Raw genomic sequence first — 228,488 nt, 5'->3', positions numbered from 1 at the left:
TGATCCCGCCGGCCGACATGCTCAGCCGTCCCGCTCGGTGCTGGCCTGCTCAACGGCTGAGCGCGGTAGGGGGCCTACGGGCCGGGTGGTGGCCACGGGGGACCCGTCACCCGGCCCGTTCGGCTCTCTCCGGGCCCTCCCGCCCGTGCGGGCCCGCCCCGGACCGGCGCGTCAGCGCCCGAAGACCGATCCGCCGTTCACCCCGAGCACCTGGCCGGTCACGTACCCGGCGGCCGGGCTGGCCAGATATCGGACCGCCGCGGCGATCTCGGCCGGCTCGCCGGCCCGCCCCACCAGGGTCGCGTCGACCCGCCGCCGGTGCCCCTCCGGCGTCATCCGGTCACCGAAGAACTCGGTGTCGACGACGTAGCCCGGGCTCACCACATTGACCGTGATCTGCTCAGGTCCGAGTTCCTGGGCGAGGTGGTACGCCCAGCCGTGCAGCGCCGCCTTCGCCGCCGAGTACGGCCCGCCGCCGCCCCGCTGCGCGGCGATCGAGCTGAGCAGCACCACCCGGCCACCGGGCCGGCGCAGTGCCGGCCGGAGCGCCTCGGTCAGCAGCACGGCGGTGAGCACGTTGCTGTCGAGGTTGGCCCGCCACTGCGCGGCCACACCGTCCAGGGTGGACGGATCACCGCCCAGGTAACCGCCCGCGTTGTTGACCACCACGTCGACGGTGCGCCCGCCGATCGCCTCGGTGACCCGACCCAGTTGCGCCGGGTCGGCCAGGTCCGCCGGCACCGCCTCGACCGAGCCCGGTCGACCGGTCCGCGCCCCGATCCGGGCGGCGGCCTGCTCCAGCAACTCGGCCCGGCGGCCGACCACGATGACGTCGTACCCGTCCTCGGCCAGGCCCTCGGCGATGGCCGCGCCGATCCCGGTCGCGCCGCCGCTGACCACCGCCAGTCGTTCCGGCATCCGCTCTCCCCGTTTCCCTCGTGCCACGGCACCGGCCGAGTCCGAGGTCCTTCACCGACCCGGCGCGGAACGCCACGGCCCGCAGCCGTCCGCCCGGGCCGGCGAGCCACGCTACCCGCCGGGCTCAGGCGCCGTACAGGTCTCGTGGATCGATCCGGCGATCTCCGCCATCCACGGGTCGGGCGGCACCGCGCCGGGCCCGACCACCTGCATCGCGGCCAGCACGGTGAGCAGCATCCCGATGCCCAGGAAGTCCCGGGTCTCCTCGGCGCTCGCTCCGGTCAGTTCCCGGATCAGCCGGTAGATCCGGCCGAAGCAGTCGCGTACGGCGCTGCCGATCACCGGGTCGGAGCTGGCCGCGAAGCCGTGCAGGAGTACGGCGAGCAGGTCCCGTTCGGCCAGCAGCTCGTCGTACGCCTCGCCGAGGCTGTCCAGGTCGGCCGAGCGCTCGGCGGCGTCCCGGAACACCTGCTCGATCCGGGCGGCGGCGTGCTCGACCGCAGCGACGAAAAGTCGTTGCTTGGAGCCGAACAGCCGGATGACGTACGGCTGGGAGACCCCGGCCAGCCGGGCCACGTCGTCGGTGGAGGTGCCGGCGTACCCGGAGACGGCGAACGCCTGCACGGCAGCGCCGGCGAGTTGCTCGCCGCGCTCCGCGGCGGTCAGTCGGGTCCTGGGCATCGTCGCCCTCCTTCCGCCCTCCGTACGTCGGACGCTCCTGGGGTGGGGCGTTGACATGTTATCAGCCGATAACTACTTTGAGGAAAGCCTAGTTATCAGTGGATAACAACTAAGGAGTGATCGTGACGAGCGCACCCGTCCTCGACGGCACCGCGCCACCCGCGCCGGGACGGCCAGCCGGACCCCCCGCCCGACCGCTGGCCGCCGTACTCGCGGCGGTCGGCGTACCGATGTTCATGGTCACCCTGGACAACCTGGTGGTGACGACGGCGCTGCCGGTGATCCGGACCGAACTCGGCGCCTCCCTGACCGACCTGCAATGGTTCGTCAACGCCTACACGCTGCCATTCGCCGCGCTGCTGCTCACCGCCGCCGCGCTCGGCGACCGGATCGGCCGGCGACGACTCTTCCTCGCCGGCATCGCGCTGTTCACCGTCGCCTCGGCGGCCTGTGCCCTCGCCACCGAACCCTGGATGCTCACCGCCGCCCGGGCGGTACAGGGCATGGCCGGCGCGGCCGTGATGCCGCTGTCGCTCACCCTGCTCGCCGCCGCCGTCCCCGACCGGCTCCGCGACGCCGCCATCGGGATCTGGGGCGGGATCAGCGGCCTCGGCGTCGCGGTCGGCCCGGTGGTCGGCGGTGCGGTGGTCGAGGGACTCGACTGGACCTGGATCTTCTGGCTGAACGTGCCGGTCGGGTTGCTCGCCCTGCTGCTGGCCGCGGTCGTGCTGCGGGAGTCGCACGGCCCGGCGTCCCGGCTGGACCCGGTCGGGCTGGTCCTCTCCACCACCGGCGTACTCGCGCTGGTCTGGGGAGTGGTGCACGGCCAGGACCACGGCTGGACCTCCGCCCGGGTACTGGCCGCCCTGATCGGCGGCGGCGTACTGGTCGGCGCGTTCCTCGGCTGGGAGACCCGGACCCCGGTGCCGATGCTCCCGCTGCGGCTCTTCCGGTCCCGCGGCTTCAGCGTGGTGAACGTGGTGGCCTTCACCTTCTCGGTCGGCGTCTTCGGCTCGGTCTTCCTGCTCGCCCAGTTCTTCCAGGTGGTGCAGGGGCACAACCCGCTCGACGCCGGGATCCGGACGATGCCGTGGACCATGGCGCCGATGGTGGTCGCCCCGCTGGCCGGGCTGCTGGTGGGCCGGCTCGGCGTGCGTACCCTGATCGTCGCCGGGCAGGCGATGCTGGCCGTCGCGCTGGGCTGGCTCGCCCTGATCAGCACCGCCGACGTCGACTACGCGGTGCTGGCCGTCCCGCTGGCGCTGGCCGGGGTCGGCATGGGGCTGACCTTCGCGCCGATGAGCACCGCCACGATGTCGAGCGTGCCCGAGGAGTCCAGGGGGGTCGCCTCCGGCACCAACAACAGCATCCGGGAACTCGGGGTGGCCGTCGGGGTGGCCGCGCTGGCCTCGGTCTTCGCCGCGAACGGCGACTACGCCAGCCGTACGTCCTTTGTGGATGGTCTCGGCCCGGCCGTACTCGTCGGCGCGGTCGTGGTCGCCGTCGGCGCCCTCCTCGCCCTCCGCCTCCCCCGCCGCTGACCTCCTGATCAGGTAGCGTCCGGCCGGTCAGGGCGAGCCGGACGCTACCTGATCACGAAACCACCTGTGGACGGACGGTGAGTTGTCCACAGGTGGGTGGGGTGGGGTGGCGGGGAGTGCGGGCCGGTCGGCACGTTGGTGGGATGTTCGAGGAGTTGGTGCGGCGGCAGCACGGGGTGGTGAGTCGGCAGCAGGCGTACGACTGCGGGCTGACGAAGGCGCAGGTCGAGCACCGGATACGCACCGGTCGCTGGCGGCCGATGGCCGGGCGGGTCTTCGCCACCTTCTCCGGCCCGCCACCCCGGCAGGCAGTGCTGTGGGCAGCGCTGCTGCGTGCCGGTCGAGGCGCCATGTTGAGCCACCACACCGCGGCCGAGTTGCAGGGCCTAACCGATCAGCGCCTCGGCACCGTGCACCTCATCGTTCCCGGTGAGCGGCGGATTCGGCGGGTCCCGGGGGTGGTCGTACACCTGCGCACCGCACCCGAGGTGGCCCGACATCCGACCCGGTCGCCGCCACAGACCCGGGTCGAGGAGACCGTGCTGGACCTGACCCAGCAGGCCACCAGCCTGGACGAGGCGCTGGGCTGGCTGGTCCGGGCCGTCGGCCGGCGCCTGAGCCCGCCGCACCGGATCGCCGGGGCGATGCGGCGGCGGGCGAAGCTGCGCTGGCGGGCCGAGTTGCGGGCGGCACTCGTCGACATCGCGGACGGCTGCCACTCACTGCTGGAGTTGCGTTATCTCCGGTACGTCGAACGGGCCCACGGGCTGCCGATCGGCATCCGTCAGGCCGTCCGGTCCCGAAGTGGCGGACGGTGGTACGACGACGTCCACTACCCCCGCTACCGGCTCCGGGTGGAGTTGGATGGCCGGGCCGCGCATCCGGCTGAGCGGCGATGGCGGGACGCGCGCCGGGACAACGCGGCGGCGGTCGCCGGTGAGACCACCCTCCGGTACGGCTGGACGGACACCACCGACAACCCATGCGCCGTAGCCCGCCAGATCGCCGACGTCCTCCACCGCAACGGCTGGCCCGCCCTCCCCCGCCCCTGCTCCCCCACCTGCCCACTCGCCGACCCGTGATCACGTAGCGCCCGGCCGGCCAGAGCGAGCCGGACGCTACGTGATCACGAAGAACGGCGGCGGGTGCGGGGGCGGAGGGTGCGGAAGGGGGCTAGCCGGGTGGAGAGGCTGGCCAGGCCGCCGGGGAAGAAGTAGACCGCCAGGATGAAGACCGTGCCGAGCACGAAGAGCGGCTGGGACAGCGGCGCGCTCAGCACGCCGGGCAGCGAGTCCACCGCCGACGAGGTGCCGAACGCGGTCAGCCGGTGGTCCAGGTACATGTAGAGCATGCCGCCGAGCACCGGACCCCAGCGGGTACCCGGCCCGCCCAGCACCACCATGACCAGCAGCGAGAGGGTCAGCTCGGAGGAGGTCACGTGCGGCGAGGCGCCGCCGACCAACAGGCAGTAGATCGCCCCACCGGCGGTGGCGAGCCCGCCGGCCAGGGTGAACGCGAGCAGCTTGAACCGGTACGGGTCGAGCCCGAGCACCCCGACCCGCCGCTCGTCGTCGCGCAGCCCGGCGAGTACCCGACCGGTGGGCGAGCCGGCCACCCGGTGCACCACGAAGACAACCAGGGCCAGGTAGGCCAGCGCCAGCCAGTACAGGTTGACGGTGTTGCCCACCCCGACCAGCATCGCCGGCAGTCCCGACACGTCCAGCGACAGTCCCTCCTCGCCGCCGGTGAGCCCGCCGAAGTCCCGGGCCACCAGGATCGCGCCGACCTGGGCGAACGCCAGCGTCACCATGGCGAACGCGATCCCGGCGGTACGCAGCGCGACCGCACCGAGCAGCCCGGCCAGGGTGGTGCCACCGACCAGGGTCAGCAGCGCCGCCTGCCAGAGCGGCAGCCCGGCCTTGGTGACCAGGATGTCGGTGCCGTAGACGCCGGCCGCGAAATACAGCGCGTGCCCGAAGGAGAGCATGCCGGTGCGGCCGAAGAGCAGGTCGTAGCCGGCGGCCAGCCCACCGAAGACCAGACAGATGGCGAGCAGTTGCAGCGTCCCCGGCCCGTTCAGCGGCCCGTCGAAGACCCCCGGTACGGAGACCGTCGAGTACGGCAGCACCGCGAGGACCAGCAGTACCAGCAGCGGCGACCAGGCTCGCAGGGCCGACCGCCAGTCCCGGCGGGGTGCCGGCGCGGGACCGGCGGTCGGCGGTGCGGCGGGCGGGTTGGCTGCCACCGCTGTCTGCACACCGGTCGTCACGCCGGCCCCCTCGCTCCGCTCGGTCACGTGGTCGCCGCCCTTCCAGCGATGCCCTGCGGGCGGAACAGCAGCACGATCGCCAGCAGCGCGACCACGCAGATGTCCCCGGCCCCGGAGACGCCGTAGTAGTTGACGAACTGCTGGAGCAGGCCCACCGCGACGGCGGCGTACGCGGACCCGACGACCGAGCCCATCCCGCCGATCACCACCACGATGAAGGCGAAGATCAGTAGTGAGCCGCCCTGGCTCGGCGAGACCGAGCCGAAGTAGACCCCGCCGAGCGCCCCGGCCAGCGCCGCGGCGGCTCCACCGATCGCGAAGACCAGGGTGAACGCCTTCCGTACGTCGATGCCGAGCGCGGTGACCATCTCCCGGTTCTCCACCCCGGCCCGGATCACCAGCCCGTACCGGGTGTAGCGGAGGAAACCGAGCAGCGCGGCCAGTACCAGCGCGGCGGCGAGGATCAGCAGGATGCCGGAGTTCGGCACCTTGGCACCGAGTACCGGGGTGACCCGCTGGGTCCAGTCCGGGCGCGGGAACGGTCGCGGGTCCGCGCCCCAGGTGGCCTGGAGCAACGCCACCCCGGCCAGCGAGAGCCCGACCGTGACCAATACCTGTTCGATGGTGCGGGAGTAGAGCGGACGGATCATCACGAGTTCGACGGCCATCCCGACCACCGCACCGGCGACGACACCGAACGCGACCGCGAGCACGAAACCGAACCCGGACGGGCCGGCACCCGGCAGGTTCCCGGCCGCCCACCAGGTGGCGTACGCCCCGACGGAGAGGAACAGCCCGTGCGCGAAGTTCAGCACGTCGGCCAGCCCGAACACCAGGGAGAGCCCGGAGGCGACCAGGAAGTAGAGCGCGGCCAGGCCCAGCCCGGTCAGCGTCAGCAACACGATCGTGCTCATCCGGCCGGCACCTCCCCGGCGACCTCGGCCTTTGCCGGCTCGCCGGCCACGCCGACGCCGAGCAGGGATCTGGTCAACTCTGCCTCCCGCAGCAGTTCGTCGGCGGCACCGGACCAGGCGACCCGGCCGGCGGCGAGCACCACCGCATCGCTGGCCAGCCGGCGTACCACCGCGAGGTTCTGTTCGACCAGCAGCACCGGCACGGCGACCGCGACCCGCTCCAGCACCTCGGCCACTTCGGTGACCACCTTCGGCGCCAGCCCCTTGGTCGGCTCGTCGACCAGCAGCAGCCGGTTGTCGTTGAGCAGCACCCGGCCGATCGCCAGCATCTGCTGCTGGCCGCCGGAGAGCGAGCCGGCCCGTTGCCGGCCACGCCGCTTCAGCTCCGGAAACAGCTCGAAGACCCGGTCGTACGCGGGAGCGCCGCCGCGCCTCTCGGCGAGCCGCAGGTTCTCGGTGACGGTGAGGCCGGCGAAGACACAGCGGTCCTCGGGTACGTAGCCGAGGCCGTCCCGGACCAGCCGGTGGGTCGGCTCACCGGCCAGCGAGCGGTCGCCCGTCCGCACGGTGGCGCGTACCTCGCCGCCGCGTGGGGTCAGCCCGAGGATCGCCCGCAGCGTGGTGGTCTTGCCGACCCCGTTGCGCCCGAGCAGCACGGTCACCCCGCTCGGGGCCACGGTGAAGGAGACGCCCTGCAGGATGTGCAGCCCGGCGATCCGTACCGACAGGTCGGAGACGTCGAGGATCGGCTTCTCACTCATGCCGGCACTCCGCTGCGCTCCGTGCCGTCACGAGGCACATCGACACCGAGCTGGCTGATTCGCTCGCTACGCTCGCTCATAGGGACTCACCTAGGTACGCCTCCTGTACCACCGGGTTGGCCATCACGGTCGCCGGGACGTCGCAGGCGAGCAGCGCGCCGTGGTGCATCACCGCGATCCGGTCGGCGAGCCCGAGGATCACGTCCATGTGGTGTTCCACCATGAGTACGGCCCGGCCGCTGTCGCCGGTCAACGACCGGATCACCCCGACCAGCTCGGGTACGTCCTCGGCGCTCACCCCGGCCATCGGCTCGTCGAGCAGCATCACCCTCGGCTCGCCGGCCAGCAGCAGCGCGATCTCCAGTTTCCGCTTCTCCCCGTGCGCGAGCGTGCCGGCCAGCGCGTCGGCCCGGTGTGCCAGGCCGACCCGGTCCAGTGCCGCGTCGGCGGCGGCGACCACCTCCCGGTCGGCCGCCGCCCGCCGCCACAGCTTCATCGAGCCACCCCGGTGCGCCTGCACGGCCAGCCGGACGTTCTCCCGCACGCTCAGCGAGCCGAAGACCGAGGACGCCTGGAACGTCCGGCCCAGCCCGAGCCGGGCCCGCCGGTGCGGCGGCAGCGCGCTGATGTCGGTACCGTCCAGCAGCACCTGGCCTGCGGTGGGCCGGCGCAGGCCGGAGACCAGGTTGAACAGCGAGGTCTTGCCGGCGCCGTTGGGGCCGATCACCCCGAGGAACTCCCCGGGCGCCAACTCCAGGTCGACGCCGTCGACGATGGCGACCTCGCCGATCCGCCAGGTCAGGTCGCGGGTGGCGAGCACACCTCAGCCCTTCATCGCCACGGCCGGCGGCGCCGTCTCGTCCGGGGTGAGCACCTTCTGCGACTCCGCCTTCATCGCGTCGCCGGTGCCGCTCAGTTTGGCCTGGAACATCGGCTGGAGCAGCGCGTGGTCCTCGGCACGGACCGTCATCTTGCCCTTGATCCCGTCGAAGCTCCAGCCCTCCAGCGCGGTGACCATCTTGTCGACGTCGTCGCCACCCTCCTGGACCGACCGCACGATCATCTGGGCCGCGGCGAACCCGTCCGGGTGGAACAGGTCCAGCACCCCGCCGGGTACGGCCGCCTTGGCCGCCTGCGCGGCGGGGTTGTCGGCGGCGCCGTCGAAGAAGTGCGACAGGAAGGAGATCTTGGTGCCGGCCGCCCCGAAGGTCGGCCAGGAGGCCCGGATGTCCAGCCCGGTGACCACCGTGGTGGAGCCGAGTACGCCCTGCTGGTCCAGGGTCTGCCACATCGCCGGGGCGGTGGTGCCGGCCCAGGCCACGAAGAGCAGGTCCGGCTTGGCTGCCGTCAACTGGCTGGCGAACGGGGTGAAGTCGGTGGCGCTGGCCGGGGCGAGCACGCTGCTCACCGTGGCACCGGCACCGCCGATGACCGCCTTGACCGCCGCCTCGTTGCTCTTGCCGAACGCGCTGTCCTGGGCGAAGACCACGACCTTCTTGCCGGCCGCGTCGCCGATGAACGACTTCGCGGTCTGCACGTCCTGGTACGACTGCCGCCCGGAGCGGAAGGTGTACTTGTTGACCCCGGTCGCGCCGTCGGTGGCGGCGGGCCCGGAGATGAAGAGTACCTTGTTCTGCGCGGCGATCGGCGCGACCTGGAGGGCGACGCCGGAGGCCGTCGAGCCGGCGAGGATCTTGTAACCCTTGCCGATCAGGTCCTTCGCCGCCGAGACCGCCTTGGCCGGGTCGCCCGCGTCGTCGACCTCGGTCACCTCGACCGTACGATCACCGATCTTGTTGGTGCCGTCGGTGGCGTACGCCAGCCCGGCCCGGAACCCTTCGATGTACTGCTTGCCGTAGCTGGCCAACGCCCCCGACTGGGAGTAGACCAGACCGACCTTGACCGGTGCGGCGTTGTCGCCGCCGCCGTTCGCGGTGTCCTGCGGGCTGCCGCAGGCGCTCGTGGCGATCGCCCCTACCAGCAGCGTGGCGGCGGTGACCAGTACCCGCCGCGTCGTCCGGACCGTCATCATCGCTCCACATGGGGGTGAAGTTGGAGAAGCATCGTCGGCCCACGGTAGGGGTGACGTCACGCACGTGCTATGTGGCTGAAACCCACAAGTAACCGCCAAGGGATGGCCGACGCAGCCAGGCGCCCGGCGATGTTCCGGAAGGTCCACCCGGCGTCGTGCGACACCCACCGACCCCCGGGATCGGCGTGCCGGTCACCGGACCGGGGCGGTCACCCGGGGCCCGAGGGGCGGTCAACCGGAACCGGGAACGGCTGGCGGTTCAGTCGTCGTCGCCGTCCGGGCCGTCGGAGTCCGAACCGTCGGAGTCGGAGTCGCGGTCCTGCTTCGGTCCCTTGCCCTTCGACGACCTGCCCGGGCCATTGCCCTTCGACCCGGTGCCTTCCCGCTCGGCGCCCGTCGACCCGGTGCCCTCCGAGTCGGCGGCGGGGCCGGGCTGGCCCGCAGTCCGGTCCGGCGGCGACGGCGGCACCGCCCCGACCGCGCCGCCGGCCGCGGCACCACCGGTCTGGCCCGGCACGCTGGAGACCCGGGCCGCACAGGCGGTCTCGCCGAGCCGGAACTCCACGGGCAGCGGATTGCTGCCGGCGTGGCTACCGGCCAGCCCGAACCGGACGGCCCCGCCGGCCGGCAGGGTCGCCTCGGGGCCGGTGGCGGGCCGGATCAGCACCTCCCGGCCGTGTTGGCGGGACTCCGGTGACGGGTTCCGGGTGAGCACCTGCTCGCCGGGAAACGCGAAGCGCAGCGTCCAGTCCCGCACCGCCGAGGCGCCGAGGTTGGTGACCGTGACCTCGGCCTGGAACGACCGGCCGGTGTCCGCGCGCAGCACGTAGTCGACCCGGCACGGAGCGGTGCCGCCCATCGCCAGGTTCGTCGCCGTGCCGGCCCCGCCGCCCGGCGCCGAACTGCCGACGCCGCCCGCCCAGACCGCGCCGCCCACCGCGAGCAGGCCGACCCCGACCGCCGCGACCCGGGCCCGGTTGCCGAGCCGCGCCGCCGACCAGCGGGGGCGGGCCGGCCGCGGCAGCGGGTCGGTCGCCGACCGGGGCAGCATCGCGGTGTCCGAGTGCGCCGACGCCGCCGGCCGGTGTTCCCGCGGCGCCGGGTCGATCGGGTCGGCCCGGCAGGACGGCGCGGCGGGCGCCGGACCGGCCGCCACCGGCAGCACCACCCCGGCAGCCCGGGCCAGGGTACGGGCCAGCTCGGCACTCTCCGGCCGCTCCCCCGGCGTCTTGGCCAGGCAGCGGGTGATGACCGCCTCCGCCTCGGCCGGCAGCCCGGGTACCGGTGGCATCGGCGCCGGCTCGGCGTACAGGTGTGCGCGCAGCGCCTGGGTACGGGTCGACGCCCGCCACGGCATCCGGCCGGTCAGCGCCCGGTAGAGCAGCAGGCCGAGAGCGTACACGTCGGTGGCCGGACAGACCTCGTTCTGGTTGAGCCGCTCCGGGGCCACGTACGCGGGCGTGCCGTACAGCCCGCCCTCGCCGTCACCGTCCCGCTCGCCGACCAGCGCCGAGATCCCGAAGTCGACGACCTTGGCACCCATCACGGTGAGCATGACGTTGCCGGGAGTTATGTCGCGGTGCACCACTCCCCGGGCGTGCGCGGCGGCCAGCGCGGCGGCGACCTGGGCGCCGAGCACCACCGCATCCCACCAGGGCAGCGGGCCCTCGCGGTCGAGCCAGCCCGCCAGCGGCTCGCCGTCGACCAGCTCCATCACCACGTACGGCACGGTCCGGCCGTACCGGACCGACTCGCCGTAGTCGTAGACGCCGGTGATGTGCGGATGGCAGAGCCGGGCGGCGGCCCGGGCCTCGGTCCGGAGCCGGTGCCGGAACGCCCGGTCGGTGGCCAGCTTCGGAGCGAGCATCTTCACCGCCACCGGCCGGCCCAGCACCTCGTCGTGGCCGCGCCAGACCACCGACATGCCGCCTTCGCCAAGTTCCTCGATCAGCCGGTATCGGTCACCGACCAGCTCCGTGCCGTACCGCTGCGCTCCACCCCACCAGCCCCACCCGGTCATGCAGATCTCTCTTGCCCGGACCGGGGCCGGCTACACCTACCCGGCGCGGATTCGGTCCAGCGGTGGTCGGCGGGCGGGGTTCCCGGCGCCCGACCGACCGGCTGAGCGGCGGCTCAGGCGGTGGCGAGGAGCTGGTCGACCGGGGCGTACTCGTCGGTCAGCACCATGGCGTCGTCGACGAACTCGTCGAGCGCGGCGCCGGAGAGCACGGTGACCGGCTGGTCCGCCGAGGTGATCAGGCGTTCCCGTACCTCCTCGACCGGCAGCGGCCGGTCGGAGGCGAGGATCACGAAGTTCGCGCCGTTCGCGCCGGCCAGCGCGGCTGGCGGCGCGACCAGGGCGATGTGGGGAAACTCGGCCGCCACGGTGGCCACCTCGGCCCGGATGAAGCGCAGCGGCGGATGGTCGATCACGTTCTGCGCGTAGATGCCGCCGGGCCGGACCACCCGGCGGACCTCGGCGGCCATCTCCCGGGTGGCCAGGTGCCAGGGCACCACCAGGTGCCCGAACGCGTCCCCGACCACCAGGTCGGCGCTGTGCGCGGCACGCTCGCCGATCAGCATCCGGGCGTCGCCGACCCGGGCGCGCAACTCCGGACCGGTCCGCACGTCCAGCTCGCGGCGGCCCAGCTCGACCAGCTCACCGTCGATCTCGTAGACCTCGTTGCGGGTGCCGGGCCGGGTCGCGGTCAGGTAGCGCGGCATGGTGAAGCCGCCACCCCCGAGGTGTACGGCCGCAAGCGGTGCCCGGGCCGGTGCCATCACGTCGGCGACCGCCCCGATCCACTTCGTGTACTCGAACTCCAGGTGCCCCGGGTCGGCTAGGTCCACATAGGAGTGCCAGGCCGAGTTGAGCACCAGCAGCCGCCCGGTGGAGTTGTCCGGGTCCGGCTCGACCGAGGCGCAGTGGTACGCCGTCTCCACGTCGCACGGGTTCGGCGCGACGGCGCTGAGCGAGGCGCCGACCAGCCCGAGTACGGCCGCGGCGGCGGTGATCCGGGACGGCTTCGGCAGCGTGCCCCCGGATTGCCGACGCAGATAGACCGCGAGCACCAGCCCGGTCACCCCGAGCAGGACCGCCAGGCTGATGATGATGGCGGTACTCGGCAGGGCGGCGACCAGCACGAATCCGGTACCCAGCGTCGCGGTGATCGCGCCGAGCGTGCCGATGCTGGAGAGCCGCCCGACCACCTGCCCGGTCTGCCGCAGGTCCCCGAGTTGCAGCTTCACCACCAGCGGGGTGATCGCGGCGAGCAGGGCCGCCGGCAGGAAGATCGCCAGCGCGGTGAGCAGCAGGATGCCGACGGCGGCACCGCCGCGCAGCACCTCGCCGGCGTACCGGACGATCGGCAGGGTCAGTGCGGTGCAGATGCCGGCGAGCACCAGCGCCGGGGCGAGCAGCCGGCGCGGGTCCCGGCGGTCGGCGAGCCACCCGCCGATCCAGGCGCCGTACGCGATCGCGGCCAGCGCCACCCCGATCACCGAGCTGGTGACCTGGAGGGTGACCCCGACGTACGGGCCGACGAGCCGCAGCGACGCCGTCTCCAGCACGAGTACGGCACCACTGGCGACGAAGACCAGGGTGGCGGCCAGGCCGGTCGGCAGGGCCCGGGCCGGTGACCCGGGGGGCTCGTCCGCGACGGTGGTCGTGCCCGCCACGTCAGGTGGTGAAGAGTCCATCGCAGCGATGGTACGCATCCCACCACCGGCTCCGGGCTACAACATCGACAGATGAACGTGGTTCGTGTGGTCGGAGGCGGGATCGCCGTTGCCGTTGTACGCCCGCCACCCGTTGCCGGGCATCCAGATCTGCCGGTACCAGATCACGTAGAGCACTCCGAGCCGGCTCGCGTTCTTGACGTAGAACGCGGCCACGTTGTTGCCGTACGTGCGGTCGCCGCCGCTCGCGTCGACGTTCTCGAACCCGCCGGCCGCAGCCGAGAAGTCGCAGGCGCGTCCCTTGGGATGCTCACCCCCGCCGCCGCTGCGGTGGCAGGAGGTGTGCCGCTTGAACCCGTTGGCCTTGGCCTGGTTGAGCGCGTGCAGGGTGCGGGGCGTGATGCACCCGCCGGTGGTCGGGTCGTCGATGGAGCAGGACTCCTTGGGCCAGGAGCCGTCGGAGTTGCGCGGAGCGGCCTTGGCCAGCGGCGAGTTGGCGCTGATCAGTCCGCCGGACGGGTTGCCGCCGACGGCGGCCAGGGCGCGTTCGGCGTCCTTCTTCTTCCGGGCGATCACCTCGACCTGCCGCTGCTGCTCGCGGACCTCGGCGTCGATCGCCTTCTTCGCCTTGGCCGCCTGGTCCAGCGACTCGGCCAGTTCGCGGAGCTTCCGGTCGTCGCGCTGGGCGATCACTTCGAGCCCGGCGGCCCGCTCCACGAACGACTGCGGCGAGGCGCTGTTCAGCAGGGCCGAGATCGGGGTGAGCCGGCCCCGGCGGTACGTCTCGGCGGCGATCACCCCCACCTCCTGGGTGAGCGCGGCGATCCGGGTCTCCACCTGCTTGAGCTGGGCGCCGAGCTGGCTCTGCCGCTTCTTGGAGTTGGTCAGCTTGGCGGTCGCCTCGATGTGCCCCTTGGAGGCGGACTCCAGGGCGTCCCGGAGCTTCTTGGTGCCGCCCTCGTCGCCGGGCGAACTGGGCGCGGCGGTCGCCGGAGCGGCGGCCGTACCGACCAGGGCCGCGGGCATCCCGGCGAGGAGCGCGGCGACGACGAGTAGCACCGTGAACCGGCGTGGGCGGTGCAGCCGGGCAATGGCCGTTGTGCGCACGAAAGCCGTTCCTTCCGTAGGCCGCCGACCCCGGAGGGTCCACACTGACCATTGAACCTCTTCCACCCCCGCACGGTCCGGCGGACCGCGAGGTCGGACGCGGTGCGTGAGCGCCGCGCGGAACAGGTGAAAAAGGTTCGTTCGGCGGCGGTCCCCACCGGCACCCTCGACGGCGCCACCTGGCGGAGACCGCCGGTCAGCCTACCGGAAGCCGGCCGCGCTGTCGGCCCACCTCCGAGCTGCCGCAATACCATAAGATAGGCTACATAGCGGGCAAACAGGGCTTTTCGGCTTGCCGTCCGGCGTCCGGCCGATCCGGTCAGGGCGTGGCCAGCAGGGTGCCGTGCACCGCGTCCCAGATCGACTCGTTGGCGGCGGCCAGCAGGCCGGCCCGCCCGTCGGCCGGGTCGTACGGGCTGCCGTCGAGCCGCCGGACCACCCCGCCGGCCGCCTCGACCAGCAGCGCTCCAGGCGCGTGGTCCCAGGGCAGCGTCCGCCAGAAGATCGCGAAGTGTTGCCGGCCGTCCACAATATCCGCATATTCCTGACCAGCGCAGTGTTGTCCGGGCAGTACCGCGCCGATCCGCCCGGCCCCGGCCAACACCCGCGCCCGGAGTTCCGCCGGCAGGAACCGGGTCGCCACCACGCCGCGCAGCGCCCCGGCCGCGAGCGGCTCGGTGGTCGTGCGCACCGCGTCCCCGTCCCGGTACGCCCCGTCCCCGGCCCGGGCCAGCAGCAGGCGGTCCGCCATCGGGTCGAGGATCCAGGCCGCCTCGGTACGCCCCGCCCGCCGCAGCGCCGCCATCACCGCGAACGGCTGCCGCCCGGCCGCGAAGTTCGCCGTACCGTCCAGCGGATCGACCAGCCACACCTCGGCCGGCCCGGCGAGCAGGTCCAGCGCCGCCGGATCGGCGGCCACCCCCTCCTCGCCGACCACCTCGGATTCCGGCCGGAGCCGGCGCAGCCCGGTGGCGATGAGCTCCTCGGCCCGGCGGTCGGCCACCGTCACCACCTCGCCCGGGGCCTTCTCCGAGACGTCGGACGCGGCCAGATGCCGGAACATCGGCAGGATTGCCTCGGCGGCGGCCCGGCGGAGCAGCGCCCCGACCTCCTCGACGAGCCGCGCCTCGGGATCAGCCACGCGGCGGAAGCTTCACGACGCTGACGAAGAACTCGTCGATCTGCCGTACCACCGAGATGAACCGGTCGAAGTCGACCGGCTTCGTCACGTACGCGTTCGCGTGCAACTGGTAGCTGCGCAGGATGTCCTCGTCGGCCTGCGAGGTGGTCAGCACCACCACCGGGATCCGGCAGAGCTCTTCGTCCCGCTTGATCTCGGCCAGCACCTCCCGGCCGTCCCGGCGGGGCAGGTTGAGGTCGAGCAGGATCAGGTCCGGAGACACGGCGTCGGCGTACTCGCCCTCCTGGCGCAGGTAGGCCAGGGCCGCCGCGCCGTCGGAGACCACGGTGAGCCGGTTGCGCAGCTTGTGCTCCTCGAACGCCTCCTGCGTCATCAGCACGTCACCCGGGTCGTCCTCGACCAGCAGCACCTCGATCGGGCTCTTGCCGTCCGCCGGTGCCGTCATCGGCCCCTCCTCGTCGATCCGGTCATCCGTCACACAGTCTGCTTCATGTCGCCGGCCGGCCGGGCCGACTCACCCGGCGGTGTGGCGTCGGCCTCGCTCGCGGTCGGCGACCCGCCGGCCGGTGCGGGCACGGTCGAGCTTTCCCCCTCTCCGTCCGCGCCGGGGGCCTCGGCCGGCTCGACCGGCTCCCGCAGCTCCGGCGGTACCGGCAGGGTGAACCGGATCATCGTGCCCTCGGCCACCGCGTCGGGGTCCACCCAGACCCGGCCACCGTGGTACTCGACGATCTTCTTCACGATGGCCAGCCCGATACCGGTACCCGGATAGGCGTCCTTGGCGTGCAGCCGCTGGAAGATCACGAAGATCTTGTCGGCGAACTCGGGTTCGATGCCGATCCCGTTGTCCTGGCAGCTGATCTCCCACTCGTCGCCCAGCCGCCGTGCCGAGACGTGCACCTTCGGCGGCACGTCCGGCCGGCGGAACTTGAGCGAGTTGCCCACCAGGTTGGCCAGCAGGTTGGTCAGCAGGGTCTCCTCGCCCCGGATGACCGGCAGATCCGACCAGGTGAGCTCGCCGCCGACGTACCGCCGGGTGGACTCGGTCTGGCCGGCGACATCGGCCATCACCGCATCCAGATCCACATCGGTGAAGCCGGTGGTGAGCCGGCCGATCCGGGAGAACGCCAGCAGGTCGTTGATCAGCCGCTGCATCCGCTGCGCCCCGTCGACCGCGAACGCGATGTACTGGTCGGCGCGCTCGTCGAGCTTGCCCGCGTACCGGCGTTGCAGGAGTTGGCAGAAGCTGGCCACCTTGCGCAGCGGCTCCTGGAGGTCGTGCGAGGCGACGTAGGCGAACTGCTCCAGGTCACGGTTGGACCGGACCAGTTCCTCGGCCTGCCTCTCCAACTGGCCGTTGACCCATTCGATCCGTTCCCGGGCCTGCCGCACCTCGTCCAGGTCGGCGGCGATCCGGCGGCGCATCCCGTCGATGTCGCTGGCCAGCGCGGCCAGCTCCGGCGGCCCGACCTGCTCGATCTCCCGCTGGTACGCCCCGCCGGCCACCTCCCGCACCTGACCGGCCAGCGTGGTGACCGGACCGATCACCAGCCGGTTCAGCGAGGTGAGCAGGGCAAGACCGGCCAGCACCACCACGATCGCGGCCAGGATCAGCAGCAGCACCAGGGTGTTGCCGGTCCCCCGGGCATTCTGCGCGACGGAGTTACGCAGATCCAGGATCGACTGCTGCAACGCCTCCACCTCGCCGCGCAGCTCGGTGAAGCGGTCGCCGGTCTGGGCGGTCAGAAACGCCTGCGCGGCCTCCGGCCCGCTCCGCACGGTCAGCTCGATCGCCGGCTCGGCCACCACCTCCCGCCACTGCTCGGCGTGGTCCCGCACCGTGTGCAGCTCGCGACGGATCTCCGGCTGGTCGTGCAGGCGCGCGTCCATCGAGGCGATCAGCGCCGTCTCCCGTTGCAGGCCCTCCCGGTACGGCGCGAGGTCGGCGTCGTTGGCGGTGACGGCGTAGCCGCGTATCCCGGTCTGCTGGTCAACCAGGGCGCTGAGCAACGCCTGACCATCGGTGCGCAGCGGACCGGTCTTGGTGAGCAGGGTGTCCAGGTGTTGCCGGTTGCTGGTGGCGACGACCGTGGCGCTGACCGCCAGCATGCCGAGCACCACGCCGACGATCACGCACAGCGCGGTGACCCGACGGCGCAGTGTCCAGCGCAGTGGTGACCTCACCGCCCCTCCCCCCGGCTGACCAGCAGCATCGCCACGTCGTCGGAGAACGGCCCGCCGTTGCGCTCCTCGGCCTGCTCGACCAGCCAGCCGGGCAGCTCCGCCAGGCCCACCCCACGGGCCCGCGGATCGGCCACCAGCCCGCTCAGCCCCGGTACGTCCAGCCGCTCGTCGCCGTCGCCGACCCGGCCCTCGATCAGCCCGTCCGTATACATCAGCAGTGACCAGTCCTCGGTCTCGAAGCGCAGCTCGTGGGCGACCGGCGGCCGTGGCCGTACCCCGAGCAAGAGCCCGTGCGGCGCCGGCACCGGCACCACCCGGCCCCCGGCGAGCAGCAGCGGCGGCGGATGCCCGGCGAGCCGGACGGTGGCCCGGTTACCGGCCAGGTCCAGCCGGACCGCGGCGACCGTGGCGAAGATCTCCCGTTTCGACCGCTCGCTCATCAGCACCTGCTCCAGCGCCGGCAGCACCTGCTCGTCGGGCACTCCGGCGAGCACCAGGGCCCGCCAGGCGACCCGGAGTTCGACGCCGAGCGCGGCCTCGTCCACCCCGTGCCCGCAGACGTCGCCGACGATCAGGTCGATCCGGTCCGGACTGGTCTGCACCACGTCGTAGAAGTCGCCGCCGATCAGCGCCTCGTGCCGGCCGGGGCGATAGAAGGGGTGCACCTGCACCAGGTCGGTGTCGATCAACGGCTGGGGCAGCAGGCCGCGCTCCAACCGGGCGGACTCGGCCTGGCGCAGCTCCACCTCGCGCAGCCGCCGGGCATTCTCGTCGGCCCGCTTCCGCTCCACCGCGTAGCGCAGGGCCCGAGCCAGCAGCACCCCGTCGACCTGGCCCTTGACCAGGTAGTCCTGGGCGCCCTCGGCGACCGCGCCGATGCCGAGGTGCTCGTCCGAGCGGCCGGTCAGCACGCAGACGGCGGCGCCGCTGGACATCGCGAGCACCTGGCGGAGCCCGTCCAGGCCCTGCGCGTCCGGCAGGCCGAGGTCGAGCAGCACGCAGTCGACACCGCGGATCTGCGCCCGGGCGGTGTTCAGGCTGTTCGCGACGAGCAGGTCGATGCCGTCGCCGGTCTCGGCGAGCAACTCGCCGACCAGGAAGGCGTCGGCGTCATCGTCCTCGATCAGCAACACCCGCAGCCGCTCCCGGGGCGGAAGCTTGGCGTGCCGCCCGAGCCCGCCGTGCGGATACGCCGGCGCGGGTACGACGGACGACCCGGTCACCGGTCCGCCCCCCTCCATCCGGTCACGACGCCTCCTCGCTCCGTCCCTCGCCGCCACGACCGTCACGACCGAGCCGTCCCGTCACCGTGCTCTCCGTGCCCGTCCGGTCGTGTCCGGCCCGCGCCCACGACGACGATCCGCGCCGATCCTGTACCACCCAACGCTGCCACACAACACAGGTCGCGCCGACACGGCGCCACGGCGTCACCGCGGAGTTTCCGCCGAGCCGGCCCCGTCCCGCAGCCGCACCTGTTCCGCCTGGCGCGCGATCACCTCACCGAGCACCCCGTGCAGCCGCCCGCAGTCGAGGCAGTGCAGGTTCTCGTCCAGCCGCCGGCCACCGCACCCCGCGCAGCGGCCCCGGTCGGCCGGGTCCCGGTAGCCGGCCAGCGCCTCGGCCAGGGCCCGGGCCAGGTGCGGGGTGAGCGGGACCGTCCCGGCCTCTCCGGCGGACCGGACATCGACGACGCCGACCGGAGCGGCATCCGGCTCGGGGTCGTACGGCGCCACCCGCGCGACGAAATCGCGCAGCACGGCGACGGGATCGGTCACTCGGTACGTGGACATGCGTATCACGCTATGCGACCGGCTGCCAGCAGGGTGACCCGGCCGGGCGGGGACCGGCGCAACCGCGATGATGGCATTCGCTGCCGACCCCTGGAGGCACCCGTGCCCGCCCCTGACCACCACTCCCCCGTCGATCCGCCGCCGCCCGACACACCCTCCGTAACCACCCTCCTGCCCGCCTCCGAGCGGGCGCTGGCCCGACCCCGACGCCGGTTGCCGGCCGCGCTGGCGGCCCTGGCCGCGCTGGCGGCGGTCGGGGTGGTCACCGTGCTCGGCGTGGGTACGCCGCGCCCGGCCGGTCTCGACTCGCCGGCCGACGAGTTCAGCGCGGAGCGGGCGTACCAGCACCTCCGGACGGTCGCGGCGGAGCCGCACGCCGCCGGCAGCCCGGCCGCGGAGCGGGTACGCAGTCACCTGGAGAGCACCCTGCGCGGTCTCGGTCTCACCCCGGAGCTGCAGGACACCGTCGCCGAGGAGGCGGGGCAGCTCAGCGGCGGCGCGGGCGGCGCGACGCTGGCCCGGGTACGCAACGTGGTCGCCCGGATCCCCGGCACCGACCCCACCGGCCGGGTCTTCCTGGTCGCCCACTACGACTCGGTGCAGGTCGGCCCGGGCGGCAACGACGACGGGGCCGGCACCTCGGCACTGCTGGAGGTGGCCCGCGCGCTGACCTCGGGGGAACGCCCGCGCAACGACATCGTGCTGGTCTTCACCGACGCCGAGGAGGCCTGCCTCTGCGGCGCCTCGGCGTTCGCCGCCGACCATCCACTGGCCGAGGGCGGCGGCGTGGTGCTCAACCTGGAGGCGCGGGGCAGCACCGGTCCAGTGATCATGTTCGAGACCTCGCTGCGCAACGCCGGCCTGGTGGAGGTCTTCGGCCGGGCCGCGCCGTACCCGGTGGGGACCTCGTTCGCGGTCGAGGTCTACCGGCTGCTGCCCAACGACACCGACTTCACCGCCTTCCTCGACCACGGCTTCACCGGTCTGAACGCCGCCTACATAGACGGCGCCGCGATCTACCACACCCCGCTGGACACCCCGGCCAGCGTCGACCGGGGCAGCCTGCAACAGCACGGGGCGAACGCGCTCGGGCTGGCCCGGGAGTTCGGCGCGGTCGACCTGACCCGGTTGGATGCCGACGGGGACGCCACGTACTTCCCGGTGCCCGGCGGGCTGGCCCGGTATCCCGGCTGGCTCACCCTGCCGCTCGCGCTGCTGGCGCTGGCCGGGGTCGTCGCACTCGGCTGGGCCGTCCGGCGGCGGGGGCGCGCGTCGTGGCCCCGGCTCGCCGCCGGGTTCGGGCTGGCGCTGCTGCCGATCGTGGTCGCCCCGGGCGGGGCGCAACTGCTCTGGGCCGCGATCACCGCGATCCGGCCGGGCTACGCGACGCTGCTCGACCCGTACCGTCCACTGTGGTATCGGCTGGCCGTGGTGGCGCTCGCCGCCGCGGTGCTGTTCGGCTGGTACGCGCTGACCCGTCGGCGTACCGGTCCGGCGGCACTCGCCGTCGGCGGGCTGGGCTGGCTGGCCGTACTCGGGGTGCTGCTCGCCGCCGTGGCCCCCGGCGGGGCGTACCTGACCACCCTGCCGGCCCTGGCCGGCGTGCTGGCCGGACTGGTGGCCCTGGCCGTACGCCGGGACGGCCCGTGGGCGGTGGTCGCGGTGACCGCCGGCGCGGCGGTCGGGGTACTCGTGCTGCTCCCCACCGTCGTACTGCTCTTTCCGGCGCTCGGCATGGCGATGGGCGGAGTCGGCGCGCTCTGCACGGTACTGCTCGGGCTGGCCGCGCTGCCCGTGGTGGACCTGCTGCACCCGGTGGCCGGCGGCCAGCGCGGGATGGCAGCGCTCCGGGCCCGGCGGCGCGGCGCGCTGCCGGCCCTGGCCGCGCTGCTCGGCGCCGTGCTGTGCGCCGGGACCGGCCTGGTGGTCGACCGGTTCGACGCCGCGCATCCGGTGCCGACCCACCTGATGTACGCGCTGGACGCCGACACCGGTACCGCCCGCTGGCTCAGCGAGGAGACGGACCCGCAGCCCTGGACCGACCAGTACGTCGACGGCCCGACCCGGATCGGCGACACCTTCCCGGTGTTCGGGGACGAGGAGTTGCGCACCGGCCCGGCCGAACCGGCCGCCCTGCCCCCGCCGCGGCTCGACCCGCTCTCCGACGTCACCGGGTCCGGCGTCCGTACGCTGCGTGTCCGGCTGGTCCCGCAGCGCCCGGTACGGTTCGCCGCGCTGCACGTCGACCCGGCGACCGCCGCCGTCGTCTCGGCCCGGGTCGCCGGCCGGGAAATCCGCATCGACGATCGGGAGGTCCGGGTCGACGGCCCGGAGCCGTTCGGTGTGGTCTTCCACGCCCCGCCGGCCGAGGGGATCGAGATCGAGTTGCGGCTCCGTCCGACCGGGAGCGGCCCGGTACGGCTGCGGGCGATGGACGCCAGCGACGGCCTCGCCGGACTGCCCGGCTTCCGCCCGCGCCCGCCCGGCGTCGGCATCGTCGGATCGCACAGCTCCGAGCTGGTCGCGGTGGCCCGGACCTACCCGCGCTGAGCTGATCTCCGGTTCGGGGGATGTGACGCCGGCGGCGGATTCGGCGCTGTAGTGCACGAGATGAGAAATCAGAATCCCCGCCGGCTCGACCCGCCCGTCGCCGAACGCCTGCCCCGCGACGGGCGGGTCCGGCCGCCATCGAACCCGGACCCGCTGGGCCGTCGGCTCCCCACGACGGCCGGTGGGAACGCCACCTGGGATCCCGGCCCGGCAATCCCCCTCCAGCCGACCGGCCCGGGTCAGTCGAACGCCCCGAGCCACTTGGCGTCCCGGGTCCGGCCGGTCTTCGTTGACCGGACCGGTCGACGGCGCCGGGTCGCCGTGCTCGCCGGTCTCGCCCTCGGCGCCGGTCTGCTGGTCAGCCTCGGGCTGCTCGCGGTCGGGCTGCTGACCGGCGGGTCGGTCGCGGTGCCGGGTTGGCCGGACGCGGGCGGCGGACACCTCCGGGACGAGGCCGGGACTGGCCGGTCCGAGACCAGCGCTCCGGCCGTCCCGACCGGCGGGCCGGCGCGGACAGCCCCGGCACCGGCCGGTACGGCCCGTCCGGCGAACCCGACCGCCCGCCCGGCCGCACCAGGCGGGGCGCCTACGGCCACCGATCGCCCCGGACAGGGTGACCTGCACCGCAACCCGTCACCGGGGAATCCGGCCGGCACCGACAAGCCGGGCAAATCCCGCCGGTCGCCGGCAGCGGAGGGCTGACCGATGGCCCTGCACGTGGCGCGACGGGACCCCCGGGCACACTGGCTCCTGCTGGTACTCGGCCTCGTGGTGCTGCTCGCCGCGCTGTCGTTCAACGGTTACGTCGCGATCGCCGGAGGCGGCTCCGGGCGGGCCACGCCGGACCCGGCGCCGGCCCCCGACGAGCTGACCCGGGCCGGCCCGGTCCTCCGGCTCGACGGTCCCACCCCGGTCAGCCGCTCGATGCCGGCCGGCACGATCGCGCTGACCTTCGACGACGGCCCGGACCCGCGGTGGACCCCCGAGATCCTGGACGTGCTGCGCCGGCATCGGGCACACGCCACGTTCTTCGTGGTGGGCGCCCGGGTCAACGAGCACCCGGAACTGGTCCGGCAGATCCTCGCCGAGGGCCACGAGTTGGGCTCGCACACCTTCACCCACCCGGACGTGGCGGCCCTGCCGGACTGGCGGCGGGAGCTGGAACTCCAGCTCACCCGCAGCGCCGTCGCCGGGGCCACCGGCCGGTCCCCGATCCTCTTCCGGCCGCCGTACTCGTCCGGTCCGGGCAGCCTGACCGCGCGCGACGCCAGGGCCCTGCGGGCGGCGGCCCGGGCCGGCCATGTCGCCGTACTCGCCGACCGGGACACCGTCGACTGGCGCCGGCCGGGTGTCGACCGCATCGTCGCCGCCGCCGAGGGCCGGCCGGCCGGCCAGACCGGTCCGCAGCGGCGGCCGGCGGACGGCCGGGGCGCGGTCGTACTGCTGCACGACGGGGGTGGGGACCGGTCCCAGACCGTCGCCGCGCTCGACCGGCTGATACCGGAGCTGACCGCCCGGGGCTACCGGTTCAGCACCGTGTCGGAAGGACTCGGCACGCCCCGCTCGGACGTCGCCGCCTCGACCGGGGACCGGCTGCGCGGCACCGCCCTGCGGTACGCCCAGACCGGCGCCGGCTGGCTGGCCACCGCGATGAGCTGGTTGCTCGCCGTGGCGCTGGTGCTCGGCCTGGCCCGGCTGGTGGTCCAGGTGGTCTGCGCCGAGGTGCACCGGCGGCGGATCCGCGCCCGGTCCCGGGCCCGACCGGCCGGCCGGTTCTACGCCCCGGTGACGGTGATCGTGCCGGCGTACAACGAGGCCGCCAACATCGGCGCGACGGTGTGGTCCCTGGTGAACAGCGACTACCCGGCGATCGAGGTGATCGTGGTGGACGACGGCTCCACCGACGACACGGCCGGGGTCGTGGAACGGATGCGGCTGCCCGGGGTACGGGTGGTCCGGCAGGCCAACGCCGGCAAGCCGGCGGCGCTGAACACCGGCATCCGGCACGCCCGGGCCGACCTGCTGGTGCTGGTGGACGGGGACACGGTGTTCCAGCCCGACACGGTGTACCGGCTCGTCCAGGGCTTCGCCGATCCCTCCGTCGGGGCGATCTCCGGCAACACCCGGGTGGCCAACCGGCGCCGGCTGCTCGGCCGCTGGCAGCACCTGGAGTACGTCATCGGGTTCAACCTCGACCGCCGGATGTACGACGTGCTGCGCTGCATGCCCACCATCCCGGGCGCGATCGGCGCCTTCCGCCGGCAGGCCCTGCTGGACGCGGGCGGCGTTCCGGCGGACACCCTGGCCGAGGACACCGACCTGACCATGGCGGTGCTGCGCGCCGGCTGGCGGGTCCCGTACGAGGGGCGGGCCATCGCCTGGACCGAGGCGCCCGGGTCGCTGCGCCAACTGTGGCGGCAGCGCTACCGCTGGTGCTACGGGACCATGCAGGCGATGTGGAAGCACCGGCACGCCCTGGTGGAGCGCGGCCCGGGTGGGCGGCTGGGTCGGCGCGCCCTGCCGTACCTCGCCGTCTTCCAGGTGCTGCTGCCGCTGGCCGGTCCGGCGGTCGACGCGTTCGCGCTCTACGGGCTCTTCTTCCTGCCGTGGAGCCATCTCGTGCTGGCCTGGCTCGGCCTGCTGCTGGTCCAGGCGGGAACGGCGGCGTACGCGCTGCGGCTGGACGGTGAGCGGCTGGGTCCGCTGTGGAGCCTGCCGTTGCAGCAGCTCCTCTACCGGCAGTTGATGTATCTGGTGGTCGTCCAGTCGGCGGTCACCGCACTGCTCGGCAGCCGGCTGCGCTGGCACCGGATGGTCCGGACCGGCGAGGCGGCGGCGCTGGTCGACCCCGGCCCCGCCGCCCGGTCACCGGGCTGGCCGGGAAACCCGAACGGCTACCGGTCGAACCGGCGGGTGCGCGCCGGCCGACCGGGTTGAGGACCCACCGACCCACAACGGGCCAGGTGCGGTGGGGCGGCCCCCGGCCGGCGGTGATCCGCCGACCGGGGGCTTCGCCCGGTCCGGAGCGGACCGGCTTACCCGGTCGGGTACGCCGGTCCTCGTCGGGTGCTCAGTGCCGGTGGTTGCGGGCGTCGCCGTTGTCCTGGTCGGCGATGAAGGCCGCGATCCAGGAGAGCGGCGCGTTCCAGTTGATGGTCAGCTCGTTCGTCGCCCAGGACTCGATGTCGTCGATGTAGCAGAACTGCGGCGCGCAGCCGCGCAGCTTCTGCTGGGCGACCGGGTCCTGGATGGCCGAGTTCGGGCCGCCGGAGAGGGTGCCCCGGGGCGGGTTGGGCAGGTCGGGGTTGAGCTGGCGGGCGTACCAGCGGCTGTGCTGGTTGCGCGAGGCCACCTCGCCGTAGCCGGTCACGTACGACTGGTTCAGGGCGTTGCGGCCGAGGATGTAGTCCATCGTCTGCAACACCCCGGCCCGGTAGCGGTCCTTGCCGGTCAGGTCGAAGGCGGTGGCCAGCACGATGGCGTTGTTGATGATCAGGTTGTTGGAGCCCCAGTCGAAGAGGTTGTCCGACGGGTTGTACGGGATGCCGTACGGGTGCGCCCGGAGCGTGGCCAGGTAGCGGTCCGCGCCCTGGGCGACCGAGGCGCGTACCCGGGCCCGGTCCGGCAGGTTGTTCGGCACCGTCGCCAGTTGCAGCCGGCCGAGCGCGGCGGTGTTGCCCCAGTCCATCCCCCGCTCCCGCCAGACGTCGCCGGTGTGGTGCGGCGAGGCGAGCACGAAGTCGCGGTACTCCTTCGCCCCGGTGCTCAGGTAGAGCTCGGCGGCGGCCCAGTAGAACTCGTCGGTGACGTCGGCGTCGTTGTACGCGCCGCCGCCGTTGGCGTCGGCCGGGTCGGCGTACCGCTCGGGGTTGGTCTTGGCGGCGGCCCAGGCCGTCTTCGCGGCGGTCAGGTTCCGCTCGGCGAACCGCCGGTCGTACGGCCGGAAGACCCGCGCCGCCTGTGCGGCGGTGGCGGCCAGGTTGAGCGTGGCGGCGGTGGACGGCGGGTGCAGTTCGCGCCGCTTGTCGTCGAGGTGCGGCAGCAGCGGCAGCCCGGTCCACGAGTCGTCGTGGATCTTGTGGTGAGCCATCCCGGCCAGCGGCTTTCCGGCCGGCACCTGCATGCTGAGCAGGAACTCCTGCTCCCAACGCGCCTCGTCCAGGATGTCCGGCACCCGGTTGCCGCTCTCCGGCAGGTTCAGCGTACGGTCGCCGAGCCGCCACGGCTGCCCGGTGCCGGCCCGCAGCGAACGCTCGTACTCGCTCATCAGCTGGTGCACCGAGATGCCACCGTTGACCACGTACTTGCCGTGGTCGCCGGCGTCGTACCAGCCGCCGGAGACGTCCAGGGTGTAGTCGCAGACGCCGGGCTGGCAGGGCACCGCCGTGTCGCCCTGGTTGGGCGCCACCCCGACGTGTCCGGCCGGGCGGCCGTAGCCGGGGCGCAGCGCGTCGGAGATCTCGATGCCGCTGCGCTGGGTGTAGTAGAACTTCAGCGCGTCGGTGCGGAGCTGCTCGTAGACGTCGGCGCCGATGTCGAACGGCCGGCTGGTCTCGCCGTCGGCGGTCAGCGTGTAGCCGGTGCCGGGGCGGGTGAAGTGCCCGAAGTCGATGGTGTGCACGTGCTGCCCGGAGGAGCGGTCCAGGCCGCGCGGCGTCGTCCGGCCCTGCTTGACGAGCCGGCCGGCACCGTCGCGGAGCTGGAACGGCAGCGGGTCGGTCGCCTCGGTGACCACGGTGGCGTTCTTCGGCCCCTTCGGCAGGTAGCCGACCTGGTTGACCCGGACCCGCGGGCCGGTGTCCGGGACGTAGACGTCCGGCTCGGCGCCGCCGGTCAGCGAGATGTCGTCCAGGCAGACCGTCCAGGGTTCGGCGCTGCCGCCGAGCTGGAAGGCGACCTGGGCGTTCGGCAGGTCGACCGGGGAGGTGAAGGTGTAGCGGTACTCGTTGCCGGAGACGCTCAGCTCGGGGCTGGCCGACAGGTACTGCGTGTACGGGTCGACCGGCAACTGCACCAGTGCCCGGCCGACCTTGTTCGGGGTGGCCCGGCCGAAGAACCGGAACTCGTACGACTCACCGGCGACCAGCGCGACGTTGTCCTGACCGATGATCACGTCCCACGGGTTGACCGTGCCGCCGGGCACCTCGGTGCAGAGCTGCCCGGTGCTGGAGTCGAGGGTGAGGTTGGCGGTGCCCCACCAGGGGGCGTGGCCGTTGTCGAAGGTGCCGTTGACGATCTGTTCCGGTGCCTCGTCGGCGGCGGACGCGGCGCCGGGTGCGGTCAGCACGGTGGCGGCCAGCGCCGCGAGGGTGGCGGCGGCGAGTGGAGCGGTATGCGGCGAGCGGGGTCTGAGCACGTCATTCCTTCCGGTGGGCGCGGTGACCGGTGGCCGGCACCGCCGGGCAGGGGTGGTACGGCGTGAACCACAATCTATGGAAGCGCTCCCAGTCCGGGAATACCGGGAGATTGACATCGAGTTTCTTGCCTGTCAACCGGCCACTTGGGAGCACGGCGACGGATGGCGACGATAAATCCCACCGAAGCGGGACAGCCCGGCTCCGTCCACCCCGGACGACGGACCGATCGGCCGACCGAGCGGCCCACCGACCGACACCCCTTCGGCCGGCACGTACCGGCGCGGCGGCACGCCGGCCCGGAACGGGCGGCTTCGACAACCGCCCGAAGCCTTGTGGTCACGGATGGTAGTCGCCGGAGATCGTGAGCGAATGAACTCCCTGGTCTTCGCCAATTCGACTGGGCAGGTGACGGGGAGTTCCACCACCGACGGTAATTCACCGCTGCAATTTCCAGCCGGCGCCGGCGTCCGCGAATCCATATTGAGGTGTCGAGGCGCCGACCCGCGCCGCCGCAACCAGGCATCCGGCAGCAGGCGAGCACTGGACGGGTAAGACCTCCGTTAATATGGCCTAATGGCGATATCCCGACGACCCGACGTTCTGGTTATCGGTGCGGGCGTCATCGGACTGTCCACCGCGGTCCGGCTCGCCGAGGCGGGACTCTCGGTCCGGATCCGGGCCGCCCGGCCGCCGCAGGAGACCACCTCCGCGTCCGCCGGGGCGAGCTGGGGGCCGTACGAGTTGACCGACGAACGCGTCCTGCACTGGAGCGAGCAGACCCGGCTGACTCTGGAGAAGATCGCCGAGGACCCGTCGTCCGGCGTCCGGCTCGTCCGTGGTCTGGAGGTGGCGCCCTTTCCACTGGAGCCGCCGGCCTGCGTCCGCGACCTGAACGACTTCGAACTCTGCCCCGCCGACCAGCTACCGCCCGGCTACGTCAGCGGCTGGCGTTACACCAGTCCACTGGTGAACATGCCGGCATATCTGGAATACCTCACCGGGCGCCTGATCGACCGGGGCGGCACTATAGAAATCGGCACCGTCGCCTCATTCAAGGAACTCGTCGGCGCCGCCGGCGTACTGGTGAATTGCACCGGACTCGGCGCCCGCTATCTGGTCCCGGACGACCAGGTCTTCCCCACCCGGGGCCAACTGGTGGTGGTCGACAATCCGGGAATAGAAACGTTCTTCCAGGACTGGGCCGAACACGAGGACATGACGTACATCCTGCCGCACGGCAGTCACGTCGTACTCGGTGGCAGTGCGACCCCCGGCTCGGAAGATCTCACGCCGGATCCCGTCCGGGCAGCGGCGATCGTCGAACGCTGTGCCGCCGTCGAGCCGCTGCTCCGCTCCGCCCAGATCCGGCGCGTCCTGGTCGGGCTGCGACCGAGCCGGCCGAGCGTACGGATCGAACGCGATCATGTCGACGGCAATCTCCTCATCCACAACTACGGTCACGGCGGCTCGGGGCTCGCCCTTTCCTGGGGATGCGCCGACGAGGTGCTGGCGCTGAGCGGGCTGGTCTGACCGGAGACGGTCAGCGGCCGCTCCGAGCCGGACAGCCCTCGGGACCACCCGAGCTATTCTGAAAGTTCGTCGCACCCGTCACCGCCGACGGCTTCGCGTTTCCCGCACCCCGGTCCCCCGCCATCTGCCGGCAGCCCGCCAGGGAGATTCGAGACCATTCGACGGGAGGTCGTGTGACCAGCAGAAGACGCTCTCTCGGCAGTACTCCACTCTGGCTCCTCACCGCGCTCGGCCTCGCCACCACCGCATTCGGGGTCTATCTCCAGACCAGCGGCAAGGAGCAGATCTTTCAGATCATCGCCGGCGCGCTCGCGGCGTTCGGTGGCGCCATCGTCGGCGCCGCGACCAGCCTCTACGTCGCCTCGGGCGACGGCCGCGACACGTTGCTCGCGGTCCGCGAGATGCTCGCCCACTCGCTCGACGTGCGACTGCGCTCGACGGAGGCGGCCCTGTCCCCGATCCGGCGGCACTGGCACTACTACCACCTGACGAAGCGGGGCGGCCGGTTCCGCTGGCGGCACACCGACTATCACTTCGAGCAGACCGGTACACCCGGCTCCATCGTGCTGAACATCGCCGACACCGACCCGAACGGCGACCAGCGGTACCGGAGCGAGGCGGCCATCCGGGGCGACCGGCTGATCCTGGTCGAGTCGCCGGAAGAGGGCAGCACCGAAGGACCGATCGTCGCGATCACCCCGTTCTTCACCGAGGTGTTCCGGCGGGTCCGGCCCGGATTCGCGCTGCTGCGCTCCTGGGACGGCGAAGACATGGTGACCCGGTGCATCTGGAGCACCAGCGCCCTGGTGCCCTCGACCGGTCAGGACGTGAGCGACGAGGACGGCCGCGTCCTGGACGATCTCTGGGAGCGGTCGTTCCTGGCCGGTCACCACATCTTCCCGTCGGTCGGCCACAACCCCCCGGAACCGGCCCGGACAGCGGGACCCGGGCTAGGCGTACCCCCGCAGCGGTCGATCGACCTGGCGGCGCCGCTCTCCCCGGCGGTACCAGCCGGAGATCCGACCGCAAAACCGCAGATGTCCGACTGACAGGTGCGGATCCGCTGTTACAGCATCTGGACAGGACAGATGGTTGTGTATTGTGTCCGGTCGATCGGTCGCGGGGAAGGCGCAGGAAGATGAACATGATCCGCAAGTACGGCAAGGCCCTCGCCGCCGTCGCCGGGGCGGCGCTCACGGTCGCGTACGGCGCGCTCTCCGGAGACCAGCGCATCGAGCCGGACGAGGCGGTGCAGATCGCGATCGCCGCCGCGACCGCGATCGGTGTCTACTTGGTGCCGCTGACTCCGCAGTACCGGTGGGGCAAGACCGCCGTCGCCGTGGTGCTGAGTGTGCTCCAGGTACTGGCCACGGTGATCCTCGGTGGACTGGACTCGAACGAGTGGATCGCGCTGCTGCTGGCCGCGCTGACCGTGCTCGGCGTCGGTGCGGCTCCGGCGGTCTCCAGCAACGGGACCAGCAACGCGACGCCCCGCCAGCCCACCCCCACCACCAGCCAGCCGGCCTGACCGACCAGGGTCGGCGCCGGGCGCGGCCCGTCCCGGACCGGACGGGCCCGCCGCCCGGCATCAGCGCCCGGGATTACGGCGCGCGTCGATGGCCGGTTACGTGACCGTGGCGGTCCGGTCACGATGATCAGTTACGTTGATCCCTCCCGTACCCCCAGAGCCTCGGGAGGCATCCGTGCCGCACATCCGACGTCGCCGTATCCGGCTGACCCTCACCGCCACCGCCGCCACCGCGGCGATCGCCGCGTCCCTGCTGGTCGCGTCCCCGGCCGGCGCCACCCCGCCCGGCATCCCGTCCAAGGCCACCGCCCAGTCGAACCTGAACGCGCTGACCGTCGCCGCCCAGGACTCGATGACCGGCTACAGCCGCGACCTGTTCCCGCACTGGATCACCATCAGCGGCGCCTGCAACACCCGGGAGACGGTGCTGCGGCGCGACGGCAGCGGAGTGGGCGTGGACAGCTCCTGCTACCCGACCTCGGGAAGCTGGTACAGCCCGTACGACGGGGCGACCTGGACCAACCCGGCCGACGTCGACATCGACCACATCGTGCCGCTCGCCGAGGCGTGGCGCTCCGGGGCCAGCTCGTGGACGACCAGCCGCCGGCAGTCGTTCGCCAATGACCTCAACGGGCCGCAGTTGATCGCGGTGACCGACAACGTGAACCAGGCCAAGGGCGACCAGGACCCGTCCACCTGGAAGCCGAGCCGCCCCGCCTACCACTGCACGTACGCCAAGATGTGGATCCGGACCAAGTACAACTGGGGTCTCCGGTTGCAGTCGGCGGAGAAGAGCGCGTTGCAGACGATGCTGAACACCTGCTCCTCCTGATCCGACGTCCCAGCCGAGCCGGCCGGTCCCGAGCACTCCGCTCGGGACCGGCCGGTTTCGGCCCCGTCAGGCTTGCCTCCGGCTGTCATCCGTAGCCTGGGTCGGTGCGATTCGGGGTGTTGGGGCCGCTGGCCGTCTGGACCGACCACGGTGAGCCGGTGACGATTCCCGGCCGGAAGGTCCGGGCCCTCCTGGCCGACCTGCTGATCTCGCCGGGTCGCCCGGTCTCGGTGGACCGGCTGGTCGAGGACCTGTGGGGGACGGCGGCGCCGGCCGACCCCACCGCCGCGCTGCACGTACGGGTCTCGCAACTGCGCCGGGCACTGGCCGGGGCCGAGCCGAACGCCCGGGACCTGGTGGTCTCGCAGGCGCCCGGGTACGAGCTGCGGGCCGACCCCGACGCGGTGGACGCGGCGACCTTCGCGGCGCTGGTCGGGCAGGCACAGGAGGCCGACGACCCGCGTACCCGGGCCGGGCTGCTCGCCGACGCGCTGGCGCTGTGGCGGGGGGACGCCCTGGCCGACTTCGCCGACGAGGAGTTCGCCCGTACTGCCGTGGCCCGCTGGGAGGAGCAGCGGCTGACCGCCGTGGAGGCGTACGCGGAGGCGCGGCTGGAGCTGGGCGAGCATGGTGAACTCGTCGGCGAGCTGGCCGAGCAGGTGGCCCGGCATCCGTACCGGGAGCGGCTGCGGGCGGCCCACCTGCGGGCCCTGCACCGGTCCGGCCGGACGGGCGAGGCGCTGGACAGCTTCCAGGAGCTGCGGCGCAGCCTCGCCGACGAACTGGGCCTCGATCCGGGGCCGGAGTTGGCATCGCTGCACCGGGCGATCCTGGCCGGTGACCCGGCCGAGGACCCGCGGGCACCGGCCCGGCGACGGCTGCCGGCCGGGGTGGCCCTGCCGGCACCGGTGACCGAGCTGATCGGCCGGGACCATGCCGTACGGCGGGTCCGGGAGCTGCTGGCCGCCGGCCGGCTGGTCACGCTGACCGGGCCGGGCGGGGTGGGCAAGACGACCGTGGCGCTCGCGGTCGCGCGGGCGGTGGTCGAGGCGTACCCGGACGGGGTCTGCCTGGTCGACCTGACCACCTGGGACGGGCTGGGCGACCCGGCCGAGCTGGTCCTCTCCGCGCTGTCCATTCCGGACGCCCCCGGTGCCGCCGAGCCGGCGGGCGAGCGGCTCGCGGCCGTGCTGCGGGAGCGGCGGACCCTGCTGGTGCTGGACAACTGCGAGCACGTCGTCGAGCCGGTCGCCGGGCTGGTCGGCGACCTGCTGCCGGCCGTACCCGGGCTGGCGGTGCTGGCCACCAGCCGGGAACCGCTGCGGCTGCGTGGCGAGGCCCGCTGGGAGCTGCCGCCGCTGGACCTCCCCGACACGGACGACCCGGACCGGCTGGCCCGGTCGTCCGCCGTACGGCTGTTCCTGGCCCGAGCCGGCTTGCCGGCGACACCGGAGACCGTCGCCGGGGTGGCGGAGGTGTGCCGGCGGTTGGACGGCATCCCGCTGGCGCTGGAGTTGGCCGCGACCCGGGTGCCGGTGCTGGGCGTGGCCGAGCTGGCGGCCCGGTTGCGGGTGCCGCAGGACCGGTTCGGGCTGCTGGCCACCGGGCCGCGTGACGCGCCGGCCCGGCAGCGCACCCTGGCCGCCGTGATCGACTGGAGCTGGCGGCTGCTGACCGAGCCGGAGCGGGCGGTACTGCGCCGGCTGGCGGTGCACTCCGGCGGCTGCACGCTGGCCGCCGCCGAGGCGGTCTGCGCCGGGGACGGGGTGGCGACCGGTGAGGTGCTGGACCTGCTGGCCGGGCTGGTCGACCGTTCCCTGGTGGTACGCGCCACCGCGTCGACCGGCGGTGCCGGGCCCCGGTTCCGGCTGCTGGAGTCGGTCTCCGCGTACTGCCTGGACCGGCTGCGGGAGGCTGGCGAGGAGGGGGCGCTGCGGCGCCGGCACGCCGACCACTACCTGGCGCTCGCCGAGCGGGCCGACCGGGAACTGCGCGGGCCCGGCCAGCGGGAGTGGCTGCGCCGGCTGGACGACGAGGGCGCGAACCTGCGGGCAGCGCTGGAGACGTACCGGCGCGAGGGCGCGGCCGAGCCGGCGTTGCGGTTGGCCACTGCCCTGGTCTGGTACCGGTTCCTGCGCGGGCGGCTCACCGAGGCCCGCCGGGCCCTGGCCGGCGCGCTGGCCGTACCCGGTGCGGCGCCGGACGTGGTCCGGGCCGCAGCCGTTGCCTGGCACGCCGGCCTGGCGATCCGGCAGGGCCAGGCCGGTCCGGAGCTGGCGGCGGAGGCGCTGCGCGGCTACGACAAGGTGGCGGACCCGCTCGGCCGGGCCCGGGCCGAGTGGTTCCTGGCCAGCTCGATGATCGACTTCGGTGACGCGGCCGCCACCGGCGAGTTGCTGGCGCGGGCGCTGGAGACGTTCCGGTCCGCCGGCGACCGGTGGGGCGAGGCGGCGGTGCTGAGCCTCCGGGCGATGCTCGCGCACATGCGGTCCGACTCGGCCGCGCTGGAAGCCGACGCCCGGCGCAGCGCCGAACTCTTCGGGGAGCTGGGCGACGACTGGGGAGCACTCCAGGCGACCGACTGGCTGATCGGCCTGGCGGACCTGACCGGCGACCGGGCCGAGGCCGCCCGGCTGAGCCAGGAGGGCCTGCGGATCGCCGAGGAGCTGGGACTCCGGTCCGAGGTGCCCGGACGGCTGGCCTGGCTGGGCTGGATCTCGGTGCAGCTCGGCGACTACCCGGGCGCGCTGGAGCACGCGGAGCAGGCGCGACGGCTCGCCGCCGAGCAGGGGCAGCGGTCCGGCGAGGTCTTCGCCACGATCACACTGGCCTTCGCCGCGCGCCGGGACGGCCGGCTCGACCGGGCCGACGAGCACCTGCGCTGGCTGCTCGCCTCGGGCCGGCAGCAGCAGACCGGGGACGCGCACCCGCCGTACCTGGCGATGGTGCTGACCGAGCTGGGCCGGCTGGCCGGGCAGCGCGGCGAGCCGGCGGCGGCGCTGGCCTGGCACCGGGAGGCGTTCGACGTGGCCCGGGACCAGGAGTCGGTGCCGGAGATGGCGTCGGCGCTGGAGGGCATGGCCGACGGGCTGCTCCGGGACGGGCGGGCCGACCTGGCCGGGCAACTGCTCGGCGCGGCCGACGCCGCCCGGCGGGAGTCCGACTACCAGATCTCCGACTTCGACCGGGCCGAGCTGGACCAGCTCACGGCGGCGGTCCGGGCCGCCGCGGGGCCGGACTTCGCCGCCCTGTTCGCCCGCGGCGGTGCCCTCGGCACGGCTCAGGCCCGGTCCCTGGCGGACGGGGACCGGGCCTGACCGGGTGATCGCGGGGCCTACTTGGGTACGTAGATGTGCACGGCGATGCCGGAGTCGAACCGGTCCACGTCGGCCAGCGACAGGTGCGTGGTGTCGAAGCCGGCGCCCTCGAAGAGGTGCTTGCCGGCACCGACGATCACCGGGAAGTACCAGAAGTGGAACTCGTCGACCAGGCCGTGCTGCACCAGCGTCCGGTCCAGCTCGCCGGTGCCCCACTTCAGGATGTTCCGGCCCGGCTGCTCCTTCAGCTTCGCGACCTCCTCGGCCACGTCACCCCTGATCAGGGAGGCGTTCCAGGTGGTCTCGGTCAGGGTGCGCGAGGCGACGTACTTCGGCATCGCGTTCATCACGTCGGCGTCCGGGTCGCCGGCCCGGGCCGACCACGCCTCGGCGAATCCCTCGTACGTCACCCGGCCCAGCAGCAGGGCGTCCGCCGAGTCCATCAGCTTCTGGGCGTAGCCGGCGTGGTCGCCGTCCCAGTACGGCTGGCCCCAGTGCTGCGGCTCCGCCCGGGATGCCGTGGACGGGCGGGTGTCGTCGATGACGCCGTCCAGCGAAACGAAGGTCGACTCGATGAGCTTGCGCATGGTCTCTGCTCCCTGTGGTCTCTGCCGGCGTTCCTCGTTGCCGCCCGCCTGATGACCACACTCTGCCGCCCACGCCTTACGATTTCCTTCCGCCGGCCCCTACGGTGGCCCGCCGGCCCGGAGACAGGGTCGGCGCCCGGCTATTTCCAGCGGAAGTGAACGAAGAGCCGGCCGAAGTTCTTGGAGTCCTTCTCGACCCGGTGGTAGAGCTGCTTGATCTCCTTCTGGTCGAGGAAGCGCAGCACCCGCTTCTTGAGCTGCCCCGACCCCTTGCCCGGGATGATCTCGACCATGGTGGCCTTCTTCGCCACCGCCTCGTCCATGATCCCGCGCAGCGCACGGTCGATGTCGTGGCCACGGTTGAAGATGTCGTGCAGGTCGAGCTTGAGCTTCATCGGCGGGTCACCGGCCGGGCAGCGTCCATGGCACCCGATCGTAGGCGGAGCGGCCGGGCGGCGGTCACCGCCGACCGCCGACCCGGGTCTCGACGCGCTCCAGGGCGATCCGGTAGTCGTCGTTCTCCGCGTACATCGCGGCGGCGATCCGGAGGTGCCGGAGGGCTTCCTCTGGGCGGCCGACCCGTTCCAGGGTGCGGCCCAGCACGTGGTGCGCGTAGTGGTCGCTCGGGTCGCGGTGCACCAGCGTGCGCAGTTGCTCCTCGGCCCGGGCGAGCTGCGCCGACTGGAAGTACGCGCGGGCGAGCAACTGCCGTACGGAGGCGTTGTCGGGCTCGGCCTCGACAATGGGCTCCAGCAACCGGGCAGCTCCGGACGGGTCCCCGGTCTCGAAGTACATGGTCGCCCGCCGGTACTCGGCCAGAAGATCCACTAGACCCACCTCCTCGTGTCGCGTCTACTTCCCCCCGACGCTGGCACAACACCGCCAGTACCGCGACTGTTCCGATCGACGGGATCGTGACGGCGACGGCCGCCGAGGAGGGCGGGCAGTTCGGCTCACCGGTGATACCACCCTGTCATCGTGATGACAGGGCGGTATCACGCTCTTCGGGCATATACCGGCCAGCGGGCCCGGTGCCGGCTCGGGGGAGGCCGCCTTCCTCCGCTGCGGTGCCGGGGTGAGCGGGGGCCGGTCAGGCCCGGTGGGAGCGCAGCTCCCAGGCGCGTACCCCGCCGATGATGCCCGCGCTGTTCGGCACCACCACCACGTCGTCGCCCATCCGGGCGAGCTGCTCCGGGCGGACCAGCCGGGAGTTGCCACCGCCCAGATAGAGCCGGTCCCAGAGGAAGACCGGGCGCAGCCCGTCCACCACGCCCCGGACCCGGCGCGACCAGAACGCGTCGCCGAGCCGGCGCCGCTCGTGCTCGCCGATGTAGGTGTCGTAGCTCATCCCCCACCGGACCGGCGCCTGCGACAGCTCCAGGTGCGGGGCGAGCAGCCCCCCGTCGAAGAGCGCGCAGCCCAGCCCGGTGCCGAGGGTCAGCACCAGCTCCAGCCCGGTCCCGGCGACCACCCCGGCGCCGTGCACCTCGGCGTCGTTGAGCACCAGCGTCGGGAGCCCGAACGCGTCGGTGAGCGCGCTGCGCACGTCGAAGCCCGACCACTCGGCGACCAGGTCCGGGTCCGGCTTGGTGCGCGGCCCGGCCCGGGTGACGTAGTGCGGGGTGGCCACCACGACGCCGTGCCGGAGCATCCCGGGCATCCCCACGGTGACCCGGTCGGCCGCGGGCAGCCGGCCGGCGAGCGCGAGCAGCGTCTTGACGAAGAGCGCGGTCGGCAACGGGTACGGGGTCGGCACCCGGAGCGGCCGGGTGCGCATCGTGCCGGCGTCGTCGAGTACGGACGCCTTGATCCCACCGCCGCCGCAGTCGATCGCCAACGTGGTCATCACAGGGATCAGTCTGCTACTCCACCGCCGGGGCGCACCCGGACGGGCGGATAGCATCTGAAGTCTCATGGGCGCCACACTGATCGCCAAGGACCTCGCCGCCGGACACGGTGACCGGGTCCTCTTCGCCGACCTCGAACTCGTCGTCGCCCCTGGTGACGTGGTCGGAGTCGTCGGGGCCAACGGCGCGGGCAAGTCGACGCTGCTGCGTACCCTGGCCGGGCTGCAACCGCTCGAACACGGCACCCTGGCCCTCAACCCGCCGTCGGCGACCATCGGCCACCTGCCGCAGGAGCCCGACCGGCGGCCCGGCGAGACGGTCCGGGCGTTCCTCGGCCGGCGCACCGGGGTGGCCGCCGCGCAGGCCGAACTCGACGCGGCGACCGAGGCGCTGACCGACGGGGTCGCCGGAGCCGACGACCGGTACGCGACCGCGCTGGAGCGCTGGCTCGCCCTCGGCGGCGCCGACCTGGCCGAACGGGCCGACCAGATCGCCGCCGAGCTGGGCCTGGCGGTCGACCTGGAACAGCCGATGACGGCGCTCTCCGGCGGCCAGGCGGCCCGGGCCGGGCTGGCGTCGCTGCTGCTCAGCCGCTATGACATCTTCCTGCTGGACGAGCCGACCAACGATCTCGACCTGGCCGGGCTGGCCCGGCTGGAGGAGTTCGTCACCGGGCTGCGCGCCGGCACGGTGCTGGTCAGCCACGACCGCGAGTTCCTGACCCGGACGGTGACCCGGGTCGTCGAACTCGACCTGCACCAGCAGCAGGTGCGGCACTACGGCGGCGGCTACGCGGCCTACCTGGAGGAGCGCGAGGTGGCCCGCCGGCACGCCCGCGCCGACTACGAGGAGTACGCCGACACCCGCGCCGCGCTGGAGGCCCGGGCCCGGTCCCAGCGGGCCTGGATGGAGAAGGGTGTCAAGAACGCCCGGCGGAAGGCGTCCGACAACGACAAGATCGGCCGGAAGTTCCGCACCGAGGCGACCGAGAAGCAGGCGGCCAAGGCCCGGCAGACCGAACGGCTGATCGAGCGGCTGGACGTGGTCGAGGAGCCGCGCAAGGAGTGGCAGCTCAAGATGGAGATCGCCGCCGCGCCCCGGGCCGGTGCGGTGGTGGCCGCGCTGCGCGGCGCGGTCGTCCGGCGTGGCGACTTCACCCTCGGCCCGGTCGACCTCCAGGTGGACTGGGCCGACCGGATGGTGATCACCGGCGCCAACGGCTCGGGGAAGTCGACTCTGCTGGCGGCCCTGCTGGGTCGGCTGCCGCTGGACACCGGGCACGCGTCGCTCGGCCCCGGCGTGGTGGTCGGCGAGGTCGACCAGGCCCGGGGACTCTTCGTCGGCGGGCAGCCCCTGCTGGACGCCTTCGGCGCCGCCGTACCGGACCTGGTGCCGGCCGACGTGCGGACCCTGCTGGCCAAGTTCGGGCTGCGCGCGGCGCACGTACTGCGGCCCGCCGACACCCTCTCGCCGGGTGAGCGGACCCGGGCGGCCCTGGCCCTGCTCCAGGCCCGGGGCGTGAACCTGCTGGTCCTGGACGAGCCCACCAACCATCTCGACCTGCCGGCGATCGAGCAGCTCGAATCGGCGCTGGAGTCGTACCCGGGAACGCTGCTGCTGGTCACCCACGACCGCCGGATGCTGGAGACGCTCCGGGCCACCCGGCACGTCCGGGTCGACGCCGGCCGGGTCACCGAGTCCTGACCGCCCCGCCGGCATCGACGGCTGTTTCTTCCGCCGCCCGGCTGGGCAAGAACTACCCCATGCTCAGATGGGAGTACGCCCTGTTGGTGCGCCGGCGCCAGCCCCGGTTGGACGACACCGGCTGGGAAGTCGCCTACACCTGGTACGGCCCGGACGGTGCCGTGCTCGACGTCTCCCCGTACGGGGACACCGCACTCGCCCACCTCAACCGGGCCGGGGCCCAGGGTTGGGAGTTGGTCTCGGTGACCGAGGACGGCAGCCAGCAGGGCAGCGCCGAACTGCACCGCTACCACCTGAAACGGGTACTCCGGCCGGTCGCGTCCCGGCCGCGGCTGCGCAACCTGGGGCGGGCCGGCCGGCGCACCGCCACCGGCTGACCCCTCGGCCCGGCCGATCACCGGAGGCGGGCCCGGGCCAGGCGTAGACCGGACGATTCCGGGTAGCCCCGGCCGGGAGGTGGTGATGGTCGCGCAACTGCAGAGGGCGCCCTCCGGCGAACGGTTGCGGGCGATCGACGAGTTCCTCGGCATGGCGTACGCCGACCTCGTCAAGCACGACGACCGGCTGGGTGGCACGGCGGTGGAGGTACGGTTCGACCGGGGCGTGGCGCACCTGACCGGCGAGGTGGCCGACCGGGACGAGTTGGCGCTGGTCCGGCGACTCGTCGGCCGGCTCGACGGCGTACTGGCGGTCTGGTCCCGGGTGCGGGTGGGTGGGCGCGACCCGGTGGTGATGGATCTCGGCTGCGGCGCCGCCAAGCAGTACCCCGGCAACCTCGGCCTCGATCTGCGGGTGGCGCCGGGGGTGGACGCCCAGGCCGACCTCTCCGGCCCGCTGCCGCTGGCCGGCGACTCGGTCGACGTGATCTTCACGGTGCACATCCTGGAGCACTTGATCGACTTCCTGAGCCTGGTCGACGAGTGCCACCGGGTACTCCGGCCCGGCGGCGTACTGCACGTGATGAGCCCCTGGTGGGGGCATGTCAACGCGGTCGCCGACCCGACCCACGTACGCCTGCTCGACGTGCAGACGATCAAGCACATCTGCCAGCGCCATCCCGGCGCGCCCCGGTGGTACCCGCTGCACGCCGGCTGCGACGGCGCGTCGATCTTCGCCGACCTCACCCCGCTGGGCCCGGACGACCCCGGCCCGGACCCCAGCCACCTGGCCCGGTTCTTCGACTGAGCCCGGCCGGACCGGACCGGAAATAGGGGTATCCGCCGAGCTGGAAGGCATGTAGCGAAGCCCGGCGGGAATGCACCGATGTCGGATCGGGCGAGCGTTCGGGGAGGCCGGTAGATGCGTGCCGTCATGTCTGAGTCGTTTGGGGCGATGCCAGAGGTCCGGGAGATGCCGGAGCCGACGCCCGGTGCCGGCGAGGTGAAGATCGAGGTACAGGCCTCCTCCCTGAACGGCTTCGACGCCAAACTGGCCGGAGGCTTTCTGGCCGGCGAGGTCGAGCACCAGTTCCCGGTGGTGCTCGGCCGGGACTTCGCCGGCATCGTGACCGAGGTCGGGCCGGGCGTCAGCGGCTTCATGCCCGGCGAGAAGGTCTTCGGCGTGGTGGCCAAGCCCGGGCTCGGCGACGGCTCGTTCGGCGAGTACGTGGTCGTGCCGGAGGAGATCGGCCTCGCACCGCTGCCGGCCGGGCTCGACTACCGGGCCGCCGGCGTACTCGGCCTGGCCGGGGTCGCCGCGCTGGCCAGCGTGGACTCGGTCGCCCCGGTGCACGGCGAGACACTGCTGATCTCCGGGGCCACCGGCGGGGTCGGCCACTACGCCGTCCAGCTCGCCGCCGCGCGGGGCGCGACGGTGATCGCCACCGCCGAGGCCGGGCCCGCCGCCGACCTGCTGCACGAACTCGGCGCCGCGCACACCGTGGACCACCGGACCGACCTGGCCGCACAGGTCCGGCAGCTCGCCCCGGACGGGGTGGACAGCGCGGTGCACCTGGCCGGCGACCCGGAGCTGATCGCCGACCTGATCACCCCCGGCGGCCGGTTCTCCTCCACTCTCGGGGTGGACTCCGAGCAGCTCGGCGACCGGGCGCTGAACGTCACGGCGGTCGACGCGATCCCGGACCGGCTCGTGCTCGACCACATCGCCACCGAGGCCGCCGCGGACCGGCTGCGCCCGTCCATCGCCCGCACCTACCTGTTGGACGAGGTCCCGCAGGCGTTCGCCGACTTCAACAACAGCGGTACCGTCGGCAAGCTCGCCGTGGCGATCGGCTCGGCCGGATAGCGGTGCCGGTCGTAGTAGGTAGGGTCTGTACATGATCGTTGTGGAACTGCGCTTCACCGGCGACCCCGCGGCCCGGCTGGCCGCCCGGCCGGCCCACCGCGAACTTCTGGCCCGACTGCACGCCGACGGCGCTCTGCTGGCGGCCGGGCCCTGGGCGGACGACTCGGGCGCGCTGCTGCTCTTCGACGCGGACGAAGCGGCGGTACGGCGGGCCCTCGACGTCGACCCCTACTACCGGACGCCCGGGGTCAGCGTGGTCGCGGTACGGCCCTGGACACCGGTGGTCGGCGGCCCGGCGACGGCTGGCGGCGCGGCCTGAACCGCGCCGTCCGGTACCGGTGCGGACGGACGGCGCGGCCGGCACAGGCCGCCGGCTAGCGGCGGGGCTGCGGCTGCCCGGGCTTCGCCGCCTGTACGGCCCAGTTGAGCGCGTAGTCCGCGACCTCCTCCCAACCGGGCTGCCCCACCGTGTAGTGCGGCCGGCCGGGAAACTCCTTGTACCCGGTGACCGCGCTCGACTTCCGGTAGCGCCCGGCGGTCGCCTTCGTCACCGACGGCGGCACCACGTGGTCGGCGCCGCCGGCGATCAGCAGCAGCGGTGCCCGGCGCTCGTTGCCGAAGTCCACCCGCAGCGCGGCCCGGGGGTTCAGGTTCGCCAGCGCCGCCTCGAACAGCACGTGCCCGGCGGCCGGTACGTGGTAGCGCCGGTAGACCCGCTCCGCCTCGGCCCGGGACATGGTGTTGGTGAAGGCGTAGTGGAACTCGTCCAGGCTCAGCGGTACGGCCCGGTGCCGGTTCGCCGGGTTGCGCAGCACCGGCAGGCTGGCCCTGAGGGTGGAGAGCGGGAGCCGGACCACTCCCTTGACCGCTGCCGGGTCGATCGCCACTCCGGCCGCGCCCAGCCCACGGTCCAGCAGCATCTGGGCGAACGCCCCGCCGATCGAGTGCCCCATGATGATCGGCGGGGTGGGCAGGTCGCGGATGATCCGCTCGTAGTGGTCGACGATCTGGCCCGAGGTCAGCTCCGCGATCGCCCCGGAGTCACGGCGCAACGCCTCGACGTCGGAGTCCATGCCGGGCCAGGCCGGCGTCAGCACCTCGAACCCGGCACTCCGGTACCGGTCGGCCCAGTGCTCCCAACTCCGGGAGGTCAGCCACAGGCCGTGGATCAGCACGATGGTGTCGGGTCGGCTCGGTTCAACGGGTAGGAGGGGCATGATGTCCTCTTCCGACGTGATGTCCTCTTCCGGCGGATGTTCGCTTCCGGCGTGATGTTCTCTTCCGGCGTGATGTTCTCTTCCGGCGCGCTGGGCAGCCACTTCCGGGCTTGCCGTCGGATACCCCTGACCGGCTGCCGCAACCCCGGCCGTACGCCCCCACCAGGCGGGGCGTACGGCCGTCGGGGCGCTGGCTACCGGTCGAGTCGCCGGTACAGGCGTACCGAGAGCGGGAGGAAGATCGCGGTCAGCAGGATCGGCCAGCCCAGCGCCAGCGGCACCGCGTAGCGGCCGAGCCAGGAGCTTTCCCCCCAGCCGGGATTCTCGAAGAGTTCCCTGGTGGCGGAGACCGTCGCGGAGAGCGGGTTCAGTTCGGCCACGACGCCCAGCCAGCCCGGCATGGTCTCGGGCGCGACGAGGGCGTTGGAGAGGAACAGCACCGGCCAGACCAGCACCTGCAACGCGACCAGCGCCTCCGGGTTACGCAGCAGCAGGGCGAGGTAGATACCGACCCAGAGCACGGCGAACCGGAGCAGCAGGAGCAGCCCGACCCCGGCCAGCGCGGCGGCGAGGCCGCCGTGCCACCGCCAGCCGACCGCCAGTCCACACCCGACCATCACCGCCAGCCCGAGCGCGGCGTGCAGCAGGTCGGCGACGCTGCGGCCGACCACCACCGCCGAGCCGGCCATCGGCAGCGCCCGGAACCGGTCGGTGATCCCCCGGGCGGCGTCGGTGGCAACCGCGGCGTAGGTGGCCTCGATGCCGAAGAGCATGGTCATCGCGTACATGCCCGGCATCAGGAACTCCCGGTAGCCGCCACCGCCGGGCACCGCCATGCCGCCGCCGAACAGGTAGCCGAACATCAGTACCACCATGATCGGAAACAGCAGGCCGAGGACGATCTGTACCGGTTGACGGGTCCAGTGGAGCAGGTCGCGGCGGGTGACCGTCCAACTGTCCGCGACCACCCAGCGCAGCCGGTGCGCGGCATTTCGCGGCGGGGACGGGATCGTCGTCGTGGTCATCGCGCCACCTCCCGGTCCTCGTCGCCGGCCCGTTCGCCGTCCCCGGGACGGGCGCGACCGGCCGGTACGGCAGTGCCGGCACCGGAGGTGCGCTCGGCCCGGGCCTCGGTGCGTGCCTCGGTCCCGGTACCGGTGAGGTGCAGGAACACCTCGTCCAGGGTCGGCCGGCGCAGCGCGATGTCCTCGGCCGCGACGCCCCGCTCGTCGAGCCCGCGCACCAGCGCGGTGAGGGTGCCGATCCGGTCCCGCACCGGCGCGCTGATCCGCCGGTCGTCGTCGTCCCGGGCGACGGGTCCGTCGGTGATCCGCCCGAGTAGCGCGGCCGCCTCCGGCAGGTCGTCGACCCGGTGCAGCACGACGTCGATCCGGTCGCCGCCGAGCCGGCTCTTCAAGGCGTCCGGCGTACCGTCGGCGACGATCCGGCCGGCGTCGACCACCGAGATCCGGTCGGCGAGTTGGTCCGCCTCGTCGAGGTACTGAGTGGTGAGCAGTACGGTCGTGCCGGCGCCGACCAGGGCGCGTACCGCCGCCCACACCTCGTTGCGACCGCGCGGGTCGAGCCCGGTCGTCGGTTCGTCGAGGAAGAGCACCGCCGGGGCCAGGATCAGCCCGGCGGCCAGGTCGAGCCGGCGCCGCATCCCGCCCGAGTACCGCCCGACCGGCTTGTCCGCGCTGTCGGTCAGCCCGAACCGGTCCAGCAGTTCGTCCGCCCGGCGGTCGGCCACCGCACCGGGCAGGTGGTAGAGCCGCCCGAACATCGCCAGGTTCTGCCGGCCGGACAGGATCTCGTCCACGGCCGCGTACTGCCCCACCAGCCCGATCCGGTAGCGGACCTGGTCGGGCTGGTGGGCCACGTCGTAGCCGGCCACCTCGGCGCGACCGGCGTCGAACCGGAGCAGGGTGGTGAGGATGCGTACCGCTGTGGTCTTGCCGGCGCCGTTCGGCCCGAGCAGGCCGTGCACGGTACCGGTCGGGACGCGCAGGTCGAGCCCGTCCAGGGCGAGCCGGTCGCCGTACCGCTTGCACAGCCCCTCGGCTCGGATCGCCAGAGCGTTGTCGTGCATGACCATTCCAATCATGTACGCCGTACAGGGTTACGGCCACAGACTATCGCGTACGCTGTAAGGAATTCAAGCCGGGGAGAATGACGAGGTGACGACGGAGTACAGCGGCAGTGGTGACCCGAAGCGGAGCATGGAGCTGCTCTGGGGCGTACCCGATCGGCCCCGGCGGGGCCCGAAACCCAAGCTCACGGTGGACCGGATAGTCCGGGCGGCGATCGAGATCGCCGACCGCGAGGGGCTGGCGGGCCTGTCCATGCGACGGGTCGCGGACGAACTCGGCGTCACCGCGATGTCCCTCTACACGTACGTGCCGGGCAAGGCCGAACTGATCGACGTGATGGTCGACACCGTGCACGCCCGGACCGTCCGACCGGACGACGACCAGGGCGACTGGCGGAGCCGGCTGGAACGGCTGGCCCGGGAGAACTGGGACCGCTACCGCCGGCACCCCTGGCTGCTCCAGGTCGCGACCAGCCTTCCGGTGCTCGGCCCCAACTCGGTGGCCAAGTACGACCGCGAACTCACCGCCGTCGCCGGGCTCGGCCTGACCGACATCGAGATGGATTTCCTGGTCGGCCTGGTCGCCGACTACGTGCACGGCGCGGTACGCGGCGCCGTGGAGGCCGCCCAGGTGCAGCAGCGCACCGGGATGACCGTCCAGGAGTGGTGGGAGCGCTTCGCACCCCTGCTGGAGCAGGTGTTCGATCCCGAGCGGTATCCCGTGGCGGCCCGGGTCGGCGCGGCGGCCGGTGCCGAGCACAACGCCCCGGCCGACCCGGCCCGCTCGTTCGAGTTCGGGCTGCAACGGGTGCTGGACGGCATCGAGGCGTTCGTGCGAGCCCGGGCCGCCCAGCAGGGGCTTGCCGAGTGACCGTGACGGGGGTCGGCTGAGATCCTTCCGCTTCCGTTGGGGGTGTCCGTGCCGCCGCCGTCCCTCGCCGACCCCGCCGCGCTGCGCCGTGGCCGGGTCGCGGTGTCGCTGCTGTTCCCGCTCTTCGGGATGGCCATCGGCACCTGGACGGCCCGGATCCCCGCGGTCAAGCGGACAGCCGGGCGAACGGCTCGACGGAGAGCCTCCGACACCCCGTTGCCCGCCCCGACGGCGCTTGGATATATTTACCTCCGTCGTCATGTGGGAGCGTTCCCATGGCGGCGCGCCAGCGAGCACGGACGGGGTGAGGTCGGCGGCATGAGCACGATCCGGCTGCTCGTGGTGAACGGCTGCAGCTTCGCCCGGGGTGCCGAACTGGCCGAACCGGAACGGGACGCCTGGCCGGCCGTACTCGGCCGGGAACTCGGCATCGGCGTGGTCAACCTGGCCTGCGACGGCGGCTCCAACCGGCGGGCCGTCCGGACCACGGTGCAGCACCTGGAGTCGATCCGGGCGGCGCACGGGATCGGGTACGACCAGCTCCTCTTCGTCAACATGTGGACCGCGCTGAGCCGCAACGAATACCACGACAGCGGGATCGAGGACGGGCCGGTCCGCCCCGACCTCGGGGTACGCCCGGCGCTCCCCGGCGAGCTGCACTGGCAGCGGGTGGCCGACTGGAAGGCCGCCGAGGGGGACAAGCCGTCGAAGGCGTACCTCCGGCACCTGTTCAGCACCACCGGCGAGACGGTCAACTTCTTCGTGGACTGGCTGCTGCTGGAGCACCACCTCACGGGTCGCGGGGTACCGAGCCGGTTCGCGTTCGCCTGGGAGATCCTGCCCGACCCGATCCCGGCCGAGGCGGTACCGGTGATGCGCGCGCTCCGCGCCGACCTGGTCTTCGGAGCGCTGCCGCCCCGACCGGAGGAGACCTTCCGGGAGATGGTCTTCGGCCGGGTGCCGTTCGGCAACTGGGACCATCCGCTCCGGGAGGGGCACCAGCACTTCGCCGCCGCGATGTTGCGCTGGCTCGACGCTGACGAGCGGCTGCGCTTTCCACTGAGCGGACGGAGCCGCCGATGACCGGACGACCGATGACCGCCGCCGCGCCCGGCGCGGCGGCGGATCCGGCCGGATGGGCCAGTCCCGGGCTGGTGTCGGTGATCATGCCGGCCCGCAACGGCGCCGCGACGATCGGCGCGCAACTGGCGGCGCTGGCCCGGCAGACCTACTCCGGGCGCTGGGAACTCGTCGTGGTCGACAACGGCTCCACCGACGGTACGCCCGAACTGGTCGCCGCCAACGCCGGCCGGCTGCCCGGGCTCCGGCTGCACCGGGCGGGCGCCCGGGCCGGCACCAGCTACGCCCGCAACGAGGGCTGCCGGGTGAGCCGGGGCGAGCTGCTGCTCTTCTGCGACCAGGACGACGTGGTCGCGCCCGGGTGGGTGGCCGAGATGGTACGCGGACTCGCCGAGTTCCCGGCCGTCGGCGGCCACGTCGAACGCCGGCTGCTCAACGACGACGTCTCGCTGGCCACCCGCCCCGAGAAACCGGCCGGCTCGCTCCAGGAAGGATTCGACTTCCTCCCGTACGCGCTCGGCGCCAACTGCGGGGTACGCCGGGCCGTCTTCGAGGAGCTGGGCGGCTTCGACCCCGCCTACCGGTACGGCTCGGACGAGGTGAGCTTCTTCTGGCGGGCCCAGCTCGCCGGGTACCCGATCGGGGCGCTGCCGGACGCCGTGGTGCACTACCGGCTGCGCCGCCGGCTCCGGGAGATGGCCCGGCAGTACTACTCGTACGGCCTCAGCCACCCCCGGCTGTACCGCGACTTCGCCGCCGCCGGGTTACCCCGCTCGATCCGGCCGGCCGCCCGGGAGTGGCGCTGGCTCCTGCGCCACCTGCCCGATCTGGTCCGGTCGCGCACGTCCCGGGCCGTCTGGGTGACCCGGTGCGCGATGCGCTGCGGCCGGATCGTCGGCAGCCTGCGCAACCGGGTCGTCTTCCCGTAACCTCGCCGGCTGGCCGGCAGCCGCCGGACGGCCGTCCGGCGGCTGCCGGTCGTCGTCGGCCGGGTAGCGCACCCCGGTCCGGGCCCGGACCTCGTCCAGGATCCGCAGCACCGCCACGGTGTCGGCCAGGGTGGCGAGCGGGCTCTCGGTCAGCCCGGCCCGCAGGCAGCGCATCACCTCGACCGCCTCGTGCACGAACCCTTCCCCCTGGTAGGGCACCTCGACGATCCGCGGCTCGCCGTCGCCGGAGTGCAGGGTCAGCCGGGCGGGCCGGAAGAACCCCCGGTCCAGCTCGATCCGGCCGGCGCTGCCGCAGACCGTGGCCGTCCACGGCGTGTCGGCGACGATCGAGCAGGAGAGGCTGGCCAGCGCCCCGTCCGGATAGCCCAGCACCAGCGCGGTGGTCTCGTCGATGCCGTAGGGGCTCAGCGTGGCGAGCCCGGTGACCGAGTCGGGCGCCCCGAGCAGCAGGTGGGCCAGGGTCACCGGATAGACCCCGAGATCCAGCAGGGCACCGCCGCCGAGCGCCGGGTCCCGCAGCCGGTGGCCGGGATCGACCGGCCCCACCAGGCCGAAGTCCGCCTGCACCAGCCGGGGCACCCCGACCGCGCCGTCCCGGACCAGGGTGACCAGCCGGCGGATCGCCGGTACGCAGCGCATCCACATCGCCTCCATCAGGAAGAGGCCGGCGGAGCGGGCCCGGGCCACCAGGTCGACGGCCTGGCCGGCGTTGAGGGTGAACGGCTTCTCGCAGAGCACCGACCGCCCGGCGTCCAGGCAGAGCGCGGTGGCGGCGTGGTGGCTGGCGTGCGGGGTGGCCACGTAGACGACGTCGACCCGGTCGTCGGCGGCGAGCCCGGCCCAACTGCCGTGGGCATGCGGGATCGCGTACCGGGTGGCGAACCGCTCGGCCGCCTCCCCGGTACGGGAACCGACCGCCACCACCTCGGCGTCCGGCAGCCGCAGCAGGTCCTCGACGAACCGGCCGGCCATCCAGCCGGTGCCGAGCACGCCCCAGCGCACCGGCCGGACGGGTGCCCCCGGCGCGCTCACCGACCGGACCCCGCCGCTGCGGCCAGCGCCGCCGGCCCGGTCGCCAGTTCCCCGGCCGCCGCCGTCTCGGCCGCCGCGTGCCGGCGCGCGAGGTCGGCGCGGAGCGCCAGGCAGTCGCGTACGTAGTCGCCGGCCCGGGCGATCGGCGGATGCGGGTCACCGTCCCCGCAGTACTCGACGCAGATCGCCGGTACGCCGAGCGAGTCCGCCTTGGTGATCCAGGCGTAGTTGTCCAGCACCCCGTCGGCGGTGTCCACGTTGAAGTCGGCCCGCCCGCCGTCCGGGCGCAGGTTCTTCAGGTGGAAGTAGCCGAGCCGGCCGGCGAGCTGGTCGAGCACGGCCGGATCCCGGTCGGCCGGGCTGACCACGTAGGCGTTGCCCGGGTCCGCCGTGGCGACCACGGCCGGATGGTCCACCATCGCCAACAGCTTCGCGGTGCCGGCCACCGTGTCGTGCACCGAGCCGGGATACACCTCCACCCCCACCCGTACGCCGTGCCGGGCCGCGTACTCGCCGAGCCGGCGGTAACCCTCGGCGGCCCGTTCGTAGTGCACCTGTTCGGCCAGGGCGCTGCCGTTGACCCGCCAGTCGTCCGGATCCCGTTCCAACGTCCCGGACCAGCCGTTGACCAGCTCGATCCCCTGCTCGGCCGCGGCGGAGATGGTCCGCTCGACCAGGGCCAGCGAGGCGGTCCGGGCCGCCGGGTCGTCGCCGACGAAGTCACCGGTGTAGCCGACGCAGTGCACACCCACCCCGTACCGCCGGCCGAGCGCCGCCGCGGCCGCGACCTCGGTCTCGACCCGGGCCGGGTCGAAGTGGAAGTGCACCAGCTCGACGCCGTCCCAGCCGTGCCGGGCGGCGACCGCGAAGACGTGCCGCAGGGGGTACCGGCGGAAGGTGTAGCTGTGCAGGACGAGCTTCATCAGTTCTGCCCTCCGGTCAACGCCAACCGCACTCCGCCGTTGGCGACGCTTCGTTCGAGTGCGTGCAGCACCCGCAGGTCCCGCAGTCCACGGGCGACACCCACCTCGGCCGGTACCGGCTGCCCCGCCGCGCTGGCGGCGAACGCCCGGTACTGGGCGAGGTACGGATCCACCGGCTCGGGGCGCAGCCAGCGCCGCCCGCCGTCGGCACAGACCAGCACCGATCCGCCGGAGTCCATCGCCCACGAGTTCCGGACCACCAGCAGGCCCCGCTCGCAGACGACGGTGTAGCGCGACACGCCGGTCTGCGGTGGTTCGGTGAAGGACGACTCGACCTGGAGCCGCCGCTCCTCGCCGAACCACACGGTCGCCTCGACGAAGATCTCGGTCTGCTCCCGGTCGCCGGCCGGATAGCCGGTGGCCCGGCAGGCGGTCGGGGCCGCGTCGAAGACGTCGACCGCGGTCAGCAACGGATAGACGGCCAGGTCGCCGAGGCAACCGAGGCCGCTCTCGGCCCGCCGGTTGCGCCAGTCCCCCTGCCGGTACCCCAGGTGGCAGGCGGAGATCGATCGGGGCGCGCCGAGCCGCCCGGAGCGGACCAGCTCGACCACCGCCCGGTTGTAGGCGTTGTACCGGGACATGTAGCCGACCATCGCCGGTGCGCCGGAGGCCGTCGCGGCGCGCAGGATCCACTGTCCACCCGCGACGGTGTCGGCGAGCGGCTTCTCCACCAGGGTCGGGATGCCCCGGGCCAGCGCCCGGCAGGCGTACTCGGCGTGCCGCCGGTTGGGCGTGGCCACGTGCACCCCGTCCAGCGGCGTACGCAGGAAGTCCCGGACGTCCGTCCCGGCCCAGATCCCCGGCGCCTCGGCGGCCACCGCCCGCAGCGCCGCCTCGTCGCAGTCCAGTACGGCGACCAGGCGCAGGTCGTCGGCGGCCGCGATCGCCGGCAGCAGCGCCCGCCGGGTCAGGAACCCGGCGCCCACGATGCCGATCCGGAACGTCATCGGACCCGCTCCGGCCTGTCGTGCCAGTGCAGCAGCAGGCTGCGCGGGGCGAGCGACCGGTGGGTGGCACCGGCGATCGCGTCCAGGGTGTGCCGTTGGGCCGCCAGGGCACCGTCCAGGGCCGGGTCACCGGTGCCGACCGGCCGGGCCGGAGCGAGCAACACCGCCACCCCGACCGAGCGGGTGTGCCAGACCAGTTGGTAGGAGTGGTGGTTCCAGCCGCTGCCCTCGTGCACCTCGACGGGGCGGCCGAGCCGCCGCGCCAGCCACTCCGCCCCGACCGCACCGGCCGGGCCGGCGCCGTAGCCGACGACGTGCACGGCGGTGAGGTCGGGCCGCTGCGCCAGCCAGCCGCCGAGTACTCCGGCCAGTTCGTCACCGCTGGCCACCGCGCCGGCCCCGGCGGGCCGGTCGGCGGCGGTCGGGTTCACCGGCAGCAGCCGCTTGTAGTGCTGCACCGCGTCGTGGGTGGCGAACCGCAGCCCGTGCCGTACCGCGACGCAGGCCACCAGGGCGGCGACCGCGTAGCAGGCGGCCATCGCGGCGGCGACCGCGCCGGCCGGTCCACCGGGCCGGGACAGCCCGGAGATGCCCGCCGCGACGTCGACCACCAGCGCACCGGAGGTCGGCTCGGCCGCCACGTCCGGCCACGGCCGGAACCGCTCGGACTTGCCGCCCCAACCCTGCCGGGCCGCCTGGAGGGTCCAGAGTCGCAGTCCCGGGCCGGCGCCGGGCGGCAGCCGGAACAGCACCCGGGGCCGGCCGGTCGCCGGCAACCGGGCGGACTCCTCGCCGGCCCACTCGCCGATCGTCCGGGCCGCACCGGCGAACGCCCGGTAGGTGTCGTCGAAGTGCGGCCAGCTCAGCATCCGGGCCGCGAGCAGCGCCGGCACCGAGAGCGGGGCGTGGTAGAGGGCCACCTGGTCGGGCCCGCCGCCCACCGAGAGGGTGCCGCCGCGCTCGCAGAGCCAGGCCGGGGCCGCCCCGCCGGTCCGGTGCCGGGCCAGCGCGAGGGTGGCGGCCAGCAGCCGGGTTTCCCGGGTACGCCCGGAGGCGCTGACCGCGAACCCGGCGACGGCTCCCCGCCCGCCCGACTCGCCGAGTGTCCGGTGCACCGTCGCCGGGTCGAGGGAGTCCAGTACCCGGATGACGGACTGCCCCGGCACCGCCTCGCAGATCGCCCGCAGCCCGAAGGCCCAGCCCCCGGTGCCGGCAAAGACCGCCCGGCGGCAGCCGCGCAGCAGCGTACCGCCGCCCCGCTCGGCGGTGAGCCGGGAGACCCGGGGCCAGGCGGGCGGGCGTACCCAGCCGAGCCGGGGCACTCCGGCGAGGCTGGCCAGCGCGGCGACCGTACCGGCCGGCCCGTGCCGGTCACCGCTGGCGGCGGCCCGCACGTACGCCCACAGCTCGGCGCCGCTCGGCTCGGCTCCCCAGTGCCGCGCGGTCACGGCGTACCCCGTCGTCGGGCCGGTACCGGGGGAGCCGGGGCCACCACCGTGCCGTCGAGCCGGAAGTCGACCACGACCCGCAGCGCCGAGCCGCCGGCGACCGTACCGTGGTCGAGCAGTTCGGTCGCCACACCCGGCAGCGCGGGCAGCGAGACGAGGTGGCTGACCAGCGGCGCCAGGTCGAGCGCGGGGGTGGCCGGAGAGGTGCCGCCGGTGAGCAGTTCGCGGGCGGCGGTGAAGTCGCCGGGCCGACCGCCCCGGGAGCCGACCACGGTGCACCGGCCACCGGCCGGATTCCGCACCACCCGGCGTCCGCCGCCGGCCCGCACCGGCCCCGGGTCCAGCATCGTGCCGCCGCCGACCTGGAGCAGCCGGCCGGGCCGGAAGCCACCGAACAGGTGCAGGCCGGCCCCGTCGGCCAGCGCCGGCCAGCTCAGTTCGGCCGCCGCCGGCCCGCCGTCACCGGCCACCGCCAGCACGGCCAGCTCGGCGCCCCGGCCGCAGGTGGCCGAGCGGACTCCGGCGGCGAGTCCGGGGGCGAGCGGCAACACCGCGTCCGGGGCCGGCAGGCCACGCTGGACGGCGGCCCGGAGCCGCCGGTCGGTCCGGGCGGCCACGGTCACCGTACGGGCGCCGCGGGCGCGGGCGACGGCGACGTGCAGCAGGCCGAGTACGCCGGCACCGACGACGAGGACGTCCCGGCCGGCCCAGTCCCCGGCGAGGGTCCGGTGCGCCCGCAGCACCGCCGCCAGCGGCTCCAGCAGCACCCACTCCGGGCCGCAGCCCGGCGGCACCCCGACGAGCTGCCCCTGGGCCAGCGCACCGAGGTCGCTGACGAGGAGGTCCCGGAACACCCCGGGCAGGTTGTGACCGAGCTTGAGGTAGTCGTCCGTCGGGTGGTTGGGGTTGAGCGTCACCAGGTCACCGGGGCGCAGGCCGGAGACGGACGCGCCCACCTCGACCACCTCGGCCACGCACTCGTGCCCGAGCACTCCCGGCTCCACGCCCCGTTCGCCGCGCAGGATCTCCAGGTCGGTGCCGCAGAGGCCGGCGTACCTGGGCTTGAGCAGCAGTTGCTCACGGCCGCAGCGCGGCCGGGTGCCGGTGGTCAGGACGAGCCGCGCCTCGCCGACCGGCTTGACCACCTCGCGGGTCTCGGCCTGTCGCGCGGCGAGGTAGCCGGCCATCCCGGCCAGGGTGGCGTGCTCGGCGTCGCCGGGTACGTGCAGCAGCCCGGCCCGCTCGGCGGCCGTCCAGCCGGAGAACCAGCCGGCGTCGACCCAGAGCCTCGCCAGCCACTCGCGCAGCGCGGCGAACCAGGGCGCGCCGACACCGTGCGCGAAGCCGCCGACCACCACCACCGAGCGGAGCCCGAGCTGCGCGCAGACCTGCAACAGCGCCACCGCGAGGTGCCGGGTCGCCGCGTGCAGCAGGTCGGTGACGAACGCGTCGCCGGCGCGGGCGGCGTCGGCGAGCGCCCGCCCGTCGATTCGGTCCGGATCGCCGCCGACCATCCGGTGCAGTACCGAACCGGCGAAGTCGGCCGGATCCCGCCGGGCCCGCCGGACCGCCGCCCGCACCACCGCCGGCCCCGAGCTGTACGCGCAGAGGTCGGCCACCGCGCCGCAGTCGCACCACGGCAGGTCCAGCCCGGCCAGTTGCTCGCGGGCGGCCCGGTCCCCGGCGGCGGCGGCCCGGCCGAGCCGGGCGGCACCGGCCGGCCCACCGGGCACCGCGTCGAGCCGGCTCGGCTCCACCGGCACGTGCCCGATCTCCCCGCCCAACCCGGCCGGGTCGGCGAGCACCTTGGCGGTGCCGGGAAGCCGGTCGTCGAAGACCTTGACCGCCACGCCGGTGCTGACGGTGAGCAGGGCGAACCGGCCGAGCCGCCGGTAGTGCCAGGCCGCCGCGGCCACGTCGTTGAGTACGGTCACCCGGGCCCACGGCAGCCGTGCCCGCAGCGCCGCCCGTACGTCGTAGCCGGCCGACTGCGCCTGCCAGAGCACGCTGGCGTCCCGGACCACCCCCTCGGCGGTGACCACTGCACCGAAGGCGACCCCGACCTCCCGCCGGCCGGCGGGTTCGGCGGTTCGGTGCAGCCGGTCGGCCTCCTCGGCGATCCGGTCCAGCAGCTCGTCGCGGACGGCGGCGAGCGGAACGCCCGGCCGGCCGCGCCGGTTCGGGGTGGCGAACCGGAGCACCTCGCCGACCAGCCGTCCCGCCTCGGCCAACGCCAACCGGGTCCAGGTGCCGCCGACGTCGACCACCACGCCCCGCTCCGCCGTCGCGGCAGCTTCCGGCCACCCGTCCTGCTCCGCCCCCGCCGTGCCACCCGGCCGCCGCTGCCGCTCCGGCCCCGCCGTCCCGCCCGGCCGCCCGTCCTGCTCCGGCACGTGCACCTGGCCGTCCTGCTCCGTGCGTCCGGTCACGAGTCGCTCCACGCCCGAGCCGCCGCCGGTTCGCCGGCTCCGGTGGTCGGGGTCGGCGTACCGGCCCGGCGGCACAACACCGACCAGGCCCGGTGCAGGTCCGCCGCGCCGATCTCGTCGATCGAGTCGACGAACCCGCCGACCCCGATCCCGACCGGTACGGCCAGGTGCAGCTCGCCGCCCTTGTGCGGCAGTACGTGGGTGCGCAGCGCCCGCCACAGCTCGGCGGCGTCGCAGCAGTCGTCGTACGTCGGCAGCCCGATCCGGCGCAGCAGCGTCTCGGCCCGGTCGGCGACGGTGTACGGCAGCCGCCCGGCGGCCACGCCAAGCCGGCAGGAGAGCGCCATTCCGACCGCCACCGCCTCGCCGTGCCGGAGCCGGTAGCCGGACCGCTCCTCCAGCACGTGCCCGAACTCGTGGCCGAAGTCGGCCAGCCGGCGCAGCCGCCGCTCCCAGGGGTTCTCCTCCAGCTCGACCAGCATCGCGGCGACCGCGCGCCGGAGCACCTCGTCGAGCACCGGGGCGGCGCCGGGGTCGCGCAGCACGGCGTGGTGCTCCTCGACCAGGGTGTAGAGGCGGGCGTCCCGGACCAGTGCGATCTTGACGATCTCGGCCAGCCCGCACCGGAACTCGGCCTCCGGCAGGGTCGCCAGGAACCCGGCGTCGCAGAGGCAGGCCAGCGGCGGGTGGTACGCCCCGAGCAGGTTCTTCCGGCCGTCCAGGTCGACGCCGACCTTCAGCCCGACCCCCGCGTCGACCAGCCCGACCAGGGTGGTCGGGACGCGCAGGTACGGCGTACCGCCGGGATGGCAGGCCGCGACGAAGCCGACCAGGTCGAGTACGGTCCCGCCGCCGACCGCCAGGATCCGGTCGGCGGGGCCCAGGCCGAGCCGGCGGACCCGCCGCAGCAGCCGGCCGGCGGCCTCGTAGGTCTTGCCCCCGGGCGAGCTGCGCACCGGCAGCACGGTGCAGCCGGCGAGCCGACCCTGCCGGTACCGCCGGGCGAGCGCGTCCCGGACAGCGGCGGTGACGGTCGGCGAGTAGTCGTCCACCACCGCCAGCACCCGGGCACCGGCCGGCAGGTAGCCGGAGAGCACCGGGTTGTCCGGGGCGAGGACCCCGGCGGTGAAGGCGACCCGGTAGCCCAGCTTCCGGATCCGGTGCGCCCGGACCGGTGCCGGCACCGGCGGCCACCACCCCGGTCCCGTTCCCGGCCCCGGTACCGCCGACGCCCGCGCCCCCGACACCGACGGCGCCACCGGCACGCCCGACACCGACGGCGCCACCGGCACGCCCGACACCGACGGCGCCACCGGCACGCCCGACACCGACGGCGCCACCGGCACGCCCGACACCGACGGCGCCACCGGCGCGCCCGACACCGACGGCGCCACCGGCACGGCGGATGCCGAGGGCACCACCCCGGCCGCGGATGCCGAGGGTGCCCGGGGTGCGCCGGGTGCCGGTGGGGGTGGTGGCCAGATCCGGCTGGCCCCGGAGCCGTGCCGGTGCAGCAGCCGGGCCACCGCGGCCAGCGCCGCCTGCCGGATCAGGGCCGGCTCCGCGGCCAAGTCGAGCCGGCCGGCGAGTACGTCGTCGTAGCCGGCGAGGTGGCGGATCCCCGACTCCTCGTCTGGGCGTACCGGGGTGGGATCGGCGAGCAGGGTGTCCACGTCGACCAGCAGTACGGGATCCCGCGTCTCGGCGGCGAGCGCCGGTTCGCCGGCCACCACCCGGGTGCTCCAGTGCAGCGAGGCCAGCAGCGACGGCAACTCGTCGTGCATCCGGACCACGTGGGCGTACCGGCGGTACATCGCGGCGGCCAGCGCGGTGGTGGCGGTTGCCGCCGGCCCGGCGAGGGAGACGAAGGCGTCCCGCCGGCCGAGCCCGGTCGCGACGGCGGCCCGCACCACCGCGCGTACCGGATCGGGGTTGCCCGGCGCGGCGAGGTCGCCGGCGTCGACCGTCCGGTGCTGGTCGAGCACACCGCGTTCCCGCCAGTAGCCGAGGTAGGCGTCGAGCCGGCGGCCCTGCTCCGGCCGGTCGCAGACGGCGAGGATCCGGCGTGCGCCGCCGAGTGCCCGCAGCAGCGTGACGTCGCCGGGGCGCCACAGGTTCCGCCGCATCCGCAGCTCGAAGGTGTCGATCAGCTCGGCCCGGAGCGTGTCCTTGCGCCCGGGCGGGGGTGCCGCCGGCCTGGGCAGGTCGCGGGGCCGGGCCAGGGCCGGAGCCCCGGTGGTCGACGACATCGCCTCACACCGGCGCCTGCCGGGCGCAGGCCCGGCGCAGCAGCTCGACCAACGGCTGGCGCGGCCGGCACCGGTCGAACCGGAACGAGGCCATCATCTCGTCGATCGCCGACTCGTCCATGCCCCGGAACAGCTCGCCGAACTCCGGCAGCAGCGCCTCGGCGAAGAGGATCTGCGGCACCAGCCGGCCGATCAGGAACTCGCTGCCGAACGGAAACGGCAGGTAGTCCGGGAACTCCCGGGCGAAGAGTTCCTTGAGCGGGCGCATCACCTGCTGGATGTGGTCGTGCCGGCCGCCCCACAGGTCGACGCCGAGCCGGGCCTTCTTCTCCAGTACCGGCCGGATCCGGCGCATCCACGGGCTGTCCGGGTCCACGGTCAGCGGCGCCGCCACCCCGATGTCCTTGTACGGCCAGAACGCCCAGTTGGCCCGGTGTCGGGTGTAGATCTCGAACTGGTCGGCGAGCAGGTCGAGCCGCATCCGGTCCCGTTCGGGCTCGCCGGTGAAGACCGCGTTGAACTCGCCGACGTAGACCGGGGTGCCGGTGCGGAGCATGTACTCGCTGCGCTTGAGGTACGTCCGCTCCAGCACGCTCGCGTCGAAGTACTGGTCGCGGGACTGGTCCGGCAGCAGGATGCCGTGCTCGTACCCGACGCCGTCCGGGGACTCCCAGACGTGGGTCAGGTACGCCACGCCGGGGTAGCGACCGTCCGGGACGTAGCCGGGCGGCGCGTAGTCGTGGTGCGAGTAGATGACGTTGGGCAGTGGTTCGCCGTACACGTCGAAGTCGTTGGAGTAGCGGTTGCCCTCCAGGATCACGATGTGCTCCGGGTCGACCTCGCGGATCGCCTCGACCAGCCGGCGGGAGTACGGCCCGATCACCTCCCCGCTCGGGTCGGCCGGCTCGTTGACCGGGTTGTACCCGGCCACCCACGGCTCGTCCCGGTAGCGGCCGGCGATCTCCCGCCAGAGGTGTACGACCCGGTCCTGGAAGTGCGGGTGCTGCCAGAACTGGGCCACGTGGGTGGGGTTGTCGCTGTGCCAGTCCTGGTTCTGCCAGCCGGGCAGCGCGTGCAGGTCGATGATGGTGCGTACGCCGCACGCGGCGAGCAGTTCTATCGCCCGGTCCAGGTGGCGGAAGCCGGACTCCACGATCTCGAACGGTCGCCGGTCGTCCTCCAGGTGCCGGTAGTTGACCGGGATCCGGACCACGTTGCAGCCGAGCTCGGCGATGAACCGGGCGTCGTCGGCGGTGAAGAAGTGCTCCAGGAAGCGGTCGAAGAAGAACGCCGCCCGCTCCGGGCCGAGCACGTCCCGCACGGCGGCCCGCATGCCCTGCTCGTACGCCGGGAAACCGGTCATCCAGTTCTCGAAGTTGAGCCAACCGGCGAGGCCAATCCCCCGCCAGATAACCGGCTGTCCGTCGCCGTCAACTATTTGATCGCCATTGGTCCGGAGAAATCCTCCGGGGCATGCCAAAGCAAACCGGGACACGGACATGCCACCCCCTGCCTTTCCCGTCGTCGGGTGCATTGCCCGTTCGGATCGATATTGACTCAATACGATGGGACGACAATCGTCAAGGGGTCGAGCATGATCAAATGGACGCGCTCCCACGGCATACCTGTCGAGCCCGGAGCGTTGCGACGTGAGCCGGAGGAGTCAGCGGGGCCAACCGCTCCAGGGTGTTGCCGGACACGATCCGGGACGATATTTTGCGCGGGGATGTTAGCGATCCCACCTACCGGTCCCCGCCGCACACCCCTCGGGGGGAAAATGGTTTGGCCACGAACGTTGAGGTCAGTCCTATCCGTCGTACGGCGCCTGATGAGGCGCCGTCGTCGCCGCAACCACCGTGACCCGTTTCTCTACAAGTGAGGTACGACGCGAATCGGGAATCAGCCGCCCCGGCGCGGGTGGAGACGGGCGGCCGGCATCGCTCGGGCCCGGGGACATAGCATCGGCCGATGGCGAGCCCTTCCGACCCGCCGGGGCGTGATCCACGGCTGCGCCGGCCCCGGATCGCCACCCTGGTCGCGCTGGTCAGCACGCTGCTGACCGCCCTGATGATGCCGGGGATCGGACTGGCCCGCGAGCCGGATCCGGTGTGGACCGTGCTCGGCTCGGTCGGCATCGTCGCCGTAGCCACCGCCCAGATCGTGGCGCTGTACGTCCTGCTCACGCCCTGGCTGACCACGTCGGCCCGGCGCCGGGCACTGGCCGGGTACGCCGGAACCGCCGTCGCCTCCGTACCGCTGGTCGGCCCGGTCGCGGGTGGGCACTGGCCGACCTGGGCCTGGCTGGGCGCCTCGATCGTCGGCACCGCGCCGCTGCTGCTCGGCCGCCGGACCGCGACCCTGGTGGTGGCGGCGACCGTCGCCGTGGCGGTCGGGGTGGCCCGGTGGACCGGGGGCGAGGTGTCGGACCACCTGCTGATCACCGGTGGCATCGGGCTCTCCGTCGCGGCGATCGGCTGGTTCCAGGTGTGGTTCTGGGACCTGCTGGTGCAGGCGCAGCAGGGCCGGAGCGCCCAGGCCCGGCTGGCCGCCACCCAGGAGCGGCTCCGGTTCGCCCGGGACGTGCACGACCTGCTCGGCCACCACCTCTCGGTGATCGCGCTGAAGGCCGAACTCGCGGCCCGGCTCGCCTCGGTCGACCCGGAACGGGCCGGGCGGGAGGCGGCCGAGGTGCAGCGGCTGGCCGTCTCGGCCCTGGCCGAGGTACGCGAGGCGGTGCACGGCTACCGCGTGGTCGACCTGCGCGAACAACTGGCGGCAACCGCCGAGGTACTCCGCTCCTCCGGCGTACGCTGCACGGTCGCACAGCCGCCCGATGAGGTACCGGCGGAGGTCGCCGCCCAACTGGCTCCGGTGTTGCGCGAGGCGAGCACCAACCTGCTGCGGCACAGCCGGGCCACCTGGTGCACGATCGAGGTCGGGCGGGACGCCGACCGGTTCCGGCTGACCGTCGCCAACGACGGGGCGGGACCGGCCGCCCCAGACCGGCACAGCTCGGGGCTGCGCGGCCTCGCCGACCGGCTGGCCGACGCCGACGGAACACTCCGGACCGAGCACCGCGACGGCGTCTTCACGGTCGAGGCCGTCGTGCCGGCCCCGGACACACTGGACGGGGCGGAGCGGGACGGGCTGGACGGGGCGGAGCCGGATGCGCTGGGCGGGACGAAGCCGGACGGGCTGGCCCCCGATGCGCTGGACGGGGCGGCCCCCGGCGGGATGGAGCCGCAGGTTCCGAGACCACGGACGGAGGGCAACGGCGGTGGACGGGGCAACGGCGATGGACGTGACAACGGCGGTGGACAGGGCAACGGCGGTGGACGGGGTAACGGCGGACACGACGGCGGCGGTGGACAGGTCGGGTGAGTGGTGCGCACCGGCACCGGTACCGGCGGGGCGGGGGCGGGCATGATCCGGGCACTGCTCGCCGATGACGAGGAGCTGATCCGGGTGGCGGTCGCCGCCCTGCTCGAGCTGGAACCCGACATCGAGGTGGTGGCACAGGCCGGCGACGGCCGGACGGCGGTGCAGGCCGCGCTGGCACACCGGCCGGACGTCGCGGTGGTCGACCTGGAGATGCCGGCACTGGACGGGCTGGGCGTCGCCGCCGAACTGGCCAGGACGCTGCCGTCCTGCGCGGTGGTCATCCTGACCGGTCGTGGCCGGCCCGCGCACCTGCGCCGGGCACTCACCACCGGCGCCCGGGGCTTCCTGGCCAAGGGCGCCCCGGGCGGCGCGCTGGCCGACGTCGTCCGGCGGGTGCACGGCGGGGCACGCTACGTCGACCCGACGCTGGCGGCCGAGGCGCTGATCGCGCCCGAGTGCCCGCTGACTCCGCGCGAGTTGGAGGTACTCCGGCTGGCCGGTACCGACGCGACCGTCTCGGCCGTCGCCCGGCGTACCTCCCTGTCGCAGGGCACGGTACGCAACCACCTGGCTGCCGCCGTCGGCAAGCTCGGAGTCGCCAGCCGGGCGGAGGCGTACCGGATCGCCACCGACAACGGCTGGCTCTGACCGGCCGCCGCCGGTGGAACCGTCGTCGGGAGGAAACCGAGACGGGCCGGGAATTGAGTCGGGTCGACTCAAGTTATCCCGGGTGCCGGTCGGGACGACCGGCCACATAGCACCCGAGGAGAGCACCCATGAGCACCTTGTCGCTGTGGACCCGGCGGGACCCGTTCGCGGAGTTCGACGCCCTGGTGCGCAACGCCTTCGGCACCACCACCGGCTGGCCGACCGCCCGGTCGACCGGCTTCACCCCGCCGGCCGAGATCGTCCGGGACGGCGCCGACGCGGTCGTCCGAGTGGAGCTGCCCGGGGTCGACGTCGAGCAGGACGTGACCGTGGAGGTCGACTCCGGCCGGCTGGTCGTCCGGGGTGAGCGGCGTGACGAGCGGGCCGAGGAGCGGGACGGACGCAGCCTGCGCGAGGTCCGGTACGGCTCGTTCCGGCGCGCGTTCCGGCTTCCCGCGCACCTGACGGCGGACGCGGTCACCGCCTCGTACGAGGCGGGCGTACTCCAGGTCCGGGTCGCCGGCGCGTACGCCGACGGCACCGGCGGGGCCCGCCGGATCGCCGTCACCTCCGGCAGCCCGGCCACCTCGGCCCTCGGTTCGGGCGAGGCGCAGCCGACCGCCTGACCCACTCCCACCGATACCGCACCCCGCGGGCCCGGCCGGATCCCGGTCGGGCCCGCGCTGTCGTCTCCGGCGAGGAAGCGACCGAACGGGCGACCATGGCGGGGCGCCGCTCCCGTACCGTGTTCGCTGTGCGTGGCGCGGGCGCGAGACTGGGCATCGACTTCGGCACCTACAACACGGTCGCGGTGCTGGCTCTGCCGGGCCGGGAACCTCGGCCGCTGCTCTTCGACGGGTCGCCGCTGCTGCGTTCGGCGGTCTGCGCCGACACCGGCGAGCGGCTGCTGGTCGGCCAGGACGCGCTGCACACCGCCCTCTCGCTGCCACAGTCCTACGAGCCCTATCCGAAGCGCTGCGTCGACGAGGGCACCGTGCTGCTCGGCGGCCGGGAGATGTCGGTCGAGGAGCTGTTCGCCGCGCCGCTGCGCCGGGTGGCCAGCGAGGTACGCCTGATCACCACCGAGCCGGTCACCGAGGCGGTGCTGACCTATCCGGCCGCCTGGGGCACGCACCGTCGCGGCACCCTACTGGCCGCGGCCAACAAGGTGTTGCCGACCGTACGCCTGGTCGCCGAGCCGGTCGCCGCCGCCAACTTCTTCGTCGAGGTGGCCGGCCGGGACCTGCCGGTCGGGCGGTGCGCGGTGGTCTACGACTTCGGCGCCGGCACCTTCGACGTGACCGTGGTACGCCGCAACCCCGACGGGTTCGAGGTGCTGGCGACCGAGGGGCTCGCCGACTGCGGCGGGCTCGACATCGACGCCGCCATCGTGGCGCGGATCGGTACCGCGATCGGCAGCCGGGACGAGCGCCTGTGGGCCCGGCTGACCAGCCCGGACACCACCTCCGACCGGCGGGCCAGCCAGCAGCTCTGGGCGAACGCGCGGTCCGGCAAGGAGATGCTGACCCGGAGCACCACGACGCTGGTCCACGTACCACTCTTCGACGTGGACCTGCCGCTCGGCCGGGAGGAGCTGGAGGAGCTGGCCGCCCCGGTCGTCGCCCGTACCGTGACGACCACCCGCACCCTGCTCGGCCGGCTGGACGACGGGGAGTCGGCGGTGGCGGCGGTCTTCCTCTCCGGCGGATCCAGCCGGATGCCGGCGGTCGCCACCGCGCTGCACCGGGCCCTGGATATCGCCCCGAGCGTGGTGGAGCAGCCGGAACTGGTGGTTGCCGAGGGGAGCCTGCGGATCCCGGTCGGCTCCGGCGGGCCCGCCACCGTCGGTGCGACGGCGGTGCCGCCGACCGCCGAGCCCGCAACCGCCGGCGCGGGCGCCGGCGCGCCGGGCGGGCGGTTCGGCCGGTGGGCAGCGCTGTCCCGGTCCCGGCGGGCGCAGGTCGCGGGTGCGGCCGTGGCGGTCGCCGCCGTGCTGGCCACGGCCACCGTCGCCGCCGCCGTCGCCGGGGGCGGCGACCCGAATCGTGGTACGGGGTCGACCGGTGCCGCCTCGGCCAGCGCCTCGGCGACACCCGGCGCCAGCGGGTCGCCGCGCCCGTCCGTCACGCCGACGGTGACCGCCGCCGGGGTGGACGCCTGCATGGTCGGCACCTGGCGCAGTCTCGGCGGCCAGTCGGACAAGAAGATCGACAATCAGAGCATCCAGTTCAGCGGCGGGGCCGGGACGGTACAGACCTACACGGCGGACGGCAAGGTGACGCTGAACTTCAACAAGACCACGGACAAGACCGCGACCTACCGTGGAGTCAAATGGCGGGAGCGGACCCGGGGCACCGCCTCGGCCAACGTCTACCACCGCAACGGCGTCGAGTACGTCAGCGGCGTACGGGCGAAGGGGACCATCGTGCTCTACCGTGGCGGCAGTCGTAACGCCAGCGTGCCGCTGTCGCTGCTGCTGGAGCCGACCGAATACATCTGCACCGGTGACACGATGCGGTTCTTCGGCAACGGCCCCAGCGAGTGGATCCGGGTCCGCTGACCGCTCCGCCTCGGCGGGCAGGCCGCGTCGCGCGGATCAGAAGAGGGTCAGCGGCTCGGCCGGGATCGGCTCCGGCAGCGCGTCGATTTCGGGTACCCGGGCCCGCACCTCGTCGTGGAAGCGGCGGGCGAGCATCGGCGCGTCGGCGTTGTCCGGGGTGTGCACGAAGACCGTCGGCGAGCGGCCCTCGCGCAGCCAGCCGACGGTGACGTCGACCCAGTGCCGCCAGCCCTCGACGGTCCGGGCGGGATCGTCGCGACCGAGGTACCGGACGATCGGCCGGTCGGTCAGCGCGACCGTCCGGAGCGGCATCCGGGGTTTCTTGGTCCAGGCGTCCCGCTCCGCGTCACTGCTCGGCGGAGCCTGGAAGAACGCGGTGGTGTCGAACGGGATCCACTCGGCGGCCGCGTCGGCGAGTACCCCTTCCAGCAGCCGCGTCGCGCGGGGGTCGGCGAAGAACGCGGGGTCGCGGACCTCGACGGCGTACCGGTGGGAGCCGGGCAGCCGGCGCAGGAAGCGGGCGAGCACGGCGACGTCGCCGGGGGCGAACGACCCCGGCAACTGGATCCAGAGGGCATGCGCCCGGGGGCCGAGTGGCTCGATCGCGTCCAGGAAGATCCGGAGCGGCTCGTCGACGTCGGTGAGCCGGTGTTCGTGCGTGATGAGCTTGGGTATCTTGATCACGAAGCGGAAGCCCGGGTCGGTCTGCTGCGCCCAGGACGCCACGGTCTCCCGGGTCGGAGTCGCGTAGAAGGTGGTGTTCCCCTCCACCGCGTCGCACCAGCTCGCATAGGAGCGCAGCCGCTCGGAGGCCGGCAGCGGATGCGCCAGGAACCGCCCCTGCCAGGACTTGTGCGTCCACATCGCGCACCCCACGGACAGCCGCATCCCGGCCCCCTCCCGCCGAACCATCCCCGGATTCTCCCGCCGAGCGGACCCCTCACCCCGGACGGACCCTTCCCGCCGAACGGACCCTTCCCGCCGGACGGACCCCTCCCGCCGGACGGAGCAGGCCCGGACCGGTCTGCCCCGAGGTCCCCGCCCCGGGCCACCCGTCAGGTCGTCCGCCGCTGCACGGCAACGGTATACGGGCGCCGTCGACCAAACGGCCCGGCGGTCCGGGCCACGGCTTGACCTCGCCCCAGGGACGCGGCACAGACTTCAGGGCGTGCAACGGAAGTACCTGCGGGCCGGCGAGTTCGGCGCGGCCGGGCGGTTGTCGCCGAAGGCCCTGCGCCTCTACGCCGAACAGGGCCTGCTCCGGCCGGCGAGCGTCGACCCGGCCACCGGCTACCGCTACTACAGCCCCGACCAGTTGCCTCGGGCCCGGCTGATCGCCCGGCTGCGCCGGCTCGGGCTGCCACTGGCCCGGATCGGCCAGCTCGCCGACCTCACCCCGGAGGCTCGGGCGGTCGAGCTGCGCGGATGGCTGCGCACCCAACGCACGCTGCTCGACGAACGGGCGGCGGCGGTGGAGGCGATGCAGTGGTACGGCGAGGACGACGCACTCGTCGACGCCGTCGCGCTGCGGGACGTACCAGCGACGAAGGTCCTCTGCCGGAGCCGCCACGTCGACACCACCGCGCTGGACGATCTGATCCGGACGGCCGAGCACGACATCCGCGCGCACCTGCGGGCATCGGGATCGGGCGACGGCGGCGCGACCCTGGTCTCCTTCCAGGACCTCGTCACCCCGGACAGCGAAGGGCTCGTCGAGGTGGCGGTCCAGTACGACGGAAGCATCGAACCGGTCGACGACCTGTACATCCGCCTGGTGCCCGCGCACACCGAGGCGTACCTGCCGGTGCCAGCGGGATTCGAGGACTTTCCACTGGTCCTGCGGGTGTACGACGCGGTGGAGGCGTACACCGATGCGCGGGCGGGCGTCACCTGTGTCGGCCACCCGTACGAGATCTATCCGGGCACGGACGCGCTCTTCGACGTCGCATACCCGGTTTCCCCCAGCTGAAAGGCTCGATCCGTGCGCCATACCCCCTATGTCGGCAGCGGCCCGTACTGCTACGCCAACTCGTTCGCGATGCTGCTCGGCGAGCGGGCCCCGTCGACCGCCGTCATCGAGGTCGCCACCGGTGGCCCGTTCGGCATGCAACTCATCGGCGGTACGACGGTGTTCTTCGACGCGTACGGCTGGAAGCCCGAACTGGGCTTCGACCAGGCGCTGGAGGCGATCGGCTGGACCTCGACGGTCAGCAGGGGCGGCGACGCGGCGTCGGCGCTCGCCCGCCTCGCCGACGCGGCCGCGAAAGGCCCGGTCTGGGTCGGCCCGCTGGAGATGGGTCACCTGCACCACCATCCCGAGATGACCGGACCGATCGGTGTCGACCACTTCGTCGTCGTCCTTGACGTGGCCGACGAGCGGGTACTCGTGCACGACCCGCACGGTTACCCCTACGCCCAGGTACCGGTCGACGACTTCCTCGCCGCCTGGCGGGCGGAGACGGTGGACTACGGCGACCCGTACACCATGCGTACCGATTTCCAGAAGGTCGCGGACGTCACCGACGCGGACGCGATCCGGTCGATCGTGCCGACCGCGGTGAAGCGGCTCGCCATGCAGACCGACGTGGAGATGCCACCCGGCAGCCTCGGCAACGGCGAGGCGGCGGAACGGGTCGCCCAGATGATCGAGGCGGGTGCCGGCGACGGGCTGCGGGAGCACCTGGTCTATTTCGCGATCCGCGTCGGCGCGCGACGGCTCAGTGACACCGCCGACTGCCTGCTGCTGGCCGGACATCCCGAGGCGGCGGAGATCGCCGCGACCCAGGCCCGGCTGGTGGGCTCGATGCAGCATCCGATGGTGATCCGCGACTTCCCGGCGGCAGCAGCCGCGCTCCGCGAGCTGGCCCCAACCTACGACCGGCTGCACGCCGCCCTCGTCCAGCGGCGCGTCGGCACCGGGTAGCAGTCGGTCTCGCCACTGAAACCGACATCAGCGCCGACCAGATCCGATCGCGGGTGATCCTCCGTGTTGCGGCTGGCCGCACCAGCCGCCGCTGGTCGGCGAATCCGGCAGGCCGGACCCGTTACGGTCAACCGCATGCGGTACCGGGAGCGCGTGACCGAAGCCATCTGTAGCGAGGTCGACGACGTCCTGACACTCTGCTTGCGCAACGGGCCGGACCAGGTGGTCGAGTTCCTGTTCTGGTACGACTTCGACGCCCACGAGGTGGTCAACCGGGACGGGATGGTCGGGTACGAGGCGGTGAATTCGTGGCGGCTCACCCGCCGCGATCTGTATCTGGAGTACGACGCACGGTCTGCGGCGAGGCTGGGTTTCCCTCGATTGCACCAGCTTCGGCTTGAGCTGCCGGATCAACAGTTCGCGGCGGTACGTGCCGGGCTGGTCGAGATCATCGGCACCGCCTGTCACGTGATCGAACGAGGAACCTGACCTGCCGCGACCCCGTGCAGGTCGACCTGCTCCGTGTGCCCGGTCGGCCGCGCGTCCCGGTAGCAGGGCTTTGACCAGCGCTTACGCGCTGTCCGGACGGCCGGAACTGACTGTGCCGGGTGCGATGTCGACCGATACTTGCTGTCGTCCCTATCGGGGGAAGATCACTTCGTCACAGCGATGGTCGGCCCGGCGGCGATGATCTGGTTGTTGACGGCTGCTCGCTCGTCGTCGGTTACCTGATAACTGGTAAGGGCCTCGTGCTGGTGCCCCCGGCAGGATTCGAACCTGCGACATACGGTTAGGAAGGGCCATAATCCGACCAACCATGGCTTCTACCAGCCTCTTTGGTTGCACTTGCCGTGTCGCCACGCTCTGCAGACTTCACCAGTTGACGGCAGTTCGCTCCACATCCGGCTCCACGGTGGAGCCAACCAGCGGGCTATGCAGCACGTAGCCCTCGGACAGCAATCCAAGGGCTACGTGCGCCGATCGCTCCGATGGGTTCCCCGGGGCCGGAGCTCGACTGTGAGCGGCTGTTGAGCGTTGGTGTTGGTCAGGGCACTAGGCTCCCCTGATGCGTCCGGAAGCCGTTCTCGAACAGATCAACTGGCGGGCACTGGCACACAGCCACGGGCCAGCCTGGCCGGAGACGCCGCGACTCCTGGCGGGGTTGTTGACCGGTGACCGTGACGACGCGCGGCGGGCTCTCTCCCACCTGTGGGAGGAGTTGTTTCACCAGGGCACCATCTACGAGGCGACACCCGCGGCGGCCCGGTTCGTCGCCGTGGCGCTGGCCGACCCGCGGGTCCGGGCCCAGCCCGGCCCCACGCGCGAATATGGTGACGGACCGCTGCGGGCCGCACTGCTGCTCTGGCTGTCCCGGCTCGGATACGCGATGGGTCTCCAGTGGCGGGAATGGTTCGGCGATGACGCCGGCGGCGAGAACATCGGCGGCCCGCTCCGCCCGATGCGGCCGCGACTCTACGCCGTGGTCACCGCCTACCTCGACGATCCCGACGAGAACGTGCGCGACGCCGCCCTCATCGCCGCCGTGAACCTGGCCTACGCACCCGAACTCACCCCGCACCGCGCCGCCCTGTCCGCCCGCGTCGGAGCCGCTATCGCCGCCGACCCGTACTGGCGTCACACCGAAACCGCGATGCTCAACCTGCGTTATTGGGGTGAGCACGACCTTCGTTCGACGGAGCCCGCGATGCCGGCCTACGAGCCGCGGCAGGGCACCTACGATGACGCCCCTTTCTAGTAGTACTTTGTCACCTTTTCGGGTGACCGGCCGTTACTGTTTGATGATTGGCTCGTCTGTGGGGTGTGGACCCCCTCGATGTGCAGCGGTTGCGTGACGACCTGGCGGACTTCGCCGAGGACGTGTTCGGGTCGTTAACCCGGGCCGGGTGGCGGGACCGGGCGGTGTCGTATCTGCAAGGGCTGATGATCGACGGACGGCGTAAGTCGATCCAGCCGATGGCCGGCCGGCTGCCGGGTGTGCACGACCAAGCGCTCAATCACTTCGTCACGAACAGTCCATGGGACGTGACGCCGGTGCGTCGGCGTCTGGCGCAGCGGATGGACACCGCGATCAGCCCGACAGCATGGGCGGTGGACGACACCGGCTGGCTCAAGTGTGGGTCGGCCTCGCCGGGAGTCGCCCGGCAGTACACCGGCACGGCGGGGAAGGTGACGAACTGCCAGACCGGAGTAAGCGTCAACCTCGTCACCGATGTTGCGTCGTGTCCGGCCGACTGGCGGTTGTTCCTGCCCGCGTGCTGGGATCCCGACACTGTCGAAGCCGGCCTGGAGGTGACAGAGCGGCGTCGGCGGGCCGGGATCCCCGACGAGGTACGGCATCGGGAGAAGTGGCGGCTGGCCCTCGACATGATTGATGAGATGACCGGCTGGGGTTTGCGGGCGCCGCTGATCGTGGCCGACGCCGGCTACGGCGACGCGGCGGAGTTTCGCCATGGCCTGGCCGCGCGTGGCCTGTCCTACGTGGTGCAGGTGTCGATGCGCGTCGGCGTGTACCCGAGCGAGACCGTGCGGACGACCCCGCCGTACCAGGGCGTCGGACTGTATCCCCGACCCCGGTACCGGGAACCCGCCAGTTCGGTGAAGGAGCTTGTGCTGGCCGCCGGACCGGGACAGGCGCGGACCGTCGCCTGGCGGACCGGCTCCCGCGTCCGGGCCGGAGCACCAGTGAAGATGCGGTCCCGCTTCGTGTTCTTCCGGGTCCGCCCAGCCGGACGGACACTCCTGGCCGCACACCGCGATCAGGACCTTCCCGAGGCGTGGCTGATCGCCGAATGGCCGCCCGAGCAGGCCGAGCCGATCAAGTACTGGCTGTCGAATCTGCCCACCACCACACCACGACGCACCCTCGTCCGATGGGCGAAACTACGCTGGCGGATCGAACACGACTACCGCGAATTGAAGACCGGCCTCGGCCTGGACCACTACGAAGGCCGCACCTGGCAAGGCTGGCACCATCACGTCACCCTCGTCTCCGCCGCCCACGCCTTCCTCACCCTGCACCGCCTCAACCCAAAAGCGACAGCGCCGGCCTGAGCCTCTACGCCGTACTCCGGCACAACAACACCTGCAACACCTACTCGTCCGCCTGGCCGGCGCCTGCCCCACCTGCAAAACACGGTTCCCCACACGGAAACCCCGCTACCCAATCAGATCATGACAAAGCACTACTAGTGCTCTAACCAGAAACGTGCACCGGCCGGCGCGGGCAAGGAAGGTCGGCGGGGTGAGCGGCTTCCGGCGTTCTACGCGTGCCTCTACTTCGCCGCGCTGCGGCCGAGTGAGGCGTGGGCCTGCGGGAGCGGGACTGTCACCTGCCCGACTCGGGTTTGGACCTGCTGACGGTGGAGAAGTCGCGGCCGGCGGCGGGCGTCTCGCTGTGGCTAAACGCCGGGCTACCTGCCCCGGAGGTCGCGGATCGGGCCGGTCATTCCGTCGACGTGCTGCTCAAGGTGTACGCGAAGTGCCTCGACGGCGACCGGAGTCGGATGAACGAACGTATCGAGGCGGCGTTGTCCGCGTGATGATCACGTGTGGGGTGCGAGGGGCCGTGGCGAGTGCTGCGGCCTCTCCGCTTTTGTGGCCTCTGACCTGCGCGAACACGCCTCGAAAGAAACTCAAGATCATTGCACGTATTTTGCACGACTGGCGACAAACGGCGGCTCGGGGTGACCTACGGCTGCCTACGAGATCACATCGACTCGGAAGTGTTTCCGCTGATCGGAGGGCGTTTTGCTGATCTTCGAGGTGCCCCCGGCAGGATTCGAACCTGCGACACACGGTTTAGGAAACCGTTGCTCTATCCCCTGAGCTACGAGGGCGTCATGATCCAGGCTAGCTGGCGGCGGCTGCCAGCGTACCGCAGGGAGCCACGGGGGTGGCCGGCGCTGGCAGCACCGCCAGCGGATCGCACGCAACAGGGTCCGTCGGCCGACCGGCATCACCAAGCATGATCGTCCCGCGCTATAAATAGACGATTATCGACGAACTGGGTTCTCGTAATGCCCCCGGAGGCCCTCAGTCATGATCCTGACCCAGTTCGATCGATCAGGGCCGAGGGCCCGGAGTTTCGGGGAAGCCCAAGGCTCGTACGCTGTCAGCGGCGTCTGCCAGCCTGGCAGCACGCCATGACTCGACCCAACCCAGCCCTGCGTGGAAATCACCCACGCGGTCTCGACGAAGGGTTCGGCAGGCATGTCGCGGACCGACGCCATCAGCAGCGAACTGCGGGCCATGCGGGCCGGTCTCGACAGGGCCCACTCGGCCGCTGCCGCAGCCGATCAGGAGGCCGGGCAGGTGGCGGCGCGGGCGGCGGCCGCAGGATTCAGCGGAGTAGCTGTCGGTGTGTCGAGGGTGCAGGAGGCGATCAGAGAACTGCGGAACGCCCTGAGCAGTGTCGATGACACAGTCAGCAAGGCTCTCGCCTTGGTGGGGGCGGTACCGAAGGAGGCGTCCCCAGCGGAGGTGATCGACGCACTGAGCCGCGTGGAGGACACGGTGGGCGCCGCAGGTGAGAGAGTCGGTTCGTCCGTCAACAAGGTGGACGAGACCAGGTCTCTGGTCGCCAGGGTCTTGCAGGGCGGCGATCCTGGCCCGCTGCTGTCCATGCTGGGCTCCATCAAGGAGATCCTCGTGATGGTGGGGCAGCGAGGCGGTGCGGCCAGGCAGGCGCTCGAACCGGCCATCAACGATGCTCGCCGGACCGGCAGCTCGGGAAGCTAGGCGGGCTGGCGGTACCTCGCCGGGCAACCCGCCTCCCGTCCCACGCGATACCCTTGGCGCCCTCCTCGTGCGGGCGGTGGTCGCTCCGATTCGGCCCGGAAAGGCGCCGACTGGCCGCGCTGGCGGGCCTACGGAGGGCCCGCGAGCAGGAGGACCGACCCTGGTTCGCGTCGATGTCCAGCAGATAGCCGCCTGATCGTCGCACCAGGCAGACCGGCTCCTGGCACGCTGGAGACCGCGACCTACCACACCGAACGCGTCCCGCCCCTCCCGTCGCGGCCCGCTGTGGTCCGGGCGGAGCGTCGATGGGGAACTTCCCGGGGCAGGACGGGAAAGCTCCCCATCGGGGTGGAGGACTACTCGGCGGTGGAAGCCGGGGACGGTTCGACGGCCGGGCAACTGGCGCCGCGGGCCGGTACGACCAACGAGGTCAGGTAGCGGTCTATGGTGTCCCGCGTACACGGGCTGGCGTTGTAGACGCCGTGTCCGGCTCCCTCGTAGCTGAGCAGCACACCGTGCCGGCCGAGCTGCCGGGCGACGTTGGTGGCCCAGTTGTAGCCCGGGCGGGATCACGCACCGAGTTGAGCAGCAGTAGCGACCGGTCGGTGCGGACCCTCAACCGGTGCTGCGGGTTGTCGACTCGGGGTGTGCCGAGGCAGGACTCCACCACCGCCGGCGTCTGCGGGTACGGCAGGTCGGTCCCGATCCGGGCCATCTCACGGAGCCGGGCGGCGTACTCCCGGTAGTCCCGGATCGGCAGGCGCCAGTCCTGACAGAGTCAGTGTCGCCGACGGGTTCTCCGGGGCGGGTACCTCCCCGCGCCCGGCCCGGTCGAGCAGATCGGCCCAGACGGCGCGGACGTCCCGCCCGTGCGGCGCACAGCTCTCGGTACGGCCACACCACGCCACGAACCCGTCGAACGAGTCCTGCGCGCCGGCGGTCTGCGTGTTCAGGAAGTCCCGGGTGTCGATGCTGTGGTCCACGACGCTCTCCAGCACCATCGCCCGGCTCCGGTGCGGGAACAGTTCGGCGTACTGCTCGCCGAGCAGGGTCCCGTACGAACTGCCGTGATACGTCAGCTTCGCCTCGCCGAGACCTGCCCGGATGGCGTCCAGGTCTCGCACCGTGCTGAGCGTGTCGGCGTGCGCGAAGACCGGCCCGGTCCGCGCCCGGCAGTCCGCCCACAGCCGCCGGTTGTACGCCACCGTGGCGTCGAAGTCGGCATGGTCGGTCAACACCGGTGCGGGCCCCGGGTCGAGCAGGTCGGTCGAACAGCGCACCGGGGGCACCCGGCCGGCGGCCGGTAGGGGTCCGGGTCAGGCGGGCTCGGCGAACGCGTCGATCCCGGTCAGCTCGGCCGACAGCGCCCACAGCCGCGCCGCCCCGTCCGGGTCCGTCCGGTGGTCGACGACGGCGCAGTCCTCGCAGTACCGGCCGCCCAGCCCGGCGAGCCGGGGCGAGGCGGCCGCCCAGACCTGGGTCGCCGCTCCCTGCTGCGGGGTCTTGAACTCGGCGTTCACCAGGTTGCCGTCCGCGTCCACCCACCCGGCGGCGACCATCTCGTCCCGGCTGAGGTGCCGCTGGAGCGGGGTGAGGATGTAACCGGGGTGCACCGAGAACGCCCGCACCCCCACCTCCCGGCCGAGTACGTCGAGCCGCTCGGCGAACAGCACGTTCGCCCGCTTCGCCTGGGCGTACGCCTGCCACTTGTCGTACCCGCGCGAGAAGTGCGGATCGGACCAGCGGATCGCCGACCCGTGCTGGGCGCGGGAGGTGAGCACCACGACCCGGGCTCCCCCGCCCCGCCTGATCGCCGGCCACAAGAGGTTGACCAGCGCGTAGTGCCCGAGGTGGTTGACGCCGAACTGCGCCTCCCAGCCCGGGCCGACCCGGGTCTGCGGGCAGGCCATGATGCCGGCGTTGTTCATCATGATGTCGATGCCCCTGCCCGAGGCCAGGAACCGGTCCGCGAAGGCCCGTACGCTGGCCAGATCGGCCAGGTCGAGCTCGTCCACCTCGACCCCGTCGATCCCGGTCAACGCCGTGCGGGCCACCGCCGGTCGCCGTGCGGGTACGACCACCCGGGCGCCGGCCCGGGCGAGCGCCGCCGTCGCCTCCCGGCCGAGTCCGGAGTATCCGCCGGTGACGATCGCGAGCCGGCCGGAGAGGTCGATCCCCCGCAACACCTCGTCGGCGGTACTCCACGCGCCGACCATGCCCGGCTCCCCGGTCTCGAAGCCGGTTGTCCCGCGCGCGTCGGACCCGGTACCCGAATTGTCTGCTGTCACTGCCATGCGGGCGAAGCTAGATGCTAGACCGCGCTCTAGGTCAACGCACGTATGCTCCGGCCATGCTCGACACCCCAGCGGAATTCAGCATCGGGCAGGTGGCTGAACGCACCGGCCTGAGCGTGCACACCCTCCGGCTGTACGAACGGGAAGGACTGCTGACCGGCCGGCTGCGCCGCAGCAGCGGGGGCCGTCGCGTCTACGGCGAGTGGGACGTGCAGTGGCTCGACAACTGCACGAAGTTCCGGGCCTCCGGAATGCCGCTGGCCACGATCCGCCGACTCGCCGAACTGGTCGGCGAGGGCCCGGGCAACGAGGCCGAACGCCTCGAACTACTCCGGGCGCACCGGCAGCGGGTGCTGGACCGGATCGCCGAACTCCACGACTGCCTCGACCTGATCAGCAGCAAGGTCACCGCCTACGAGGAAGCCGTCCGGCAGGGCACCGCGGACCGGCTCTGGAGCACCCCGTCGACCGGGCCCGACACCGACCCGGGCCCCGACGCCGACGAACGCCGGTGACCAACCACCCGGGCGGCACTCGCCCGACCCGGTGACGGGACTCAGCAGGCGGACCCGCCGGGGGTGACCAACCCCGTCTCGTACGCCAGCATCACCAGCTGGGCGCGGTCCCGGACACCCAGTTTGGTAATGATCCGGCTGACGTGGGTCTTCGCGGTCAGCGGGCTCATCCGCAGTGCCCGGCCGATCTCGGCGTTGCTCAGCCCGCCCGCCACCAGCGCCAGCACCTCGCGTTCCCGGGTGGTCAACCCGGCGAGCCGCTCCACCGAGCCCTGCGCCGGCCCGGGTCGCCGGCCGAACTCCTCGATCACCCGCCGGGTCACGCTCGGGCTGAGCAGCGCGTCGCCGGCCGCGACGACCCGGACCGCGTGACACAGCTCCTCACGGCTGACGGTCTTGGCCAGGAAGCCGCTCGCCCCGGCCAGCAACGCCGCGAAGATGTACTCGTCGATCTCGTACGTGGTGAGCACGATGATCCGTACCCCGGCGGTGACCGGATCGGTGGTGATCCGCTCGGTGGCCGTCAGACCGTCCAGCCCCGGCATGCGGATGTCCAGCAGTGCGACGTCGGGCCGGGTCTGCCGGACCAGCCGCAACGCCTCCGCGCCGTCGGCCGCCTCCGCGACCACCTCGATGTCGCCGTCCAGCCCGAGCAGGCCGCGCAGCCCGGCCCGGACGAGCGGCTGGTCGTCGGCGAGCAGCACCCGGATGGTCATCGGACTCCCCCATCCGGCTCGCCGGCCGCCCCCGCGACCCGGTCGGCGTCGACCGTCCGCCTCCGGTCGACCCCATCAGCCGGCACGGTCCCGCCGGCGACGTCGACCGAATCCGCCACATCGGCCGGCACGGTCCCGCCGGCGACGTCGACCGTCCGGGGCAGCCAGGCGCTGACGGCGTACCCGCCGCCGGGCAGCGGGCCGGCGTGCAGCGTTCCACCCAGTCCGGTCGCCCGTTCCCGCATCCCGGTCAAGCCGTGTCCGGCGGCCGCCGGCCCGGAACCGCCCCCCGTGCCGTCGTCGCGGACGTCGAGGCCGACGCCGTCCGGGGCGTACCGGAGGGTCAGCGTGATCGACCGGGCGTCCGCGTGCCGCAGCACGTTGGTGACGGACTCCTGGGCGATCCGGTACAGGGTCAGCCCGACGGTGGGCGGCAGCGGCCGGGGCTCGCCCTGGCGGTCGAACCTCGTCGTCAGGCCGCCCTCGGCCGCCCGGTCGAGCAGCGTGCCGAGCTGCGTCTCGTCCGGCGGGGAGCGCAGCTCCGGCCCGGTCGCGGCGCCGGGCTCGCGGAGCAGGCGTACCGCCCGGCGCAGCTCGTCGATCGCGTCCACGTTGACCTGCCGGGCGCCGTCCAGCAGCTCCCGTGCCGCGTCCGGGTCCCGCCCGACGAGTTCCCGGGCCAGGTTGAGCTGGATCCCGACCACCGCGACGGTGTGCGCGGTGACGTCGTGCAGTTCACGGGCGATCCGGATCCGTTCGGCGAGGACCAGCCGGGCGGACTCCCGGGCCCGCTCTGCCTGCTCGGCGGCGAGCCGGGCCTCGGCCTCCCGGGCGTACAGCTCGGCGGTGCGGAACGCGGTGCCGGCCACCAGGGCCAGGGCCAGCATCGCGGCCTCGCGGAGCGCCCCGTCGAGCATCCGGAGCGGTTCGACACCGGCGTTCAGCACCCAGCCGGTGGAGACCAGCAGGGTCGAGGCACCGACCGCCGCCCCGATCAGCGGCTGCCCCGCCCGGGCGACCGTGTAGAGCGGAACCAGTAGCGGCCAGATCGGCGAGACGCTGGGAAAGTCGGTCAGGTTGTAGCCCATGATGGCGACCAGCGACAGCACGAGTACCAGCACCGGGTGCCGGCGCCGGAACAGCAGCAGGGTGCCGGTCACGACACCGAGGGCGGCTGCGGCGAGCGTGGAGTCCCGGCTCGACGGCTCGACGGCCACCTCGGTCGCCACCGTGATGGCGACCGCGCTGACCAGTGCGAGCAGCACGTCTGACCGGCGCATCGGACCTCACTTCCCGTGCCCCGGATGCGTGCCGGCGAGGTCGGCCGGCACCCGGGGCTCGTCCCGGGCCGAGACGGCAATGAATTGTCCCATCATGCCGGCGTCCTCGTGGGCGAGCAGGTGGCAGTGGAACATGTACGGCGCCCGCACGTCCGAGTGCGCCAGGAACCGTACGGCGAGCCGGACCCGGCCGCCCGGCGGCACGTACACGGTGTCCTTCTCGCCGGCCAGGTGCGGTGCCGGCGGTCGACCGTCCACGTCGAGCAGGTGGAACGCCGCGCCGTGCAGGTGGAAGTTGTGCGGGTTTCCGCCGGTGTTGCCGATCTCCCAGGTCTCCACCGAGCCGGCCCGGACCACCCGGTCGATCCGGGTCGGGTCCATCACCCGCTCGTCGAACCGGAAGTCCCCCATCGCCATCCGGTACGGCTCGGTCCTGGTCGGCTCGGGCACCTGTGGCGCGGCGACCAGCCGGGACGGCAGCGCGGGCGACGGCCGCAGCACCGGCGCCGCGACGATCTTCACCAGGTCGAAGGTGTCGGCGCCGCCGGCCAGTCGCCGGATCAGCAGGTTGCCGCCCATCGGTGCCGGGAAGCCACGCAGCAGTACCTGCTCGCCGGGCCGGAACCGCACGACGATCTCGGCGCGTTCGCCCGGCGAGAGCATCAGCCGGCTCAGCGGCAGCGGCGCGTCCCGCAGTCCCAGGTCGGTGGCGACCAGCGAGAACTCCCGGTCGTCGGCGAACCCGATGGAGAAGATCCGGGCGTTCGCGCCGTTGAGCAGCCGGAACCGGACCAGCTCGTCGCCGACCTCCAGGTACGGGTCGTAGCCGCCGTTGACCAGGATCCGGTCGCCGAGCAGGCCGGTGACGGAGAACCCGCCGAACTCCAGGCCGGACTCGTCGAGCGCGCCGTCGTCGTGCAGCTTGCGGTCCTGGAGGATCAGCGGGATGTCGTCCACGCCGTACCGGCGGGGCAGCGGCAGCGCGTCGGCCTCGTCGTCGTCGACCAGGAACAGACCGGCGACCCCGCGATAGACGTGCGCCGCGGTGCGCCGGTGCAGGTGCGGGTGGTACCAGAGGGTCGCCGCCCGCTGCTCGACCGTCCAGTACGGCTGCCAGGTCCGGCCCGGCGCGATCGGCTGGTGCGGGCCGCCGTCCATCACCGCCGGCAGGTGCATGCCGTGCCAGTGCACCGAGGTGGTCTCGGGCAGCTTGTTGGTCACGTCGACCGCCACCCGGTCACCGCGCCGGGCCCGCAGCGTCGGCCCGAGGATCGGCCCGTTCGCACCCCAGGTGGTGGTGCTGGTCCCGGGGAGCAGTTCGGTGCGGCCCTGCGCGAGGGTGAGGCGGAACCGCTTGCGCCGGTCGGCATCGACGGTGGGCGGCAGCAGCGGCGGGATCGGCAGCCGGTTGCGGAACGACAGCGTGCCGACGTTGCTCCGCCCGGACTCCGCCCAGAGGTAGCCGGCGAATCCGGCGGCCGGGGCGACGATCAGACCGGTGCCGGCGCCGAGCCAGCCGAGCACTTTGCGCCGGGTGGTCACCGCCGGCTCCGGGGCCGCAGGCTCCAGAGCATGAGTACGACCCCGATGCCGATCACCCACCAGCCGAGCAGCGCCTCGGGCATCGGTACCAGACCGGGGTCGTCGAACCAGACGTGCGGCGGGACGAAGAACCAGCCGAGATTGAAGGTGAGCCCGACCAGCGCCACTACCAGCCCGACCCAGAGAAGACGTCGTTCAGCCATACCCCGACGCTAGGTATCCGGGGTGCCGGCGGGCGTCTGCCGATCGGAGTCGAAATCCGTACTCCACCCGGTGTACGACCCCGACCCGGTGTCGGGGGCCGCGGGTGGCGGCAGGGGCCCCGGTGCGGGGACCCCTGCCGACCCGGTCAGCCGATGGGAAGCTGGGCGACCCAGTCCTGCCAGGCCCGCTCGGCCCGGGCCTGGTCCACGTCGGCGCCGAAGAGGTGGTGGCCGAGGACCAGCACGCTGCCCCGGTCGGTGCCGGAGTGCAGGAACCGGTAGAGCGCGTCGTCGGTGCGTACCCCGAAGTAGGTGGGCAGCCCGGTGAGGTCGACGACGCCCTCGACCGGCGGCAGGCCGTCGAGGGTGAGCCGGGCCGGCGCGCCCTCGGTGATCTGGCCGGAGATGCCGAACGCCCCCGCCACGGCCGCCCAGACCTGCTCCGGCTCGCCGGCACCGGGCCGGAACGCGGCAACCGTGCTGCCGTGCCGGCCCGGGAAGTGCCGCACGTACGCGGCCAGGGTGCCCAGGTACATGTCCCAGCCGGCCTGCATCGCCTCGTACTCGCTCTCCCAGTTGTCGCCGAGCACGCCGCTCTGCACCAGGTGCAGTACGGTGCTGCCCTGGTCACGCCCCTCGATCAGGTATTCGATCGCCATGAAGGTGCCGTCCGGGCCGGGCTCGGTGCCGGACGCGAACCGCTTACCGGGCTCCCATGCGGTCACCGTCGACTCCTCGGTATGCCCGGCCATGGTGAAGGTGTTCCGCCCGCCCTCGCGGGGGTCCACCTCGGTGTGGCCCATGAACCAGGAGTCGATGCCGGGGCCGGTGGCGATCGCCGCCCAGACCTGCTCCGGTGTCGCGGCCAGTTCGATGTCCTTGCGCAGCTCGAATTCGTGTCCCACGGTAGAACGCTCCAATTCGCTGACGTGCGGAACCGGCCGGTCCTGCCGGCCGTGCGGAATGGTCGTGCGGAATGGTCGTGCGGCGTGCTGGCACGGGCCGGCCGGGCGGCCCGTGCGGAGGGCCCGTGCGGCGGCCTCGGCTAGCCGGTCGTGCCGGTGCTCTCCTGGTCCGGCGGGACGTGCGGGTGCAGCGCGACCACCACGCGGTGGTCACGGCCGCCGGGCGCGGACTCGTCGTGGTACCTGCCGACCAGCCTGCTGACCGCACCGGCCAGTTCCTCGGCGAACGCGGCCCGGTCGGCCGCCGACGCGAACCGCACCTGGGCATCGATCGCGAACGTCGCGACCCGCTTGTCGGCCCGGTCCGCGCCGGTGATCAGCGCACCCACGTCCTGAACGAGCCGGGCGGCGACCGCCAGCAGCCACCGCGCCGACAGCCGGTCCGGGGACTGGCCCGGGTTCGGCCGCACGGCGGAGAGCGCCATCGGGGAGATCACGTAAGACGCCGCGGTGGCCCGCATCACCCGCTCGGTGACGTTGCCCTTGCGGCGCTCCTCGACCAGCTCGATCAGCCCGTGCTGCTCGAGTGCCCGGAGGTGGTAGTTGACCTTCTGCCGGGCCAGGCCGACCCGGGCCGCGAGCATCGTGGCGGACGCCGGCTCGGCCAGCTCGGCCAGCAGCCGCGCCCGGATCGGGTCGAGCGACGCCTCGGCCGCCGCCGGATCCTCGATCACTGCGATGTCGAACATGAGGCAAGCCTGCCACCGACAACTCTTCTTGTCAAGAAAAGCCGAGCTGTCGGAAGAGGGCTCGCCGGGTGGCCCGGAGGTCCAGGCGAGGCGCTACTCGTCGTGGCGCCAGCCGAGCAGCCGCTCCGCCTTCGTACAGTCGAAGAACCCCTGGTTGCCCCGCAGCTCGCCGCGGACCGGCACCTCCGGGTAGTGCTCGCGGCGCAGCTCCTCGCTGGGGGTGCCGGAGGTGGTCTCCGGGGCGACCACGTAACAGACCTGGTGGCCGGCGAAGTCGGCGCTGAGCGCCAGCAGGCAGGCCCGGGCCGCCGGCCGGGCCAGGGTGTACCCCCACAGGTCCCGGACGGCGAGGGCCGAGTGCCGCCACTCGGGCCGGACGGCCGGCCGGGCCGGCTGCACCGCGTGCAGCCGCAGGCTGGCGATGCTCAACCCCTCGTACCGGCGGGCGAAGCTGTCCGCCTGGGCCTCGCCGAGCCACTTCGACAGGCTGTACGGGTCCTCGTTGTAGCTGGGGTGCCGCTCGTCCAGCGGGAAGTAGTCGAAGCGCGGCTTCCGGCTGTAACCGCCGCCGATGGCGTTGACGCTGGAGGCGAGGCAGACCCGGGCGATCCCGAGTTCGGCGGCGGCCCGCAGCGCGTTGTAGCTGGCGGTGACGTTGAGGTGGTGCACCACGTGGTCGGGCTCGTCCCACGGCTTCGGATACGCCGCCAGGTGCACCAGCGCCTCGCAGCCGTCCAGCGCCCGGAGCAGTGCCGGATAGTCGGTCACGTCTGCCGGTCGGCGTACCAGCCCGGCCGGCGCGTCGGTGCCGGCGTGCGGGGTCGACGGCCGGTCGATCTCCACCACCGTGTGCCCCTCGGCCAGCGCGTGGCCGACCACCGACCGCCCGACCGTACCGGCACCGCCGGTCACCGCAATACGCATCCCACCATTCTCCGCCCGGGTACGCCCCGAAGCAGGTCGGAGAAAAGCCGGCGCGGCTGTCGTTCCCGGCCTGGCCTGTTCGTCGTCATGCTGTGCAGCAGTGCGCTGCGCGACGATCCGGAGGAAGCCGGCGGCATTCGCAGCCGGGCGCCGGCGGAACGAAGACGGAGGAGATCGGCGTGAAGTACCTGTTCCTGATCTACGGCGACCCGACCCGGGACCCGACCGACCCGGAGGCCGTCCAGGCCGAGATCGACGCGTACTGGGCGTACGACAAGCTGCTCGCCGACGCGGGCGCCCTGCTCGACAGCCAGGCGTTGCAGGGCACCGAGACCGCCACGACGGTGCAGGTCGGCGGGGACGGCGGGCACACCGTCACGGACGGGCCGTTCGCGGAGACCCGGGAGATTCTCGGCGGCTACTACCTGGTCGACCTGCCGGACCTGGACGCCGCCATCGGCTGGGCCGCCCGCTGCCCCGGCGCGTTGCGCGGCAAGATCGAGGTCCGACCGATCATGGAGTTCGCGCAACCGTGAACGGGGGCGGCGACCGGCCGGGACCCTGGCGAGGCAGGACCGGGGGCGGGTAGCCGTGTCCGGTGGTGAGCAGCCGACCGTCGACACCGTGGAGCGGGTGTTCCGGGAGGAGCGCGGCCGGCTGCTCGCCAGCCTGGTCCGGCACTTCGGCGACCTGGACCTGGCCGAGGAGGTCGCCTCGGACGCGATCGAGGCGGCCCTGCTGCACTGGCCGGTACAGGGTGTGCCGACCCGTCCGGCGGCCTGGCTGCTCACCACCGCCCGGCGCAAGGCCGTCGACCGGCTCCGCCGGGACCGCGCCTACGCGGCCCGGCTGGCCGTACTCCAGGCCGAGGTCGTCCGGGTCGAGCCTGCCGCGCCCGCCCCGGACGGCGACGGCGACCTGCCGGACGATCGGCTGCGGCTCTTCTTCACCTGCTGCCATCCCGCGCTACCCGCCGAGGCGCAGATCGCGTTGACCCTGCGCTGCCTGGCCGGGCTCAGCACCGCCGAGGTGGCCCGGGCGTTCCTGGTGCCGGTAACGACGATGGCCCAGCGGATCGGGCGGGCGAAGAAGAAGATCCGGGGCGCCCGGATCCCGTTCCGGGTACCGGACGTCGCCGAGCTGCCGGGCCGGCTCCCCGGGGTACTCCGGGTGATCTACCTGATCTTCACCGAGGGGTACGCGGCGAGCAGCGGTCCCCAGCTCGTCCGGGCCGACCTGGCGGACGAGGCGATCCGGCTGGCCCGGATCCTGCACCGGCTGCTGCCCCGGGAGCCTGAGGTCACCGGGCTGCTCGCCCTGCTGCTCCTGGTCGACGCGCGCCGGGCCGCCCGGTGCAGCGCCGAGGGCGACCTGGTCCTCCTCGACGAGCAGGACCGCACGCTCTGGGACCACGACCGGATCGCGGAGGGCCGTCGACTCGTGCCCGGGGCGCTGACCAGCCGCCCTGGCCCGTACGCGGTGCAGGCCGCGATCGCCGCACTGCACGGCGAGGCCGCCGACGTGGCCAGTACGGACTGGCCGCAGGTGGTCGCGCTCTACGACGTACTGGCCCGGGTGGCGCCGTCACCGCTGGTGGAACTGAACCGGGCGGTGGCGGTCGCGCTGCGGGACGGTCCGGCCGCCGGGTTGCCGCTGCTCGACGCGCTCGACGCGGACGGTCGGCTGGCCGGCTACCACCTGCTGCCCGCCGCCCGGGCGGACCTGCTGCGTCGACTGGGTCGCACCGGGGAGGCCGCGACGGCGTACCGTCGGGCGCTGGAGCTGGTCGGCACCGAGCCGGAACGGGCGTTCCTGCGGCGGCGGCTCGCGGAGGTCGCCGGCGAGGGACTCGGGGACCCCGACCCGGAAAATGCCGCCGAGCCGGACGGACGGTGACGTATGGTCGGACCTCCGCCGTCGCGCCGTCCGGAGTACCCATGCCGCTCGAACCGCTGCCGCTGCGCACGGACCGCCTCGTACTGCGGTTGTTCACCCCGGACGACGTCGACGGGATGTACGCCTACCAGGGGCTGCCGGGCGTGGCGCGCTACCTCTACCGGCCGCCGCGGGACCGGAAGCAATGCGCCCGGATCATCGCCCAGGTCGCCGACGCCACCCGGTGGGAACGGAAGGGTGACCGGATCGTCCTGGCGGTGTGCCGGCGCGGGGCGCCGGGCGTCGTCGGCGAGGTGGTCCTCACCCTCGACAACCCGGGTGCGGCGCAGGCCGAGATCGGCTGGATCCTACATCCGGCACACGAGGGGCGGGGCTATGCCACCGAGGCGGCCCGGTGCCTGGCGGCGGTGGCGTTCGAGCGGCTGGGCGTACACCGGCTCTTCGCCCGGCTCGACACCGAGAACACCGGGTCGGTCCGGGTCTGCGAGCGCCTCGGGATGCGCCGCGAGGCGCACCTGGTCGAGAACGACTTCTACGCGGGACGCTGGGGCAGCGAGTACGTCTACGCGGCGCTCGCCCACGAACTCCGGCGCTGACCCGCCCCCGGCCGGCGGTGAGCCACTGTCGCCACGGCCAGCCGGTCCGCAAGAACCGCCGCACTCCACCCGGGTGAGAACAACACGATCCGGCACCATCCATCGCTATCGGCGAATACCACTCACTGCGGACGATGCCGGCGATGCACCCGTCTCGAAAAGTTTCGGTCGCCCGGTTCTCGGCCGACTCCACAAGACGTCGTTCGGCCAGATGCCATTGACCAGGTATTAGACCCGCATCGAGCGACCCCGGGGAGACGAGTAGAAGCTATCCATATCCTTACCTGCGTCAATACAATTAGAGTGGGGCCGATTGAAGTTTCGGAATCCTTCCGTTAACCTCCTAAAATCGAGTCTCGTCGATACAACGTAAGGTTGCCCCCTGAACGGAGTCCCATGCCCGTGAGACGGGCTAGTGCCCCGCTGGTGCCGAGTGCCGTGGTCATCGCTCGCCGACCACGGCACGAGTCACCACGCCGATCTCTGCGCCGGGCTCGCCGAGGTCGTCCAGGCACGGGTCGCCCGGGGTCGCTCATCCCCACGACACCGTCCACCGAGCCGGCACCGCAGCGGACGGGTGCATCGACGACGCCGCACACCATCCCTTTCCGGACCCGAGAGGCAACAAGCCATGAGCAACAAGACCGTCCCTGACCCCAGACGCCTGATGGCGAGACCCGGCCCGCGCGCCGCACTGGTCTCACTCGCCGTCGGCGTCCTCGCCGCCGGTGCGGCCCTCACCTTCGCCGGCTCCGCCAACGCCGCGACGACGCTCGGCGCGTCGGCGGCGGAGCGGGGCGGCCGCTACTTCGGCGCGGCCGTGGCAGCGAACAAACTCAGCGACAGCACCTACAGCACAGTGCTGAACCGCGAGTTCAACCAGGCCACGCCCGAGAACGAAATGAAGATCGACGCGACCGAGCCGCAGCAGAACCAGTTCACCTTCACCAACGCGGACCGGATCGTCAACCACGCGATCAGCCGGGGCTGGAAGGTCCGGGGCCACACCCTGGCCTGGCACCAGCAGCAGCCCGGCTGGATGCAGAACATGTCCGGCACCGCGCTGCGGCAGGCGATGCTCAACCACGTCACCCGGGTGGCCAGCTACTACGCCGGCAAGATCGACTCCTGGGACGTGGTGAACGAGGCGTTCGCCGACGGCAACGGCGGCGCCCGCCGCGACTCCAACCTCCAGCGCACCGGCAACGACTGGATCGAGGCCGCCTTCCGGGCCGCCGACGCGGCGGACCCGAACGCCAAGCTCTGCTACAACGACTACAACACCGACAACTGGACCTGGGACAAGACCCAGGCGGTGTACCGGATGGTGCAGGACTTCAAGCAGCGCGGCGTACCGATCGACTGTGTCGGCTTCCAGTCGCACTTCAACAGCGGCTCGCCGTACCCGAGCAACTACCGCACCACGCTCTCCAGCTTCGCGGCGCTCGGCGTCGACGTCCAGATCACCGAGCTGGACATCGAGGGCTCCGGCACCACCCAGGCGAACACCTACCGCAACGTGGTGAACGACTGCCTCGCCGTTTCCCGCTGCACCGGCATCACCGTCTGGGGCGTGCGGGACTGCGACTCGTGGCGTAGCAGTGGCACCCCGCTGCTGTTCGACTGCAACGGCAACAAGAAGCCGGCGTACGACGCGACGCTCAGCGCGCTGAACAACGGCGTCACCCCGACCAACCCGCCGACGACCCCGCCGACCGGCAACCCGACCAACCCGCCGACGACCCCGCCGACGCAGGGACCGGGCGGCTGTTCCGCGACGGTGTCGCTGAACTCCTGGACCGGTGGCTTCGTGGCAACGGTACGGGTCACCGCCGGCTCGTCCGGCACCAACGGCTGGTCGGTCGGGGTGACCCTGCCGTCCGGCGCGAGTGTCACCAACGCCTGGAACGCGAACCGCAGTGGCAGCAGCGGCGCGGTCACGTTCACCAACGTGAGCTACAACGGCCGGATAGCCGCCGGACAGTCGACCGAGTTCGGCTTCCAGGGCAGCGGCAGCGGCACAGGAATGTCACCCACCTGTAGCGCCAGCTGACCAACCCGGTACGACACACCCGGTGCGGAGGACCTCCCGGTCCTCCGCACCGTCGCATCCGGCCGTCTCTCGTTCGCTCCGCTCGCGCGAGAGTTTTCGTCGCTACCCTTCCGGAAAGGCCAACCGGAAGGGTGTCTCGGGTACTGGCGGCGGCCCGTCGGGCCAGCACACCAGGCAGGTACACGGCTTCACGGACGGCACGCCGCCGTAGGCGACGATCACAAAGCCGGGGCAGCCATGCGGGCTGACGGTCACCGGCGGCCGGGCCGCGAGCCAGCACGGCATACAGACCGCCGAGGGGTCCACCATCAGGTCGGCGGTCATCCGACGTGCTCCAGGGCCGCCCGGATGTCGTCGACGGTCGTGTCATCCGGCAGCAGACCGGAGAGCAGAATCCGGACCACTTCCTCGCGTCGCAGCACCTCAGCCGCCCAGACGTCAACTGGGCAGCAGCCCCGGGTGCAGTTCAGGCAAGGGCCACCCCGTCCGTGCACCTGACGCACGATCCGCGCGGTGGCGTACTCCAAGGCCGGGCTCCAGTCCCCAGCGATCCCGCCGCTCACCGGTCCGGCCCGTCCACCCGGCGCCAGCGGCCGTCCTCACGCCGGTAGTCGCGGACCCCGTGCAACTCCTCGACCAGCCACGCTAGGAGGTCGAGGGCGAGGTCGACAAGCCGGAAAACGACGTTCACGGCAACCGCCGGTACTGCCGCCGCTGGCCCGTCGTGATGATGGGCTGTCCGTCCCAACGGGTCTCAGTAGCCCAGGTAGCTCGGGCCCGTTCACGGACAGCCTGGCCGCGCCCGTCGTAGTAGGCACTGGCGAGCCTCAAGACCCGTTCTCGGGCCGCCCGCTGCTCGGCCGCGTCGTCAAGTCGGGCGGCGGCCAAGACCTGCGGGGCGGCGCGACGTTCCGCCCGCCGGCCACGCCACCGCCTCCACCACCTGAACAACCTGGGCCTCCCTCGCGTCTGAGGGGTGACGGCCGGGCCCTCCCCGGCACCGACCGCCACACCCGCCTGGTGGGCGCCGCCCGGGCTACTGGGGGCGGGCGGCGCCCGGCTGGCGGACGCGGCGCGCAACCGGACCGGAGAGTGCTGACGGAGATCGGTGTCCGCCGCGTCCATGACGGACCGTAGGTGGACAGAAACACGAACGGTGTGACCACACGGTCACACCGTTTCAAGATCGCCGATCTTGTCAGGCCCTACATGGGACCGGCGTCGGCATCGGGGTCCAACGGGTCAACGCCCACCCGAACCGCCAGCTCTCGCAGCTCGGCACCGCCCTGCCGGCGAGCATCCCTGACAATCTGGCCGACGATCTCCCGTACGCTCGGCCGCGACCGCAGCTCGGCCGGGGACACCTCGTCAGCCGCAAGAAACTGGGCCACTGCCTTGTCCGGGTGGCCAGCCTGATACCAGCCTCGCCCGCAGGAGATATGCAGGTGGGCGAGCCGTTGACGAGTCCGCAGCCCCGTCCGGTCGACCCGTCGGGCGTACTCCGGCGCACGACCGGGCTCGTCCTCCAGCGCCTCGGCTACGCGCCACACGCCGACGTTGGCCGGCGTCAGTTCCATTCGCCACGGGTCGGCACCGGCCCGGCCGGCAGCCTGCTCCGCCTCACCGTGATGGGCGCTGGCTGCGTCGGTTTGGCCGAGCGTGGCGGCTGAGAGCGCTGCTTGGAGGTGCAGCATCCCGTACCAGGACAGCGCCTCGTCACCGCCGATGTCACCAACCTGGTCTGCGGCTCGGGCGGCGATGGCAAGGGATCGACGTCGGCCGCCGACAGTGCCACTCGCCAACGCAGTTTGCGACGAGGCGAAGGCCGCCGCTGCGGTGAGAGCCGGTTCGTCCAACTGATCAGCGGCGGCCTGGGCGCGTTCGACGAGCCTCGCAGCGAGGTCGATGTGACCGAACGGTTTGACGGTCAGCGACGCGCAGACCGTAGCCCGCACCAGCAGGTCGAGACCGGCACGGCCGTCGTCTCCGCCGACGCTTGCCAGCCGCCGAGCGTCCATGACCAGGGGCGGCAGGAGAGCGGCGAGGGTCTGGTAGTCACATGCCATCCGGGCGGCCATGGCCCGATCGACCTCGGCGGCCAGGACCTTCGGCGTGATTGGTGAGGTGTCCTCGGGGTCGTCGTCGAGAGCACCGCGCAGCGCCGGGACGGCAGAGTAGATGACAAGATCGTCTCGGGTCTGCGGCTGGGCCGGCTGGCCGGTGAGGTCCGTGACGGAGACGCCGAGCGCGGTCGCGAAGGCGTAGAGCAGTCGCCGATCGGTGACCGGCTTGTGCCCGTTCTCCACGCGCGAAAGGTGCTCGCGGCTGATGCCCACAGTGTCGGCCAGTTCCTGCTGCGTCAGGCGTGCGATGTCGCGCCAGCGTGCGATGCGCAGGCCGATGTAGTCACGTCCCACGGTGCCCCTCCTTCAAAGGGTGCGGCGGCGTTCCCGCACTGGATCGGACCGGTGAAATCGACGGTACGCCGCGTCATCGGTCGCTGCTACCGCGAAGATTCCGCGAGGGTGTCGAGGGGGCAAGTGCCCGCACCACCCCTCGTCCGCCAACGTCAAGAACTATTGTTCGTACATTCGATTAACCGCACCAGCGGATGTTCGTTCTGTTGCTCGTAGCGTCCGGTCTGTGCTAGATCCCCACTCCGGCGTTCCGCGCCATCGCCAGCTCGCTGCCGAGCTGCGAGCACGGATCACGTCCGGCGAGTGGTTGCCCGGGACGCTGCTTCCGCCCGAGGCCAGGCTCAGCCACGAATATGGAGTCGGAAGAGGCACCGTCCGTCGCGCGGTGGCAGAACTCCGTCGGGAGGGCCTCATCGACGCCGCGCCGGGACGCGGCACGCAGGTACGCGAGCAGATCGAACGGGAGCCGGTTCGGGTGCAACGTGGATCGCAGGTCGTCGCCCGGATGCCGAGCCCGGAGGAGCGAGCCTCCCTCGACATTCCCGAGGGCGTACCCGTCCTGATCGTTACCATCGGCGGCCGGTCACGGGTCCTCAGCGCCGAACGGACTGTCTTGACCTTCGCCTAATGATGCGCGGCCTCACACCCGGTGAATCACGCCGCGCCTCATACCTGGTCCAGGCCGAGCACGTCTCCGACGGGCTACGACACGCCGCCGACAACGAACTACTACACGAGGTTGCCCGACAGGTGGTCGCCGTGGTGCCGTCGGGGACCGCTCGCTCGGATGTCGCCGAACTGGAAGCCCGCATCCCGACCATCCGGACGTAGCCTTCGACGGTGGTCACCTACCGCCGTCTCGACGGCCCGTCCGCTGTGCCGTTGTTCCCGGACCTCGTCGAGCTGTACGGCGTGGTGTACGCGGAGCCGCCGTACGAGGAGGGGGCGGACGAGGTGGCCGGATTCGCGGCGAAGCTTCCTGAGGAGTCCGTACGGCCGGGCTTCACCCTGGTTGCCGCCGAGGACGGTCCGGATCTGATCGGTGCCGCCTATGGCTGGACGATGCCGGCCGGCGTGTGGTGGTCGCGTGCCGACGCCGCCCCGGCTCCGGAGGTGCTGGCGGCGGCCAAGCTTGCGGTCATGGAATGGATCGTCCACCCCGACCGCCGTCGGCGGGGCATCGGCGCCGAGCTGATGCGTCGACTCCTCGTCGACCGCCCCGAGACATGGGCAACCCTCGCATCCGACCCACGATCCCTTGCCCGACGCCTCTACGAACGGGCCGGCTGGCGAAAGATCGACACCTCACATCTGCCCTGGGGGCCCGCCATGGATCTACTCGTGCTGCCGTTGCCGATCCACTGATTGTTGAAGGGCGGGCGGGACGCGCCCGACGCAGGGCGCTGCGGCGGTCACGTGGTCGTACTTCCTCCGGCACCAGCCCGTCGCACCGGTACCGACGCAGCTCGGGGTCCTCGGACCCGGCGAACTCCCGGCACATCCGGTGCCCGGTACTCCGCCTCCTCGATGCCGCCGATCAGTGTCGACGATCCGGGACCGGCGTGCCCACGTCCTGCCGGTGGTCGGCGACGAACTCGGCCACGATCCGCCGGGCGTAGGCCGCCCGCCCCGGGTCGGCGGCCGAGAAGTCCTCCGGTGCGGGCACCCGCGCGGCCAGTCCCCAGCCCCGGCCCCGCGCCCAGGTGGCGTCGTCGACCGAGAGGGCGGCCCGGAACACGGCGCGGCTGCGTGCCGGCAGCAGCGTCCAGGCGACCATCAGGTCACAGGCCGGATCACCCACCCCCAGGCAGCCGAAGTCGATGACGGCGCGGAGCCGGCCGTCGACGGTCAGCAGGTTCCCGGCCGAGAGGTCGCCGTGGATCCAGACGCCCCGGCCGTCCCAGGCCGGGACCGCCGCGAGGGCCGCCTCCCAGACCGCCGTCAGCGCGTCGGTGTCGACCAGGCCGGCCAGGGCCGCGATCCGCGACCGGACCGAGTCGTCGGCGGCGATCGACGGCCGGCTGTCACCCACGGGTACGCCCCGATAGGCGTTGCTGGCCTCCGGCGCCGGACCGCCGGTGGGATCGATCCGGCGCAGCGCGCGGATGAACTCCGCCACGTCCCGGGCCAACTGGTCCGGGTCGGCGCCACCCTCGCGGCCCGGGTTCTCGCCGTCCAGCCACGGATAGACCGACCACCGGAACGGATAGCCCTCGGCCGGCTGCCCGAGCGCGAGCGGAACGGGGACGGTCAACGGCAGTTGCGGGGCCAGACGGGGCAGCCAGTGCTGCTCCCGGTCGACCTGCGGCGCCCATCTGGCGAAGCGGGGCAGCCGGACCACCAAGTCGTCGCCGAGCCGGTACATCGCGTTGTCGGTGCCCCAGATCCGGGTCCGCACCACGGGCAGCTCCGCCCAGCGCGGAAACTGGGTCGCGAGCAGCCGCCGGACGAGAGCCTCGTCGACCTGCACCTGGGCGGACGACGGGTCGGCGGTGGACAAACAGATCTCCCTCGGCACCGGACACGGTTGGCGGTCGCGCGGCTGTAGCTGCTGGCAGCGTAGGCGCCACCGGACGGGCGGCCCAGCCATTTTCAGCCCGGGGAGGCAGGGTGCCGGGGTGGACCGGGTGGCGTGGCGTAGGTGGCGATAACTCGGCGACGCCGGCGCCCACGGATGACACGATCACCGGATGCCGATCGACCAACACCTGCTGCTGGCGTTCACCCTGACCACGATCGTCGCCATGGTCACGCCCGGACCGGACATGCTGTTCGTGCTCGGCTGCGGGATGCGCGGCGGCTCCCGCGCCGGGCTGCTCGCCACCGCCGGGGTGGCGACCAGCGAGGCCGTCCACGTGGCCGTGGCTGCGGCCGGACTCGCCGCCCTCTTCGCGGCGGCGCCGACCGCGTTCGCGGTGGTCCGGATCGTCGGCGCCGGCTACCTGATCTATCTCGGGGTGCAGTTGATCCGGCGCCGCCGGGACGCCCACGCCGAGCTGCCGACCGGGGGCGGGCTGTCAGGCCGGAAGGCGTACCTGAGTGGGTTGCTGACCAACCTGCTCAACCCGAAGATGGTCACCTTCACGATCGCGTTCCTCCCCCAGTTCGTCGACCCGGAGTTGGGGCGGGTATGGCTGCAGTTCGCGATCCTCGGCGCCATCCTGATCGGGCTGGAGTTCCTGGTCGACGGCGCCGTCGGGGTGTTCGCCGGGCGGATCGGCGGCTGGCTGCGCCGGCGGACCGCCGTACGCCGCCGGATCGACGCGGCGACCGGCGGCATCTTCATCGGCCTCGGGGTGCGGCTCGCCGTCGAACGGTGAGCCCGGCCGTGCCTCGGCAGGCATGGCCGGCAGGGCACGCCGGTTGCCCGCTGGCGCGCTGGGCCTGGCGGCAGGTGCGGTGCTGCCATGGCCGGCTGCTGCCGTCGGGGCGCCGCCGGTACCGGCACGCGGGCATCGTGATCTTGAATTGCCGAGTCGGGCGTAACATCCCACGAATCCCTGGTTGACCAGTGTCGGGTTGAGTGGGGCCGCGTTCCTCCGCGTTTCCGGCGGAGAGCGCGTTTTCTGTCCGTGGGAGCGCTCCCTGGATCGGGAGTACTGAAAGGAGTCTCGTGGCTGACAGCACGAGCACGAGTGGCAGCCGACGTCGAAGACTGGCGGTACCCCTGCTGGTCCTCGCTCTGGCCAGCGGCGGCACAGCCGCGCCGGGCGTCGCGTCGGCGGCCCCACCGGGCGGTACCGCCCGCAGCGGCGCCGACCTCGGGTTGGCCAAGGACCGGGACCGGCCGGAGCTGACCGGCGGTAGCGGGCGGCGCCAGTTCGACGCCGGGCGTACCCGGCCAAGGCAGCCCGATGCGGAGACGCGGTCCGCCGCGCCGACCGCGCCCGGGCGGTACGTCGTCGAACTGACCGAGGAGCCGGTGACGGCGTACTCCGGTGGGGTGTCCGGGCTGACCCGGACCCGGCCGGCACCGGGCCAGCGGCTGGCGCCGGACTCGACGGCGGCGCGGGCGTACCGGAAGCACCTCGACGCCCGACGGGACGCGGTTCTGGCGGCGACCGGTGTCACGGCCGACCGGACGTTCAGCACAGCGTTCAACGGATTCTCGGCCACGCTGACCCCGGCCCAGGTGACTGCGCTCCGGCAGGACGCCCGGGTCCACGCCGTCACCGAGTCCCGGCTGGTCCGTACCCCCCCGGAGGCACGACGACGCCCGGCGGGCCGGCCACCGACCCGACCGGAAGTCCTGCCCCGACGGCACCCGGCGGCGCGCCGACGACCGTCACCGCGACCACGGCCGCGACCGGCGCAACCGGCGCGGCCTCGGCGGGCGGCGCCAGGCCGGACCGGCCCAGACCGGGCACCGGGGCCGGGATGGTGATCGGGGTCCTCGACACCGGGATCTGGCCGGAGAGCCCGTCCTTTGCCAAGCGGATGCCGGCGCCGAGCGGCTGGCGGGGCACCTGCCAGACCGGTACGGCCTTCGTGGCTGAGCACTGCAACGGCAAGATCGTGGGGGCCCGCTACTTCGCCGACACCTACCTGGCGGCCCGGGGTGCCCTGCCGCAGGGCGAGGTGCTCTCCGCCCGGGACATGGGCGGGCACGGTACGCACACCGCCTCGACCGCCGCCGGCCTGCCGATCCGCGACGTCCGCATCGACGGCCGCAGCTTCGGGCCGGTCTCCGGGGTGGCACCCGACGCGCAGATCGCCGTCTACAAGGTGCTCTGGGGTGGCGAGGGCTACGACGCCGACATCATCGCCGGGATCGACGCGGCGGTGGCCGACGGCGTACAGGTGATCAACTATTCGATCGGTCCGATGCTGGGGGACTCGCAGCCGAACACCCCGGTCGGCAGCGCCTTCCTCAATGCCGTACTCGGCGGGGTCTTCGTCTCGGCGGCGGCCGGCAACGACGGCATGAGCGGGATGATCGGCAACGCGGCACCATGGGTGACCACCGTCGGCGCGGCGGTGACCGAGGCCAACGAGGGGACGCTCCGGCTCGGCGACGGCACCCGGCTCGTCGGCGCCTCGCTGGACGTACTGCCCGGCGGTCGGCCCCGCCCGCTGGTCTTCGGCGAGCAGGCCGGTTCGCTGGATGCCTTCGCGCAGTACTGCGAGCCCGGCAGCCTCGACCCGGCGAAAATCCGCGACAAGGTGGTGGCCTGCGCCCTGGGTAACCCGTACACGCAGGTGCAGGAGGTGAAGGCGAAGGGCGGCGCGGCGATGGTCCTCTTCGTCCCCGAGGGCAACTTCCGGGTCAACTCCGTCTACGACTTCCCGGTGCTCTACCTGCCGACCGAGGAGCAGGCCGGCACACTCTTCAGCTACCTGATGCGGCACCCGACCGACGGCAGCGCGCTGCTGACCTCCGGTGGCAACGGCTCCAGCCTGCCGGGCACGCCGAGCGTCGCCGACTTCTCCTCGAAGGGACCGAACCAGGTGGCCTACGGGGTGTTGAAGCCGGACGTCGTCGCGCCGGGCGCGGACATCGTCGCGGCGGTCTCCCCACCGGGCAACTTCGGGCGGGAGTACGACGTCTATTCCGGCACCTCGATGGCGGCACCGTACCTGGCCGGCGCGGCGGCGATCCTGCGGGCGAAGCACCCGGAGTGGTCGCCCGGGGCGGTCGCCTCGGCGCTGCGTACCACCGCCACCGGCACCGAGGGCACGACGTCGCCCCTGGAACAGGGCAGCGGGCTGGTCGACCTGGACCGGGCCGGCGACCCCGGCCTGGTGGTCGAGCCGACCCCGGCCGAACTTACCGCGTTCGCCGAGTCGGCCACCCCGGACGGCCGGGAGGTCAACCTGCCGGCGATCTCGCTGCGGGAGTACGACGCGACGAAGCCGGTGACGCTGACCCGCCGGCTGACCAACGTCGGGACCGCGCGGGAGACGTACCGGGCATCGGTGACCGGGCTGCCGGGAATGCGGGTGACCGTCTCGCCGGAGGCGGTGACGGTGGACCCGGGGCGGACCGCCACGGTGACCGTCACGCTGCGCCGGGGCAGCGCGCCGTGGGACCGCTTCACGACCGGGGCGATCACCTGGCGCAGCAAGGCCCATTCGGTACGGCTGCCGGTGGCCGCCCGGCCGTGGGGGCTGACTCCCCGGCCGTACGGAGACGACGGGCTGGAGTTCGGCCGGCTCCAGAACGGTGCCTTCGGGCTGTTGGAGGTCGGCTTCACCGGCCCGGTCGCCGGTCGCTCGACCGGCTACACCCCGATCCGGTGGACGCAGCAGCGCATGCCGGCCGGAGTGCAGGGCGGTGTCTTCGACCCGCACGCCGCCGGAGTACGCGCACACGCCTTCACGGTGCCGACCGGCACCGCCGGGCTGGTGGTGCAGACCGCCTCCGACGACCCCGGCGACGACCTCGACCTCTGGCTGTTCAAGGGCGACGAGTTGGTCTACAAGAGCGCCAACTGGCACAGCCAGGAGCAGGCGTACGTCTTCCTGCCCGAGCCCGGCCGGTACACGGCGTACGTCTTCGCGTACACCGCAGGGGACGCGACGGTCGACTACCGGCTCGGGCACGCCCTGATCGCCCGCCACGGCCGGTACGCCCCTGCGACGCTGACCCTGCCGGCGACGGTGGAGCGGGGCAGCACGCCGTCGTTCAGGCTCCGGCCGGACGGGCCGCTGCCCGAGGGCGAGCACTGGGCGTACACCGAGTTGACCACCGGCGGGGAGGTGATCCCCGGGCACCTGGTCTACACCAGCCAGTCCTCCTGGCCGCAACCGGCAGCCCGGTGAGGTAACGGTTCACCGGTCGGGGCGGAATCGTCGCCCGCCCCGACCGGTGCCGGCCGAGTCACCCCGGGGAGCTTCCGGCCATGGTTCCGGGTTTCCCGCAGCCGCGCCCGGGTAGCAGCGAGGCGAGGTACGGCCGGCCCGGCTCGGAGAGGAGCCCAGGTGACGGATCCGCACCGGTTGCGCGCGGCCTCGGCGGCGGCGATCCGGGGCGCCACCCGGGGAGCGTTCGCCGCGATGGCGATGTCCGGCTTCCGGCAGGTGACCACCGGCCTCGGACTGGTCCGGCGTACCCCACCCGAGGAGGTGCTGCGGCAGACCGCGCCCAGCCTGTTCCGGCGGATCCCGGTGGACCGCCGGCAGGCCCTGGTCGAGTTGGTCCACTGGGCCTACGGTGCCGGCGGCGGGATGCTCTTCGGACTGCTGCCCCGATCGGTACGGCGGCAGGGCTGGGCCGGCCCGGCGTACGGCTTCGCCTTCTGGGCCGTCTTCGAGGCGGGCCTCGCTCCACTGCTCGGCATCGACGAGCGCCGGCACGGCGGCCGGGAGCGGTTGGCGCTGCTCGCCGACCACCTGCTGTACGGCGTCGTGGTGGCGGCGTCACCCTGGCCGCACGCCGACTGACCCGCCCGCCCGGGTACCGGTCGGTGGAATCAATGGCCGCTAACCGGGTAGCCGACAACGGCAACCGAGGGAGGGAGACCGCAATGGGTAAGGTGCACGGTCACGCCGACAACATCGTCTACGACCTCGTGTCGATCCAGTACCACGCCCTCAAGGGCGGTCAGGTCTACGAGCAGTACAAGAGCGACGCCGAGGGACACGACGACATCCGGCAGTTTCTCGACCGCATCCAGCGGGAGGACATGGACCGGGCCCGCCGGGCCCAGGAGTTGCTGGCCAGCATCATCGACGTACCCGTGGGAGCCCGCTGACCGGCGGCGACGCCCGCCCGGTCACGGCCGGGTTCCGCGCCGCGCGCGGCGCCGTCGCCGGATCAGCCACCACGCCGCCAGGCAGAGCACCACCAGCGCGGCGAGGCCGGCACCGGCCTCGCCGAGGTGGTTCTCGATCCGCCGCCAGGAGGCGCCGGCCAGATAGCCGACCATCACCACGGCGGTCGCCCAGGCCGCGCCGCCGAGGGCGTTGAAGAGCAGGAACCGGCGGTACGGCATCCGGTTCATCCCGGCCAGCGCCGGCACCAGGGTGCGGAGCACGCCGACCCACCGTCCCAGCAGTACGGCCAGCGGTCCGTGCCGGTCCACGAACCGCTCGGCGCGGCTCCAGCGCTCCTCGCCGACCCAGCGCCCGGCACGGCTGCGCCGCAGCGGCGGGCCGGCCCAGCGACCGATCTCGTATCCGACGCTGTCTCCGGCGATGGCGGCGACGGTGGAGACCACGACCATCGCCGGCAGGCTCACCCGGCCGGTCGCGGCGAGCGCTCCACCCAGCAGCAGCGCGGTCTCGCCGGGCAGGAACAGCCCGACGAACGCGGCGGACTCGCCGAAGGCGAGCCCACCGACCACCAGCAGCGCCGCCCAGCCGGAGAGTGCGCTGAGGGTGTCGATGACGCTGTCCACCCCGGGCCGCCCGTCAGCCGGTACCGGCAGCCGACCGGCCGGCGTCACGGCTCTGGTTGCCGCCGGGCGGCTGGTGGAGTACCCCGCACCCCATCGCACCGATGGGCCGGCGGTGGGCGGGCGTTTCGGCCGGGGCGAACTCCACCCGGCCATCGTGCCCGAGGAGATGCCCCGAAACGCCGTAAATACCCCGACTAGCGCAGCCGGCTCCCCGGCTGCCGGCGGCGGGGACCCCCTCAGGCAGCCGGCATCGCCGGACAGCACTGAGCTGCAACGAAAGGGACTTTCCGGGGCTTGTCCGGCGATAGGCTCGGCGGCGTGCGCCCCACCATCCAGGAGAATCCCCGGCTGCGTCCGGTGGCCGCCAGCGACCGGGTCTGGACCGGCGTGACCACCACCGGCGACGGCCGGGTCTTCGTGAGCTTCCCGTCCGCCGACGGACCCGGGATCCAGGTCGGTGAGGTGGTCTCGGACGGCCGGGTCGTCCCCTATCCCGACCCGGCCTGGAACGAGGTACGCGACGACCTCGATCCCGAGGGCGCCTTCGTGCACGTGAACGGGCTGCGGATCGGGCCGGACGGCAACCTCTGGATCGTCGACTCGGGAAGTCCCGGCATCGGGCTGCCGGTCGTACCCGGAGGTCCACGGCTGATCGTCGTGGAGCTGGACTCCGCGACGGTGGTCCGGAGCTATGACCTCGGCCCGGCGCTGCGGCCGAACAGCTACGTCGACGACGTCCGGTTCAACGGCCGGATGGGCTACCTGACCGACGCGGGTGCCCCCGGGCTGATCGTGCTGGACCTGGCGACCGCAGCGTGCCGCCGGGTACTCGACGGGCACGCCAGCACCGTCGCCCGCCGCCCGCTGCGGGCCGACGGGGAGATGCTCCGCGACGCGCACGGCCGGGAACTGCGGATCCACGCCGACCAGTTGGAGGTGTCGCCGGACGGGCGTTACCTCTACTACCAGCCCGCCTCGGGGCCGCTGCACCGGATCGAGACGCGCTGCCTCGACGACCCGGGGATCCCACCGGAGATCGTCGCCCGGCAGGCCGAGCCGTGGGTGGACACCCCGACCACCGGCGGCACCGCGATCGACGCGGCCGGAGTGATCTATCTGAGCGACGTGGACCGGCGACGCATCCTGGCGATCGATCTCGATCGCCGGATCGAGACCCTGGTCGCCGACCCCCGGCTGGTCTGGGGCGACGCGCTCTGGCTCGACGGCACCGGTCAGCTCTGGATCCCGGCGGCCCAGCTCAACCGCACTCCGGGACTTGCCGGTGGCGTCTCCAGCGTCGACTACCCGGTGTGGATCTACCGGATGCCGGTCGACGCGGTGCCACCCGCCAACGACCACGCCTGATCCCCCGACCCGTACGGCGGGCCCGGCCCCCGGTACGGGTCGCGCTGACCCCCGTACGGCTGTCACACTGACCCCCGTCCGGCCGTCACCGTGACCCCCGTTCGGTGGTCGGGTCGGGCCGGGCGGTCCGGCGGCCCTCGGATGGAAGGCAGCCGGCAGACCAACTGCGATCTGGGACAAACCAACCGTTATACCTCTGCTATTGTTCGCCTTCGATACGTAGGGGCGCGGTCCGGTTCGGACGTGCTGCCACGGCGGCGGAGCAACGGGAGGTCGGGCACACATGTCTGTCTCCCCCGCCACCGCCGGCTCCTCCCCGGTCGGGCCCGCCGGGCCGGTCGACCCGGCGCCGGCCGGCGCCGAGATGCCCGCGGCCAGCGCGCTGGGCTGGGTCTACACGGTCTTTCCGGCCCTACTCCGGCTCACCTGCGGGATCGCCTGTGCGGTGCCGGCACTCGCGGTGCGTACCCCGCCGGTCTCCACCCCGCTGCTCGTCGTCGTGGTGAGCCTGCTGACCGTCTGGTCGGTGCTCTTCGCGGCCCTGGTGATCCGGTGGCGCCGGCCGGGGCCCGCGATGGCCGTCGACATCCTGCTCACCGTCGGCACCTGCCTGCTGATCCGGGACCTGGTCGCCGCCGAGGTACTGCCCGGCGAGGTGAGCTGGGTGGCGATCCAGGCCAGCACCTCGGTGATCGTCGCCCAGTTCATCCTGCCGGCCACCCACTCGGTCCCGGCCGGGCTGCTGGTGGCCGCCGCGTACGGGTTCGGCGCGCAACTGGCCGGCGACGACACCGAGGCGGTCGGGCACGCCATCACCCTCGCCGTGCAGACCGGCTCCGCGGCCGCCCTGGCCGGGGTGGCCCGACGCAGCAGCCGGCTCGCCGACCTCGCCTTCGCGGCCTACCAGGAGACCGCCCGGGCCGCCCTGACCGCCCGGGCCGCCCGGGCCGCGGAGCGGCAACAGAACCGCGACCTGCACGACACCGTGCTCTCCACCCTCACCGTGGTCGGCCTCGGTGCGGTCGCCGGGCGGTCGCCGCTGCTGCGCGAGCGGGCCGCCGCCGACCTGCGTACCCTGGCCGGCCTGGCCGGCGACCCTCCGGCGGCCGGGCCGGCCCCGGCCGGTGAGGTCCGGCTGATCGCCCTCGACGAGCGGCTGCGCACGCTGCTCGGCCGGCTGCCGGAGTTGCGGGCCAGCGCGGCGCTGGAGCCGTGCGCGGTGCCGGCCCCGGTCGCCGAGGCGGTCACCCACAGCACCGGCGAAGCACTGTCCAATGTGCTCCGGCACGCGCCCGGGGCCACCGCCTCGGTGCGGCTGTGCCGCAGCGGCGACACCGTCGCGGTCGAGGTGGTCGACGACGGCCCCGGCTTCGACCCGGACACGGTCCCCCGGCACCGGTACGGCCTGCGGGAGTCCGTGCACGGCCGGATGGCGACGGTCGGTGGTCGGGCCGAGGTCTCGTCCGCGCCCGGTCGGGGTACCCGGATCCGGCTGGAGTGGTCGGATGTCCACTGACCTGGCCGGCGGTGCGGCGGGCACCGTCACCGCCACCGTCGAGCGGGGTCCCCGGATCGCGGCGGTGGTGATCGCGTTCGGTTGGCACCTCGCCATCAACCTGCCGGCGGTGCTCGGCAGTTGGCAGCAGTACCGGCTGCCCTGGGTCGTCGGCGCCGGCTGGCTGGTCTTCAGCGCGGTGGGTGTGGTCGCCGCGGTCAACCTGCTGCGCGGCACGCCCTCGCCGACCTGGCCGCTGGTCGGGGTACTGCTCCTGGTCGACGTGGCGGTCTTCGCCTGCGTACCGGGGTCGCTGGTCTTCGACTCCGCCAACTTCGGCTGGGCGACGCTGGGCTGGTTCGTCGTACTCCTGCTCTGGGGTCGGCGGATCCCGGCCCTGGTCGCGGTGCTGGCGGTCGGCGCGGCGATCGCCCTGGTCGGGGTACTCGCGCGGCGCGGCGGCGGCGCGGCGGACCTGAGCCGGTACGCGATGGCCGTCTACGGCAACGCGACGCTGCCGATCGCGATGATGATCGCGGTCAACCTGCTCGGCACCCTCGCCGGCTCCACCGCCCGGACGGCCGCGGCCCGGACGGCGATCGAGACCGAGCGGGCCGCCGCCGGCCGGACGCACCAGACCCGTCGGGACCGGCTCGCCGCGCTGGACCGGACCGCCGGGGCCATCCTGACCGACCTCGCGCAGGGGCGGGCCGATCCGGCGGATCCGGCCGTGCAGCGCCGCTGCGCCCTGGAGGCGTCCCGGTTGCGCCGGCTGATCGCCGAGTCGGACGACGTGCCGGATCCGCTGCTGCACGAGCTGCGCGCCTGTGTCGACGTGGTGGAACGCAACGGCCTGCCGGTCGACTTCGTGGCCGTCGGCACGCTGCCGCCGCTGCCGGTGGAGATCCGCCGGCAGCTCGCCGAACCGCTGACCACGACCCTGACCGCCGCGACCCGGTGGGCCCGGCTGACCGTGGTCGGCCAACCCGACGAGGTCGTGGTGAGCCTGACCACACCCGGCACGTCGATGATCACATCTGAGCCAGCCGGTCCCGGTGACACCATCGGGAGGACCGGCGACGACCTCCCCGGCGGCGAGGTCGAGTACGTCTACGAGGAGACCGAGGAACTGGTATGGGTGCAGACCCGGTGGCGGGCGGCGTGACCCCGGAAGGATCGCGGATCACGGTCGCGATCGTCGACGACCACCCGGTGGTCATCGAGGGGATCCGCTCGTGGCTGGCCACCGAGCCACGGTTGGCGGTGGTGGCGACCGGTGAGGACCCGGACCGGGTACTCGCCGCCGGCCAGCCGCCGGCCGACGTGATCCTGCTCGACCTGCGGCTGCGCGGCCGGATGGCGATCGACAAGGTGGCCGAGCTGAGCGGTGCCGGCCGGCGGGTGGTGGTCTACTCCGAACACAGCGACTCCGACACCATCCTGGCCGTACTGGACGCCGGCGCGGTCGCCTTCCTGGCCAAGCAGGAGGGCCGGGAGCACTGTGTGGACACCGTGCTCGCGGCGGCGAGCGACCGGCCGTACGTGCCGCCGGCGCTGGCCGGTGCGATCGTCGGTGACCGGCGTACCGGCCGGCCCGTGCTGTCCGACAAGGAGCGCGAGGCGCTGCTGCTCTGGTTCCAGTCGATGTCGAAGGCGTCGGTGGCCCGCCGGATGAACATCAGCGAGCACACCGTCAAGCAGTACGTCGACCGGGCCCGGATCAAGTACGCCCGGGCCGGCCGGCCCGCCGCGACCAAGGCCGCACTGCTCGCCCGGGCCATCGAGGACGGCCTCGTCCGGGCCGACGAGATCGGCAACTGACCGGCCGCACCGCTCGGCGTGCCCTGGCGCCCCGGCTGCTCGCCGCGCCGGAGCGGCAGTTTCCCGCTCCCTGCCCTGACTCTCCGGCCGCCGCAGGGCCGTAGATCCAGCGTCCGCCGCCCAACGGCTGTGCACGGGTCAGCCGAGCGTCCGACCCCCCAACAACCGTCGTGACAGCGGGTCGGAAGTCCGCCAGCCTAGGAGGTACGACGTCCCGTACCCGGGAGGCCCTCCCCCATGACCGAGAACGCGTCCCCGTTCTTCATCCGGCCGCACCGCTTCGACGACCCGGACCAGGACGACACCTACTTCCCCCGGCTCGACTGGCACCGCCGGCTGGTGCTGGACACCGACGAGCGGGTGCTGTGGCGCGACCGGGTCGAGGTCGCCGGATACCTGCTCAACCCCGGCGTCGGGCCGGACGAGTTGTCCTGGTCGCTGCCCCGGCCGGCCGAGGTGACCGTCACCGACCGGCGGCTGACGTACGTCTGTGTGGACTGCCACATTGGACCGGCACCCGGGCTGCAGGCCGATCCGCGGCACCGCCGCCGGACCGGACCGGTCAGCAGTCGGGTGGTGACCGGGCAGATCCGCTGGCAGTGGCCTGCCGGGCTGCGTATCCTCTCCGCCGGCACCGACCTGGACACCGATCCGGACGCCACCGGCGAGCGCCTGCTCGTGGTCTGCGACGCGGTACGGGCCACCGGCCGGCCGGCGCTCGCCCTCTCCGGCGGCCCGCTCGACTCGCCGCAGCGCGTACGGCGGTTGGCCACCGTGATCCGGCGGGCGGTGGCCAGGTTCCGGCTCGCCAACCCGGCCATGGTGGAACTGGCTCCGCCGGAGTGGGACGCGCTGCTCACCCGCGCCGGGCTGGCGCTGCACGCCGATGCCCTCGCCGATCCCCGGCGCGGAGTCGACCTGCCCGGATCGCTGCCGGTCGAGTTCGCGCACCGGGACGACTACTACCGTCGCTCGCTGCGCCGCCGGAACGCGCCGACGCCGAGCCGGAGTTCCGCCCCGCCGACCGGCAATTCGTCGACACCGGGCGCGGGTTCGCCGGCACCCGGCCGGAACCTGCCGCCATCGGGCCGGAACTCGGCGGCACCGGGCCGGTTGCCCGGGGTCCCACCGGCCCGCTGGCCGGCACGGCAGCCGGGCTCCGCCTCCTGACCGGACCGGTCGGGCGCCCAACGCCCCCGGAACCGAACAGATCGACCCACAGCGGCAGGTGTCGCCCGGGCCTCGGGCGGGTACCCGTGACGCCGAGGTCGACAGGAGGCGGACATGGGCAACGCGGCCGACCGGTCGAACGGGTACGGTGGGCGCCCCAGCCAGCTATTGGACCGTCTCCCCTGGTTGGTGCGCTGGGCGGTGCTGGCCAGCGCCTGCCTGCTCGTCATCGCCGCCGGGGCGTACGTCCTGGCGCAGATCGCCACCCGGCTCGCACCGCTGAGCATCGCGCTAGCGGCCACCCTGTTCCTGGCCGCGCTGCTCGATCCGGTGGCCAGCCGGCTGCGGCGGCACCGCTTCCCGCCCGCGCTGGCCGCGCTGACCGCCGTACTGCTGCTGCTGGGGCTGCTCGGCGGCGCCGTACTGCTGATCTGGCGGCTGACCGCCGACCAGTTCTCCGACCTGGCCAAGCAGCTCGACCAGGGGCTGGAGCGTACCCGGGACTTCCTCATCGGTGGGTTGCCGATCAGCGAGCAGCAGCTCGACAAGTGGACCCGGCAGGCCGTGACCGGGATCCAGAAGTCGGCGCCCGACCCGGTCAGCGGCGCGGCCACCGTGGCGGAGGCGGTCGGCGGCCTGCTGCTGGTCCTGGTACTGCTGTTCTTCCTGTTGAAGGATGGCCGCCCGATGTGGCGGTGGGTGCTGGACCGGGTCGCCGAGCGGTCCCGGGCCCGGACGGCCGTGGCCGGTCGGGCCGGCTGGCACACGTTGGGCGCGTACACCCGGGGCACGATGATGATCGCCGCGATCGACGCGATCGGCATCGGGGCCGCCCTGGTGATCCTCCGCGTTCCGCTGGCGCTGCCGCTGGCGGTAATCACGTTCCTCGGCGGCTTCGTACCGATCATCGGCGCCACCGTCGCCGGGAGCGTCGCGGTACTCGTCGCGCTGGCCGCGAAGGGGCCGACCACCGCGCTACTGGTGCTGGCGGCGGTGATCGCCGTGCAGCAGACGGAGGGGAACCTGCTCGAACCGCTGATCATGAAACGGCAGGTACGGCTGCATCCGGTGGTGGTGCTGCTGGTGGTCACCGCCGGCACACTGCTCGGCGGCATCGTCGGCGCCTTCGTCGCGGTGCCGATCGCCGCGGTGCTCTACAACGTGGTCAACACGGTGGCGGCGGATCGGCGGGCCCGGACCGGCAACGACGACGATCGGGGCGAGCCGGCCGGCGAGGCGGACGAGCCGGGCCCGGCATCCGGTGACGCCGGCCGGAACCCGTCGGAGAGCTGACCCGCGGCTTACCCCGAGGGTGGCCCGGCCGCCTCGGGTGCGGCCCGGCGAGCGGGTGTGCCGCAGCTACGGCGCGCCGAGCTGGCTGTGCAGTTCGGCGCCGTCCAGGTCGGCGAGATAGACCGGGGTACCGGGCTGGTGCCGGCGCCCCTCGGCCAGCCGGCCGGCGTCCACCGGCTCGTACCCGACCTGCTCGATCAGGTCGGAGACCCGCCGTTTCGCGCCGACGTCGTCGCCGGAGACCGGAATGCCGTAACGGCGCTGCGCCGAGGACTGCCGCCCGTACTCGCGCAGGTGGTCCCAGCGCATCGTGTTGAACGCCTTCACCACGTGCGCGTCCGGCAGGTGCCGCTGGAGCAGCTCGCTGGAGGTGGTCCGGTCCTGGTCGAGCTCGGGCAGGTGGCCGTCCCGCTCCGGGTAGTAGTTTCCGGTGTCGATCACCGTCTTGCCGCTCATCGGCTCGGCGGGCAGTTCGGCGTACCGGCCGACGGGTACCGAGACCACCACCACGTCGCCGAACCGGGCCGCCTCCGCCACGGTCGCCGGATGCACCCGCCCGCCCAGCTCGCCGGCGAGCCCACGGAGCGTGTCGGGCCCCCGTGAGTTGGCCACCGCCACCTCGTGGCCCGCCTTGGTGAACAACCGGGCCAGCGTGCCACCGACGTGCCCGGTGCCGACGATGCCGATCCGCACGGTCCTCCCCCTTCCACCGCCTGGGCGGGGCTACCCGACCGGCCACCGGACAAACGCCCGTTCCCGCGCCCGGACCGGCGGACATAGGCTGGCCAGACCGCCCCAGGGAGGTGACAGGGTGACGGCCAAGCCGCTGCTCGGCGGCCGGCACACCGCTCCCGCGCTGATCGAGCACCCCGGCCGGCACTCCGGGATCCAACTGGCGCTCCACCCGCTCGGGCCACGCTGTATGCCCGGGCGGTCGCCGCCGGTGCCGAGGTTGTCCAGGAGCCACGGGACACCGACTACGGATCACGCGACTTCCTGGTCCGTGACCCGGAGGGCAACCGCTGGTCGTTCGGCACCTACCGGGGTGCGGCCGCGCCCGCCTGACCAGCACGCCAGGCGGGCCGGACCCGCACCGCGTCGACGGCGGGGCGCCGGCCCGACCGGTGGGGAGGGCCGGTGGGGGGCGGAGGGTTCATCCCCGCCCCCCACCGGGCCGTTACTACGCGGCGCTGTAGGTCAGGCAGCGGTCCAACTGGACGCTGTCGTCGTGGCTCCAGTACTCGACGATCCGGTCGCCGTCGACCCGGAGGATGTCGACACCGGAGCAGGCCACGATGATCCGGTGTGGACAGAGGCTGCCCGGGTCGTCGCCGGCCCGGGTGAGCTTCCAGCGACCGGCGATCAGGTCGGGCCCGATGATCGGGCCGACCTCGACGGTGAGCCGCGCGTCCGGGCAGCCGGCGTGCCGGCCGGAGACCCAGGTCAGCAGCGCCTGGCGGCCCCGGACCTGCTCCGGCGACCCGCCGGGCACCGGCAGGTGGGCGAGAACCGTGGGCGCGAGGATCTCCTCGACGAGCGACCGGTCGCCGTTGCGCAGCGCCATCCAGTTCTGCCAGAGCATCGGCCGGGAGTCGACGGGGACCACGGCCGAGCTGTGGTTGGTGTTGATGGTCATCGCGAGAGTCCTCCCGTGGGCGGTGATCCGGCCCGGTCCGCCGATCGCGTCGGCGGCACCACGCCGGCCTCGTCACCCACCATTCTCGGCGCTGGTCAGGACAGCATCCTGTCCGCTTTTCTCGACGAATCCGCTCGTCCGGGCAGTTGCAGCCGGGTCGCCGGCACGTCGAGCCCACCCCGCCAGGCGGGCTCGATCGACCGGGGCGGCGCGGTCTCGTTGGTCGGCGCCGCCCGGCGCATCCGGTCCAGCCGGAACCCGCGCACCTCCTGCCGCAGCCGGCACCAACCGACCAGATACCACTGCCGGCCGGCGCCGAGCAGCTCCACCGGCTCGATCAGCCGGTGCGAGGTGGCGCCGTTGCGGTCCACGTATTCGATCGCCAGCACGGTGCGGCTGAGCAGCGCGTCACCCGCGGTCCGGAGCACCTGCCGGGCGGGCGCCCCCGACGGTTCCGGCTCCAGCGCCGTGAGCCTGATCCGGCCGGCGAGCTCGGCGACGGCCTCCACACCGGACGGTGGCATCACCGCGAGGATCTTGTGCAGCACCGAACGCGCCGCGTCGAGGAACGGGGTGTCGGCCATCGTCTCCAGCGCGACGGCGGCGGCGATCGCCTCGCGCGGGGTGATGTTCACCGGCGGCAGCGTGTAGGCCCGGTCCAGCACGTAGCCGCCGCCCCGGCCCAGCTCGGGGTAGATGGGCACGCCGGACTCCTGTAGGGCGCCGATGTCCCGCCTGATCGTGCGCGCGTCGACCTCGAATCGGTCGGCGAGCCAGCGTGCGCTGCGCGGTCGGGGTGCGACCGCGCGCAACTCCTCCACCAGGGCATAAAGCCGATCGGTACGGTTCACCTGCCAAAACTACCGGTCCGGTACGACGTTTCCGGCGGCTCGCGCACCGGCCCGGCCTGGTCGGGAGCCGCTCTTCGCCGACCTGGGCGGCGGGTCAGGAGCCGCTGCTCACCAGCCCGGGCGCGTCGGCCAGCCGCAGCACGATGCCGGCCAGTGCCGGAGTGCGGGTGTCCCGGGGATCGCTGAGGATGCCGGCCCAGAACCGCGCGTCCCGGGCCGCCTGCCGGTCGCCGGTCTCGTCGTACGCCCGGGCCAGCATGTTCAGCGTGGCCGCCTGGGCCGACGGCATGCTCATCTCCTCGAACGTCCGGACGCAGCGGCGCAGTACCCCGACCGCCGCGGCGGCCCGCCCCTCGCCGATCCAGCTCACCGCCAGGTCCCGGGCCAGGCCGGTGGCCCAGGGCCGGTCACCCAACTGCACCGCCAGGTCGTGGCTCTGCTGGAGCCGGTGCACCGCCTCGTCCCGGCGGCCGAGGCAGACCGCCGCCGAGGCGAGGTGCCGCAGGGCGGCCAGCAGCACGTACCGGTCGTTGACCGTACGCAGCAGCGCCACGGCCCGCTCCGCGGCGGCGTACGCCAGCGCCGGCTCGTCGCGGAGCAACCGGGTCACCGCGAGCGCGTTCAGGCACCGGGCGGTGACGATCTCGGCGGCACCCAGCCCGTCGGCCTCGGCCACCGCCGCCTCGTCCACCGCCAGCGCCTCGTCCAGCCGCCCCAGCCCCCGGTACGCGGCGGAGAGCACCGGCGCGGCCAGCAGGGCGCCCAGCGGGTCCCCCTCGGCCCGGAACAGTGCCACCGCCCGCTCGGCGGTCGACGCGGCGTCCTCGGCGCGGTTCTGGTAGTCGTAGAGCACCGCCTCGTCGCTGAGCAGGCAGGCCAGGCCGTGCCGGTCGGCGAGCCGCTCGTACCGGTCCCGACCGTCGCGCAGCCGCTCGGCCGCGCCCGCCAGGTCACCCCGGGCCAGTTGGAGCAGGCCGATGACGAAGTCGGTCCGGGCGATCGTCCGGTCGTCGCCGATCCGCTCGGCGGCCTGCCCGGCCAGCCGCTGCACCGCCTGGAGCTCCGTCCAATGCCCGTGCACCCAGCAGAACGGGGCGAGCCGCTCGGCGAGGTCGATCGCGGCCCGTTCGGCGCCGCACTCCATGGCGAGTCCGAGCAGGCTGGTGAGGAAGTCGAGTTCGGCGGTGAACCAGCCCAGCGGGTCGGCGGCGATCCGCTCGGCGGCGCGCGGTGGGCGTACCCGATCGGCCGGTTCCGCCAGGCGGGCCCAGGTCAGAGTCCGGGGCAGCCGGCGAGCGGCGCTGCCGGCGAGCGCGGCGGCGGCCGCCACCAGCCGGCGCTGCGCCCCCGCCCGCCGCCCCGGCTGCCCGGCCGGGACGGCGGGGAGACTCGTCGGGGCGGCCACCCCCAGGGTGCTCCCCACTGTCGACAGTGGGCGGTCGTCGGCCACCGCGAGTTCCTCGGCGTAGACCCGGAGCAGGTCGTGCAGGCGGTAGCGCGGTTCGCCGCCGTCGGCCGGCCCGGTCACCTCCAGCAGGCTCGCCTCGACCAGCTCGTCGATTACCCGGTCGGCGTCGGCGCGCTCCAGCACCTCGGCCACCGCCCACGCCGCGAAGCTGACCGGGCCGAGCGAGCCGAGCAGGCCGAACGCCTCCCGGGTCGGCGGGGAGAGCGCCTGCACGCTCAGCGCCAGGCTGGCCCGGACCTGGAGGTCTCCGGCGGCCAGTTCGTCGAGGCGCTGCCGCTCGTCGTCGAGCCGGTCGGCGAGGATCGCCAGCGGCCACGAGCGGGTGGCGAGCCGGGTACCCGCGATCCTGACCGCCAGCGGCAGGTTGCCGCAGGCGGCGGCGATCCGGGCCGCCTGGCCGGGCTCCTCCGCCACCCGTTCCGGGCCCACCACGTCGGCCAGCAGCGCCCGGGCCTCGTCGTCGGTGAGCGGACCGACCGGCAGGTGCCGGGCGTCGATCAGCCCGCTGAGCCGGCGCCGGCTGGTGGTCAGCACGGCGCTGCCGGGAGTACCCGGAAGCAGCGGCCGGACCTGGGCGGCGGTGGCGGCGTCGTCGAGCACGACCAGCACCCGCCGGTCCGCGAGCCGGGCCCGGTAGGCGGCGGCCAGCGCGGAGAGGTTCTGCGGCAACGCCGAGCCGGGGACGCCCAGCACCCGGAGCAGGTCGGCCAGGACCGCGGCCGGATCCCGGGGCGCGGCCGAGGCACCGGCCAGGTGTACGAAGAGCTGCCCGTCCGGGAACCTGTCCCGGATCCGGTGTGCCACCGTCACCGCCAGCGTGCTCTTGCCCACGCCCGGCTGGCCGGAGACCGCCACCACCGGCACCCCGCCGGCCGGTTCCAGCATCCGCTCGATCCGGTCGATGCTGCCGGCCCGGCCGACGAATCCCGGCAGGCTCGGCGGTAGCTGGCAGACCGGGAACGGCGACCGGGGAGCGGCCTCCGGCCGGTTGCCGAACCGGCCCACCGACGGCTCCTCGCCGCGCAGGATCGCCTGGTGCAGCCGGCGCAGGTCGGGACCGGGCTCGACGCCCAGCTCGGTGACGAAGATCTCCCTGGCCCGCTGGTACGCGGCCAGCGCGTCGGCCCGGCGCCCGGCGCGGTAGAGCGCCACCATCAACTGGCCGTACGGCCGCTCCCGCATCGGGTGCTCGGTCACCAGTTGGTGCAGTTCGGCGAGGACGGTGGCGAGGTCGCCGTCGGCGCGCAGGTCGGCGTCGACGCAGTCCTCCTGCGCGCCGACCCGTTCGAGTTCCCACTGTGCGAGTTCGGGCTCCAGCGTCGGCACCGTCAGGTCGGCCAGCGGTCGCCCCCGCCACTGCCGCAGCCCGCGCCGGAACCGGTCGGCCGCCAGCACCGGATCGCCCGCGGCCAGTGCCGCCCGGCCGGTGGCGACCTCCCGCCGGAACACCAGTACGTCGACGTCGTCGGTCTCCACCCGCAGCAGGTAGCCGTCGCTGCGGTGCTCGATACTCAGGCCGGGCAGCCGCTCCCGCAGCCGCGAGACGTAGGTCTGCAGGTTGGAGGCGTACGAGGCCGGTGGGCGGTCACCCCAGAGCGTCTCCACCAGCCGGTCGACGGTGACGAGCTGGCCGGCGCCGACCAGCAGCGCGCCGAGCACGGTGCGCTGGTGCCGGCTGCGCAGCACCACCTCGGCGCCGGAGTCCGTGCAGACTCGCAGCGGCCCGAGCACCCCGAACTTCACTCGCCGTCTCCTGAGAACCGCCGGCAAATCACGGACATGAAACCGTACTACGGTGTCTGCCCTGGATGTGGCGGTGTACCAGGGCTGTGCCCGCGTGGCGTGTGGCAATCGTGTGGCAGTTGTGTGGCGGGCATCCCCAAGCTGCTAGAGGCCCGTGGGGGGCGGGCCGGTCACGGGGGTCGGCGTTCGGGGGGACTCGGGTGCCGGGGAAGTGTCCCTGACACCGGATCGAGCGCCGGGCACCCGACCATCCGATGTGTACCGCGGCCACCCGGCGCCGGTCCGGCCCGTGACGGTCGGGCCGTCCCCGCCGCTGGTCCTAGGGGCACCTCCGGTGCCCCGGCCAACCGGTCTCGGCCGGCCGCGACCACGCAGTCTTCTTCGAGAGGCAACCATGTCCACATATCCACCCCCGGGCTACGGCCCGGGTGAGCCGTCCCGCGACCCGCGATACTCCGGCCAGTCCGGCGGATACGGCGGTCCGGCGGGCGGCGGCTCCGGCTACCCGCAGTCCTCCTCGGGCGGCTACCCGCAGTCCTCGTCGGGCTCGTACCCGCCCTCCTCCGGCTCGTACCCGCAGTCCTCCTCGGGCTCCTACCCGCCGCCCTCGTCGTCCGGTGCGTACTCACAGTCGCCGGAGCCGTACCCGCAGGCGTCCGGTTACCCGTCGTCGGGCGCGGACCCGTCGGCACCCTCCTCGCCGGCCGGGCCGGCACCGCAGTTCGGTACGCCGGTCCCGGCGAAGAAGAGCAAGGCGCCGCTGGTCGTCGGCATCGTTCTCGGCGTCGTGCTGCTCTGCTGCGGCGGCAGCACCGCGGCGTACCTCTGGGCCGGCGACGACGGCACCGACCCGTCGAACGTCGCCGCCGGCGAGCAGACCCCGAGCCCGAAGCCGCGCACGAAGACGACGCCGCCGAGGGGCAAGGCCTCGCCGACCCCGGAGGAGGAGTCGATCGAGGGCAACCTCGACCAGTTCAAGAAGGGCGACTGCCTCACCATCGACGAGGCGACCGACGAGGTCGAGGAGGCGAGTTGCGGCAGCAAGGGCGCGCTCAAGGTGCTGCTGCGCAAGGACGGCACCACCAGCGAGTCCGCCTGTGAGTCCACCGACTACACGCAGTACCTCTACCAGGACGGCACGATCGGCACGCTCCAGGACTTCATCCTGTGCGTCGGTCCGGCCCGCTGACGGCGGCGCCGCGGGTGAGCCGCCCCCTCGCGGCCCGTGAGGGGGCGGGCCGGCAGGGGTGAGCGGGTGCGGTCGGCCACCCGGGGCGGTGGGTCGACGGAAGCCGACCAACGGGGGGTGCGGTGGTCCGGGGCGGGGAGCGTCCGGGCCACCGCACGGTCGCTTCCTTAGCCCCCAACCAAGCGATTCTTAAGACTGAACTAAGCGGGCCGTCCGGACTGGTTTCCGCCACTGCCAACCGGTACATATTCTTCGTGACTCGTCGTCGGGATGTCGAAACGGCCGAGCCGCTCACCGAATGGGTGACCGGCCTGCTGCCCCGGGTGCCGTCCGAGGACCCCTACGACCGGCCACCCCGGGGGCGGGAGCGCGAACCGTACGACGAGTTCGAGCGCTACGCCCCGGCCGAGCCGGCGCGTGCGGAGGGTGGCTGGTCGAATCCGTCACGTGGCCGCGAGCCCTGGTCGTACGCCGAGGAGGCACCCGCGCACCGGCCCAACCCGATCAGCGGGGCGGCGGAGGCGGCCCGGCACCGGGAGACCGCCGAGGTCGAGCCGTACGACCGCAGTGGCCGGCTCTTCTTCCACATCGTCTTCTGGTCGGCGCTGGCCACCAGCGTCGAGCTGTGGTGGCTGAACACTCCGGCCGGGTCGATCCGGACCACCGCCGACATCCTGATCGCGGGTGGCCGGCTCACCGGCATGGTCGGCGGTTTCCTGCTGCTCGCCCAGGTGCTGCTGATGAGCCGGGTGCGCTGGCTGGAACGCTGGATCGGCGCGCACTCGCTGCTGATCTGGCACCGGGAGCTGGGCGCCTTCCTGCTGCTCGCCATCCTGGCGCACGCCGGACTGATCGCGGTCGGCTACAGCAAGCTCACCAACACCCCGATCGTCGAGGGCACCTGGACGCTGCTGAGCACGTACGAGGACATGATCAGCGCGACGGTGGCCACCGGCATCCTGGTCGGCATCGCGCTGCTCGCCATCCGGGCGATCCGCCGGATGATGAACTACGAACTCTGGTACTACCTGCACCTGAGCACCTACCTGGTGCTGCTGTTCAGCTACGGCCACCAGTTCGCCACCGGCCAGGAGCTGTCCAAGCCCGGCTTCGGGCAGTACTTCTGGGCCGGGCTCTACGTCTTCGTCATCGCCTGTGTCCTCTGGGGACGGATCATCTCCCCGATCGCGTTCAACCTGCGGCACCGGCTGCGGGTCGAGGACGTGGTGCCGGAGGCGTTCGAGATGGTCTCGATCTACATCTCCGGCAACCGCCTCGACGAGCTGGACGCCCGAGCCGGGCAGTACTTCCGGTGGCGGTTCCTGACCAAGGGCTGCTGGTGGCAGGCGCACCCGTTCTCGCTCTCGGCCGCGCCGAACGAGCAGTGGCTGCGGCTGACCGTCAAGGTGGTCGGTGACCACACCGAGTCCCTGCAATACCTGGAGCCGGGTACCCGGATCTTCGCCGAGGGGCCGTCCGGGGTCTTCACCGCCGACCGCGCGATCCGGCCCCGGGCCCTGCTCATCGCCGGCGGCAGCGGCATCGCGCCGATCCGGGCGCTGCTGGAGGACCTGCCCGAGCAGACGGTGGTGATCTACCGCTCCCGCAGCGAGGAGGAGCTGCTCTTCCGCGACGAGCTGGACTTCCTGGCCCGGTCCCGCAACGCCCAGGTCTGGTACGTCATCGGTTCCCGCGAGGACCCGGCGCCCCGGCACCTGTTCACCGCCAAGGGCATGCGCGAGCTGGTGCCGGACGTACGCCGCCGGGACGTCTACCTCTGCGGGCCGCCCGGGCTGGTCGACGTCTCGATGCGGACGATGCGCAAGCTCCGGGTGCCGCGCCGGCAGATCCACCTCGACCCGTTCGAATTCTGATCCCCGCACACCACCCCCTACGGAGGTACATCCCGTGCGTCGCGCCGCCTTCGCCGTCCTCGGTACCGCCATCGGCGCCAGCCTGCTGATCGGTGCCAAGCTCGGCACCTCGACCGACGACCCCGGCACCCAGGTGGCGCTGGAGGAGGAGACCGGCGACGCGGCCGCGAGCCCGACGCCCTCCGGCAAGGCTCCGGCCGGGAAGAAGACCACCGCGCCGCCGGCCAAGAAGCCCCCGGCCAAGGCCCCGGCGGGCGGGCTGAAGGACGGCACCTTCGTCGGTGCGACCGCCAACTACGACTACGGCGCCATCAAGGTGACCATCACGGTCGCCGGCGGCAAGGTCACCGACGCCGACGCGACCTATCCGGACGAGGACCCGACCAGCGCCGGGATCAACGAGAACGCGATCCCGAAGCTGCGCCAGCAGGCGCTCGCCGCCACCAGCGCCAGCAAGGTGAACACGGTCTCCGGGGCGAGCCTGACCAGTGCGGCGTACAAGGCGTCGCTCCAGTCCGCGCTCGACAAGGCGAAGGCCTGAGTCCGATGGGTACCGCCGGGCTGCGCCGGGTCGAGCAGATCATGGGTACGCCGATCAGTGTGCAGCTCACCGACCCGCTGCCGGCCCGGCGTCTGGAGGCGCTGGCCGAGCAGACGTTCGACTGGTTCCGCGAGGTGGACGAGCGGTTCAGCACCTACAAGGAGCAGAGCGAGGTCAACCGGTTCGACCGGGGCGAACTGTCTATCCAGGACTGTTCCGCCGACCTGCGGCTGGTGGTCGAGGCCTGCGCCGACCTGTGGCGGGAGACCGACGGCTACTTCGACGCGTACGCGACCGGCCGGTTCGACCCGTCCGGCTACGTCAAGGGCTGGTCGGTGCAGGTGGCCTCGGACCGGCTGCTGGCGGCCGGCTGCCGCTCGCACTGGATCAACGCGGGTGGGGACATCCGGGCCCGGGGCGGGCCGCGACCCGGCGAGCCGTGGCGGATCGGCATCCGGCACCCGTGGCAGCAGGACAAGATCTGCTGGGTGCTCGGCGGCAACGACTTCGCGATCGCCACCTCCGGCACGTACGAGCGCGGTTTCCACGTGATCGACCCGTACCGGGGTGCCCCGGCCACCGAACTGACCTCGGTCACCGTGGTCGGCACCGACCTCGGCCGCACCGACGCGTACGCGACGGCCGGGGTGGCGATGGGTCAGGCCGGGCTGCGCTGGCTGGCCGACCTGCCGGACCACGAGGTCGGCATCGTCACCTCCGACGAGCTGTGCTACCGCACCGACGGCTTCCCGGTGCTGCCCACCGAGCCGGCCCAACGGCCCACCATGACCCGCTCCGACCTGCCCGGCCAGCCCGCACCCCGGCTGGGCTGACCGGCCGGGGCTCAGACGTGCCCGGTGGCCCCGCCCGCCGGCATCGAGGAGCTGTCCAGCGGGGAGTCGCCGAGGTAGCGGGACCAGGTGCCGCCGTCGAGCAGTCCGCCGTCCCGGACGAACCGGCGCACCGCCGGCAGCAGCCCTGCGGTGCCGTACAGCGCCATCGCCAGCCCCGGTTCGAGTCCGGCCGAAACGCCGTCCGGGCCGACCGGAAGGGGATGCCGGCGCCGGGCGTCGCGCAGCGTACGTCCGCCGGAGAGGGTGCGGCGGGGCAGGAACCAGCCGGCCATCCCGACGAACGCCAGCACCACCAGCAGGCCGACTCCGACGCCGAGCAGGTCGACCGCGACCAGCCGGGCGACCACCATCGGCAGCACGAGCACCAGCATGGCCGGCAACAGGAACCGGCGCCAGGCCGGGCGGAGCAGTCCCAGCCCGATCAGGCCCTCCCGCTGCTCGGCCAGGGCCTGCCGGACCCGCCGCTGGTTGGCCACCTCACGGGGTGACGTCGAGCCGTACAGCGCACCGAACAGGGCCCGTTCCAGCGGTTCCGCGTACGCCGGCATGCTGCCGGTCCGGCTGAGCCCGCCGGGTCGGGCGGCCGTCACACTTCCCCGGCCGTGCAGCATCACCAGTGCGGTCCGGACGGCACCCCAGGCGCCACCGGTGAGGTAGCCGAGGTCCGTCGTGCTCAGGTCGCGGGACAACGCCGTCATCCTTCGAGTGTGACTCCTCTGACGCCTGAGGGCGTCAGCTTCTCTGGCCGCTCACGCGGTCAGCAGGACCAGCCCGGCCCTGTGTACGTTCGTCGCGCCGACCACGTCGGCGTGGTCGGCGAAACCGCACGCTACGCAGACGAATTCGGCCTGGGTGACGCGGTTGTCCCGCGTGCGGTGCCGGCATGCGGGGCAGGTGCGGGAGGTGTCGCGAGGATCGACCCCTACGGTGACACGTCCGGCGCTTTCAGCCTTGGCGTGCAGTACGTTGAGGAACACCCCCAACCCGCGTCCAGGATCGAACGGTTCAATCCCGCCTTCTGGGCGACGTTGCGGCCCGGCTTGTCGATCGTGCCCTTCGCCGACCGAGTCATGTTCCTGATCGGCAACGCCTCGTGGGCGATCACATCGTAATGACGGACGAGCCACAACGCGATCTTGTGCGCGTGGTCGAGCCGCCGCCGACGCACCTTGCGATGCAGGGCGGCGATCCGGGCACGGGCCTTCCGGCGCCGGTGCGACCCGCGCTCGCACCGGGCCAGGGCGCGCTGGGCGTCGACGAGCCGGCCGGCGGAGGCGGCCGGCGGAGGCGGCCGAATGTCGTGGGTTGTCGATGTGAAGGCCGTCGGATGTGGTCAGGAACGAAGTCACACCCATGTCGATTCCGACCGTGCGGCCGGTCGCGGGCAACGGTCCCGAATCATCGACGTTGTTTTCGCAGCTCACAACCCACATGCACATCGATATCCTATCACTGTCCACACAGCAATTCTTGAGGGGAGGTAGCGCGGATTCCCCCGTCGCCTGAAGGCGGCGGTCCCCTCCGCGCGCGAACCTGATGGAAAACCCGCGCACGCCTGTCACGGCCGCCTGGCGCAGCCGGGTCGACGGCTGGCTGGGCGGGACGGTCAGTCGGGCAGGTGGCTGACGAACCACTCCGCCGCCTCCCGGGCCACCTGGTCCAGGGCGCCGGGCTCCTCGAACAGGTGGGTGGCGCCGGGCACCACCCGCAGCTCCGCCCCGGCGTGGAGGTCGGCGAGTGCCTGGTTGTTGAGCCGCAGCACCTCGTCGTCCAGCCCGCCGACCAGCAACAGCGTCTCGGCGCGTACCCGAGGCAGGTCGGCGCCGGCCAGGTCTGGGCGGCCGCCCCGGGAGACGACCGCGTACACCCGGTCGGGGCGCTGCGCGGCGGCCGAGAGCGCGGCGGCGGCGCCGGTGCTGGCCCCGAAGAGTCCGATCGGGAGCCGCCCGGCCGGTTCGCCGGTCGCCAGCCAGTCGACGATGCCGACGAGCCGGCCGGTGAGCAGGCCGATGTCGAAGCGCAACTCCCCGGTCCGGTCGTCGAGCGCCTCCTCGTCCCGGGTCAGCAGGTCGACCAGCACGGTGGCCAGGGCGCGGCGGTTCAGCGCCTCGGCCACCATCCGGTTGCGCGGGCTGTGCCGGGAACTGCCGCTGCCGTGTGCGAACAGGACGATCCCGCGTGCGTCGGCGGGGACGACCAGGTCGCCGGTCAGTCGTACATCTCCGGCCGGAATCGTGGTCTCGGTGCTCCGGGTGTCCATTCGACTGCCTCCCATGCCTTTTCCCGGCGGAGAGTCGCGGGTGTGGCGCTGACCGCCGTCCTGTCGGCCTTACCCGGCGGCGCCGGGCTCAACCACGCGCCGCCGGCCGCCTGGCACCCGGGTTTGCCGGTGCGCAGTCGGGGAAGGCCGGAAAGTCCGACCAGGCACCGGGACGGCAGACGCGCCGACCGGCAGACGAACGTGAGGGACGTTATGGCCCGCCAGAAACCCGGCAAGGCGAAGTCCGGCTCGGCCCGCACCGACGAGGCGGGACAGCAGAATCCCGACCGGAGCGAATGGGCGGACGAGGCGGCCAAGGCGAGGTCGCTCGACGATCCGCGCCGGACGCCGCCGCGTGACGCGGTGGGCATGCCGTCCAGCGGTGAGCGGTACTCGGAGGATCCGCGCGACCGCTAGGACCGCAACGGCCGCCCACCCGGCGACTCGACGGGCCCGCACGCCGGTCGCGCCTGGTGGTGCCTGAGCCAACTGGCTTGGTGTCAAGTAAACTCGCCCGGTGGAGGCTGCTGATGCGGTGGACCGGATGGTTGCGCAATGGGCCGAACGTGACCCGCAGCTGGATGTCAGCCCGCTCGAAGTGGTCGGTCGTTTGCTGCTCTGTGCCGACCAGGTCCATCGTGCGATCGTCGCGGCGCTTCGTCCGCTCGGCTTGACCTACGGCGACTTCGATGTGATCAACACGCTACGTCGGCTCGGCGATCCCGAGGGCACCAACCCACGGCAGCTGACCCGGGCCGCGCTCATCACGTCCGGTGCGATGACGACCCGGCTGGACCGCTTGGAACGGGGCAGGTTGATCGTGCGGACCGCTGACCCGGCCGACCGGCGCGGCGTACTCGTCCGCCTGACCCGCCGGGGCGAACGGCTGGCCGAGCAGGCGGTTCGAGCCGTACTCGACGTGGACGAGACGTTTCTGCAGCCGCTCAGCGGGCGGCAACGAGACGCCGTCGCCGCCACGCTGAAGCAGCTCCTGCTTCGGTACGAGGAGGGCTGACCGATAGCCGGTCGAGCGTTCAGCCGCGCTCGGCCATCCGCGCGTCGAACGCGGCCTTGAATGCGGCCGCCCCCTCGATGGATTCAAACGGCCAGCTGACCAGCCTCACCGGAACCCGGTCCCCCACCGCTTCCCGGACCCGGGCCGCCGTGGTCAGCGGAGTGCCGCCGCAGATCTCGACGAGTTCAGCCCCGCCGTCGACCAGTTCCGCCGCGACCTGGGGAAGGTCTGCGTCCGGTGCGCCGATCACCGCCGTCCAGCCGCCGGTGGCGTGCTCCCGCACGACACGGTCGGTGGCCGCGTTCGCCAGCGGATGTTCGTAGATGGTCACCGAGCGCTTGAGCGATCCGCGGGGCGCCGTCCCGGCACCGAAGGCACCGGCCACGCCTACCGGAGCCCGCCCGTCGACGGCTTCGATCACCTGCGCGGCCGACGCCAGGTCGAAGCCGCGGTACAGCTCGATGAGGCGGACGCCCGTCGCCGCCAACTCGGCCGCGACCCGCGCCGCCGCAGAGCCGTCCGGTGCCCAGACCAGCAGGGTGTGACTGCCCGCGTTGTCGACGACCACCCGGTCGACGGCCGGGTCCGTGCCGGGCTCCAGAAAGATGAACGTCTCGGCAAATACCAGGTCGGTGGTCATGTCGGCTCCTCCATGATCGCTTGACGTCTTATAGCTTGATATCAAGCTTTATCACTGCAAGCGTCGGGCCGACATGGACATTCCTGATTGTGCCGCGTGTGGCGGCAATCACCCCCGGTCGATGTGTCACGCGCGTGGCGCCCCCCGGACCCATACGGGTTGCGGTACCAGATGGACGGCTGCGGCGGCGCCGGCCCCCGATCGGTGGCCGGGTGAATTTTCCACGCCGGATCACCCCGGAATCCACCAAGTCGGCCCGGTTGATCCGGTAGGCTGACCCCGGTTTCGCCCGGTGGCGCACCCCTCCGCGCCGGCGTGACCGCCGCCGAATCACCAACGGGTGAGCCGGGGACCCAGGTAGGTGGGGTGAGTCCGCAACCGCGGTAGGGACTTGTTCCGTCCCGAACCCGTCAGCTAACTCGGTAGGCGGGCGACGGAGGGACATGCATGACGGGATCCACACGTCGGCGGTTACCGCTGGCCCTGGCCCTGCTCGCCACGTTCGGCGCACTCGCCGGAGCAGCACTCCGGCCCGGCGCGGCGGAGGCGAACAGCCCCGCCGTTCTCGGCGACGAAGGCGACACGCCGCTCCTGCGCGACGTGCTCGAATCGACCGGCCGAGGTTACCTACAGGCCAAGAACGCGCTGGCCAACGCCCAGGCTCGGCAGGCGAAGATCGCCGCCGAGCTACGCCGGGTGGAGGGACGGATCGCCGAGCTGCGCCCTCGGGTGGAGCAGGTGGCCCGGACGGCGTACCAGACCGGCCGGATCGGCCCGGTGCTGGTGCTGCTGCACAGCGGCTCGGCGGAGGAACTCCTGGAGCGCGCCCGCGGGCTGGAGGTGGTGGCCCTGCGGGACAACGACGCGCTGCGCGCGCTGGGTCAGGCCCGGGAGCGGGCCACCCTGGCGAAAAAGGCACTGGACGCCGAGGTGATCGAGGAGCGCCGGCAGCTCGCCATCATGCTGCGGCAGAAGCAGGCCGCCGAGCGGACGCTGGCTCAGGTCGGCGGCGCTTCCACCGGAGGCTTCGTCAACGCCCGCTCACCGGTGGCCCGGCCCGCGCCACGCGCTGCCGACGGCTCCTGGCCGCCGCAGTCGTGCAGCCGGCCCGACCCGACCACCACCGGCTGCGTCACCCCGCGCACCCTGCACGCCTTCAACGAGGCGCGCCGGGCCGGCTTCACCCGGTTCACCGGGTGCTACCGCTCCGGCGGCCCCTACGAGCACCCGAAGGGGCGGGCCTGCGACTTCTCCGCCGAGGCGGGCGGCTTCCGGGGTGCCGCGACGGGCGCCAACCGGACCTACGGCAACAACCTCGCCGCGTTCTTCGTCCGCAACGCCGACCGGATCGGTGTGCTGTACGTGATCTGGTACCGGCAGATCTGGTTGCCGACGACCGGTTGGAAGTCGTACAGCGGTGCGCACGGCGACCCGTCCAGCGACCACACCAACCACGTACACCTGTCGCTGGTCTAGGTCCCGTCGGGGTGCCGATCAGATCTTGACGACGTCTTGCGGTTGGGACCGCCGGGGCGGCGAGAAGTCGTCAAGATCTCGGGGTTTCCCGGCCGGCGGTCAGGTCGGCTCGCCTTCGGGAGCACGGCGGGCGGGCGCCCGACCGGCCGGTTGGGCGGGTTGCGGGCCCACCGGGCGGGCCGGCGGGATCGGCCGGGTCACCGACTCCAGGCAGGTGATCCGGACCTTCTCGCCGTGGTGCAGCAACTCCAGGGCGTCGTCCGGCTCGCCGTCGCGCAGCGCGTACGTCGCCTCGCGCGGCCGGACGTCGACCCGCAGGTGCACGCCCCGGTAGCGGAGCGAGAACTCCAACCGGTCGATCCGGCTCGGCAGCCGGGGTGTGAAGGAAAGCGTCGAGGTATGGTCACGCATCCCACCGAACCCGGCCACCAGGGCGATCCAGGCCCCGGCCAGCGAGGCGACGTGCACGCCGTCCCGGGTGTTCTGGTTGAGGTCGTGCAGGTCCATCAGGGCCGCCTCGCCCAGATAGTCGTGCGCGAGTTCGAGGTGCCCGGTCTCGGCGGCCAGCACCGCCTGGGTGCACGCCGACAGCGACGAGTCGCGGACCGTACGCCGCTCGTAGTAGGCGAAGTTGGCCGCCTTCTCCTCGTCGCTGAACGCGTCGCCGCGCCAGTGCATCGCCAGCACCAGGTCGGCCTGCTTGATCACCTGCTTGCGGTACAGGTCGAAGTAGGGATAGTTGAGCAGCAGCGGGTACTGCTCCGGCGGCGTGTTCGCGAAGTCCCACTCCTGATGGCGGGTGAAGCCCTCCACCTGCGGGTGCACGCCCAGCTCCGGGTCGTACGGGATGTGCATGTCGTGCGCGGCGTCCCGCCAGGCGGCCGTCTCCTCGTCGTCGACGCCCAGCTTCCAGGCCTCCTCGCCGTGCCGGGTGGCGGCGTCGGCGGCGGCCAGCAGGTTCCGCTGGGCCATCAGGTTGGTGTAGACGTTGTCGTTCTTCACCGCCGTGTACTCGTCCGGCCCGGTCACCCCGTCCAGGTGGAACCGGCCGTCTCGGTCGTGGTGCCCGAGCGAGCGCCACAGCCGGGCGGTCTCCACCAGCAGTTCCAGCCCGACCTCACGCTCGAACTGCTCGTCGTCGGTGGCCTGCACGTACCGGCGTACCGCGTCGGCGATGTCGGCCGCGATGTGGAACCCGGCGGTGCCGGCCGGCCAGTACGCCGAGGTCTCCTGGCCCCGGATGGTCCGCCACGGGAACGCGGCGCCGCGCAGTCCCAGCGTCCGGGCCCGCTCCTGGGCCAGGTGCAGGGTGGAGTGCCGCCAGCGCAGCGCGGAGGCGACCGCCGACGGCAGGGTGTAGGTCAGCACCGGCAGCACGAAGGTCTCGGTGTCCCAGAACGCGTGCCCGTCGTATCCCGGCCCGGTCAGCCCCTTGGCCGCGATCGGCCGCAGCTCGGCCCGGGCGCCGGCCTGGAGCACGTGGAAGAGTCCGAACCGGACCGCCTGCTGCACCTCCGGGTCGCCCTCGACCCGCACGTCGGAGTCGTCCCAGAAGGTGTCGAGATAGCCGCGCTGCTCGGTGCAGAGCCCGTCCCAGCCGGAGAACTTGGCGCCGGCCAGCGCCGCCGCCACCTGGTCGCGCAGTGCCGGCCGGGACCGGCGGCTCGACCAGCCGTACGCGACGAACTTGACCAGCCGGAGCTGCTCACCTGGCTTGATCCTGGAGGTGACGGTGGTCCGGGCCCAGTCCTCGTACGCCTCGGTGCCGACCAGCTTGCGCTCCGGCCCGTGCACCTCGTGGCTCATCGAGACGGCCACCCGCAGCCCGCTCGCCTTGGTGCGGTGGATCAGCAGCGCCCCGTCGCTGTGCACCAGCTGCTCCTCGGACTGCAACGGCGACTCCAGCACCGCCGCCACCCGGGGATCCCGGCTCTGCGCCGGCAACTGCTCGTTGGCGACCAGTTCGGACTGGATGATCAGCCGCATCGGGCCGTCGACCGGCTCCACCCGGTATTCGATCGCCGCCACCGAGCGCTGGGTGAACGAGACCAGCCGGGTCGAGCAGATCCGCACCGTACGCCCGGCCGGGGAGCGCCACTCGACCGACCGTTGCAGGGTGCCGCCGCGCAGGTCGAGCACCCGCTCGTGGCTGAGTAGTTCGCCGTACCGGACGTCGAAGGGTTCGTCGTCGACGAGCAGCCGGATCGGCTTGCCGTTGGTGACGTTGACGATCGTCTGGCCGGACTCGGGGAAGCCATAGCCCGCCTCGGCGTACGGCAGCGGCCGCAGCTCGTAGAAGGAGTTCAGGTACGTCCCCGGCAGGCCGTGCGGCTCACCCTCGTCCAGGTTGCCGCGCAGCCCGATGTGCCCGTTCGAGAGCGCGAACACCGACTCGGACTGGGCGAGTACGTCCAGGTCGAGCCGGGTCTCCCGGACGTGCCACGGCTCGACGGGATAGGCCCGTTCCCGGATCATCGGCGCCTCCTCGCAGTCACCGGACCACCTCCGGCCCGGCGTCGGCCGTTCCGGCATCGCCGAGGCCGGCGTCCGTCGGATCGGCACGTCCCGGCCGGGTCTGCCCGCCGGGAAGTAGTTCGGAGAGGTCGCGCACCACGATGTCGGCGCCGTGTTCGCGTAACGCGTCGGCCTGGCCAACCCGGTCGACCCCGATCACGAAGCCGAAGTTGCCGGCCCGGCCCGCCGCCACTCCGGCCAGCGCGTCCTCGAAGACCGCGGCCTGGTCGGGGCGGACCCCGAGTAGTTCGGCGCCGGCCAGGAAGGTGTCCGGATGGGGCTTGCCACGCAGCCCGCGCCGCCGGGCGACGACACCGTCCACCCGGGCCTCGACCAGCGGTTCGAGGCCAGCCGCCGCGACCACGTCCCCGGCGTTGGCGCTGGCCGAGACGACGGCCCGGCGCAGCCCGGCGGCCCGCGCGGCATGCAGGTAGTCCACCGATCCCTGGTACGGCAGCACACCGTCGTCGTGGATCCGCTGGAGCAGGACGACGTTCTTGCGGTTGCCCACCCCGTTGACGGTGTCGACGGTCGGCGGGTCGTCCGGCTCGCCCTCCGGCAGGGTGATCTGCCGGGAGGCGAGGAACGTCCGCACCCCGTCGGCCCGGGGGCGGCCGTCGACGTACCGGTTGTAGTCGTCGCCGGGGTCGTACGGCCGGAACGGCTCGCCGGTCGCCTCGGACCACCGCCGGAGGAACTCGTCGAAGGTCTCCGCCCAGGCCGCGTTGTGCACCCGGGCGGTCTGGGTCAGCACGCCGTCGAGGTCGAAGAGGCAGGCGGTCACGTGCGCGGGTAGGCCCAACACGCCTAACAACCTAACCGGGAAGGCATCGCGCGGCACGGTTTCCGGTTCGGCCACGCCGATGCGCCGACGGGCTCCGCCCGGCGAGGATGCCGGGCCGAGGGGCTCCGCCCGGCGACCCGCGCCATCCGGGGGGAGCCCGATCGCTCAGCGGTGCTGGGCGTGCCCGTGCCCACCCGGTGGTCGCCCCGGTCGCTGACCCGGCTCGACCACCACGAACTGCCCCATCATGCCCTGGTCCTCGTGCTGGAGCAGGTGGCAGTGGAACATGTACGGCATGTTCGGGTCGGCGTAGTCGGCGAACCGGGCGATGATCCGTAGCGAGTCGACGGTGCTGACCAGCACGGTGTCCTTCCAGCCGGCCAGTTCCGGCGGTGGTTCCCGACCGTCCACCGAGAGCACCTGGAACTGCACGTCGTGCACGTGGAAGCTGTGCGGCGTGGCGTCCTGCTTCTCGATGTCCCAGATCTCGGTGCTGCCCCGGGTGACCGCGAAGTCGATCCGGTCCAGGTCCATGTCCCGACCGTTGATCTCGCGTCCGTTCAGCCGGAACCGGCGGGTCTGCGCGGCCGACGCCGGGTCGAGCCGCTCGACCGGTACCAGCCGGTCCGGCACCTCCGGTGCCGCCGCGAGGCTGCCGGCGGCCCGCAGTTCGAGTACGTCGAAGGTGTCCTCACCGCCGGTGAAGCGGCCGCCGAAGAACTCGACGCCGTGGTTCGGCGGATAGCTGCGCAGCACCACCCGTTCCGCCGGCCGCATCGACACCACCACCTCGGCCCGCTCGCCGGGCGAGAGCCGGATCCGGCCGGTCCGGTGCGGGCGTTCCAGCAGGCCGCCGTCGGTGCCGACCAGGTCGAAGGCGCGGTTGTCGGCGAACCCGAAGTCGTACGTCCGGGCGTTGGAGCCGTTGAGCAGCCGCAGCCGGACCCGTTCGGTGCTGACGTCCAGGTACGGCCCGACGGTCCCGTTGACCAGCAGGGTGTCGCCGAGGATGCCGGTCCCGCCGAGGCTGGAGTTCCCCTCGTCGAGCCGACCGTCGGAAGTGAACTTGCGGTCCTGCACGATCACCGGGATGTCGTCGACGCCGTACCGGCGGGGCAGCGCCAGCCCGGCCGACGGCTCGTCGTCCAGGATGAACATCCCGGACAGTCCCCGGTAGACCTGCTCCGCGGTCTCGCCGTGCGGGTGCGGGTGGTACCAGAGCGTGGCGGCGGGCTGGTCGATCTTCCACTGCGGCGACCAGGTGGCGCCGGGCCGGACCATCTGGTGCGGGCCGCCGTCCATCACCGCCGGCAGGTGCATGCCGTGCCAGTGCACGCTGGTCGGCCGGCCGATCCCGTTGACCACGTTGACCACCACCTGCTCGCCGCGCCGGGCCCGCAGGGTCGGGCCGAGGTAGTCGCCGTTGAAGCCCCAGGTGGCGGTCGAGCCGCCCTGGCCGAAGTCGCGCTGGCCGGGCTGGGCGCGCAGGTCGAAGACCCGGCGCCCCTGGCCGTCGATCCGCGACTGCGCCAGCGGCGGTACGGCGAGCCGGTTGACGAAGTCCACCTCTCCACGGGTGTCGATGACACCCCGGGTCCAGACCCAGGTGCCGACCGCCGTGCCGATCCCACAGAGCAGCAGTACGACCGAGAAGACTCCGAGCAGCACCCGGAGCCACCGCCGCGATCCCCCGCCGGCCATTGCGACACCTCCCTATATCTCAGATGACTACATGTAGCCTTCCTTCATATCGGGGGATCGTCCATGCCAGGCGCCGGAAGTCAGGGACGGTTCAGGGAGACCCGGACGGATCCCTCGGGGGAGCCGGATCCCGGCCAGACGGAGCGACAGATCGGCTGTCGAGGCTGGTCAACCTGCCCGTGCCGGAGCCGCGCGGTCAGCGCGGCTTGAGCGTCCAGTGCACGGTCATCTCGGTGGTCGGCACGCCGTCCTCGGTGCCGACCACGACCGACACCGGAAACTCGGGCCGGTTGCCGGCCTCGAACTCGGCCACCACCTCGGCGACTGGGCGGCCCAGCCGCGCGGTCGCCCGGACCGCGCCCATCGCCAGCCGCCGGTAGCGGATCTCCGCCTGGGTGGCCAGTGGCACCGCCCGCTCGAAGAGCTGACCGAAGGCGGCGAGCACCACCGCACCGGAGGCGGTCTCGCCGAGCGTGAACAGCGCACCGGCGTGCGGGCCGCCGACGTGGTTGTGCGTCGGCGGCGAGTCGGGCAGCCGGACGACGGCGCGGATCCCGCCGGCCCCGTCCGGAGTCACCTCGACCAGTTCGAAGCCGAGAGTCCGGGCGAACGGTACGGCCTCGAGCAGGCCGGCGGCGATCTGCCGTACGTCGGGAGCCATGGCCGTACGCTACTTGCTGGTAACTTGCCCCGGCAAGGCCCCGGACGGCCTCAGAAGAGGCTGCCCAGGCTACGCAGGATCTCCGCGTAGAAGTTGCCGTCGATGCTGCGGAAGAACGCGAACGGCTGCTCCGGGTCGCCGAAGAACGGCCGCAGCGTCCACGCCAACTGGGTGCCGACGAACCCGAACAGCAGGATCCAGATGTAGAGCAGGGTCATGCTCGCCGGGCGGGGGCCGCCGGACGGGGACGGCGGCACCCCCGGCCGGCCGATCGGGTACGGCTCCGCCGCGCGGTAGCCGTACTGCCCCGGCACCGGCTGGGCCGGAGCGGGCACCACCTGCGTCGGAGCCGCCCCGGCGGGAGCCGCCGGCACGGTAGCCGGAGCCGCCGTGGCGACCGCCGGCTGGGCGGGCGTGGCCGGTGCCGGCTGGGCGGGCGTGGCCGGCCCGTCCCCGTTGGCCGTGGTCGCCGGGGCCGGCGTCTCGCCGTTCACCGCGCCGACCGCGACCGGCACCTGCTGCGGCGCCGTCACCGACTGGGGCGCCGCCCAGGGACTGCCCTGGGCGGGGGCGGCCACCGCCGGCTGGCCGGCGCTCACGGCGGCCGGCTGGCCGGTGGGGGTGGGGGCGAGCAGGCCGTGTGCGTTGAGCACCTGCATGCCACCGGTCAGGAAGCGCAGCCCGACCAGGGCCGACAGGGTCAGGATCGCCACGTTGAGCAGCTTGAAGAAGGCGTAGTCCGGTGCGGTGATCAGGAAGAAGAGGCTGATCGGCGCGAACGCCACCGCAAGCATCGAGGTGACCGCGATCGCCACCATCACCATCGAGACGGCCTGCCGCACCGACAGCCGGGCCCCGAAGACCAGGTTGAACAGGTACAGCGTCGGCAGGCAGATGGCCAGCGTGACCAGGAACAGCAGCGGCAGCTTCACCGCCGAGGTCAGGGCCATCAGCACGCTGTGGAAGGCACCGAGCACGGCGCCGTAGCAGGCCAGCGCGATCGCCGAGCTGGCCAGCATCTGGCCGGTGAGCCCGTTGAGGTCGCGCTCTTCGACGATCTGCTGCCAGACGCTGTGCCGGTCGCGGAGGATCCGCTCGATCACGAGCAGGCCGGGTCGTTCCTGTGACACGAGCGGCTCTCCTAACGGGACTACCAGGGATGGAGGAATCGACAGACGCTAAGGGACGGGAAGCGGTCAGCGCCACCCCACGTCGATCCGGTCGCCGCGCTCGTCGAAGAAGTGCACCGCGTCCATGCGTACCGAGACGGCCATCGGGTGGCCGGAGGTGACCGCCGGATACGGCGCCAGCCGCACCGCCAGCTCGGCGGGGCGGCGGTGGTGCCGACCCGGGTCCAGCACGCTGTCCCGGGCACCTCGGGCCGCCGGGGCCGGCTGAGCCGACCCGACGGCGCGCCCGGTCAGCCGCTGCATCACCTGGCCGAGCCGCCGGAGCCCCCGGCCCCCTCCGGCCGGACGCTCGTCGGTCACCGGGCCGCCCAGGTCGTCGACGACGATCGCGGTCGCCCCGATGTCGAGGAACGCCAGCGACTCGTGCCCGTGGTGCTCCAGGTATCGGATGCGTCCCTGCAACACGTCGCCGGGAGAGTCCGGAGCCACCGGGGTCAGCGCCTCGGCCCGCATCCCGACCACGATCCGCTCGCCGTGGTAGTGCGCCACCGCCCGGGCCCGGATGTCGTCCCAGGGCAGATAGAGCGCCTGCTCGCCGAGGTTGAGCGTGACGTACCGGTCGAGGTGCACGTAGACGGTCGCCTCCAGCAGGTTCATCCGGGGGCTGCCCAGGAACGCGGCGACGTAGAGGGTGGCCGGCCGGCCGTACACCTGGGTCGGGGTCCCGACGTCCTGGAGGACCCCCTTGCGCATGATCGCCACCCGGTCCGCCATGGTCAGCGCCTCGGCCTGGTCGTGGGTGACGTAGATGGTGCTCACCCCGAGCTCGCGGACCAGTCCGGAGATCTCGGCCCGCAGCTCGGCCCGCAGGCCGCTGTCCAGGTTGGAGAGCGGCTCGTCCATCAGGAACAGCCCGGGGCGCCGGACGATGGCCCGGCCCATCGCCACCCGCTGCCGCTGCCCGCCGGAGAGTTGGCTGGGCTTGCGGCCGAGTACGTCGGCGATGCCGAGCGCACTCGCCACGTCGGCCACCCGCTCACCGCGCGGCCCTTCCTCCACGCCGGAGAGCCGGAGCGGGAAGGCAATGTTCGCTCCCACCGACATATGCGGATACAGCGCAAAATCCTGGAAGACCATGGCAATTCCGCGATCCCGCGGCGGCAGGTCGTTCGCCAGTTCGCCGTCGAGCAGCACGGCGCCGGTGGTCGGGTCCTCCAGACCGGCGACCATCCTGAGCACGGTGGACTTTCCGCAGCCCGAAGGGCCGAGCAGCACCATGAACTCGCCGTCGTTGACGTCGAGACTGACGTTGTCGACCGCCACTGTCCCATCCGGGAATACCTTCGTGACGTCTTTGAGCGCGACGGTAGTCACCGTCACCTCCCCGCAGCGTTATGGCCGGCCCCGGGAATGACTGTGACGAGGATCATCACAGAAGCCCATCGGGTAAACGTGCCATGTTCACGTTGTGACATGACGGTTACCAGACTCGATTCGACCTCTGCTGATGCAACTTCCACCGGCTGCTCGGCGGCACCGGCTCGGTGCCGGAGGTGCCGAATTCACCGTGCCGGGGCAGCCCGGTCCACTGCACGCCGCTGTCCCGCAGGAAGTACTCCAATCCGGGGTCCCAGGTGTGTCCGGCCGGCCGGCGCTGATAGACGTAGCCGAGCGGATGGGTCCGGTAGACCAGCCCACCCGCCCGGCGGACCCGGTCGATCAGGCCCCGGTCGACCGCACTCGGCACCGGGCGCCAACCACCGACCTCGGCCAGGTCGCCCCGACCGATCAGGATCGTGCCGCCGGCGACGACCGGGGCGAAGCTCTCCGGCGCCCCCGCGTCCCGCCGTACGGTGGTGTCCAGCGCACCGAGATAGACGAACTCGGCCGCCTTGCCGACCATCGTCGCGCCGGAGTGGTGCCGGGCGAGGACGAGATCCCAGACGTGCTCCGGCCCGTACGTGTCGTCGTCGTCGAACTTCGTCACCAGGGTGCCCCGGGCCCGGGCGGTGGCCGCGACCAGCGCCTCGCCGAAGCTCTGCCCGGCCGGCACCTCGACGACCTCGACCGGCCGCCCGCAGTCGGCCAGCCGCTGGCGCAGCTCGACCGGCAGCCCCACGCCGTGCAGGCAGAGCACGATCTCCAGCTCCGGATAGCTCTGCGCCGCCACCGCCGCCACCGCGTCGAGGACGTGCTCCAGCCGACGGGTCACCAGCAGCACCGAGACCGGCGGCAACGCGCCGAGGCCGGCAAAGGTGGCCGCCGCCAGCCGGGGCAGCGCGAAGCCCCGGGCGTGCCGGCGCAGTACCGCCCGGCGCTGGCGTACCGCCCGGGCCTCCCACTCCAGGTCGGTCTCCGGGTCGGGCCGGCCGGTCGGGCGGTCCGGCAGCGGGGCACGGAAGAGTTCGACCACCTCGTCGGCCAACTGCGCCCGGCAGGAGACCGGCAGGCCGGGTGCCCGGACCAGTACGCCGGCCAGCGCGAGGTGCAGCAGCAGGGCGGCCTCGGCCCGGGGCCGCAGCCCGGGCACCGCGCAGTCGAGCAGCCCGATCCCGGCCAGCGCCGACCGGGTCCGCTCGGTCAGCCACGGCCGGTCGAGCCGACCCTCACAGTCCAGCCCGTCCGGTCCCCGGATCCGCCAACTCGCGCCGTCCGGCCCCGGGGAGAAGTTCAGCTCGGCCCGGGGCGCGTCCGGCCCGAACGGCCCGTACCGGCCGACCGGGACGGCGTGTTCGGCGTCGAGCAGTACCGGCCCGGTCCGGCCGCCGTCCTCGGTGTCCGGCACGCCCAACCGGTCGACGGTCAGCCGGGCCCGGTACGCCGTACCGGCCGGGTCCCCGGCCACCGACGGGCTGGCGCCGTCCGGCCGGAGCACCAGGTCGTACGGCCGGACGGCCGGGTTGCCGGGCAGTTCCCCCGCGACGACGGCGAGGGTGGGTCCGGCGCCCAGCCAGCCGGGGAAGACATCCTGGGCGGTCACCTCCGGGCTGCCCGGGGTCGGCAGTGGACGGATCGGGGTGAGCAGCGGCAGCACGGCGGCCAGCACCGAGCGGAGCGGTACGGACCAGCGCAGCTCGATCTCGGCCGCCACCCGGCCCCGGTCGTGCCGGGGCAGCGTGATCCGCTGGGCGAGCAGGTGCGGCACCGGCCCCAGCCGGCCGGACCAGCCGCGCTGCGGGATCTCCCAGTCCTGCACGACGATGCTGATCCGGCGTACCCGAGTCAGCCCGACCGGGTGGTCGAGCAGGTGCCGCAGCCAGGTCACGGACCGGGCGGCGACGGCCATCCGGCCGACGAACATCCGGTGCCAGGCCGGTCCGGCACCGGCCGCCCGGTCCGCCGCCGGGCCCTGCCGGGGCACCCGGCTCGACGCGGGCGGGCCGGGTATCTCGGTCAGCCGGGAGCCGAGCGTGACCAGCGGCCACCGTCGCCGGCCGTCGGGTTCGCCGACGGCAACCCGCCAGCGGAGGTACTTCTCCGGGTCGTCCCTGCCTGGCACGCCGATCCCTTCGTCGGCCGACCACCGACGCCAACCTACGTGGCGCTATCGCGAAGGCACTTACGGTAGTCGACCGCGCGGCTGATTTCGACCGAAACCCGCCACGCGGCGCGCAGATATCAGCTCTCGGCAACCGGATAGTTACACTGTGCCGCGTGTCCAGCCCTGCCCGGGCCACCACGGCCCATCCCCCGGTCCGGTTGTTCCGGAACGACTGGAGTCGACTCACCCCACCCGAGCTGGACGGCTGGCAGCCGACCCGGTCGGTTTCGCTGATCATCCCGGCCCACGACTGCCAGCCCTCCCTCGACCTCACCCTGGCCGCGTTGCGCGCCCAGACGTACCCGTCGGGGTTGCTGGAGGTGGTGGTGGTCGACGACGGCAGCGACCCGCCGCTGGTCCTGCCCCGGATCCGCCCCGACAACTGCCGGCTGCTCCGGGTCGCCGACCACGCGAGCGGCTGGGGCCGGTCGACCGCGCTGCACGTCGGCGCGGAGCGCAGCGAGGGCGAGATCCTGCACTGGCTCGACGCCGACATGGTGGTCTTCCCGGAGCATGTGGCGGCGCAGGCCCGCTGGCAACACGTCAGCGACGAGGTGGTCACCCTCGGCTACAAGCGCTTCGTCGACGCCGACTGGCCCACCCCGGAACAGGTCGCCGAGAGCTGCGCGGCCGGCACCGCCGACCGGCTCTTCCGGCTCGACGACTCCGAGCCGCACGAGTACGTCGAACGCCTCATCGACGACACCGACCAGCTCCGCGGCGGTGACCACCTGAACTTCCGGGCGCACGTCGGCGCCACCGCCGCACTGGCCCGCAGCCTCTATGCCGAGACCGGGGGACTCAACCCCGACCTGCGGCTCGGCGAGGACACCGAGTTCGGCTACCGGCTGGCCCAGGCGGGTGCGGTCTTCGTGCCCGAGCCGCGGGCCCGGAGCTGGCACCTCGGGCGGTCCCACATGATGGCCCGGGGCGAGGCGTTGCGCCGGTACAACCGGCCGTTCCTGGCCGACCTGATGCCGCAGCCCCGCTACCTGCGCTCCGCCGCGCACCGGAGCTGGGCCGTACCGCTGGTGGTGGCGGTGGTCCGGGCCGACGGGCCGTACGAGATGGTCCGCACCTGCGTCGACCGGCTGCTCGCCGGCGACCAGACCGACCTGCGGGTGGCGCTGGTGGCGGACTGGGCCGAACTCACCGATCACCGCCGCTCGGTACTGGCCGACCCGTTGCTGGACCTGCGACTGCTCGCCGCGACGTACCGTTCCGAGCCCCGGGTGGAGTTGGCCGGGCAGCCGCCGACGACCGCGTACCCGGCGCCGTACCTGCTGGAACTCGGGTCGCACCTGGGAGTGGACGCGGACACCGTACGCCGGCTGGTGACGGCCGCCGACCAGTGGCAGGTCGGTCTGGTCCGGCTGCTGCCGATCGGGGCGACGGCACCGGACGACGGGCTGTCGCTCTGGCGCACCTCCGCGCTCAGCCGCGCCTTCCGGGTACGCCGGCCCGACGAGTCCCTGGACGAGGTGGTCGCCGAGGTGGCCGGGCGGCGCTGGGTCAGCGGCGACGACTTCGGGGTGATCGACCTGCGGCTGCTGCCGGAGAACAAGTGGTCCTCGCCCCGGCCCCGGCTGGTGGTCCGGCCGGACAAGCGGGCCCGGCGGGCGGCACTGGCCGGGGTGGAGACGATCCCGGTCGGCGGGATCCGGTCGCTCGCCTCCGCCACCCGGTTCGTCGCCGGCCGGTACGCCGGACTCGCCGCCGACCGGGTCCGACAGCGGGTACGCCGCCCGTCCGCGGTCGACCGATGATCCGCCGTCGTACACATGTTCTATCCACAGGCTGTGGACAGAACATGTGTACGAACGACAGGTGACCGGGCTGAGCGCCTACCAGGGCACCGGGCCGCCCTCGCCGAAGAACCCGGCGGTGGGTCCGTCGGCGTCGAGCGTGGCCAGCCGCACCACGGCGGCGGCGCCCTGCGCCGTGCTGAGGTACCCGGTGTGGTTGTTGATGTCCGTGTCGACGAAGCCGGGGTCGGCGGCGTTGACCAGGATGCCATCCTTCCGCAGCTCGTTCGCGTACTGCACGGTCAGCGCGTTCAACGCCGACTTGGAGGGCGAGTACGCGGCGGACGCCAGCAGCCCGGCGAGCGGGCCGTCCGGGTCGCTGGCGAGGGTCAGCGACCCGGCGGCACTGCTGACGTTGACGATGCGCGGCGCCGGCGACCGCCGCAGCAGCGGGAGCAGGGCGTTGGTCACCGCGATGACCCCGAAGACATTCGTCCCGAAGACCGCCCGGACCATGTCCAGGTCGACGGAGCTCGGGACCTGGTCATGGGCGTCCTCGGGCGAGACCTGCCCGGAACCGGTGATGGCGGCGTTGTTGACCAGGACGTCAAGGTGGCCGAAGCGCTCCTCGACCCACCTCGCGGCCGCGCGGACGGTGGCCGGGTCGGTGACGTCCAGGATGACCGCGTGCGCGTCGCCGCCCGCCCTGCGCACCGCCGCGGCGGCCTCCTCGCCACGTCGCGGATCCCTGGCGCCGATCAGGACCGTCATGCCCAGCGCGGCGAGCTGCTCGGCGGTCGCGCGGCCGATCCCCTTGTTCGCCCCGGTGATCAGCGCGACCTTCTGGTGTGTGGTGTGCTCGTTCATGCCCAAGCTCCTGTCCGAGAGGCTGTCTCGCCCGAGACGAGACAGCCCGGCCGTTCCGTGACATGTCACAGAACCGGCGGGCTGTCTCGTCTTGAGTAGCGGATACCGGGACGGATGTCGGGAAGGTGCTGGTCATGAGGGTGTTCGTGGCGGGCGGGGCCGGGGTGTTGGGGCGGCGGCCGGTGCCGCCGCTGGACCCGACGAGTACAGGCGGGCGCGGCTTCTCCACCGCCAAGGCCACCCGGGAGCTCGGCTGGCGGCTGCGCTGCCCCTCCTGGCGGCAGGGCTTCGAGGAGGAGCTGGCGTGACCCGGGCCGAGGAGTTCGAGGAGCTGCGGCCGCTGCTGTTCTCGATCGCCTACCGGATTCTCGGCAGCGTGAGCGAGGCCGAGGACGCGGTCCAGGAGACCTGGCTGCGCTACGCGGGCTCCTCGACACAACCCAGGTCGGCCAAGGCGTTCCTGTCGGCCACGGTGTCCCGGATCGCGATCGACGTGCTGCGCTCGGCGCGGGTACGGCGGGAGGAGTACGCCGGGCAGTGGTTCCCGGAGCCACTGCTGACCGACCCGTACGAGGACCCGGAGCGGTCGGCGGAGCTGGCCGACTCGGTGTCGATGGCGGCCCTGTTGCTGCTGGAGCGGCTCAGCCCGCTCGAACGGGCGGTCTTCGTACTGCGGGAGGTCTTCGGGTTCGACTTCCGCGAGATCGCCTCGGCGGTGCGCCGTTCCGAGGCGGCGTGCCGCCAGCTCGCGGTGCGGGCGCGCCGGCACATGGACGCGGGCCGGCCCCGCTTCGAGGCCGACCGAGGGGAGCGCGAGGAGCTCGCCGGGCGATTCTTCGACGCCTTCCGGGAGGGGGACCTGGATGGGCTGCGGGAGTTGCTCGCCGCCGACGCGCAGATGACCGGCGACAGCGGGGGCAAGGCCCCGCTGTGGGGCAAGGGCGTCTTCGGCGCCGAGAACGTCGCCCGGTTGCTGGCCGCGACCATCGCGCCGTTCTTCCGGATCGGCGGGGTCATGGAATCACACGAGGTGAACGGCGAGCCAGGCGCGATCTTCCGGGACCGGGACGGCAGGGTCGTCAACACCTGCGCGCTCGACATCCTCGACGGGCGGATCCAGGCGATCCGTGTGGTGCTCAACCCCGACAAGCTCGGACACCTGGGCCCGGTGGCGGACGCTTGGGACGTGGTTCGCGAGGTGAACCAGGCCCGCCGGAAGATGGACTGACCGGCAGAGTCGCCAGCACAGCCCTCGTCGGCCCGGGCCCGCCGTGCGCGGCCACCGCGGCGGCCGCGCACGGCGACCCGGCGGCCGCGCACGGCCACTCCACAACGGCGCAGAGCGCCGGCCCGGACGGGCGGCCGCGTCGTGCGGTACCCGACCCGGACCGCGTCGCCACCGCTCAGCCCGAGGTCGGGGCGGCGTCGAAGAGCGCCGAGTACATCTCGACCAGCATGCTCCGGCCCTTGATCCCGGCGGCTGCCTCCGGGCCCTTGACGCCGTCGGGCATCTGCCCGGCGCCGCCCTCCGGGCCGAGCGGCACGACGATCACCGGCGGCATCGGCTGGTAGTCGGCGGGCTCGCCCTCCCCGGTGATCATGGCGCGGATGTTCGCCGCGATCAGCTTGCCCTGCATGCCCGCCCGACCGGCCATGTTGAGGTCGGCGTCGGCCATGTCGCCGATCGCGAAGACCCGGTCCTGGCCGGCGACCCGCAACTGGCCGTCGACCCGCAGGTAGCCCCGCTCGTCGCGGGCCTGGGCGAGCGCGCCGCGCAGGTAGCCGGTGGCCGGGCTGACCCCGAAGCAGCGGTACCAGACGTCGGCGGTCAGCTCGTCGCCGTCTCCGGTGCGGACCGAGATCGCGGCCCGGGTGGCCGGTTCGGCGGTCGGCAGGTCCAGCGGGCTGCCGAGCCGCAGCTCGACGCCGAGTTTGTCGAGCTGGCGGTGCAGCTCCTCGCGGAGTTCCGGCGCGTACGGCCCGGGGAGGATGTCGGGGGCGACGTCCGCGACGGTCACATGCTTCTCCGGGAAGTACGCCTTGATCTCGCCGGCCAGTTCCAGCCCGGATGGGCCGGCACCGACCAGCAGCACCCGCTCGGCGTCGCGCAGCACCCCGTGCGCGTTCCGGATCCGGTCCCGCGTGGTGGCCAGGTCGGGCTCGTCCACCTTCGCCGGGAACGGGTACGACGATCCGGTCGCCAGCACCAGGTAGTCCGGGGTGAGGCGCTCGCCGGAGTCGAGGATGACCTCCCGGCCGTCGGCCGCCACCACCCGGTCCCGGACGAAGCGCCCACGCTTGAGCAGGTGCTCGTAGGGGAAGAAGATCCGGTCCAGCCATTCCGGCTCGACCAGCGCCCGCCAGGCCGCCACGTTGTGCGTGAACGCCTCGGTCGGGTCGACCAGGGTCACCTCGGCGACGTCGTCCAGCGCCTTCGCCGCGTTGATCCCGGCATATCCGCCACCCACCACCAGCACGCTCGGCCGCGGGTCAGTCTGCTCGCTCATTGTGCTCCCAGGAAGAGTTAGAAGTTGCGCTGCATATGCTAGCCGCTTCTGAAATGCTAGCGCCATCGGAAGCGATAGTATTCCGGTATGCCACCAACCAGGCAGACCCCCGAGGTACCCAGCCCGGAGCGCTGTGCCCGCGCGGACGCGGCGCTGGCCCGGGCCTTCGCGGTGCTCGGCAAGCGGTGGACCGCACCGGTGCTCGGCAGCCTGCGCTCCGGCCCGGCCGGCTTCCGCGAGGTCTCCCGGGCCGTGGGCAAGGTCAGCGACTCGGTGCTCTCCGACCGGCTGGCCGAACTGACCGAACACGGCCTGATCGTCCGGACCGTCCAGGAGGGGCCGCCGATCGCGGTCTCCTACCGGTTGACCGAGCGGGGTCAGGCGCTGATGCCCGCCCTGGAGCAGATCTCCCGCTGGGCCGCCCAGCACCTGCCCGGCGACGACGACTCCGGGTCCTAGGCCGGTCCCGCGTCCCGCCTGGAGTCGGGCTCGCCGAGGAGGACCTGCCGGACCACCCGCTCGGCCGCCCGGCCGTCGTCCAGCGCGCAGAAGCGGCGCCGGAAACGTTCCCGGGCCAGGGTGGCCGGCACGCCGTCCACCGCACCGGTCCGGAACGCCGTCAGCAGCTCCGGAAACTCCGTCACCGCCACCCCCGGCGCCTCGGCGCGCACGTCCAGATAGACCCCGCGCTCGCGCCGGTACTCGGCCCAGTCCGGTGCGTAGACCACGATCGGCCGGTCCAGCGTGGCGTAGTCGAACATCGCGGACGAGTAGTCGGTGACCAGTACGTCGGCGGCGAGGTAGAGGTCCTCCACCGAGGGATGGTCCGTGACGTCCCGTACCCGGTCCGGCCCGGCCGGCGTCGTGGGCCCGCCGGTCGGGAGTGCCGCCGCACCGGTCGGGGTGCCGACGGCAGCCGGGGTTTCCGGGGCGGGGCAGGCGTCCGGGTCGAGATAGTGGCCCCGGACCAGCAGCCGGCCCGCCGGACCGAGTACCTCCAGCAGCGCACCGGGGTCGAACGGTGGTGAGTACCCGGGCCGGTGCTCCCGGTGGGTCGGCGCGTACAGCACCACCCGCTCGCCGGGGCGGATGCCGAGCCGGCGCCGGACGGCCTCGACCTCGGCGGGCCCGGCGTTCGCCAGCCGGTCGTTACGCGGATAGCCGACCTCCAAGGTCCGGTACTCCGCCGGATAGGCCCGTTCCCACATCTGGGTGGAGAAGGTGTTGGCGCTGAGGCTGTAGTCCCAGCGGTCGATCCGGCGCAGCAGTCCGGGGAAGTCCAGCCCGGCCGCGCCGCGCGGATAGCGCTGCTGGTCCAGCCCCATCACCTTCACCGGGGTGCCGTGGTGGGTCTGCAGGTGCACCGAGCCGGGCCGCTTGACCACGTAGTCCGGGAAGTTCACGTTGTTGACCAGCCACCTCGCCCGGGCCAGCGCCCGGAAGTACGGCCGGGTGCCGGCCACCACGTACGGCACCCCGGGCGGCAGGCTGGAGACCAGGTCCCGGCGTACCACCCAGACGCCCCGGATCCACGGGGCCAGCTCGCGGGCCTTCTCGTAGACCGCCGCCGGATTGCAGGCGTAGCCGCGGTACCAATAGGCGGCGTAGAGCGCCAGCGCCGGATCGAGCGGACGGCGCAACTGCGCGTGGTAGTACGCCCGGAGCAGCCCGTCCCGGATCAGCCGGGCGGCCCCGGGCAGCACGGCCGGCAGCCGGGCCGACCCGGCCGGGGACGCCGGGCGGCGCGAGCGCGACGACGGCAGCGACGGCAGCGACCGGTCGGCCAGTCGCCGGACCCCGCCCCGCCGGGAGTGGTGCAGCGCGCGCAGCACCGCGTACGTCCGCCAGTGGCCGCCGGCCACCAGCCGGTGCTTCAGCCCGTCGACCCCGCCCGGCAGCCGGTAACCGCCCGGCGGCAGCCAGCGCCGGTAGTCCGCCACCACCTGGTCGAAGAAGCTCCGGCGCAGTTCCGGGGAGAGCCGCCGCCCGTTGCCCAGCACGATCAGGTAGTGCCAGATCATCCGCTCGAAGATCAGGGGCCGGAGGTCGTCGTATTCCGGCCCCCAGCGCGCCATCAGCTCGAAGACCCGGTGCCAGTGCGGAAACACCTCGAAGTGCCGGTCGTCCCGGGTCCGGGTGATGGCCCCGGAGCGCCGCTGCCGGTAGTTGACGCAGACCGCGTCCAGCACACTGATCCGGCCGGCGGCGAGCAGCACCGGATAGCTGAACGACACGTCCTCGTACCAGCCGGGGCCGAACCGCAGGTCGGAGTCGACCAGGAAACGGCGGCGTACCACCTTGTTCCAGGCGGTGTGCAGCAGGTCGAGCACCTCCGGCCGGTCCCGGACGGCGAAGACCTCCGCGCCGGAGTCCGGCACCGTCCGGTCCAGGCCGCTGCCGAGCGTCCGGTGGTTCCAGTACGCCCGCACGTGATCGACGAGCAGCACCTCCGGCCCGACCCGGCGCAGCCGTTCCGCCACCGCAGGCAGGCAGCCGTCGACCAGCCAGTCGTCGCTGTCCAGGAACCAGACGTACTCCCCGGTGGCCAGGTCGAGGCCGATGTTGCGGGCCTCGCCCAGCCCGACGTTCCGGTCCAGGGTCACCACCCGGACCCGGTCGTCCCGGGCGGCGTACTCGGCGATGATCTCGCCGCAGCTGTCCGGCGAGCAGTCGTCGACCACCACCACCTCGACGTCGGCCACCGGCTGGTCCAGGATCGAGTCGAGGCACTCCCGCAGGTAGCCCTGCACCCGGTAGACCGGTACGACAAAACTGATCAGCGCCATCGGCGCCGTACCCCCGCTGGCAGCGTCATCCGTCCCTTTCCGCCGCGCCGGCCGGGCAGGTGCCCGGTCATCCCGCCGGCGGCGTCATCCGTCCCACTCCCGCCGCTCCGGCGTACCGGTCCGGTCCGGTCGCCCCGGGGTCGCGGCGTGGCCCTCCCCCGCACCGGCGGTCGCGAACGTGTCGGAGGCGGCGGGGTGGCCACCGGACCCGACGGCGGCGTCGGCCGGCTGTCGTGGCCCGGGAATGTCCCTGGGTACCCAGCCACGGAGCGCGTTCACTACGAAAATCGCCGATAGGTAGCCGGTGAGCACCAGCAGCGCCACCCGGCCGGCGACCGGGCCGGCGAGTACGGCGACGGCGAGCAGGATCAACCGGCCGTCCCAGCCCAGGCCGAGCGCGTGCATCAGCGGCGCGCGCTCCCGCTTCTCCAGCCGGGCGGTGAGGTCGTAGTGCCGCAGCGCCAGCACGAAGAGCAGCGCGAAGATCACCGCACCGTCCGCGTCGACCAGCAGCCCGGCCCCGATCACCAGCAGGTACTCCGCGGCCCGTAGCGCGGCCGGCACCAGCCAGTCCAGCGCACCGCCGTGCGGTGTCGCCGCCGGCAGCCCGGCGACCAGCGCGACCAGCACCGCGAGCGGCACCAGCCAGCGCGCCGGCCCGGTGCCGAGCCCGGCCAGGCCGGCGCCGAGCAGGGCCAGCCCGGCCGCCACCCCGAGCAGGGCCAGCGGCAGCGGCCCGGGTAGCCCGGCGCTGCGGCCGAGCGCGGCGAGCCAGCGCACCGCCGGCCCGTCGTCGCGGTGCAGGGTGGTGTCGACCCCGGTCAGCACCGCCACCCGCATCGACCGGGCCCGCAGGGTACGCAGCGCCAGCGTGTACAGCGCCGCCAGCCCGCCCCAGACCAGTACCGCGACCAGGCTGACCAGCGGATTGAAGATCGCCACGGTCAGCGCGATCAGGGCCCACCGCTCGCCGATCGGAAAGACCACGGTGCGCTTCGCCCAGTACGTCAGCGAGCCGGTGTCGGCCTGGACCCGGTTCGACGCCTGGCTGAGCCGGTCGCCGAGCCCGCCCGAGCCGGTCTGCTTGGGCCGCTTGGCCGCCTCGTCGTGCAGCGCGCCGTACCAGGTGTCGGTCATGTGCCGGACGGTCTGCAGGGTGATCGCGGCGATCGCGAGCGCCCAGCCAGGCCCGCCGGCCCGTTCGACCCCGATGCCGAGGCCGGCGTAGACCAGGTATTCCTTGGCCCGGTCGGCGATGGTGTCCAGCCAGCCGCCCCACGGGCTGAAGTGCCGGGTGTACCGGGCCAACTGCCCGTCCACGCAGTCGAGCACGAAGCCGAGGTAGAGCAGGATCGCCCCGCCGACCAGGGCCGGCCGGCCGCCGACGGCGAAGAGCACCGCCGCCGCCAGCGCGAAGGCGACCGAGATCGCGGTGACCCCGGTCGGGGTGAGCCGGAGCCGGGCACAGAGCTTGGTCACCTTCGGCGACCAGGTGCTGACGAAGTAGGTGGTGAAGAAGTCGTCCTTCTCCTTGACCGAGAGCCGCAGCTCGGCCCGGTCGGAGTCGACCGCCGCCACCGCCGCCTCGGCCTCGGCCAGCGCCGCCGGATCGGCGACCCGGCGGGCGACGAGCAGGCGTGCCCGGTGGGCGAAGATGGTGATGCCGGTGCCGGATACCGGTCCGGGGCGGGTCAGCGCGGCGAGCAGCCGGTCCAGCAGCGGGACCGGATCGGCGGGCGCCTCGGCGACGGCCCGGGCCGCGGCGACGTTGCCGTCGGGCAGGTCGGCGACAGCCCGGGCCGCGGCGACGTTGCCGTCGGGCAGGTCGGCGACAGCCCGGGCCGCGGCGACGTTGCCGTCGGGCAGGTCGGCGACAGCCCGGGCCGCGGCGACCAGGGCGGGCAGGTCGGACACGCCGACGCGTACCGCTCCGCCGGAGGCACCGGTCGGCGCGGCGGTCAGCGTCCCGACGGAGCCGGCCTCCCCGGCCGGGCCGGCGGCGACCACCTGGTTGCGGTCCTCGACCACGCCGACCGGGCCGGCGCCCGGCTCGGGCAGCACCAGGGCGACCGTGCCGGGCATCGGACTGCTGGCCAGGTGCCGGAGTACGGCGGTGTGCGCGACCAGGTCGCCGGAGCAGAGCAGTACCGGTTCCCGGGCGGTGCCGGCGAGCACGGCGACCTCGCCCGGATCGTCGGTACTGACCACGTCCCGGGCGCCGGCCGCGCGCAACTGCTCCCGGAGTGCGGCGGCCAGCGGCATGCCGTCGGGACGGGTCAGCGGCGTACCCGGCCGGGTGGGGGTGAGCAGGATCGCCAGCATCACGGCCTGACCACGTCGTGGTATGCGTCAAGGGCCTCGCGTATGGTGCCGTCCACCCGCAATCGTCCTCCATCGAAGTAGAGTCCCCGGCTACAGAACCGGGTGAGATCGTTTTCGTTGTGCGAGACCAGCATCACGGTACGACCCTCGGCGATCAGCCGGTCGATGGTGTCGTAGCACTTCTTCCGGAAGTCGGCGTCACCGACCGCCGTCACCTCGTCCATCAGCAGCACCGGGTGCTGGAGCTGGGCGATCACCGAGAAGCCCAGCCGCACCTTCATCCCGGACGAGTAGTGCCGGACCGGCGTGTCGATGGCCTTCGCGATCTGTTCGCCGGCGAACTCGATGATCTCGTCGAAGTGCCGACGCAGGAAGCTCGGGCTGAGCCCGTGCAGCGAGCCGACCAGGTGGACGTTCTCCCGCCCGGTCAGGTCGTTGGAGAAGCCGGCGGAGAGTTCCAGCAGCGGTGCGACCGCGCCGCCGACCCGGATCCGCCCCTCGTCAGGGATCAGCACCCCGGCGATCAGCCGGAGCAGGGTGCTCTTGCCGGTGCCGTTGCGGCCGATGATCCCGACGGTGTCGCCGGGCGCCACCGAGAACGAGACGTTGCGCAGCGGCCAGAAGACCCCGGCGGCGGGCTGCCGGCCGCCCCGGTGGATGAACATCTCCCGCAGCCGCAGGTTGCGTCGCCGGTTCCGGACGAACCGGATCCCCAGCTCCTCCGCCTGCACCATCGCCCCGGCCACTACAGCTCCTTCAGGACGGCGGGTTCGAGGCGGCGGAACACCCACCAGCCGGCGAGCAGCACGAGCAGGCTGCCGCCGACCGCCACCCCGAGCAGCCGGGCGTCGGGGAACTCGTCCGGGTACCAGACCGCGTGGTGGAGCTGGAAGATCCCGACCAGCGGGTTCAGCTCATACACGATCTTGACCCAGTCCGGCAGCGAGGAGTCCCGGACCAGGGTGAGCGGGTAGATGATCGGGGTGGCGTAGAAGAGCACCCGGGTGACCAGCCGCATCAGCCGCTCGATGTCCCGCATCAGCACGTTCAGCGAGGAGAGCAGCAGCGCGATCCCGACCAGCAGGGTCGCCTGGATCAGCACCGCCAGCGGCAGCGCCAGCAGCGACCAGCCGAACTCGATCCGGTCGAGCGAGGCGTAGACGATCGCGACGGCGACCAGGATCGGCAGCCCGGCGAGGTACTCGGCGAACCGGCCGGCGACCCGGCCGATCGGGAAGACCTCCCGGGGCAGGTTCATCGTGGTGATCAACCGGGCCTGCCCGGTGAGCGCGGCGGTCGCCTCGCCGATCGCCGAACTGGTCCACATCCAGGCGAAGATGCCGGTGATCAGGAAGAGCGGGTACGAGTCGGCGGCGTCACCGAGGTGCCGGTCGGTGGCCGACCGGTAGAGCACCCCGAAGACGAAGAAGTAGATGACGCCCATGCCGAGCGGCTCGATCAGCGACCAGAGGTAGCCCAGCACCGACTGCTGGTATTTCACCGCCAGGTCCCGCCGGACGAGCAGCCGCAGCGTGTTGCGGTGCGACCACACCGCCACCACGCCAGACGTCACAGCCGCCTCCCGCTCGTCACGGTCCGATCAGTCGAGCCCGACATAGGGTAGCAGTCGGGAAAATCGCCCCAAATAAGGATCGACCCGGCCACGGCATCTTCCCGGACAACATGCCAACGCTACCCGACGGCCGTCCGCACGCCACCTCGGAGACGCCCGCCGTACACCGGACGGCCGGCTGCTACCAACCCGGCGGCCGAGCAGCCACCTGGGAGCCGGTCAGCCGGCGACTCAGCACTCGATGACGTTGACCGCGAGCCCGCCCCGGGCGGTCTCCTTGTACTTGACCTTCATGTCCGCGCCGGTCTCCCGCATCGTCTTGATCACCTTGTCCAGCGAGACGGCGTGCTTCCCGTCGCCGCGCAGCGCCAGCCGGGCCGCCGTGATCGCCTTGATGCTGGCCACCGCGTTCCGCTCGATGCAGGGGATCTGCACCAGGCCACCGACCGGATCGCAGGTCAGCCCCAGGTTGTGCTCCATGCCGATCTCGGCGGCGTTCTCCACCTGGGCCGGCGTACCGCCCAGCGCCTCGGCCAGCCCGGCGGCCGCCATCGAGCAGGCGGAGCCGACCTCGCCCTGGCAGCCGACCTCGGCGCCGGAGATCGAGGCGTTCTCCTTGAACAGCACGCCGATCGCGGCGGCGGCGAGCAGGAAGCGCAGTACGCCCTCCTCGGACGCCCCCGGCACGAACCGGGTGTAGTAGTGCAGCACCGCCGGGATGATTCCGGCCGCACCGTTCGTCGGGGCGGTCACCACCCGGCCGCCGGCCGCGTTCTCCTCGTTGACCGCGAGCGCGAAGAGCGTCACCCAGTCCATCACCCGCAGCGGGTCGGCCGAACCGGGGTCCGCCTCCAGGCTCCGCCGCAGCTCGGCGGCGCGGCGCCGGACCCGCAACCCGCCGGGCAGCGTCCCGTCCCGCCGACTGCCCCGGTCGACGCACTCCCGCATCACCCGCCAGATCTCCAGCAGGCCGGCGCGGATCTCCGACTCGCTCCGCCACGACCGCTCGTTGGCGAGCATGATCCCGCTGATCGGCAGCCCGGTCTCGGCGGTCAGGGCCAGCAACTCGGCCCCGGTGCCGAAGGGGTGCCGGACCCGGGTGCTGTCCGGCTTGATCCGGTCCGCGCCGGTCGCGGTCTCGTCCACCACGAACCCGCCGCCCACCGAGTAGTAGGTCCGGGCCCGCAACGGTCCACCCGCCGGGTCGTACGCGGTGAAGGTCATCCCGTTCGGATGGAACGGCAACGACCGGCGGCGGTGCAGCACCAGGTCCCGGTCCGCGTCGAAGTCCACCTCGTGCGCACCGAGTACGCCCAGCCGGCCACTGGCCCGGATCCCGGCAACGGTCTCGGCGACCCGGTCCGGGTCGACCGTCTCCGGCGCCTCCCCGAGCAGCCCCAGCAGTACGGCCGGCCCACTGCCGTGCCCGTGCCCGGTGGCACCGAGCGAGCCGAAGAGTTCGGCGCGTATCCGGGCGGTCTCCGCGAGCAGCCCGTCGGCCTTGAGCCCGGCCGCGAAGGTCCGGGCAGCCCGCATCGGACCGACGGTGTGCGAACTGGACGGCCCGATCCCGACCGTGAACAGGTCGAAAGCGCTGATCATCGAAACTCCTCCCGGGCCGGCCCCGTTGCCGACCCCTGGCCCCCGGGCGGTCGCCGCTGTTCCCCAAGCATGCCCCTGAGCTGCCGGTCCGCGAGCCTACCCGGCCCCGGCCCGGGCCGCGTGGGTCACCCGGGGCCGGCGGGCGGGACAGCCTGCGGAGACCCCCGCCCCCGGTCGCCGGCACCGGGCCCGGGTGTCCGCCGGCCCCGCCCGGGTAAGTACCTACGGGTACCTGGTGTCCGGATCCGCCTGGAGACCGAGGGCGGCGCAGCCCCCCGTTCCTACCGTGGAATCAGCCGCCCGTTCCACCGTTACCAGAGGAGACGTCGATGAGCCGCAAGCTCACCCGCCCCCGGGACAACCGCATGATCGCCGGTGTCTGCGCCGGCCTGGCCCGCCGCTTCGGCATGTCCGCCGGAATGATGCGGCTGCTCTTCATCCTCTCGCTGCTGCTGCCCGGCACGCAGGTGGTGATCTACCTGGCGCTCTGGATCATCATGCCGAACGAGGACCGCCACTACGTCGCGGCGCACTGACCCGACCGCACCGGCCCGGCTCAGCCGCGCCGGTGCTGCCGGCCGGGCGGTCAGCCCCGCCGACGCTGCCGGCCGGGCAGGTCGGCCGGACCGCTGCCCAGGCCCAGCCGCTGTTCCGTGATGCGTCGCCGGATGCCACCAGCGGTCGCCTCGACCTCTTCGGCGAGTAGGGCGGACCGGTATCGGCTCCGCCGACGCAGCACGGCCAGCAGCCCGGCCTGGATGCCGAGGACCACCACCGCGAACCCGGTGACGACCGCGGCGATCCGCCCCGGCCGGTCGTACCGGGAGGCGAGGGCGACCCCGACGGCCCCGACGGTGAGCGCACTCCACGCGCCGAGTCCCACGGCGATTACCAGATGGTCGCGCAGCCACCGCCGCAGCCCGCGGTCGCGTCGGGCGTGCAGCGCCGGCACCGTCTCGTCGGAGAGTTTCGTCACCAGCGCGCCGAGCCGGTCCCGTTCCTCGGCCGGCATCCCGGCGAGCCGTTCCGCCTCGGCGCGTACCCGCCGAAGCACGTAGCGGACCTTTACCCGGTCCTCGACCGGTATCGACTCCGGCGGCCACGCCTGCGCGAAATCGGCCTGGCGTACCGCCCGGACACCGGCCCAGATGACCATGGCCAGCGGCAGCGGCAGCGCCATCAGCAGGCCCAGGTATGCCAGCGGGGAGTCACCGTCCCCGGTGACGATGTTGATGCCGTACCCGCTGGTGGCCGCGACGATCACGGCGGCGGCCGGCCCCCGGACGTGGGTGAGGTAGACGTCCTGCCGGGCCCCCTCGACCAGCCGGTCGAGGGGGCCGACCCAGTTCCGCAGCAGGTGTACGACCAGGTTGGCGACGAGGACGACCGCCATGACCAGGATGGACCAGATCGCGGCCCCGAACAGCAGTGGTGGCTCGTCGGCCGACGGTGCCGCCAGCACGCTCAGGGCCGCGCCGGTCACGGCTGGACGTAGGTGATGGTCACCTGCTCGTAGCCGAGTGACCGGAGCATCTGGTCCAGCATCTTCCGGGTGTTCTCCTGGGCACGCTCGCCGAGCCCGCTGCTCTTGGCCGCGTCGGCGATCTTCTGCTCGGCCTTGAGATAGACCTCGCGCTGCCGGTTCGGGTCGCTGCCGAAGACCTCGCCGAGCTGGCTGAGGATGCCGCGCTTCTCGGCGAAGACGTAGCTCCGCTCCAGGTCGAGGTTGACCTGACCGAGCTGCGGCGCCGGCAGCTTGATCTCCACCGACTTCCGGTCGGCGGAGACCACCACCGCGTCGTCGCGGAGCGCTCCGAAGTCGACGTACGCGTCGACGGTGCCGGCCCCGACGAAGAGGGTGCGCTCACCGAGCAGGAAGTCCGGAACGTACTTCCGGTTGCGTTCCAGGTCGACGACGACCTCGAAGTTGCCCTCGGCCGCGACGTACCGGCTGAGGTCCTGGATCGACTTCAGCAGCGGCGGTTGGCTGCGGTCGGTCTCCTCCTTGGCGAACGGGTTGCGCCAGTCCGGCAGGATCCCGCTGACCTGCACGCCGAGCACCAGCACGGCGACCACGCCGATGATGCCGACCAGGACGAACAGGCCACGGCCCCACCGGCTGCCGCCGGTCGGCTCCAGTTCGGACCGGTCCGGCCGGGCCTCGTCTGCGTCGAGCGGCCGGGTGCCGTCCGCCGTGCCGTCGGACCAGGGGTCGGCCGGGTCGGGCGGGGTGGCCTGCCCCTTCGCATAGCCGGGGAACTCACGCGTGGGCTGGTTGACATCGCCTTCTCGGGACATCCGCCCTCACCGTCCTTTTCGAGGAGCACCTGAGGAAAACGGTACGGCCCCGGTACGACAGCCGCGAGTCGAGCCGGACCGACCCGGACCGGCCTCGCGTTTGCCCAGCTCAGGACGGCAACACCGGCAGCGGCGGGACAGCCGGAGGTAGGCTCGCCGTGGCGGTCGTGACTGGCGTCGGGTGGAGCACCACCGGGAAGCGACCGCCGGGCTCGACTCCGTCGCCGTACGCCTGGGTGCCGGGGCTTTCCACGTCGAGAGGAAGCCCCGTGACCGTGTCCGAGACCCGTGCCCCCGAGGTCCACACTGCCCGGCTGCTGCCCGGTGGTCCCGTCGCCGAGGCGGTCTTCGCCGAGGTCACCGCCCGGGTCGCCGCGCTGCGCCGGGCCGGTGTCGTGCCGAGCCTGGCGACGATCCTGGTCGGCGACGACTCCGCCAGCGCCGGCTACCGGAATGCGGGCCAGTGCTCCGGCCTTCAGGCCGGGGGTGAAGGCCCGCGCTGGGAGGGCCGCCAGGCCCGAGCAGTGCCTTAACCGGGACGGTTCTGCTGCTCGATGTACTGCTTCACGACGCTGCGCGGTGCGCCGCCGACGGAGCCTGCGAAGTACGAACCGGACCAGAGTTTGTTGGCCCGGTAGTAGTGGCGTACCAGGTCAGGGAACTCCTGCCGTAGCCGCCGCGAGGACACGCCCTTGAGTGAGTTGACCAGGCGGGCCACGGCTACCTTTGGGGGGAAGTTGACCAGCAGGTGTACGTGGTTGTTATCGCCGTTGAACTCGACCAGCTCGGTCTCGAAGTCGGCGCACACGTCTCGCATGATCGCCTCCATCCGGGTCAGGTGCCGGTCGGCGAACACCTTATGCCGGAACTTCGTCACGAAAACCAAGTGGACATGCATCGCGAAAACGCAGTGCCTGCCGGTTCGGATGCCTTGAAGCTCAGCCATAAACCAACATGGTACGGTGCTTCCCGTGCAGCTCCGTTACCAGTTCCGCGTGTACCCGACTCCCGGCCAGCGGATCGACCTGGCTCGGGCTTTCGGGTGCGCGCGGGTGGTGTTCAACGACGGTCTCAAGCTGCGCCGGCAGGCCCGCGAGGCGGGCTTGCCGTACGTGTCGGACGCCGAGCTGTCCAAGCAGGTCATCACGCAAGCCAAGGCGACCCCGGAGCGGACGTGGCTGGGCGAGGTGTCGGCCGTGGTGTTGCAGCAGGCCCTGGCCGATCTGAACACCGCGTACCGGAACTTCTTCGCCTCGGTCACCGGCAAGCGCAAGGGCCGCAAGGTCGCCCCGCCCCGCTTCCGGTCCCGCAAGGACAACCGGCAGGCGATCCGCTTCACCAAGAACTCTCGGTTCAAGGTCCTCGACAACGGCCACCTACGACTGCCGAAGATCGGCGACGTGGTGGTGCGCTGGTCACGGTCGTTGCCATCGGACCCGTCGAGCGTGGCGATCATCACCGACGCCGCCGGGCGGTACTTCGCCTCGTTCGTCGTTTCGACCACCGACGAGCCGTTGCCCGAACTGGACTCGGAAGTCGGCATCGATTTGGGCTTGACGCACTTCGCGGTCCTGTCCGACGGCACGAAGGTGGCCGCGCCCAGGTTTCTGCGCCGTGCGGCCCGCAAGCTTAAGCGGTTGCAACAAGCCCTCTCCCGCAAGCGGCGCGGGAGTCAGAACCGCAAGAAGGCCGCCGTGTTGGTCGCCAGGGCGCACGCCCGCGTGGCCGACACCCGGCGGGACTGGCAGCACAAGCTGTCCACGACGATCATCCGCGAGAACCAAGCGGTGTACGTCGAGGACCTTGCCGTTGCCGGACTCGGCCGGACCCGGCTGGCGAAATCCGTGCACGATGCGGGCTGGGCCAGCTTCACCGCCATGCTGGAGTACAAGGCCGCGAAGTACGGCAGGACATTCGGCCGGGTGGACCGATTCTTCCCATCCACCCGCATGTGCTCGCAGTGTGGCCGCATCAACGACAAGATGGCCTTGAACGTCCGGTGGTGGGACTGCCCCTGCGGGACCACCCACGACCGGGACGTCAACGCCGCCATCAACGTGCTCGCCGCCGGACAGGCGGAGAGCCTAAACGACCGTGGAGCGCACGTAAGACCGGGACTCGTCCCGGCGGCGCGCAGGGAAGCGGTAACCCACCCGGACGCCGCGTGTTCCACACGCAGCGTGGAGGGAATCTCCGTCCTTTAGGGCGGAGAGGATGTCAACAGGGACGGCGGCTGCTGCCCGACCTCGACGAGTCGTGCGCGTCGGTCGCCGGGGCGATCACGCCCCGGGTCGGCGGGGTCGGCCCGACCACCGTGGCGATGCTGTTCCGCAACGCCGTCGAACTGGCCGAGCGGCAGTCCACCACTTCGACGGGTGACCCGGAACACCCCGACCGATAGGTTCGCGGTGCAGCAAATCGACGGCGGCCGGCGTTTAGGAGCCCGGAGGAGGACCCTTGGCCCACGGTGCGTTCAGCGACGCCGAGGAGTTCGCTCGGGCGCGGCTGGACGCTTTGCGGCGGTTCGCGTACCTGATCAGCGGCAGCGCGGCCGAGGCGGACGACCTGGCCCAGATCGCGGTGGTCGAGGTGTGGCAGCGGTGGCCGAAGGCCGGCCAGAACCCCGAGGCGTACGCCCGGCAGGTGATCGTGACCCGCAACGTGAGCCGGTGGCGGCGGTGGCGCCGGGAGGTACTGACCGACGACGTCGAGCACCGGCCCGACGACCCGGCCGCCACCGCGGTGGGCAACGGCGCGCTGTGGCAGGCGTTGCAGCAGCTCGACAAGGCGGAACGGACGGTCGTGGTGTTGCACGTGCTGTACCGGTACACGTTCAGCGAGATCGCCGGCATCTGCGACGAGCCTCCGGGCACGGTTTCCAGCCGGTACGCGAGAGCCAAGCGCGCGCTGCGGGCGCACCTGGCCCCCGCCCAGTCGACGATTCGGAGCGGACGTGGTTGACGAGGAAGGTCCGGTGGACGACCGGCTCGCCCAGGAGCTGGCCGCCACCCTGGCCCAGGCACAGGACGCCCTGCCGGCGGCCGCTCCCGGGGCGATCGTCGCGATCCGCCAGCGCTACCGGCGGAAACGGCGGCAGCGGACCGGGCTGGCCAGCCTGGCGGTGGCGGTCCTGGTCCTGGCGGTGACCCTGACCGGCGCCCAACTGACCCCGGGAGTGCCGTCGGTGCCACCGGCCGGCGAGGGGGCGCGGGGGACGATCCGGGTCTGGGCGATCACCCAGCCGGGCGCCGAGCCCGCGCTGCGGAAGCTGGTGAACCGGTACAACCGGAGCGCCGAGGTCGACGTGGATCTCAGTACCTTCGGCAACGAGGAGTACAAGGCGAAGCTGCGGGAGGTCGGCTCGCCGGAGGGTCCGGACGTCTTCGCCAGCTGGGGCGGCGCGAACCTGACCGGGCTGGCCCGGGACGGGCTGCTCGCCGACCTGACCCCGCTGCGGGACGAGCCCGGGGTCGCCGGCCGGTTCCTGCCCAGCGCACTGGCCGGCGGCGTGGTGGACGGCCGGCAGTACGGCATCCCGATGGGCGGTACCCACCCGGTGGTGCTCTTCTACCACCGGGGCGTCTTCGCCGACGCCGGAGTGCAACCGCCACGCAGCTACGCCCAGCTGCTCTCCCTGGTGGATACGTTCAAGGCCCGGAACATCACCCCGATCTCCCTGGGCGGCGCCCACGGGTGGACCGAGCTGATGTGGGTGATGTACCTGGCCGAGCGGATCGGTGGCCCCGGCACCACCGCCGACATCATCGCCGGCCACCCCGGCGCGTGGTCGAAGCCGGCCGTGGTGCAGGCGCTACGGGAGGCGCGGGCACTCGCCGCCAGCGGCGCCTTCGGCGCCGACTTCGACTCGACCAGCTACGACGACGGCGCCGCCTCCGGGCGGCTGGCCGGCGGCCACGCCGCGATGCAGCTGATGGGGACCTGGGAATACCCGACCCAGCTCGCCCGGAACCCGGACTTCGTGGCCGACGGCGACCTGGCCTTCGTGCCGTTTCCCACGGTCGCCGGTGGGGTCGGGGACCCGGCCGACCTGGTCGGGGTGCCCACCCACTACTTCTCGGTGCTGGCCGGCGGCCGGCATCGGGAGGCCGCCCTGGGGTTCGTCCGGGCGGTCGCGTCGGACGACTACCTGGACGACCTGGCCGCCGACGGCGAGGTGCCGCCGGTGACCGACGCGGCCGACCGGCTGCGCGGTACGGAGCACGCCGGGTTCGGTACCTCGGTGCACGAACTGGTCACCCGGGCCCCGTCGTACGGGCTGGCCTGGGACCAGGCGCTGGAGCCGGCGGCCGCCACGGCACTCCTCGACAACCTGCGCCGACTGTTCCGGGCGGAACTCACCCCGGAGCAGTTCGCGGCGGCGATGGCGGAGGCCGACTGAGCACAGCCGCCGATCCACATAGCATCTCCGATGACTCTCCGGGAATGTCGATCCGCCACCGCAAAGTGTCGGATCTCTGACAGTTGGTCCGGCAGCAAAGCCGGGTCCGGCTCGCGTTCCGGTAGGGATCGACGCGCATGCGTCCCCGCGCGCCGCCCCCGCCGGTTCCGGCCGGCGGCTGATGTCGAACCACACCCTGGAGGCCTTGTCTCGATGAGAAAACTTCGGATAGCCCTGGTCGGCGTACTCGCGGCCGGCGCGCTCTACCCGGTCGGGCCGTCGACCGCCACCGCGGCCCCGACCCACGCGCCGCTCGGCGTCGCGCAGGCCAAGGGCGGCTCCGCCGCACACGTACCCGGCGGGACGGCCACGGACCTTCCGCTGCGGGTACTGGCCAGGAAGCACGGCCTCGGCATCGGTACCGCGATCGACATGAACGCGCTGGAGACCGACGCACCGTACCGGGAGCGGGCGGCCCGGGAGTTCTCCGCGGTCACCGCCGAGAACGTGATGAAGTGGTCGGAGCTGGAGCCGACCCGGGGCCAGTACAACTGGGACCCGGCCGACAAGCTGATCGAGTTCGCCCGACGCAACGGCCAGCAGGTGCACGGCCACACGCTGCTCTGGCACAGCCAGCTCCCCGCCTGGCTGAGCGACGGGGTCGCCGACGGCTCGATCGACTCCGCCGAGCTGCGCGACATCGTGCGCAACCACATCAGCACGGTGGTGAAGCACTTCCGGGGCAAGGTCCGGGCCTGGGACGTGGTCAACGAGGCGTTCACCGACGGCGACGCCCCGGTGCTCCGGGACACCATCTTCCGCCAGCACCTCGGCCCGGACTACATCGCCGACGCGCTGCGCTGGGCGCACGCGGCCGACCCGCGGGCCAAGCTCTTCCTCAACGACTACGCGATCGACAACGTCAACCCGAAGAGCACCGCCTACTACGAGCTGGCCAAGCAGCTCCGCAAGCAGCGGGTGCCGCTGCACGGGATGGGTTTCCAGGGCCACCTGGACCTCCAGTACCCGCTGCCGATCGACGCCCCGCAGAACCTGGCGCGGTTCGACAAGCTCGGCCTGGAGACCGCGTTCACCGAGGTCGACGTGCGGTTCTTCCTGCCGGTCGACACCTACAAGGAGGCCGGGCAGGTGGGTAGCTTCAACACCCTCCTGACCGCCTGCCTGCTCACCCCGCGCTGTGTGATGTTCACCGTGTGGGGCTTCACCGACAAGTACTCCTGGGTCCCCGGCTTCTTCGACGGCCAGGGCTCGGCCACCCCGCTGGACGAGAACCTCCAGCCGAAGGCCGCCTACCGGGGCCTCCAGCAGGTACTCGCCGTCGCCTCCGACCCGAACAGCAGGCGCGGCTTCTAGGAGGTCGGTCGGGAGCGGGTCCGGCCCGTGCCCGTTCCCGGCCACCTCACCCTCGACCATCCCACCACCACCCGGTCTCCGGCCGGTCCGGCCCCACCGCCGGGCCGGCCGGAGCCGAGCAGGGCCGCCGATACGAGCTGGCGGAGCGCGACGACGATCGCGGCGCCGGCGAGATCCGTCCAGCTCTCCAGGGTGGCCAGCCGGACCAGACTGGCCGCCACCAGCAGGTCGAGCAGCACCCGCAGCGCCGTACGCCACGAGCCGGTGGTCAGCAGGGTCACCGCCGCCGCCGCCAGGGCGAGCGCGGTGAGCAGGGTGCCGAGTTCCCTCACCGCCGCCCCGTCCCCTCGCCGGCCGGTCCGGCCCGCTCCGCCGGAACACCACCGTCCGGGGTGCCGAGCTGGCGCTGCTCCTGCCGGATCTCCCGGCCGAGGAAGTAGTTCAACGCCGTCCGGATGGTGGCGATGGCGGCCAGCCGGCCGAGCTGGCCGAAGGTCGGCGAGACGGCGGTACGCAGGATGTCGGCGGCGAGCTGGAACTCCAGCCCCAGGGTGAGGAACCGGCCCAGCGACAGCCGGATCGGGGTGAACACGGCGGCCGACCGGTGCCGGATCCCGGCCACCATGAACCGGCCTGCGGTCCAGACCGCGCCGACGAAGATCACTGCCGCCCCCACCGCCTCGACGACGGTGACCAGCACCTGGACGACGCGAGCCAGCAGTTCCTCGGGCAATCCGGCGACCCCTACTCCGGCGACCAGCGGGTGTTCGGCCGGGGCACCGGCTCACCGTCGACGAACAGGTCGACCTTCTCGTTGAAGAACGCCACCATCCCGGCGATCGGCTGTATGAGGTGGGTGGGGAAGTCGTACGCCCAGGCCACGTCGGTGTGCGTGGTGTCGCCGACCCGGACCGACCAGTAGTTGCTGGTCCGGCCCTTGTACGGGCAGGCGGTCTCCGTCTCGGTGGGAATCAGCCGGCCGAGGTCCACCTCGGCCCGGTTCAGGTAGTACCGGGTGGGCACGCCGGTCTCGAAGACCAGCACCGGCGAGCCCGTCTCGGCCAGCACCTCGCCGTCGATCTCGACCCGGACCCGCCGGGTCGACCGCAGCGCGTCCACCCGGGCGTACGGGTCACGCGGGTGCACGAAGACCTCCTCGTCCTCCTCGAACCAGGTGTCCAGGGTGTCCCACTCGAAGCGCACCATGTCGGCCAGCCCCTCGACCGACTTCTCGGTGTGTACCCGGACGCAGCCCGAGTGGTAGGTGTTTCCCACCCGGATGCCGTACTGCCGGGCCGTACCGACGCTGTACTGCTCCAGGTCGTGCTCGTCGACCAGCAGGTCCTGGCGGACGTCCCGGATCGGGATGTAGTAGTGCGGGTAGTGCTGCGCCTCCCAGACGTACCGGGCGTTGGTGGTGTCGAAGACCCACTCGCCGTTGAGCACGCCGCGGATCCGCCGGGCGCAGGGTTCGACGTGGTCGATCGGTACGATCGCGCGTGGATAGTGGGACACGGCTTCTCCTCCGCGGTTCGGGGTCTGGTCAGGCCCCCTGACCCTGGTTCTGCATCAGGCCACCGTCCACGAAGTACGTCGACCCGGTGACGTAGTCGGCGTCGGAGCTGGCCAGGAAGACCGCCACCCGACCGATCTCGACCGGCTCCGCGGCTCGCTTGAACGGGATGCTCTGCACCTGCTCCTCCAGGTACTTCGGGTCGTCGATGGCCCGCTGGTTGAACGGGGTGAGCACCATGCCCGGCCCGATGTTGTTGACGTTGATCCCCATCGGCGCCAGTTCCAGCGCCATGCTCTTGGCGAGGTTGAGCAGCGCGCCCTTGCTGGTGTCGTAGTCCGAACCGCCAGCCCGGGCCACCTCCTGGTGGATCGAGGTGATGTTGATGATCTTGCCCTTGCCGCCCTGGTCCCGGCGGTGCCGGGCGAACCGCCGCGAGCAGAAGAAGGCGCCGTAGACGTTGATCCGGATCGCCCGGTCCCAGGTCTCGGTGTCCAGGTCGATCACCGGGATGCCCGAGGCGTCCACCCCGGCGTCGTTGATCAGCACGTTCAGCTCGCCGAACTCGGCCAGCGCGGTGTCGAACATCGCCTCCACCTGGTCCTCTTCGCTGATGTCGCCGCGCACCACGACGGCCCGCCGGCCGGCCTGCTCCACCTGCTGCCGGGTGTGCTGTGCGCCGTCGTGGTCGTGCAGGTAGTGCACCACCACGTCGGCGCCCTCCTTGGCGAACTCGATGGCGGTGGCCTGACCGATTCCGGAATCCGAACCGGTGATCAGCGCCGTCGTTCCTTCGAGCCGTCCAGTCATCGGCTTCCTCCCCCTGTCGGCACCGTCTCGTCCGAGGCGGTGGTGAGTTCCCAGGCCGCGCTGATCAGTCCGATGTGCGAGAACGCCTGCGGGAAGTTCCCGAGCTGCTCCCCGGTGTGCGGGTCGACCTGCTCGGCGAGCAGCCCGAGGTCGTTGGCGACGCCCGCCACGTTCTCGAACATCGCCGCCGCCCGGTCCCGTTCGCCGGCCAGCACCAGGCACTGCACCAGCCAGAAGGAGCAGATCGTGAACGCCGCCGGATCGCCCGCCCAGCGCCGGACCAGACCACCCCGGGAGAGCCGCTCCTCGATCAGCCGGATGGTGGCCCGCATCCGGTCGTCGGTGGCGGGCAGGAAGCCGGCGAGTGGCATGAGCAGCACGCTGGCGTCGAGCTGCTCCGAGCCGAAGGCGCCGGTGTAGGCACCGACCTGCGCGTTCCAGCCCTCCCGGAGTACCGTCTCCCGGATCTCGTCCCGGGCCGCCACCCAGCGGGCCAGGTCGTCCGGGTCGGCCAGCCGGTCACCGAACCGCACCGCCCGGTCCAGCGCCACCCAGCAGCCCACCTTGGACGACACGTAGTGCCGGGCGGCGTCCCGGGCCTCCCACATCCCGGCATCCGGCTCCCGCCACCTCGTCACCGTCTGGTCGGCGAGGCTGCGCAGCAGGTCGCGGACCTCCGCACGCATCGGGTCGAGGTAGTCCCGCAGCCGCCAGGCCGCGTCCAGCACCTCGCCCGGCACGTCGAGCTGATGCTGCCGCCACGCCTCGTTGCCGACCCAGACAGGGGAGCTGTTGGCGTAGCCGCGCAGCGTCTCGATCCGGCGCTCGGTCAGGTCCCGCTCCCCCTCCACACCGAACATGATCGGCACCGGCTGGCCGTCGATCCGGCCGACCGCCGAGGCGACCCAGCCGAAGAGCCGGTTCGCCTCCGTCGGGCAGGCCGCGACCCAGAGCGCCCGCAGCGTCAGGCTGAAGTCGCGCAGCCAGGCGTACCGGTAGTCGTAGTTGCGGTCACCGCCTAGCTCCTCCGGCAGCGAGGTGGTCGCGGCGGCCACCACCGCGCCGCTCGGCACGTAGGTGAGCCCCTGCAACACCAGGGCGTTGCGCCGGACCAGTTCCGGATAGCGGCCCTGGTAGTCGTGGTGTGCCGCCCAGGACCGCCAGCCGGAGACCGTGTCGCCGAACGCGTCCGTCTCCTCCACCGGGTGCGGCGCCGTCTCGTGGAAGGTCGGCCGGTAGGCGAGGACGAAGGTGTCCCGCTGCCCGGCACCGACGGTGAACCGGGCCGCCGCCTCGGACCCCTGCACCGTCAGCGGCATCGGGGCGGTCATCGCCAGCGTCGTCGGCCCGGAGGTCGCGGTCAGTTCGCCGTCCCGCCACACCAGGTACGCGGTCCGCCGGCCGTACTCGAACCGGGGGTGATAGGACAGCTCCATCGGAACGGCCCCGGAGAGGCCCTCCACCACCCGGACCAGGACTCCGGGGGACTTACGGCCGATTCCGTGTCCCCGGGCGCCCGCCTCCAGCAGCAGCCCGTCGGTCAGCGACACCTCGCCGTGCTCGGTCCGGAACACCGTACGCAGCACCAGGGTGTCGGGCAGGTAGTTCCGGCGGACCTCGAAGCGCTCGACCGGCCGGATCCACCAGTGCCCACCGGTGACGTCGAGCAGGCGGCAGAAGACCGAGGGCGCGTCGAAGCGCTCCGGGCACCACCAGTTGACCGAGCCCGAGCGGTCGACCAGCGCGGCACTGCGCCCGTCGGCCAGCAGTCCGTGCTCGGCGATTCCTCCGGCCTCCACGCGGCGGGCTACCCCCGGCCGGCGGCTCTAATCCCGCAGGTCAGCCGGGGCGGGCGGGGTACCCGCGACTTGACAACAGGAACTTAGGTCAGGCTAACCTACTACACCTGGCCGGCGCGCTCCGCTCCGCCCGCAAGGTGGCCTGACGTAGCCGCCCGGCGTGCCGGGTCAGCCGCCGAACGCGGACAGCCCGGTGAGCCGCTGCCCGATCACCAACTGGTGGATCTCCGAGGTGCCCTCGTAGGTCAGCACGCTCTCCAGGTTGTTGGCGTGCCGGAGCACCGGATATTCCCCGCTGATGCCGTTCGCGCCGAGGATGGTCCGGCACTGCCGGGCGATGGCGATCGCCTCCCGGACGTTGTTCAGCTTGCCGACGCTGACCTGCTCCGGCCGGAGCCGGCCGGCGTCGGCCAGCCGGCCCAGGTGCAGGGCCAGCAGATAGCCCTTCTGCAACTCGACCGCCATGTCGGCCAGCTTGGCCTGGGTGAGCTGGAAACCGGCGATCGGCCGGCCGAACTGCTCGCGGCTGGCGGCGTAGTCGATCGCGGCGTGCAGACAGTCCCGGGCGGCGCCGAGCGCACCCCAGACGATGCCGTACCGCGCCTCGGTCAGGCAGCTCAGCGGGGCCCGCAGCCCGGTCGCGGCCGGCAGTTGGGCGTCGGCCGGCAGCCGGACCTCGTCGAGCACGATCTCCCCGGTCGAGGAGGCGCGCAGCGACATCTTCTGCCGGATCTCCCGCGCCGTCACCCCGGGCGTCTGCATGGGTACGACGAAACCCCGCACTCCCTCGTCGGTACGCGCCCAGACGACGGCGAGATCGGCGACCGGCGCATTGGTGATCCACATCTTGCCGCCGGTCAGCACCCAGTCGGAGCCGTCCCGGCGGGCCCGGGTCGTCATCGAGGCGGGGTCGGAGCCGTGGTCCGGCTCGGTCAACCCGAAGCAGCCGATCAGCTCGCCGGCCGCCATCCGGGGCAGCCAGTGCCGCTTCTGCTCCTCGGAGCCGTACCGCCAGATGGCGTACATGGCCAGCGATCCCTGCACCGAGACCAGCGACCGTACCCCGGAGTCGCCGGCCTCCAATTCCAGGCAGGCCAGCCCGTACGCGACGGCCGAGGCGCCGGCGCAGCCGTACCCGGTCAGGTGCATGCCGAGCAGGCCGACCTTGCCGAACTCCACGGCCAGCTCCCGCACCGGGGCCTGGCCGGTCTCGTACCAGCCGGCGACGTGCGGGCGTACCCGGGTCGCCACGAGCTGGCCCACCACGGACCGGATCTGCCGGTCCTCCTCGGTCAGCGAACCGTCCAGGTCGAGCAGGTCCAGCGGGGGTGTCCGGTGCGTCGCCTCGGTCATGACCGCCACCCTAACGGCCGGTCATCGGGCGCCCTCGGGCTCAGGCTGCCGGCAGCACCAGGACCCGGGCGTGGATCTGGTTGCGCTGCTGGAGCGCGGCGCGCAGCGCGCGGTGCAGCCCGTCCTCCAGATAGAGACCGCCGCTCCACTGCACGACGTGTGGGAAGAGGTCGCCGTAGAAGGTGGAGTCCTCGGCGAGCAGCTTGTCCAGCGCGAGTTCCCGCTTGGTCGTGATGAGCTGGTCGAGGCGCAGCGGGCGTGGCGGGATCTCTGCCCACTGCTTCAACGTGAGCCCGTGGTCCGGGTAGGGACGCCCGTCCCGAACCGCTTTGAAGATCACGACGGCACGCTCCTCCCCATGGCCGTGCTGGCCCGACCCCTTGCTGCTACTCCGGCGGCCCGCCACCTGCGCGAGCCGCATCGTACCGATGACGCCCGTCAGCCTAGCGACCTCCGACGAGCTCTTGGTTTGTCCACGGATGTCAGTTTCGTTACTACCTCCGGCGGCATCCTGACCCGCATCGGTCAGGATGTCAGCCCCAGCGTCCTCGGTGCACCACCTTCTCCACTGGCCGGCGACCACGTCGCAACGACGGCGATCGATAATCCGCTGCCGGATAACCGATGCCGAGCGCGCCGATCGGGGTGAGGCCCTCCGGCACTCCGAACGCCTCCCGGAACGGGCCGGTCCGCTCCGGCGGAATGCCGAAGAAGCACGCGCCGAGCCCGGAGTCCACCGCGGTCAACAGCATCAGCAGCGCGGCGAAGCCGGTGTCGATGTACCAGTACGGCACCGGCCAGCGGGCCTCGTCGCGGTCCGTCCACCCCTTGTCCGGCTCGGCGTACCGGTCGAGGTAGGCGGAGCGGTCGGCCAGCGGTACGACGATCAGCGGTGCCCGCCGCATCCCGGTCAGCCACCGGCTCTGCCCCTCGGCGGCCGGGTCGCGCCGGGCGCCCTCCGGGGTGGTCGCCGTCCAGAACAGCTCGCGGTCCGCCGGCTCGGTCAGCACCAGGAACGCCCAGCCCTGGGAGAACCCGGCCGACGGGGCCCGGACGGCGTGCTCCAGCAACCGGTCCACCAACTCCGGCGGTACCGGCCGGTCCGGGTCGTAGTTGCGCACCATCCGTCGCCGCCGGACGACCGTCGAGAACTCCATCGCGCCCCTCCACGCTCTCGCCGAGGCGTCAGGCGCCGGGCCGGATGCCCCAGCTCCCCTGCCAGGTCTGTCCCGGTTCGAGGACGATCACGTCCCGGCCGGAGCGGAACGCGTCCGGCGGGCAGGTCATCGGCTCGACCGCCACCGACCGCCGGTAGCGGTCGCCGAGCAGGGTGTCCCCGGTGAAGACCTGCCACCAGCCGAACGACGGGTCGGCCCAGATGCTCACCGCCGCCTCCGGGTCGGGGCCGGAGAGCGTGACGCTGGAACCCCAGTCGTGCGTCAGCGCCGGGTCGAGGTCGCCGAAGGCCAGGTCGAGGACGGCCCGGCCGATCCGGCGCGGCTCGGTGAAGTCGTACTCCCCGCCGGTCACCTTGGCCGCGCCGATCGGCAGCAGCCGGCCGTCCAGCAGCAGCCGGCTGCGACCCGGTACCCGCAGCCGCAGGTCGTCCACGGCGACCCCGGGCAGCCGCAGGTAGGGATGCACCGAGAAGCCGAACGGGCAGGGCGCCGTGCCGACGTTGGTCGCCTCGTGGCGTACCCGCAGCCCGTCGGCGCCGACCTGCCACTGCGCGCGCAGCGACAGCGGCCACGGGTAGCCGACCTGGGCCGGCATCTCGCAGCCCACCACCACCGCGTCCGGGCGCTGCTCGACCAGCCGCCACGGCAGCCAGTTGACCAGACCGTGGATCGCGGTGTGCCGCTGCGGCTCGGTCAGCGGAAGCTGCAACTCCTGGCCGGCGAAGGTGTACTGGCCGTCGCGGATCCGGTTCGGCCACGGGGCGAGCACCTGACCCGCGCTGCCGGCCGGCAGCTCGTCCTCCGCGTACCCGTCGAGGTAGTCGACGCCGTTCGCCCGGTACGCCCGCAGCCCTCCACCGACCTCGACCACCACGGCCTCCTGGCCGGCGGCCGAAATCGTCCACTGTGCACCAGAGAGCGGCCGGGCCGCCTTGACGTTGTCCATGCCGGGACGATAGCCGTTACCCGGCGGCGGCGCCCGGCTGGCCGGACGCCGCGCCGCTGCCCGAGCCGGAACCGGCGGCCGCAGCGGCCGGCCCGGAACCGGCGGACCCCGAACCTGCCGGCCCGGAACCGGCGGACCCGGAACCGCCCGGCTCGGAACCGGCGGGTGCGCCCGGCTCGGCATCCTCGTCGCCCGGCTGCGGCGCCCGGTAGCGCGCCAGCGCCGGGAAGAAGATCCCCAGCAGCAGCGCGAGTACGGCCGCGACCACCCCGCCGCCGACCCAGGCGAAGCCGACCCCGAAGGCGGCGGCGGTGGTTCCGGCGCGCAGGTCACCCAGCCGGGGGCCACCCGCGACCACCGTGATGTTCACGCCCTGCAACCGGCCACGCAGCCGGTCCGGGGCGTAGACCTGCAACATCGACTGCCGGAAGACCGCGCTGACCAGGTCGGCCGCCCCGGCCACCGCGAGCAGCAGGACGGCCAGCCAGAGCTGCCGGGCCAACCCGGCGGCGGCGATCGCCAGCCCCCAGCCGACCACCGCGCAGACCAGGGCCAACCCCTGCCGCCGGACCCGACTGATCCAGCCCGAGGTGAGCCCGCCGAGCACCGACCCGATCGCGATCGCGCTGAACAGCCAGCCGACCGCCGAACCGCCGCCGAACCGCTCCTGCGCCACCTCGGGGAAGAGCGCCCGGGGCATCGCCAGCACCATCGCGATGATGTCGACGGCGAAGGAGAGCAGCAGTACCGGAGTGGTGGCCAGGTAGCGGAACCCGTCCACCACGCTGGCCAGGCCGACCCGCCGGGGTGGCCCGCCGTCGTCCAGGGGCGGCATCGAGGGGAGCCGGTAGGTGGCCCAGAGCGAGACGGTGAAGAGCAGCGCGTCCACCCCGTACGCCACCGGCAGCACCACCTCGACCGGTCCGGCCGAGAAGACCAGGCCGGCGGCGAGCGGACCGAGTACCCCACCGGCGGTGGAGGTGGTGTAGCCGAGCGTGTTCGCGGCCGGCACCAGCGAGGTGGGTACCAGCCGGGCGATGATCGCCTGTCGGGCCGGCGAGCTGATCGCGAACGCGGTGGTCTGCACCGCGACCAGCACCAGCAGCAGGACCGGGCTGCCGACCCGGAACAGCGCCTGGAGCAGCAGCCCTCCGGTGGAGAGCCACATCAGCATCGAGCTGGCCAGCAGCAGCTTGCGGCGGTCCACCGCGTCGGCGACCGCGCCGCCCCAGAGGCCGAAGACCAGCAACGGGACGAATCCGGCGATGCCCAGCAGCCCGACCCAGAGCGACTTCTCGGTCAGCGCGAACATCTCCACCGGTACCGCGACCGCGGTGAGCTGGAAGCCGAACATCGAGACGCCGTTGCCGATCCAGAGCCGCCGGTACGCCGGCACCCGCAGCGGGCGTACGTCCATCGCCCACCGGGCGAACCGGCCCGATCGCGCCTTCCCGACGGCGGCCGGCTCGGCGGTCTCGCCCGGCCTTGGTGCGGAAGAATCGACGACCGTCCCGCCGTCCGGCGCCGGGTCGCCGCCGACCCGGTCGGCGTCCGGGTCAACTCCGGTCAAGGCGCCAGCCGCTCAATGATCCAATCGTCCGCACCGGTCAGACGGTAGCGCAGTCGATCGTGCAGCCTGCTGGCCCGTCCCTGCCAGAACTCCACCGTCGCCGGCACCACCCGCAGGCCACCCCAGTGCGGTGGTGGCGGCACCGGTACGCCGTCGGGAAACCGCTCGGCGGCGACCCGGAACCGGTCATCCAGCGCGGCCCGGTCGGAAAGCACCTCCGACTGCGGGCTCGCCCAGGCCCCGAGCTGCGACCCGCGCGGCCGGCTGGCGAAGTACGCCTCCGTCTCGGCCCGGTCGACCGGCCCGATCGTGCCGCAGATCACCACCTGGCGCTGGATCGGATACCACGGCAGCAGCAGGCTGGCGTACGGGTTGACCCGCGCCTCGGTGCCCTTGCGCGACCGGTAGTTGGTGTAGAAGACCAGCCCGCGCTCGTCGTACCCCTTCAGCAGGACGGTCCGGGTGCTGGGCCGGCCCTCGGCGTCGGCGGTGGCCACCACCATCGCGTTCGGCTCGGGGAGCCCGGCCGCGACCGCGTCGAGGAACCAGCGGTGGAACTGCGTCCACCAGTCGGGCGCCAGGTCCGCCTCGGCGAGCCCGTCGGCCGACCCGTACTCCCGGCGCAGTTCGGCCGGCGGTGTGTCCCGCATCACGTCACATCCCTGTTCGTCAATCGAAAGCGGAGGACCGGCGCCGACCCGGCCGAGCCGGCGGGCGACCCCGGGGCCGGCCCGTCCTTGCCGCGTTGTGTCGCGCGTAGCACAACCGTGACCTCTCGCAAAGTTAGTTACCCAGCAGGCAAGATGGCACGAATACATCGCTGAGTTCGCCAAGGGTTCGCGCCGGGTACCGCCGGGTGGGCCCTGAATGCACGGACGACCGATCCAGGAGCGCGCATGTCCGACTTCAAACCGGGGCTGGAAGGCGTGATCGCCTTCGAGACCGCCATCGCCGAGCCTGACAAGGAAGGAGGGGCGCTGCGCTATCGCGGGGTCGACATCGAGGACCTGATCGGCCAGGTCTCCTTCGGCAACGTCTGGGCCCTGCTCGTGGACGGCCGGTTCGGTCCCGGCCTGCCCCCGGCCGAACCGTTCCCGGTACCGGTGCACTCCGGCGACATCCGGGTCGACGTGCAGTCCGCGGTGGCGATGCTGGCGCCGTACTGGGGGCTCTCCCAGTTCCTCGACATCTCCGACGAGCAGGCCCGGGAGGACCTGGCCCGGGTCTCGGTGACCGCGCTCTCCTTCGTCGCCCAGTCGGCGCGCGGGCTCGGCCTGCCGGCCGTACCGCAGAAGGAGATCGACAAGGCGGAGACCATCGTCGAGCGGTTCATGAAGCGCTGGCGGGGCGAACCCGACCCCCGGCACGTTAAGGCCGTCGACGCCTACTTCATCTCCGCCGCCGAGCACGGCCTGAACGCCTCCACCTTCACCGCCCGGATCGTCGCCTCGACCGGTGCGGACGCCGCCGCCTGCATCTCGTCGGGCATCGGCGCGCTCTCCGGCCCGCTGCACGGCGGCGCACCGTCCCGGGTACTGCACATGATCGAGGCGGTGGAGCGCAGCGGCGACGCCGAGGGGTACGTCAAGGGCGTACTCGACCGGGGCGAGCGGCTGATGGGCTTCGGGCACCGGATCTACCGGGCCGAGGACCCGCGCGCCCGGGTGCTCCGGCGTACCGCCAAGGAGCTGGGCGCGCCCCGCTTCGAGATCGCCGAGGCGCTGGAGAAGGCCGCCCTGGAGGAGCTGCACAACCGCAAGCCGGACCGGGTACTCGCCACCAACGTCGAGTTCTGGTCGGCCGTGGTGCTCGACTTCGCCGAGGTACCGGCGCACATGTTCACCTCGATGTTCACCTGTGCCCGGATGGGCGGCTGGAGCGCGCACATCCTGGAACAGAAGAAGCTGAAGCGGCTCGTCCGGCCGGCCGCCCGGTACACCGGCCCGGGGCCGCGCAAGCCCACCGAGGTGGAGGGCTGGGACGCCGTCCCGCACAACGCCTGAGCTGTGCTAAGGGCCCCACTCCGACCGCTGCCGCGGACCGGGGAGGGGCCCTTCGTCGTCTCCGGTCCGGCGCCGGGACGGATGTGGGGCAGACCTCAGTCGCCGCGGTGGGATCGTCCCCCGGGCCGCGCGACCAAGGTGCGAGGATGGGGTGGCGGCAGCGTCGCCGGATCAACCGCTCGGCTCACGGGCCTCTCGGCCCACCGGAAGGATCTTCGTAACCGTGGCTGACGTATCGACCATTCGGATTCCCGACGAGATCAAACCCGCTGACGGCCGGTTCGGCTGCGGCCCCTCCAAGGTGCGTCCGGCGGCGGTCTCCGCGCTGGCCGACGTCGCCACGACGTACCTCGGCACCTCGCACCGGCAGAAGACCGTACGCGACCAGGTCGCCCGGCTGCGCCGCGGCATCGCCGAGTTCTTCTCCCTGCCGGAGGGCTACGAGGTGGTGCTCGGCAACGGCGGCACCACCGCCTTCTGGGAGGTGGCCACCTTCGGGCTGGTCCGGGACCGGGCCCAGTTCGCCAGCTTCGGCGAGTTCGGCGCCAAGTTCGCCAAGTCGGTCAAGGACGCGCCGTTCCTCGGCGAACCCACCGTGCGCAAGTCCGACCCGGGTACCGCGCCGTCGCTGGTCGCCGAGGCCGGCGTCGACGTCTACGCCACCCCGCACAACGAGACCTCCACCGGTGTCGCGGTGCCGATCCGCCGGGTGGCCGGTGCCGACGACGACGCGCTGCTGCTGGTCGACGCGACCTCCGGGGCGGGCGGCCTGGAGGTGGACGTCCGGGAGACCGACGTCTACTACTTCGCCCCGCAGAAGTGCTTCGGCTCCGACGGCGGGATCTTCCTCGCCCTGATGTCGCCGGCCGCGCTGGCCCGGGCGACCGAGATCAAGTCCTCGGGGCGCTATATCCCGGCCTTCCTCGACCTGGTCACCGCGATCGACAACTCGCGGCTGGAGCAGACGTACAACACTCCGGCGCTGGCCACCATCTTCCTGGCCGCCGAGCAGACCGACTGGATGAACGCGCAGGGCGGGCTGGCCTGGGCGGCCAAGCGCACCGCCGAGAGCGCCGCCATCGTGTACGGCTGGGCCGAGCGCTCCGCCGTGGCGACACCCTTCGTGACCGATCCGGCGCTGCGCTCCAATGTGGTGGCCACGGTCGACTTCGCCGACGGTGTCGACGCGACCGCGATCGCCAAGGCGCTGCGGGCGAACGGGATCGTCGACACCGAGCCGTACCGCAAGCTCGGCCGCAACCAGCTCCGGATCGCGCTCTTCCCGGCGGTCGAGCCCAGCGACGTGGAAGCCCTCACCGCCTGCGTGGACTACGTGGTGGACCGACTCTGAGTCGAACCGTCCCTCGGGTCGGGCCGGTCGGCCGGACCGCCCGACCCGAGTGATCGATTTCTCCAGCTCACCCGCGACATGCGGGCGCGCCTCTCCCCAACGGGTGACGGACCGGCGTACCGTGTGACGAGGACGCCCGGGTGGCTGACCTGTGGCGTGGGGCCAGCGAGGCGGGACGGAGGCAACGCGATGCGGCCAGTACGCTTCGTCGCCCTCTCCGAGGACGGCCAAGCTATGGTGCTCACCGACGAGGTGGGCCGTCTTCTCGCGCTGCCGATCGACGAGCGGGTCGCGACCGTCCTGCACAACGAGCCCGGCAGCGCGCCACTGGCCGCGGTCGGTTCCGGCACCGAGCCGGCACCCTCGCTGTCGCCCCGGGACATCCAGGCCCGGATCCGCTCCGGCGAGTCCGCCGAGGACGTGGCCCGGATCGCCGGGGTTCCGGTCGACCGGGTGCTGCGCTACGCCGGCCCGGTGCTCCAGGAGCGGGCGATGCTCGCCCAGCACGCCCGACGGACCCGGCTGAAGAACGCGGAAAACCAGGCGCCGCTCGCCGAGATCGTCGACGGCCGGCTCTCCCAGCACGGCATCGACACCGAGAAGATCTCCTGGGACGCCTACCGGCGCGACGACGGCACCTGGCGGATCATCGCGACCTGGCCCTCCGGCAAGGCCACCGCCCAGGCGATCTGGGATCTCGACAAGGCGCGCCAGGCGGTGACGCCGCACGACGACATGGCGCAATACCTCTGCGCCGAGCGCCCCGCGCCGCTGCTCGGCCAGGAGCCCGCGCCGGAACGCGGCGGCCATGCCCTGCCCGGTCCGTCCCGGGTGGAGCCGGGTCGTGGCGGGCACGGCCTGCCGGCGGCGGCCGGCGACCACGCCCGGCCCGGCCGGGATCCGATCCGCGCCGGCCGGGACGCGCTGCTCGCCGGGCTCGACCGGCCGCTCGGCTCGACCGCCGGGCGCGGCCTCGACCCGGCCGCGTCGATGGCGTCGCCGGACGCGCCCCGGCAGCGTCCGGTCTCCGGTGGCGCCGCCGCACTGCTCGGCGGCGGCTCCGGCTCCGCGTTCGACGACGACGCCGACGCGCCGAAGGAGGTCCCGGCGGTACCGTCGTTGGCGGTGCTCCGGCCACGCCGCGCCGCCACCGGGCCGGGCTCCGGTGAGTCCGGTGACGCCTCCGGCAAGCCGCGCAAGCGCCTGCCGAGCTGGGACGACGTCCTCTTCGGCAGCGGCCCCGCCGCCCGCGAAACCTCCTGACGACATAGTCGTTCCGGCCCGGGGTCTGCGGTACCGTCGCGGCCATGCGGACACGGCATGCCGGACGGCTCTCGTTGCAGCTCGACGCGATCTACTGCGCGGTGGCGGCGGTGTCGCTGATCCTGTTCGTCAATCCGGTGTCCGAGCGGTTGACCATGCCACCGGCGGTGACCATCGCGATCGCGGTCGGTGTCGGCGGTTGGGCGTTCGCGCTCCACCGCGTCGCCCGGCGTCCCAGGCTCCGCCCGTGGCTGGTGGCGGTGCTCACCGCCAACGTCGTAGCGGCCACCCTGCTTGCTGCGTTCGCGGCGGTCCGGCCGTGGGACGGCGCGTTCACCGTGCTCCTCGCCGCAGTGGCCGTCGAGGTCGCAGCCTTCGCGGTCAGCCAGGCCGTGGCCCTGCGAAAAGCAGTCACGGGCGGCTGAGGAAGCTGGGCGCCGCCAGATCATCCGCCACGTTGACCTGGACGCGCCAGTTCAGCCCGAAAGGGACAAGTCTGGGCGCACCCACCGGAGTCGGAGCCGCTACAGCGGCCAGGCCGCCAGCCGGTCGTACGTCGGCCGGGGGCCGAGATGACTGCGTACCAGCACCAGCTCGGTCGCCGGCCAGGACGGCCCGAGATACCCGTCGAGGGTACGCAGGTCCTCGTCGAGGCTTTCCCGGTCCAGCCGGTCGCCGGGGCGGGCCAGGGTGAGGTGCGGCCGCAACGGCCGGAAGTCGAACGGGATCCTGGACCGGCGCAACTCCCGCCGGACCGTCGCGGCCAGCCGGTGCAGCGCGTCGACCTCGCCGAGCAGCCCGACCCAGAGCACGGTGAACCGCCCCGGCCCGAACCGCCCACCGCCGCCGAGCTGGAGCCGGGGCGCCCGCCGCCCACCGCCCGCCTCCGGCTCGACGGATCCGGTCCGACGGTCGGCCGCGCGCCGGCGCCGGACCGGCGGGTGCCGCCACAGGTCGACGGCCCGGGAGAGCGCCTCCTCCACTGTGCACAGCCGGTCGTCCGGCACCTCGCCGAGGAACGCGACGGTCACGTGCAGGGTCGACCGGGCGGTCAGCCGTACGTTGATCCCGGCGTCGGCCGCCGCGCCGATCCGGAGCCGGTGCGTCTGCGCGACGATGTCGTCCAGCGCCTCCGGCGGCGGATAGACGGCCACGAAGAGTCGCATCTCAGCGCCGCTTCCGGCAGCGGGTCGCCGGCCGGCGGGTCAACCGCTGCCCTGGCGCGGCCCGGCGTGCGGGGACGGCAGGATCAGGCCGGCGGCCTGCAACTCGCCCTCGACGCGTACCCGCTCGATCTCCAGGTCGACGCCGTCGAGGTCGCCGAGGTGCTCGGCCACGCCCAGGCACCGGCTGGCCAGGCGCAGCCGGTCGTCGTACGCCTCCAGCACCGCGTCCTGCCAGAGCCGGGAGCGCCCGGCGAGGCTCAGCCGCTGGTCGCCCAGCCGGCGCAGGTCGGCGGCGATCCGCTCGATCGCCGGGTGGTCCACCCGGTCGAACTCGGTGAGGTCGACCTCGCGGGCGAGCGCGTCCACTTCGAACACCCGGTCGAGGCGGTCTATCGCCCGGCGCAACCGGCGGCTGTCCCGGCGGTCGGCGAACCAGCAGGCGAACCGGTCGATCAGCTCGTCGGCGCAGATCAGCGCGGCCACGGCGGCCGGCAGGCCGGCTACGGCAAGGAGGGCCAGCGGCAGCGCGAAAGCATGCACGATGGCCACATCCTCCGACGCTAACCGGCAGCACCCCGACCCGCCACCGGTTTTGCAATCAACGAATATTGCACCTTTGTCAACCTCCCCTTGCGGTCCGCCGTGGCCGCAGGTGGAGAGTCGGGGCGGACCCGCCGCGCTGTTCAGGGTGGAAGGTTCATTCATCGGGTCGCCGGGGCGAGTGCCAGGCGCAGCCGCTCGACCGCCGCCCGGTCGCCGGCCCAACTGACGGCGTCGTCGGCCGAGCGCCGCCAGAGCCAGAGCAGCAACCGCTCCGGACTCGCGCTGATGGTCGCCGCCGGCCCGACCTCGGCCGGCGGGCCTTCTCCCGCCCCGGAGGCTCTGCCGCCGGCCGCGCCGGCACCGGCCGGCTTCCGGACCGGTGCCGCCTCCGGCCGGCCGTTCTGCACCGGCACCGCCGCTCCGCTCCGGGCGACCGATGCCCGGTCGGACGCGACCGTCGCACCGTCCGGGCCGAGCCGGACCAGCCAGCTCGCCGGCCCGGCGGTGGCCAGGACCTGGACCGCGGGATCGGGGAGAACGTCGGTGAAGTCCTCGGGCCACCGCCGCGTGCCGTATCCCAGGAGGATCCGCAGCAGCTCGTCGATGCCGTCGGCGGCGAGGTCGGCGGGGATCTCCGCGACCGGCTGGGCGGTCGCCAGTTCCGCGTCCACCCGGTGGATGACCGTCTCCTGCGCCATCCGCCGGAGCCAGAAGCCGACGGTCTGGTCCGGGTCGTACCAGGTGGGTGCGAGCGCGGCCGGATCCCGGCTGTCGAACTCGGCGCGCAGCGCGAGGCACGCCCGGTCGAGCAGCGCCAACGGCTCCTCCGCGGACAGCTCGGGCGGCCACGACGAGGGGATCCGCCCGGTCCGCATGCACTCCACCTTGTGCAGATAGACCACTGCGACGTGCCGGACCAGGTCGGCGACGGTCCAGTCCGGACAGCTCGGCACGGCCGCAGCCAGATCGGCGGACGCGACCTGACGCAGCCGGGCCTGGTCGGCGGCCAGGCACTCCAGTAGTCGCACACGCAGCATGAGGTCAGCTAACCAGAGGGGTCGGACGCCCGCAGGGTGCCGCGCCATCGACGCGCGACGGTCGACGGCGCGGCCCCGGGGCGCCGGACACCTCCGCCGGGTGCCTCACATGTCGGCGGGATGCACCACGTAGAAGCGGGGCAACGGGAGGATGCGCAGCCGGAGCCGGGTACCGGTACGGTGCAACTGCCAGATCAGTGCCGTACCGGCGGCGGTCAGCGAGATCAGACCGCCGATCCAGATACTCGCGCCGGCGCCGAAGCGCTCGGCGATCCAGCCGATGATCGGCGCGCCGACCGGGTTGGTGCCGAGGAAGACCAGTACCCAGAGCGACATCACCCGGCCCCGGAACGCCGCGTCGACACCGAGCTGCACCCGCTGGTTGGACGCCTGGGCGAAGAAGACCATGAAGAACCCGGTCAGCGGCAGCAAGGCCACCACCAGCCAGTACGTCGGGGCGAGCCCGACCAGGGTGCCGCAGGCACCGGTCGCCACGGCGGCACCCAGCACCACCCAGACCGACGGCCGGCTGCGCCGGCCGCTGCCGGCCAGCGCCCCGGCCAGGGCGCCCACCGCGAGCGCGGTGGTGAACAGGCCGAACGAGGCGGCGCCGGTGTTGAAGGTGGTCTTGGCCAGCGCCGAGAGGGTGAGCTGGAAGTTGAACAGGGCCAGCCCCATCACCGACATCAGCACCATCGGCAGCACCAGGTCGGACCGGCGGGCGACGTACCGGAGTCCGTCGATCACCCGGGCGGAGCCGCGCTCGGCGAGCGGCGGCAGCTCGTCGCGGTGCAGCTCGGCCGAGCGCATCAGCACCACGAAGACCACCGGGGCGACCGAGCTCAGCGCGCTGACCAGGAAGACCGGGCCGACGTCGAAGAGCGCGATCCCCACGCCGGCCACCGCCGGGCCGATGATCCGGGCCGAGTTGAAGGTGGCGGCGGAGAGCGCCAGCGCGTTGGGCAGCAGCGGGGTGCCGACGAGTTCGGAGACGAAGGACTGGCGTACCGGGGTCTCGACCGCGTTCGCCACCCCGAGCAGCGCGGCGAAGACGAAGACGTGCCAGAGCTGCACGACACCGGTGATCACCAGCACGCTCATGCCGAGCGCCAGGAGGCTCCAGGTGCAGTTGGCGACGAAGAGGAGCACGCGCTTGTCGTACCGGTCGGCGAGGCGGCCGGAGAGCAGGGTCAGCAGGAGCACCGGGGTGAACTGGAGGGCGATGACCACGCCGAGCGCGGAGGCCGAGTTGTCCGAGAGGTCCAGGACGAGCCAGTCCTGCGTGGTGAACATCATCCACACGCCGATCAGCTTGATGAGCTGACCGGTGGCGAAGAGCCGGTAGTTGCGAACCGTCAGGGACTGGAAGGTGGTGCTCAGCTTTGCCCGCACTCGGGGTGCGCCTCCTCGGGTCGTACGCGTCATCCCGACCTCCGGCCTCGACATTGCGGCCGGAAGGTCCTAGCGGACGAAGCGGACCCGGTCCTCAGCGGCGCTCAGTCGCGCGCCACCTTCTGCAGGATCTCCGCGGCGCGCTGGAGCGCGTCGCGGTCCTCCGGGGTCAGCTCGGCGAGCCGGCCGGCCAGCCACTCGTTGCGGGCCCGGTCGAACTGGGCGAGCATCGCGCGGCCGGTGTCGGTGGCCGAGAGGATGACCTGTCGGCCGTCGGTCGGATGGGGGGTGCGCTGCACGAGGCCGCGCTCCTCCAGCTTCGCGACGATCTTGGTCATCGTCGGCGGCTGGACCCGTTCGGTGTCGGCCAGTTCGCGGGGCGTCAGCGCACCGGCCAGCTCCAGGCTGGTCAGGGCGGAGAGCTGGGTCCCCGTGAGATCGCCGACCGGCCGGGTCTGCCGTACCCGTCGGTTGAGTCTGGTGATCGCATCGCGCAGCAACGTCGCAAGCTGCGCCGGTGGCATGCGCTTCGCCATCACCGTCCACTCCGTCACGGTCGTTAGCCTAACTAATAAGCTAGGCTAACGACCACCGATTATGACCACTGTCACCGAGACCCGGCGCCGTGCTGTTCCACAGGCTAGAACAGCACGGTCTCGATCGGGCCGCGCAGGAAGTAGACCACGAAGAGCGCGGCCACCCCGTAGAGCAGCGGGTGCACCTCCCGTGCCTTGCCCCGGGCCAGCTTGACCAGCACGAAGGTGATCACGCCGGCCCCGATGCCGTTCGAGATCGAGTAGGTGAACGGCATCAGCACGATGGTGAGGAACGCCGGGATGGCGATCTCGTAGTCGTTCCAGTCGATGGTCCGCACCGCGGTCATCATCAGGAACCCGACGATCACCAGTGCCACGGAGGCGGCCTCGAAGGGCACCACCACGACCAGCGGGGCCAGGAACATCGCCAGCAGGAACAACCCACCGGTGACCAGGTTGGCCGCCCCGGTCCGGGCGCCCTCCGCGACCCCGGCGGCACTCTCGATGTACGACGTGTTGCTCGACGTACTCGCCACGCCGCCGGCCGCCGCGGCCACCGAGTCCACCAGCAGGATCTCCCGGGTACGCGGCGGCATCTTCTGCTCGTCGAGCAGCCCGCCCTCCTGGCCGACCGCCACCATCGTGCCCATGGTGTCGAAGAAGTCCGTGATCAGCAGCGTGAAGACGAACATCAGCGCGACCAGTACGCCGGCCCGCTGCCAGGAGCCGAGCAGGTCGAAGTGACCCAGCAGGGAAAGGTCCGGGGTGTCCACCACCCGCTCCGGCAGCGCCGGCACGTTCAGCGACCAGCCGGCCGGGTTGGGCTTCCCGTCCACCACCGACGGACCGACCTTGGCGATCGCCTCCACCACGATCGCCAGCACGGTCGAGGCGAGGATGCCGATCAGGATCGCGCCCTTGACCCGGCGTACCACCAGGACCAGCGTGACCAGCAGCCCGAGTACGAAGACCAGCGCCGGCCAGGTCACCAGCTTGCCGCCGATGCCGAGCCCGACCGGCACGGTGGTGTTGGCGGCGTCCGGAATCCGCCGGACGAACCCGGCGTCGACCAGCCCGATGATCGTCAGGAACAGCCCGATGCCCACCCCGATCGCGGTCTTGAGCTGGGTCGGCACCGCCCGGAACACGGCGGTGCGCAGCCCGGTCAGCACCAGGACGGCGATGATCACACCCTCGATCACCACCAGGCCCATCGCGTCGGCCCAGGTCATCTGCGGGGCGATCTCGAACGCCACCAGCGCGTTGACGCCGAGCCCGGCGGCCAGGGCCAGCGGGAACCGGCCGACCACACCCATCAGGATCGTCATCACCCCGGCCACCAGGGCGGTCGCGGCGGCCAGCGCCGGGATGGCCAGCCTGGCGCCGTCGGAGTCGACCGCGTTGCCCAGGATCAGCGGGTTGAGCACCACGATGTAGGCCATCGTGAAGAACGTGGCGAGCCCACCGCGCACCTCCCGGCCCACCGTCGAGCCGCGCGCCGTGATCTCGAAGTACCGGTCGAAGGCGTTACCGGCGCCGGACCGGCCGGCCGGCTTCGTCGGGGCGTTGTCCATCGGATCCTCGCAGGGGGTGTACGAGAGTGATCGGGGCATCGTTGATCGGGGCATCGTCCCAGATCACCGGTTACCGGCAAAGTCCTTCCCGGTTACCAACCCCCACCAGCACGGCCGTACGCTGGAGCGGTGCCCGAGGAGGAGCCGCGGATCGAGCCGCTCGACCCGCCGATGGTCCCGTTCGCCGTCGCCGGGATCGTGGTCTGGGCGGTCGTCGGGCTGGTGCTACTGGTCTTCTTCCGGGACTGGCTCGCCGACACCGGCCGCGAGCACTGGCTCTGGACCTGCCTGGCCGGTTTCCTCGCGGGCTTCCCCGGGCTGGCCGTGATGCTCCGGCACGACGCCAACCGCCGTCGCCGTCGCGCCGGCGGCTGAGGGAGTCCCCGTCGCGGGAGTCCTCGGTCAGCCGTGCCCGTACGGCTCCGGGGGCTCGGTGGCCTCGACCGAGCCGGGTGCCCGGCTGACCGCGACCGCCTCGACCTCACTGTCGTCGTAGATGGTCGGCAGCTCCTCGACCGGCGTCTCGGCCGACTCGACCAGCGTCTCGGAGTGCGCCCCGCAGCCGTGGTCGGCGCTGACCGCCCGGCCGTCGTCCGGGGCGAAGAAGTTTCCGCAGACGCCGAAGGACTGCCGCAGCGCGCCGGCCAGCGGGAGATAGAAGCCACAGGTGCCGCAGCGGGCGGCCCGCGGTGCGGCGACCGCGATCGGCGCGCTCGGCCCGTGATCGCCGTCGTACCACCGCTGGGCGGTCTCGATCCGGCCCTCCCGGGACATCACCCGGGGCCGCCCGAGGCCCAGCTCCCAGGCCGTCTCCTCCACTGCCGGATCGTCCGAGAGCAGGTAGCCGGGGGCGAGCCGCTCGTCGTCCGGCGGGGTGGGCAGCAGGTCGCCGACCCCGAGGTCGCCCGGCTGGAGCCGCTCCTGCCAGGGCAGCCAACTCGGCGCGAGCAACGCGTCCGGGCCGGGCAGCAGGAACGTCTCGCAGATCGTGACGTGCCGGCTGCGCGGCACCCGGGTCACCGTCACCGCCCACCGCCAGCCCTGGTAGCCGGCCATCTTGCACTCGAAGAGATGCGTCACGAGGCGGTCGCCCTCGGCGATCGCCCCCTGGTGGTCGCCGACGTCAGCCGGGTCGACCTCGGTGATGCCCTCCCGCGCCACGTCGACGGCACTGGCGCAGACCTGGTCGAGACGGACGGCTCTGGCCGCGGTGCTCCTGGTCACTCACCCATTCTTGCCTATCCTTGACGGCGGGTCGGCGGCACTCCCCGGCACTTTTCACCGCAGAGATATCTCGGCACAGATCCGACGGTCGTCGACCGGATGGGCGAGGATGATGCTCATGCCGTTGTTCACCCGCTCTGGGCGATCGGTCCCCGGGCGTGTCGTCGGTACGGCGATCCGGGCCGTGAGGCTGCTCTTCCGGGGTTCGCTCGGCAGCGCCCGCTGGACGACCCGCCGGGTCGCCCGGGTACGCGCCAAGGGCGCCGGCGGCGAGACCGGGATGGTCCGGCTCTTCGACCTGCACGCCGCCTCGTGTGCCGGCGACACGCTGATCACGATCGGCCTGGCCGGGACGATCTTTTTCAACGCCCCGCTGGGCGAGGCACGGAGCAAGGTCGCGCTCTACCTGTTGATCACCATGGTGCCGTTCGCGCTGCTCGCCCCGGTGGTGGGGCCGCTGCTCGATCACTTCCGGCACGGGCGCCGCTACGCCCTGGCCGCCACCATGCTCGGGCGGGCCTTCCTGGCCTGGCTGATCTCGGACTACATCCACGGCTTCGGCCTCTATCCGGCCGCCTTCGGCGTACTGGCGCTGTCCCGGGCGTACGGGGTGGCCCGGTCGGCGGCGGTGCCCCGGCTGCTGCCGGAGGGGATCGGACTCTCCCAGGCCGGCGCCCGGGCCAGCGTGTACGGCTCGATCGCCGGCGGCGTGGTCTTGCCGATCGGGTTGGCCGCGTTCTGGTTCGGTCCACAGTGGCCGCTCCGGGTCGCCTCGGTGATCTTCCTGGTCGGCATGGTGATCGCGTTGCGCCTGCCACCCCGGGCCGACTCCGACCCGCCGGAGACGGTGCCCAGGGCCTTCCAGGCGCTCCGCCCCGGCCGGAACGGGCGGGAACGGGCACTCAGCCGCAGCGGCCCCGGCGGCCGGCTGGTGATCAGTGCCCTGGTCGGCAGTGCCGTCCTGCGCGGCGTCTACGGCTTCCTGCTGCTCTTCCTCGCCTTCGCGATCAAGGCCGGCGACCTGGACACCGAACTCTTCGGCCGCCAGCACGGCGCGGAGGTCGCGCTCGGGGTGGTCGGCGCCGGTCTCGGCATCGGGACGTTCCTGGCCACCGCCCTGGGTACCCGGCTGCGCATCCACCGCCCGGTCGTGCTCCAGGCCGCCGGCCTGGTGGCGGTGACCGGGGTCGGGGTACTGGCCACACTGCGGTTCTCGCTGCTGCTGGTCGCCCTGCTCTGCCTGGTCACCGCCGTGATCAGCGGCATCGCGAAGCTGGCCGTCGACGCCTCGATCCAGGAACGGGTCCCGGAGCGGCTCCGGGCCACCGGGTTCGCGCACTCCGAGACGGTGCTGATGCTGGCCTTCGTGGCCGGCGGCGGGCTCGGCCTGGTACCGCTGGACGGCCGGCTCGGGGTCGGCCTGCTCACCGGCCTCGCCGCCGTCGGTACCGTCTGGGCGTTCGTCGTCGCCACCCGGCTGCGCGGCGAGCGGCTGTCCGGACGGGCGATGGCCGAGGGCGAACAGCCCGACGACCGGCGATCCGGCGAGGACCCGGCGCCCACCGGCGACAACTCGGCGCCCACCTCCCCGGCCCCCGTGGCCCACCGCCCGGACGCCGACGAGCCGGCCAGCGACGTAGCGGCGGAAAGCGACGAGGACGCGCAGCTCGCGCCCCCCGGCTACCACATCTACCGGCCGTCGTCCGCCGTACCCGGCTCCGGGCCGGGCGAGGAGGGCTCGCGCCGGGAAACCCGGGGGAAGTAGTGGGCGAGGCGATACTCGTGGTCACGGCCGTCGCGGCCGAGGCCGAGGCGGTACGTGCCGGCCTGGTCGCCGACGCGGTCACCGTAGAGCCGGTGGGGGTTGGCCCGGCCGCGGCCGCCGCCGGCACCGCCCGGCTGATCGCGCTGGCCGAGGCGGCCGGGAGACCGTACCGGGGAGTGCTCAGCGCCGGCATCGGCGGCGGCTTTCCCGGCCGGGCTCCGGTCGGCGGGATCGTGGTCGCGACCCGCAGCGTCGCGGCCGACCTCGGCGCCGAATCGCCGGACGGTTTCCTCACCCTCGACGAGCTGGGTTTCGGCACCACCACCGTGCCTGCCGACCCGGCCCTGCTGGACGTGCTCCGGTCCGGGCTGCCGCAGGCGGTCACCGGCGCGGTCCTCACCCTGAACACCGTGACCGGCACCACCGCGACCACCGCCGCCCTACTGGCCCGGCACCCGGACGCGGTGGCCGAGGCTATGGAGGGGTACGGGGTGGCCACCGCCGCCGTCAGCGCCGGACTCCCCTTCGCCGAGCTGCGTACGATCTCCAACCCGATCGGGCCCCGGGACCGCTCCGCGTGGCGGATCGGCGACGCCTTCGCCGCCCTGACCGCCGCCTTCGCCACGGTCGGCCCGAAGCTCTGAGCCGACCGTGGCGCCGGGCTGGACCGGTTGCGCCGGGCTGGACCGGTTGCGCCGGGCTGCTCGTCAGTCAGGGCGGTGCAGGGTCAGCCGCACTGGCCGGCTCGACTCGGGCCGGAACCCGCAGCGGACCAGGAACTCCACGCCGTCGAACTCGGTGATGGCCTGGGCGACCCGGATCCCGGCCCGATCCATCTCGGCCAGCAGTTCGGTGACGAGTCGACGCCCGATGCCCAGCCCCCGGCACTCCGCGACGACCACTATCCCGTCCAGCACCACCTCCCGGTCTGGCTCGGCCAGGGAGCAGAGTTCGACCGGATGCCGCCCGCGCAGGTGGGCCCGCAGCTCACCGACCAGCCCGCCGTCGGGCAACTCGGCCACCCACTGCCAGCCACCGGACGGGAGGCCCTCGGTCACCGGACGCAGCCGCACCAGACGGCGTACCTCCTCGCGCCAGCGTCGCCGGTCGCGCCGATCCCGGCACAGGTCGAAGGTCGCCTCCGGCACCCTGAGCGGCCATCGCTCGGGCGGCAGCGTGTACCAGTGCGCCCACCAGGCTCCCGGCCAGTCCTTCGGCCCGTACACGTCCCGCACGTCGAGGTGGGCGGGATAGCGCCGGCCACCCTGGTCGCGGCGGTGCTCGTGCGGATGCGGAGGCAAGCCGTCCAGCCCGAACGTGCCGCCGGCGGCCAGCACCAGCCGCTCGACCGTGCGGAACTTCGGATCACGGGCCCGCCCCGCCTCGATCCGCGAGATGGTGCTCTTCGGCACCCCCGCCAGGACCGCAAGCTCACGCTGGCTGAGATCGGCCTGCCGGCGGAGCTGCCGGAGCAGTCCGCCCAGGTCGACCGGGTCACCCTGCCCCGTCATGGGCATCGATAATTCCGGCCCCCGGTCGAGTCCGCCAGCCCGCATCGTCGACCTGTGGATAACGGCACCAGGCTGTGGATAAACCCGTGGACAGCGGGTTGATCCGGACCCAGCACCGGACCGGTGCCATGTCGTTCCGCAGACTGTCGAGCTGCCCCGCCTGTGCACCCGGGGTCCACCGCCGCACCGACCACCACCGGTTCGCCGAGACCACCCGCCCCGTCTGTGCACCCAGCTCGACAGCCCCCGCACCAACCACCCACCAGGGCCCAGACCCCACCGCCCCGCTCATGCACCCAGCTCGACCGCCCCCACACCAACCACCACCGCCCCGCTCATGCACCCAGCTCGACCGCCCCCACACCAACCACCACCGCCCCGCTCATGCACCCAGCTCGACAGTCTCCGGGCGAGGGTGTTCAGGGGGCGGCGGCGGACGTGAGCTAACCAAGCGGACGTGAGCTAGCCAACCGGTCGCGGACGGCCGGATGGCGGCGGGAGCGGCCGGGGTTAGCGTGGGACCCGTGCCGCTCTCCCTGGCGATCTCGCCCTGCCCCAACGACACCTTCGTGTTCCACGCCCTGGTGCACGGGCTGGTGCCCGACGCCCCGGCGGTCAACGTGACCTACGCCGACGTGGACGTCACCAACACCGCCGCCGAACGCGGGGCGTACGACCTGGTCAAGGTGAGTTACGCGGCGTTGCCCTGGCTGCTCGACGACTACCACCTGCTGCCCTGCGGCGGGGCGTTGGGCCGTGGCTGCGGACCGCTGGTGCTGACCCGGGGAGACCGGACGGGCCGCAGCGCCGACCTGACCGGGGCGACCGTGGCGGTGCCCGGCGACCGGACCACGGCGTACCTGCTGTTCCGGCTCTGGTCGGCGCAGCGACCGCCGGCGCGGATCGAGGTGGTCCCGTTCCACGAGATCATGCTGGGCGTGGCAGCCGGCCGGTACGACGCCGGGCTGGTCATCCACGAGGCGCGGTTCACGTACCCCCGGCACGGGTTGACCGCCCTGGTCGACCTCGGCGAGTGGTGGGAGGCCGACACCGGCCTGCCGATCCCGCTCGGCGCGATCCTGGCCCGCAAGGGCTCCGTCGACCCGGCCGAGGCAACCGGCTGGATCCGCGACTCGGTACGCCGGGCCTGGGCCGACCCGGCCGGCACCGAGGAGTACGTGCTCGCGCACGCCCAGGAGATGGAGCGCGACGTGGTCGACCGGCACATCGCGCTCTACGTCAACGAGTTCACCGCCGAGCTGGGCGCCGAGGGCCAGGCCGCGGTCGACGCCCTGCTCGGCCGCGCGTCGGCCGCCGGACTGACTCCTCAGATCTCCAGTTCGCGGGCGACCGCGTGGACGAGCTGAGCCACCGTCTGCGCGGTCTTCCGGTCGGGGAACCGGCCCCGGCGCAGGTCCGGCTGGACCTTCGCCTCCAGTACCTTGATCATATCTTCGACCAGGCCGTGCAGCTCCTCCGCCGGCCGGCGGCGAAGCTCCGCCATGGACGGTGGCGCGTCCAGCAGCTTCACCCCGAGCGCCTGCGCGCCCCGGCGGCTGTCCACGACGCCGAACTCGACCCGCTGGCCGCCCTTCAGGTCGGTGACACCAGCCGGCAGCGCGCCCTTCGGCAGGAATACGTCGCCACCCTCGTCACTGGTGACGAACCCGTATCCCTTGGCCGCGTCGTACCACTTCACTCGACCCGTCGGCACCTGAAGACCTCGACTCCCCTGATGAGATTTCTGTCCTCACAAGGCTAGCCGCATCAACCGCCGGAGCGCCTGCGGGAATCCGGTAAGGTCCGCGAGCACCAGGTCGGCGCCGGCCGCCCGCAGCTCGTCGCCGTCGTGCGAGCCGGTGGTGACACCGAGTCCGGGGATGCCGGCGGTCCGCGCCGCGAGCATGTCGGCGACGTGGTCACCGACGTAGAGTTCCGCGCCGTGCGTGGTCAACGCGGCCGCCTTCTCCGCCGCGAAGAGCTCGCCGACCAGCTCGTCGACCTGCATGCCGAGGTGTTCCAGGTGCAGCCGGGCCAGCGGGCCGTACTTGCCGGTGACCACCACCACCCGCAGGCCCACCGCCCGTACCTCGGCCAGCGCCTCGACCGCGCCGGGCAGCGGCCGGGACATCGTGATCGCGTACTCCGCATAGAGCGACCGGTAGAGCTCGACGGCCTCCTCCAGCCGCTCCGCCGGAAACCAGTTCCGCAGTTCCGTGCGGAGCAGCGGGCCGAGCCGGGAGACCGCGGCGTCGGCGTCGACGTACACCCCGGTGGCGGCGGTCAGCGCCCGGTAGGCGGCGGCGATCCCGGGCCGGGTGTCGATCAGGGTCATGTCGAGGTCGAACCCGACCGCTGCGGCAGTCACGCCGCCATGATCGCACGCTCGGCGGAAACCGCCCTCGGCTCCGCTCGGCGTCCGGCGCGCACGACGGGCGCCTGGCCGGATAGCGTGGAAAGACGATGACCACACTCGCCGACCACCTGCGGGCGCTGCCCGACGAGGCGCTGGCCGCCCTGTTCCGGCTGCGTCCGGACCTCGTCGTGCCGGTACCGACCGATCTGTCCGCCCTGGCGGTCCGCGCCCAGTCCCGGGTGTCGGTGGCCCGGGCCCTGGACGGGCTCGACGAGTTCACCCTGCGGATCCTGGACGCGGCGCGGCTCACCCGTGACCCAGATCATGGCGAAACCGCCACGGAGACGATCCTCACTCTGGTCGCCGGGACCGGCCGCCGGGTGGACCGGGCCGCGATCCGGTCGGCCGTCGACCGGCTCCGGGCGCTCTTCCTGCTGTACGGGCCGGAGGAGTCCCTGCGGATCGTGCCGGGCGTGGACGAGGTCTGCTCGCCGTACCCGGCGGGGCTGGGCCGGCCGGCCGCGGAGCTGGACCCGGAGACGGCGGCGCTGGTCGCGGACCCGGCCCGGTTGCGCCGGACCCTGCTGGCCGCGCCGCCGCCGGCCCGGGCGATCCTGGACCGGCTCGCCGCCGGGCCCCCGGTGGGCACGCTGCCGGCCGCCGCCCCGCCCGGCGAGGGCGCCGCCGCCCCGGTCTCCTGGCTGGTCGACAACCGCCTGCTGGTGCCGGTCACCGAGCCCAGCGGCCTGGCCGGCAAGCCGACCGCCGTCGAACTGCCCCGGGAGATCGGCCTGCTGCTGCGCCGCGAGTCCGGCCCGCTCGGCCCGCTCCGTCCCACCCCGCCGACGGTGGCCGGGACGGCCCGGGAGCCGAAGGCCGCCGACTCCGCCGGGGCCGGCCAGGCGATGGAGGCGGTACGGCACGCCGAGGCGCTGCTCGAACAGCTCGCCGTCGAACCCGCCCCGGTGCTCCGCTCCGGTGGGCTCGGGGTACGCGACCTGCGCCGGCTGACCCGGGCCACCGGGCTGGACGAGTCGACCGCCGCACTGCTGCTGGAGGTGGCGTACGCGGCGGGCCTGCTCGGCGAGTTGGACCTGCCCGGTGCCGCCACCCGCAACGGCGCGGACCAGCAGATGCTGCCGGCCGCCGGCTACGAGGGCTGGCGGGACGGCTCGCTGGCACACCGCTGGGAGCACCTGGCCCGGGCCTGGCTCACCATGACCCGCCAGGTGGGGCTGGTCGGCCAGCGCGACGACCGGGACCGGCCGATCACCGTACTCTCCGCCGAGGCGGAGCGGGCCGGGGTACCGGCGGTGCGTCGGGCCGTCCTGGACGTCCTCGGTGACCTGGAACCCGGGGCGGCGCCGAGCGTCGACGAGGTGGTCGACCTGCTCGCCTGGCGCTCACCCCGGCGCAGCCTGGGCCGGGAGGCCGGGCAGCGGGAGGTACTGGCCGAGGCGGCACTGCTCGGCGTCACCGGGCTCGGCGCGCTCACCACGTACGGCCGGTTGCTGCTGGCCCAGTGGACCGCCGGGGAGACCCGGCCCGGCGAGCCCGGCGACGATCCGCTCGGCGTGCGGCCGGACGCGGACGGTGCGGCCGGGGGCGGCTCCGCCGCGGTCCGGGCCCTGGACGCGCTGCTGCCGGCGCCGGTCGACCACTTCCTGGTGCAGGCCGACCTGACCGTGGTGGTGCCGGGGCCGCCGGAGCCGACCGTCGCGGCCGAACTGGCGACGGTGGCCGAGCACGAGTCGGCCGGCGGGGCCAGCGTGTACCGGGTCACCGGGGCGAGCGTGCGCCGGGCGCTGGACGCCGGGTACGCGGCCGAGGACCTGCACGCGCTCTTCACGCGCCGGTCCCGGACGCCGGTACCGCAGGGGCTGACGTACCTGATCGACGACGTGGCCCGCAAGCACGGCGGGCTCCGGGTCGGGTCGGCCGGGGCGTACCTGCGCAGTGACGACGAGGCGCTGCTGACCGAGGTACTCGCCGACCGCCGGCTCGCCCCGATGTCGCTGCGCCGGCTGGCGCCGACCGTACTCACCACCCCGCACCTGGTGGGGCGGCTGCTCGCCGCGCTGCGCGAGGCCGGGTACGCGCCGGTCTCCGAGGACGCCACCGGCGCGACGGTGCTGACCCGGCCGAAGGTACGCCGGGCGCCGGCCCGGGGCTCGGTCGCCAACCGGGTCGCCGATCCACTGGCGACGCCGAGACTGAGCCCGCCCCGGCTGCTCGGCATCGTGGAGCAGATCCGCCGGGGTGACGCCGCGGCCCGGGCAGCGCGGCGGGCGCCGAGCACGGTCCGGGGCGCGGGGCGGCCGGGCGGGGCGGGTCCGGGGATGCCGACCGCGCACGCGCACACCCAGGCGCTGGCCGTACTCCAGCAGGCGGTCCGGGACAAGGCGCTGGTCTGGGTCGGCTATGTCGACGCGCACGGCGCCACCGCGTCCCGGCTGGTCCGGCCGGTCTCCATCGGCGCCGGCTACCTGCGCGCCGAGGACGAGCGCACCGAGATGCTGCACACCTTCGCGCTGCACCGGATCACGGCGGCGGTGCTGGACGAGTGACCCGTCCGGCGTGACTCAGTCGCGGCGGTGCTGCCGGACCGAGCCGACCACGGAGACGATCAGCAGCAGGGTGAAGGCGGCGCCGAGCCCCTCGCCGAGCGAGTCGACGAAGCCCTGCTGCTGCACCAGCCAGCCGAAGAGCACCCAACTGGCCAGCAGCACCGCCACGGTGGCGTACGCCAGCACGGTGGCCCGGGAGACGGGCGCCGGGACGGGTGGAGGGGCGATCGGGGGGTCTGTCTCGGACCTCACCTCGCCGTCGACCGTCATCTGCGAACCTCCCACCACCGCGGTCTGCCCGAGAGTCCAGACTCGCACCTGGCCGGCGGTTATGACAGGTTCACCGGCCGAAGTCGCGTCAGGTGCCCGGCCGGCGACCGATCACGTGCACCCGGGTCCCCACCTTGCCGAGTTGCCACATCCGGCGGGCGTCACCCGGCAGCAGGTTGACGCAGCCGTGTGAGCCGATCGCCTTGTTGTGCAGGTACGTCGTCGTCTCGTGGAAGCCGATCCCGCCGACGAAGCGCTGCCAGTACGGCAGCCACACCTCGTACGGGTCCGACCACTCCTTGGTGTTCCGGAAGTTGATGCTGTAGGTGCCGGCCGGCGTGGCGTACCCGGACATGCCGGTGCGGGTGACGGTGGGCGGCATCACCACCTTGCCGCCGCGCATCGCCCAGACGGTCTGCTGGGTCAGGTCGACGCAGAATGTCGTACCGCTGCCGGTCCTGCACCTGCCGGTGTCGGTGCGGGCCAGTCGCCGGGCCACGTCGGCGGTGGTCGGGCCGGCCCGGCCCTCGGCCGGCCGGATGTCGTAGCGGCGCTGGAACTTCTTGATCGCGGTGCAGTCGGCGGCCGACTGCCGGCCGTCGACGGTGACCTCGCCGAACCCGCCCAGCCGGGCCAGGTAGCCCTCGACCTCGCGCTGCCGCTCGCCCTGCGGGCAGCCGGCCGGCGGCTTCGGCGAGCTGCTGCGGGTCGGCTTCTTCGTCGGCGCCTTCGTGCGCGGCGACGTCGTCGGCGCGGGCTTGCCCCGGGTGGTACGCGGGCTGGGGGTGGCTGCTCCCTGATCCGGCGCGGGCGGCGCGCTCGCCCCCGTTGCGTCCTCCGCCCCGACCGGCGTGAGCCCCCCGGCGGCTCCCGACTGGTCCGACTGCGGATCAAACGCGCACGCACCGGCGCCGAACAGGGCGACTGCCACTAGAGTGATCAGACCGGTGCCGAGACGCGTCAGTACCATCTGCCCTCCCCAGAAGCCGTCGACAGCTAGACGCACGGGAGTACCGCTTCGGTTGCGCCAGGTGAAGAATTTTTCCGGTTCGTTATCCATCGTGCAAGACTGGAGGGTCGGCGCGTGGGACGCCCGACCTGGAACGGAAGGGCGTGCGGCGTGAGCGGCGGACCACTGATCGTGCAGTCGGACAAGACCCTGCTGCTGGAGGTCGACCACCCGGACGCGCTGGCCTGCCGGATGGCGATCGCGCCCTTCGCCGAGCTGGAGCGCTCGCCGGAGCACGTGCACACCTACCGGCTGACCCCGCTGGGCCTGTGGAACGCCCGGGCGGCGGGGCACGACGCCGAGGGCGTGGTCGACGCGCTGCTGCGGTTCTCCCGCTATCCGGTGCCGCACGCGCTGCTGGTCGACGTCGCCGAGACGATGGACCGGTACGGCCGGCTGCAACTCGTCGCGCATCCCACGCACGGCCTGGTGCTGCGGGCGGTGGACCGGATGGTGCTGATCGAGGTCGCCAAGAGCAAGAAGCTCGCCGGCATGCTCGGCGCGAAGGTGGACGACGACACCATGGTGGTGCACCCGTCCGAGCGGGGCCGGCTCAAGCAGGCGCTACTCAAGCTCGGCTGGCCGGCCGAGGACCTGGCCGGCTACGTGGACGGCGAGGCGCACCCGATCGAGCTGGCCACCGAGGGCACCGACGGGCGGCCTGCCTGGGAGCTGCGGTCGTACCAGCGGGAGGCGGTGCAGACCTTCTGGGCCGGTGGGTCGGGCGTGGTGGTGCTGCCCTGCGGGGCCGGCAAGACCCTGGTCGGGGCCGCCGCGATGGCCGAGGCGAAGGCGACCACGCTGATCCTGGTCACCAATACCGTCGCCGGCCGGCAGTGGAAGCGGGAGCTGATCGCCCGCACCTCGCTGACCGAGGAGGAGATCGGGGAATACTCCGGCGAGCGTAAGGAGATCCGTCCGGTCACCATCGCGACGTACCAGGTGCTGACCGCACGGCGCGGCGGCGCCTTCACCCACCTGGACCTGTTCGGCGCCCGGGACTGGGGCCTGGTGATCTACGACGAGGTGCACCTGCTGCCGGCGCCGATCTTCCGGTTCACCGCCGACCTCCAGGCCCGGCGCCGGCTCGGCCTGACCGCCACCCTGGTCCGGGAGGACGGCCGGGAGGGCGACGTCTTCTCGCTGATCGGCCCGAAGCGGTACGACGCGCCGTGGAAGGACATCGAGGCGCAGGGCTGGATCGCCCCGGCGGACTGCACCGAGGTACGCGTCACGCTGACCGACGCCGAACGGATGGCGTACGCGGTCGCCGAGCCGGAGGAGCGCTACCGGGTGGCGGCGACCGCCCGGACCAAGCTCCCGGTGGTGAAGGCCCTGGTCGACCGGCACTCCTCCGACCAGGTGCTGGTGATCGGCGGCTACATCGACCAGCTCCACGAGCTGGGCGAGGCGCTGGACGCGCCGATCGTGCAGGGCTCGACCACCAACAAGGAGCGGGAGCGGCTCTTCGACGCGTTCCGGGCCGGCGAGATCTCCACCCTGGTCATCTCCAAGGTCGGCAACTTCTCCATCGACCTGCCGGAGGCGGCGGTGGCGATCCAGGTCTCCGGCACCTTCGGGTCGCGGCAGGAGGAGGCGCAGCGGCTCGGCCGGGTACTCCGGCCGAAGGCGGACCGCCGGCAGGCGCACTTCTACACGGTGGTCTCCCGGGACACCATCGACACCGAGTACGCCGCGCACCGGCAGCGCTTCCTCGCCGAGCAGGGGTACGCGTACACGATCGTCGACGCCGACGACGTACTCGGCCCGCCGCTGCCCAGCGTCGACTGAGCGGGGCGGGAGCGGCTCAGTACCCGTCGGGGTGGTCGCGCCACCACCGTTCGCGGTCGCGGCGCTCCCGCGCCAACTGCTCGCGCAGCGCGGCGAGTTCCCGCTCGCCCTCTGCGGCCAGCTCGGCCTTCTCCTCCTCGGAGGTCTCCGCCCAGCGCCGCGCGAACTGCTCCAGCCGCGGGTTGAGCGCCGAGGCGAAGACCGGCGAGGTCGCCATGTCGCGTAGTCCGCGCCGGCCGGCCAGCACGTCGGCCACCAGCCGGCGGAACTCCGGGTCGTCGGTCCGTTCGCTGAGAATCTTCAGCGAGTCGCGTAGCCGGTGGGAGAGCGCCGGGTCGCCCCCGGCGACGTCGAGCAGCGGTTCGTCGTCCTTCGGTGGTCTCATCTGCGGCTCCGGCTCACTCGCGGTGGTGGGAAACGGGCGGTTCGGCCGGCGGCCGTACTGCCGGGTGGTCGTACTCCCTCGCCGGCAGGAGCGGCAGGCTGGTGTCGCTCACCTCGCCGAGCAGGCCGGCGACCACCCCGCTGAACGTCTGCACGAGGTTCCAGATGTCGTTGTGCACACTCAGGATCGCCTGCCACTTCGCGACGGCCTGACTGGCGGTGAACGCGATGCTGGCTCCGCCGAGGATCGGGCCGATGACGGTGGGAGCCGAGGCGGCGGTCGCGGCCATCTCGATGCCGATCGCGATCAGCAGGTCGCCGAGCCCCTCCAGCAGGCCCTTCAGGGCACCGGCCGTCTCGTAGACGCTGAACGCCGTCACGTCCAACTGCCAGCCGAGTTGGACGAGAACGCCGATCTGGCCCCTGAGCACCTGCACGACGCCACTGAAGTACTCGTCGGCGGCGTCCCGGGCGTTGCCCTCCCAGCCGTACCCGACGACGGCGACCGCGGAGTTGAGGGCGCTCGCGCACGCCTCGTTGAAGGCGGCCAAGGTCTGCACCGCCTTGCCGGCCGTCTGCACCGCCTGCCAGTCGCCGGTGAACTGCTCGGCAGCCCACTGGAAGGGGTTGGTGCCCAAGACGAGGTTCATCGCCTCGCCCACCCAGTACGACGGACTGATGTACTGCGGCAGGCCGAGGTAGTTCTCCAGCTTGTCCGGGATCGGATCCTCGACCTTCGGGTCGATCAGTTCGTCCAACGGGTCGGCCATGCCGGTCGTCCCTCCTCTCCGCCCGCGCTCAGTAGGTCTGGTCGAGCTGTGCGGCCGCTGCCGCGTCCGTGGTCTCGTAGAAGTGCGCGACCCGCTCGACCTCCTCGGCGGAGAGCCGGAGGACGTTCTCGAGTTGGGCGTAGGAGAGCAGGAGCTGGCCCCTGATCGAGGCGACGGCGTCGAAGACCGTCTGGAACAGCGGTCCGGACGAGCCGCTGATCTCCAGCCATTTGTCGTTGTACTGCTGTGCGCCCACCGAGTCGTTGACCAGGTCGGTGAGCGCGGCGCCGAACTCGCGGATGACCGCCGGATCGGCCTTGAAGGACGGCACGTTTCCCCCCGTACAGAGCTGTGCGGCACAGACGCGTCGAGGGTGCCAGGCACCGGCTTCAGATCGGCTTCACCTCATCGGCAGTTCCGGGCCGCCGTCGAGCAGCTCGATCAGCAGGTCGCCGTACTCCTCGATCCGGTCCAGCACCTCGGCGGCGGGAAACTGGCGGACGGCGCCCGGCTCGCCCTCGGCGGCGGCCTCGACCTCGGCCCAGTGCAGCGGGGTGGAGGCGGACGGCACCGGCTGGGCCCGCAGCGAGTACGGCGCCACGGTCGTCTTCGCCGCGTTGTTCTGGCTCCAGTCGATGAAGACCTTGCCGGGGCGGAGTCGCTTCGCCATCTGCGCCGTGATCGACTTCGGCGCCTCCCGGGCCAGCTCGTCGGCGACCCGCCGGGCGTACCCGGAGACGGTGTCGGCGGACTGCCGGCCCGAGATCGGGCAGAGCAGTTGCATGCCCTTGCGGCCGGAGGTCTTCGGGTAGCTCTCGACGCCGTCGGCGGCCAGCCGCTCCCGGATCAGCAGGGCGACGCCGCAGCACTCGGCCAGCCCCGCCGGGGCACCCGGGTCGAGGTCCATCACCATCAGGTCCGGGTCGGCGTCGACCTTCCACTGTGGGGTGTGCAGCTCCAGTGCGGCGAGGTTGGCCAGCCAGACCAGTGTCGGCAGGTCGTCGCAGACGACGTAGTCCAACTCCTCCCGGTCCTTGGACGAGCCGGGTGACGGCAGCCGCTCCAGGCGTACCCAGTCCGGGGTGCTGGCCGGGGCGTTCTTTTCGAAGAAGAACGCGCCGTCGACCCCGTTCGGGTAGCGGATCCGGGTCAGTGGCCGGTTGCGCAGGTGCGGCAGCAGCGCCTCGGAGACCCGGGTGTAGTAGTCGATCACCTCACCCTTGGTGAACCCGGACGCCGGATAGAGCACCTTGTCCAGGTTGGACAGCTCAAGGCTCCGGCCCTCGACCTCGACCCGTACCCGCTGTTCACGCGCCATCGACGTCCGCCACGGTCTTGTCGGTGCGCAGCCGGCGGATCCGGGGGAACCGCAGCCGGCCGTCCGGCGTGCGCTGGCCGTACTTCACCTCCACCACGATCTGCGGAGTTACCCAGATCGCGCCCCGGGCATCCTCCCGGGGCACCGGGGTTACGAACGGCGAGACGCCGGTGCGCAGCGGCTCCAGCACGGCCAGCAGCTCCCGCTCGATCGCCGCGCCGATCCCGCCGCCGACCCGGCCCCGGTAGACCAGCCCGCCGTCCGGCGCCGGCACCCCGACCAGCAGCCCGCCGATCCGGCGTACGCCGGGCCGCCAGCCGCCGACCACGAAGTCGTCGGTGATCTCCAGTTTCACCTTCACCCAGTCCGGCGACCGGACCCCGGCCCGGTAGACCCCGTCGACCCGTTTCGACACCACGCCCTCCAGCCCGTGCTCGCCGGCTGCCTGGTAGGTCGCCCGGCCGTCCGGGAAAACCGGCGGTACCGCCCAGCGCGGCCCGGCCAGGCCGAGCGCCTCCAGCGCCTCCCGGCGACGCCGGTACGGCCACCCGGTCAGGTCCGTCCCGTCCCGCCGCAACAGGTCGAAGATCATGTACGTCACCGGCAGGCTCGCCGCCAGCCGGGCGGCCCGGGCCGGCTCCCGGACGTGCATCCGCTCGGCCAGCGCGGTGAACGACGGCTGCCCCTGCTCGGTCAGCACCACCACCTCGCCGTCCAGCACCACGTCGGCCAGCCCTCGCTCGGCGAGCTGGGCGCGGAGCGCGGCAAGCTCCGGATAGGCGGCGGTGATCTGCACGCCGGATCGGGCGTAGAGCCGCAGCTCGCCACCGGCGAAGTCGGAGATCGCCCGTACCCCGTCCCACTTGAACTCATGCACCCAGCCGGGGCCTGCGGGCAGCTCCCCGGTGACCGCGAGCATCGGCTTGACCGGGGTGCCGGGCACGATCCTCACTCTAGGTCCGCGCCGAAACACTCGCGTCCGGTTCGATCCGGTGCGATCCTGGATCGAACCGGTCGTCCGCACCGGCATGGCGGGGGTACCGGCTGCTCGGGGGGCACTTTTCACTCGACGGGGTGAATATCCGCCCGGAGAGGGGAAGGTACTCAGATCATGCGGGCTATCTGGCGCGGAGCCGTCTCGTTCGGGCTGGTCTCCATCGGGGTACGGGTCTACTCGGCGACCGAGGAGAAAGACATCCGGTTCCACCAGGTGCACCGCACCGACGGGGGCCGGATCCGCTACAAGCGGGTCTGCTCGATCGACGGCGAGGAGGTCAGCTACGACGACATCGCCAAGGGATACGACATCGGCGGCGGCGAGATGGTCATCCTCACCGACGAGGACTTCGCCGAGCTGCCGCTGAGCACCTCGCACGCGATCGACGTGCTGGAGTTCGTCCCGGCCGAGCAGGTCGACCCGATCCTCTACAACAAGGCGTACTTCCTGGAGCCGGACGGTGCGGCCGCCAAGCCGTACGTGCTGCTCCGGGACGCGCTGACCGACTCGGAGCGGGTGGCCATCGTGAAGGTGGCGCTGCGGCAGCGGGAACAGCTCGCCACCCTGCGGGTCCGGGAGGGCGTACTGCTGCTCAACACCATGCTCTGGCCGGACGAGATCCGGCGCCCCGACTTCGGCTTCCTGGACGAGGACATCAAGGTGCGCCCGCCGGAACTGGCGATGGCGAGTTCGCTGATCGACTCGATGGCCGGCGAGTTCGAGCCGGACATCTTCACCGACGACTACCGGGCCGCCCTTCAGGAGGTGATCGACGCCAAGGTCGAGGGCCGGGAGGTGGTGCAGCCGGAGGAGGTCGAGGAGGCGCCGGCGGCGGCGGTCGACCTGATGGCGGCGCTGCGCGCGTCGGTGGACCGGGCCCGGGCCGCCCGGGGCGAGGAGCCGGCGGGGGCCGGCGCCGGGCAGCCCACCCCGATCTCGGCCGCCAAGTCCGCGAAGGCGGCCGCGGCGAAGAAGGCCACCCCGGCCGCGAAGAGGGCGGCCAAGAAGACGGCGGAGAAGTCCACCGGGGCGAAGAAGGCGGCCGGAGCGAAGAAGGCGGCGACCAAGTCGGGTACGGCCAAGAAGGCCGCGGCGAAGAAGGCCGCCCCGAAGAAGGCGCCCCGCAAGACCGCCTGACCGCTCCGCCGCTGTCAGTACGCCGGCGGCAGGCCGAACGGGTACGCCACCGGCGGCGGAGTGCCGTTCCGCTCGGCGCAGTGGGCGGCCCGGGGCTCCGGCCCGGTGAACGGCGGGACGTAGCTGGTCAGCGTGGCGAGTCCGGTGGCGATCGCCACCGCGCTGGACTCGATGTCGAGTTCGACAAGGGTCCGGGCGAAGGGGGTACGGGCGCCCGCCAGTCGTACGGCGTTGCGCCACGCCTGCTCCCGCCAACTGACCAGCAGCCCGAGGGCGGCGCTGGTCGGGATGCCGGTGTCGAAGCCCTCCCGGTCGAGCCGGGCGATCAGTTCGGCGAGCAGCGGGTCGATCACGGCGGCGAGGATCTCGTTCACCTTGTCGTGGTCGGGTTTGCGGCTGCTGCCGTCCGGCGCGGTCAGTCCGACCCGTTCGAGCACGTACGGCAGGTCCCGGTTGATGTGCGCGTTCATCCCGAGCATCAGGTCACCGGCCCCGCTGAGCCGGCGGGACCGGGCCGCGTCCAGGGCGGCCAGCCAGGCTCCCGGTACGGTGGAGCGCCGCCCGGCGGCCCAGTCGTCGTACGCCCGGTAGTAGTACTCGGCGAAGAGCGCGCCCTCCCGGTTGACCCAGGCGTTGTCGGCGAAGTATCCGTCCTGGTCCCGCCCCCACTTGAAGCCCTGGGTGGTCCGCAGGTAGGCGAGCGTGAAGGTGGCGTGGTGGCCGCAGGACCGGCCGAGCGCGGCGAACCGCTCCCGCAGCCGCGCGATCGTGTCGTCCACGCATCCGGCCCCGCCGTCCGGGCAGGTGTCCGGGACGGCGGCCCGCACCACCGCCCCGTCCGGTCGGTACGGCGACGGCGCGGCGCCGGCCGGTGGGGCGGGCGGCAGCACTCCGGTCACGCCCAGCGCGGTCGCCAGCAGAGTCCGCGTCGCCGTCCACCGTCCCATGTCCGCCCCCAGATGATGATCGACGTCAATGTCGACATCATTCCGAATCTGAGTGACCAGTCAGGAACATTGGTCCGATACCCGACTCGACCAGCAAAAAGAGCCGGACCAGCCGCTACCCTGGCGGCCAATCCGGCCGGCGCAGGCCAGCGTGCCGCGCATGGTGTTCGGGCATGAATAGTTTCAAGGACGGCTCGCCGGACCTATCCGGTGGCATACGCGACTGTCAACACCTGCCAGGGGGCGTTAGCCCCTTATCTGAAGATAATCCGCTTAGGCTGGATCCGGGATGGCCGCGCCGCGCGTACGGCCGGCGGCGCGCGACTGGGGCAGGATGGAGGCGTGGTGGATGCGGTGGTCTTCGACCTGGACGGCGTACTGGTGGACTCGGAACCGGTCTGGGAGCGGGTCCGCCGACGGCACGTCGACGCCTCCGGCGGCCGGTGGCAGCCCGACACCCAGCGCCGGCTGATGGGGATGAGCACCGGCGAATGGGCCCGCTACCTCGGCGAACTCGGCGTACCCGGCAGTGCCGAGCAGATCGCGACCGACGTGGTCGACCAGATGGCCCAGGAATACCAGAGCCACCTGCCGGTGATCGACGGCGCGCCCGAGGTGGTCCGCCGGATCGCCCGGCACTGGCCGCTCGGACTGGCCAGCTCGTCCCCGCGCCGGCTGATCGACGTGGCGCTGGACGCCATGGGGCTGACCGACCAGTTCCGGGCGACGCTCTCCACCGAGGAGGTGGCCCGGGGCAAGCCGGCCCCGGACGCCTACCTCGCGGTCGCGCAGCGCCTCGGCGTGCCGGCCGACCGCTGCGTCGCGATCGAGGACTCCAGCAACGGGGTACGCTCGGCGGCCGCCGCCGGGATGCGGGTGGTGGCGATCCCGCACGGGTCGTACCCGCTCGACCCGGACGCCGAACAGCTCGCCGCAGTGGTCCTGCGGCACGTCACCGACCTCACCGAGGAGACGGTGCCGCCGGCCCGGTCGCCGCGGATCCAGGAGATCTCCTGGGGCCGGATGGTGGTCGACGGGCTCGGCGAGGGCAAGGACTTCAAGCTCTATCCCGGTGGCGGCCGGCCCTGGGACTGGACCGAGACCGGCACCCGGCACGAGCCCGGGATCCAGCCGGCGGACGTCGAGGAACTGCTCGACAACGGGGCGACCCGGGTGGTGCTCGCCGAGGGCTTCGACGGGCGGCTCCGGGTCGACCCGGCGACGCTGCGGTTCCTCCATGAACGGGCGGCCGAGGTGCACGTGGCCCGGACCGACGAGGCCGTCGAGCTCTACAACAGCCTCGCCGCCCGGGAGCCGACGGGCGGCCTCTTCCACTCCACCTGCTGAGTCACTCCACCTGCCGAGTCACTCCGGCTGCGCAGCGCTATCCCCGGCCCTCCAGCCGCGGCGAACACGAGGTCGGCGGTGCGCTTCCAGCTCGGCAGCCGGCGCAGACCGGCAGCCACGCCGACCCGGAACGGCGGCAGCCCGGCGAACGCCGGGCTCTCCCCGGCCGAGGTGGTTGTCGGGAATCAGGAACGAGTGCGCGACCGGCGCCAGCACCCCGATCTGGTGGCGTACGTGCCGCAGGTCGGGACGGGCGTCGATCTCTCCCGAACGGCCACGTCCGCCGGCCGATACCAGTACCTGTTCGCGAGCCTGTCGAGCTGCCCCCTTGTGCGCCCGGCCCGCGACACCGAATCCACGGCGATCAGGTGCCCCGGCTGTGCACCCAGCTCTACAGTCTCTCCACCGGACTCCTCTGGCCAGCCCCGGGCCGGCCCTGCGACAGCGCCAGCCGGCCGCCGGTCACCGGACTCAACCGGGCAGCAGCAGCGACTTGCCGCTGGTACGCCGGCCTTCCAGGTCGGCATGTGCCCGGGGCGCGTCAGTGAGCGGGTACGTCGCGCCGATCCGGATCGACAGCCGCCCCGCGTCAATCCAGCCGAACAGGTCGGCGGCCCGACCGAGCAACTCGGCGCGGCTCTCGATGTGCTGCGGCAGGGTTGGCCGGGTCAGATAGAGCGAGCCTCCGGCGGCCAGCCGCTCGGTCTGCAACGGCGGTACCGGCCCGCTGCTGGCGCCGTACGCGACCAGCAGGCCACGGCGGCGCAGCGCGGCCAGGCTGTCGTCGAAGGTGGTCCGGCCGACCCCGTCGTAGACGACCGCCGCACCGGCACCACCGGTCACCTCGCGGACGGTGTCCAGGAACGTGTCGTACCGGGCGACGTGGTCCGCGCCCGCCTGACGGGCCAGTTCGGCCTTCTCGTCCGTCGAGGTGGTGCCCACGACGACGCCACCGCGCAGCTTGACGAGCTGGGTGAGCAGCAGCCCGACCCCACCGGCCGCCGAGTGCACCACGACCGGCTCGCCAGCCGTCACCGGATGGGTGGTGTGCGACAGGTAGTGCGCGGTGAGCCCCTGCATCATCGCCGCCGCCGCGACCGGGAAGTCGACGTGCTCGGGTACCGGCACCGCCCGCTCGGCCGGGATCGCGACCTGCTCGGCGTACCCGCCGGGCACGCTCACCCAGGCGACCCGGTCGCCCACCGCGAAACCCTCGACCCCGGGCCCGAGCGCCGCGACCGTGCCGGCGCCCTCCTGCCCCGGCACCGCCGGCAGGTCGCCCGCATACGGCTGGACGCCCTGCCGCTGGTAGACGTCGGTGAAGTTGACCCCGACGGCGGCGACGTCGACGAGGAGCTGACCGGCGCCGAGCTGCGGCGTCGGGGCGTCCACGATCTCCAGGACCTCCGGTCCGCCGTGTCGCCGCATCAGCACTGCCCGCATGCGGCCATCGTCTCCCGTACGCCGCCCCGGCACCCCCGGATCGCCGCGATCGGGCGGGAGGCTCTGGCGAGTCGTCGGCGCGTCCGGCCCGGCTCTCCGCCGCCCGGGCGCCGGGCGGACCGGTGTCGGCTTTCCGACCGGATCGGTCGGTGGGGTGGGACGGCTCCGCCCGGCGGGGACCCCCGGGCAGATTCACGGGCCCGACGGAACAGCGCCTGACAACGGGGTTTGTGCGGCGTACGACCGGGTGCGCCGGGAGTGTCCCGCGTCCCGGGCACTACCAGGGAAAACGCGAGACGGTTCCGCATATTACTCCGTTGAGTATCAGTACTGTTGCTCTAGGTGATTGTCTGCGTACCATGCCCGAGGAGCAGGCCCTACTGGAGGAGGTCGCTGGAGCCGGCGGCCCACCGGACGCGTGACAACCCCCAACGATCAGCGAGAACGGTCAACGGTATGCCAACTTTTCGATCGACGCTGCGCCGCGCCTACCACCAGTCCGGTGCCCACCACGTCCGTCGGGCCGCCCACCGGATCGCCCTCCGTACCCGGGCAGGGGCGTTCCGCAACGAGATCGGCGTCGTACTGCACGCCGACCACACCGACATCAGGGGCACCGAACTCGCCGTCTACAAGGGAAACCTCGACCGGAAGGCGGTGGCCGCCTGGCGGCGCCTGGTCTCCGAGATCCGGCCCACCGTGGCGATCGACGTCGGCGCCAACTACGGCGAGGTGGCCTTCTCGACCTGCTACTACGGCCTGCGCGAACTGCATCTCGTCGAACCGAACCCGGCCGTACTCCCCTGGCTGCGCAAGACGATCGCGGCGGCCACCGGCGACTACCCGGGCACCGTGCTGCACGCGGGTGCCGCCAGCAACCGGTCCGGTACCGCCCGGCTCAATCTGCACGAGCACACCGGCGTCGCCTCCCTACGGGTGCACAACGACCGGGGCGTCGAGGTGGAGTGCTTCCGGCTCGACGAGCGGATCGCGCTCGGCGACGACGACTCGCTGCTGTTCAAGATCGACGTCGAGGGTCATGAGCAGGCCGCCCTGGCGGGGATGGCCGGGCTCTTCCACCGCCGCCGGGCCGCCGGCATCTGCGAGATCCTGCACGCCGACGACGACCTGCTGAAATACCTCTGCGCCAACTTCGCGGTCGCCCTGCAACAGGGCGGCCGGGAGCAGCCGGTGGACGAGTCGCAGTTGCGCGACACCGTCGCCCGGGCCCGGGAGACCGGCTGGGGCGACCTCAGCAAGGACGTGGTGCTCCGGTCGCGCTGACCCCGGCGGGCGTCGCCGACCCGGCGGGCACCGACGGCTACGGGACGCAGACGAACTGGGGATCGGCCCAGACACCGACCGCGCCACCGGACGGACTGCTGGTCACCAGGTCGACGAAGCTGGCGCGGGCGATCGCCACGTCGATCTGCTCGGCACTGTCCGCCCGGCTACGTACGCCCGACTCGAAGACGGTCACGTCGTCCGCGCGTACCGCGAAGGCGACCTCGACATCGTCGGCGCCGACGTCGATCACGGCCCGGAGCCGTTCGCAGCCGGCGGGCGGCTGCACCCGGACCCGGCTGGGCGCCGCGGTGAGCACCGCGCGCGGATAGACCTGGCCGTGCACGGTGACGGAACCGGGGGACGACCCGGCGGCCGGGGTCGGCGAGGGCCGCTCCGAACTCCCGTCCAGCAGCATCGGCAGGTCGGAGAGGTAGTAGGTGACCTCGGCCGGGGAGGGCTGGGCCTGGCTGCGTGTCGTCACCCCGGGCCACAGGTTGAGCGCCATCACCCCCAGGCTGACGGCCAGCACCGCGACGGTCGAGGCCATCGCCCGGTGCCAGCGCCGCGCCGCCACCTCGGGCGACACCGTCGGTCCCGACGGCCCGGTACGGGCGGTCCCGCGCCGGGACGGGCTGACCCGGGCCGGGACCAGCGCCGGCCGGCGGCGGGCGGCCAGATCCTCGATCCAGCCGAACAGCACCACCGCCACGGCCACCAGCAGCCAGACGGCGGCCAGCCGGAGGGTGACGGTCTGCACCCAGCCGGAGACGGCCAGCGGGGCGATCAGCGCCCCGGCCAGCACCCCCAGCGGCAGGTGCCACAGATAGACGGTGACCGCCCGGGCGTTCAACAGCTCCACGAGGCGGTCCAGCAGGCGGATCCGGCCCAGCCAGTCGAGTCGGGGCCGGAACCGGAGCACCGCCGCGACGAACGCCATCGACCACAGGGTGTTGCCGCCGGCGATCCGGTTCAGGTCGTAGTTGCCGGTCGACCAGCCGACCGCCAGCACCCAACCGGCGCCGGTGAGCGCGAGCAGCCCGACGGCGAGCGCGTACCGCCGGGCGGGGATCCGGCGCAGCAGCCCGTCGTGGTGCGCGAAACCAAGCAGCCAGCAGGCCAGGTACGTGCTGACGTTGGTCGCCTGCTCGTTGAAGTACCCGCCGACGTTGACGATGTTGAACCGGAACGCGATCGGCAGGGCCACCGCCAGCGCCAGGCTGTGCCAGGGCCAGCGGCGGAACGCGGCGAGCAGGGCCGGCGAGAGCAGCACCAGCCACAGATAGGTGACGATGTACCAGAGCACGACGTTGTAGGCCCAGGCCCACGACTGGTCGCCGACCGGCGGGGTACGGGCGGGGAAGACCCACCAGACCAGCTCGCCCCAGCCGAGTGCCGCGGTCGGTGCCGTACGCCAGCCGGTGACCAGCAGCAGCGTGACCGCCACCGCCCCGAACCCCCACAGCGGGGGCAGCAACCGGCGCAGCCGCCGCCCGACCGCGCCCCGGCCGGTACGGTCCAGCGAGCCGGCCATCAGCGAGCCGGCGAGCGCGAACATCAGCCCCATCGCCGGGAACAGCACGGTCAGCCAGATCCAGCCGAGTACGTGGTACGTCACCACCCGGATCAGCGCGGCCGCCCGCCACAGGTCCAGGTACCGGTCCCGACCGCCCGACGAGCCGCCGGCCCGAGCACCCGACGAGCCGTCCGCCGGCCCAGCCGCCGGTACGACCGCAGCCGGCACCGCAGGCTCGGCTGAGGTTCCCATCGGCGTCTCCACGTCTCCGGTCGGCCGCGCCCGACGGTCCCGGGCGACTCGTACGTCGTCGGAACGGGCGACCCGGAACGCCTCCGGCGACTCCCCGCCAACGCCGCCCGCCCGGCCACCAGCTCCAGCCGAACCGCCCGGCAGGCCGGCGCCCGCGACAGACGGACCCTTGCCCAACAGTCCTACCCGACAAACCTGAACGATCCCTGACCGGGCATTCGCGGCGTGTTCCCCGTCGCTTCCCGGCCTGACCCGGCCGACCGCCCGCCAGACGCCGGAGGTCGACCACCGGTCAGCCCTGTGGCGACGGCGGCACGAGATGCGGCCGCCCGGCCCAGTCTGTGACGCCGCACACCCGGGCCCGGCGACGAAACTCCGGCGATCCACCCGTTCGGGCAGCAAGATGGTGATCGGTCGTAACGCGTACGGGTCCGGCCGGCGGATCGGGGCGAGCGGGCGGCCCGCGGATCGAGACGAGAGGTGATCGAGCGTGGCAGCACCGGAGAAGTCGACGATGAAGGCGGCGGTCTACCAGCGCACCGGCGATCCGTCCGTACTCGAGGTGGTGGACCGGCCGGTGCCGGAGCCGGGCCCGGGGGAGGTGCTGGTCCGGGTCGCCGTCTCGGGGGTGAATCCCACCGACTGGAAGTCGCGGCAGGGCGACGGTTCCGGCGCGCCGCCCCGGGGCGGCTGGCAGATTCCGAACCAGGACGGCGCGGGGGTCATCGAGTCGGTCGGTACCGGTGTCGACGCGAAGCTCACCGGTGAGCGGGTCTGGATCTGGGAGGCGGCCTGGCAGCGGCCGTGGGGGACCGCGGCGGAGTACACGGTGGTGCCGGTCCGGCAGGTGGTGCGGCTGGGCCCGGCCTCGTTCGACCTCGGCGGGGCCCTCGGCATTCCGTTCATGACCGCGCACCGCTGCCTGACGGTCGGCGAGACGATGCCGGACCGCCTCGACGTCGGCGCGCTCACCGGGCGCACCGTCCTGGTCCAGGGCGGGGCGGGCGCGGTCGGCAATGCCGCCATCCAGCTCGCCCGGTGGGCCGACGCCACCGTCATCGCCACGGTCAGCAGCGCCGAGAAGGCCCAGCTCGCGGTCGCGGCCGGCGCGTCGTACGTGATCAACTACCGTGAAGAGGACGTGGTGGCCGAGGTCCGGAAGATCACGCCGGACGGGGTGGACGCGATCGTCGAGGTCGCCGCCGCCCGCAACGCCGAGGTCGACTGCCAGGTGATCGGTGCGAACGGCGCGGTCGCGGTGTACGCCGACGACGACGGCGCCGCGCTCACCCTGCCGGTCCGCCCGCTGATGGTGCCGAACGTCCGCTGGCAGTTCGTGCTGCTCTACACCCTGTCGGCGGTGGCCAAGGCGCACGCCGTGACGGACGTCGCCGCCGCCGCGTCGTCCGGGGTGCTCCGGATCGGCACCGACGCGGGCCTGCCGCTGCACTACTACCCGCTGGACGAGGTGGCCCAGGCGCACGCCGCCGTGCAGAACTCGGCGGTCGGCAAGGTACTGGTGGTGGCCAGCGAGTCCTGACCACCACCGGTCCGGGTCGGCCCGTGCCGGGCGGGGTCAGCGGTGGATCGTGGGCGGGCCGGCGTACGACCAGGTGATGCCGTCCGGGGAGAGCCATCCGCCGGAGGAGTCCTGGTTGCCGGACTGGGCGTAGCCGCCGGGAACGGGTACCGCCGAGGCACCCGGGCCGACCGGGATCTCCCGCAGCCGCTCACCCTGGTCGAGTCCCTCGAACATGATCGGGTTCTCGCCGGCCAGGATTCCGGCCTGGATCACCAGCACACCGTCGGGCCGGACCGCGGCATCGATCATCCGATCGCCGACCTGGGCCCGCGCGGCCGTACGCCGCCAGCTCCGCCCCTGGTCGACGCTGCGGTAGACCCGCAGCTCGCCGTCGACCTGGCCGACCGCGTACGCGACCCGGTCGCCGATCGCCAGTGCGGCGGCCCCCGCGTTGCCACCCGCCTCGACGTCCTCGGGCAGCACCGACTGCCGCCAGTTGCGCCCGCCGTCCCAGCTCATCCGGATCGCGCTGCCGCTGTAGATGGCGACGTTCTCCGAGACGGTGCCGTTCTCCTCCTGCCGCTCCGGCGGGTCGTCCGGTGACATCCGAATCGGCGGGCGCCCGAACCGGGCTCCGTGCACACCGGCAGCGTCACCCCGGCACCGTGACCGCTCGGTCCTGGCGTGCGGCACCGGCCGGCTCGGCGTGCGGGTAGGCGGGGCAGGCCCGTGCGCCGCTACGGCACGAGGACGATCTTTCCGCGCAGCCGCCCCGCCTCCACCAACCGGTGGGCGTCGGCCGCCTCCGCCAGCGGCAGCGAGGCCGCGACCCGGGTCCGCAGCCGTCCCTTGGCCACCTCGGTCATCAACTCGGCCAGCATCGGCTGGTCGAGCCGGACCATGACCGTCTGCTGCCGTACCCCGCGCGGCGGATCGAGCGGCGGTACCGGTCGGGTCGTCACCAGCGTGCCGCCGTCGGCGACCGCGGCGCCGGCCGCCGCCCCGACCGGTACCGCGTCGAAGACCGCCGGGACCGGGCCGAGCTCGGCCAGCTCGGCGGAGCGGGGCACCACCTCGGCGACGCCGAGGCCGCGTACCCACTCCTCGTCGTCGGAGCTGGCCACCGCGATCACCCGGTGACCGGCCCGGGCCGCCAACTGGGCGGCGAAGCCGCCGACCCCGCCGCTGGCGCCGGTGACCAGCACCGTCGACCCGGAGGCCAGCGACATCATCTCCAGCCCCTGCCGGGCGGTCAGCGCGTTCAGTGCCACGGTGGCCGCCTCCGCCGCGTCCAGCTCGTCCGGTACGCCGACCAGCCAGTCTGGCCGGGCCACCACGAACTCGGCGTACGCCCCGACGCCGCCCCGGGTGAGGTACCACGGCACCATTCCGGCGACCCGGCTGCCGGACCGGTAGTCGGTGACCCCGTCCCCGAGGGCCACCACGTCACCGGCGAAGTCCCAGCCGAGCAGGAACGGCGGCTCGATCGGGCCGCCGGGGATCTGACCGGCCCTGGCGGCGACGTCGGCGGGGTGCACCGCCGCGGCGCGTACCCGGACGAGGATCTCGCCGGGGCCGGCGACCGGGTCCGGCCGCGCGACCACCCCCAGCACACCGGGACCGCCCAGTGCCGTCACCGCCACCGCTCGCATCGCTCGCCCCTTCCGCGTGGCCAACATCCTTCCCGGCACGACATCGAGTTGGCAACGGGTCGGATCCCGACCCGACCGGCCGACGGCGGGACAGGGACCGGACCGGCAGGTGGCCCCGGGTGTCGCTGGATCGTGTGCTGGTACTGCCCCTCTGGGGGTACCAACAGCACACGATCCAGCGGCACCCATCGGTTGTCCACAGGGGCAGGGATGGGGGTGGAGGCGGGTGGCAGGGCGCGGGATAGTCGGCGGATGCCGCGCCCTGCCAGGGATCCCCAACCGCGTCGCGCTGGCGGGACGGGACCGCGTCGGGAGATAGCGCCCGGATTGCGGCCGCCACCGCCACCGGACGCGGACGAGTTGACCTACCTGTGTTGGCTCCAGGACGACGTAGTGAGCCGGCGACAGGCGCTGCGGCACCTGTCGGCCAAGGCGCTGCAACACCGGTTGGCGACCGGCCGGTGGCAGATCATGTCCCGGGGCGTCTACCTCGCGCACAACGGCCCGGTGACCCGCGAGCAGCGACGCTGGGCGGCGGTGCTCGCGGGCGGCGCCGGACGGCGTGCCGTGCTGGCCGGACTCTCCGCCCTGGAGGTGCTGGGGATGCGCGGTTACCACAGCGCGACGCTGCACGTCCTGATTTCCGCGCGTCGCCAGGATCGCGATCCCCCACCGGGCGTCGTGGTGCACCGCACCCGGCATCTGACCGCCGCCGACGTTCATCGGCTGGGCCAGCCGCCGTGCACGATGCCGGCCCGGTCACTGCTCGACGCGGCACAGTGGGCCGGGGACGACGAGCGGGCCCGGGCGATCATCGCCGCCGGTTTCCAGCAGCGGCTGGTCGACGGCCCGGAACTGGACAGGGCCCTGGCCCGGCTACCCCGGCTGCGTCGGCGGGGCCTCATCGTGGCGGCAGCCGCGGACGCGCGTGTCGGTGCGGAGTCCGTCGCGGAGTCAGACCTGCTCCGGCTCTGCCGGCGGGAGGGCCTGCCGCCACCCAGCCGGCAGGTACGGCGTGCCGACTCCCGGGGGCGCCGCCGCTATCTCGACGTCCACTTCGAGCAGTGGAAGGTGATGGTCGAAATCGACGGCGCACAGCATCTGGAGGTACGCCACTGGTGGGCGGACATGCGCCGGCAGAACGATCTCTGGATCAGCGGCATCCGGATACTCCGCTTCCCCGCCTGGTTGGTACGGGACCGCCCGGCCGAGGTGGCCGCACAACTGCGCGCCGCCCTGCTGGCCGCCGGCTGGCGCCCGTGAAGGCAACCGGCAAACGTGTTCTCCCGATGCCCCTCCAGGGGTAGCAACAGCACACCTACGGGTCAGGTCGGGAGCACGGTCACGTCGAGGGCGTCGGTGGCGTAGTCGGCGCGGACGCGCTTCTTGTCGAACTTGCCCACCGACGTCTTCGGTACGGCGTCGACAAAGGCCCACCGTTCGGGGAGCTGCCATCCGGCCACCCGGTCGGCGAGGAAGTCCCGCAACTCCTCGGCGCTCACCTCGGCACCCTCCTGCCGGACTACCGTCGCAAGTGGACGCTCGTCCCAGCGCGGGTCCGGTACGCCGACCACGCACGCCTCCCGCACCGCCGGATGCGCCATCAGCGCGTTCTCCAACTCGACCGAGGAGATCCACTCACCACCGGACTTGATCACGTCCTTCGCCCGGTCGGTGAGGGTGATGAAGCCATCCGCCGAGAGCGTGCCGACGTCACCGGTACGCAGCCAGCCATCCCGGAACTTCTCCGGGTCGGGTGCGTCGTCGCCGACGTACCGGGCGGTCACCCACGGACCCCGGACCTCCAGTTCGCCAACGGCCTTGCCGTCGGCCGGCAGGTGCGTGCCGTCCGGCCCGACGATCCGGGCGGCGACCCCGGCCGGCACCCGCCCCTGGGTGTAGCGGTAGCGCCAGGCCTCCTCGCCGGTCGCCCCGGCCGGCGGTCGGGCCACCGAGCCGAGCGGGGACATCTCGGTCATCCCCCAGGCGTGGATCACGTCGATCCGGTGCCGTTCGGCGAAGGCGTGCATCAGCGCCGGCGGGCAGGCCGAGCCGCCGACGATCACCTCGGTCAGCGAGGAGGTGTCGACCTCGTTGGCGTCCAGGTGGTTGAGTAGGTCGGTCCAGATGGTCGGCACCGCGCCGGCCAGGGTCGGCCGCTCGGCCGCGATCATCGCGGCGATCGGGGCGCCCTGGAGGAACCGGTCCGGCATCACCAGCGAGGCCCCGGAGAGGAAGGCGGCGTACGGGATGCCCCAGGACATCGCGTGGAACATCGGCACGATGGCCAGTTCCCGGGTGGTCGGGCCGAGCCCGAACGACTCCGGCAGGCAGATCTGCACCGAGTGCAGCCAGATCGACCGGTGCGAGTAGGCGACGCCCTTGGGGTTGCCGGTGGTCCCCGAGGTGTAGCAGAGCGCGGCGGCGTCGCGCTCGTCCAGCTCCGGCCAGTCGTACCGGTCCGGCCGGTCCCGCAGCAGGTCGTCCCAGCGGTGTACGGCGATCCGCCCGCCCCCGGCCGAGCGCAACGGCGCCGGGTCACCGTCACCGACCACCACCACGTGCTCTACAGTGGACATCTCGGGCAGCGCCCTGGCCAGCAGCGGGATCAGCGTCGAGTCGACCAGCACCACCCGGTCCTCGGCGTGGCTGGCGATGTAGGCCACCTGGTCGGGAAAGAGGCGGATGTTGAGCGTGTGCAGCACCGCGCCCATGCTCGGCACCGCGAAGTACGCGACCAGGTGCTCGGCGTTGTTCCACATGAAGGTGGCAACCCGCTGGTCACCGGTGATCCCGAGGTCGTCGCGGAGCGCGTGCGCGAGCCGGGCGGCGCTCGCACCCACCTCGGCGTACGTCATCCGGCGGGAGCCGTCGCCCAGCCAGGTGGCCACCTCGGCGGTGCCGTGCACCGTGCTGCCGTGTTCGAGGATGCGGGAAACCAGCAGGGGTGCGTCCATCATCGTGCTACGCATGGACCACAACCTAGTGTCGCAGCTCACACCTTGACCACCCGGAAGGCAACTCGATGAGCAGTATCCCGTGGGCCGAGTCCTACCTCGGCCAGCTTCGCGCCCTCGCCGGTGACCGTACGCTGATGTTCGTCGGCGCCCGTGGCGTGGTACGCGACGCGGCCGGCCAGGTGCTGCTGATCGAGCGCTCAGACAACGGTTACTGGGCACTGCCGGCCGGTGCGATGGAACTCGGCGAGTCGATCGCCCAGTGCGCCGTCCGCGAGGTCTGGGAGGAGACCGGGTTGACCGCCACCGAGGTCACCCCGTTCGCGATGTACACCGGTCCGGACCGCACCTTCACCAACATGTACGGCGACACGTACCAACTCTTCGTGGTCGCCTTCCGGGTCGATGCCTGGTCCGGCGAGCTGCTCACCAGCACCGACGAGACCACCGGCGCCGGCTTCTTCCCGCCCCGGGCGCTGCCCGCGCCGGTCTCCTCCACCGTGCTGGAGACCCTGGACGACCTGGCCGCGTTCGAGCAGACCGGCCAGGTCGTCCTGAAATAGCGAGGGCGGAACGAAAGCAAACGCTTTCCTTCGGAGTAGGAGATGTCCGGGACAGGATCCGTCGGTATCCATCCTGGACCATTGCCCGAAATCGGCGGAAGATTGGCGGCGGTCAGCATCCGTCCACCATTCCGGCTCCGAGCCGCCGTGAGAAAGTTCGAGAATAAATGGGTCACAGTGGTGTTCCGCAGATCCTGAAGTTCCTGCGTTCCCTCAGCGGTGGTATGACCCAGGAACAGGTCGCCGAACGGCTGAACGTCTCCACGTCCTTGATCGCCAAGTTCGAGACGGGCCGGCTGGTACCCATGCCGGACACCGCGAAACAGATAGACGAGCTGTTCGGCAGCGGCGATCTGGTCCAGAGCACGGCAGCCGCCGCCCGGAAGACCGCGCCGCAGGAGTGGTTCCGCCAGTGGCCCGACGTGGAGCGCGAGGCGGTCGCCATTCGGGGGCACGAGGCCAACTACGTGCCCGGCCTGCTCCAGACCGAGGCGTACGCGCGGGCGGTCCTGACCTCCGGTCTGCTCGACGCCGACGAGGTCGAGGAGCAGTTGGCGCTCCGGATGGAGCGCCAGGTGGCCGTCTTCGGCCGTGAGAAGCCGCCGATCTGCACCTTCATCGTCGACGAGTTGGCGCTGATGCGCGGCGAGCCTCGGGCGATGCTGAAGGAACAGTTGGCGCACCTGGTCGAGCTGTCGACCCGGCAAAAGATCTTCATCCACGTCGTGCCGCGATCCGCCGGACTGTATGTCGGGCAGATGGGCCCGCTGGTCCTGGCCTCCCTGCCCGGCGGAGGTGATGTGGCGTTCCTCGAAGACCAGGCGGCGGGACGGGTGCTGGCCGAGCCGGATCAGGTCGCCGCGATGGCGCGGGCCTGGGACGCGATACGCTCGGTAGCGCTCCCCCGAGACATGTCCCGGGATCTGCTCAAGAGGATGGCGAACGAGCTATGACTCCCACCTGGCGGAAGTCGACCCGCAGCAACGCGAACGGCGGCAACTGCGTCGAGGTCGCCGACAACCTTCCCGGCCGCGTGCTCGTCCGGGACAGCAAGGACCCGCACGGGCCGGCCCTGACCTTCGGCCCGGCCGCCTGGCGGCACTTCGTGCACGGCGTCGCCGCGCGCTGACCCCCCGAGCCGAACGCCACCGGTGCCCAGCGCGCGGTGCCGGGGGCGTTGCCGTTGCCGTACCCCTTGAAGTGGCACGGCCACCGCCTCAGATCAGCGTCTGGGCGTTCGCCTCCATCTCGGTGGCCGCGTCGCCCTTCCGGTCCCGGGCCAGCCCCTCGCCGGAGCCGGCCGGCGGGCCGCCGCGCAGTTCCTGGTTCGGCATCGCCAGGGTGACCGCCACCGCCAGGAACGCGATCAGCCCGGCGACCAGGAAGACGGTGTGCAGCGCGCCGACGAACGACTCCTGGACGGCGGCCCGGATCGGTTCCGGCAATGCCAGGATCCGGGACGGCTCGTTGACCGAGAACTCCGTGGTGGCGCCGGCGAACTGCGCCCGCTGCTCGGGCGGAAGCTGGGCGATCGCGCCGGGCAACCGGTCGGCCAGCCCGCCGGAAAGCCCGGCGGAGAGCACCGTACCGAGGATCGCCACCCCGAACGAGCCGCCCAGCGACCGGAAGAAGGTCGCGGCCGAGGTACCGGCGCCGAGGTCGCGCATCTCGACCGCGTTCTGCGCGGCGAGGATCAACGACTGCATGCAGAGGCCCAGCCCGACGCCGATGATCACCATGTAGAGGAAGGCGTTCCAGAGCGGGGTGTCGACCTGCAACTGGGTGAAGAGCAACATGCCGGCGACCAGCACGACCGCCCCGACCACCGGAAACCACTTGTACCGGCCGATCCGGCTCATCGCCCGCCCGGAGAGCACCGAGGTGACGATCACGCCGACCATCATCGGCAGCATCAGCAGACCGCTGTCGGTCGGCGACGCACCCTTGACGATCTGGAGATAGAGCGGGATGAAGATGATCGACCCGAACATCACCAGGCCGAGGATGAAGCCCGCGGTGTTGGCCAGCGCGAAGGTGGACCGGCGGAACAGCTTGAGCGGCAGAATCGGCTCGGCCACCCGGGCCTCCTGGACCAGGAACAGCACGCCGAGCACCCCGCCGGCCACGAACAGCCCGATGATGATCCCGGAGCCCCAGGCGTACTCGTTGCCGCCCCAGCTCAGCGCGAGCAGCAGCGAACTCACCCCGGCCACCAGCAGGCCGGCACCGAGCCAGTCGATGGCGTGCTGCCGGCGCTGGAACGGCACCAGCCGCATCACGTGGTAGCAGACGATGATGGCGACCACCGCCAGCGGCACGTTCAGGAAGAAGATCCATCGCCAGTCGTGCTCGGCGAAGTAGCCGCCGACCAGCGGCCCGGCCACCGAGGAGAGCCCGAACACCGCACCGAAGAGGCCCTGGTAACGGCCACGGTCCCGGGCCGACACCACATCGGAGATGATGGTGAAGGCCAGCGTCATCAGACCGCCCGCGCCGAGCCCCTGCACTCCGCGGGTGATGATGAGCTGGGTCATGTCCTGCGCGAAGCCGGCGGCCAGCGAGCCGACCAGGAACGCCCCGATGGCGAAGAGGAAGACCGGACGGCGACCGAAGAGGTCGGCCATCTTGCCGTACAGCGGGGTCGAGGCGGTCGACGCCAGCAGGTACGCGGTGACCACCCACGAGTAGTGGTTGATCCCGCCGAGTTCGCCGACGATGGTCGGCAGCGCCGTACCGACGATGGTCTGATCCAGTGCGGCGAGCAGCATGCCGGTCATCAGACCGCTCATCAGGAGCAGGATCTGTCGGTGTGTCAGGGTCGGCCGCGCGTCCTCAGCGGTGGTCATAGTGCCTTCTCCCCCCGTTGGCACAGAAAATGCCTACCGCCAGTCTCGGCCTGGACCACCGCCCGGCCCAGCCGAACGCGAACGCTGTGATCACGATCATGCATCCTCGGCGGGCCGCGCTGGGCCGGGGCCCCGCCGGTCCGGCGAGCGGTCGGCGGGGCCCGGTGGGCGGGTCTGCTCGTTCGCCCCTCAGCCGCTGGCGGAGTCACCGCTCCAGCCGCGCGCCGGAGGCGTCGCCCTTTCAGCCGCCTGCCGGAGGCGTCGCCTCTCCAGCCGCGTGCCCGAGGACCGGAGGATCAGTGCCGGCCCTCGGCGAGTTCCTCCACGAGCTTGGCGCAGAACGCCGGCAGGTCGTCCGGCTTGCGGCTGGTCACCAGGCCGTTGTCGACATGGCACTCCTCGTCGACCCAGTGCGCGCCCGCGTTCGACAGGTCGGTCCGCAGGCTGGGCCAGGAGGTGACGGTGCGACCCTTCACCACGTCGGCGTCGATAAGTGTCCACGGCGCGTGGCAGATCGCCCCGACCGGCTTGCCGGCGTCGAAGAACGCCCGGACGAACCGGACCGCGTCCGGGCTCGCCCGCAGGGCGTCCGGATTGGCCACCCCGCCGGGCAGCACCAGGCCGTCGTAGGCCGCCGGGTCCGCCTCGGCCACGGTCGTGTCGACGTCGTACGTCCCGGACTTGTCCAGGTGGCTGAAAGCCTGGATCCGGCCGCCCTCCAGGGAGACCAGCTCGGCCCGGCCGCCGGCCGCCTCGACCGCCTGCCGGGGCCGGGTGTACTCGACCTCCTCCACGCCGTCGGTGGCCAGGAACGCGATGCGCTTGCCCTGCAACGTCGCGGTCATTCGCTTCTCCTTTCCGAGGAAACGGGGGGATATGCGGCGACGAACCTTTTGGTCGCATCCCGTGAAAAAGACGTTCCCGGTACGCCGGGTGCCAAACCCGCCGTACGGTCAGCGCCGGGTCGTGCCGTGCGGCAGTACCAGGTTTGCCCGGCCGGGCACCGGGGACCCGCGCCACATGGCGACAGACGCAGCGGAACAGCGCCGGTTGGCCTCGGTGGTGGAGAGCTGGCTCGGCAGGGGCGTACTGGTGGTCGGCGACGCGATGCTGGACGAATGGCGGTTCGCCGAGTCGGACCGGCTGTGCCGGGAAGCGCCGGCGCCGGTGTTGACCCTGCGCCGTCGGCTGACCGCGGCCGGTGGCGCCGCGAACACCGCCGTCAACCTCACCGCGCTGGGCGGCCGGGCGGCACTGGTCGCCCCGGTCGGCGCTGACGTGGCCGGTGACGAACTGCACGACTGCCTGGACCGGGCCGGTGTCTGGGACCGGACCATCAGCCAGCCCGGTCGGCCGACGCCGGTGAAGCGCCGGCTGCTCGCCGCCGACCAGATCCTGCTGCGCGAGGACGAGGGCGACGCCGACGAGACACTGCCCGAGGAGGGCGTACGCCGGATGCTCAACGCGCTCGCCCGGGCGACCGAGGAGCTGCGGGCGGACCGGGACGGCCAGCCGCCGACCCTGGTGGTCTGCGACTACGGCCTGGGTGCGCTGCCCGAGGCGGTACGGAGCTGGCTGGTCCGGCACCGCGACTCCTTCGCCACCGTGGCCCTGGACGCGCACGACCTGGCCTACTGGCGTGGGCTCGCCCCGACCGTGGTGACCCCGAGCTTCGCCGAGGCGACCAGACTGCTCAACGAGGCGGTCTCCGCCGGCCCGGCCAGCCCGACGTCGGCGGTCGCCGGCACCCGGGTCAGCGTCGCCGAGGACGGCAGCACGGTGGCGACCGGCGGTAAGGCCGACGCCACCGGCGGAATGCGCGACGCCGGCAGCGGAACGGGCGACACCGACAGCGCGGACGCCGGCAAGGACGCCGCTGCCGCCGCCAGGGGGCCGGGCGCCGCCGGCATCGGGAAGAACGCCGGTGGGCCGGCACCGGCGGTCGCCGCCGGTGGCACCGAGGACGGCGGCCGGGACGGGGACGGCTCCGCCGCGCCGGAGGGTACGCCGCCGGGCAGCGGCGACGGCCCGGGTCCGGTCGGCGGGGACGGCCTCACGGTGACCAGTGACGAGATCGGGGTCTCCGGTGACGACATCGTGGTGGCCGGTGACGAGACGTCGAGCGCCGCCGGTGGACGTCCGGTCGCGGCCGGCGGCGCCAGCCGGGCGCTGGTCGCCCAGGCCCGCCTCGCCGAGCTGCGGGAACGTACCGGTGCGGACGTGGTGGCGGTGACCCTGGACGCCGAGGGCGCGGTGGTGGGCGGGGCCGACGGGCGGTCCCGGCGCAGCCACGCGACTCCGGTACCGGCGAGTTACGCGGTCGGCGCCGGCGACGCGTACCTGGCCGCGATGACGCTGGCGCTGGCCGCGAACGCCCCACTGCCGACCGCTGCGCAGTTGGCCCAGCTCGCCGCGACCACCACCGTCTCGGACACCGGCACCTGTGTCTGCCTGCGCGAGGACCTGCTCGCGGCGCTCGGCTCGGCCGGCGAGGAACCGGCCCGGATCGTGCTGGACCGGGACGCCCTGGTGGAACTCGTCGCGCGGCACCGGGCCGAGGGGCGGGCCGTGGTCTTCACCAACGGCTGCTTCGACGTACTGCACCGGGGGCACGTGCGCTATCTCGACCAGGCACGCGAACTCGGCGACCTGCTGGTGGTGGCGGTCAACTCCGACGACAGCGTACGGCGGCTCAAGGGCACGGACCGGCCGGTGAACCCGGTGGAGGACAGGGTGGCGGTGCTCGCCGCGCTCTCCTGTGTGGACCACGTGGTGGTCTTCGAGGAGGACTCGCCGAGCGCGCTGATCGAGGCGATCCGCCCCGACGTGTACGTCAAGGGCGGCGACTACCCGCCGGACATGGTCCCGGAGGCACCCCTGGTACGCCGGCTCGGCGGCCAGGTCCGCACCCTCGGCTACGTACCCGACAAGTCCACCTCGGCGGTGATCGACCGGATCCGCTCGCACGGCGACGACCGGCGCCAGGCGGCGGCCGCCCGTTCCGGGGACGGGGCCGGCCAGCGCCACTCACCCGACGGCGGCCAGCGCCACTCCTCGCCGGACGGCGGCCAGGGCGCCTCGCCGGAGGGGAGCAGGGAGGCCGTTCCCGCTTCGGCGGACCCCGGCGGCACGGTGTCCGGGCCGAGCCGCCGGGCGTGAGCGCGGCTCCACATCGCGCCCAGGGCGGCGCGGCGCCGAGGACGATCACCCGCCCGCTCGACCCGGGCAGCGCGGCGGACTTCCGTACGCCCCGGCTGCTGGACGTGCTGGTGCCGACCCGGAACCGCCCCGCCGAGCTGGCGGTCACCCTGGCCGGGCTGGCCGCCCAGCGCCCCGCCGGGGCCGGCACGCAGGCCGCCGACACCGGCCCGGCCGGGTCGGAGGGGTCGGACGGGTTCGGGGTGGTGGTCAGCGACCAGTCCGACGGGGAACCCGGCTGGGCCGAACCCGCGGCGGCGGCGATGGTGCGGGTACTCCGGCACCGGGGCCATCCGGTGCTGCTCACCCGCCGGCTGCCCCGGCGGGGCCTGGCCGAGCACCGCGCCTACCTGCTGGACGCCTCGGCGGCCCGGTACGTGCTCTTCCTCGACGACGACGTCTGGCTCGAACCCGGCAGCGTCGACCGGCTGCTCACCGCGATCCGGGAACTCGACTGCGGCTTCGTCGGCAACGCGGTGCACGGGCTCTCCTATCTGGACGACGTACGGCCGGAGACGCACCGGCACTACGCCGAGTGGGAGGGTCCGCCGGAGCCGGAGCGGCTCCGCCCGGGCACGCCGGAGTGGGACCGGGCGCAGATCCACTCCGCCGCCAACCTGCTGCACGTCACGGAGGCGCGGCGGCTGCCGGCCGGGCAGTGGCGGGCGTACAAGGTCTCCTGGATCGGCGGCTGCGTGCTCTACGACCGGTCCCGGCTGCGTGCGGCGGGCGGGTTCGACTTCTGGACCCGGCTCGATCCGGGGCACCAGGGCGAGGACGTGGCCGCCCAGCTCGCCGTGATGGCCCGGTACGCCGGAGCCGGCGTCCTGCCCAGCGGGGCGTACCACCTGGAGGCGCCGACCACGGTGACCGAGCGGACCATGGAGGCCTGGGAGGTCACCGCCCGGTCAGATCGGCCACCGCCGCCAGCACCTCCACCACCGGCACGTCGGTGACGAAGGAGACCCGGTGCGGGCAGGCCGGCCCACCGCCGCCCCGGGCCGGATAGATCTCCCGGCTACAGTCCCGGCCGCAGACCGGGCAGTTCAGGGTCCACGAGGCGATCGGCCGGTGCCGGGCGCGCAGCGGCGTCGCACAGTTGATCACGTTGCCGACCCAGAAGATGCCGACCGTCGGGGTGTCCAGCGCGGCGGCGACGTGCACCGGACCCGTGTCGTTGGCCACCACCACCTCGCAGCCGGCGTAGCAGCCGATCAGGCCGCCGAGCGAGAGCTCACCGACCACCGAGCGGACCGGCCGGCGGGCCGCCGCCACCACCTGCCCGGCGAGGTCCCGCTCGTCCGGGGTACCGGTCACCAGCACCTCGTAGCCGTCGTCGACGAGTTGGTCGGCGACCTCGGCGAAACGCTCCGGCGGCCAGCGGCGACGCGGATCGCTTGCCCCGGGGTGCAGGGCGATCCGGGGGCGTACCGGCTCACCCAGCACCGTGCGCGCCTCGGCCAGGTCCGCCTCGGTGGCGACGAGCCGGGGCACCAGGCCGGTCGGGCTGGCGCCGACCAGGCCGGCGACCTCCAGGTAGCGGACCACCTCCGGCTGGTAGTAGACGTACCGGAGCCACCGGTCCAGCGGCGGCGCGTCCTCGCTGCGCAACCCGGCGGTCACCCGGGCACCGAGCCCGGCGACTAGCGGATTGGAGTTGGCCCCGCCGCCGTGCATCTGGAGCGCGAGGTCGAATTGCTCCCGGCGGGCGGCGTCGAGGAACCGGGCCATCGACTCCGCCGACGGTTCCGGTTCGTCCGGTCCGGCCACCCGGATGCCGTGCGCGGGCGGCACCACCAGCACCCGGTCGACCGGGCCGGGCCGGTCCCGGAGCAGCCGCTCGTGCCAGGGCGCGCCGATCAGCACCAGTTCGGCGTTCGGATAGCCGGCCCGCAGCGCGTCGAGCGCCGGCAGCGCGAAGATGAAGTCGCCGAGCGCGTTGGCCCGCAGTACGGCGATCCGCTCGACGTCACCGACGAGATCGCGCACCTTGCCGATCATCTGGTACGGGTCCGGCTCAGCCCGTGAACCCGGGGCCCGGGGTACCGGCGGCGGTGTCCGGCCGGTGCAGTTCCCGGTCGGCGGCCGGGTCCACGCCGCCGGGCCGAACGCCGGCTCCAGCGGTACGCCCGGCATGCTGGCCCGGGTCGTGGCGGCGGCCGCCGATGGTGATGGTCCGCCGGCCCGGCCGGGGCGCCTTCGGCAGCCTGACGGTGAGCAGACCGTGGTCCATCACGGCGTCGATCCGATCCGGGTCGACCGGTGCCGGCAGGTGCACCCGGTGCTCGAAGGCTCGGGCCTGCGATCCGCTACCGACCATTCCGTGGTCGGCGTTGACCTCGGCCTCGGAGCGGGCCCGGATGCACAGCTCGCGGTCGTCGAGTTCCAGGGCCACCTCCTCCGGGGCCACCCCGGGCAGCCGAGCCACCACCGTCCAGCCGTCGTCGCTCGGACTCAGCTCGACGTCCGGCTGCCCGCCCCGGCCGCCGACCAGCGCGGAGCCGACCAGCCGGCCGAGTTCCGCGCGGAGCGCCTGCAACTCACCGAGCGGGTCCCAACCCCGGTCTCCGGTGCCACGTCCTGGCTCAGCCATGCCGCCGTCTTTCCTCCCGTCGTGTCCTGCCGTTCGTCGGATCCACCGCCCGCCACCCACCGGACGGCACGGTCTTCGCCGAGCCCTGCTCCTTGGCCGGGTCCTGCTCCTTGGTCGCGCCCCTGATGCTTCGCCGGGTCCTGGTTTCTCGCCGGTCGGTTATCCGGATCGACAGCGCCCGGATCGGCCCGTGGCCAGGGTCGCCGGCGCCGCTCACCGCTTCTCGGGTCGGTCCGCGGACGCCGCGGCGGTGGTCCTGGGGCGCAGCGAACTCGGCGCGTTCAGATCGGCCTCCGGATCCACCCCGACGCCGAGCCGGTCCACCAGTTCGCCACCGAGCCAGGCGCCGAGCCCGGCACCGGCCACCGCCACCACCTCGATCGCGACCAGGGCACCGCCGGCCGCCCGGGTGTCCGCGGCCAGCCGCACCGCCCAGACCGCGGCGAAGAGCAGCAACACGGCGATGTTCGTCGAGGCGTGCGCCACCCCCACCCGCTTGGCCCGGGTCCCGGACGGTACGGCCAGCAGGTCCACCGCACCGGCCATCACCGCCAGTACCCCGCCGATCAGGCCGACCAGGATGTTCCAGTAGGCCAGCTCGCCGAGGAAGGCCGGGCCGCCGGCCACGTCGATGATGTCGAAGATCGTGGCGGACACGAAGAGGGCGATCGGGAACATCACCAGCATCGGATGGACCGGGTGCCCGAGCACCTTGAGTCGGCTCTCCATCATCGTCGCCTCCCAGGCTCAGCGGATGCCGGCGCCGCAGCCGTCGTACCCGACGGACTCGTCATGCGTAGGTCGCGGTCGCGGCTACCCGCTGCTGACGCCGTACCCGAATTGTCCGTCCGCAAACCCTCCGTACCGAGCTGTTCCGCTATTTCGGGGCTGAATGGTGGTGCTGGCGGGCCCCCGGATGCCGGGCCAGCGCCCGCCAGTCGGCGACTACCACCCCGAGCAGCACGGCGTTCGCGGTGCAGAGGATCAGCAGCGGCGAGAGGAAAATCATCGGCGGGCCGAGGACCACGAGCACGCCGAAGCCGACCAACCGGGACCGGGCGACCCCGCCCAGCACCCGGTACGCGAAGAGGGCCCGGGCAAGCAGGAACAGTGCCGGTCCGCTCATGATCGCCGCGACCTTGGGCGAGGTGGTCCGCCCGAACGGATGGTCGATCACGATGTGGTCGCCGACCGCCGTCACCACCACCCCGGCCAGCATCAGCAGGTGGGCGTAGGAGGCCGAACGGCCGATCCGGACCGGATCGGCGGCCGACCGGATCGCCTCGCCCATCAGGGCACTGCCCCGGTGGAAGTAGACCAGCCAGAGCAGCACCGCACCGACGAAGGCGAGCACGAAGGCCAGGGTCCGCTCGGCGGTGAAGTCGCCGCTCTCCAGTGCCGCCCCGGCGACCAGGATCAGCTCACCGAAGGCGATGGTGATGAACTGGAAGTAGCGCGCCGACAGGTGCTCGCCGGCCACCGTCCACTCGGAGATCCGCTGCCGGCCCAGTCCCGGAGTCGGATACTGGAGCATGTCCGCCGAGTAGTCGATCACCACGGCGACGATCCAGAGCGCGCCCCGCAGCGGGTCCTCGGCGAGCGCCCCGGCGATCCACGGTACGGCGGAGAAGAGATACCAGCAGAGGATCCTGCCGACCCGGTGCCGGGCCTCCCGGCCCCGGACGATCAGCAACAGGTAGATCCCCCGGACGATGTGCACCCCGACGTACGCCCCGGCGAAGACCAGGTCACGATCGCCGTACGCCTCCGGCAGGGCGGCGGCCAGCAGCAGGCTGCCGAGCATGGTGCCGACGATCAGGAGCTGGATCGACGGGCGGGACGGGTCGAAGCGGGCGACCACCCAGGCGGTGGCGGACCAGGCCCACCAGACCGCCAGCAGCAGGACGGTCATCCGGAACGCGCCGGCCCAGGTGAGGTCGCCGACCAGCTCGTTGGTGAGCTTGGTGAGCGCGAAGACGTAGACCAGATCGAAGAAGAGTTCGACGAAGGCCGGCCCGTACAGCCCGCCGCCACCGCGCGGCGACCGCCGGTCCCCGTCCCGCTCCATCAGCCCGCCCCCGCCCAGCTTGCCAGCCGGGCGGCGGGTCGCGGGCCGGGTTCGGCGGAGCCGGCGCGGGAGGATCAGCCCTGGTCGCAGCGCTCGCGCAGGGTCGCGACACGTTTCCGGTCAGCTCGTCGCAGTTGGCGTAGCCGGCGAAGAGGAATTCGGGGTCCCACTCCTCCCCCGTGATGACCGTGTGCCGTCCGGCGGGAGTGCCGGTCGGCGCTGTGCCACCACGCCACCAGGGGCTTTGAACAGATCATGAACACTCTTGATCTTGTTCAAGGTGTCTCGGCACGTGTTCAACCCAGCCGTCGCCGATCCCCGTCAATGCGTCTTCTCCCGCCCGATCCGCGTCCGCTACGAGTGGAACAAGACCGACCCGCAGCACCCGGTGTGGGAACAGTCGTTCTCCCCCGACGGCGGCGAGACGTGGGAGAAGAACTGGGTCGCCGTCTTCAGCCGCTGACAGCGGCGGGGCGGTGGCGGTGGCGGTCCACCGCACGATGATCGATATGGGCTCGGCCTACGGCCCGGGCCAAGGCCGGTGGGCGGGTGCCTGACGACTGATCCGGCCGTCACGCGCCTGCCCGGTGGACGACGTCGCTGACGGAGATGACGGGGATTCCCCGTGCGGCGATGGCGTCCATGATCATATTGAAGTCGGTTTGCGAGATCTCGGCAGGGTCCTTGGGCGCACCGGTCACGATCTGGTGGAAGACCAGGTTGAGCCAGCCGCCGTTGGTCGCCACCCGGTCGAGCATCCCGCCCTTCCCGGTCAGCTTCCTGTGGTTGTTCGGGCCTTTCGAGAGCGAGCTGATGGAGGACAGGCCGCGCATCCGGTGCGGCATCGCCGCCGGGCACGCGTCGATCGCCGTGTGCGTCGACACACCTACCTCGGACAGGATCGTCCGCGCCGACCCGAAGTGGCGGGCCACCAGCTGGTCGACGGGCACGCCGTCGACGGTTTTCTCGTACTGGCCGCCCGGGTAGGCGAAGCTGTCACCGTGGAAGCCGTTGCTGACCAGCCACGCTTTCAGCTCGCGGGCATCGTCGTCCACCTGCTGTGCGGTCAGCTTTGGGTAGCGGGTGGCGTGCGCCGATGACGCGTACGAGTGCCCGGCGATCTCCCAACCGGACGTGTCCTGCAACGACCGCAGCTCGGCGAGGGTGAGCTTGCCCGGGGTTCCGATCGCGTCCGCGATCGTGTACTGCGTGCCCGGGAAGCCCAACGCGTCCATCTTCCGGATGGCCAGCCGGGCGGAGGCGTTGGAATCGTCGAAGGTGACCGAGACGATGCCGTCCGGCCACATCGACACCCCCGAGTCGATGACCTCGACCGCCTGCAGCCACAGGGTGACCGGGCCCGTGCCCTTGTCGGACACCTGGATCTGCATGTCCGTGAACCCGGCGGTCGTGCTCGGCGCACCCGTCGGCGACAGCCTGTAGGCGCCCGCAACAGTGTTGATCTCCGACCACTGGAGGGTCACGGTGACCCAGTCACCGGCCAGGCCGATCTGCGACGACCTGGTGCTGGCGTTGAACCGCCACTTGAGGTTGTTCGCCATGCCGGACGTACCGACGAAGAAACTGAGGCTGTTGACCCTGGTGTAGTTGTCCACCCGCAGCAGCAGGCGCAACGCCTTGCCGGTCAGGTTGATCGCCGGCAGGCCGAACCGGCGCAGCGTCGCCGTGGCGCCCGCCCCGTTGGTCGTGATCGATGCCGACTGGCTGCCATGCACGAATACCGCGGTGTCGTTGAGGTTGGAGCCGCCGATCGTGCCGGCGGCGGTCCACCCGTGCCCGGCCTGCATCGCCGTGACCATGCGCGAGGCGTCCCCCCACCTCGGCGGAGAAGCGGGATCCCGCCACCTCGACGGAAGTCCCGTCGCGATGGCGGCCACAGGCATTGCCGCCCCGACCGCACCGGCGACGAGCAACCCTCGCCGAGAAACCTTCGCATGTCTCACGGCCGCCATTCTGGCTTATGATCATGGCGTACGGCGTCCCGGGGCAGCCGGCGACGGGACGAATTTACCGCGCCGCCGCCCGGGACCGCCACGGCCAAGCGCTCTCTGACGGAAAGGGCGAAAAGGTCGCGTTGATCCACCGGATTTACTGACCGGGCATGCCGATTCGCTCGATCATCCATGTGACGGCCCATCGCGATCTTGTTCAAGGTCCCGAGGATCCGTGCCTGCCCTACCCACGTCCCATGCCGGGATCCATACGACCAGACGCCACCGACCACCGGCGATCTACCGGCGACGACAGAACACGCCCCGCCGGGAAACCTTCACCTGTCTCATGGCCCGATAGTCTGCCGAACGACCGTGGCGTACACGCACCGGGTCGGCGCCGATCCACGACCCGGGCCGCGCCGGCCGTTCCCGGCGCCATCCCCCAAGCCAGGTCCCCGCGCCTATTCGATATTCGAACGCCATCGTCATCGATGGACGGCAATGCTCGATTTCAGTCCGGGCATCCGGCGGGGAAACGTGTTACTGCGCCGGCTTCTGGGACAGCCACTGCCGAGCGCTCTGTAGCGGAATCGCGAAGAAGGTCGCGTTGCTCCACCGGATCGTTTGGCCGGGCATGTCGATCGGCTCGATCATCCAGGCGTCAACGACGCGCTGGCCGTCGATGTTCACGCTACCGCCACCGCGGCCGTCCGCGAATTCGATGCCGCGGAGCCAGCCGACACCGTCCGCGTCACCCCGCTGTCCCGCGGAGAATTCGACGACGAGGTCACCGACGTGGGGCCGCTTCATCCGCTCGCGTAGCTCGGCGGAAAGCCAAGGCACGTTGGGGGATAGGGTCGACAACCACAACTCGTTAGCGAGCACTGCGATCAACTGAGTCTTGCTTACTGGCACGTACGAAATTATCTCATGTTATCGCCACGCAGCGAACACCCCGTTTCGGGCATTCCCTCTGCCGATCCCGCCGGCAACCAGGGCGGAACCGGGCGGAATGCCGTAACGGGGCCGGTTACGGCGAGGGCGTCACCGCCGGGGCGCCGCCGGTCTCCCGCTTCTGGAGCACGTCGTTGCCGAGGTGCGACTTGACCAGGTCGTTCAGGACGACGTCCGCGCGTTCGTGGTCCTCCTCGATGGCGCTGCCGTCCGCGTGCGCGACCAGGCCGTACGCCAGGTAGTGACCGCGCACCTCCCAGGACAGGTTCGCCGCCGCCCGACTGACGATGTTGGACTTGTCACCCGCGACCATGCCCGCGAAGCGACCCTTCCCCTCCTCCACCGCCTTCTTGATGGCAGCCGCCGCGGTCAGTGCCTTCTCCCGGGTTTCCAGGTTGAAGATCCCCGCCGTCATGACCAGGGTGTCGTCGGGCGACATCAGTGTGGCCCGCACCACCTGGGTGCAGCCCGCCTTGGCCAGTTCCTCGGTGACGGCGCCGCTGGCGGCCGTCGCGCAGTTGTCGGACGACTGCGTCTTGAGGACCTTGAACGCGCCCTCGGTTCCCGGCACCGTCTCGGAGTCGAAGACCTCGGCCACGGTCAGCGGCGTCGGGTCGACCTGCCGGTCCGCGATCTGCCGATCCTGCTCGCTGGAGCGCCCGCTGCCTGGGCCCTGGAGGAAGTACCATCCGCCGCCGGCGCCGAGCGCGAGCAGCAGGACCAGCACGAAGACGAGCGGCACGCGGGATCGGCGCTTGCCACGCCGCGGGTTCCGCTCCGGGCCGCCGCCCTGACCGCCGCCGGCACCCTGCTCGCGGCGCGGTTGGCCGGACGGTGGGAAAACATTGCCCGTTCGGCTCGGCTGGTTTCCGTAACTCGGCGGGTTCCCGTAAACAGCCGGGCCGGGCGTCCCATACGTACTGCCGTCGCGGCCGTCCGGATAGGAATTGCCCGGGTGTTGAGACTGCGTCCCGGCGCCCCCCTGCCGAGCGGCGTCGGTACCGGCCGGGGCGTTCTGCCGACCCCAGTGCTGGCCCCGACCACGTGGGGTCGCGCCCTCGCGGTAGTCGTAGGTCACGGCGCAGACGGTAGCTGAAAGACCGAAGGATCACAGCAGAGGCATACGGTCAGGACCGTTTCGTCCCTGCTTGGTAACAGCGGACTTCGCGAGAACGCTTCGTACGCGTAACATATGCGCCGCTACCGTGGGAGATCTTTCCCCTGACGAGAGCTGGTTTACGTGGGGTCCCAAATCCATCTTTTCGAGGTAATCCTCGCGGCGCTGGGCGTCGTGACGGCGTTCGCCCTGGCGGTACGAGTCTTCTGGCGACGCGGAATGAAGCCGTGACGAAAGCGGCCAAAACCGCAAAGTCGACTCCGGGGCGGGCCATACCCGCGGTCGCCCTCATGGTCGGTGGCTCGTCGCTCTGGCTGTACCACCATGCGACACGGTTCCAGAACTTCGATACCGATGTGTCCGCGTTCGAGATCGTTTATGCGTTCGCGTTCCTGATGTACTTCGGGCAGCTGCTGCTCGCGACGTTCGACCGGCCCAAGCGGACCACCCCGAAACAGGCCGCCCAGTTGGCCAAGCTCAAGGTCGTGGCGGTCGTTCCGCTCTACAACGAAGACGTCGACGCGGTCATCGCGACGGTGCGGGGCCTGCTCGCGCAGACCCGTCCCCTGGACGCGATCTTCATACGCGACGACGGCTCCAACAAGGTCGACTACATGGCCACCGAGCTGTGGGCGATCGAAGCCGCGAACGAGGCGAACGTTCCGCTCGTGTGGATCCGCGACCGGAACCGGGGCAAGCGGGCCACGCACGTCGCCGCTTCGCTCCGGTACGCCGGCTGGGCCGATGCCTACCTGACAATCGACTCGGACTCGGTGCTCGCGCCGGACGCGCTCGAGAACCTGATGAAGCCGCTGGTCGACCCCAAGGTCATGTCGGTGGCCGGGGTGTTCTTCACCTACAACCTGAAGGGCCCCGTCGCCCGAGCCGTCGACCTGATCTGCACGGCGTCGCAGCTCACCGACCGGGCGGCCACGTCCGCGTTCGGGTCAGTACTGGTCAACTCGGGCGGCCTCTCGCTGTACCGGGCCCGGGTGATCGACGAGTCCCGGCACGGCTACGCGAACGAGACCTTCTTCGGGCGGCACGTCGAGTTCTCCGACGACTCCTACCTGACGCTCCAGGCGCTGCTCCGGGGCAAAACCGTCCAGCAGGCGAACGCCTTCGCGTTCTGCGTCATGCCGGAAAAGTTCGGCAACCACCGGCGGCAGTTCATGCGGTGGCTGCGCGGCTCGTTCATCCGATCCTTCTGGCGCTTCAAGTACCTGCCGTTCAACCGGCTCGCGTACTGGTTCCACCTGCTCAAGTGGGTGCAGACCGTCGCCTCGACGATGGTGGTGTCCTGGCTGGCCGTGATCGATCCGGTGATCGATGCCGTCGCCTGGGCGCGCGGTGCAGGTGCCGACGCGTTGATCGCGGACGCGAAGATGCTCGGGCTGGCGCTCGGCATGCTCGTGGTGTTCGGCTACGTACAGTTGCTGCGGATTTTCACCGTTCGGCGCTCCGATCAGAACCGGGCGGCGCAGCTGGGCTGGTTCCTCCTCCTCGCCCCGATCGCCACCATCTGGCAATGGTCGGTGCTGCGGGTGTGGCGGATCTGGGCGATCGCCTCCTGCATGCGCTTCAAGTGGGGCACCCGGCAGAAGGTCGAGGTCGCGATTGGAGGTGACCATGAAAAGGTTCTTGCTGGTGCTACCGCTGCTGCTACTGGCTGGATGCGCGACGAAACCACCGTCTTCTTTCCAGGCCCGACAGTCGGCCGTCAGCACGATCGATCCAGCTACACGCGTTAGCCCGATCAAAGCCACCGTTTCGATGATCCGGGAGGACAAACCCGCGTTCGGCATCACGTCGGACCGGCCCCCTGCCGAGGAGTCCGACCTGACGGCGAAGGAGACGGGCTGCCGGCCGATGTGGCGCGGGGTCTACGCCTCGATCGGTGCCCCGTTCGAGTTGTCCCGGCTCACCGAGGCCGCGGGCATCCCGTTCCTGACGGTGCAGCCGAAAGACCTGGGCTCCACCGTGGAGCAGAAGTCCTGGTCGCTGTCGCAGACGATCGCGGGCAAGCGCGACGACATCTTCCGCTCCGTCGCCAACACCATCATCGAGTACGGCGACCTGGTCGTGATCCGGTACGCGCCGGAGATGAACGGCAACTGGTCGCCGTGGGGCGTGGGTGTCAACGGCAACACCCCGGCCCAGTACGTCAAGGCGTGGCGTCACGTGGTGGACCTGTTCCGGGAGGCGGGCGCGACCAACGTCCTCTGGATGTGGGCTCCGAACATCCTCCGCGGCGCGATCAACAAGGACCTCCACAAGTTCTGGCCGGGCGACAGCTACGTCGACCTGGTCGGGTTCACGGGTTACGGTGTCGGTAGTTCTTCGTTCGGCTTCGAGACGAAGGCGAGCCAGACGTTCGATCCGACCATGAAGCTTCTGGACAAGTACCCGAAGAAGCCGGTCGTCCTCGCCGAAACCGGAGTGAACGGAAAGTACAAGTCCAGGTGGATCAACAGTTTGGGTCCTTGGCTGAAGGACAACCCGAACGTGATCGGTCTCATCTGGACCGACGCGCCACCGCCGCATTCCAGCGCGGACTGGCGGTTCGACGAGACCCCGGACAATTTGAAGGCCTTCAAGAAGTCGGTCGTCCCGAACATGACCTGCCTTGACGAGTGACCGTTAGGCCGCGGCACCAACCTCTGGCCAATTTCGCGGTTCGGGCCCAACCGCCAGCACCGCTTCAGCCCATTGGGCTTGGCACGCCCATTTCATTCAGCAACAAGGGAGCAGCAGTGGCTGTCGACGTAGTCATACTCGGCCTCGGATATGTGGGGCTTCCGCTGGCCCGCGAGGCCACGCTGGCGGGTATGTCGGTAATCGGCTTCGACGTGAACGAAGCGTTGGTGGAAGCGCTCAACGCCGGCCGGTCCCACGTCGACGACCTATCCGACGACGACATCGTCGCCATGAAGGAAAGCGGCTTCCGCGCCACGACCGACGAGCGCGAGATCGCCGCGGCTGCCGCAGCCGTGATCTGCGTCCCGACGCCGCTGGCCGAGGAAGGAGGCCCGGACCTGGGCGCGGTCCAGTCCGCCACCGAGGCCGTCGCCCGCAACCTCCGGCCCGGGATGCTGGTCGTCCTGGAATCGACGACGTACCCGGGCACCACCGACGAGTTGGTGCGCCCGATCCTGGAGACCGGCGGCCTCCTCGCCGGCAAGGACTTCCACCTGGCGTTCTCGCCGGAGCGCATCGACCCGGGCAACAAGGAGTTCGGCCCCCGCAACACGCCCAAGGTCGTCGGCGGGCACACACCGGCGTGCACCGAGGCCGCCGCGGCCCTGTACGGCCGTTTCGTCGACACGGTCGTGCGTACCAAGGGCACCCGCGAAGCGGAGACGGCCAAGCTGCTCGAGAACACCTACCGGCACGTCAACATCGCGCTCGTCAACGAGATGGCCAAGTTCTGCCACCGGCTCGGGATCGACCTCTGGGACGTCATCCAGGCGGCGTCGAGCAAGCCGTTCGGTTTCCAGCCCTTCTACCCGGGTCCGGGGGTCGGCGGTCACTGCATCCCGATCGACCCGAACTACCTGAGCCACAACGTGCGCGTGAAGCTCGGCTACCCGTTCCGGTTCGTCGAGCTGGCGGAGGAAATCAACGCGACGATGCCGGCCTATGTGGCGCGGCGCGCCCAGAACATTCTCAACGACGCCGGCTTGGCGGTGAACGGCGCGACCGTGCTGCTGCTGGGCGTCACGTACAAGCCGAACATCGCGGACGAGCGCGAGTCGCCGGCCGTCCCGCTGGCTCGTGACCTGACCGCCCTCGGCGCGAAGCTCGCCTACCACGACCCGCACGTCCGCGACTGGCGCCCGGGCGTCGAGGCCCTGCCCGTCGACGACCTGGAGAGCGCGGTCGCCTCGGCTGACCTGGTGATCCTGGTGCAGAACCACCGTGCCTACGACGCCGACCAGCTCGCCGCCAAGGCGAAGCGATTCTTCGACACGCGCGGCGTAACCCGCACCGACGAGGCGTTCCGGCTGTAGACGGGGGGCTGCGCTCGATCGCGGAGGGCCTCGGCGGTACGGCAATGGATCCCCGAGGCCAGGTTTCCGCCGACATGTCGAACCTGATCGCCCACAGGTGTTTTTGGGGGGTTTCGGGGGCTGATTCCACACCACCCTAGGCAAACATGAGGCCCTGACCGGCATTTCTGCTGGTCAGGGCCTCGTCCCTGAGCCGCCTGACGGAATCGAACCGTCGACCTACGCATTACCGAACGTCACGGTCCTGAGCTTGTCATTGACCGTCAGAACTCATCGCTGACCTGCACAGACGCAATCGTCGGCTTGTCAACGGTTGTCACGGATAGTCGACGCTTAGCAGGGGTTTTCGGGGGTAAACGGGGGCACCGTTGACCCGTTGACGGGACGTTCACGGCCCCACCAGGCGCCCTATCCGGGCACCAGTCGCCCCGCTAACGTCGCATGCCTGGCAGGTCACCGATCCCAGAATCTGGCTTCACCATCATGCCGGCGTTCATATCGGGTCTATTCGTCGTCGGCATCTGGGGTATCCACCTCATTGATCTAGGATGGATTCGGTTTGACGGGAGCAGGGGTAGGCATCGGGCCTAGCCCAATCAGCTCGAACGCATCGCGCAACGTTCCTCGGAGCTGGGTGGCGGCGTCTTGCTTGGTCCCGGGGCACGTCGATCTGGACCGGTCCGGTGGTGTCGGTCAGGACCGTCTTCGACCGGGTCCCGCTACGGACGTTGCCCGACCGCCCACCGCCAATGGCCTCGTGTCTCTCGTAACCGAGGTGCCCGGTCATCCCCTCGTTGAGCGCGGTCTCCAGGACCGTCTTCGTCAACCTCTTGAGCAGCCCGTCCGGGCCGGTCAAAGACAGGCCCTGTTCCTCGGCCAACCGCACCAGGTCAGCGGCGGCTTTCGCCTCCGCCGACAGCTCGGCCTTGACCTTCCTCGGGATCACATCGTTCAGTGTCGCGGTCATCACGTCACCCTCCTCGCCAGGCACAACGCCCGGCAGGTCAGACCGGAAACATCCTTCGATCCACAGACCCACTGCTGGAGTGCTAATTTGCCCACCTAAAACCCCCAAGGTCGCGTTGGGCAGGTGCGCGGGAGGTCTTGAATGCAATTCAGGATCCTAATGAAGAATGGCCGGCACACACGGCTCGGGGAAACGCCCTTGAATCGGCAGCTTACCTACTCGCCCATGAGGTGGCGGCGCGCTTCAACAGGGCCGCTCCAACGCTGGGAACCAAATTTCGTGACTCGGTTACCTTATTTAACCGGGATGCCCACGAGGCGCAGGTCGAAAGTCTACTAGAACGAGGACTTGCCTTACGGGGTCACAACTTCGGGGATCCCGATTTCGTCCCCGAAGACGTTCTAGGAGCCGTTTGAGGTTCGGATCATGTGGTTCCGAGCACCCCGAGATTGCGTAACTCAGTATGTGCAGTTAGGTACCCGCTCGTAGAAGTTGCGCCAAACCCTTGACACGGGCAGTCGCTGCGGGAGATCTTGCGAAGCAAGGCGAAGCGAGACGAAGCGAGACGCCTCCTCCTAAATGGAGGACTGCGTCTACAGGAGGCTTCGCGGTGCACGACACCTCAACCCGCGCGCTGTGGCTGGCCGTTACCATGCTGGCCGCGGCGATTATCGGCACCGCCGCCGGGTTGATCTCATGGGCGAGTAGCAGGAACACCGGAGAGGCGATCCTCGTCGGCGGCGCGGCGTTCGCTGGCGCCCTCGCGCTGAGTCTCGCGGCAATCCGCTTTGTCACCGACCGGGGCGCGCGAGGTTGCGGCGGGTGGGCTGAGGAGGACGTCTGCGGACGTGGCGACGCAGCCGAACCCGGGGGGTCACCCGTCCGGTGCGGTCCGTCCGGTCCCGGCCAGTTAGTTCTCTCGCTGTCAACGCCGCCCCAATCCTGGCTCTGGCACACATTCTGTGATTGATCTTGGTGTGAGTTCATGGTGTGGTGAGGATTCGTTTGCGGAGGAGGTCGAGGTTCGCGCGGCCGTACATCTGTCGCTTGATCGTCTTGATGCGGTTGACGTGGCCTTCGACCGCGCCTGATTCCCTATCGGGGATCGGTTGTCAAGAGCCTGGGTTGCTTGACCGTCCGTGACGGTGTCACGGAGGATTTGCGTGGGGAAGGCCGCCTCGTTCGTACGCCTTGAGCGTCTTTTTGATCATGTCCCGCGAGGACTTGTTGAGGGGCCTTCCCCGCCCTGCGTTTGCTGCTGCGCCGCCTGCGTCGGATCTCCTCGGTCACGGTCCAGTGTTCGGCGATGATCTGTTTCGCCTGTTCCTGGGTGACCGGGGTGCCATCAACGTCGCATATCACGTAAGGCATGCGGCGACGCATCACCGTCCAGAGCCGTTCAGCGAGCCGGCCTGCGACCACACAGCTGGCCTTGAGGTGTTCGGCGCCTCGTTCGACCATCTGCTGGTGGTAGACCCGCGCCAGCTGGGGGTCCTGCTTGCGGGCCCAGTCCGCGGCCCGGATCAGAGTGGCCCGCGCGAGCCGGGAGCCGGCCTTGGACATCGGCTGGCCCTTGCGGTCGGTGTCACCGGTCTCCGAGGCCCGTGGTGCGAGACCGAGGTAGGACTTGAAGTGCGCCGCGGTCGGGAACCGGGCCGGGTCGCCGATGACTGCGGTCATCGCCGGTCCGCCGACGGCGGCCAGGCCGGGCAGGCTACGGGCCAGCTGGGCCGGGTCCACCCACCGGTAGCAGGTCTCCCGCTCGGCCGCGTGCGAGTTGAGTTCGGCGTCGATGGCGCGCAGGAGCCGCACTTCGGTGGCGATCTCGGCGGCGAGGTCGGTGAACGCGACCGCCGGATGATCACCGTAAAGGTCAAGGGCGGCCCGGGCGGCGGCCAGCCACTGCTCGGCCCGCGCCTGGCCCTGGTGGTTGTTCGACGCCTTGACGATCAGCGCGGTCAGCCGGACCCGGCCCACCCGCAGCAGGGCACGCGGGTCGGCGTAGCGTTCCAGCACCGCAAGGTCGGCCTTGCCCAGATCCCCGGTCAGCGGGGTACCCGGCATCACCTGCCGGACCAGGTCCTTGATCCGCACCTTGTGCTCGGCGGCGGCCATGGTCAGCCGGTCACACGCCCGCACCCGCCTGTCGTGGGCCGCCGCGGCCGCGCCCGGCAGTTCGAGGGGCCGTAGCCCGTCCGGGTCGATCAACGGCAACCGGGCCAGAGTATCCGCGTCGATACCGTTGGACTTGGCGTGCCGTGACAGGAACCGGCGCAGATCCGCCGCCTTCGCACTCGATACCCGGAACACCAGATGCCCCCGAGCGGTGAAGAACACCGCGATCGGCAGCCACGCCGGCCCGGTCGGCTCGATCACCACCTCCAACCGCGTGCCCGGCACCACCCCGACCAACGCCGCCGCCTCGACCGCGGTCAGGCTCTGCACCGTCGGCTCGCACCGCCGCCGGCACACCTCCCGCCCCGCCTCGTCACGCACCCGCACCGTGTGCGCCGACGCGATCCCTAGATCGATACCGACCAACCTGCGCTGCACCTTCCGCCTCCTCAGGTCCGCAACATCCACCTGCTCCGGCGGCCCACGCGGGCAACCCGCACGACAGCCACGGTCCCAAGGAGGCAGAGCAATCCTGACGACGGCTCCCACTCATGTGCTGCAACCGGGCCCGGCCTCTCAACGGACCGACCCACTTCCCTCATCCGGGGCATCCGTGGCCAGACCAGCGGTGGCAATCAGTCGCACGAGGCTGTCCCTCAGAGCCCAACTCGACGCCACCCACCGGACCAACCGGGATGCTCATGCAACCCTGGAACCCCGGACTGATCAAGTACCGGAGCTCCTTACATGAGCTCCAGGGTTGGGTGAGGCCGGCGACGACGGCGTCGCGGTCGCTGGCCAGGCCGGCGGCGAAGCCGCGCAACTCTGCATATCCGGCGTGCCGGGCGCGGTCGATCCAGGCGTCGAGGTGGCGGCCGGTGTCCTGGTGGCGGACCAGTGCGGCGAACCCGCGGGCGAGGCCGGCGAGGTTGTCGAGGTCCGGGCAGCGGCTGCGGGCGTCGGCGAGGTTGCTGCGGTCGTCGTCGGTGAGCTTGTGGCCGGGGCGCATGATCCAGGCGGTGATCCGCCGGGCCGACGGCACCCGGACGACCACGGGGGTGGGCCGGGTGCGGTTGGTGGCAAGCCAATCCCGCAGCACGCACAAACTTCCTTGATAGCCGCGGGCCAGAATCTCGGCGTGCAGGTCGGCTGTCTCGTAGACACCGTCGGTGAGCCGTTGCCGCAGGTAGGGGCGGAACGGAGCGAAAACGCTGGGTCGGCTGCTGGCGTTCGGGCCGATCAACGCCTCGGCGGTCGATCGAGTCGCCGTCCTGCATCAACACCACAGACCCCCACCCAGTTAAGATCAAGGACCATTTCGAGGCGCGACCGGATGCAGTCTCCGACTCATCCATTTCCGCTGGTCGATGGGGACATCTCGTTGATCACTCGTCCGTGAGCCATCGAGCTTCGGCTCAGCCCGCCTTGCAGCACGTTGTTCACACTCAGTGCGTGGATCCTTCCGGTTGGCGATCTTCGATGGTACGCTTCGCTAGTCACTCAGCCTGACGCGGCGCTTCTCGTAGCCATTGGGCTGATTGACGGACCCGTACATCAGGTGGTGGCCGCAGCGTTGCCTCGCTGCGGCCACCGCACCTTCACCGCACACGGACAAGGAGAGCAGATGAAGGCAGTACGGAAGGCTATCATCCGCAGTGCCGCGATCGCCATGCTTGGGGTCGCTTCAGGCCTCGTCACGGCAACACCCGCTTTTGCCGCCTCGCATAACGGAGTATGCGAGAGCGGCGAGATCTGCGTGTACAACAACTCAGGCTACACTGGCGCACACGACGACGACTACGACGACGACAGTAACTACCAGGGGCAGACCTACTACAACTCAACTGTCGGCCTGAACGACACGGTTACTTCCGCAAGAAACAATGCTGCCTTCCAGGATGTTCATCTGCACAGTGCCGCGAACTACGTCGGCGCCTCAATCGACATCAACCCGGGGTCGGGGTGGTCGAATCTGGCCAATTACCAGTTCGACAACGTCGCCTCTTCGCACAATTTCTAGACAGCCGCAATGGGCTCCGGCCGGACATTCTGTTCGGCCGGAGCCGCCTTCCTCGACGCTAACGAGAGCTGGAAATGCCTGTACGTGAATCTTTTGTGCGGGTCGTTTTGATAGGCGCGATTACATTTGGGCTCGGAGGGTGTACGGACGATGGGCCATCGGCACCGCAACAGGAGCCCGCGATCGCGGTAATCTCGGTTCCCGACCTTAAGTCCCTAGCTCTTCCGCTCGATGCATACCTGCCAACACGGGAGCAAGCTGCAGTTCTGCTGACTGCGGAAAACAACTTGAAACTCGAATGTCTGCGACGATTCGGCTTCGCGCTCTCTGTGCCCGCAGCGCAGCCAAGACCTTTGGCCGTAAACGAACGTCGGTATGGCGTCACGAGCGAGGAGGATGTGGCCAGCTACGGCTACCGAGTACCTCCCGAGTACGTCGTTGAGCGGCAGAAGGAGCCGGAACTTTCGGCAGCCGCGTTATCGATACTTACCGGTGATGGCCAGAACTCGTATCAAGGGCAAGCGATCCCGGAGGGCGGTTGCACCGGCGAGGCTAGGCGCAAGATTGCCGGCGGTGCGGCGACTCCAGCAGATCCGGATGTGGCTCAGAACCTGAAAGCAGAGGCGTTGAGCCGTGCGCGACACGACAGTCGAATGGTCGCTATCTTCGCGGAATGGAAAGCTTGCATGGCGCGATCGGGATACGATTACTCGGATCCCTTTGATGCCAACGATGATGCGCAGTTTGCCTCTGGCGAATCTGCTTCGGATGCTGAAATTTCCACGGCGTCTGCAGATGTTCGCTGCAAAAAGGATACCAACCTGGTGAACGTCTGGGTGGCTGTCGACGTCGCATATCAGAATCGCGCAATAGAGCAACACAGCGAAGCACTGAATACTGCGAAGCAGCTGCTAGAGACTCGGCTACGTAATGCCGCTAAGGTCGTGGGCACATGAACCGCAGCTGGTTGACGATCATAGCAATCACGCTTGGCCTAGCCGTCACCGCTTGCGGACCCGACGAACTGGCGCACTCCAGCGACGAACCTAAACCTCTTACAGGCCTCGTCCCACCGCCCCGGCCACTGGCCAACAGTTACGCGGAGTGCCTACGAGCTGCTGGAGTGACCGTCAAGGAGGTCATTGGTGTCTGGGTGGTCGCGCAGGACACCGTGCCCGACACCCTCGAACTGGCTCAGGGCACCTGTTCTAAGAAACACAAGGACCTCCTCAGCAGCGTCGGGGCGATCGATGACGGTTCACGTGATGAAGCATCAGACGAGCCCGGAGAGACGCTCTTCTTTGGCCTACTCAACTGTATAGGCGCCGCAGGCATAAACCTGGAGCGGGACACCGCGCTTTTCGACAGCTCGGCAAGTCCGGCCGCCACCGCACAGTTCGAAGATTGTATCGCGAAACTCCGCAGCTTCAGCTCGTCAACCGAGCCGGTTCTTGCGACGGACCCGCCCGCCGCCCCCTTGGGGGTGTAGCTATCTCATGCATGGTCGTCGCGCATTCGGCCTCACCTTGTGCGCCACCATCCTGGTAACAGCGACTGGCTTGGGCGCGACACGGCTCGTCAAATCACCACAGGACGCCCTAGCCGAAGCCGAAGCACCGTCTCCAGCACGATTGACCGCCAAGGTCGAGCGGCGGGTACTACGTGACACCGTGGTACTGCGCGGTACCGTGCTTGCCAGCGGGTCGTTCGAGGTGACGCCAGCAACTGAAGGCCGTCTTCCGGTGGTGACAGCGGTACGGGTAACAGCTGGTGCCGACGTGACTGCCGGCACAGTAATCCTAGAAGTTGCGGGACGACCACTGATCGCACTCAAAGGCGATATACCAGTCTACCGAGACTTACGACCGGGCATGACCGGCCGGGACGTCGCCCAGCTACAAAAGGCGCTCAGAAGCTTGGGCCACCGAACAACCGACCCCGACGGCAAATTCGCCGCCGGAACGAAGAAAGCGCTGTCCGCGTTGTTCGCAGACCTCGGCTACGACCCACCGCTAAACCCGGCCGTTGCGGAAGATGCCATTACAGCGGCGAAACGGGAAGTAATCGCGGCAGAACGAACTGCGAAGCAAGCGCGGACAAACTTGAATCGGATCCTCACGACACGTGCCTCACCATCGACCGCCTCAGACTCTGTCGCAGATGCACGACTCGCACTAACGTACGCCACCGAAGATCTCAAAGCAGCACAGACGAACCTCGCCGACCTCAACAACCGCTACGGGCCAGCGCTACCGGCGACGGAGGTAGTGTTCCTACCTAGCTTCCCGGCCCGAGTCGACGCGATCAAGGCCAAGGTCGGGACCCAGGTCGAGGCACCGCTCGTAACGCTGTCCAGCGGCGAACCGGTCGCACGGGCAAACCTCAACGCGGCTCAACGCGGCCTGCTGAAGGAGGACATGCCCGTACGGGTCGTGTCAGAGGCGAGCAACAAAGCAGTAAACGCGCGTATCAGTAGCATCAGTGGTGTGACGGAAGATCCCACGACAGGAGGACGCACCTATCCGATGACGGTCCGACCCGCAACTGGAACGTCTTTCAACGGCTTACTCGGCCAAGACGTTCGATTGACCGTCGAGGCGGCCTCCACCCATGACGAGGTTCTCGTCGTGCCTGTATCGGCACTCTACGCAGGTGCGGACGGGCAAGCCGCTGTCTTGCGAGTGTCTGAAGCCGGCAACGAGGTACCAGTAGCCGTTACCGCAGGTGTCTCGGGCGACGGCTATGTAGCCGTGGAAGCAGCCGATCCCACCATGGGCGACCTCAGCGCCGGAGACACGGTAGTCGTCGGCCATCATGGGTGAGCCAGATACCACTACGCCGCCAACCCTGGAATTGCGCGGTGTCGGATTCACTTATCCAGGACCACCGCCCGTGCCGGCACTGCGACCCTGTGATCTCATCGTCGCACGAGGCGAGCACGTGGCGATTATGGGCCCCTCAGGCTCCGGCAAATCGACCCTACTTAACGTGCTCGGGCTACTAGACCGCCCAACTTGCGGAAGCTACCTGCTCGACGGCGTCGAAACTACCAAGATGGCCGAACGTGATCGCACCGCAATACGCGCATACCGCATTGGCTTCGTCTTTCAGTCCTTTCATCTACTAGCGCACCGCAGCGCACTTGAGAACGTGAGCCTTTCCCTGTTGTATCGAGGATCAACCCCCGGACGACAGGAACTCGCTCGCGATACCTTGAGCAGAATCGGACTTGCGCACCGGGCAGATGCCTTCCCTAATCAGATGTCAGGCGGTGAGCGTCAGCGAGTCGCCATCGCCCGGGCCCTGGTCGGCAATCCTAGCCTCCTGCTCTGCGACGAACCCACCGGGAACCTGGACACCGACAACGCCGAGATCATCCTCAATCTCATCGACGAGATAGCCGGCTCGGGCCTGACCGTGCTTGTTATAACCCACGACCCGACAGTTGCAGCCCGCGCCGACAGATTGATTACAATCAGAGACGGGGTCGTGTCGTGAATGCACCTCTGCGCTTACCCCAATCCCGAATGAGCATCGGCGATCTGCTCAACGAGGCGATCTCATCGGTAGTCGCCCGGCCTGCCCGTACTTTCCTCACCACGCTCGGCACGGTGCTAGGCATCGGCGCATTTGTCGCCGTACTCGGGATTACCGCAACCGCCAGTGGACAGATTAGCGAACGGTTCACCATGCTGGCCGCCACCGAAGTGATCGTCGAAGATGTAGGCGGCCTCGACTGGGCCCCAGATGAGAACTCGTTTAGCTCTGATGCTGACGAGCGGGCACAGCAGCTGCCCGGTGTAGAAAACGCTGGAGTCTCGTGGCAAGTTGCGCCGGACGAAGGCATACCAGTAAGTGGTGTCCCTTTGCCGGGGCTACAAAGCGACACCGACGTACCCGTGGTAGCTGCATCACCTGGCCTACTACGAGCCATACGCCCCAAGATCGCGCAGGGTAGAACCTATGACCGTGTATTAGACGCACGCCAAGAGCGAGTAGTCGTGCTCGGCAGCACCGCCGCGCGACGACTCAACATAACCGACCTGCGTTTACGCCCTGCGATCTTCATCGACGATATGCCGTTCACGGTCGTCGGTATACTCGGTAACGTCGTCCGTCAACCCGACCTGCTCTTCTCCGCACTCGTTCCGCGCAGAACGGCCGAGCTACTCTGGGGGGCCAGCATCAAAGCGCCAGCAAGGATGCTTGTCGACACCCGGGTCGGTGCGGCGCCTACTGTTGCCGCCAGTATCGCCGTCGCGCTACGACCCGATGCCCCAGGTGCATTTAAAGTCACGGCACCACCAGATCCACGGCAACTCCGCGACCAAGTCTCCACCGATCTGAACGCACTGTTTCTTGGCCTAGCGGCGGTATGTTTAATCATCGGCGCGGCCGGCATCGCCAACACCACCATGACCGCAGTACTTGAGCGGTACACCGAAATTGGGCTGCGCCGAACACTCGGCGCGAGAGCCTTCCACATCGCGGCACAATTCCTCACCGAATGTGCGCTGCTGGGAATCGTTGGCGGGTTAGCCGGAGCATCAATCGGAGTTATCGCGGTTGTCGGCGCCAGTGCAGCCCAACACTGGACTCCGATCATCGCTCCTTGGACAGTGCTTACTGCCCCCGCTGTAGGAGTACTGGTCGGCCTGTTAGCCGGTGTCTATCCAGCGGTTCGAGCAGCCAGGATCGTGCCTGCTGAGGCACTACGACGCTAGCTGAACTTCATACGCAACAAACCTCCCCTCACTAATTCTGGCCTGCGATGGCTGGGCAATGAGGGTGCCGGTGATGATGCCGCGTTTGCGGCCTACGATCTTCTTTCCGGCGTCGGTGCCCTGTGTGGACAGTGGGACGTTGGTGGAGGTCTTTACGCTTTGGCTGTCCATGATGGATGCGGTGGGGTGGATGGTGCGGCCGTGGTGGTCGCGTACGAGGCCGGTGAGGTTGTAGTTCAGTTCTGCGAAGATGCCTTCCTTGCTCCGGGCGGCGAAGTAGCCGTAGACGGTCGCGTGGGGCGGA

The 228,488-nt window shown here is 72.2% G+C and carries 208 protein-coding genes, 1 tRNA gene, 10 pseudogenes and 2 riboswitches (1 of these 221 running past the window's edge); of the genes and pseudogenes, 100 read left to right on the top strand and 119 right to left on the bottom strand.

Annotation, left to right across the window (positions count from 1 at the left end):
• Positions 1-3 carry the end of a hypothetical protein gene (locus AAH979_RS07475; protein WP_346257343.1) on the top strand. It extends 2,709 nt beyond the left edge of the window, so 3 of the gene's 2,712 nt are visible here — the last part of the coding sequence; the start codon falls outside the window, past its left edge; it ends in the stop codon at positions 1-3.
• Between the two features lie 168 nt (positions 4-171).
• On the opposite strand, the gene AAH979_RS07470 is transcribed toward AAH979_RS07475, so the two are convergent.
• A complete protein-coding gene (locus tag AAH979_RS07470) occupies positions 172-918 on the bottom strand; it encodes an SDR family oxidoreductase (RefSeq protein WP_346257281.1) in 747 nt (248 codons plus the stop codon).
• A 111-nt stretch (positions 919-1,029) separates the two neighbouring features.
• Positions 1,030-1,599 (bottom strand): TetR/AcrR family transcriptional regulator, encoded by a 570-nt coding sequence (locus AAH979_RS07465; RefSeq protein ID WP_346257280.1) that lies wholly within the window; start codon positions 1,597-1,599, stop codon positions 1,030-1,032.
• Positions 1,600-1,721: 122 nt separating this feature from the next.
• Here AAH979_RS07465 and AAH979_RS07460 point away from each other — a divergent pair, with 122 nt between their 5' ends.
• Positions 1,722-3,140: a DHA2 family efflux MFS transporter permease subunit gene (locus AAH979_RS07460; RefSeq protein ID WP_346257279.1), complete on the top strand. Its 1,419-nt coding sequence runs from the start codon at positions 1,722-1,724 to the stop codon at positions 3,138-3,140.
• A 143-nt stretch (positions 3,141-3,283) separates the two neighbouring features.
• Positions 3,284-4,222 (top strand): hypothetical protein, encoded by a 939-nt coding sequence (locus tag AAH979_RS07455; protein ID WP_346257278.1) that lies wholly within the window; start codon positions 3,284-3,286, stop codon positions 4,220-4,222.
• A gap of 44 nt (positions 4,223-4,266) precedes the next feature.
• Here the strand turns inward: AAH979_RS07455 and AAH979_RS07450 are convergent, their stop codons facing one another.
• From AAH979_RS07450 to AAH979_RS07390, 13 genes are all read right to left on the bottom strand, one after another.
• The gene (locus AAH979_RS07450) at positions 4,267-5,310 is read right to left on the bottom strand and encodes a branched-chain amino acid ABC transporter permease (protein WP_346257342.1); all 1,044 of its coding nucleotides are present in this window, start codon (positions 5,308-5,310) and stop codon (positions 4,267-4,269) included.
• 122 nt (positions 5,311-5,432) lie between these two features.
• The gene (locus tag AAH979_RS07445; RefSeq protein ID WP_346257277.1) at positions 5,433-6,323 is read right to left on the bottom strand and encodes a branched-chain amino acid ABC transporter permease; all 891 of its coding nucleotides are present in this window, start codon (positions 6,321-6,323) and stop codon (positions 5,433-5,435) included.
• Positions 6,320-7,084, bottom strand: a complete 765-nt coding sequence (locus tag AAH979_RS07440) for an ABC transporter ATP-binding protein (RefSeq protein ID WP_346257276.1) — start codon at positions 7,082-7,084, stop codon at positions 6,320-6,322. Before AAH979_RS07440 ends, AAH979_RS07445 begins: the two co-directional genes overlap by 4 nt.
• A 76-nt stretch (positions 7,085-7,160) precedes the next feature.
• Positions 7,161-7,904, bottom strand: a complete 744-nt coding sequence (locus tag AAH979_RS07435) for an ABC transporter ATP-binding protein (RefSeq protein ID WP_346257275.1) — start codon at positions 7,902-7,904, stop codon at positions 7,161-7,163.
• Positions 7,905-7,907: 3 nt separating this feature from the next.
• Positions 7,908-9,113 (bottom strand): substrate-binding domain-containing protein, encoded by a 1,206-nt coding sequence (locus AAH979_RS07430; protein WP_346257274.1) that lies wholly within the window; start codon positions 9,111-9,113, stop codon positions 7,908-7,910.
• 262 nt (positions 9,114-9,375) lie between these two features.
• Positions 9,376-11,136, bottom strand: coding sequence for a protein kinase (locus AAH979_RS07425; RefSeq protein ID WP_346257273.1), 1,761 nt, complete (start codon positions 11,134-11,136; stop codon positions 9,376-9,378).
• Positions 11,137-11,249: 113 nt separating this feature from the next.
• A complete protein-coding gene (locus AAH979_RS07420; protein ID WP_346257272.1) occupies positions 11,250-12,815 on the bottom strand; it encodes a fused MFS/spermidine synthase in 1,566 nt (521 codons plus the stop codon).
• A gap of 36 nt (positions 12,816-12,851) precedes the next feature.
• Positions 12,852-13,820 carry a hypothetical protein gene (locus tag AAH979_RS07415; protein WP_346257341.1) on the bottom strand — a complete coding sequence of 323 codons (969 nt, stop codon included), beginning with the start codon at positions 13,818-13,820 and terminating at the stop codon, positions 12,852-12,854.
• Positions 13,821-14,220: 400 nt separating this feature from the next.
• Complete coding sequence (locus tag AAH979_RS07410; RefSeq protein WP_346257271.1) at positions 14,221-15,042, bottom strand: inositol monophosphatase family protein; 822 nt, start codon at positions 15,040-15,042, stop codon at positions 14,221-14,223.
• Positions 15,035-15,487, bottom strand: coding sequence for a response regulator (locus tag AAH979_RS07405; RefSeq protein WP_346257340.1), 453 nt, complete (start codon positions 15,485-15,487; stop codon positions 15,035-15,037). Before AAH979_RS07405 ends, AAH979_RS07410 begins: the two co-directional genes overlap by 8 nt.
• 29 nt (positions 15,488-15,516) lie before the next feature.
• Complete coding sequence (locus AAH979_RS07400) at positions 15,517-17,226, bottom strand: ATP-binding protein (RefSeq protein WP_346257270.1); 1,710 nt, start codon at positions 17,224-17,226, stop codon at positions 15,517-15,519.
• Complete coding sequence (locus tag AAH979_RS07395) at positions 17,223-18,449, bottom strand: SpoIIE family protein phosphatase (protein ID WP_346257269.1); 1,227 nt, start codon at positions 18,447-18,449, stop codon at positions 17,223-17,225. The genes AAH979_RS07400 and AAH979_RS07395 overlap by 4 nt, the downstream gene beginning before the upstream one ends.
• Positions 18,450-18,653: 204 nt before the next feature.
• Complete coding sequence (locus AAH979_RS07390) at positions 18,654-19,016, bottom strand: hypothetical protein (RefSeq protein WP_346257268.1); 363 nt, start codon at positions 19,014-19,016, stop codon at positions 18,654-18,656.
• A 171-nt stretch (positions 19,017-19,187) separates the two neighbouring features.
• Here AAH979_RS07390 and AAH979_RS07385 point away from each other — a divergent pair, with 171 nt between their 5' ends.
• Genes AAH979_RS07385 through AAH979_RS07375 form a run of 3 tightly spaced genes read left to right on the top strand, consistent with a single transcriptional unit; the run spans position 19,188 to position 24,503 of the window.
• Positions 19,188-21,566, top strand: coding sequence for a M28 family peptidase (locus AAH979_RS07385; protein ID WP_346257339.1), 2,379 nt, complete (start codon positions 19,188-19,190; stop codon positions 21,564-21,566).
• Between the two features lie 60 nt (positions 21,567-21,626).
• Positions 21,627-22,268 (top strand): hypothetical protein, encoded by a 642-nt coding sequence (locus AAH979_RS07380; RefSeq protein ID WP_346257267.1) that lies wholly within the window; start codon positions 21,627-21,629, stop codon positions 22,266-22,268.
• A gap of 3 nt (positions 22,269-22,271) precedes the next feature.
• Positions 22,272-24,503, top strand: a complete 2,232-nt coding sequence (locus AAH979_RS07375) for a glycosyltransferase (protein ID WP_346257266.1) — start codon at positions 22,272-22,274, stop codon at positions 24,501-24,503.
• 133 nt (positions 24,504-24,636) lie between these two features.
• On the opposite strand, the gene AAH979_RS07370 is transcribed toward AAH979_RS07375, so the two are convergent.
• Positions 24,637-26,922, bottom strand: a complete 2,286-nt coding sequence (locus AAH979_RS07370; RefSeq protein WP_346257265.1) for a glycoside hydrolase family 9 protein — start codon at positions 26,920-26,922, stop codon at positions 24,637-24,639.
• A gap of 574 nt (positions 26,923-27,496) precedes the next feature.
• Between AAH979_RS07370 and AAH979_RS07365 the strand changes: the two genes are divergently transcribed.
• The 5 genes from AAH979_RS07365 (at position 27,497) to AAH979_RS07345 (ending at position 34,130) form a co-directional block, all read left to right on the top strand.
• A complete protein-coding gene (locus AAH979_RS07365) occupies positions 27,497-28,453 on the top strand; it encodes an FAD-dependent oxidoreductase (protein WP_346257264.1) in 957 nt (318 codons plus the stop codon).
• 173 nt (positions 28,454-28,626) lie between these two features.
• Complete coding sequence (locus AAH979_RS07360; protein ID WP_346257263.1) at positions 28,627-29,502, top strand: hypothetical protein; 876 nt, start codon at positions 28,627-28,629, stop codon at positions 29,500-29,502.
• A gap of 89 nt (positions 29,503-29,591) precedes the next feature.
• Positions 29,592-29,981: a hypothetical protein gene (locus AAH979_RS07355; protein WP_346257262.1), complete on the top strand. Its 390-nt coding sequence runs from the start codon at positions 29,592-29,594 to the stop codon at positions 29,979-29,981.
• Positions 29,982-30,165: 184 nt separating this feature from the next.
• A complete protein-coding gene (locus AAH979_RS07350; RefSeq protein WP_346257338.1) occupies positions 30,166-30,813 on the top strand; it encodes an HNH endonuclease family protein in 648 nt (215 codons plus the stop codon).
• 104 nt (positions 30,814-30,917) lie between these two features.
• Entirely contained in the window at positions 30,918-34,130 is a 3,213-nt protein-coding gene (locus tag AAH979_RS07345; RefSeq protein ID WP_346257261.1) for a BTAD domain-containing putative transcriptional regulator, read from the top strand.
• Positions 34,131-34,147: 17 nt separating this feature from the next.
• Here AAH979_RS07345 and AAH979_RS07340 read toward each other — a convergent pair whose 3' ends face one another.
• The 4 genes from AAH979_RS07340 to AAH979_RS07325 form a co-directional block, all read right to left on the bottom strand.
• Positions 34,148-34,717, bottom strand: coding sequence for a dihydrofolate reductase family protein (locus tag AAH979_RS07340; RefSeq protein WP_346257260.1), 570 nt, complete (start codon positions 34,715-34,717; stop codon positions 34,148-34,150).
• A gap of 140 nt (positions 34,718-34,857) precedes the next feature.
• Positions 34,858-35,112, bottom strand: a complete 255-nt coding sequence (locus AAH979_RS07335; protein ID WP_130461848.1) for a Smr/MutS family protein — start codon at positions 35,110-35,112, stop codon at positions 34,858-34,860.
• A 64-nt stretch (positions 35,113-35,176) separates the two neighbouring features.
• Complete coding sequence (locus AAH979_RS07330) at positions 35,177-35,545, bottom strand: tetratricopeptide repeat protein (RefSeq protein ID WP_346257259.1); 369 nt, start codon at positions 35,543-35,545, stop codon at positions 35,177-35,179.
• A gap of 262 nt (positions 35,546-35,807) precedes the next feature.
• Positions 35,808-36,566 carry an ROK family protein gene (locus AAH979_RS07325; RefSeq protein WP_346257258.1) on the bottom strand — a complete coding sequence of 253 codons (759 nt, stop codon included), beginning with the start codon at positions 36,564-36,566 and terminating at the stop codon, positions 35,808-35,810.
• 64 nt (positions 36,567-36,630) lie between these two features.
• Here AAH979_RS07325 and AAH979_RS07320 point away from each other — a divergent pair, with 64 nt between their 5' ends.
• The 5 genes from AAH979_RS07320 (at position 36,631) to AAH979_RS07300 (ending at position 40,831) form a co-directional block, all read left to right on the top strand.
• Positions 36,631-38,268, top strand: coding sequence for an ABC-F family ATP-binding cassette domain-containing protein (locus AAH979_RS07320; RefSeq protein ID WP_346257257.1), 1,638 nt, complete (start codon positions 36,631-36,633; stop codon positions 38,266-38,268).
• Positions 38,269-38,327: 59 nt separating this feature from the next.
• Entirely contained in the window at positions 38,328-38,645 is a 318-nt protein-coding gene (locus AAH979_RS07315; RefSeq protein ID WP_346257256.1) for a hypothetical protein, read from the top strand.
• An 85-nt stretch (positions 38,646-38,730) separates the two neighbouring features.
• A complete protein-coding gene (locus tag AAH979_RS07310) occupies positions 38,731-39,453 on the top strand; it encodes a methyltransferase domain-containing protein (RefSeq protein ID WP_346257255.1) in 723 nt (240 codons plus the stop codon).
• 126 nt (positions 39,454-39,579) lie between these two features.
• Complete coding sequence (locus AAH979_RS07305; RefSeq protein WP_346257254.1) at positions 39,580-40,512, top strand: NADP-dependent oxidoreductase; 933 nt, start codon at positions 39,580-39,582, stop codon at positions 40,510-40,512.
• A gap of 31 nt (positions 40,513-40,543) precedes the next feature.
• On the top strand, positions 40,544-40,831 hold the full coding sequence (locus tag AAH979_RS07300; protein ID WP_346257253.1) for a YciI family protein: 288 nt from the start codon (positions 40,544-40,546) through the stop codon (positions 40,829-40,831).
• Between the two features lie 55 nt (positions 40,832-40,886).
• On the opposite strand, the gene AAH979_RS07295 is transcribed toward AAH979_RS07300, so the two are convergent.
• From AAH979_RS07295 to AAH979_RS07285, 3 genes are all read right to left on the bottom strand, one after another.
• The gene (locus AAH979_RS07295; RefSeq protein ID WP_346257252.1) at positions 40,887-41,729 is read right to left on the bottom strand and encodes an alpha/beta fold hydrolase; all 843 of its coding nucleotides are present in this window, start codon (positions 41,727-41,729) and stop codon (positions 40,887-40,889) included.
• Positions 41,730-41,923: 194 nt separating this feature from the next.
• Complete coding sequence (locus AAH979_RS07290; RefSeq protein ID WP_346257251.1) at positions 41,924-42,754, bottom strand: ABC transporter permease; 831 nt, start codon at positions 42,752-42,754, stop codon at positions 41,924-41,926.
• On the bottom strand, positions 42,751-43,818 hold the full coding sequence (locus AAH979_RS07285) for an ATP-binding cassette domain-containing protein (RefSeq protein ID WP_346257250.1): 1,068 nt from the start codon (positions 43,816-43,818) through the stop codon (positions 42,751-42,753). The genes AAH979_RS07290 and AAH979_RS07285 overlap by 4 nt, the downstream gene beginning before the upstream one ends.
• A gap of 88 nt (positions 43,819-43,906) precedes the next feature.
• On the opposite strand from AAH979_RS07285, the gene AAH979_RS07280 reads away from it, so the two are divergent.
• The 3 genes from AAH979_RS07280 to AAH979_RS07270 all read left to right on the top strand — a co-directional run bounded on the left by AAH979_RS07280 (position 43,907) and on the right by AAH979_RS07270 (position 46,698).
• The gene (locus AAH979_RS07280; protein ID WP_346257249.1) at positions 43,907-44,689 is read left to right on the top strand and encodes a TetR/AcrR family transcriptional regulator; all 783 of its coding nucleotides are present in this window, start codon (positions 43,907-43,909) and stop codon (positions 44,687-44,689) included.
• A gap of 318 nt (positions 44,690-45,007) precedes the next feature.
• Positions 45,008-45,772, top strand: coding sequence for a DUF6071 family protein (locus tag AAH979_RS07275; RefSeq protein WP_346257248.1), 765 nt, complete (start codon positions 45,008-45,010; stop codon positions 45,770-45,772).
• The gene (locus AAH979_RS07270) at positions 45,769-46,698 is read left to right on the top strand and encodes a glycosyltransferase (protein ID WP_346257247.1); all 930 of its coding nucleotides are present in this window, start codon (positions 45,769-45,771) and stop codon (positions 46,696-46,698) included. The genes AAH979_RS07275 and AAH979_RS07270 overlap by 4 nt, the downstream gene beginning before the upstream one ends.
• Positions 46,699-46,761: 63 nt before the next feature.
• Here AAH979_RS07270 and AAH979_RS07265 read toward each other — a convergent pair.
• The 7 genes and pseudogenes from AAH979_RS07265 to AAH979_RS07235 all read right to left on the bottom strand — a co-directional run.
• Positions 46,762-47,721 (bottom strand): annotated as a pseudogene (locus AAH979_RS07265) (Gfo/Idh/MocA family oxidoreductase); the annotation flags it as partial.
• A 26-nt stretch (positions 47,722-47,747) separates the two neighbouring features.
• Complete coding sequence (locus tag AAH979_RS07260; protein WP_346257246.1) at positions 47,748-48,674, bottom strand: sugar phosphate isomerase/epimerase family protein; 927 nt, start codon at positions 48,672-48,674, stop codon at positions 47,748-47,750.
• The gene (locus tag AAH979_RS07255; RefSeq protein WP_346257245.1) at positions 48,674-49,681 is read right to left on the bottom strand and encodes a Gfo/Idh/MocA family oxidoreductase; all 1,008 of its coding nucleotides are present in this window, start codon (positions 49,679-49,681) and stop codon (positions 48,674-48,676) included. Before AAH979_RS07255 ends, AAH979_RS07260 begins: the two co-directional genes overlap by 1 nt.
• Complete coding sequence (locus AAH979_RS07250; RefSeq protein ID WP_346257244.1) at positions 49,678-51,129, bottom strand: hypothetical protein; 1,452 nt, start codon at positions 51,127-51,129, stop codon at positions 49,678-49,680. Before AAH979_RS07250 ends, AAH979_RS07255 begins: the two co-directional genes overlap by 4 nt.
• Positions 51,126-53,558: an ROK family protein gene (locus AAH979_RS07245; RefSeq protein WP_346257243.1), complete on the bottom strand. Its 2,433-nt coding sequence runs from the start codon at positions 53,556-53,558 to the stop codon at positions 51,126-51,128. The genes AAH979_RS07250 and AAH979_RS07245 overlap by 4 nt, the downstream gene beginning before the upstream one ends.
• The gene (locus tag AAH979_RS07240) at positions 53,555-55,807 is read right to left on the bottom strand and encodes a hypothetical protein (RefSeq protein ID WP_346257242.1); all 2,253 of its coding nucleotides are present in this window, start codon (positions 55,805-55,807) and stop codon (positions 53,555-53,557) included. Before AAH979_RS07240 ends, AAH979_RS07245 begins: the two co-directional genes overlap by 4 nt.
• 4 nt (positions 55,808-55,811) lie before the next feature.
• A complete protein-coding gene (locus AAH979_RS07235; RefSeq protein WP_346257241.1) occupies positions 55,812-57,170 on the bottom strand; it encodes a cellulase family glycosylhydrolase in 1,359 nt (452 codons plus the stop codon).
• A gap of 605 nt (positions 57,171-57,775) precedes the next feature.
• Here AAH979_RS07235 and AAH979_RS07230 point away from each other — a divergent pair.
• The 4 genes from AAH979_RS07230 to AAH979_RS07215 all read left to right on the top strand — a co-directional run bounded on the left by AAH979_RS07230 (position 57,776) and on the right by AAH979_RS07215 (position 62,396).
• Positions 57,776-59,188 (top strand): histidine kinase, encoded by a 1,413-nt coding sequence (locus tag AAH979_RS07230; protein ID WP_346257240.1) that lies wholly within the window; start codon positions 57,776-57,778, stop codon positions 59,186-59,188.
• 42 nt (positions 59,189-59,230) lie between these two features.
• Positions 59,231-59,836 (top strand): response regulator transcription factor, encoded by a 606-nt coding sequence (locus AAH979_RS07225; RefSeq protein WP_346257337.1) that lies wholly within the window; start codon positions 59,231-59,233, stop codon positions 59,834-59,836.
• 128 nt (positions 59,837-59,964) lie between these two features.
• Entirely contained in the window at positions 59,965-60,462 is a 498-nt protein-coding gene (locus tag AAH979_RS07220) for an Hsp20/alpha crystallin family protein (protein ID WP_346257239.1), read from the top strand.
• A gap of 128 nt (positions 60,463-60,590) precedes the next feature.
• On the top strand, positions 60,591-62,396 hold the full coding sequence (locus AAH979_RS07215; protein ID WP_346257238.1) for an Hsp70 family protein: 1,806 nt from the start codon (positions 60,591-60,593) through the stop codon (positions 62,394-62,396).
• 36 nt (positions 62,397-62,432) lie between these two features.
• Here AAH979_RS07215 and AAH979_RS07210 read toward each other — a convergent pair whose 3' ends face one another.
• Positions 62,433-63,260: a DUF72 domain-containing protein gene (locus AAH979_RS07210; RefSeq protein ID WP_346257336.1), complete on the bottom strand. Its 828-nt coding sequence runs from the start codon at positions 63,258-63,260 to the stop codon at positions 62,433-62,435.
• A gap of 319 nt (positions 63,261-63,579) precedes the next feature.
• Here AAH979_RS07210 and AAH979_RS07205 point away from each other — a divergent pair, with 319 nt between their 5' ends.
• The 6 genes and pseudogenes from AAH979_RS07205 to AAH979_RS07180 all read left to right on the top strand — a co-directional run.
• Positions 63,580-64,365, top strand: a complete 786-nt coding sequence (locus AAH979_RS07205) for a MerR family transcriptional regulator (RefSeq protein WP_346257335.1) — start codon at positions 63,580-63,582, stop codon at positions 64,363-64,365.
• A gap of 12 nt (positions 64,366-64,377) precedes the next feature.
• Positions 64,378-65,319 (top strand): hypothetical protein, encoded by a 942-nt coding sequence (locus tag AAH979_RS07200; protein WP_346257237.1) that lies wholly within the window; start codon positions 64,378-64,380, stop codon positions 65,317-65,319.
• Between the two features lie 135 nt (positions 65,320-65,454).
• The gene (locus AAH979_RS07195) at positions 65,455-65,808 is read left to right on the top strand and encodes a hypothetical protein (protein ID WP_346257236.1); all 354 of its coding nucleotides are present in this window, start codon (positions 65,455-65,457) and stop codon (positions 65,806-65,808) included.
• Between the two features lie 577 nt (positions 65,809-66,385).
• On the top strand, positions 66,386-67,075 hold the full coding sequence (locus AAH979_RS07190) for a hypothetical protein (RefSeq protein WP_346257235.1): 690 nt from the start codon (positions 66,386-66,388) through the stop codon (positions 67,073-67,075).
• Between the two features lie 65 nt (positions 67,076-67,140).
• Positions 67,141-68,391 (top strand): IS701 family transposase, encoded by a 1,251-nt coding sequence (locus AAH979_RS07185; protein WP_346257234.1) that lies wholly within the window; start codon positions 67,141-67,143, stop codon positions 68,389-68,391.
• 320 nt (positions 68,392-68,711) lie between these two features.
• Positions 68,712-68,879 (top strand): annotated as a pseudogene (locus tag AAH979_RS07180) (site-specific integrase); the annotation flags it as partial.
• A 224-nt stretch (positions 68,880-69,103) separates the two neighbouring features.
• Here the strand turns inward: AAH979_RS07180 and AAH979_RS07175 are convergent.
• Positions 69,104-69,176 (bottom strand) — tRNA-Arg (locus tag AAH979_RS07175).
• A gap of 331 nt (positions 69,177-69,507) precedes the next feature.
• Between AAH979_RS07175 and AAH979_RS07170 the strand changes: the two genes are divergently transcribed.
• A complete protein-coding gene (locus tag AAH979_RS07170) occupies positions 69,508-70,077 on the top strand; it encodes a DUF6244 family protein (RefSeq protein WP_346257233.1) in 570 nt (189 codons plus the stop codon).
• 356 nt (positions 70,078-70,433) lie between these two features.
• On the opposite strand, the gene AAH979_RS07165 is transcribed toward AAH979_RS07170, so the two are convergent.
• The 3 genes from AAH979_RS07165 to AAH979_RS07155 form a co-directional block, all read right to left on the bottom strand.
• Positions 70,434-70,589, bottom strand: a complete 156-nt coding sequence (locus AAH979_RS07165; protein ID WP_346257232.1) for an alpha/beta hydrolase — start codon at positions 70,587-70,589, stop codon at positions 70,434-70,436.
• Between the two features lie 204 nt (positions 70,590-70,793).
• Entirely contained in the window at positions 70,794-71,357 is a 564-nt protein-coding gene (locus tag AAH979_RS07160) for an alpha/beta fold hydrolase (RefSeq protein ID WP_346257231.1), read from the bottom strand.
• Between the two features lie 36 nt (positions 71,358-71,393).
• Positions 71,394-72,371, bottom strand: a complete 978-nt coding sequence (locus AAH979_RS07155; RefSeq protein ID WP_346257230.1) for an oxidoreductase — start codon at positions 72,369-72,371, stop codon at positions 71,394-71,396.
• A gap of 56 nt (positions 72,372-72,427) precedes the next feature.
• Between AAH979_RS07155 and AAH979_RS07150 the strand changes: the two genes are divergently transcribed.
• Complete coding sequence (locus AAH979_RS07150; protein WP_346257229.1) at positions 72,428-72,886, top strand: MerR family transcriptional regulator; 459 nt, start codon at positions 72,428-72,430, stop codon at positions 72,884-72,886.
• Between the two features lie 41 nt (positions 72,887-72,927).
• Here the strand turns inward: AAH979_RS07150 and AAH979_RS07145 are convergent, their stop codons facing one another.
• The 7 genes from AAH979_RS07145 to AAH979_RS07115 form a co-directional block, all read right to left on the bottom strand.
• Entirely contained in the window at positions 72,928-73,602 is a 675-nt protein-coding gene (locus AAH979_RS07145) for a response regulator transcription factor (RefSeq protein WP_346257228.1), read from the bottom strand.
• Entirely contained in the window at positions 73,599-74,882 is a 1,284-nt protein-coding gene (locus tag AAH979_RS07140) for a histidine kinase (protein WP_346257227.1), read from the bottom strand. The genes AAH979_RS07145 and AAH979_RS07140 overlap by 4 nt, the downstream gene beginning before the upstream one ends.
• A 6-nt stretch (positions 74,883-74,888) precedes the next feature.
• On the bottom strand, positions 74,889-76,424 hold the full coding sequence (locus tag AAH979_RS07135; RefSeq protein WP_346257226.1) for a multicopper oxidase domain-containing protein: 1,536 nt from the start codon (positions 76,422-76,424) through the stop codon (positions 74,889-74,891).
• Entirely contained in the window at positions 76,421-76,627 is a 207-nt protein-coding gene (locus tag AAH979_RS07130) for a hypothetical protein (RefSeq protein ID WP_346257225.1), read from the bottom strand. The genes AAH979_RS07135 and AAH979_RS07130 overlap by 4 nt, the downstream gene beginning before the upstream one ends.
• Positions 76,628-76,773: 146 nt before the next feature.
• Positions 76,774-77,532, bottom strand: a complete 759-nt coding sequence (locus tag AAH979_RS07125; protein WP_346257224.1) for an SRPBCC domain-containing protein — start codon at positions 77,530-77,532, stop codon at positions 76,774-76,776.
• Between the two features lie 140 nt (positions 77,533-77,672).
• Positions 77,673-78,281: a helix-turn-helix domain-containing protein gene (locus AAH979_RS07120; protein WP_346257223.1), complete on the bottom strand. Its 609-nt coding sequence runs from the start codon at positions 78,279-78,281 to the stop codon at positions 77,673-77,675.
• Positions 78,282-78,374: 93 nt separating this feature from the next.
• Entirely contained in the window at positions 78,375-79,205 is an 831-nt protein-coding gene (locus AAH979_RS07115) for an NAD(P)-dependent oxidoreductase (RefSeq protein ID WP_346257222.1), read from the bottom strand.
• Positions 79,206-79,384: 179 nt separating this feature from the next.
• Here AAH979_RS07115 and AAH979_RS07110 point away from each other — a divergent pair, with 179 nt between their 5' ends.
• The 4 genes from AAH979_RS07110 (at position 79,385) to AAH979_RS07095 (ending at position 83,750) form a co-directional block, all read left to right on the top strand.
• Positions 79,385-79,741 (top strand): YciI family protein, encoded by a 357-nt coding sequence (locus tag AAH979_RS07110; protein ID WP_346257221.1) that lies wholly within the window; start codon positions 79,385-79,387, stop codon positions 79,739-79,741.
• Between the two features lie 55 nt (positions 79,742-79,796).
• A complete protein-coding gene (locus AAH979_RS07105; protein WP_346257220.1) occupies positions 79,797-81,101 on the top strand; it encodes an RNA polymerase sigma factor in 1,305 nt (434 codons plus the stop codon).
• Positions 81,102-81,142: 41 nt separating this feature from the next.
• A complete protein-coding gene (locus tag AAH979_RS07100) occupies positions 81,143-81,697 on the top strand; it encodes a GNAT family N-acetyltransferase (protein ID WP_346257219.1) in 555 nt (184 codons plus the stop codon).
• A gap of 667 nt (positions 81,698-82,364) precedes the next feature.
• Positions 82,365-83,750 carry an endo-1,4-beta-xylanase gene (locus AAH979_RS07095; protein WP_346257334.1) on the top strand — a complete coding sequence of 462 codons (1,386 nt, stop codon included), beginning with the start codon at positions 82,365-82,367 and terminating at the stop codon, positions 83,748-83,750.
• Positions 83,751-83,852: 102 nt separating this feature from the next.
• Here the strand turns inward: AAH979_RS07095 and AAH979_RS07090 are convergent, their stop codons facing one another.
• The 4 genes from AAH979_RS07090 to AAH979_RS07075 form a co-directional block, all read right to left on the bottom strand.
• The gene (locus AAH979_RS07090) at positions 83,853-84,074 is read right to left on the bottom strand and encodes a hypothetical protein (protein ID WP_346257218.1); all 222 of its coding nucleotides are present in this window, start codon (positions 84,072-84,074) and stop codon (positions 83,853-83,855) included.
• The gene (locus AAH979_RS07085) at positions 84,071-84,277 is read right to left on the bottom strand and encodes a hypothetical protein (protein WP_346257217.1); all 207 of its coding nucleotides are present in this window, start codon (positions 84,275-84,277) and stop codon (positions 84,071-84,073) included. The genes AAH979_RS07090 and AAH979_RS07085 overlap by 4 nt, the downstream gene beginning before the upstream one ends.
• A 32-nt stretch (positions 84,278-84,309) precedes the next feature.
• Positions 84,310-84,441: a hypothetical protein gene (locus AAH979_RS07080; protein ID WP_346257216.1), complete on the bottom strand. Its 132-nt coding sequence runs from the start codon at positions 84,439-84,441 to the stop codon at positions 84,310-84,312.
• Positions 84,442-84,955: 514 nt separating this feature from the next.
• Positions 84,956-86,167 (bottom strand): helix-turn-helix transcriptional regulator, encoded by a 1,212-nt coding sequence (locus AAH979_RS07075; protein ID WP_346257215.1) that lies wholly within the window; start codon positions 86,165-86,167, stop codon positions 84,956-84,958.
• Positions 86,168-86,393: 226 nt separating this feature from the next.
• On the opposite strand from AAH979_RS07075, the gene AAH979_RS07070 reads away from it, so the two are divergent.
• The 3 genes from AAH979_RS07070 to AAH979_RS07060 are packed head-to-tail and all read left to right on the top strand — an operon-like array spanning position 86,394 to position 87,532.
• Entirely contained in the window at positions 86,394-86,795 is a 402-nt protein-coding gene (locus tag AAH979_RS07070) for a GntR family transcriptional regulator (protein WP_346257214.1), read from the top strand.
• Positions 86,795-86,998 (top strand): hypothetical protein, encoded by a 204-nt coding sequence (locus AAH979_RS07065; protein WP_346257213.1) that lies wholly within the window; start codon positions 86,795-86,797, stop codon positions 86,996-86,998. The genes AAH979_RS07070 and AAH979_RS07065 overlap by 1 nt, the downstream gene beginning before the upstream one ends.
• A 9-nt stretch (positions 86,999-87,007) precedes the next feature.
• Entirely contained in the window at positions 87,008-87,532 is a 525-nt protein-coding gene (locus AAH979_RS07060) for a GNAT family N-acetyltransferase (RefSeq protein WP_346257212.1), read from the top strand.
• Between the two features lie 172 nt (positions 87,533-87,704).
• Here AAH979_RS07060 and AAH979_RS07055 read toward each other — a convergent pair whose 3' ends face one another.
• Positions 87,705-88,667 carry an aminoglycoside phosphotransferase family protein gene (locus AAH979_RS07055; protein ID WP_346257211.1) on the bottom strand — a complete coding sequence of 321 codons (963 nt, stop codon included), beginning with the start codon at positions 88,665-88,667 and terminating at the stop codon, positions 87,705-87,707.
• Between the two features lie 190 nt (positions 88,668-88,857).
• On the opposite strand from AAH979_RS07055, the gene AAH979_RS07050 reads away from it, so the two are divergent.
• From AAH979_RS07050 to AAH979_RS07030, 5 genes are all read left to right on the top strand, one after another.
• On the top strand, positions 88,858-89,487 hold the full coding sequence (locus AAH979_RS07050) for a LysE family translocator (RefSeq protein ID WP_346257210.1): 630 nt from the start codon (positions 88,858-88,860) through the stop codon (positions 89,485-89,487).
• A 293-nt stretch (positions 89,488-89,780) separates the two neighbouring features.
• Positions 89,781-90,551, top strand: coding sequence for a protease inhibitor I9 family protein (locus AAH979_RS07045; RefSeq protein ID WP_346257209.1), 771 nt, complete (start codon positions 89,781-89,783; stop codon positions 90,549-90,551).
• Positions 90,545-92,929: a S8 family serine peptidase gene (locus tag AAH979_RS07040; protein WP_346257208.1), complete on the top strand. Its 2,385-nt coding sequence runs from the start codon at positions 90,545-90,547 to the stop codon at positions 92,927-92,929. The genes AAH979_RS07045 and AAH979_RS07040 overlap by 7 nt, the downstream gene beginning before the upstream one ends.
• A 159-nt stretch (positions 92,930-93,088) precedes the next feature.
• Complete coding sequence (locus AAH979_RS07035) at positions 93,089-93,550, top strand: hypothetical protein (RefSeq protein ID WP_346257207.1); 462 nt, start codon at positions 93,089-93,091, stop codon at positions 93,548-93,550.
• Between the two features lie 83 nt (positions 93,551-93,633).
• On the top strand, positions 93,634-93,861 hold the full coding sequence (locus tag AAH979_RS07030; RefSeq protein ID WP_346257206.1) for a hypothetical protein: 228 nt from the start codon (positions 93,634-93,636) through the stop codon (positions 93,859-93,861).
• Between the two features lie 21 nt (positions 93,862-93,882).
• Here AAH979_RS07030 and AAH979_RS07025 read toward each other — a convergent pair whose 3' ends face one another.
• Positions 93,883-94,506 (bottom strand): DedA family protein, encoded by a 624-nt coding sequence (locus AAH979_RS07025; RefSeq protein WP_346257205.1) that lies wholly within the window; start codon positions 94,504-94,506, stop codon positions 93,883-93,885.
• Between the two features lie 318 nt (positions 94,507-94,824).
• On the opposite strand from AAH979_RS07025, the gene AAH979_RS07020 reads away from it, so the two are divergent.
• The 6 genes from AAH979_RS07020 to AAH979_RS06995 all read left to right on the top strand — a co-directional run bounded on the left by AAH979_RS07020 (position 94,825) and on the right by AAH979_RS06995 (position 101,650).
• The gene (locus AAH979_RS07020; protein WP_346257204.1) at positions 94,825-95,871 is read left to right on the top strand and encodes an L-dopachrome tautomerase-related protein; all 1,047 of its coding nucleotides are present in this window, start codon (positions 94,825-94,827) and stop codon (positions 95,869-95,871) included.
• A gap of 364 nt (positions 95,872-96,235) precedes the next feature.
• Entirely contained in the window at positions 96,236-97,387 is a 1,152-nt protein-coding gene (locus AAH979_RS07015) for an ATP-binding protein (RefSeq protein WP_346257333.1), read from the top strand.
• The gene (locus tag AAH979_RS07010) at positions 97,377-98,531 is read left to right on the top strand and encodes a hypothetical protein (RefSeq protein ID WP_346257203.1); all 1,155 of its coding nucleotides are present in this window, start codon (positions 97,377-97,379) and stop codon (positions 98,529-98,531) included. The genes AAH979_RS07015 and AAH979_RS07010 overlap by 11 nt, the downstream gene beginning before the upstream one ends.
• Entirely contained in the window at positions 98,501-99,187 is a 687-nt protein-coding gene (locus tag AAH979_RS07005) for a response regulator transcription factor (RefSeq protein ID WP_346257202.1), read from the top strand. The genes AAH979_RS07010 and AAH979_RS07005 overlap by 31 nt, the downstream gene beginning before the upstream one ends.
• Before the next feature lie 237 nt (positions 99,188-99,424).
• On the top strand, positions 99,425-100,357 hold the full coding sequence (locus AAH979_RS07000) for a hypothetical protein (RefSeq protein ID WP_346257201.1): 933 nt from the start codon (positions 99,425-99,427) through the stop codon (positions 100,355-100,357).
• A 114-nt stretch (positions 100,358-100,471) separates the two neighbouring features.
• Positions 100,472-101,650: an AI-2E family transporter gene (locus AAH979_RS06995; RefSeq protein ID WP_346257200.1), complete on the top strand. Its 1,179-nt coding sequence runs from the start codon at positions 100,472-100,474 to the stop codon at positions 101,648-101,650.
• A 66-nt stretch (positions 101,651-101,716) separates the two neighbouring features.
• Here AAH979_RS06995 and AAH979_RS06990 read toward each other — a convergent pair whose 3' ends face one another.
• Positions 101,717-102,343 carry an NADPH-dependent F420 reductase gene (locus AAH979_RS06990; protein ID WP_346257199.1) on the bottom strand — a complete coding sequence of 209 codons (627 nt, stop codon included), beginning with the start codon at positions 102,341-102,343 and terminating at the stop codon, positions 101,717-101,719.
• A 225-nt stretch (positions 102,344-102,568) separates the two neighbouring features.
• On the opposite strand from AAH979_RS06990, the pseudogene AAH979_RS06985 reads away from it, so the two are divergent.
• A pseudogene (locus tag AAH979_RS06985) lies at positions 102,569-102,715 on the top strand (VOC family protein); the annotation flags it as partial.
• Between the two features lie 115 nt (positions 102,716-102,830).
• Here the strand turns inward: AAH979_RS06985 and AAH979_RS06980 are convergent.
• The 3 genes from AAH979_RS06980 to AAH979_RS06970 all read right to left on the bottom strand — a co-directional run bounded on the left by AAH979_RS06980 (position 102,831) and on the right by AAH979_RS06970 (position 107,348).
• Positions 102,831-103,286 (bottom strand): nuclear transport factor 2 family protein, encoded by a 456-nt coding sequence (locus AAH979_RS06980; RefSeq protein ID WP_346257198.1) that lies wholly within the window; start codon positions 103,284-103,286, stop codon positions 102,831-102,833.
• Positions 103,287-103,381: 95 nt separating this feature from the next.
• Complete coding sequence (locus tag AAH979_RS06975; protein ID WP_346257197.1) at positions 103,382-104,137, bottom strand: YafY family protein; 756 nt, start codon at positions 104,135-104,137, stop codon at positions 103,382-103,384.
• 94 nt (positions 104,138-104,231) lie between these two features.
• Positions 104,232-107,348: a BTAD domain-containing putative transcriptional regulator gene (locus tag AAH979_RS06970; protein WP_346257196.1), complete on the bottom strand. Its 3,117-nt coding sequence runs from the start codon at positions 107,346-107,348 to the stop codon at positions 104,232-104,234.
• 394 nt (positions 107,349-107,742) lie between these two features.
• Between AAH979_RS06970 and AAH979_RS06965 the strand changes: the two genes are divergently transcribed.
• The 4 genes from AAH979_RS06965 to AAH979_RS06950 all read left to right on the top strand — a co-directional run bounded on the left by AAH979_RS06965 (position 107,743) and on the right by AAH979_RS06950 (position 111,785).
• Positions 107,743-108,537 carry a hypothetical protein gene (locus AAH979_RS06965; protein WP_346257195.1) on the top strand — a complete coding sequence of 265 codons (795 nt, stop codon included), beginning with the start codon at positions 107,743-107,745 and terminating at the stop codon, positions 108,535-108,537.
• Positions 108,538-108,791: 254 nt separating this feature from the next.
• On the top strand, positions 108,792-110,411 hold the full coding sequence (locus tag AAH979_RS06960; RefSeq protein ID WP_346257194.1) for a ferredoxin reductase family protein: 1,620 nt from the start codon (positions 108,792-108,794) through the stop codon (positions 110,409-110,411).
• A 34-nt stretch (positions 110,412-110,445) separates the two neighbouring features.
• Positions 110,446-110,952, top strand: coding sequence for an FMN-binding protein (locus tag AAH979_RS06955; RefSeq protein WP_346257193.1), 507 nt, complete (start codon positions 110,446-110,448; stop codon positions 110,950-110,952).
• A gap of 41 nt (positions 110,953-110,993) precedes the next feature.
• Complete coding sequence (locus AAH979_RS06950; protein WP_346257332.1) at positions 110,994-111,785, top strand: FAD:protein FMN transferase; 792 nt, start codon at positions 110,994-110,996, stop codon at positions 111,783-111,785.
• 11 nt (positions 111,786-111,796) lie between these two features.
• Here the strand turns inward: AAH979_RS06950 and AAH979_RS06945 are convergent, their stop codons facing one another.
• Positions 111,797-112,504 (bottom strand): TIGR04222 domain-containing membrane protein, encoded by a 708-nt coding sequence (locus tag AAH979_RS06945; RefSeq protein WP_346257192.1) that lies wholly within the window; start codon positions 112,502-112,504, stop codon positions 111,797-111,799.
• 9 nt (positions 112,505-112,513) lie between these two features.
• Between AAH979_RS06945 and AAH979_RS06940 the strand changes: the two genes are divergently transcribed.
• Positions 112,514-112,918 carry a hypothetical protein gene (locus tag AAH979_RS06940; RefSeq protein ID WP_346257191.1) on the top strand — a complete coding sequence of 135 codons (405 nt, stop codon included), beginning with the start codon at positions 112,514-112,516 and terminating at the stop codon, positions 112,916-112,918.
• Positions 112,919-113,412: 494 nt separating this feature from the next.
• On the opposite strand, the gene AAH979_RS06935 is transcribed toward AAH979_RS06940, so the two are convergent.
• A complete protein-coding gene (locus AAH979_RS06935; RefSeq protein ID WP_346257190.1) occupies positions 113,413-114,066 on the bottom strand; it encodes a hydrolase in 654 nt (217 codons plus the stop codon).
• 42 nt (positions 114,067-114,108) lie between these two features.
• Here AAH979_RS06935 and AAH979_RS06930 point away from each other — a divergent pair, with 42 nt between their 5' ends.
• Both AAH979_RS06930 and AAH979_RS06925 read left to right on the top strand, forming a co-directional pair.
• Complete coding sequence (locus AAH979_RS06930; RefSeq protein ID WP_346257189.1) at positions 114,109-114,483, top strand: hypothetical protein; 375 nt, start codon at positions 114,109-114,111, stop codon at positions 114,481-114,483.
• Positions 114,484-114,583: 100 nt separating this feature from the next.
• Positions 114,584-115,081 (top strand): MarR family transcriptional regulator, encoded by a 498-nt coding sequence (locus AAH979_RS06925; RefSeq protein ID WP_346257188.1) that lies wholly within the window; start codon positions 114,584-114,586, stop codon positions 115,079-115,081.
• A 19-nt stretch (positions 115,082-115,100) separates the two neighbouring features.
• Here the strand turns inward: AAH979_RS06925 and AAH979_RS06920 are convergent, their stop codons facing one another.
• Positions 115,101-115,721 (bottom strand): DUF6506 family protein, encoded by a 621-nt coding sequence (locus tag AAH979_RS06920; RefSeq protein WP_346257187.1) that lies wholly within the window; start codon positions 115,719-115,721, stop codon positions 115,101-115,103.
• A 313-nt stretch (positions 115,722-116,034) separates the two neighbouring features.
• Positions 116,035-116,166, top strand: a riboswitch (cyclic di-AMP (ydaO/yuaA leader).
• A 2-nt stretch (positions 116,167-116,168) separates the two neighbouring features.
• Here AAH979_RS06920 and AAH979_RS06915 point away from each other — a divergent pair.
• On the top strand, positions 116,169-117,197 hold the full coding sequence (locus tag AAH979_RS06915; RefSeq protein ID WP_346257186.1) for a hypothetical protein: 1,029 nt from the start codon (positions 116,169-116,171) through the stop codon (positions 117,195-117,197).
• Positions 117,198-117,296: 99 nt separating this feature from the next.
• Here the strand turns inward: AAH979_RS06915 and AAH979_RS06910 are convergent, their stop codons facing one another.
• The 7 genes from AAH979_RS06910 to AAH979_RS06880 all read right to left on the bottom strand — a co-directional run bounded on the left by AAH979_RS06910 (position 117,297) and on the right by AAH979_RS06880 (position 127,486).
• The gene (locus AAH979_RS06910; RefSeq protein WP_346257185.1) at positions 117,297-119,672 is read right to left on the bottom strand and encodes a glycoside hydrolase family 65 protein; all 2,376 of its coding nucleotides are present in this window, start codon (positions 119,670-119,672) and stop codon (positions 117,297-117,299) included.
• Between the two features lie 16 nt (positions 119,673-119,688).
• Positions 119,689-120,516, bottom strand: a complete 828-nt coding sequence (locus AAH979_RS06905) for a beta-phosphoglucomutase family hydrolase (protein WP_346257184.1) — start codon at positions 120,514-120,516, stop codon at positions 119,689-119,691.
• A gap of 144 nt (positions 120,517-120,660) precedes the next feature.
• On the bottom strand, positions 120,661-122,196 hold the full coding sequence (locus AAH979_RS06900; protein ID WP_346257183.1) for a multicopper oxidase domain-containing protein: 1,536 nt from the start codon (positions 122,194-122,196) through the stop codon (positions 120,661-120,663).
• A 196-nt stretch (positions 122,197-122,392) separates the two neighbouring features.
• The gene (locus tag AAH979_RS06895; protein WP_346257182.1) at positions 122,393-122,857 is read right to left on the bottom strand and encodes a DUF4442 domain-containing protein; all 465 of its coding nucleotides are present in this window, start codon (positions 122,855-122,857) and stop codon (positions 122,393-122,395) included.
• A 50-nt stretch (positions 122,858-122,907) separates the two neighbouring features.
• Positions 122,908-123,987, bottom strand: coding sequence for a hypothetical protein (locus AAH979_RS06890; RefSeq protein ID WP_346257181.1), 1,080 nt, complete (start codon positions 123,985-123,987; stop codon positions 122,908-122,910).
• Positions 123,988-124,053: 66 nt separating this feature from the next.
• The gene (locus AAH979_RS06885) at positions 124,054-125,361 is read right to left on the bottom strand and encodes an ABC transporter ATP-binding protein (RefSeq protein WP_346257180.1); all 1,308 of its coding nucleotides are present in this window, start codon (positions 125,359-125,361) and stop codon (positions 124,054-124,056) included.
• Between the two features lie 106 nt (positions 125,362-125,467).
• On the bottom strand, positions 125,468-127,486 hold the full coding sequence (locus AAH979_RS06880) for a glycosyltransferase (RefSeq protein WP_346257179.1): 2,019 nt from the start codon (positions 127,484-127,486) through the stop codon (positions 125,468-125,470).
• Positions 127,487-127,641: 155 nt separating this feature from the next.
• On the opposite strand from AAH979_RS06880, the gene AAH979_RS06875 reads away from it, so the two are divergent.
• The gene (locus tag AAH979_RS06875) at positions 127,642-129,294 is read left to right on the top strand and encodes a glycosyltransferase (protein ID WP_346257178.1); all 1,653 of its coding nucleotides are present in this window, start codon (positions 127,642-127,644) and stop codon (positions 129,292-129,294) included.
• A 78-nt stretch (positions 129,295-129,372) separates the two neighbouring features.
• Here the strand turns inward: AAH979_RS06875 and AAH979_RS06870 are convergent, their stop codons facing one another.
• A complete protein-coding gene (locus AAH979_RS06870; protein WP_346257177.1) occupies positions 129,373-130,140 on the bottom strand; it encodes an SDR family oxidoreductase in 768 nt (255 codons plus the stop codon).
• Between the two features lie 134 nt (positions 130,141-130,274).
• On the opposite strand from AAH979_RS06870, the gene AAH979_RS06865 reads away from it, so the two are divergent.
• Together AAH979_RS06865 and AAH979_RS06860 are read left to right on the top strand one after the other, a co-directional pair.
• On the top strand, positions 130,275-130,448 hold the full coding sequence (locus AAH979_RS06865; protein ID WP_346257176.1) for a hypothetical protein: 174 nt from the start codon (positions 130,275-130,277) through the stop codon (positions 130,446-130,448).
• A complete protein-coding gene (locus tag AAH979_RS06860) occupies positions 130,445-131,368 on the top strand; it encodes an RNA polymerase sigma-70 factor (protein WP_346257175.1) in 924 nt (307 codons plus the stop codon). The genes AAH979_RS06865 and AAH979_RS06860 overlap by 4 nt, the downstream gene beginning before the upstream one ends.
• Before the next feature lie 175 nt (positions 131,369-131,543).
• Here AAH979_RS06860 and AAH979_RS06855 read toward each other — a convergent pair whose 3' ends face one another.
• Positions 131,544-132,647 (bottom strand): FAD-dependent oxidoreductase, encoded by a 1,104-nt coding sequence (locus AAH979_RS06855; protein WP_346257174.1) that lies wholly within the window; start codon positions 132,645-132,647, stop codon positions 131,544-131,546.
• Positions 132,648-132,734: 87 nt separating this feature from the next.
• Between AAH979_RS06855 and AAH979_RS06850 the strand changes: the two genes are divergently transcribed.
• Positions 132,735-133,106 carry a helix-turn-helix domain-containing protein gene (locus tag AAH979_RS06850; RefSeq protein ID WP_346257173.1) on the top strand — a complete coding sequence of 124 codons (372 nt, stop codon included), beginning with the start codon at positions 132,735-132,737 and terminating at the stop codon, positions 133,104-133,106.
• On the opposite strand, the gene AAH979_RS06845 is transcribed toward AAH979_RS06850, so the two are convergent.
• From AAH979_RS06845 to AAH979_RS06825, 5 genes and pseudogenes are all read right to left on the bottom strand, one after another.
• Positions 133,103-135,433 (bottom strand): CDP-glycerol:glycerophosphate glycerophosphotransferase, encoded by a 2,331-nt coding sequence (locus tag AAH979_RS06845; protein WP_346257172.1) that lies wholly within the window; start codon positions 135,431-135,433, stop codon positions 133,103-133,105. The two genes, AAH979_RS06850 and AAH979_RS06845, sit on opposite strands and share 4 nt — an antisense overlap.
• 255 nt (positions 135,434-135,688) lie before the next feature.
• A pseudogene (locus tag AAH979_RS06840) lies at positions 135,689-137,755 on the bottom strand (DUF5941 domain-containing protein); the annotation flags it as partial.
• Positions 137,755-138,501 (bottom strand): ABC transporter ATP-binding protein, encoded by a 747-nt coding sequence (locus AAH979_RS06835; RefSeq protein WP_346257171.1) that lies wholly within the window; start codon positions 138,499-138,501, stop codon positions 137,755-137,757. The pseudogene AAH979_RS06840 and the gene AAH979_RS06835, both read right to left, overlap by 1 nt.
• Positions 138,501-139,328, bottom strand: a complete 828-nt coding sequence (locus tag AAH979_RS06830) for an ABC transporter permease (RefSeq protein WP_346257170.1) — start codon at positions 139,326-139,328, stop codon at positions 138,501-138,503. Before AAH979_RS06830 ends, AAH979_RS06835 begins: the two co-directional genes overlap by 1 nt.
• 231 nt (positions 139,329-139,559) lie before the next feature.
• Positions 139,560-140,930: an L-serine ammonia-lyase gene (locus tag AAH979_RS06825; protein WP_346257169.1), complete on the bottom strand. Its 1,371-nt coding sequence runs from the start codon at positions 140,928-140,930 to the stop codon at positions 139,560-139,562.
• A 329-nt stretch (positions 140,931-141,259) separates the two neighbouring features.
• Here AAH979_RS06825 and AAH979_RS06820 point away from each other — a divergent pair, with 329 nt between their 5' ends.
• Positions 141,260-141,466 (top strand): PspC domain-containing protein, encoded by a 207-nt coding sequence (locus AAH979_RS06820; RefSeq protein WP_331205850.1) that lies wholly within the window; start codon positions 141,260-141,262, stop codon positions 141,464-141,466.
• A gap of 50 nt (positions 141,467-141,516) precedes the next feature.
• Here AAH979_RS06820 and AAH979_RS06815 read toward each other — a convergent pair whose 3' ends face one another.
• Together AAH979_RS06815 and AAH979_RS06810 are read right to left on the bottom strand one after the other, a co-directional pair.
• Positions 141,517-142,413 carry a hypothetical protein gene (locus tag AAH979_RS06815; RefSeq protein ID WP_346257168.1) on the bottom strand — a complete coding sequence of 299 codons (897 nt, stop codon included), beginning with the start codon at positions 142,411-142,413 and terminating at the stop codon, positions 141,517-141,519.
• Positions 142,410-143,228 (bottom strand): DUF4230 domain-containing protein, encoded by an 819-nt coding sequence (locus tag AAH979_RS06810; RefSeq protein WP_346257167.1) that lies wholly within the window; start codon positions 143,226-143,228, stop codon positions 142,410-142,412. Before AAH979_RS06810 ends, AAH979_RS06815 begins: the two co-directional genes overlap by 4 nt.
• Before the next feature lie 157 nt (positions 143,229-143,385).
• A riboswitch (ZMP/ZTP riboswitch) is annotated at positions 143,386-143,473 on the top strand.
• Positions 143,474-143,503: 30 nt separating this feature from the next.
• Between AAH979_RS06810 and AAH979_RS06805 the strand changes: the two are divergent.
• Positions 143,504-143,677: pseudogene (locus AAH979_RS06805) on the top strand (bifunctional 5,10-methylenetetrahydrofolate dehydrogenase/5,10-methenyltetrahydrofolate cyclohydrolase); the annotation flags it as partial.
• An 80-nt stretch (positions 143,678-143,757) separates the two neighbouring features.
• Here AAH979_RS06805 and tnpA read toward each other — a convergent pair.
• The gene (gene tnpA / locus AAH979_RS06800) at positions 143,758-144,174 is read right to left on the bottom strand and encodes an IS200/IS605 family transposase (RefSeq protein ID WP_346257166.1); all 417 of its coding nucleotides are present in this window, start codon (positions 144,172-144,174) and stop codon (positions 143,758-143,760) included.
• Positions 144,175-144,199: 25 nt separating this feature from the next.
• On the opposite strand from tnpA, the gene AAH979_RS06795 reads away from it, so the two are divergent.
• The 5 genes and pseudogenes from AAH979_RS06795 (at position 144,200) to AAH979_RS06775 (ending at position 149,001) form a co-directional block, all read left to right on the top strand.
• On the top strand, positions 144,200-145,432 hold the full coding sequence (locus AAH979_RS06795) for a transposase (protein ID WP_346257165.1): 1,233 nt from the start codon (positions 144,200-144,202) through the stop codon (positions 145,430-145,432).
• Between the two features lie 17 nt (positions 145,433-145,449).
• A pseudogene (locus AAH979_RS06790) lies at positions 145,450-145,629 on the top strand (bifunctional 5,10-methylenetetrahydrofolate dehydrogenase/5,10-methenyltetrahydrofolate cyclohydrolase); the annotation flags it as partial.
• Between the two features lie 56 nt (positions 145,630-145,685).
• Positions 145,686-146,189, top strand: a complete 504-nt coding sequence (locus AAH979_RS06785; protein WP_346257164.1) for a sigma-70 family RNA polymerase sigma factor — start codon at positions 145,686-145,688, stop codon at positions 146,187-146,189.
• A complete protein-coding gene (locus tag AAH979_RS06780) occupies positions 146,182-147,627 on the top strand; it encodes an extracellular solute-binding protein (protein ID WP_346257163.1) in 1,446 nt (481 codons plus the stop codon). Before AAH979_RS06785 ends, AAH979_RS06780 begins: the two co-directional genes overlap by 8 nt.
• A gap of 213 nt (positions 147,628-147,840) precedes the next feature.
• Entirely contained in the window at positions 147,841-149,001 is a 1,161-nt protein-coding gene (locus AAH979_RS06775; protein ID WP_346257162.1) for an endo-1,4-beta-xylanase, read from the top strand.
• Here AAH979_RS06775 and AAH979_RS06770 read toward each other — a convergent pair.
• The 11 genes and pseudogenes from AAH979_RS06770 to pdxH all read right to left on the bottom strand — a co-directional run bounded on the left by AAH979_RS06770 (position 148,998) and on the right by pdxH (position 158,820).
• A complete protein-coding gene (locus AAH979_RS06770; protein WP_346257161.1) occupies positions 148,998-149,333 on the bottom strand; it encodes a hypothetical protein in 336 nt (111 codons plus the stop codon). The two genes, AAH979_RS06775 and AAH979_RS06770, sit on opposite strands and share 4 nt — an antisense overlap.
• Positions 149,330-149,734: a DUF1622 domain-containing protein gene (locus AAH979_RS06765; RefSeq protein ID WP_346257160.1), complete on the bottom strand. Its 405-nt coding sequence runs from the start codon at positions 149,732-149,734 to the stop codon at positions 149,330-149,332. The genes AAH979_RS06770 and AAH979_RS06765 overlap by 4 nt, the downstream gene beginning before the upstream one ends.
• An 11-nt stretch (positions 149,735-149,745) precedes the next feature.
• Complete coding sequence (locus AAH979_RS06760; protein ID WP_346257159.1) at positions 149,746-150,516, bottom strand: DUF427 domain-containing protein; 771 nt, start codon at positions 150,514-150,516, stop codon at positions 149,746-149,748.
• A gap of 28 nt (positions 150,517-150,544) precedes the next feature.
• Entirely contained in the window at positions 150,545-151,324 is a 780-nt protein-coding gene (locus tag AAH979_RS06755; protein WP_346257158.1) for a glucose 1-dehydrogenase, read from the bottom strand.
• Entirely contained in the window at positions 151,321-153,123 is a 1,803-nt protein-coding gene (locus AAH979_RS06750; protein ID WP_346257157.1) for a glycoside hydrolase family 15 protein, read from the bottom strand. Before AAH979_RS06750 ends, AAH979_RS06755 begins: the two co-directional genes overlap by 4 nt.
• Positions 153,124-153,291: 168 nt before the next feature.
• Complete coding sequence (locus tag AAH979_RS06745; protein ID WP_346257156.1) at positions 153,292-154,476, bottom strand: acyl-CoA dehydrogenase family protein; 1,185 nt, start codon at positions 154,474-154,476, stop codon at positions 153,292-153,294.
• A gap of 40 nt (positions 154,477-154,516) precedes the next feature.
• Entirely contained in the window at positions 154,517-154,816 is a 300-nt protein-coding gene (locus AAH979_RS06740) for a type II toxin-antitoxin system VapB family antitoxin (protein WP_346257155.1), read from the bottom strand.
• Between the two features lie 193 nt (positions 154,817-155,009).
• Positions 155,010-155,633, bottom strand: a complete 624-nt coding sequence (locus AAH979_RS06735) for a nitroreductase family protein (RefSeq protein ID WP_346257154.1) — start codon at positions 155,631-155,633, stop codon at positions 155,010-155,012.
• A 28-nt stretch (positions 155,634-155,661) separates the two neighbouring features.
• Positions 155,662-156,600, bottom strand: coding sequence for an aldose 1-epimerase family protein (locus AAH979_RS06730; RefSeq protein ID WP_346257153.1), 939 nt, complete (start codon positions 156,598-156,600; stop codon positions 155,662-155,664).
• 175 nt (positions 156,601-156,775) lie between these two features.
• A pseudogene (locus AAH979_RS06725) lies at positions 156,776-158,017 on the bottom strand (MFS transporter); the annotation flags it as partial.
• A 149-nt stretch (positions 158,018-158,166) separates the two neighbouring features.
• Positions 158,167-158,820, bottom strand: coding sequence for a pyridoxamine 5'-phosphate oxidase (gene pdxH / locus AAH979_RS06720; RefSeq protein ID WP_346257152.1), 654 nt, complete (start codon positions 158,818-158,820; stop codon positions 158,167-158,169).
• 246 nt (positions 158,821-159,066) lie between these two features.
• Here pdxH and AAH979_RS06715 point away from each other — a divergent pair, with 246 nt between their 5' ends.
• From AAH979_RS06715 to AAH979_RS06700, 4 genes are all read left to right on the top strand, one after another.
• The gene (locus tag AAH979_RS06715) at positions 159,067-160,173 is read left to right on the top strand and encodes a citrate synthase 2 (protein WP_346257151.1); all 1,107 of its coding nucleotides are present in this window, start codon (positions 159,067-159,069) and stop codon (positions 160,171-160,173) included.
• 223 nt (positions 160,174-160,396) lie between these two features.
• On the top strand, positions 160,397-161,524 hold the full coding sequence (serC, locus tag AAH979_RS06710) for a phosphoserine transaminase (RefSeq protein ID WP_346257150.1): 1,128 nt from the start codon (positions 160,397-160,399) through the stop codon (positions 161,522-161,524).
• A gap of 189 nt (positions 161,525-161,713) precedes the next feature.
• A complete protein-coding gene (sepH, locus tag AAH979_RS06705) occupies positions 161,714-162,787 on the top strand; it encodes a septation protein SepH (protein WP_346257149.1) in 1,074 nt (357 codons plus the stop codon).
• 44 nt (positions 162,788-162,831) lie between these two features.
• On the top strand, positions 162,832-163,212 hold the full coding sequence (locus tag AAH979_RS06700; RefSeq protein ID WP_346257148.1) for a hypothetical protein: 381 nt from the start codon (positions 162,832-162,834) through the stop codon (positions 163,210-163,212).
• Positions 163,213-163,311: 99 nt separating this feature from the next.
• Here AAH979_RS06700 and AAH979_RS06695 read toward each other — a convergent pair whose 3' ends face one another.
• The 6 genes from AAH979_RS06695 to AAH979_RS06670 all read right to left on the bottom strand — a co-directional run bounded on the left by AAH979_RS06695 (position 163,312) and on the right by AAH979_RS06670 (position 169,035).
• Entirely contained in the window at positions 163,312-163,953 is a 642-nt protein-coding gene (locus tag AAH979_RS06695) for a 2'-5' RNA ligase family protein (protein WP_346257147.1), read from the bottom strand.
• 39 nt (positions 163,954-163,992) lie between these two features.
• Entirely contained in the window at positions 163,993-164,502 is a 510-nt protein-coding gene (locus tag AAH979_RS06690) for a hypothetical protein (protein ID WP_346257146.1), read from the bottom strand.
• 152 nt (positions 164,503-164,654) lie between these two features.
• Positions 164,655-165,533 carry a maleylpyruvate isomerase N-terminal domain-containing protein gene (locus AAH979_RS06685; RefSeq protein ID WP_346257145.1) on the bottom strand — a complete coding sequence of 293 codons (879 nt, stop codon included), beginning with the start codon at positions 165,531-165,533 and terminating at the stop codon, positions 164,655-164,657.
• Positions 165,534-165,638: 105 nt separating this feature from the next.
• On the bottom strand, positions 165,639-166,925 hold the full coding sequence (locus AAH979_RS06680) for an MFS transporter (RefSeq protein ID WP_346257144.1): 1,287 nt from the start codon (positions 166,923-166,925) through the stop codon (positions 165,639-165,641).
• A gap of 104 nt (positions 166,926-167,029) precedes the next feature.
• A complete protein-coding gene (locus AAH979_RS06675; RefSeq protein WP_318398805.1) occupies positions 167,030-167,479 on the bottom strand; it encodes a MarR family transcriptional regulator in 450 nt (149 codons plus the stop codon).
• A gap of 86 nt (positions 167,480-167,565) precedes the next feature.
• Positions 167,566-169,035 carry an NCS2 family permease gene (locus AAH979_RS06670; protein WP_346257331.1) on the bottom strand — a complete coding sequence of 490 codons (1,470 nt, stop codon included), beginning with the start codon at positions 169,033-169,035 and terminating at the stop codon, positions 167,566-167,568.
• A 171-nt stretch (positions 169,036-169,206) separates the two neighbouring features.
• On the opposite strand from AAH979_RS06670, the gene AAH979_RS06665 reads away from it, so the two are divergent.
• Positions 169,207-169,410, top strand: a complete 204-nt coding sequence (locus AAH979_RS06665; RefSeq protein WP_346257330.1) for a DUF2530 domain-containing protein — start codon at positions 169,207-169,209, stop codon at positions 169,408-169,410.
• A gap of 27 nt (positions 169,411-169,437) precedes the next feature.
• Here AAH979_RS06665 and AAH979_RS06660 read toward each other — a convergent pair whose 3' ends face one another.
• Complete coding sequence (locus tag AAH979_RS06660; protein ID WP_346257143.1) at positions 169,438-170,259, bottom strand: DUF3027 domain-containing protein; 822 nt, start codon at positions 170,257-170,259, stop codon at positions 169,438-169,440.
• Positions 170,260-170,377: 118 nt separating this feature from the next.
• Between AAH979_RS06660 and AAH979_RS06655 the strand changes: the two genes are divergently transcribed.
• Positions 170,378-172,024 (top strand): MFS transporter, encoded by a 1,647-nt coding sequence (locus AAH979_RS06655; protein WP_346257142.1) that lies wholly within the window; start codon positions 170,378-170,380, stop codon positions 172,022-172,024.
• A complete protein-coding gene (locus AAH979_RS06650) occupies positions 172,024-172,668 on the top strand; it encodes a futalosine hydrolase (RefSeq protein ID WP_346257141.1) in 645 nt (214 codons plus the stop codon). Before AAH979_RS06655 ends, AAH979_RS06650 begins: the two co-directional genes overlap by 1 nt.
• Before the next feature lie 63 nt (positions 172,669-172,731).
• On the opposite strand, the gene AAH979_RS06645 is transcribed toward AAH979_RS06650, so the two are convergent.
• On the bottom strand, positions 172,732-173,535 hold the full coding sequence (locus AAH979_RS06645) for a GNAT family N-acetyltransferase (protein ID WP_346257140.1): 804 nt from the start codon (positions 173,533-173,535) through the stop codon (positions 172,732-172,734).
• A 524-nt stretch (positions 173,536-174,059) separates the two neighbouring features.
• On the opposite strand from AAH979_RS06645, the gene AAH979_RS06640 reads away from it, so the two are divergent.
• On the top strand, positions 174,060-174,902 hold the full coding sequence (locus tag AAH979_RS06640; protein WP_346257139.1) for a 1,4-dihydroxy-6-naphthoate synthase: 843 nt from the start codon (positions 174,060-174,062) through the stop codon (positions 174,900-174,902).
• Here AAH979_RS06640 and AAH979_RS06635 read toward each other — a convergent pair.
• Together AAH979_RS06635 and AAH979_RS06630 are read right to left on the bottom strand one after the other, a co-directional pair.
• Positions 174,863-175,249, bottom strand: coding sequence for a cold shock domain-containing protein (locus AAH979_RS06635; RefSeq protein WP_101368382.1), 387 nt, complete (start codon positions 175,247-175,249; stop codon positions 174,863-174,865). The two genes, AAH979_RS06640 and AAH979_RS06635, sit on opposite strands and share 40 nt — an antisense overlap.
• Before the next feature lie 36 nt (positions 175,250-175,285).
• A complete protein-coding gene (locus AAH979_RS06630; protein ID WP_346257138.1) occupies positions 175,286-175,903 on the bottom strand; it encodes an HAD hydrolase-like protein in 618 nt (205 codons plus the stop codon).
• A gap of 95 nt (positions 175,904-175,998) precedes the next feature.
• Here AAH979_RS06630 and AAH979_RS06625 point away from each other — a divergent pair, with 95 nt between their 5' ends.
• A complete protein-coding gene (locus AAH979_RS06625) occupies positions 175,999-178,458 on the top strand; it encodes a helicase-associated domain-containing protein (protein WP_346257137.1) in 2,460 nt (819 codons plus the stop codon).
• A 15-nt stretch (positions 178,459-178,473) separates the two neighbouring features.
• On the opposite strand, the gene AAH979_RS06620 is transcribed toward AAH979_RS06625, so the two are convergent.
• Positions 178,474-178,728, bottom strand: a complete 255-nt coding sequence (locus tag AAH979_RS06620; protein WP_346257136.1) for a hypothetical protein — start codon at positions 178,726-178,728, stop codon at positions 178,474-178,476.
• Positions 178,729-178,816: 88 nt separating this feature from the next.
• Positions 178,817-179,698, bottom strand: a complete 882-nt coding sequence (locus AAH979_RS06615) for a L,D-transpeptidase family protein (RefSeq protein ID WP_346257135.1) — start codon at positions 179,696-179,698, stop codon at positions 178,817-178,819.
• A gap of 150 nt (positions 179,699-179,848) precedes the next feature.
• Here AAH979_RS06615 and AAH979_RS06610 point away from each other — a divergent pair, with 150 nt between their 5' ends.
• A complete protein-coding gene (locus AAH979_RS06610) occupies positions 179,849-181,528 on the top strand; it encodes a DNA repair helicase XPB (protein WP_346257134.1) in 1,680 nt (559 codons plus the stop codon).
• Between the two features lie 16 nt (positions 181,529-181,544).
• On the opposite strand, the gene AAH979_RS06605 is transcribed toward AAH979_RS06610, so the two are convergent.
• The 5 genes from AAH979_RS06605 to ligD (AAH979_RS06585) all read right to left on the bottom strand — a co-directional run bounded on the left by AAH979_RS06605 (position 181,545) and on the right by ligD (AAH979_RS06585) (position 184,943).
• A complete protein-coding gene (locus AAH979_RS06605) occupies positions 181,545-181,913 on the bottom strand; it encodes a hypothetical protein (RefSeq protein WP_346257133.1) in 369 nt (122 codons plus the stop codon).
• A 13-nt stretch (positions 181,914-181,926) separates the two neighbouring features.
• A complete protein-coding gene (locus AAH979_RS06600) occupies positions 181,927-182,682 on the bottom strand; it encodes a hypothetical protein (RefSeq protein ID WP_346257132.1) in 756 nt (251 codons plus the stop codon).
• A gap of 28 nt (positions 182,683-182,710) precedes the next feature.
• Positions 182,711-183,013: a type VII secretion target gene (locus tag AAH979_RS06595; protein ID WP_346257131.1), complete on the bottom strand. Its 303-nt coding sequence runs from the start codon at positions 183,011-183,013 to the stop codon at positions 182,711-182,713.
• A 69-nt stretch (positions 183,014-183,082) separates the two neighbouring features.
• Positions 183,083-184,000 (bottom strand): non-homologous end-joining DNA ligase, encoded by a 918-nt coding sequence (gene ligD, locus AAH979_RS06590; RefSeq protein ID WP_346257130.1) that lies wholly within the window; start codon positions 183,998-184,000, stop codon positions 183,083-183,085.
• Positions 183,990-184,943, bottom strand: a complete 954-nt coding sequence (ligD, locus tag AAH979_RS06585; RefSeq protein WP_346257129.1) for a non-homologous end-joining DNA ligase — start codon at positions 184,941-184,943, stop codon at positions 183,990-183,992. Before ligD (AAH979_RS06585) ends, ligD (AAH979_RS06590) begins: the two co-directional genes overlap by 11 nt.
• A gap of 168 nt (positions 184,944-185,111) precedes the next feature.
• Here ligD (AAH979_RS06585) and AAH979_RS06580 point away from each other — a divergent pair, with 168 nt between their 5' ends.
• Positions 185,112-186,134, top strand: a complete 1,023-nt coding sequence (locus tag AAH979_RS06580; RefSeq protein WP_346257128.1) for a Ku protein — start codon at positions 185,112-185,114, stop codon at positions 186,132-186,134.
• Between the two features lie 14 nt (positions 186,135-186,148).
• On the opposite strand, the gene AAH979_RS06575 is transcribed toward AAH979_RS06580, so the two are convergent.
• The gene (locus AAH979_RS06575) at positions 186,149-187,081 is read right to left on the bottom strand and encodes a DUF5995 family protein (RefSeq protein WP_346257127.1); all 933 of its coding nucleotides are present in this window, start codon (positions 187,079-187,081) and stop codon (positions 186,149-186,151) included.
• A 342-nt stretch (positions 187,082-187,423) separates the two neighbouring features.
• Here AAH979_RS06575 and AAH979_RS06570 point away from each other — a divergent pair.
• Positions 187,424-188,059: pseudogene (locus AAH979_RS06570) on the top strand (HAD family phosphatase); the annotation flags it as partial.
• Positions 188,057-188,428, top strand: a complete 372-nt coding sequence (locus AAH979_RS06565; protein ID WP_346257329.1) for an Mth938-like domain-containing protein — start codon at positions 188,057-188,059, stop codon at positions 188,426-188,428. The pseudogene AAH979_RS06570 and the gene AAH979_RS06565, both read left to right, overlap by 3 nt.
• Positions 188,429-188,899: 471 nt before the next feature.
• On the opposite strand, the gene AAH979_RS06560 is transcribed toward AAH979_RS06565, so the two are convergent.
• The gene (locus tag AAH979_RS06560) at positions 188,900-189,871 is read right to left on the bottom strand and encodes a quinone oxidoreductase (protein WP_346257126.1); all 972 of its coding nucleotides are present in this window, start codon (positions 189,869-189,871) and stop codon (positions 188,900-188,902) included.
• A 456-nt stretch (positions 189,872-190,327) separates the two neighbouring features.
• On the opposite strand from AAH979_RS06560, the gene AAH979_RS06555 reads away from it, so the two are divergent.
• On the top strand, positions 190,328-191,155 hold the full coding sequence (locus AAH979_RS06555; RefSeq protein ID WP_346257125.1) for an FkbM family methyltransferase: 828 nt from the start codon (positions 190,328-190,330) through the stop codon (positions 191,153-191,155).
• A 37-nt stretch (positions 191,156-191,192) separates the two neighbouring features.
• On the opposite strand, the gene AAH979_RS06550 is transcribed toward AAH979_RS06555, so the two are convergent.
• A complete protein-coding gene (locus tag AAH979_RS06550; RefSeq protein ID WP_346257124.1) occupies positions 191,193-192,923 on the bottom strand; it encodes an acyltransferase family protein in 1,731 nt (576 codons plus the stop codon).
• Between the two features lie 514 nt (positions 192,924-193,437).
• Here AAH979_RS06550 and AAH979_RS06545 point away from each other — a divergent pair.
• Positions 193,438-194,463 (top strand): NADPH:quinone reductase, encoded by a 1,026-nt coding sequence (locus AAH979_RS06545; RefSeq protein WP_346257328.1) that lies wholly within the window; start codon positions 193,438-193,440, stop codon positions 194,461-194,463.
• A gap of 36 nt (positions 194,464-194,499) precedes the next feature.
• Here the strand turns inward: AAH979_RS06545 and AAH979_RS06540 are convergent, their stop codons facing one another.
• Together AAH979_RS06540 and AAH979_RS06535 are read right to left on the bottom strand one after the other, a co-directional pair.
• Entirely contained in the window at positions 194,500-195,051 is a 552-nt protein-coding gene (locus AAH979_RS06540; RefSeq protein WP_346257123.1) for a hypothetical protein, read from the bottom strand.
• A 131-nt stretch (positions 195,052-195,182) separates the two neighbouring features.
• Positions 195,183-196,097, bottom strand: coding sequence for an NADP-dependent oxidoreductase (locus tag AAH979_RS06535; RefSeq protein WP_346257122.1), 915 nt, complete (start codon positions 196,095-196,097; stop codon positions 195,183-195,185).
• A gap of 393 nt (positions 196,098-196,490) precedes the next feature.
• On the opposite strand from AAH979_RS06535, the gene AAH979_RS06530 reads away from it, so the two are divergent.
• Positions 196,491-197,360 carry a DUF559 domain-containing protein gene (locus tag AAH979_RS06530; RefSeq protein WP_346257121.1) on the top strand — a complete coding sequence of 290 codons (870 nt, stop codon included), beginning with the start codon at positions 196,491-196,493 and terminating at the stop codon, positions 197,358-197,360.
• Between the two features lie 62 nt (positions 197,361-197,422).
• On the opposite strand, the gene AAH979_RS06525 is transcribed toward AAH979_RS06530, so the two are convergent.
• Complete coding sequence (locus AAH979_RS06525; RefSeq protein ID WP_346257327.1) at positions 197,423-199,054, bottom strand: long-chain fatty acid--CoA ligase; 1,632 nt, start codon at positions 199,052-199,054, stop codon at positions 197,423-197,425.
• A 68-nt stretch (positions 199,055-199,122) separates the two neighbouring features.
• Here AAH979_RS06525 and AAH979_RS06520 point away from each other — a divergent pair, with 68 nt between their 5' ends.
• From AAH979_RS06520 to AAH979_RS06510, 3 genes are all read left to right on the top strand, one after another.
• Complete coding sequence (locus AAH979_RS06520) at positions 199,123-199,617, top strand: NUDIX domain-containing protein (RefSeq protein ID WP_346257120.1); 495 nt, start codon at positions 199,123-199,125, stop codon at positions 199,615-199,617.
• Between the two features lie 224 nt (positions 199,618-199,841).
• Complete coding sequence (locus tag AAH979_RS06515) at positions 199,842-200,570, top strand: helix-turn-helix transcriptional regulator (protein ID WP_346257119.1); 729 nt, start codon at positions 199,842-199,844, stop codon at positions 200,568-200,570.
• Complete coding sequence (locus tag AAH979_RS06510; protein WP_346257118.1) at positions 200,567-200,746, top strand: DUF397 domain-containing protein; 180 nt, start codon at positions 200,567-200,569, stop codon at positions 200,744-200,746. The genes AAH979_RS06515 and AAH979_RS06510 overlap by 4 nt, the downstream gene beginning before the upstream one ends.
• Before the next feature lie 88 nt (positions 200,747-200,834).
• On the opposite strand, the gene AAH979_RS06505 is transcribed toward AAH979_RS06510, so the two are convergent.
• Together AAH979_RS06505 and AAH979_RS06500 are read right to left on the bottom strand one after the other, a co-directional pair.
• Positions 200,835-202,406 carry an MDR family MFS transporter gene (locus tag AAH979_RS06505; RefSeq protein WP_346257117.1) on the bottom strand — a complete coding sequence of 524 codons (1,572 nt, stop codon included), beginning with the start codon at positions 202,404-202,406 and terminating at the stop codon, positions 200,835-200,837.
• Positions 202,407-202,759: 353 nt separating this feature from the next.
• The gene (locus AAH979_RS06500) at positions 202,760-203,308 is read right to left on the bottom strand and encodes a type 1 glutamine amidotransferase domain-containing protein (protein WP_346257116.1); all 549 of its coding nucleotides are present in this window, start codon (positions 203,306-203,308) and stop codon (positions 202,760-202,762) included.
• A 175-nt stretch (positions 203,309-203,483) separates the two neighbouring features.
• Between AAH979_RS06500 and rfaE2 the strand changes: the two genes are divergently transcribed.
• Together rfaE2 and AAH979_RS06490 are read left to right on the top strand one after the other, a co-directional pair.
• Positions 203,484-205,622 (top strand): D-glycero-beta-D-manno-heptose 1-phosphate adenylyltransferase, encoded by a 2,139-nt coding sequence (gene rfaE2, locus AAH979_RS06495; RefSeq protein ID WP_346257115.1) that lies wholly within the window; start codon positions 203,484-203,486, stop codon positions 205,620-205,622.
• A gap of 44 nt (positions 205,623-205,666) precedes the next feature.
• Positions 205,667-206,617, top strand: coding sequence for a glycosyltransferase family A protein (locus AAH979_RS06490; RefSeq protein ID WP_346257326.1), 951 nt, complete (start codon positions 205,667-205,669; stop codon positions 206,615-206,617).
• Here the strand turns inward: AAH979_RS06490 and AAH979_RS06485 are convergent.
• The 4 genes from AAH979_RS06485 to AAH979_RS06470 form a co-directional block, all read right to left on the bottom strand.
• Positions 206,559-207,662 (bottom strand): glycosyltransferase family 9 protein, encoded by a 1,104-nt coding sequence (locus AAH979_RS06485; protein WP_346257114.1) that lies wholly within the window; start codon positions 207,660-207,662, stop codon positions 206,559-206,561. The two genes, AAH979_RS06490 and AAH979_RS06485, sit on opposite strands and share 59 nt — an antisense overlap.
• Before the next feature lie 16 nt (positions 207,663-207,678).
• Positions 207,679-208,254 carry an Hsp20/alpha crystallin family protein gene (locus tag AAH979_RS06480; protein ID WP_346257113.1) on the bottom strand — a complete coding sequence of 192 codons (576 nt, stop codon included), beginning with the start codon at positions 208,252-208,254 and terminating at the stop codon, positions 207,679-207,681.
• A 213-nt stretch (positions 208,255-208,467) separates the two neighbouring features.
• On the bottom strand, positions 208,468-208,983 hold the full coding sequence (locus AAH979_RS06475; protein WP_346257325.1) for a DUF2231 domain-containing protein: 516 nt from the start codon (positions 208,981-208,983) through the stop codon (positions 208,468-208,470).
• Positions 208,984-209,131: 148 nt separating this feature from the next.
• Entirely contained in the window at positions 209,132-210,322 is a 1,191-nt protein-coding gene (locus tag AAH979_RS06470; protein ID WP_346257112.1) for a low temperature requirement protein A, read from the bottom strand.
• A gap of 292 nt (positions 210,323-210,614) precedes the next feature.
• Here AAH979_RS06470 and AAH979_RS06465 point away from each other — a divergent pair, with 292 nt between their 5' ends.
• A complete protein-coding gene (locus AAH979_RS06465; RefSeq protein WP_346257111.1) occupies positions 210,615-210,785 on the top strand; it encodes a hypothetical protein in 171 nt (56 codons plus the stop codon).
• Between the two features lie 109 nt (positions 210,786-210,894).
• Here AAH979_RS06465 and AAH979_RS06460 read toward each other — a convergent pair whose 3' ends face one another.
• From AAH979_RS06460 to AAH979_RS06450, 3 genes are all read right to left on the bottom strand, one after another.
• Positions 210,895-212,142, bottom strand: coding sequence for a polysaccharide deacetylase family protein (locus AAH979_RS06460; RefSeq protein WP_346257110.1), 1,248 nt, complete (start codon positions 212,140-212,142; stop codon positions 210,895-210,897).
• 675 nt (positions 212,143-212,817) lie between these two features.
• The gene (locus tag AAH979_RS06455) at positions 212,818-213,192 is read right to left on the bottom strand and encodes a hypothetical protein (RefSeq protein WP_346257109.1); all 375 of its coding nucleotides are present in this window, start codon (positions 213,190-213,192) and stop codon (positions 212,818-212,820) included.
• Between the two features lie 115 nt (positions 213,193-213,307).
• Positions 213,308-213,973 carry a hypothetical protein gene (locus tag AAH979_RS06450; protein ID WP_346257108.1) on the bottom strand — a complete coding sequence of 222 codons (666 nt, stop codon included), beginning with the start codon at positions 213,971-213,973 and terminating at the stop codon, positions 213,308-213,310.
• 602 nt (positions 213,974-214,575) lie between these two features.
• Here AAH979_RS06450 and AAH979_RS06445 point away from each other — a divergent pair.
• The 3 genes from AAH979_RS06445 (at position 214,576) to AAH979_RS06435 (ending at position 218,358) form a co-directional block, all read left to right on the top strand.
• A complete protein-coding gene (locus AAH979_RS06445) occupies positions 214,576-216,099 on the top strand; it encodes a glycosyltransferase (RefSeq protein ID WP_346257107.1) in 1,524 nt (507 codons plus the stop codon).
• Between the two features lie 22 nt (positions 216,100-216,121).
• Complete coding sequence (locus tag AAH979_RS06440; RefSeq protein ID WP_346257106.1) at positions 216,122-216,985, top strand: glycosyl hydrolase; 864 nt, start codon at positions 216,122-216,124, stop codon at positions 216,983-216,985.
• Positions 216,986-217,101: 116 nt separating this feature from the next.
• Entirely contained in the window at positions 217,102-218,358 is a 1,257-nt protein-coding gene (locus tag AAH979_RS06435; protein ID WP_346257324.1) for a nucleotide sugar dehydrogenase, read from the top strand.
• A gap of 646 nt (positions 218,359-219,004) precedes the next feature.
• Here the strand turns inward: AAH979_RS06435 and AAH979_RS06430 are convergent.
• The 3 genes and pseudogenes from AAH979_RS06430 to AAH979_RS06420 all read right to left on the bottom strand — a co-directional run.
• A pseudogene (locus AAH979_RS06430) lies at positions 219,005-219,325 on the bottom strand (transposase); the annotation flags it as partial.
• Positions 219,326-220,420: 1,095 nt separating this feature from the next.
• Complete coding sequence (locus AAH979_RS06425) at positions 220,421-221,878, bottom strand: transposase (RefSeq protein ID WP_346257105.1); 1,458 nt, start codon at positions 221,876-221,878, stop codon at positions 220,421-220,423.
• A 160-nt stretch (positions 221,879-222,038) separates the two neighbouring features.
• Positions 222,039-222,683, bottom strand: coding sequence for a hypothetical protein (locus AAH979_RS06420; protein ID WP_346257104.1), 645 nt, complete (start codon positions 222,681-222,683; stop codon positions 222,039-222,041).
• Between the two features lie 381 nt (positions 222,684-223,064).
• Here AAH979_RS06420 and AAH979_RS06415 point away from each other — a divergent pair, with 381 nt between their 5' ends.
• The 6 genes from AAH979_RS06415 to AAH979_RS06390 all read left to right on the top strand — a co-directional run bounded on the left by AAH979_RS06415 (position 223,065) and on the right by AAH979_RS06390 (position 228,184).
• Positions 223,065-223,460 carry a peptidase inhibitor family I36 protein gene (locus tag AAH979_RS06415; protein WP_346257103.1) on the top strand — a complete coding sequence of 132 codons (396 nt, stop codon included), beginning with the start codon at positions 223,065-223,067 and terminating at the stop codon, positions 223,458-223,460.
• 74 nt (positions 223,461-223,534) lie between these two features.
• Entirely contained in the window at positions 223,535-224,416 is an 882-nt protein-coding gene (locus AAH979_RS06410; RefSeq protein WP_346257102.1) for a hypothetical protein, read from the top strand.
• Between the two features lie 167 nt (positions 224,417-224,583).
• Complete coding sequence (locus tag AAH979_RS06405; protein WP_346257101.1) at positions 224,584-224,949, top strand: hypothetical protein; 366 nt, start codon at positions 224,584-224,586, stop codon at positions 224,947-224,949.
• 142 nt (positions 224,950-225,091) lie between these two features.
• A complete protein-coding gene (locus tag AAH979_RS06400) occupies positions 225,092-226,282 on the top strand; it encodes an HlyD family efflux transporter periplasmic adaptor subunit (RefSeq protein ID WP_346257100.1) in 1,191 nt (396 codons plus the stop codon).
• Between the two features lie 70 nt (positions 226,283-226,352).
• The gene (locus tag AAH979_RS06395) at positions 226,353-226,958 is read left to right on the top strand and encodes an ABC transporter ATP-binding protein (RefSeq protein ID WP_346257099.1); all 606 of its coding nucleotides are present in this window, start codon (positions 226,353-226,355) and stop codon (positions 226,956-226,958) included.
• 29 nt (positions 226,959-226,987) lie between these two features.
• Complete coding sequence (locus tag AAH979_RS06390) at positions 226,988-228,184, top strand: ABC transporter permease (RefSeq protein WP_346257098.1); 1,197 nt, start codon at positions 226,988-226,990, stop codon at positions 228,182-228,184.
• Between the two features lie 63 nt (positions 228,185-228,247).
• Here AAH979_RS06390 and AAH979_RS06385 read toward each other — a convergent pair.
• Positions 228,248-228,488 (bottom strand): annotated as a pseudogene (locus tag AAH979_RS06385) (IS5/IS1182 family transposase); the annotation flags it as partial.

The sequence above is a fragment of the Plantactinospora sp. ZYX-F-223 genome (assembly GCF_039649625.1).
Taxonomy (GTDB): Bacteria; Actinomycetota; Actinomycetes; order Mycobacteriales; family Micromonosporaceae; genus Plantactinospora.
Note: the sequence above shows the minus strand (reverse complement) of the source record. Positions and strands in the feature narration are given on the sequence as shown.

Bases quoted from the DNA above. Each gene is read 5' to 3' on its own strand.
- AAH979_RS07470 (WP_346257281.1), bottom strand. From the start codon at position 918: ATGCCGGAACGACTGGCGGTGGTCAGCGGCGGCGCGACCGGGATCGGC.
- AAH979_RS07465 (WP_346257280.1), bottom strand. From the start codon at position 1,599: ATGCCCAGGACCCGACTGACCGCCGCGGAGCGCGGCGAGCAACTCGCC.
- AAH979_RS07455 (WP_346257278.1), top strand. From the start codon at position 3,284: ATGTTCGAGGAGTTGGTGCGGCGGCAGCACGGGGTGGTGAGTCGGCAG.
- AAH979_RS07445 (WP_346257277.1), bottom strand. From the start codon at position 6,323: ATGAGCACGATCGTGTTGCTGACGCTGACCGGGCTGGGCCTGGCCGCG.
- AAH979_RS07440 (WP_346257276.1), bottom strand. From the start codon at position 7,084: ATGAGTGAGAAGCCGATCCTCGACGTCTCCGACCTGTCGGTACGGATC.
- AAH979_RS07430 (WP_346257274.1), bottom strand. From the start codon at position 9,113: ATGACGGTCCGGACGACGCGGCGGGTACTGGTCACCGCCGCCACGCTG.
- AAH979_RS07425 (WP_346257273.1), bottom strand. From the start codon at position 11,136: ATGACCGGGTGGGGCTGGTGGGGTGGAGCGCAGCGGTACGGCACGGAG.
- AAH979_RS07420 (WP_346257272.1), bottom strand. From the start codon at position 12,815: ATGGACTCTTCACCACCTGACGTGGCGGGCACGACCACCGTCGCGGAC.
- AAH979_RS07415 (WP_346257341.1), bottom strand. From the start codon at position 13,820: ATGCCCGCGGCCCTGGTCGGTACGGCCGCCGCTCCGGCGACCGCCGCG.
- AAH979_RS07405 (WP_346257340.1), bottom strand. From the start codon at position 15,487: ATGACGGCACCGGCGGACGGCAAGAGCCCGATCGAGGTGCTGCTGGTC.
- AAH979_RS07390 (WP_346257268.1), bottom strand. From the start codon at position 19,016: ATGTCCACGTACCGAGTGACCGATCCCGTCGCCGTGCTGCGCGATTTC.
- AAH979_RS07380 (WP_346257267.1), top strand. From the start codon at position 21,627: ATGAGAAATCAGAATCCCCGCCGGCTCGACCCGCCCGTCGCCGAACGC.
- AAH979_RS07375 (WP_346257266.1), top strand. From the start codon at position 22,272: ATGGCCCTGCACGTGGCGCGACGGGACCCCCGGGCACACTGGCTCCTG.
- AAH979_RS07365 (WP_346257264.1), top strand. From the start codon at position 27,497: ATGGCGATATCCCGACGACCCGACGTTCTGGTTATCGGTGCGGGCGTC.
- AAH979_RS07355 (WP_346257262.1), top strand. From the start codon at position 29,592: ATGAACATGATCCGCAAGTACGGCAAGGCCCTCGCCGCCGTCGCCGGG.
- AAH979_RS07340 (WP_346257260.1), bottom strand. From the start codon at position 34,717: ATGCGCAAGCTCATCGAGTCGACCTTCGTTTCGCTGGACGGCGTCATC.
- AAH979_RS07335 (WP_130461848.1), bottom strand. From the start codon at position 35,112: ATGAAGCTCAAGCTCGACCTGCACGACATCTTCAACCGTGGCCACGAC.
- AAH979_RS07320 (WP_346257257.1), top strand. From the start codon at position 36,631: ATGGGCGCCACACTGATCGCCAAGGACCTCGCCGCCGGACACGGTGAC.
- AAH979_RS07315 (WP_346257256.1), top strand. From the start codon at position 38,328: ATGCTCAGATGGGAGTACGCCCTGTTGGTGCGCCGGCGCCAGCCCCGG.
- AAH979_RS07310 (WP_346257255.1), top strand. From the start codon at position 38,731: ATGGTCGCGCAACTGCAGAGGGCGCCCTCCGGCGAACGGTTGCGGGCG.
- AAH979_RS07305 (WP_346257254.1), top strand. From the start codon at position 39,580: ATGTCTGAGTCGTTTGGGGCGATGCCAGAGGTCCGGGAGATGCCGGAG.
- AAH979_RS07300 (WP_346257253.1), top strand. From the start codon at position 40,544: ATGATCGTTGTGGAACTGCGCTTCACCGGCGACCCCGCGGCCCGGCTG.
- AAH979_RS07295 (WP_346257252.1), bottom strand. From the start codon at position 41,729: ATGCCCCTCCTACCCGTTGAACCGAGCCGACCCGACACCATCGTGCTG.
- AAH979_RS07290 (WP_346257251.1), bottom strand. From the start codon at position 42,754: ATGACCACGACGACGATCCCGTCCCCGCCGCGAAATGCCGCGCACCGG.
- AAH979_RS07285 (WP_346257250.1), bottom strand. From the start codon at position 43,818: ATGCACGACAACGCTCTGGCGATCCGAGCCGAGGGGCTGTGCAAGCGG.
- AAH979_RS07275 (WP_346257248.1), top strand. From the start codon at position 45,008: ATGAGCACGATCCGGCTGCTCGTGGTGAACGGCTGCAGCTTCGCCCGG.
- AAH979_RS07270 (WP_346257247.1), top strand. From the start codon at position 45,769: ATGACCGGACGACCGATGACCGCCGCCGCGCCCGGCGCGGCGGCGGAT.
- AAH979_RS07260 (WP_346257246.1), bottom strand. From the start codon at position 48,674: ATGAAGCTCGTCCTGCACAGCTACACCTTCCGCCGGTACCCCCTGCGG.
- AAH979_RS07255 (WP_346257245.1), bottom strand. From the start codon at position 49,681: ATGACGTTCCGGATCGGCATCGTGGGCGCCGGGTTCCTGACCCGGCGG.
- AAH979_RS07240 (WP_346257242.1), bottom strand. From the start codon at position 55,807: ATGTCGTCGACCACCGGGGCTCCGGCCCTGGCCCGGCCCCGCGACCTG.
- AAH979_RS07235 (WP_346257241.1), bottom strand. From the start codon at position 57,170: ATGACCGGTTTCCCGGCGTACGAGCAGGGCATGCGGGCCGCCGTGCGG.
- AAH979_RS07230 (WP_346257240.1), top strand. From the start codon at position 57,776: ATGGCGAGCCCTTCCGACCCGCCGGGGCGTGATCCACGGCTGCGCCGG.
- AAH979_RS07225 (WP_346257337.1), top strand. From the start codon at position 59,231: ATGATCCGGGCACTGCTCGCCGATGACGAGGAGCTGATCCGGGTGGCG.
- AAH979_RS07220 (WP_346257239.1), top strand. From the start codon at position 59,965: ATGAGCACCTTGTCGCTGTGGACCCGGCGGGACCCGTTCGCGGAGTTC.
- AAH979_RS07210 (WP_346257336.1), bottom strand. From the start codon at position 63,260: ATGTGGACGCACAAGTCCTGGCAGGGGCGGTTCCTGGCGCATCCGCTG.
- AAH979_RS07195 (WP_346257236.1), top strand. From the start codon at position 65,455: ATGCGGTACCGGGAGCGCGTGACCGAAGCCATCTGTAGCGAGGTCGAC.
- AAH979_RS07190 (WP_346257235.1), top strand. From the start codon at position 66,386: ATGCGTCCGGAAGCCGTTCTCGAACAGATCAACTGGCGGGCACTGGCA.
- AAH979_RS07155 (WP_346257230.1), bottom strand. From the start codon at position 72,371: ATGGCAGTGACAGCAGACAATTCGGGTACCGGGTCCGACGCGCGCGGG.
- AAH979_RS07150 (WP_346257229.1), top strand. From the start codon at position 72,428: ATGCTCGACACCCCAGCGGAATTCAGCATCGGGCAGGTGGCTGAACGC.
- AAH979_RS07145 (WP_346257228.1), bottom strand. From the start codon at position 73,602: ATGACCATCCGGGTGCTGCTCGCCGACGACCAGCCGCTCGTCCGGGCC.
- AAH979_RS07140 (WP_346257227.1), bottom strand. From the start codon at position 74,882: ATGCGCCGGTCAGACGTGCTGCTCGCACTGGTCAGCGCGGTCGCCATC.
- AAH979_RS07130 (WP_346257225.1), bottom strand. From the start codon at position 76,627: ATGGCTGAACGACGTCTTCTCTGGGTCGGGCTGGTAGTGGCGCTGGTC.
- AAH979_RS07120 (WP_346257223.1), bottom strand. From the start codon at position 78,281: ATGTTCGACATCGCAGTGATCGAGGATCCGGCGGCGGCCGAGGCGTCG.
- AAH979_RS07115 (WP_346257222.1), bottom strand. From the start codon at position 79,205: ATGCGTATTGCGGTGACCGGCGGTGCCGGTACGGTCGGGCGGTCGGTG.
- AAH979_RS07100 (WP_346257219.1), top strand. From the start codon at position 81,143: ATGCCGCTCGAACCGCTGCCGCTGCGCACGGACCGCCTCGTACTGCGG.
- AAH979_RS07095 (WP_346257334.1), top strand. From the start codon at position 82,365: ATGGCGAGACCCGGCCCGCGCGCCGCACTGGTCTCACTCGCCGTCGGC.
- AAH979_RS07090 (WP_346257218.1), bottom strand. From the start codon at position 84,074: ATGACCGCCGACCTGATGGTGGACCCCTCGGCGGTCTGTATGCCGTGC.
- AAH979_RS07065 (WP_346257213.1), top strand. From the start codon at position 86,795: ATGATGCGCGGCCTCACACCCGGTGAATCACGCCGCGCCTCATACCTG.
- AAH979_RS07050 (WP_346257210.1), top strand. From the start codon at position 88,858: ATGCCGATCGACCAACACCTGCTGCTGGCGTTCACCCTGACCACGATC.
- AAH979_RS07040 (WP_346257208.1), top strand. From the start codon at position 90,545: ATGGTGATCGGGGTCCTCGACACCGGGATCTGGCCGGAGAGCCCGTCC.
- AAH979_RS07030 (WP_346257206.1), top strand. From the start codon at position 93,634: ATGGGTAAGGTGCACGGTCACGCCGACAACATCGTCTACGACCTCGTG.
- AAH979_RS07015 (WP_346257333.1), top strand. From the start codon at position 96,236: ATGCCCGCGGCCAGCGCGCTGGGCTGGGTCTACACGGTCTTTCCGGCC.
- AAH979_RS07010 (WP_346257203.1), top strand. From the start codon at position 97,377: ATGTCCACTGACCTGGCCGGCGGTGCGGCGGGCACCGTCACCGCCACC.
- AAH979_RS07005 (WP_346257202.1), top strand. From the start codon at position 98,501: ATGGGTGCAGACCCGGTGGCGGGCGGCGTGACCCCGGAAGGATCGCGG.
- AAH979_RS07000 (WP_346257201.1), top strand. From the start codon at position 99,425: ATGACCGAGAACGCGTCCCCGTTCTTCATCCGGCCGCACCGCTTCGAC.
- AAH979_RS06995 (WP_346257200.1), top strand. From the start codon at position 100,472: ATGGGCAACGCGGCCGACCGGTCGAACGGGTACGGTGGGCGCCCCAGC.
- AAH979_RS06980 (WP_346257198.1), bottom strand. From the start codon at position 103,286: ATGACCATCAACACCAACCACAGCTCGGCCGTGGTCCCCGTCGACTCC.
- AAH979_RS06965 (WP_346257195.1), top strand. From the start codon at position 107,743: ATGTCCACATATCCACCCCCGGGCTACGGCCCGGGTGAGCCGTCCCGC.
- AAH979_RS06950 (WP_346257332.1), top strand. From the start codon at position 110,994: ATGGGTACGCCGATCAGTGTGCAGCTCACCGACCCGCTGCCGGCCCGG.
- AAH979_RS06945 (WP_346257192.1), bottom strand. From the start codon at position 112,504: ATGACGGCGTTGTCCCGCGACCTGAGCACGACGGACCTCGGCTACCTC.
- AAH979_RS06935 (WP_346257190.1), bottom strand. From the start codon at position 114,066: ATGGACACCCGGAGCACCGAGACCACGATTCCGGCCGGAGATGTACGA.
- AAH979_RS06920 (WP_346257187.1), bottom strand. From the start codon at position 115,721: ATGACCACCGACCTGGTATTTGCCGAGACGTTCATCTTTCTGGAGCCC.
- AAH979_RS06915 (WP_346257186.1), top strand. From the start codon at position 116,169: ATGACGGGATCCACACGTCGGCGGTTACCGCTGGCCCTGGCCCTGCTC.
- AAH979_RS06910 (WP_346257185.1), bottom strand. From the start codon at position 119,672: ATGATCCGGGAACGGGCCTATCCCGTCGAGCCGTGGCACGTCCGGGAG.
- AAH979_RS06900 (WP_346257183.1), bottom strand. From the start codon at position 122,196: ATGGCCGGCGGGGGATCGCGGCGGTGGCTCCGGGTGCTGCTCGGAGTC.
- AAH979_RS06895 (WP_346257182.1), bottom strand. From the start codon at position 122,857: ATGGCTCCCGACGTACGGCAGATCGCCGCCGGCCTGCTCGAGGCCGTA.
- AAH979_RS06870 (WP_346257177.1), bottom strand. From the start codon at position 130,140: ATGAACGAGCACACCACACACCAGAAGGTCGCGCTGATCACCGGGGCG.
- AAH979_RS06865 (WP_346257176.1), top strand. From the start codon at position 130,275: ATGAGGGTGTTCGTGGCGGGCGGGGCCGGGGTGTTGGGGCGGCGGCCG.
- AAH979_RS06855 (WP_346257174.1), bottom strand. From the start codon at position 132,647: ATGAGCGAGCAGACTGACCCGCGGCCGAGCGTGCTGGTGGTGGGTGGC.
- AAH979_RS06850 (WP_346257173.1), top strand. From the start codon at position 132,735: ATGCCACCAACCAGGCAGACCCCCGAGGTACCCAGCCCGGAGCGCTGT.
- AAH979_RS06845 (WP_346257172.1), bottom strand. From the start codon at position 135,433: ATGGCGCTGATCAGTTTTGTCGTACCGGTCTACCGGGTGCAGGGCTAC.
- AAH979_RS06825 (WP_346257169.1), bottom strand. From the start codon at position 140,930: ATGATCAGCGCTTTCGACCTGTTCACGGTCGGGATCGGGCCGTCCAGT.
- AAH979_RS06820 (WP_331205850.1), top strand. From the start codon at position 141,260: ATGAGCCGCAAGCTCACCCGCCCCCGGGACAACCGCATGATCGCCGGT.
- AAH979_RS06810 (WP_346257167.1), bottom strand. From the start codon at position 143,228: ATGTCCCGAGAAGGCGATGTCAACCAGCCCACGCGTGAGTTCCCCGGC.
- tnpA (WP_346257166.1), bottom strand. From the start codon at position 144,174: ATGGCTGAGCTTCAAGGCATCCGAACCGGCAGGCACTGCGTTTTCGCG.
- AAH979_RS06775 (WP_346257162.1), top strand. From the start codon at position 147,841: ATGAGAAAACTTCGGATAGCCCTGGTCGGCGTACTCGCGGCCGGCGCG.
- AAH979_RS06755 (WP_346257158.1), bottom strand. From the start codon at position 151,324: ATGACTGGACGGCTCGAAGGAACGACGGCGCTGATCACCGGTTCGGAT.
- AAH979_RS06745 (WP_346257156.1), bottom strand. From the start codon at position 154,476: ATGACCGAGGCGACGCACCGGACACCCCCGCTGGACCTGCTCGACCTG.
- AAH979_RS06735 (WP_346257154.1), bottom strand. From the start codon at position 155,633: ATGGAGTTCTCGACGGTCGTCCGGCGGCGACGGATGGTGCGCAACTAC.
- AAH979_RS06730 (WP_346257153.1), bottom strand. From the start codon at position 156,600: ATGGACAACGTCAAGGCGGCCCGGCCGCTCTCTGGTGCACAGTGGACG.
- pdxH (WP_346257152.1), bottom strand. From the start codon at position 158,820: ATGCGGGACACACCGCCGGCCGAACTGCGCCGGGAGTACGGGTCGGCC.
- AAH979_RS06715 (WP_346257151.1), top strand. From the start codon at position 159,067: ATGTCCGACTTCAAACCGGGGCTGGAAGGCGTGATCGCCTTCGAGACC.
- sepH (WP_346257149.1), top strand. From the start codon at position 161,714: ATGCGGCCAGTACGCTTCGTCGCCCTCTCCGAGGACGGCCAAGCTATG.
- AAH979_RS06700 (WP_346257148.1), top strand. From the start codon at position 162,832: ATGCGGACACGGCATGCCGGACGGCTCTCGTTGCAGCTCGACGCGATC.
- AAH979_RS06695 (WP_346257147.1), bottom strand. From the start codon at position 163,953: ATGCGACTCTTCGTGGCCGTCTATCCGCCGCCGGAGGCGCTGGACGAC.
- AAH979_RS06685 (WP_346257145.1), bottom strand. From the start codon at position 165,533: ATGCTGCGTGTGCGACTACTGGAGTGCCTGGCCGCCGACCAGGCCCGG.
- AAH979_RS06670 (WP_346257331.1), bottom strand. From the start codon at position 169,035: ATGGACAACGCCCCGACGAAGCCGGCCGGCCGGTCCGGCGCCGGTAAC.
- AAH979_RS06665 (WP_346257330.1), top strand. From the start codon at position 169,207: ATGGTCCCGTTCGCCGTCGCCGGGATCGTGGTCTGGGCGGTCGTCGGG.
- AAH979_RS06655 (WP_346257142.1), top strand. From the start codon at position 170,378: ATGCCGTTGTTCACCCGCTCTGGGCGATCGGTCCCCGGGCGTGTCGTC.
- AAH979_RS06645 (WP_346257140.1), bottom strand. From the start codon at position 173,535: ATGACGGGGCAGGGTGACCCGGTCGACCTGGGCGGACTGCTCCGGCAG.
- AAH979_RS06625 (WP_346257137.1), top strand. From the start codon at position 175,999: ATGACCACACTCGCCGACCACCTGCGGGCGCTGCCCGACGAGGCGCTG.
- AAH979_RS06620 (WP_346257136.1), bottom strand. From the start codon at position 178,728: ATGACGGTCGACGGCGAGGTGAGGTCCGAGACAGACCCCCCGATCGCC.
- AAH979_RS06615 (WP_346257135.1), bottom strand. From the start codon at position 179,698: ATGGTACTGACGCGTCTCGGCACCGGTCTGATCACTCTAGTGGCAGTC.
- AAH979_RS06605 (WP_346257133.1), bottom strand. From the start codon at position 181,913: ATGAGACCACCGAAGGACGACGAACCGCTGCTCGACGTCGCCGGGGGC.
- AAH979_RS06600 (WP_346257132.1), bottom strand. From the start codon at position 182,682: ATGGCCGACCCGTTGGACGAACTGATCGACCCGAAGGTCGAGGATCCG.
- ligD (WP_346257130.1), bottom strand. From the start codon at position 184,000: ATGGCGCGTGAACAGCGGGTACGGGTCGAGGTCGAGGGCCGGAGCCTT.
- AAH979_RS06580 (WP_346257128.1), top strand. From the start codon at position 185,112: ATGCGGGCTATCTGGCGCGGAGCCGTCTCGTTCGGGCTGGTCTCCATC.
- AAH979_RS06575 (WP_346257127.1), bottom strand. From the start codon at position 187,081: ATGGGACGGTGGACGGCGACGCGGACTCTGCTGGCGACCGCGCTGGGC.
- AAH979_RS06560 (WP_346257126.1), bottom strand. From the start codon at position 189,871: ATGCGGGCAGTGCTGATGCGGCGACACGGCGGACCGGAGGTCCTGGAG.
- AAH979_RS06555 (WP_346257125.1), top strand. From the start codon at position 190,328: ATGCCAACTTTTCGATCGACGCTGCGCCGCGCCTACCACCAGTCCGGT.
- AAH979_RS06550 (WP_346257124.1), bottom strand. From the start codon at position 192,923: ATGGGAACCTCAGCCGAGCCTGCGGTGCCGGCTGCGGTCGTACCGGCG.
- AAH979_RS06545 (WP_346257328.1), top strand. From the start codon at position 193,438: ATGAAGGCGGCGGTCTACCAGCGCACCGGCGATCCGTCCGTACTCGAG.
- AAH979_RS06540 (WP_346257123.1), bottom strand. From the start codon at position 195,051: ATGTCACCGGACGACCCGCCGGAGCGGCAGGAGGAGAACGGCACCGTC.
- AAH979_RS06535 (WP_346257122.1), bottom strand. From the start codon at position 196,097: ATGCGAGCGGTGGCGGTGACGGCACTGGGCGGTCCCGGTGTGCTGGGG.
- AAH979_RS06525 (WP_346257327.1), bottom strand. From the start codon at position 199,054: ATGGACGCACCCCTGCTGGTTTCCCGCATCCTCGAACACGGCAGCACG.
- AAH979_RS06520 (WP_346257120.1), top strand. From the start codon at position 199,123: ATGAGCAGTATCCCGTGGGCCGAGTCCTACCTCGGCCAGCTTCGCGCC.
- AAH979_RS06515 (WP_346257119.1), top strand. From the start codon at position 199,842: ATGACCCAGGAACAGGTCGCCGAACGGCTGAACGTCTCCACGTCCTTG.
- AAH979_RS06510 (WP_346257118.1), top strand. From the start codon at position 200,567: ATGACTCCCACCTGGCGGAAGTCGACCCGCAGCAACGCGAACGGCGGC.
- AAH979_RS06505 (WP_346257117.1), bottom strand. From the start codon at position 202,406: ATGAGCGGTCTGATGACCGGCATGCTGCTCGCCGCACTGGATCAGACC.
- AAH979_RS06500 (WP_346257116.1), bottom strand. From the start codon at position 203,308: ATGACCGCGACGTTGCAGGGCAAGCGCATCGCGTTCCTGGCCACCGAC.
- rfaE2 (WP_346257115.1), top strand. From the start codon at position 203,484: ATGGCGACAGACGCAGCGGAACAGCGCCGGTTGGCCTCGGTGGTGGAG.
- AAH979_RS06485 (WP_346257114.1), bottom strand. From the start codon at position 207,662: ATGATCGGCAAGGTGCGCGATCTCGTCGGTGACGTCGAGCGGATCGCC.
- AAH979_RS06480 (WP_346257113.1), bottom strand. From the start codon at position 208,254: ATGGCTGAGCCAGGACGTGGCACCGGAGACCGGGGTTGGGACCCGCTC.
- AAH979_RS06475 (WP_346257325.1), bottom strand. From the start codon at position 208,983: ATGGAGAGCCGACTCAAGGTGCTCGGGCACCCGGTCCATCCGATGCTG.
- AAH979_RS06470 (WP_346257112.1), bottom strand. From the start codon at position 210,322: ATGGAGCGGGACGGGGACCGGCGGTCGCCGCGCGGTGGCGGCGGGCTG.
- AAH979_RS06460 (WP_346257110.1), bottom strand. From the start codon at position 212,142: ATGGTCACGGCGATGCAGGCCGGGCACGGGTGGACCGCCGCCGGCACG.
- AAH979_RS06440 (WP_346257106.1), top strand. From the start codon at position 216,122: ATGATCCGGGAGGACAAACCCGCGTTCGGCATCACGTCGGACCGGCCC.
- AAH979_RS06415 (WP_346257103.1), top strand. From the start codon at position 223,065: ATGAAGGCAGTACGGAAGGCTATCATCCGCAGTGCCGCGATCGCCATG.
- AAH979_RS06410 (WP_346257102.1), top strand. From the start codon at position 223,535: ATGCCTGTACGTGAATCTTTTGTGCGGGTCGTTTTGATAGGCGCGATT.
- AAH979_RS06390 (WP_346257098.1), top strand. From the start codon at position 226,988: ATGAGCATCGGCGATCTGCTCAACGAGGCGATCTCATCGGTAGTCGCC.